The organism is Pseudoxanthomonas suwonensis 11-1, assembly GCF_000185965.1.
Lineage (GTDB): Bacteria > Pseudomonadota > Gammaproteobacteria > Xanthomonadales > Xanthomonadaceae > Pseudoxanthomonas > Pseudoxanthomonas suwonensis_A.
In genome coordinates, this window is record NC_014924.1 from 1,617,807 (window position 1) to 1,842,664 (window position 224,858).

General features: G+C 68.9%; 206 protein-coding genes, 3 tRNA genes, 1 other RNA gene and 1 pseudogene (2 of these 211 cut by a window edge). 64 read left to right on the top strand and 147 right to left on the bottom strand.

Annotated features, from left to right (window positions below; translation table 11 throughout):
- The 60 genes from PSESU_RS07385 to PSESU_RS07685 all read right to left on the bottom strand — a co-directional run.
- A protein-coding gene (locus tag PSESU_RS07385) for a methyl-accepting chemotaxis protein (protein ID WP_013535138.1) crosses the window boundary here: on the bottom strand, positions 1-1,319 show its 5' portion. It extends 874 nt beyond the left edge of the window; 1,319 of the gene's 2,193 nt are visible here — the first part of the coding sequence; it begins with the start codon at positions 1,317-1,319; its stop codon lies beyond the left edge, outside the window.
- Between the two features lie 11 nt (positions 1,320-1,330).
- A complete protein-coding gene (locus PSESU_RS15680) occupies positions 1,331-1,819 on the bottom strand; it encodes a hypothetical protein (protein WP_013535139.1) in 489 nt (162 codons plus the stop codon).
- Positions 1,820-1,970: 151 nt separating this feature from the next.
- Positions 1,971-4,223: a methyl-accepting chemotaxis protein gene (locus PSESU_RS07395; RefSeq protein WP_155942848.1), complete on the bottom strand. Its 2,253-nt coding sequence runs from the start codon at positions 4,221-4,223 to the stop codon at positions 1,971-1,973.
- Positions 4,224-4,357: 134 nt separating this feature from the next.
- Positions 4,358-6,727, bottom strand: coding sequence for a methyl-accepting chemotaxis protein (locus tag PSESU_RS07400; RefSeq protein ID WP_013535141.1), 2,370 nt, complete (start codon positions 6,725-6,727; stop codon positions 4,358-4,360).
- A gap of 75 nt (positions 6,728-6,802) precedes the next feature.
- Positions 6,803-7,186: a hypothetical protein gene (locus PSESU_RS07405; RefSeq protein WP_013535142.1), complete on the bottom strand. Its 384-nt coding sequence runs from the start codon at positions 7,184-7,186 to the stop codon at positions 6,803-6,805.
- A gap of 71 nt (positions 7,187-7,257) precedes the next feature.
- On the bottom strand, positions 7,258-7,737 hold the full coding sequence (locus PSESU_RS07410; RefSeq protein ID WP_013535143.1) for a chemotaxis protein CheW: 480 nt from the start codon (positions 7,735-7,737) through the stop codon (positions 7,258-7,260).
- An 84-nt stretch (positions 7,738-7,821) separates the two neighbouring features.
- Positions 7,822-8,556 carry a flagellar brake protein gene (locus tag PSESU_RS07415; RefSeq protein ID WP_041763984.1) on the bottom strand — a complete coding sequence of 245 codons (735 nt, stop codon included), beginning with the start codon at positions 8,554-8,556 and terminating at the stop codon, positions 7,822-7,824.
- A gap of 118 nt (positions 8,557-8,674) precedes the next feature.
- Positions 8,675-10,666, bottom strand: a complete 1,992-nt coding sequence (locus PSESU_RS07420; protein WP_013535145.1) for a chemotaxis protein CheA — start codon at positions 10,664-10,666, stop codon at positions 8,675-8,677.
- 44 nt (positions 10,667-10,710) lie between these two features.
- Entirely contained in the window at positions 10,711-11,076 is a 366-nt protein-coding gene (locus tag PSESU_RS07425; RefSeq protein ID WP_013535146.1) for a response regulator, read from the bottom strand.
- Complete coding sequence (locus PSESU_RS07430) at positions 11,073-11,378, bottom strand: STAS domain-containing protein (RefSeq protein ID WP_013535147.1); 306 nt, start codon at positions 11,376-11,378, stop codon at positions 11,073-11,075. Before PSESU_RS07430 ends, PSESU_RS07425 begins: the two co-directional genes overlap by 4 nt.
- A gap of 53 nt (positions 11,379-11,431) precedes the next feature.
- Positions 11,432-12,271, bottom strand: a complete 840-nt coding sequence (locus PSESU_RS07435) for a chemotaxis protein CheW (protein WP_013535148.1) — start codon at positions 12,269-12,271, stop codon at positions 11,432-11,434.
- The gene (locus PSESU_RS07440; RefSeq protein ID WP_013535149.1) at positions 12,268-13,050 is read right to left on the bottom strand and encodes a ParA family protein; all 783 of its coding nucleotides are present in this window, start codon (positions 13,048-13,050) and stop codon (positions 12,268-12,270) included. Before PSESU_RS07440 ends, PSESU_RS07435 begins: the two co-directional genes overlap by 4 nt.
- A 23-nt stretch (positions 13,051-13,073) precedes the next feature.
- A complete protein-coding gene (motD, locus tag PSESU_RS07445) occupies positions 13,074-14,045 on the bottom strand; it encodes a flagellar motor protein MotD (protein ID WP_013535150.1) in 972 nt (323 codons plus the stop codon).
- A 13-nt stretch (positions 14,046-14,058) separates the two neighbouring features.
- The gene (locus PSESU_RS07450) at positions 14,059-14,799 is read right to left on the bottom strand and encodes a flagellar motor protein (RefSeq protein ID WP_013535151.1); all 741 of its coding nucleotides are present in this window, start codon (positions 14,797-14,799) and stop codon (positions 14,059-14,061) included.
- A gap of 114 nt (positions 14,800-14,913) precedes the next feature.
- Entirely contained in the window at positions 14,914-16,818 is a 1,905-nt protein-coding gene (locus PSESU_RS07455; RefSeq protein ID WP_013535152.1) for a chemotaxis protein CheA, read from the bottom strand.
- A 3-nt stretch (positions 16,819-16,821) separates the two neighbouring features.
- On the bottom strand, positions 16,822-17,448 hold the full coding sequence (locus PSESU_RS07460; protein WP_013535153.1) for a protein phosphatase CheZ: 627 nt from the start codon (positions 17,446-17,448) through the stop codon (positions 16,822-16,824).
- A complete protein-coding gene (gene cheY, locus PSESU_RS07465; RefSeq protein WP_041763987.1) occupies positions 17,445-17,837 on the bottom strand; it encodes a chemotaxis response regulator CheY in 393 nt (130 codons plus the stop codon). Before cheY ends, PSESU_RS07460 begins: the two co-directional genes overlap by 4 nt.
- A gap of 30 nt (positions 17,838-17,867) precedes the next feature.
- Entirely contained in the window at positions 17,868-18,614 is a 747-nt protein-coding gene (locus PSESU_RS07470) for an RNA polymerase sigma factor FliA (RefSeq protein ID WP_013535155.1), read from the bottom strand.
- Positions 18,611-19,444, bottom strand: a complete 834-nt coding sequence (locus PSESU_RS07475) for a P-loop NTPase (RefSeq protein WP_049782304.1) — start codon at positions 19,442-19,444, stop codon at positions 18,611-18,613. Before PSESU_RS07475 ends, PSESU_RS07470 begins: the two co-directional genes overlap by 4 nt.
- 40 nt (positions 19,445-19,484) lie before the next feature.
- Positions 19,485-20,864, bottom strand: a complete 1,380-nt coding sequence (flhF, locus tag PSESU_RS07480) for a flagellar biosynthesis protein FlhF (protein WP_013535157.1) — start codon at positions 20,862-20,864, stop codon at positions 19,485-19,487.
- Between the two features lie 170 nt (positions 20,865-21,034).
- A complete protein-coding gene (gene flhA / locus PSESU_RS07485) occupies positions 21,035-23,101 on the bottom strand; it encodes a flagellar biosynthesis protein FlhA (protein ID WP_013535158.1) in 2,067 nt (688 codons plus the stop codon).
- A 20-nt stretch (positions 23,102-23,121) separates the two neighbouring features.
- On the bottom strand, positions 23,122-24,261 hold the full coding sequence (gene flhB, locus PSESU_RS07490) for a flagellar biosynthesis protein FlhB (protein WP_013535159.1): 1,140 nt from the start codon (positions 24,259-24,261) through the stop codon (positions 23,122-23,124).
- 157 nt (positions 24,262-24,418) lie between these two features.
- A complete protein-coding gene (fliR, locus tag PSESU_RS07495) occupies positions 24,419-25,213 on the bottom strand; it encodes a flagellar biosynthetic protein FliR (protein ID WP_013535160.1) in 795 nt (264 codons plus the stop codon).
- Between the two features lie 10 nt (positions 25,214-25,223).
- On the bottom strand, positions 25,224-25,493 hold the full coding sequence (locus PSESU_RS07500) for a flagellar biosynthetic protein FliQ (RefSeq protein WP_013535161.1): 270 nt from the start codon (positions 25,491-25,493) through the stop codon (positions 25,224-25,226).
- Between the two features lie 848 nt (positions 25,494-26,341).
- Positions 26,342-27,064, bottom strand: coding sequence for a flagellar type III secretion system pore protein FliP (gene fliP / locus PSESU_RS07510; protein WP_428992113.1), 723 nt, complete (start codon positions 27,062-27,064; stop codon positions 26,342-26,344).
- A gap of 52 nt (positions 27,065-27,116) precedes the next feature.
- A complete protein-coding gene (gene fliO / locus PSESU_RS07515) occupies positions 27,117-27,521 on the bottom strand; it encodes a flagellar biosynthetic protein FliO (protein ID WP_041764643.1) in 405 nt (134 codons plus the stop codon).
- A 2-nt stretch (positions 27,522-27,523) separates the two neighbouring features.
- Positions 27,524-27,853, bottom strand: coding sequence for a flagellar motor switch protein FliN (gene fliN, locus PSESU_RS07520; protein ID WP_013535164.1), 330 nt, complete (start codon positions 27,851-27,853; stop codon positions 27,524-27,526).
- Positions 27,850-28,869 carry a flagellar motor switch protein FliM gene (gene fliM, locus PSESU_RS07525; RefSeq protein WP_013535165.1) on the bottom strand — a complete coding sequence of 340 codons (1,020 nt, stop codon included), beginning with the start codon at positions 28,867-28,869 and terminating at the stop codon, positions 27,850-27,852. The genes fliN and fliM overlap by 4 nt, the downstream gene beginning before the upstream one ends.
- A 13-nt stretch (positions 28,870-28,882) precedes the next feature.
- Positions 28,883-29,401 (bottom strand): flagellar basal body-associated FliL family protein, encoded by a 519-nt coding sequence (locus PSESU_RS07530; protein ID WP_013535166.1) that lies wholly within the window; start codon positions 29,399-29,401, stop codon positions 28,883-28,885.
- 238 nt (positions 29,402-29,639) lie between these two features.
- Positions 29,640-30,800 carry a flagellar hook-length control protein FliK gene (locus PSESU_RS15685; RefSeq protein ID WP_013535167.1) on the bottom strand — a complete coding sequence of 387 codons (1,161 nt, stop codon included), beginning with the start codon at positions 30,798-30,800 and terminating at the stop codon, positions 29,640-29,642.
- Entirely contained in the window at positions 30,797-31,252 is a 456-nt protein-coding gene (fliJ, locus tag PSESU_RS07540; RefSeq protein ID WP_013535168.1) for a flagellar export protein FliJ, read from the bottom strand. The genes PSESU_RS15685 and fliJ overlap by 4 nt, the downstream gene beginning before the upstream one ends.
- Positions 31,249-32,664, bottom strand: coding sequence for a flagellar protein export ATPase FliI (gene fliI / locus PSESU_RS07545; RefSeq protein ID WP_013535169.1), 1,416 nt, complete (start codon positions 32,662-32,664; stop codon positions 31,249-31,251). Before fliI ends, fliJ begins: the two co-directional genes overlap by 4 nt.
- Entirely contained in the window at positions 32,661-33,287 is a 627-nt protein-coding gene (locus PSESU_RS07550) for a FliH/SctL family protein (protein WP_013535170.1), read from the bottom strand. Before PSESU_RS07550 ends, fliI begins: the two co-directional genes overlap by 4 nt.
- Positions 33,284-34,273 carry a flagellar motor switch protein FliG gene (gene fliG, locus PSESU_RS07555; RefSeq protein WP_041764649.1) on the bottom strand — a complete coding sequence of 330 codons (990 nt, stop codon included), beginning with the start codon at positions 34,271-34,273 and terminating at the stop codon, positions 33,284-33,286. The genes PSESU_RS07550 and fliG overlap by 4 nt, the downstream gene beginning before the upstream one ends.
- A 13-nt stretch (positions 34,274-34,286) precedes the next feature.
- A complete protein-coding gene (gene fliF, locus PSESU_RS07560) occupies positions 34,287-36,008 on the bottom strand; it encodes a flagellar basal-body MS-ring/collar protein FliF (RefSeq protein ID WP_013535172.1) in 1,722 nt (573 codons plus the stop codon).
- A gap of 17 nt (positions 36,009-36,025) precedes the next feature.
- Complete coding sequence (fliE, locus tag PSESU_RS07565) at positions 36,026-36,403, bottom strand: flagellar hook-basal body complex protein FliE (RefSeq protein WP_013535173.1); 378 nt, start codon at positions 36,401-36,403, stop codon at positions 36,026-36,028.
- 188 nt (positions 36,404-36,591) lie between these two features.
- Complete coding sequence (locus PSESU_RS07570) at positions 36,592-38,058, bottom strand: sigma-54 dependent transcriptional regulator (protein ID WP_013535174.1); 1,467 nt, start codon at positions 38,056-38,058, stop codon at positions 36,592-36,594.
- Complete coding sequence (locus PSESU_RS07575; RefSeq protein WP_013535175.1) at positions 38,055-38,435, bottom strand: response regulator; 381 nt, start codon at positions 38,433-38,435, stop codon at positions 38,055-38,057. The genes PSESU_RS07570 and PSESU_RS07575 overlap by 4 nt, the downstream gene beginning before the upstream one ends.
- Positions 38,436-38,453: 18 nt before the next feature.
- Positions 38,454-39,884 (bottom strand): RNA polymerase factor sigma-54, encoded by a 1,431-nt coding sequence (gene rpoN / locus PSESU_RS07580; RefSeq protein WP_013535176.1) that lies wholly within the window; start codon positions 39,882-39,884, stop codon positions 38,454-38,456.
- Between the two features lie 210 nt (positions 39,885-40,094).
- A complete protein-coding gene (locus tag PSESU_RS07585) occupies positions 40,095-40,736 on the bottom strand; it encodes a response regulator (RefSeq protein WP_013535177.1) in 642 nt (213 codons plus the stop codon).
- Between the two features lie 96 nt (positions 40,737-40,832).
- The gene (locus tag PSESU_RS07590; RefSeq protein ID WP_013535178.1) at positions 40,833-41,408 is read right to left on the bottom strand and encodes a PilZ domain-containing protein; all 576 of its coding nucleotides are present in this window, start codon (positions 41,406-41,408) and stop codon (positions 40,833-40,835) included.
- Positions 41,405-41,638 carry a hypothetical protein gene (locus PSESU_RS07595; RefSeq protein ID WP_013535179.1) on the bottom strand — a complete coding sequence of 78 codons (234 nt, stop codon included), beginning with the start codon at positions 41,636-41,638 and terminating at the stop codon, positions 41,405-41,407. The genes PSESU_RS07590 and PSESU_RS07595 overlap by 4 nt, the downstream gene beginning before the upstream one ends.
- Before the next feature lie 2 nt (positions 41,639-41,640).
- Entirely contained in the window at positions 41,641-41,934 is a 294-nt protein-coding gene (locus PSESU_RS07600; RefSeq protein ID WP_013535180.1) for a hypothetical protein, read from the bottom strand.
- Positions 41,931-42,341, bottom strand: coding sequence for a flagellar export chaperone FliS (gene fliS, locus PSESU_RS07605; RefSeq protein ID WP_013535181.1), 411 nt, complete (start codon positions 42,339-42,341; stop codon positions 41,931-41,933). The genes PSESU_RS07600 and fliS overlap by 4 nt, the downstream gene beginning before the upstream one ends.
- 100 nt (positions 42,342-42,441) lie before the next feature.
- Positions 42,442-43,785, bottom strand: coding sequence for a flagellar filament capping protein FliD (fliD, locus tag PSESU_RS07610; RefSeq protein WP_013535182.1), 1,344 nt, complete (start codon positions 43,783-43,785; stop codon positions 42,442-42,444).
- A 94-nt stretch (positions 43,786-43,879) separates the two neighbouring features.
- Positions 43,880-48,220, bottom strand: coding sequence for a glycosyltransferase (locus tag PSESU_RS15690; protein WP_013535183.1), 4,341 nt, complete (start codon positions 48,218-48,220; stop codon positions 43,880-43,882).
- A 109-nt stretch (positions 48,221-48,329) separates the two neighbouring features.
- Positions 48,330-49,409, bottom strand: a complete 1,080-nt coding sequence (locus tag PSESU_RS16410) for a hypothetical protein (protein ID WP_013535184.1) — start codon at positions 49,407-49,409, stop codon at positions 48,330-48,332.
- 378 nt (positions 49,410-49,787) lie between these two features.
- Complete coding sequence (locus tag PSESU_RS07625) at positions 49,788-50,621, bottom strand: flagellin (RefSeq protein ID WP_013535185.1); 834 nt, start codon at positions 50,619-50,621, stop codon at positions 49,788-49,790.
- 314 nt (positions 50,622-50,935) lie between these two features.
- Positions 50,936-52,138 (bottom strand): flagellar hook-associated protein FlgL, encoded by a 1,203-nt coding sequence (gene flgL / locus PSESU_RS07630; protein WP_013535186.1) that lies wholly within the window; start codon positions 52,136-52,138, stop codon positions 50,936-50,938.
- Positions 52,135-54,012: a flagellar hook-associated protein FlgK gene (gene flgK, locus PSESU_RS07635; protein ID WP_013535187.1), complete on the bottom strand. Its 1,878-nt coding sequence runs from the start codon at positions 54,010-54,012 to the stop codon at positions 52,135-52,137. The genes flgL and flgK overlap by 4 nt, the downstream gene beginning before the upstream one ends.
- Before the next feature lie 3 nt (positions 54,013-54,015).
- Positions 54,016-55,116 (bottom strand): flagellar assembly peptidoglycan hydrolase FlgJ, encoded by a 1,101-nt coding sequence (gene flgJ, locus PSESU_RS07640; RefSeq protein ID WP_013535188.1) that lies wholly within the window; start codon positions 55,114-55,116, stop codon positions 54,016-54,018.
- Complete coding sequence (locus PSESU_RS07645; protein WP_013535189.1) at positions 55,116-56,258, bottom strand: flagellar basal body P-ring protein FlgI; 1,143 nt, start codon at positions 56,256-56,258, stop codon at positions 55,116-55,118. Before PSESU_RS07645 ends, flgJ begins: the two co-directional genes overlap by 1 nt.
- Positions 56,259-56,266: 8 nt before the next feature.
- Positions 56,267-56,956, bottom strand: a complete 690-nt coding sequence (gene flgH, locus PSESU_RS07650; protein WP_013535190.1) for a flagellar basal body L-ring protein FlgH — start codon at positions 56,954-56,956, stop codon at positions 56,267-56,269.
- Between the two features lie 28 nt (positions 56,957-56,984).
- Positions 56,985-57,770: a flagellar basal-body rod protein FlgG gene (gene flgG, locus PSESU_RS07655; protein ID WP_013535191.1), complete on the bottom strand. Its 786-nt coding sequence runs from the start codon at positions 57,768-57,770 to the stop codon at positions 56,985-56,987.
- A 308-nt stretch (positions 57,771-58,078) separates the two neighbouring features.
- A complete protein-coding gene (gene flgF / locus PSESU_RS07660; RefSeq protein WP_013535192.1) occupies positions 58,079-58,828 on the bottom strand; it encodes a flagellar basal-body rod protein FlgF in 750 nt (249 codons plus the stop codon).
- A 140-nt stretch (positions 58,829-58,968) separates the two neighbouring features.
- Positions 58,969-60,189: a flagellar hook protein FlgE gene (flgE, locus tag PSESU_RS07665; protein ID WP_013535193.1), complete on the bottom strand. Its 1,221-nt coding sequence runs from the start codon at positions 60,187-60,189 to the stop codon at positions 58,969-58,971.
- 32 nt (positions 60,190-60,221) lie between these two features.
- Positions 60,222-60,887 (bottom strand): flagellar hook capping FlgD N-terminal domain-containing protein, encoded by a 666-nt coding sequence (locus PSESU_RS07670; protein ID WP_013535194.1) that lies wholly within the window; start codon positions 60,885-60,887, stop codon positions 60,222-60,224.
- 11 nt (positions 60,888-60,898) lie between these two features.
- Positions 60,899-61,306 (bottom strand): flagellar basal body rod protein FlgC, encoded by a 408-nt coding sequence (gene flgC, locus PSESU_RS07675; RefSeq protein ID WP_013535195.1) that lies wholly within the window; start codon positions 61,304-61,306, stop codon positions 60,899-60,901.
- An 11-nt stretch (positions 61,307-61,317) separates the two neighbouring features.
- Complete coding sequence (gene flgB / locus PSESU_RS07680) at positions 61,318-61,737, bottom strand: flagellar basal body rod protein FlgB (protein ID WP_013535196.1); 420 nt, start codon at positions 61,735-61,737, stop codon at positions 61,318-61,320.
- Between the two features lie 109 nt (positions 61,738-61,846).
- Positions 61,847-62,791 carry a chemotaxis protein gene (locus PSESU_RS07685; RefSeq protein WP_041764656.1) on the bottom strand — a complete coding sequence of 315 codons (945 nt, stop codon included), beginning with the start codon at positions 62,789-62,791 and terminating at the stop codon, positions 61,847-61,849.
- A 97-nt stretch (positions 62,792-62,888) separates the two neighbouring features.
- Here PSESU_RS07685 and flgA point away from each other — a divergent pair, with 97 nt between their 5' ends.
- From flgA to PSESU_RS07705, 4 genes are all read left to right on the top strand, one after another.
- Complete coding sequence (gene flgA / locus PSESU_RS07690) at positions 62,889-63,533, top strand: flagellar basal body P-ring formation chaperone FlgA (RefSeq protein ID WP_041763992.1); 645 nt, start codon at positions 62,889-62,891, stop codon at positions 63,531-63,533.
- Positions 63,534-63,625: 92 nt separating this feature from the next.
- A complete protein-coding gene (gene flgM, locus PSESU_RS07695; RefSeq protein WP_013535199.1) occupies positions 63,626-63,937 on the top strand; it encodes a flagellar biosynthesis anti-sigma factor FlgM in 312 nt (103 codons plus the stop codon).
- 14 nt (positions 63,938-63,951) lie between these two features.
- A complete protein-coding gene (locus PSESU_RS07700) occupies positions 63,952-64,290 on the top strand; it encodes a hypothetical protein (protein WP_041764658.1) in 339 nt (112 codons plus the stop codon).
- A 53-nt stretch (positions 64,291-64,343) separates the two neighbouring features.
- On the top strand, positions 64,344-65,552 hold the full coding sequence (locus PSESU_RS07705; RefSeq protein ID WP_013535201.1) for an ATP-binding protein: 1,209 nt from the start codon (positions 64,344-64,346) through the stop codon (positions 65,550-65,552).
- Positions 65,553-65,579: 27 nt separating this feature from the next.
- On the opposite strand, the gene PSESU_RS07710 is transcribed toward PSESU_RS07705, so the two are convergent.
- Together PSESU_RS07710 and PSESU_RS07715 are read right to left on the bottom strand one after the other, a co-directional pair.
- Entirely contained in the window at positions 65,580-67,295 is a 1,716-nt protein-coding gene (locus tag PSESU_RS07710) for an EAL domain-containing protein (RefSeq protein WP_049782433.1), read from the bottom strand.
- Between the two features lie 15 nt (positions 67,296-67,310).
- Positions 67,311-69,296, bottom strand: a complete 1,986-nt coding sequence (locus PSESU_RS07715) for a PAS domain-containing sensor histidine kinase (RefSeq protein ID WP_013535203.1) — start codon at positions 69,294-69,296, stop codon at positions 67,311-67,313.
- 174 nt (positions 69,297-69,470) lie between these two features.
- Here PSESU_RS07715 and PSESU_RS07720 point away from each other — a divergent pair, with 174 nt between their 5' ends.
- On the top strand, positions 69,471-72,242 hold the full coding sequence (locus PSESU_RS07720) for a bifunctional diguanylate cyclase/phosphodiesterase (protein ID WP_041763994.1): 2,772 nt from the start codon (positions 69,471-69,473) through the stop codon (positions 72,240-72,242).
- A gap of 935 nt (positions 72,243-73,177) precedes the next feature.
- Here the strand turns inward: PSESU_RS07720 and PSESU_RS07725 are convergent.
- The 5 genes from PSESU_RS07725 to PSESU_RS07745 form a co-directional block, all read right to left on the bottom strand.
- Positions 73,178-74,368, bottom strand: coding sequence for a methyl-accepting chemotaxis protein (locus PSESU_RS07725; RefSeq protein ID WP_013535205.1), 1,191 nt, complete (start codon positions 74,366-74,368; stop codon positions 73,178-73,180).
- Between the two features lie 87 nt (positions 74,369-74,455).
- The gene (hflD, locus tag PSESU_RS07730; RefSeq protein WP_013535206.1) at positions 74,456-75,067 is read right to left on the bottom strand and encodes a high frequency lysogenization protein HflD; all 612 of its coding nucleotides are present in this window, start codon (positions 75,065-75,067) and stop codon (positions 74,456-74,458) included.
- Between the two features lie 9 nt (positions 75,068-75,076).
- A complete protein-coding gene (gene mnmA / locus PSESU_RS07735; RefSeq protein ID WP_013535207.1) occupies positions 75,077-76,198 on the bottom strand; it encodes a tRNA 2-thiouridine(34) synthase MnmA in 1,122 nt (373 codons plus the stop codon).
- Positions 76,195-76,638: an NUDIX hydrolase gene (locus PSESU_RS07740; protein WP_013535208.1), complete on the bottom strand. Its 444-nt coding sequence runs from the start codon at positions 76,636-76,638 to the stop codon at positions 76,195-76,197. Before PSESU_RS07740 ends, mnmA begins: the two co-directional genes overlap by 4 nt.
- Positions 76,638-77,141 (bottom strand): hypothetical protein, encoded by a 504-nt coding sequence (locus tag PSESU_RS07745; protein ID WP_013535209.1) that lies wholly within the window; start codon positions 77,139-77,141, stop codon positions 76,638-76,640. The genes PSESU_RS07740 and PSESU_RS07745 overlap by 1 nt, the downstream gene beginning before the upstream one ends.
- A 108-nt stretch (positions 77,142-77,249) precedes the next feature.
- Here PSESU_RS07745 and clpS point away from each other — a divergent pair, with 108 nt between their 5' ends.
- Together clpS and clpA are read left to right on the top strand one after the other, a co-directional pair.
- Positions 77,250-77,576, top strand: a complete 327-nt coding sequence (gene clpS / locus PSESU_RS07750) for an ATP-dependent Clp protease adapter ClpS (RefSeq protein WP_013535210.1) — start codon at positions 77,250-77,252, stop codon at positions 77,574-77,576.
- A gap of 117 nt (positions 77,577-77,693) precedes the next feature.
- Positions 77,694-79,976 (top strand): ATP-dependent Clp protease ATP-binding subunit ClpA, encoded by a 2,283-nt coding sequence (gene clpA, locus PSESU_RS07755; protein ID WP_013535211.1) that lies wholly within the window; start codon positions 77,694-77,696, stop codon positions 79,974-79,976.
- An 89-nt stretch (positions 79,977-80,065) separates the two neighbouring features.
- On the opposite strand, the gene PSESU_RS07760 is transcribed toward clpA, so the two are convergent.
- The 5 genes from PSESU_RS07760 to trxB all read right to left on the bottom strand — a co-directional run bounded on the left by PSESU_RS07760 (position 80,066) and on the right by trxB (position 83,938).
- The gene (locus tag PSESU_RS07760) at positions 80,066-80,431 is read right to left on the bottom strand and encodes a hypothetical protein (RefSeq protein WP_013535212.1); all 366 of its coding nucleotides are present in this window, start codon (positions 80,429-80,431) and stop codon (positions 80,066-80,068) included.
- Positions 80,432-80,730: 299 nt separating this feature from the next.
- Positions 80,731-80,949, bottom strand: a complete 219-nt coding sequence (gene infA, locus PSESU_RS07765) for a translation initiation factor IF-1 (protein WP_013535213.1) — start codon at positions 80,947-80,949, stop codon at positions 80,731-80,733.
- Between the two features lie 85 nt (positions 80,950-81,034).
- Positions 81,035-81,769 carry a leucyl/phenylalanyl-tRNA--protein transferase gene (aat, locus tag PSESU_RS07770; RefSeq protein WP_013535214.1) on the bottom strand — a complete coding sequence of 245 codons (735 nt, stop codon included), beginning with the start codon at positions 81,767-81,769 and terminating at the stop codon, positions 81,035-81,037.
- The gene (locus PSESU_RS07775; protein WP_013535215.1) at positions 81,769-82,911 is read right to left on the bottom strand and encodes a GNAT family N-acetyltransferase; all 1,143 of its coding nucleotides are present in this window, start codon (positions 82,909-82,911) and stop codon (positions 81,769-81,771) included. The genes aat and PSESU_RS07775 overlap by 1 nt, the downstream gene beginning before the upstream one ends.
- Before the next feature lie 73 nt (positions 82,912-82,984).
- A complete protein-coding gene (trxB, locus tag PSESU_RS07780) occupies positions 82,985-83,938 on the bottom strand; it encodes a thioredoxin-disulfide reductase (protein WP_013535216.1) in 954 nt (317 codons plus the stop codon).
- A gap of 207 nt (positions 83,939-84,145) precedes the next feature.
- Here trxB and PSESU_RS07785 point away from each other — a divergent pair, with 207 nt between their 5' ends.
- The 4 genes from PSESU_RS07785 (at position 84,146) to PSESU_RS07800 (ending at position 89,354) form a co-directional block, all read left to right on the top strand.
- Positions 84,146-86,494, top strand: coding sequence for a DNA translocase FtsK (locus PSESU_RS07785; protein WP_013535217.1), 2,349 nt, complete (start codon positions 84,146-84,148; stop codon positions 86,492-86,494).
- Between the two features lie 309 nt (positions 86,495-86,803).
- Positions 86,804-87,436 (top strand): outer membrane lipoprotein chaperone LolA, encoded by a 633-nt coding sequence (gene lolA, locus PSESU_RS07790; RefSeq protein ID WP_013535218.1) that lies wholly within the window; start codon positions 86,804-86,806, stop codon positions 87,434-87,436.
- Positions 87,437-87,513: 77 nt separating this feature from the next.
- The gene (locus PSESU_RS07795) at positions 87,514-88,911 is read left to right on the top strand and encodes a replication-associated recombination protein A (RefSeq protein WP_041763998.1); all 1,398 of its coding nucleotides are present in this window, start codon (positions 87,514-87,516) and stop codon (positions 88,909-88,911) included.
- A 50-nt stretch (positions 88,912-88,961) separates the two neighbouring features.
- Positions 88,962-89,354, top strand: a complete 393-nt coding sequence (locus tag PSESU_RS07800; protein ID WP_013535220.1) for a DUF4124 domain-containing protein — start codon at positions 88,962-88,964, stop codon at positions 89,352-89,354.
- Between the two features lie 38 nt (positions 89,355-89,392).
- Here PSESU_RS07800 and PSESU_RS07805 read toward each other — a convergent pair whose 3' ends face one another.
- Positions 89,393-91,870: a glycoside hydrolase family 9 protein gene (locus PSESU_RS07805; protein ID WP_013535221.1), complete on the bottom strand. Its 2,478-nt coding sequence runs from the start codon at positions 91,868-91,870 to the stop codon at positions 89,393-89,395.
- Between the two features lie 219 nt (positions 91,871-92,089).
- Between PSESU_RS07805 and PSESU_RS15890 the strand changes: the two genes are divergently transcribed.
- Together PSESU_RS15890 and PSESU_RS16135 are read left to right on the top strand one after the other, a co-directional pair.
- Complete coding sequence (locus tag PSESU_RS15890; protein ID WP_013535222.1) at positions 92,090-93,490, top strand: DDE-type integrase/transposase/recombinase; 1,401 nt, start codon at positions 92,090-92,092, stop codon at positions 93,488-93,490.
- Complete coding sequence (locus tag PSESU_RS16135) at positions 93,491-94,639, top strand: DUF6624 domain-containing protein (RefSeq protein WP_013535223.1); 1,149 nt, start codon at positions 93,491-93,493, stop codon at positions 94,637-94,639. It begins immediately after the preceding gene.
- A gap of 447 nt (positions 94,640-95,086) precedes the next feature.
- On the opposite strand, the gene PSESU_RS16620 is transcribed toward PSESU_RS16135, so the two are convergent.
- Entirely contained in the window at positions 95,087-95,365 is a 279-nt protein-coding gene (locus tag PSESU_RS16620; RefSeq protein ID WP_428992114.1) for a hypothetical protein, read from the bottom strand.
- A 419-nt stretch (positions 95,366-95,784) separates the two neighbouring features.
- Here PSESU_RS16620 and PSESU_RS16145 point away from each other — a divergent pair, with 419 nt between their 5' ends.
- On the top strand, positions 95,785-96,804 hold the full coding sequence (locus PSESU_RS16145) for a hypothetical protein (RefSeq protein WP_013535224.1): 1,020 nt from the start codon (positions 95,785-95,787) through the stop codon (positions 96,802-96,804).
- A gap of 792 nt (positions 96,805-97,596) precedes the next feature.
- On the opposite strand, the gene PSESU_RS07815 is transcribed toward PSESU_RS16145, so the two are convergent.
- The gene (locus tag PSESU_RS07815; RefSeq protein WP_013535225.1) at positions 97,597-98,364 is read right to left on the bottom strand and encodes an SDR family oxidoreductase; all 768 of its coding nucleotides are present in this window, start codon (positions 98,362-98,364) and stop codon (positions 97,597-97,599) included.
- Positions 98,365-98,465: 101 nt separating this feature from the next.
- On the opposite strand from PSESU_RS07815, the gene PSESU_RS07820 reads away from it, so the two are divergent.
- Entirely contained in the window at positions 98,466-99,455 is a 990-nt protein-coding gene (locus PSESU_RS07820; protein ID WP_013535226.1) for an AraC family transcriptional regulator, read from the top strand.
- Positions 99,456-99,526: 71 nt separating this feature from the next.
- Here the strand turns inward: PSESU_RS07820 and PSESU_RS07825 are convergent, their stop codons facing one another.
- Positions 99,527-100,213: a L,D-transpeptidase gene (locus tag PSESU_RS07825; protein ID WP_013535227.1), complete on the bottom strand. Its 687-nt coding sequence runs from the start codon at positions 100,211-100,213 to the stop codon at positions 99,527-99,529.
- A 155-nt stretch (positions 100,214-100,368) separates the two neighbouring features.
- Positions 100,369-100,632, bottom strand: a complete 264-nt coding sequence (locus tag PSESU_RS07830; protein ID WP_013535228.1) for a membrane protein — start codon at positions 100,630-100,632, stop codon at positions 100,369-100,371.
- 307 nt (positions 100,633-100,939) lie between these two features.
- On the opposite strand from PSESU_RS07830, the gene PSESU_RS16540 reads away from it, so the two are divergent.
- Together PSESU_RS16540 and PSESU_RS16150 are read left to right on the top strand one after the other, a co-directional pair.
- A complete protein-coding gene (locus tag PSESU_RS16540) occupies positions 100,940-101,068 on the top strand; it encodes a hypothetical protein (protein ID WP_267878625.1) in 129 nt (42 codons plus the stop codon).
- A gap of 9 nt (positions 101,069-101,077) precedes the next feature.
- Positions 101,078-101,416, top strand: coding sequence for a hypothetical protein (locus PSESU_RS16150; RefSeq protein ID WP_155942738.1), 339 nt, complete (start codon positions 101,078-101,080; stop codon positions 101,414-101,416).
- A 403-nt stretch (positions 101,417-101,819) separates the two neighbouring features.
- Here PSESU_RS16150 and PSESU_RS07835 read toward each other — a convergent pair.
- The 5 genes from PSESU_RS07835 to PSESU_RS07855 all read right to left on the bottom strand — a co-directional run bounded on the left by PSESU_RS07835 (position 101,820) and on the right by PSESU_RS07855 (position 103,320).
- Positions 101,820-101,895 (bottom strand) — tRNA-Ala (locus tag PSESU_RS07835).
- Between the two features lie 38 nt (positions 101,896-101,933).
- A tRNA-Glu gene (locus PSESU_RS07840) sits at positions 101,934-102,009 on the bottom strand.
- 32 nt (positions 102,010-102,041) lie between these two features.
- Positions 102,042-102,117, bottom strand: a tRNA-Ala gene (locus PSESU_RS07845).
- Positions 102,118-102,138: 21 nt separating this feature from the next.
- Positions 102,139-102,921 carry a sulfurtransferase gene (locus tag PSESU_RS07850; RefSeq protein WP_013535229.1) on the bottom strand — a complete coding sequence of 261 codons (783 nt, stop codon included), beginning with the start codon at positions 102,919-102,921 and terminating at the stop codon, positions 102,139-102,141.
- 33 nt (positions 102,922-102,954) lie between these two features.
- Positions 102,955-103,320, bottom strand: coding sequence for a DUF6164 family protein (locus PSESU_RS07855; protein WP_013535230.1), 366 nt, complete (start codon positions 103,318-103,320; stop codon positions 102,955-102,957).
- 75 nt (positions 103,321-103,395) lie between these two features.
- On the opposite strand from PSESU_RS07855, the gene PSESU_RS07860 reads away from it, so the two are divergent.
- Together PSESU_RS07860 and PSESU_RS07865 are read left to right on the top strand one after the other, a co-directional pair.
- Positions 103,396-103,836 (top strand): FKBP-type peptidyl-prolyl cis-trans isomerase, encoded by a 441-nt coding sequence (locus tag PSESU_RS07860; RefSeq protein ID WP_013535231.1) that lies wholly within the window; start codon positions 103,396-103,398, stop codon positions 103,834-103,836.
- Between the two features lie 3 nt (positions 103,837-103,839).
- Positions 103,840-105,090 (top strand): TIGR03862 family flavoprotein, encoded by a 1,251-nt coding sequence (locus PSESU_RS07865; protein ID WP_013535232.1) that lies wholly within the window; start codon positions 103,840-103,842, stop codon positions 105,088-105,090.
- Positions 105,091-105,118: 28 nt separating this feature from the next.
- Here the strand turns inward: PSESU_RS07865 and PSESU_RS07870 are convergent, their stop codons facing one another.
- Positions 105,119-105,694: a 2'-5' RNA ligase family protein gene (locus PSESU_RS07870; protein WP_013535233.1), complete on the bottom strand. Its 576-nt coding sequence runs from the start codon at positions 105,692-105,694 to the stop codon at positions 105,119-105,121.
- 8 nt (positions 105,695-105,702) lie between these two features.
- The gene (locus tag PSESU_RS07875) at positions 105,703-106,047 is read right to left on the bottom strand and encodes a RidA family protein (RefSeq protein WP_013535234.1); all 345 of its coding nucleotides are present in this window, start codon (positions 106,045-106,047) and stop codon (positions 105,703-105,705) included.
- A gap of 173 nt (positions 106,048-106,220) precedes the next feature.
- Between PSESU_RS07875 and PSESU_RS07880 the strand changes: the two genes are divergently transcribed.
- The 4 genes from PSESU_RS07880 (at position 106,221) to PSESU_RS07895 (ending at position 109,520) form a co-directional block, all read left to right on the top strand.
- Positions 106,221-107,360: a tetratricopeptide repeat protein gene (locus PSESU_RS07880; protein WP_013535235.1), complete on the top strand. Its 1,140-nt coding sequence runs from the start codon at positions 106,221-106,223 to the stop codon at positions 107,358-107,360.
- Between the two features lie 77 nt (positions 107,361-107,437).
- Positions 107,438-108,586, top strand: coding sequence for a transglutaminase-like domain-containing protein (locus PSESU_RS07885; protein ID WP_013535236.1), 1,149 nt, complete (start codon positions 107,438-107,440; stop codon positions 108,584-108,586).
- A 9-nt stretch (positions 108,587-108,595) separates the two neighbouring features.
- Positions 108,596-108,817, top strand: coding sequence for an RNA-binding S4 domain-containing protein (locus PSESU_RS07890; RefSeq protein ID WP_013535237.1), 222 nt, complete (start codon positions 108,596-108,598; stop codon positions 108,815-108,817).
- A gap of 88 nt (positions 108,818-108,905) precedes the next feature.
- Positions 108,906-109,520, top strand: coding sequence for a mechanosensitive ion channel family protein (locus tag PSESU_RS07895; RefSeq protein WP_013535238.1), 615 nt, complete (start codon positions 108,906-108,908; stop codon positions 109,518-109,520).
- Positions 109,521-109,538: 18 nt separating this feature from the next.
- Here PSESU_RS07895 and PSESU_RS07900 read toward each other — a convergent pair whose 3' ends face one another.
- The 4 genes from PSESU_RS07900 to PSESU_RS07915 all read right to left on the bottom strand — a co-directional run bounded on the left by PSESU_RS07900 (position 109,539) and on the right by PSESU_RS07915 (position 114,561).
- Positions 109,539-109,805 (bottom strand): DksA/TraR family C4-type zinc finger protein, encoded by a 267-nt coding sequence (locus PSESU_RS07900; protein ID WP_013535239.1) that lies wholly within the window; start codon positions 109,803-109,805, stop codon positions 109,539-109,541.
- A gap of 275 nt (positions 109,806-110,080) precedes the next feature.
- The gene (cueR, locus tag PSESU_RS07905; RefSeq protein ID WP_013535240.1) at positions 110,081-110,518 is read right to left on the bottom strand and encodes a Cu(I)-responsive transcriptional regulator; all 438 of its coding nucleotides are present in this window, start codon (positions 110,516-110,518) and stop codon (positions 110,081-110,083) included.
- Positions 110,515-112,995, bottom strand: a complete 2,481-nt coding sequence (locus PSESU_RS07910; protein WP_013535241.1) for a heavy metal translocating P-type ATPase — start codon at positions 112,993-112,995, stop codon at positions 110,515-110,517. The genes cueR and PSESU_RS07910 overlap by 4 nt, the downstream gene beginning before the upstream one ends.
- 525 nt (positions 112,996-113,520) lie before the next feature.
- Complete coding sequence (locus tag PSESU_RS07915; protein ID WP_013535242.1) at positions 113,521-114,561, bottom strand: S66 peptidase family protein; 1,041 nt, start codon at positions 114,559-114,561, stop codon at positions 113,521-113,523.
- Between the two features lie 167 nt (positions 114,562-114,728).
- On the opposite strand from PSESU_RS07915, the gene PSESU_RS07920 reads away from it, so the two are divergent.
- The 4 genes from PSESU_RS07920 (at position 114,729) to PSESU_RS07935 (ending at position 119,203) form a co-directional block, all read left to right on the top strand.
- Complete coding sequence (locus PSESU_RS07920; protein ID WP_203415155.1) at positions 114,729-115,964, top strand: efflux RND transporter periplasmic adaptor subunit; 1,236 nt, start codon at positions 114,729-114,731, stop codon at positions 115,962-115,964.
- A gap of 3 nt (positions 115,965-115,967) precedes the next feature.
- Complete coding sequence (locus PSESU_RS07925; RefSeq protein WP_013535244.1) at positions 115,968-117,170, top strand: ABC transporter permease; 1,203 nt, start codon at positions 115,968-115,970, stop codon at positions 117,168-117,170.
- On the top strand, positions 117,163-117,867 hold the full coding sequence (locus PSESU_RS07930; RefSeq protein ID WP_013535245.1) for an ABC transporter ATP-binding protein: 705 nt from the start codon (positions 117,163-117,165) through the stop codon (positions 117,865-117,867). Before PSESU_RS07925 ends, PSESU_RS07930 begins: the two co-directional genes overlap by 8 nt.
- A 181-nt stretch (positions 117,868-118,048) precedes the next feature.
- A complete protein-coding gene (locus PSESU_RS07935; protein ID WP_013535246.1) occupies positions 118,049-119,203 on the top strand; it encodes a PQQ-dependent sugar dehydrogenase in 1,155 nt (384 codons plus the stop codon).
- A 300-nt stretch (positions 119,204-119,503) separates the two neighbouring features.
- Here the strand turns inward: PSESU_RS07935 and PSESU_RS07940 are convergent, their stop codons facing one another.
- On the bottom strand, positions 119,504-120,283 hold the full coding sequence (locus tag PSESU_RS07940) for a 3-oxoacyl-ACP reductase (RefSeq protein ID WP_013535247.1): 780 nt from the start codon (positions 120,281-120,283) through the stop codon (positions 119,504-119,506).
- A 220-nt stretch (positions 120,284-120,503) separates the two neighbouring features.
- Here PSESU_RS07940 and PSESU_RS07945 point away from each other — a divergent pair, with 220 nt between their 5' ends.
- The 4 genes from PSESU_RS07945 to PSESU_RS07955 all read left to right on the top strand — a co-directional run bounded on the left by PSESU_RS07945 (position 120,504) and on the right by PSESU_RS07955 (position 124,723).
- The gene (locus PSESU_RS07945) at positions 120,504-120,983 is read left to right on the top strand and encodes a VOC family protein (RefSeq protein WP_013535248.1); all 480 of its coding nucleotides are present in this window, start codon (positions 120,504-120,506) and stop codon (positions 120,981-120,983) included.
- Between the two features lie 125 nt (positions 120,984-121,108).
- On the top strand, positions 121,109-124,033 hold the full coding sequence (locus tag PSESU_RS07950; RefSeq protein ID WP_013535249.1) for a ligand-binding sensor domain-containing diguanylate cyclase: 2,925 nt from the start codon (positions 121,109-121,111) through the stop codon (positions 124,031-124,033).
- Between the two features lie 88 nt (positions 124,034-124,121).
- Entirely contained in the window at positions 124,122-124,253 is a 132-nt protein-coding gene (locus PSESU_RS16545; protein ID WP_013535250.1) for a hypothetical protein, read from the top strand.
- Entirely contained in the window at positions 124,250-124,723 is a 474-nt protein-coding gene (locus PSESU_RS07955) for a YaiI/YqxD family protein (protein ID WP_013535251.1), read from the top strand. Before PSESU_RS16545 ends, PSESU_RS07955 begins: the two co-directional genes overlap by 4 nt.
- A gap of 61 nt (positions 124,724-124,784) precedes the next feature.
- Here PSESU_RS07955 and PSESU_RS07960 read toward each other — a convergent pair whose 3' ends face one another.
- Positions 124,785-127,496, bottom strand: a complete 2,712-nt coding sequence (locus PSESU_RS07960) for a glycoside hydrolase family 3 protein (RefSeq protein ID WP_013535252.1) — start codon at positions 127,494-127,496, stop codon at positions 124,785-124,787.
- Positions 127,497-127,755: 259 nt separating this feature from the next.
- Between PSESU_RS07960 and PSESU_RS07965 the strand changes: the two genes are divergently transcribed.
- Positions 127,756-128,727 (top strand): alpha/beta hydrolase, encoded by a 972-nt coding sequence (locus PSESU_RS07965; protein WP_013535253.1) that lies wholly within the window; start codon positions 127,756-127,758, stop codon positions 128,725-128,727.
- A gap of 18 nt (positions 128,728-128,745) precedes the next feature.
- Here the strand turns inward: PSESU_RS07965 and PSESU_RS07970 are convergent, their stop codons facing one another.
- The gene (locus PSESU_RS07970; protein WP_013535254.1) at positions 128,746-129,606 is read right to left on the bottom strand and encodes a hypothetical protein; all 861 of its coding nucleotides are present in this window, start codon (positions 129,604-129,606) and stop codon (positions 128,746-128,748) included.
- Between the two features lie 190 nt (positions 129,607-129,796).
- On the opposite strand from PSESU_RS07970, the gene PSESU_RS07975 reads away from it, so the two are divergent.
- Positions 129,797-131,095, top strand: coding sequence for a hypothetical protein (locus tag PSESU_RS07975; protein ID WP_013535255.1), 1,299 nt, complete (start codon positions 129,797-129,799; stop codon positions 131,093-131,095).
- 1 nt (position 131,096) lies between these two features.
- On the opposite strand, the gene PSESU_RS07980 is transcribed toward PSESU_RS07975, so the two are convergent.
- Positions 131,097-131,345 (bottom strand): hypothetical protein, encoded by a 249-nt coding sequence (locus PSESU_RS07980; protein WP_013535256.1) that lies wholly within the window; start codon positions 131,343-131,345, stop codon positions 131,097-131,099.
- Between the two features lie 45 nt (positions 131,346-131,390).
- Between PSESU_RS07980 and PSESU_RS07985 the strand changes: the two genes are divergently transcribed.
- On the top strand, positions 131,391-132,602 hold the full coding sequence (locus PSESU_RS07985; RefSeq protein WP_233275201.1) for an ROK family protein: 1,212 nt from the start codon (positions 131,391-131,393) through the stop codon (positions 132,600-132,602).
- Positions 132,603-132,950: 348 nt separating this feature from the next.
- On the opposite strand, the gene PSESU_RS07990 is transcribed toward PSESU_RS07985, so the two are convergent.
- The 6 genes from PSESU_RS07990 to gntA form a co-directional block, all read right to left on the bottom strand.
- Entirely contained in the window at positions 132,951-133,970 is a 1,020-nt protein-coding gene (locus tag PSESU_RS07990; RefSeq protein WP_013535258.1) for a glycoside hydrolase family 5 protein, read from the bottom strand.
- A gap of 93 nt (positions 133,971-134,063) precedes the next feature.
- Positions 134,064-134,492, bottom strand: coding sequence for an NIPSNAP family protein (locus tag PSESU_RS07995; RefSeq protein ID WP_013535259.1), 429 nt, complete (start codon positions 134,490-134,492; stop codon positions 134,064-134,066).
- A 205-nt stretch (positions 134,493-134,697) separates the two neighbouring features.
- Entirely contained in the window at positions 134,698-135,138 is a 441-nt protein-coding gene (locus PSESU_RS08000; protein WP_013535260.1) for a DNA methylase, read from the bottom strand.
- A 1-nt stretch (position 135,139) separates the two neighbouring features.
- The gene (locus PSESU_RS08005; RefSeq protein WP_041764668.1) at positions 135,140-135,703 is read right to left on the bottom strand and encodes a DUF6151 family protein; all 564 of its coding nucleotides are present in this window, start codon (positions 135,701-135,703) and stop codon (positions 135,140-135,142) included.
- An 85-nt stretch (positions 135,704-135,788) separates the two neighbouring features.
- Positions 135,789-136,400 carry a DUF1989 domain-containing protein gene (locus PSESU_RS08010; protein ID WP_013535262.1) on the bottom strand — a complete coding sequence of 204 codons (612 nt, stop codon included), beginning with the start codon at positions 136,398-136,400 and terminating at the stop codon, positions 135,789-135,791.
- Positions 136,400-137,107, bottom strand: a complete 708-nt coding sequence (gene gntA / locus PSESU_RS08015) for a guanitoxin biosynthesis heme-dependent pre-guanitoxin N-hydroxylase GntA (RefSeq protein WP_013535263.1) — start codon at positions 137,105-137,107, stop codon at positions 136,400-136,402. The genes PSESU_RS08010 and gntA overlap by 1 nt, the downstream gene beginning before the upstream one ends.
- Positions 137,108-137,334: 227 nt before the next feature.
- Here gntA and PSESU_RS08020 point away from each other — a divergent pair, with 227 nt between their 5' ends.
- Entirely contained in the window at positions 137,335-138,135 is an 801-nt protein-coding gene (locus PSESU_RS08020; RefSeq protein WP_013535264.1) for an alpha/beta fold hydrolase, read from the top strand.
- Between the two features lie 164 nt (positions 138,136-138,299).
- On the opposite strand, the gene PSESU_RS08025 is transcribed toward PSESU_RS08020, so the two are convergent.
- Positions 138,300-139,400 (bottom strand): alkene reductase, encoded by a 1,101-nt coding sequence (locus PSESU_RS08025; RefSeq protein ID WP_013535265.1) that lies wholly within the window; start codon positions 139,398-139,400, stop codon positions 138,300-138,302.
- Between the two features lie 49 nt (positions 139,401-139,449).
- A complete protein-coding gene (locus tag PSESU_RS08030; RefSeq protein ID WP_013535266.1) occupies positions 139,450-140,214 on the bottom strand; it encodes a hypothetical protein in 765 nt (254 codons plus the stop codon).
- 111 nt (positions 140,215-140,325) lie between these two features.
- Between PSESU_RS08030 and PSESU_RS08035 the strand changes: the two genes are divergently transcribed.
- Entirely contained in the window at positions 140,326-141,183 is an 858-nt protein-coding gene (locus tag PSESU_RS08035) for a DUF3883 domain-containing protein (RefSeq protein WP_013535267.1), read from the top strand.
- 46 nt (positions 141,184-141,229) lie between these two features.
- Here PSESU_RS08035 and PSESU_RS08040 read toward each other — a convergent pair whose 3' ends face one another.
- A complete protein-coding gene (locus tag PSESU_RS08040; protein WP_233275202.1) occupies positions 141,230-142,480 on the bottom strand; it encodes an amidohydrolase family protein in 1,251 nt (416 codons plus the stop codon).
- 146 nt (positions 142,481-142,626) lie between these two features.
- On the opposite strand from PSESU_RS08040, the pseudogene PSESU_RS08045 reads away from it, so the two are divergent.
- A pseudogene (locus tag PSESU_RS08045) lies at positions 142,627-143,115 on the top strand (hemerythrin domain-containing protein); the annotation flags it as partial.
- Between the two features lie 52 nt (positions 143,116-143,167).
- Here the strand turns inward: PSESU_RS08045 and PSESU_RS08050 are convergent.
- Together PSESU_RS08050 and PSESU_RS08055 are read right to left on the bottom strand one after the other, a co-directional pair.
- Positions 143,168-144,241: a DUF4344 domain-containing metallopeptidase gene (locus PSESU_RS08050; RefSeq protein WP_013535270.1), complete on the bottom strand. Its 1,074-nt coding sequence runs from the start codon at positions 144,239-144,241 to the stop codon at positions 143,168-143,170.
- Between the two features lie 83 nt (positions 144,242-144,324).
- On the bottom strand, positions 144,325-145,053 hold the full coding sequence (locus PSESU_RS08055; protein ID WP_013535271.1) for a hypothetical protein: 729 nt from the start codon (positions 145,051-145,053) through the stop codon (positions 144,325-144,327).
- Between the two features lie 135 nt (positions 145,054-145,188).
- Between PSESU_RS08055 and PSESU_RS08060 the strand changes: the two genes are divergently transcribed.
- Positions 145,189-146,274: a flavodoxin family protein gene (locus tag PSESU_RS08060; protein ID WP_013535272.1), complete on the top strand. Its 1,086-nt coding sequence runs from the start codon at positions 145,189-145,191 to the stop codon at positions 146,272-146,274.
- Positions 146,275-146,307: 33 nt separating this feature from the next.
- On the opposite strand, the gene PSESU_RS08065 is transcribed toward PSESU_RS08060, so the two are convergent.
- The 4 genes from PSESU_RS08065 to PSESU_RS08080 form a co-directional block, all read right to left on the bottom strand.
- Entirely contained in the window at positions 146,308-146,796 is a 489-nt protein-coding gene (locus PSESU_RS08065; protein ID WP_013535273.1) for a GFA family protein, read from the bottom strand.
- Positions 146,797-146,885: 89 nt separating this feature from the next.
- Positions 146,886-148,526 (bottom strand): alkaline phosphatase D family protein, encoded by a 1,641-nt coding sequence (locus PSESU_RS08070; RefSeq protein WP_013535274.1) that lies wholly within the window; start codon positions 148,524-148,526, stop codon positions 146,886-146,888.
- A gap of 69 nt (positions 148,527-148,595) precedes the next feature.
- The gene (locus PSESU_RS08075) at positions 148,596-151,640 is read right to left on the bottom strand and encodes an outer membrane beta-barrel protein (protein WP_013535275.1); all 3,045 of its coding nucleotides are present in this window, start codon (positions 151,638-151,640) and stop codon (positions 148,596-148,598) included.
- A gap of 1 nt (position 151,641) precedes the next feature.
- On the bottom strand, positions 151,642-152,784 hold the full coding sequence (locus tag PSESU_RS08080) for a hypothetical protein (protein ID WP_155942740.1): 1,143 nt from the start codon (positions 152,782-152,784) through the stop codon (positions 151,642-151,644).
- Between the two features lie 487 nt (positions 152,785-153,271).
- Between PSESU_RS08080 and PSESU_RS08085 the strand changes: the two genes are divergently transcribed.
- Together PSESU_RS08085 and PSESU_RS08090 are read left to right on the top strand one after the other, a co-directional pair.
- Positions 153,272-153,655, top strand: a complete 384-nt coding sequence (locus tag PSESU_RS08085; protein WP_233275284.1) for a DUF1801 domain-containing protein — start codon at positions 153,272-153,274, stop codon at positions 153,653-153,655.
- Between the two features lie 110 nt (positions 153,656-153,765).
- Entirely contained in the window at positions 153,766-155,067 is a 1,302-nt protein-coding gene (locus PSESU_RS08090; RefSeq protein WP_013535278.1) for a restriction endonuclease, read from the top strand.
- A gap of 99 nt (positions 155,068-155,166) precedes the next feature.
- Here the strand turns inward: PSESU_RS08090 and PSESU_RS15900 are convergent, their stop codons facing one another.
- A complete protein-coding gene (locus PSESU_RS15900) occupies positions 155,167-156,498 on the bottom strand; it encodes a DNA cytosine methyltransferase (RefSeq protein ID WP_013535279.1) in 1,332 nt (443 codons plus the stop codon).
- Positions 156,499-156,628: 130 nt separating this feature from the next.
- Between PSESU_RS15900 and PSESU_RS15905 the strand changes: the two genes are divergently transcribed.
- Positions 156,629-157,036 (top strand): very short patch repair endonuclease, encoded by a 408-nt coding sequence (locus PSESU_RS15905; protein WP_013535280.1) that lies wholly within the window; start codon positions 156,629-156,631, stop codon positions 157,034-157,036.
- 31 nt (positions 157,037-157,067) lie between these two features.
- On the top strand, positions 157,068-157,877 hold the full coding sequence (locus PSESU_RS15910) for a hypothetical protein (RefSeq protein WP_013535281.1): 810 nt from the start codon (positions 157,068-157,070) through the stop codon (positions 157,875-157,877).
- Between the two features lie 26 nt (positions 157,878-157,903).
- Here the strand turns inward: PSESU_RS15910 and PSESU_RS08100 are convergent, their stop codons facing one another.
- The 3 genes from PSESU_RS08100 to PSESU_RS08110 form a co-directional block, all read right to left on the bottom strand.
- Positions 157,904-158,548 (bottom strand): lysoplasmalogenase, encoded by a 645-nt coding sequence (locus PSESU_RS08100; RefSeq protein ID WP_233275204.1) that lies wholly within the window; start codon positions 158,546-158,548, stop codon positions 157,904-157,906.
- Between the two features lie 306 nt (positions 158,549-158,854).
- Positions 158,855-159,232, bottom strand: a complete 378-nt coding sequence (locus PSESU_RS08105) for a hypothetical protein (protein WP_013535283.1) — start codon at positions 159,230-159,232, stop codon at positions 158,855-158,857.
- Positions 159,233-159,342: 110 nt separating this feature from the next.
- Complete coding sequence (locus tag PSESU_RS08110; RefSeq protein WP_013535284.1) at positions 159,343-159,849, bottom strand: hypothetical protein; 507 nt, start codon at positions 159,847-159,849, stop codon at positions 159,343-159,345.
- Between the two features lie 235 nt (positions 159,850-160,084).
- On the opposite strand from PSESU_RS08110, the gene PSESU_RS08115 reads away from it, so the two are divergent.
- The 3 genes from PSESU_RS08115 to PSESU_RS16155 all read left to right on the top strand — a co-directional run bounded on the left by PSESU_RS08115 (position 160,085) and on the right by PSESU_RS16155 (position 161,478).
- On the top strand, positions 160,085-160,531 hold the full coding sequence (locus tag PSESU_RS08115) for a VOC family protein (RefSeq protein ID WP_013535285.1): 447 nt from the start codon (positions 160,085-160,087) through the stop codon (positions 160,529-160,531).
- Between the two features lie 233 nt (positions 160,532-160,764).
- The gene (locus tag PSESU_RS08120; RefSeq protein ID WP_013535286.1) at positions 160,765-161,097 is read left to right on the top strand and encodes a hypothetical protein; all 333 of its coding nucleotides are present in this window, start codon (positions 160,765-160,767) and stop codon (positions 161,095-161,097) included.
- 87 nt (positions 161,098-161,184) lie between these two features.
- Entirely contained in the window at positions 161,185-161,478 is a 294-nt protein-coding gene (locus PSESU_RS16155; RefSeq protein ID WP_155942741.1) for a hypothetical protein, read from the top strand.
- A 182-nt stretch (positions 161,479-161,660) separates the two neighbouring features.
- On the opposite strand, the gene PSESU_RS08125 is transcribed toward PSESU_RS16155, so the two are convergent.
- From PSESU_RS08125 to PSESU_RS08155, 8 genes are all read right to left on the bottom strand, one after another.
- Positions 161,661-162,146: a hypothetical protein gene (locus PSESU_RS08125; protein ID WP_013535287.1), complete on the bottom strand. Its 486-nt coding sequence runs from the start codon at positions 162,144-162,146 to the stop codon at positions 161,661-161,663.
- Between the two features lie 333 nt (positions 162,147-162,479).
- On the bottom strand, positions 162,480-163,658 hold the full coding sequence (locus tag PSESU_RS16160; protein WP_013535288.1) for a hypothetical protein: 1,179 nt from the start codon (positions 163,656-163,658) through the stop codon (positions 162,480-162,482).
- 269 nt (positions 163,659-163,927) lie between these two features.
- Complete coding sequence (locus PSESU_RS08130; RefSeq protein ID WP_041764014.1) at positions 163,928-164,797, bottom strand: pseudouridine synthase; 870 nt, start codon at positions 164,795-164,797, stop codon at positions 163,928-163,930.
- A gap of 105 nt (positions 164,798-164,902) precedes the next feature.
- Positions 164,903-165,340, bottom strand: coding sequence for a hypothetical protein (locus PSESU_RS08135; RefSeq protein ID WP_013535290.1), 438 nt, complete (start codon positions 165,338-165,340; stop codon positions 164,903-164,905).
- 183 nt (positions 165,341-165,523) lie between these two features.
- On the bottom strand, positions 165,524-166,366 hold the full coding sequence (locus PSESU_RS08140; protein WP_013535291.1) for a glycoside hydrolase family 11 protein: 843 nt from the start codon (positions 166,364-166,366) through the stop codon (positions 165,524-165,526).
- Between the two features lie 332 nt (positions 166,367-166,698).
- On the bottom strand, positions 166,699-167,253 hold the full coding sequence (locus PSESU_RS08145; RefSeq protein WP_049782311.1) for a sel1 repeat family protein: 555 nt from the start codon (positions 167,251-167,253) through the stop codon (positions 166,699-166,701).
- A 297-nt stretch (positions 167,254-167,550) separates the two neighbouring features.
- A complete protein-coding gene (locus tag PSESU_RS08150; protein ID WP_013535292.1) occupies positions 167,551-168,423 on the bottom strand; it encodes a hypothetical protein in 873 nt (290 codons plus the stop codon).
- 543 nt (positions 168,424-168,966) lie between these two features.
- Entirely contained in the window at positions 168,967-171,054 is a 2,088-nt protein-coding gene (locus PSESU_RS08155; RefSeq protein WP_013535293.1) for an alpha-L-arabinofuranosidase, read from the bottom strand.
- A gap of 354 nt (positions 171,055-171,408) precedes the next feature.
- On the opposite strand from PSESU_RS08155, the gene PSESU_RS08160 reads away from it, so the two are divergent.
- Positions 171,409-171,861, top strand: coding sequence for a transposase (locus PSESU_RS08160; protein WP_013535294.1), 453 nt, complete (start codon positions 171,409-171,411; stop codon positions 171,859-171,861).
- Positions 171,862-171,870: 9 nt separating this feature from the next.
- Here PSESU_RS08160 and PSESU_RS08165 read toward each other — a convergent pair.
- From PSESU_RS08165 to PSESU_RS08195, 8 genes are all read right to left on the bottom strand, one after another.
- A protein-coding gene (locus tag PSESU_RS08165) for an IS3 family transposase (RefSeq protein ID WP_155942714.1) occupies positions 171,871-172,976 on the bottom strand; the annotation gives its coding sequence in 2 pieces (ribosomal slippage) (positions 171,871-172,718 and positions 172,718-172,976; 1,107 coding nt in all).
- 207 nt (positions 172,977-173,183) lie between these two features.
- On the bottom strand, positions 173,184-173,879 hold the full coding sequence (locus PSESU_RS16165) for an MAE_28990/MAE_18760 family HEPN-like nuclease (RefSeq protein ID WP_155942742.1): 696 nt from the start codon (positions 173,877-173,879) through the stop codon (positions 173,184-173,186).
- Entirely contained in the window at positions 173,866-174,996 is a 1,131-nt protein-coding gene (locus tag PSESU_RS15915; RefSeq protein ID WP_155942743.1) for a DUF262 domain-containing protein, read from the bottom strand. The genes PSESU_RS16165 and PSESU_RS15915 overlap by 14 nt, the downstream gene beginning before the upstream one ends.
- Positions 174,997-176,274, bottom strand: coding sequence for a DNA methyltransferase (locus PSESU_RS15920; protein WP_013535297.1), 1,278 nt, complete (start codon positions 176,272-176,274; stop codon positions 174,997-174,999).
- 790 nt (positions 176,275-177,064) lie between these two features.
- Positions 177,065-180,763, bottom strand: a complete 3,699-nt coding sequence (locus PSESU_RS08180; protein ID WP_013535299.1) for a methylmalonyl-CoA mutase family protein — start codon at positions 180,761-180,763, stop codon at positions 177,065-177,067.
- A 651-nt stretch (positions 180,764-181,414) separates the two neighbouring features.
- Positions 181,415-182,098, bottom strand: a complete 684-nt coding sequence (locus tag PSESU_RS08185; RefSeq protein WP_013535300.1) for an outer membrane protein — start codon at positions 182,096-182,098, stop codon at positions 181,415-181,417.
- Positions 182,099-182,311: 213 nt separating this feature from the next.
- Complete coding sequence (locus PSESU_RS08190; RefSeq protein WP_013535301.1) at positions 182,312-183,247, bottom strand: alpha/beta hydrolase; 936 nt, start codon at positions 183,245-183,247, stop codon at positions 182,312-182,314.
- A 13-nt stretch (positions 183,248-183,260) separates the two neighbouring features.
- Positions 183,261-183,884, bottom strand: a complete 624-nt coding sequence (locus PSESU_RS08195; protein WP_013535302.1) for a TetR/AcrR family transcriptional regulator — start codon at positions 183,882-183,884, stop codon at positions 183,261-183,263.
- A 188-nt stretch (positions 183,885-184,072) separates the two neighbouring features.
- Here PSESU_RS08195 and PSESU_RS08200 point away from each other — a divergent pair, with 188 nt between their 5' ends.
- From PSESU_RS08200 to PSESU_RS08210, 3 genes are all read left to right on the top strand, one after another.
- A complete protein-coding gene (locus PSESU_RS08200) occupies positions 184,073-185,176 on the top strand; it encodes a Glu/Leu/Phe/Val family dehydrogenase (protein ID WP_013535303.1) in 1,104 nt (367 codons plus the stop codon).
- A 951-nt stretch (positions 185,177-186,127) separates the two neighbouring features.
- Entirely contained in the window at positions 186,128-187,285 is a 1,158-nt protein-coding gene (locus tag PSESU_RS08205; RefSeq protein ID WP_013535304.1) for an isovaleryl-CoA dehydrogenase, read from the top strand.
- Positions 187,286-187,709: 424 nt separating this feature from the next.
- Complete coding sequence (locus tag PSESU_RS08210) at positions 187,710-188,798, top strand: IS5 family transposase (RefSeq protein ID WP_013535305.1); 1,089 nt, start codon at positions 187,710-187,712, stop codon at positions 188,796-188,798.
- Positions 188,799-189,627: 829 nt separating this feature from the next.
- Here PSESU_RS08210 and PSESU_RS08215 read toward each other — a convergent pair.
- On the bottom strand, positions 189,628-192,450 hold the full coding sequence (locus tag PSESU_RS08215) for an autotransporter serine protease (RefSeq protein WP_041764019.1): 2,823 nt from the start codon (positions 192,448-192,450) through the stop codon (positions 189,628-189,630).
- 184 nt (positions 192,451-192,634) lie between these two features.
- Between PSESU_RS08215 and PSESU_RS08220 the strand changes: the two genes are divergently transcribed.
- The 6 genes from PSESU_RS08220 (at position 192,635) to PSESU_RS08245 (ending at position 199,079) form a co-directional block, all read left to right on the top strand.
- On the top strand, positions 192,635-193,810 hold the full coding sequence (locus PSESU_RS08220; protein ID WP_013535307.1) for a thiolase family protein: 1,176 nt from the start codon (positions 192,635-192,637) through the stop codon (positions 193,808-193,810).
- Positions 193,811-193,932: 122 nt separating this feature from the next.
- Positions 193,933-194,274, top strand: coding sequence for a hypothetical protein (locus PSESU_RS08225; protein ID WP_013535308.1), 342 nt, complete (start codon positions 193,933-193,935; stop codon positions 194,272-194,274).
- A gap of 564 nt (positions 194,275-194,838) precedes the next feature.
- Entirely contained in the window at positions 194,839-195,189 is a 351-nt protein-coding gene (locus PSESU_RS08230) for a hypothetical protein (protein WP_013535309.1), read from the top strand.
- Between the two features lie 102 nt (positions 195,190-195,291).
- Positions 195,292-196,899 carry a carboxyl transferase domain-containing protein gene (locus tag PSESU_RS08235; RefSeq protein WP_013535310.1) on the top strand — a complete coding sequence of 536 codons (1,608 nt, stop codon included), beginning with the start codon at positions 195,292-195,294 and terminating at the stop codon, positions 196,897-196,899.
- A gap of 14 nt (positions 196,900-196,913) precedes the next feature.
- Positions 196,914-197,666, top strand: coding sequence for an SDR family oxidoreductase (locus tag PSESU_RS08240; protein WP_013535311.1), 753 nt, complete (start codon positions 196,914-196,916; stop codon positions 197,664-197,666).
- A 66-nt stretch (positions 197,667-197,732) separates the two neighbouring features.
- Positions 197,733-199,079 (top strand): glycosyl hydrolase family 8, encoded by a 1,347-nt coding sequence (locus tag PSESU_RS08245; protein WP_013535312.1) that lies wholly within the window; start codon positions 197,733-197,735, stop codon positions 199,077-199,079.
- Between the two features lie 73 nt (positions 199,080-199,152).
- Here PSESU_RS08245 and PSESU_RS08250 read toward each other — a convergent pair whose 3' ends face one another.
- The 3 genes from PSESU_RS08250 to PSESU_RS08260 are packed head-to-tail and all read right to left on the bottom strand — an operon-like array spanning position 199,153 to position 201,521.
- Positions 199,153-199,398, bottom strand: coding sequence for a DUF6587 family protein (locus PSESU_RS08250; protein WP_013535313.1), 246 nt, complete (start codon positions 199,396-199,398; stop codon positions 199,153-199,155).
- 12 nt (positions 199,399-199,410) lie between these two features.
- Positions 199,411-201,270, bottom strand: coding sequence for a ferrous iron transporter B (feoB, locus tag PSESU_RS08255; RefSeq protein WP_013535314.1), 1,860 nt, complete (start codon positions 201,268-201,270; stop codon positions 199,411-199,413).
- Positions 201,267-201,521, bottom strand: coding sequence for a FeoA family protein (locus PSESU_RS08260; protein ID WP_013535315.1), 255 nt, complete (start codon positions 201,519-201,521; stop codon positions 201,267-201,269). Before PSESU_RS08260 ends, feoB begins: the two co-directional genes overlap by 4 nt.
- A 146-nt stretch (positions 201,522-201,667) precedes the next feature.
- On the opposite strand from PSESU_RS08260, the gene PSESU_RS08265 reads away from it, so the two are divergent.
- From PSESU_RS08265 to PSESU_RS08275, 3 genes are all read left to right on the top strand, one after another.
- Entirely contained in the window at positions 201,668-202,459 is a 792-nt protein-coding gene (locus PSESU_RS08265; RefSeq protein ID WP_013535316.1) for an enoyl-CoA hydratase-related protein, read from the top strand.
- A 107-nt stretch (positions 202,460-202,566) separates the two neighbouring features.
- Positions 202,567-204,576, top strand: a complete 2,010-nt coding sequence (locus PSESU_RS08270) for an acetyl/propionyl/methylcrotonyl-CoA carboxylase subunit alpha (RefSeq protein WP_041764022.1) — start codon at positions 202,567-202,569, stop codon at positions 204,574-204,576.
- The gene (locus PSESU_RS08275) at positions 204,573-205,478 is read left to right on the top strand and encodes a hydroxymethylglutaryl-CoA lyase (RefSeq protein ID WP_013535318.1); all 906 of its coding nucleotides are present in this window, start codon (positions 204,573-204,575) and stop codon (positions 205,476-205,478) included. The genes PSESU_RS08270 and PSESU_RS08275 overlap by 4 nt, the downstream gene beginning before the upstream one ends.
- Positions 205,479-205,814: 336 nt before the next feature.
- Here the strand turns inward: PSESU_RS08275 and PSESU_RS08280 are convergent, their stop codons facing one another.
- Entirely contained in the window at positions 205,815-206,525 is a 711-nt protein-coding gene (locus tag PSESU_RS08280) for an MOSC domain-containing protein (RefSeq protein WP_013535319.1), read from the bottom strand.
- A 51-nt stretch (positions 206,526-206,576) separates the two neighbouring features.
- Positions 206,577-207,776 carry a PLP-dependent aminotransferase family protein gene (locus PSESU_RS08285; RefSeq protein WP_013535320.1) on the bottom strand — a complete coding sequence of 400 codons (1,200 nt, stop codon included), beginning with the start codon at positions 207,774-207,776 and terminating at the stop codon, positions 206,577-206,579.
- 144 nt (positions 207,777-207,920) lie between these two features.
- On the opposite strand from PSESU_RS08285, the gene PSESU_RS08290 reads away from it, so the two are divergent.
- Positions 207,921-208,112, top strand: coding sequence for a hypothetical protein (locus tag PSESU_RS08290; RefSeq protein WP_013535321.1), 192 nt, complete (start codon positions 207,921-207,923; stop codon positions 208,110-208,112).
- A gap of 6 nt (positions 208,113-208,118) precedes the next feature.
- Here the strand turns inward: PSESU_RS08290 and PSESU_RS08295 are convergent, their stop codons facing one another.
- The 6 genes from PSESU_RS08295 to hrcA form a co-directional block, all read right to left on the bottom strand.
- Complete coding sequence (locus PSESU_RS08295; RefSeq protein WP_013535322.1) at positions 208,119-209,234, bottom strand: prephenate dehydrogenase; 1,116 nt, start codon at positions 209,232-209,234, stop codon at positions 208,119-208,121.
- 11 nt (positions 209,235-209,245) lie between these two features.
- The gene (gene pdxY / locus PSESU_RS08300) at positions 209,246-210,166 is read right to left on the bottom strand and encodes a pyridoxal kinase (RefSeq protein WP_013535323.1); all 921 of its coding nucleotides are present in this window, start codon (positions 210,164-210,166) and stop codon (positions 209,246-209,248) included.
- A 199-nt stretch (positions 210,167-210,365) separates the two neighbouring features.
- Entirely contained in the window at positions 210,366-211,487 is a 1,122-nt protein-coding gene (gene dnaJ, locus PSESU_RS08305; RefSeq protein ID WP_013535324.1) for a molecular chaperone DnaJ, read from the bottom strand.
- A 113-nt stretch (positions 211,488-211,600) separates the two neighbouring features.
- On the bottom strand, positions 211,601-213,532 hold the full coding sequence (gene dnaK / locus PSESU_RS08310) for a molecular chaperone DnaK (RefSeq protein WP_013535325.1): 1,932 nt from the start codon (positions 213,530-213,532) through the stop codon (positions 211,601-211,603).
- Between the two features lie 105 nt (positions 213,533-213,637).
- The gene (grpE, locus tag PSESU_RS08315) at positions 213,638-214,153 is read right to left on the bottom strand and encodes a nucleotide exchange factor GrpE (protein ID WP_013535326.1); all 516 of its coding nucleotides are present in this window, start codon (positions 214,151-214,153) and stop codon (positions 213,638-213,640) included.
- Positions 214,154-214,223: 70 nt separating this feature from the next.
- Positions 214,224-215,291 (bottom strand): heat-inducible transcriptional repressor HrcA, encoded by a 1,068-nt coding sequence (gene hrcA / locus PSESU_RS08320; RefSeq protein ID WP_013535327.1) that lies wholly within the window; start codon positions 215,289-215,291, stop codon positions 214,224-214,226.
- Between the two features lie 120 nt (positions 215,292-215,411).
- On the opposite strand from hrcA, the gene recN reads away from it, so the two are divergent.
- On the top strand, positions 215,412-217,154 hold the full coding sequence (gene recN, locus PSESU_RS08325) for a DNA repair protein RecN (protein WP_013535328.1): 1,743 nt from the start codon (positions 215,412-215,414) through the stop codon (positions 217,152-217,154).
- A 70-nt stretch (positions 217,155-217,224) separates the two neighbouring features.
- Here the strand turns inward: recN and fur are convergent, their stop codons facing one another.
- Complete coding sequence (gene fur, locus PSESU_RS08330) at positions 217,225-217,632, bottom strand: ferric iron uptake transcriptional regulator (RefSeq protein ID WP_013535329.1); 408 nt, start codon at positions 217,630-217,632, stop codon at positions 217,225-217,227.
- 115 nt (positions 217,633-217,747) lie between these two features.
- Here fur and PSESU_RS08335 point away from each other — a divergent pair, with 115 nt between their 5' ends.
- On the top strand, positions 217,748-218,140 hold the full coding sequence (locus PSESU_RS08335) for an outer membrane protein assembly factor BamE (RefSeq protein WP_203415194.1): 393 nt from the start codon (positions 217,748-217,750) through the stop codon (positions 218,138-218,140).
- 3 nt (positions 218,141-218,143) lie between these two features.
- On the opposite strand, the gene PSESU_RS08340 is transcribed toward PSESU_RS08335, so the two are convergent.
- Complete coding sequence (locus tag PSESU_RS08340) at positions 218,144-218,410, bottom strand: RnfH family protein (RefSeq protein WP_013535331.1); 267 nt, start codon at positions 218,408-218,410, stop codon at positions 218,144-218,146.
- A 3-nt stretch (positions 218,411-218,413) separates the two neighbouring features.
- Complete coding sequence (locus PSESU_RS08345; RefSeq protein WP_013535332.1) at positions 218,414-218,842, bottom strand: type II toxin-antitoxin system RatA family toxin; 429 nt, start codon at positions 218,840-218,842, stop codon at positions 218,414-218,416.
- A gap of 47 nt (positions 218,843-218,889) precedes the next feature.
- Here PSESU_RS08345 and smpB point away from each other — a divergent pair, with 47 nt between their 5' ends.
- On the top strand, positions 218,890-219,405 hold the full coding sequence (smpB, locus tag PSESU_RS08350; RefSeq protein WP_013535333.1) for an SsrA-binding protein SmpB: 516 nt from the start codon (positions 218,890-218,892) through the stop codon (positions 219,403-219,405).
- 53 nt (positions 219,406-219,458) lie between these two features.
- On the opposite strand, the gene ssrA is transcribed toward smpB, so the two are convergent.
- Positions 219,459-219,814: a transfer-messenger RNA gene (gene ssrA / locus PSESU_RS15925) on the bottom strand.
- 147 nt (positions 219,815-219,961) lie between these two features.
- Between ssrA and PSESU_RS08355 the strand changes: the two genes are divergently transcribed.
- The gene (locus tag PSESU_RS08355; protein WP_013535334.1) at positions 219,962-220,621 is read left to right on the top strand and encodes a UdgX family uracil-DNA binding protein; all 660 of its coding nucleotides are present in this window, start codon (positions 219,962-219,964) and stop codon (positions 220,619-220,621) included.
- A gap of 97 nt (positions 220,622-220,718) precedes the next feature.
- Positions 220,719-220,955, top strand: coding sequence for a hypothetical protein (locus PSESU_RS08360; RefSeq protein ID WP_013535335.1), 237 nt, complete (start codon positions 220,719-220,721; stop codon positions 220,953-220,955).
- 8 nt (positions 220,956-220,963) lie between these two features.
- On the opposite strand, the gene PSESU_RS08365 is transcribed toward PSESU_RS08360, so the two are convergent.
- The 4 genes from PSESU_RS08365 to PSESU_RS08380 all read right to left on the bottom strand — a co-directional run.
- Positions 220,964-221,434: an MgtC/SapB family protein gene (locus tag PSESU_RS08365; protein WP_013535336.1), complete on the bottom strand. Its 471-nt coding sequence runs from the start codon at positions 221,432-221,434 to the stop codon at positions 220,964-220,966.
- Between the two features lie 54 nt (positions 221,435-221,488).
- Complete coding sequence (locus tag PSESU_RS08370) at positions 221,489-222,937, bottom strand: efflux transporter outer membrane subunit (protein WP_013535337.1); 1,449 nt, start codon at positions 222,935-222,937, stop codon at positions 221,489-221,491.
- On the bottom strand, positions 222,931-223,662 hold the full coding sequence (locus tag PSESU_RS08375) for an SDR family oxidoreductase (protein WP_013535338.1): 732 nt from the start codon (positions 223,660-223,662) through the stop codon (positions 222,931-222,933). Before PSESU_RS08375 ends, PSESU_RS08370 begins: the two co-directional genes overlap by 7 nt.
- A gap of 117 nt (positions 223,663-223,779) precedes the next feature.
- A protein-coding gene (locus PSESU_RS08380) for an efflux RND transporter permease subunit (RefSeq protein ID WP_013535339.1) crosses the window boundary here: on the bottom strand, positions 223,780-224,858 show its 3' end. Its footprint extends 2,101 nt past the window's final position; the window shows 1,079 of its 3,180 coding nt (coding positions 2,102-3,180); its start codon lies beyond the right edge, outside the window; it ends in the stop codon at positions 223,780-223,782.

Below are 224,858 nucleotides of genomic sequence, written 5' to 3' on the forward strand. Positions count from 1 at the left end.
AACACGCCCTGGAAGTCGCCTTCCATGCGCACGGTCAGGTCGCCCCGGGCCAGGGCACGCAGGACCATGGAAACCTGCCGGGCGCTGCCGGACAGCGTCTCCAGCAGTTCGTTGAGGTTGCGCGACAGGGCCAGGGCGAAGTCGCGCTTGTTCTCCAGGCCCAGGCGGGTGGACATGTCGCCGGCGACGGCGGCTTCGACCAGGCGGCTGACTTCCTCCTCGACCCGGACCTCGTCGGTGCGGTCCAGCCACTCGACCACGTAGCCGATCAGGTTGCGGCCGCTGTCGCGCACCGGGTTGACGGTCAGGCGCATGTGGTGGCCGCCGACCAGGATGTTCGCCCGGTGGGTGCCTTCCAGGCCCGCCAGCAGGCGCGACTGGTGCGCCGGGTTGCGGTGGAAGGCATCGATGCTGCCGCCGACCAGGGACGAGACCTCGAAGTTCGGCAGGTCGCGGCGGATGTCGGCCTCGGCGGCCCGCAGGGTGTCCAGCAGGGCCCGGTTGCCGTAGACGATGGTGCGATCGGCATCGGCGATCATCACGTTGGTGGTGACGCTGTCCAGCGCCGCGCGGATGCGCAGGTACTCGCGGCTGGTCTCGCGGTTGCCGTCCAGGCGCTCGATCAGCTGGCCGCTCATCGCCACCAGGGTGCTCGCAAGGGAGCCGGGCGGGAACTCCATCGCCGCGATGTCCGCAGGGACCGGGCGCTCCTCGGCGACGTCGCCGGCGAGCTTGGCCAGGCGGCGCGGACCGTAACCGAGGTACATCAGCTGGCGTCGCATCTGCACCGCCATCATCGACAGCAACACGGTTTCGGTGACCACGTAGCCCGCGTGCAGCAGCACGATGCCGAATCCGCTGCCGGCCGGGTACACCGGGAACGGCAGGCCGGCGCGCTGCAGGAAGAAGAACACCAGGTGATGCACGGCGATCGCCGCGGCGGCCACCACGATCGGCACCCAGTCGCGGTAATACAGCAGCACCGCGATCAGCATGATCACGCCGAAGTGCGCCTCGACCATGCCGCCGGACTGGTGGATCAGGGCAGCGGCCAGGACCATCAGCGCCAGCGCCACCGATACCCGGCTCAGGCGGGTGCCGGCGAACAACCGGACCTGGACCAGGACGAAAGCGACCGTGGGCAGGCTCACCATCAGCGCGGCGTCCCACTGCCCGTGCCAGGCGGCCAGGCCAAGCGAGATCGCGCCGACCACGCAGGCCAGCTTCACCAGCAGGCGGTCGGCCTCGGCGGCCTGTTCGGCGAGGAAGGCGTAGCGTTCGCGCCCGACCAGGCGGGACGCGGCGGTTCGGTTGGACATGTCGGTATTCCTCAGGAACAGGTGCAGTCGCTGGCGACGACGAGGGGTGGGCGACGCGTTGCGAGGGCGGCCTTCAGCAGCGCGGGCAGCAGGTCGGCGCCACTGCAGGAGCCGCCCCAGTTGGCGGGGCCGGCGTACAACAGGCGGGCGTCGGCCGTGGTGACGATCAGGGGGTAGGGGAGGGCGAGGGCGGAGGCGGGCAGTTCACGTAAGGCGAAGCCTCCTGCTTCGATCCGGGCCCGGAGCTGGCCGCTGTGCCCTTGGGGCAGGCCGGTGCAGCTGCAGCCCGGCCTCAGCCAGGCGGTAGCTGTGTCCGGGCGGGGAAGTCCGGCGACCAGTGCTTCGACGGCCATGGCATCAGCAGCGGAGGCCAGCGAACGCGAGGGACGCAGCGTGGCCAGGCCCAACGCCATCGCGACCAGCCACAGGATGAGGAGCAGGCTTCCGGCAATGCCGGGCAGCCAGCTGCTTGCTTGCGGTTGCGGAGCGTCCACGCACATCTTCCCCATTCCTGGTCGTGCCGGGTCCCCCCCAGGGACCGTCTACCAGACCATCGGCCGCCAGGAGCGGAGCCTTTAGCGGGATGCGGTGGAAACGGACGCTCCGTGCGAAAAAAGTGACCGTGGTCGCTGCCGGTACGTGTTCCCGGGTTCAGAACTTTGCCCACTCGGGCTCTTCGCTGCGGGCGGCATTTCCCTCGAAGCGGACGGGCCGCGGCAACGGGGCACGGCCCGGCGCGGCGCGGTGGCTGGACGGCTTCGCCTGCGCGGTAGCGTGGCCGGCGATGGCGGCGGTGTCGGCGGTGTCGGCGAGGCGGAAGGCAGCGATGGCCCCGGCCAGGCCAATGGCCTGTTCCTCCATGGAGCGCGCCGCGGCGGAAGCCTCCTCCACCAGGGCGGCGTTCTGCTGGGTGGTCTCGTCCATCTGCACGATGGTCTGGTTGACCTGCTCGATGCCGGCAGCCTGCTCCTGCGACGCCGCGGAGATCTCGGCCATGATGTCGGTCACGCGCTGCACCGAGGCCACGATCTCGCCCATGGTCTTGCCGGCCTGCTCGGCCAGCTGGGCGCCATCGGCGACCTTGCCGGTGGAGTCCTCGATCAGCTGCTTGATCTCCTTGGCGGCCGTGGCCGAACGCTGGGCCAGCGAACGCACCTCGGTGGCGACCACGGCGAAGCCGCGGCCCTGCTCGCCGGCACGCGCCGCTTCCACCGCGGCGTTGAGCGCCAGGATGTTGGTCTGGAAGGCGATGCCGTCGATCACCGAGATGATGTCGGCGATCTTGCGCGAGGACGCCTGGATGTCGGCCATGGTGTGGACCACCTGGCCGACGACCTGGCCGCCCTGCGAGGCGACGGAGGCGGCGCCGATGGCCAGCTGGTTGGCCTGGCGGGCGTGGTCGGCGTTCTGCTTGACGGTGGAGGTCAGCTCCTCCATCGAGGCGGCGGTCTCCTCCAGGTTGGCGGCCTGCTGCTCGGTGCGGCGGGACAGGTCGTTGTTGCCCGAGGCGATCTCGCTGGCGCCGGTGTTGATGGCGGTGGAGGCGTCCTGGATGCGCGAGACGATCGAGGTGAGCTGGTCCACGGTGGCATTGGCGTCGTCACGCATGCGGGCGAACACGCCGTGGAACTCGCCTTCCATGCGCACGCTGAGGTCGCCCTGGGCCACGGTGCGCAGCAGGTCGGAGAGCTGGTCCAGGTTGTGGCCGGTGGTCTCCATCAGGCGGTTGAGTCCGGCGACCATCGCCCGGAACTCGTGCTGGAAGGCATCGGCGTCGCCGCGGCGGGTGAAGTCGCCGGCCGCCGACGCCGCGACCAGGCCCTGGATCTCGGCATTGATCGCGCCGAGGTTGTGCTTGCAGGTGTCCATGGCCTCGGTGATCGCGGCGCGCTCGCCGGGCAGGCGCTCCATGTCCTGGGACAGGTCGCCCACCGCGTAGCGGCGCATCACTTCCACCGCGCGCATGGTCACCGAGACGTGCTGTTCCACCAGGGCGTTGGCGTCGCGCACCATCAGTCCGTATTCGCCCGGAAAGCTGCTGTCGTCGATCCGGTAGCTGGTCTCGCCGGCCTCGTGGCGGCGCGCCATCTCGCGCTGGCCCTCGATGACCCCGCGCAGGCGCTGCTGCATCTGCTCGATCGCGTCCAGCATCTGGCCCAGCTCGTCCTTGCCGTGCTCGCCCATGTGCACGTGCAGGTTGCCATCCGATACGCCGCGCACGGCGGCCAGGGCACGGTTGGTCGCGCTGAGCACCGAACCGCCGATGGCCCAGCCCGCCAGCAGGGTAACCAGCACCAGCAGGCCACCGGCCAGGGTCATGACCCCGGTGAACTGCAGCGCCTGCATCTGGGTGTCGTCCAGGTAGACGCCGGTGGCCAGCACCCAGCCCCAGGGCTCGTACTGCGCGGCATAGGCGGTTTTCGGCGCAGGGTCGGTGCTGCCGGGCCGCGGCCATGCATAGTCCACGAAACCGCCGCCGGCCACCGCCTCCTCGACGAACGCCGGGAAGATCGCCTTGCCGTTGGCATCGAGCACGTCATGCAGCAACCGGCCTTCGAGGGTCGGGTGCATGAGCATCCGCGGCTCATGGTTGAGCACGAAGAAGTAGTCGATCTTGTCGGCGCTGTGCATGCCACGCATGGCCTGCAGCGCCGCCGCCTTGGCCGCCTCCTCGTCCAGTTCGCCGGACTCGGCCATGCGCCCGTACTGGCCGATGACGCCCAGTGCCATCTCCACCTGCGCGCGCACCGCGGCCTGCCGGGTCGCGGTCAGGTCCAGGTACTGCAGGCGTGCCGCGACCACCGCAAGCGCGACGATGCCGACGGCGACGAAGGCCGCCTGCAGCAGGAACTTGCGCTTCATCGACAGGTCGGCGAGGAAACGGCTGAGCGTCTTGAGGGTAATCATTCGCAAGAAACGGCTTGTTCGCGGGTCTGCAGGGCTTATCGGCTGGCGCGCTGCTTTCTTCACACCAGGTGGCACGAAAAGCAGAAGCCCCGGACGGGCCGGGGCTCCTGGCTGGTGAAGCTTTGGTCCGCTTAGAACTCGGCCCAGTCGGCCTCGTTGATCACGGTGGCCGCCTGCGGGGCGCGGCTGGTACGCACCGGCGCCTGCTGCGACCTGCGCGGGGCGAACGGCACCGCCGGCGCTACCGGGGCCTGCTCGCTGGCCGCGGAGGTGAAGCCGTCCTCGAGGCGGAACACCGCGATGGCCTGGGCCAGGCCCGCGGCCTGTTCCTCCATGGAGCGTGCCGCGGCGGAGGCCTCTTCCACCAGGGCGGCGTTCTGCTGGGTGGTCTCGTCCATCTGCACGATGGTCTGGTTGACCTGCTCGATGCCGGCGGCCTGCTCCTGCGAGGCGGCGGAGATCTCGGCCATGATGTCGGTCACGCGCTGCACCGAGGCCACGATCTCGCCCATGGTCTTGCCGGCCTGCTCGGCCAGCTGGGCGCCATCGGCGACCTTGCCGGTGGAGTCCTCGATCAGCTGCTTGATCTCCTTGGCGGCGGTGGCCGAACGCTGGGCCAGCGAGCGCACCTCGGTGGCGACCACGGCGAAGCCGCGGCCCTGCTCGCCGGCACGTGCCGCTTCCACCGCCGCGTTGAGCGCGAGGATGTTGGTCTGGAAGGCAATGCCGTCGATGACCGAGATGATGTCGGCGATCTTGCGCGAGGACGCCTGGATGTCGGCCATGGTGGTGACCACCTGGCCCACGACCTGGCCGCCCTGCGAGGCCACCGACGCGGCGCCGATGGCCAGCTGGTTGGCCTGGCGGGCGTGGTCGGCGTTCTGCTTGACGGTGGAGGTGAGCTCCTCCATCGAAGCGGCGGTTTCCTCCAGGTTGGCGGCCTGCTGCTCGGTGCGGCGCGACAGGTCGTTGTTGCCCGAGGCGATCTCGCTGGCGCCGGTGTTGATGGCCGAGGAGGCGGCCTGGATGCGCGAGACGATCGAGGTCAGCTGGTCGACGGTGGCGTTGGCGTCGTCGCGCATGCGGGCGAACACGCCGTGGAACTCGCCTTCCATGCGCACGCTGAGGTCGCCCTGGGCCAGGCCGGTCAGCAGGCGCGAGACCTCGGCCAGGCTGATCGCGTTGGCATCCAGCAGGCCGTTGAGCTGGACCGCCAGCTGCAGCAGGAATCCGTGCTTGTCGCTGGTGTCGATGCGGCCGGACAGGTCGCCGGCGGCCGCGGCCTCGACCACGCGCGCCACTTCCTGCTCGACCCGGATCTCGCCGGTGCGGTCGCGCCATTCGCAGACCATGCCGACGTACTTGCCTTCGGCGTCGCGGATGGCGGAGACGCTCTGCGCGATGCAGGCCTCGCCGTACTGGACCTCGCGCACCGCGCGGCCCTCGCGTTCCAGGCGGGCGATGAAGTCCTGCGAGACCTTGCCGTCGACTTCCAGCACCTCGACCGACTGGCCGACCAGCGGGGCGGCCATGTCCAGCTCGGGCAGGGCGGTGGCGATCTGGTCGGCATGGTCTTCCAGCATCTGCGCCAGCGCCGGGTTGCGGTAGACGATGCGGTAGTCCGGATCGGTGATCATCAGCCCGGTCGAGGAATTCTCCAGCGCGGTGCGGATGCGCAGGTTCTCGGCGGCTTCCTTCTGGTCGCGCTCGGTGCGCTCGCGCAGGTCGTGCTGCATGCGCTGCATCGCGCGCAGCAGGTCGCCGATCTCGTCGCCGCCGCTGGTGTCGATGCGGCTGTCGAGCTTGCCGCCGGCCACGTCGTTGGCCACGGCCACCGCGCCGCGCATGCCGCCGGCGATGCTGCGGGCCATGAAGTAGGCGATCGCCAGGCCGCCGGCCACGCCGACCACCAGCATCACCACGATCAGCACCACCGAGGCCGCGTAGGCGCTGCTGGCGCTGGCGGCAGAGGCGTCGGCCTGGCGGTCGGCCTCCTGGATCAGGGTGGTCACCGCCGCGGCGGCGACGTTGTGCAGGTCGGAGGTCTCGCCGAGGAAGGTATCCAGGGCGTCGTCGGGCAGCTCCAGGTCGATCATTTCATTGACCGACTCGTACGAGGTGCGGGCGGCGGTCCAGGAAGTGGTCAGCTCCTCGAGCAGCTTGCGCTCCTCCGGGGTGGCCGCCAGCTTGCCGTAGGCCGCCAGGGCCTCGTCGATCTCGCCCGACAGCTTGGCGCTGCGATCACGCGCGTCGAGCTTGACCGCCTCGCTGGCGCGCACCAGGCCGCGGTAGGAGGCGGTCCGGTACTCGCCCAGCAGCGCGCGCAGCTCCGCGGCGACGGAGACGCTCTCCATGCTGCCCTCGGCCAGGTTGGTCGTGGCGCGGTTGAGCGAGGACAGCCCGTAATAGGCGCCGACGCCCTGTGCGGCCAGCAATACCAGCACCACGCCGAAGGCCAGCATCAGTTTGGGCGTGAGCTTGAGGTTCTTGAGCCAATGCATGCAGCGATACTCCCCGGATCTGCGCAGCGGTGACGGCGGGGTGCGCTGCATCCCGCCGGCGGACTTTCCTGTTTCTTATTTGAGGTTGGCGAGCTTGATGTTCGCCGGCGAGCTCACCGCGATTTCGGCGCGGCTGGCATCGCGCTGGACGGTGCCGACGACGCAGACGTCGCGGCCTTCCAGCTCTTCCGGCGTCGGCTTGAACTTGCCGCGCTGGTCGCCCGGGATGCGGGCGGAGAAAGTGTGGCGCGGGAACGCACCGCCCATGTACAGGAAGGTCGGCTCGCCCTCGGTGTTCTGGGCCCAGCGGGTCTTTTCCACCTTGCCGCAGACCATGACGTCCTTGCCGACGTAACGCACGGCCTGCTCGGCGGGGACTGCCTCCTGGGCGAACGCGGCGGCGGGCATGGCGGCCAGCAGCGCGGCGATCAGCGGGAGGGACTTGGACAGACGGTTCATTGGGGGTACTCCGATGGCGGGATTGGAAGGCTGGCTGCCATAGGGGCCTATCGGCAGCCTGGAGGGGGTCTTTAGGCGGCCGGGTCCAGCGCCTGGGCCTCGCCCAGGTCCGCGCTGTCCAGCAGGGTCTCGATGTCGAGCAGGATCAGCATCCGCTCGTCGAGGGTGCCGATGCCGCTGATGAAGCGGGTATCGACCGCGGCGCCGAACTCGGGGGTGGGGCGGATCTGCTCGGCCGCCAGCGGCACCACGTCGGACACGCCGTCGACCACGATGCCGACCACGCGGTCCTCGACGTTGAGGACGATCATCACGGTGAAGCTGTCGTAGCGTGCTTCCTTCAGGCGCAGCTTCAGGCGCAGGTCGATCACCGGCACGATGGTGCCGCGCAGGTTGATCACGCCCTTGATGTATTCCGGCGCATCCGGGACCCGGGTCACGGCGTCGTAGCCGCGGATCTCCTGGACCTTGAGGATGTCGACGCCGTAGTGCTCCTCGCCGAGGGTGAAGGTGAGGAATTCGCCGGTGGACGGGGCCGGGGTACTGCTCATTGGGGTCGCTCCTGCAGGGCCGCGCGGTGCGCGGGATCGGTTCCCGGGGGAGATCGGCCGTTCCGGCGGCAACTTTAGGGCGGGTTACACCACGCCCCGTTCGCGCGCCTTCCGCTGGCGCTCGACCTGGAAGATGAACTGGAGGATCCGCTTCTCCGCCGTGGCCGCCAGGCCAACGAAGCGGCAGCCGACCCTTACGGGGTAGCGCGCCAGCTGGGTGCGGCGCGAGGAATGGGCCACCTGCAGCCTCACCGCCAGCGGTTCGCCGCCGTCGGGAAGTTCCAGGGTGCAGGCGTCGATCTGGCCGCCGGGCGGGAAGCGCGATTCATCCTCGTCGCGTACCGCCAGCGCCAGGCCGCCGCCGCTGATGTCGACCACCCGCACCTGCAGCAGGGGCAGGCCCTCGGCCGGCGGCGGCACCTGCACGGTGGCCACCGGGCCGGGGATCAGCTCCAGCCGGTAGAGCTCGCGGCGCTGCAGCTGCAGCACCGAATCCGGAAGCGGCGCGGCAAAGGTCGCCGGGCCGTCGCCCGGGACGCGTCGCAGCTGCTGCAGGCGGAACTGGATCCGGACCCGCTCCAGCTGCGACACGCACATCAGGTAGTCCGCGCCCGCCATGCGCTGGTTGATGGTTTCCTGGCGGTTGCCGTCGATCAGCACGCCGTCCGGTCCGACCTCGAGCAGGGCGGTCGGGCAGGGCAGGCCACCGGGCATGACATGGGCGCTGATCAGCGCATTGCCGTCGCACAGGGCGTTGAGGATGCGGACGACCTCCCGCGGATCGCGCAGCAGGTAGCGCTCCGCATCGGGGAGGTCCACGGGTGCCGTGTCTGGGGCGGTGCCAGCCGTCATCCGGATAGGGTCGAAGCCACGGGTACCGGCGATATCGGCCGGCAGCGGCCGGACTTGAGGCCGGGGCAGTGGCCCGGCCATGGCATCAGGCCGCCTGCGGCAGCTGCTGGCGCTGGCGGGCCAGGCCGCCGACGTCGACGATCAGGGCCACGCGGCCGTCGCCGAGGATGGTCGCGCCGGAGATGCCGGGCACGCGCCGGTAGTTCTTCTCCAGGTTCTTGACCACCACCTGCTGCTGGCCGACCAGTTCCTCGACCTGCAGCGCCAGCTTCTGGCCATCGCCCTCGACCACCACCACCAGCGACTCGCCGCCGCCGTTGCCGAAGCCGAAGGTGCCGGACAGCGACAGCAGCGGCAGGTACTCGCCGCGCACGCGCAGCACGCGGCCGTCGCCGGCGACGGTGCGCACGTCCTCGGTCTGCGGCTGCAGCGCCTCGAGCACGTGGCTCAGCGGCAGGATCAGGATCTCCCCGCCGGTGGACACCACCATGCCGTCGAGGATGGCCAGGGTCAGCGGCAGCCGGATCACCACCCGGGTGCCGCGGCCTTCGGCGCTTTCCAGCTGGACTTCGCCGCCCAGGGCCTGGATGTTCTTGCGGACCACGTCCATGCCCACGCCGCGGCCGGACAGGTCGGTGACCTGGTCGGCGGTGGAGAAGCCGGGCTGGAAGATCAGGTCCCAGACCTGGGCGTCGGTCGGGTTGTCGGGGATCGCCAGGCCGCGCTCGGCGGCCTTGGCCAGGATCTTGGCGCGGTTGAGGCCGCGGCCGTCGTCGGCCACCTCGATCACGATGTGGCCACCCTGGTGCGAGGCGGCCAGGGTGATCGTGCCGGTCTCGTCCTTGCCGGCCGCCTTGCGCGCGTCCGGCATCTCCAGGCCGTGGTCGATCGAGTTGCGGACCAGGTGCACCAACGGGTCGGCGATCTTCTCGATCAGGCCCTTGTCCAGCTCGGTGCCCTCGCCGAGGGTGCGCAGGCGCACGTGCTTGCCCAGGCGGGTGGAGAGGTCGCGCACCAGGCGCGGGAAGCGGCGGAACACCGCGTCCACCGGCAGCATGCGCACGCCGATGACGGCTTCCTGCAGGTCGCGGGTGTTGCGCTCCAGCAGTTCCAGCCCGGCGAACAGGCGCTCGGCCTGGGACGGATCCATCCCGCCGCTGACCTGCTTGAGCATGGCCTGGGTGATGACCAGTTCGCCGACCAGGTTGATCAGGGCATCGACCTTGTCGACGCTGACGCGGATCGAACTCTCGGCCTCATGCGCCTGGCCGGCGGCGGCCGGGGTGGCGGCGGCCACGCCGGCAGCGGCGGCAGCGGCCGCCGGCTCGCCGACCGGGGCCTCGTGTGGGGGTGCCGCGGCGGCGGGCGCGGCCGTGCCCTGGGCCTGCGGGCGGATATCCAGCTCGCAGTCGTCCACCACCCACGCGAACACGTCGTCGATCGCGCTGCGCGGGACCTTGCCACGCAGGCCCAGGTCCCAGGCGATGCAGGCTTCCAGCGGGTCGAGCTGGTCGAACTCGGGCAGCTTCTCCAGCCGCGCGTTGACCTCCAGCGGACCCAGGTGCTCGAGCTCGCGGATGATGCGCAGCGGGTCGTTGCCGCTCATGAACAGCGAGGGCGCGGGACTGAAGGCGATGTCCCAGCCTTCCGGCTCGGGTTCCGGCGCGGCCTTGGCCACGACGGCGCCGGGCTGGCCCAGTTCCTGCTGCAGGCGCTGGTGCACGGCCTCGACCGCGGCCGGATCGGCCGCGCGGCCCTGGTCGGCCTCGGCCAGCAGGGCGCGCAGCACGTCGACCGAACCGAGCATGGCGTCGATCGCGCTGGCGGCCAGCGCGCGCTTGCCGCCGCGGATCTCGTCCAGCAGCGTCTCCAGCACGTGGGTGAGCGCCGCCATCCTGTCGAAACCGAACGTCGCCGCGCCGCCCTTGATCGAGTGCGCGGCGCGGAACACGGAGTTGATGACCTCCGGGTCGGTGCTGCCGCCTTCCAGGGCCAGCAGCCCGGCTTCCATCGCGTCCAGGCCTTCGCGGCTTTCCTCGAAGTAGGTGGCGTGGAAGCGTTGCAGGTCCATGCTCATGGGGCGTGCTCGCGGTTATCCGGATGGAGGCGGTTGTCCCGGGATCAGCCCAGGACCTTCTGCACGGTGGCGACCAGCTGTTCGGGATTGAACGGCTTGACCAGCCAGCCGGTGGCGCCGGCGGCCTTGCCTTCGGCCTTCTTGTCCGCGGCCGACTCCGTGGTCAGCATCAGCAGCGGGGTGAAGCGGTAATCCGGCAGGCCGCGCAGGGCGCGGATCAGCGAGATGCCGTCCATGTTCGGCATGTTGACGTCGGTCACCACCGCGTTGAAACGCTGGCCCTGGGCGCGGTCGAGCGCGACCTGGCCATCCTCGGCCTCTTCCACGGCGAACCCGGCCGTGGTCAGGGCGAACGAGACCATCTGGCGCATCGAGGCCGAATCGTCCACTACCAGAATGCGTGCGCTCATGCGGCGTTCTCCACTTTCTTGCTCAAGTCTTGTTGATCGGTAAGTCCCAGCTGGGCGGACAGCCCCAGCAGGCGCGCGGCGTCGCGCAGGGCGTCGCTGCAGCCGGACAGTTCGGTGCTGCGGCCCAGCTCGCGGCGGCTGCGGAAGAACGCGCACAGCACCTGCATCGCCGCGGTGTGCACGCGGGCGACGGACGAACCGTCCAGCGCCAGTTCCCTGGCGTCCAGGTGTGCCGACAGGCGTTCCTTGAGCCCGGCGCTGGCCTCGATGCCGAGGTCCTCGCCCAGGGAAACCGTGTTCATCGCCTCTCCACGCAGTGGGGTCCGACTGGATAACGGCCGATCCGGCGCAGGCTTTAGCGCTGGCCGCCGATCGCACCCGGCTCGAGCAGGCAGGAGGCGTCGAGCAGGATCATCGGATCGCCGCCAAGCCGGGCGATGCCGCGGAAGAGGCCGTCGACCGGGCGCCGCACCTGGGTGGTCCCCGGTGGCTCGACCTGGCCCTCGCCGAGGGTCACCACGTCCTCGACTGCGGTCACGCGCAGGCCCAGGACCTCGCCCTTCTCCTCGATCACGACGAAGCGGGTGGCCGGGGTCTCCGGCTGCGAGGGCTGGCCCAGGTGCATGCCCAGGTCCATGACCGGCACCACCTGGCCACGCAGGTTCATCACCCCGAGCATGGCCGGGACGGTGCCGCGCAGGGCCAGCAGCGGGGCCGGCAGCACCACTTCCTGGACCTTCAGCAGCTCCAGGCCGTAGCGCTGGCCGCCGCAGCGTAGGCGCAGCCAGCGCGGGGTCGGCTCGCGGCGCGGTGCGGACGGTTCCTCGCCATGGTGGCCGGCGGGGCCGTGCGAAGGCGGCAGGGCGGGACGGGCAACCGGTGCCGGCGCACGCGGGGCGAAGCTGGCCGGCGCCGGTGGGGCCACGCGCGCGACCGGGGCGGCTGGCGGCGGGGCAGGCGAAGTACTGGCGGCCGGTGCGACCGGAACGGGCGCGGGCTCGGGCTCGGGCTCGGGCGCTACCGGAGCCGGAGCCGGAGCCGGAACAGGAGCTGCGGCCTGGGCCTCGACCGGTGCGGCCACGGCCGGAGCTGCCGCCGGGGCAGGGGCCGGCCCAGGCGCGGCCGCGGGCGACGCTGCCGGCGTGCCGGCCAGCAGCCCGTCAAGGTAGTCGTCGAGCACGGCCGCGGCGCTCATGCCGCCTGTTCCAGGGCCTGGGCGTCGCTGGCGAGGATCCAGTCCAGCGCGCGGCGGTAGGTCGACAGCGCACGGCCCGGATAGGCCGCGTCGTCGCCGGGCTGCACCAGCAGCTCGGTGTTGCAGATGCGGGTGTCGACCGGGATCGCGTCGTCCCACACCCGCTCGCCGTGCTCTTCCTGCATCCGCTTGAGCGCTTCCTGGCCGGCGCGGGTGCGGCGGTCGTACAGGGTCGGCAGCACCGACACCGGCATCGGCCGGCGGCGCGAGCGTTCGACCATCTCCGCGGTGCGGCGCATGCCGGCCAGGCCGTGCAGGGCCAGCGGCTCGGCCTGGGTCGGGATGATCACCCGGTCGGCGGCGGCCAGCGCGTTGATCATCAGCAGGCCCAGGGTGGGCGCGCAGTCCAGCAGCACGTAGTCGTGCTGGCCGGCGTGGCGCGCCAGCGCCTGCGACAGGGCCAGGCCGAGGCCGGGCTGGTTGGCGCTGCGGCGCTCCAGGGTAGCCAGCGCCGGCTGGGCGCAGACGTAGTCAAGGCGCTCGACCGCGCTGGCGCGGGCCAGGCTGGCCAGGTCGCGCGGCGGGGTGCCGAACAGTTCCATGACGCCTTCCGGCGGCGGCTCGGGCGCCACGCCGAAGGTGCGAGTCAGGGAGGCATGCGGGTCCAGGTCGACCAGCAGCACGCGGTTGCCGCGCGACGCCAAGCCGCGGCCCAGGGCCAGGGTGGTGGTGGTCTTGCCCACGCCGCCCTTCTGGTTGGCGATCGCCCACACGCGCATCAGTCCGATCCTCCTGTGATTCTTCAATCCGCGGCGCCGGCCGGTGCCGTTGCGGCGGCTGCCGGGCCGTCGGCCACTCCGTTTGCTATCGGCCGCGGCGCCTCGCTCTTGACCGCGATGCCGTCCACCGGCGGGTCGCCGGATTCGGTTCCGGGCGCACCCGGTGCGGCCAGCACGATCAGCACCACCCGGCGGTTGCGGTTGCGGCCTTCCTCGGTGAGGTTGTCGGCGCGCGGGCGGTGCTCGCCGTAGCCGACCATGGCCAGCCGCTCCGGGGCGACGCCATTGGCCGAGAACAGGTGCACCACGCTGGCGGCGCGTGCTGCCGACAGTTCCCAGTTGGACGGGAACTGCACGGTGTTGATCGGGCGGTCGTCGGTATAGCCCTCGACCCGCACCGGGTTGGGCGTGTCGCGCAGCACGTCGGCCAGGCGCGAGAGCACCTGGCGCGCGGAGGCGTCCAGCGAGGCCGAGCCGGTGTCGAACAGGATGTCGCTGTTGATCTCCACTTCCAGCCACAGCTCGGCGCGGCGGACGGTGATCAGGCGTGCGTCGACCAGCGGAGACAGCGCCTCCTCGAGCCGCGCGGCGATCGTGCCGAGCTGGCGCTGGGCGCGCTGCACGGTGGCGCGGTCGGACACGTCCACCGGCACGCCGGTGCGCATGTGCGAGGCCAGGGCCGGCAGCAGGGTGGGGTTGGGCGCGGGCGAGGGCGCGGACGGACCACTGCGGGCGCCGGACTGGATCGGCGAGGGCCGGTCGAAATCCGCGCCCTGCAGCTGGTGGTTGCCCACCTGCACCGGGTTGATCGTGCGCGGCGCGCCGCCGAAGGCCGCGGTCAGGGCGTCGGCCAGCACCCGGTACTTGCCCTCGTTGAGGGTCGAGATCGCGTACATCACCACGAAGAACGCCAGCAGCAGCGTCATCAGGTCGGCGTAGGGGATCGCCCAGGCCTCGTGGTTGCCGTGTTCCTCGTGCTTCTTCCTGCGTGCCATCGCCGGTCCCGGGTCAGTGCAGGAAGCCGGCGAGCCTGGATTCGATGTTGCGCGGGTTCTCGCCCTGCGCGATCGCGATCAGCCCCTCGATGATCATCTCCCGCTCGCCGGTGCGGCGGCCGATCACCGCCTTGAGCTTGTTGGCGATCGGCAGGAAGAACAGGTTGGCCGAGGCGATGCCGTAGATGGTCGCGGTGAACGCCGCGGCGATGCCATGGCCGAGCTTGCTCGGGTCGGCCAGGTTCTTCATCACCGCGATCAGGCCGAACACGGCGCCGACGATGCCCAGGGTCGGGGCGTACACGCCCATGCCCTCGAACACCTTGGCCGCGGCCAGTTCCTGGCTCTCCTGGCTCTCCAGGTCGATCTCCATCATGTGCCGGATCTGTTCCGGCTCCACGCCGTCGACCAGCATCTGCAGCCCCTTCTTCAGGAACGGATCCTCCTGCTCGCCGACCTGCTGCTCCAGGCCCAGCAGGCCCTGGCGGCGGGCGATGTTGCTCCATTCCAGGATCTGCGCCATCAGCGCGGCGCGGTCGGCGGCCGGCGGGCGCAGGATCCAGCCGGCGATGCCCAGGGCGCGCTTGAACACCGCCGGCGGGGTGTGCACGAAGATCGCGGCGAGGGTGCCCAGGATCACGATCACGAAAGCCGCCGAGGACCACAGCGAGCCGAGGCCGGCACCCTTGAGGATGGCGCCGCCGACCAGGGCGATGATCGCCAGGAGTAGACCGATGAGGCTGAGGATATCCATGTGTCAGGTTATCGGCGGGCGCGGACGCGTACTTGAGTGGAGGGACCCGCCGCGTTGCGGCGGGATGCGCGTGGTGTGACCGGTCTTGCAGGACGTGGCGCGCGCCCGCGGCCTTCAGGTGGTGGCCGCGCGCAGTCCGTCCACGTCCAGGATCAGCGCCAGCCGGCCGTCGCCGATCAGGGTCGCGCCGGCATAGCCGGGCAGCCCGCGCAGTGCGCGCGGCAGCGGCTTGATCACCACCTCCTCGCGGCCGCGCACCTGGTCGACGATCAGGCCGAAGCGGGCATCGCCCATCTGCAGCACCACCACCGTCAGCGCGCTGTTGCCGGACAGCGGCTCCAGGCCCAGCCAGCGGCGCAGGTCGAGCAGGGGCAGGGTGTGGCTCTGGCGGTCCAGCACCGGACGGCCGTCGAACCAGCCCAGCGCCCCGGGCCTGGCGTGCAGCACTTCCTGCACGCGCGCCAGCGGCAGCGCGTACACGGCATCGCCGGCCTGGACCAGCAGGGTGGGCAGGATGGCGAGGGTCAGCGGCACGCGGATCAGGAAGCGGGTGCCGCGGCCGAGCTCGGACTGGATCTGGATCTGCCCGCCCAGCTCGCGGATGCGCGACTGCACGACGTCCATGCCGACGCCGCGGCCGGAGATGTCGGTGACTTGGGTCTTGGTCGAGAAGCCGGGCAGGAACACCAGCTGCAGGCACTCGTCAGCACCCAGGCGCGCCGCGGCCTCGGGGTCGATCAGCCCCTTCTCGCGCGCCTTGGCGCGCAGGCGTTCCGGATCGATGCCGGCGCCGTCGTCCTGGACTTCGATGGTGACGTAGTCGCCTTCCTGCTGCGCGGCCAGGCGCAGCCGGCCCACGCGCGGCTTGCCGGAAGCCTCGCGCGTCTCCGGCGCCTCGACGCCGTGGTCGATGCCGTTGCGCACCAGGTGCACCAGCGGATCGGCCAGGGCCTCGACCAGGTTGCGGTCCAGTTCGGTCTCGGCGCCGACCATCTCCAGCTCCACTTCCTTGGACAGGGAGCGGGCGACGTCGCGGGCGACCTTGGGGAAGCGCGAGAATACCTTGCCCACCGGCTGCATGCGGGTGCGCATGACCGCCGACTGCAGGCGCGCGGTGGCCACGTCGAGGCTGGCCACGGCGCGGTCGAGCTCGTCGTCGCGCAGGCGGGTGCGCAGGGTCTTGAGCCGGTTGCGCGCCAGCACCAGTTCGCCGATCAGGTTGACGATCGCGTCCAGGCGGCGGGTGTCCACGCGCACGGTGTGCTCGGCCTCGCCCTGGCCGGCACGGTGCGGCGGGGCGGCAGGCGCGGCCTTCGGCGCCGGCCGGGCCGGCGCGCGCGGCGGGGTGGCGACCGCGGTCGCGGCAGCCGGTGCCGCCGCGGGCACTGGATTGGCGCCAGGCGCGGCCTTGCCGTGCAGCTGGTCCAGCAGCGCCTCGAATTCATCCTCGCTGATCTCGTCGCTGGCGGCGGGCGCGGGCGTGGGCTTGGCTGCCAGGGCGCTGGCGCCGGGTGCGGCAGCGCCGTGCAGCTGGTCGAGCAGGGCCTCGAACTCGTCGTCGGTGATGAGGTCGTCGCTGCCGGTGGCCGCGGAGGCGGCCGGGACCGGCGCGGCCTGCACCGGCGCCGGCGCGGGCGCGGCGGCGGTGAGCGCGAACTGGGCGATCAGTTCCGGCGGGGCATGCTCGGGTTCGGTGCCGGCGGCGACCGCGTCGAGCATGGCCTGCAGCCAGTCCAGCGAGCGCTGGGCGGCGTCGAAGTGCAGCGGATCCAGAACCGCCTGGCCCGAGCGCGCCGCGCCCAGGGTTTCCTCGGCGGCATGGCACAGCTCGACCATCGGCTGGATGCCGAGGAAGCCGGCACCGCCCTTGAGGGTGTGGAAGCCGCGGAACACGGCGTTGAGCTGCTCGGCGTCGCCCGGCGCGCGTTCCAGTTCCACCAGCTGCTCGCCGAGGCGGTCCAGGATCTCCTGGGCTTCGACGATGAAGTCGGCGGCGATTTCCGGCGTCACCCCGCTCATGCGTTACAGCCCCAGGTCGGCCAGGAGGGCGTCGGCGTCGACCTGCGACACCGCGTGGCGATCGATGCCGGCCACGGCCGGACCGGCCAGCGCCGGCTCGCGCGATTCGCCGCGCGGCGGCAGGCCGAGTTCGCCGAAGCCTTCGTGCACGCGGCGGACGATGCCGGCCACGCGCTTGATGATCTGCCCGGTGATGTCCTGGTAGCTCTGGGTCAGGGCGATCTCGGTGAGGTTGCTGCGGATGCGGTCCAGGACCTGGTCCTGGCCGTCGGACACGCCCTCGGCGCGCAGGCCCTCGACCAGGGCGCGGCACTCGTCGGCCAGGTCCAGGGTGCGGTGGGTGGCCTGCTCGGTCATGTCGATGACGTGGTCCAGGCGCGCGCAGGCGTCGTCCAGCTCCACGCCGCTGGCCTCGGTGGCCTCGGCCGGCAGCTGCGGCAGTTCGCCCAGGGCCTGGCTGAGTTCGCGCGCCAGCCGGCCCAGGCCCTGCACCAGCGGCCGGGTGCGGGCCGCGGCGAGGGCGTCGATCTCGTTGCGCAGCGCGCTCTCGTCGCCGCGCTCGAGCGCCTCCAGTGCGTCGTGCAGGCGCTGCACCAGGGCGGTGCGCTCCGGGGAGGCGGTGGTGTTCATGCGGTGGCCGCCAGGCGCTCGAAGATCTTGTTGAGCTTCTCCTCCAGGGTCTGGGCGGTGAAGGGCTTGATGATGTAGCCGTTCACGCCGGCCTGGGCGGCCTCGAGGATCTGCTCGCGCTTGGCCTCGGCGGTGACCATCAGCACCGGCAGGGTCTTGAGCCGGGCGTCGGCGCGGATGTTGCGCAGCAGCTCGATGCCGGTCATGCCCGGCATGTTCCAGTCGGTCACGACGAAGTCGAACGGCTGCGCCCGCAGCGCCGCCAGGGCGGTGTGGCCGTCGTCGGCCTCGGCGGTGTTGCTGTAGCCCAGATCGTTGAGCAGGTTCTTGACGATGCGACGCATCGTCGAGAAGTCGTCCACGATCAGGATCCGCATGTTCTTGTTCACTTCGTGCTCCGTTGGCGTTTCGAGGCGGGCTCAGTCGTCTTCAAGACCGGCGTCGCGTGATTCGTACTGGGACAGGCGGCCGCGCAGGCGCAGCACGGCCTGGCCGTGGATCTGGCAGACGCGCGACTCGCTGACCCCGAGCACCGCGCCGATCTCCTTGAGGTTCAGTTCCTGCTCGTAGTACAGCGACAGCACCAGCTGCTCGCGCTCGGGCAGGCCCGAGATGGCGGTGGCCAGCTCGCGGCCGAAGTCGCCGCGCTCCAGCACCTGCTGCGGGGTCGGGCTGTTGCTGTTGACCTGCACGTCGCCGTGGTCCTCCACGTGCGAGTCCAGGCTCAGCACCTGGCCGCGCGAGGCGTCCTCGAGCAGGCGCAGGTATTCCGGCAACGGCATGTCCAGCTTGGCCGCCACTTCCTGCGGGGCGGCGGCGCGGCCGGTGGCCTGCTCGATCTCGCGTACCGCGGCGGCGGCGTCGCGGGCGCGGCGGTGGACCGAGCGCGGCACCCAGTCGCCACGGCGGATCTCGTCGATCATCGAGCCGCGGATGCGGATCGAGGCGTAGGTCTCGAACGAGGCGCCCTGTTCGGGGTCGTAGCTGCGGCTGGCCTCGATCAGGCCGATCATGCCGGCCTGGATCAGGTCGTCGACCTCGACGCTGGCCGGCAGGCGCGCGGCCAGGTGGTGGGCGATGCGCCGCACCAGGTCGGCGTGGCGGACCACCGCGTCGTCGCTGCTGGCGCGCTGCTGGACCGCGCGGTATTCGGCAACGGCGTTCATGCGGCCGCGCCTTGCCGGATCATCCGGTCGACGAAGAACTCGATGTTGCCGCGCGGCGCCGTCGGGGCCTGCCAGCGCGCGGTGCGGCGGGCGATCTCGGCGATGGCGCGGGCCGAGGGGCTGGCCGGGTAGGCGGTGGCGACGGCCTGCTGGCGCTGCACCGCCATGCGCAGCCAGTCGCACTGCGGGACCGCGCCGAGGAAGTTGAGCGAGACGTCGCCGAGGAAGCGCTCGCAGACCCGCGACAGCTTGTCGTACAGCCCGCGGCCCTCGGCCGGGCTGCGCACCATGTTGGCCACGACCTGGACCCGGTCCACGCCGCGTTCGCGGGACAGGACCTTGATCAGGGCGTAGGCGTCTGTGATCGAGGCCGGCTCGTCGCAGACCACCACCACCGCGTCCTGCGCGGCCTGGCAGAAGGTGAGCACGCTGTCGGTGATGCCGGCGGCAGTATCTACAACGAGTACATCAAGATCACGCTGCAGGTCATTGAAAACATTGACCAGGCCGACGTGCTGGGCGGGTTGCAGCTCGGCCATGTGCCGACGACCGGACGCGGCCGGGACCACCAGCATCCCGTTGGGGCCTTCCAGGATCACCTCGTCCAGCTCGCAGCGGCCGGCGACCAGGTCGGCCAGGGTGTGCTGCGGCGACAGGCCCAGCAGCACGTCCACGTTGGCCAGGCCCAGGTCCGCATCCAGCAGCAGGGTGCGCTTGCCCAGCGCCGCCAGCGATGCGGCCAGGTTCACCGACAGGTTGGTCTTGCCGACACCACCCTTGCCGCCGGTGATGGCGATGCTGCGGACGGGGGCGAGCGGTGCGGGATTCATGGGCGTGCGGAAGCTGGGGCTCTGGACGGGGGAACGGGGCTCATGCGGCGGCATGGTCGTGCTCCGGGATGTTCGGCTTATCGGCAGCGCGGCGCAGATCTTCAAGGCGCAGCACCAGGCTGGCGGCGTTGGCGCGGTGCAGGTCCTCCGGGACCCGCTGGCCGTCGGTCATCCAGGTCAGCGGTAGCTGGTGGTCGACCACCACCGACAGGGCGCTGCCGAGGCGGCCGGTCTCGTCGACCTTGGTCAGGACCACGCCCTGAGGACGGGCCGACTCGAAGCGGCGGACGACCTCGTCCAGGTCGGCGTAGTGCTGGTTGGCCGGCAGGACCAGCAGGGTGCTGACGTTGCGGGCGGCGCGCAGCCAGTTGAGCTGGCTGGCCAGGGCGCGGTCGCGCTGGCCCAGGCCGGCGGTGTCGACCAGCACCAGGCGGTAGTCCTGCAGGCGCTGCAGCAGGCTGACCAGGGCGGCATCGCTGTCGGCCTCGTGCACCGCGATGCCGAGCTGGCGGCCGTAGCCGTACAGCTGTTCGCGGCCGCCGATGCGGTGGGTGTCGGTGGTGACCAGGGCGATGTCGCGCGGGCCGTGCTCGGCCACGAAGCGGGCGGCCAGCTTGGCGATGGTGGTGGTCTTGCCGGCGCCGGTCGGGCCGACCAGGGCGATCACGCCACCGGCCTCAAGCGGGTCGACCGGGCACACCGGCAGGCGCCGGGAGATCAGGCCCAGCATCAGGCCGCGGCCGCGATGCATCGGGGTGTCGGCCGGCAGCTCCAGGACGATGTCGCGGGTGATCCCGGCGTCGAAGCCGTAATCCTCCATCAGCTCCATGGCCTTGAGCCGCACCGGCGAGCCGCGCAGGCGCTCGTCGGTAAGGCGGTGCATCTCGCGCTCGATCATGGCGCGCATCTGCGCCAGTTCCTCGCGCATGGAGCGCAGCTGGGCGTCGTCGGCCGGCGCCGCTTCCGGCACCGCGGCCAGCGCCGGGGCCGCCGGGGCCGCCGGGGCCATCGGTGCGACGGGAGCCTGGGCGACCGGGGCCGGCATCGGTTCGGGCGCGGCAGGCGCGGCGGGCGCGGCCGGCTGCGCGGGATGGGCCATCACCACCTCCGGCGGCAGCACCGACACCGCACGCGCGGTCGGGGTGGCCAGGGCGGCGGCCATGGCCGCGGCGAAGTCGTGCGGGGCCGGGGCGGTCGGCTCGGCCATGGCGGCCGGCGGCGGCGGCGCCGGAACGCTGGCGCGCTGGGCCTCGACCAGGGCGCGCTGGACCGCGTCCTCGTCGTAGTTGCTGGCGGCCACGATCTCCACGCCTTCCTCGGTGCGGCGGTTGGAGAGGATCACGGCATCCGGCCCGTGCTCGGCGCGGACCATCCGCAGCGCGGTACGCATGTCGGCGGCGACGAAACGTTTGATCTTCATGGTCAGGAGCCGGGATTCGTGATTCGGGATTGGTGATTGGAAGAAGCAGGGGCCGGGCCTGTGCGGCCTGCCCGTGTCTCTGGTCTTGTTGGCTTGTTCATTCCCGCGTCCTTCCAGTTCGCCGCGACCCGCTCTTGCGAATCACGAATCCCCAATCACGAAACACGGCTTCAACTAATCGTTCCGACCAGCTTCAGCCGCTTGTCTTCCGGTACCTCGGTGTAGGCCAGGACCGACAGCGACGGCACGCTGTGGCGCACCAGCCGCGCCAGCGAGGCGCGCACGGTGGCCGGTACCAGGACCACCGCCGGCTCGCCCTTCGCCTCCTGCCGCCCGGCGCAATCGGCCAGGCTCTGCTGCAGGCGTTCTGCCAGCCCGGGCTCCAGCACCGCGGCGCCGTTGCCCTGCGAGGACTCCTGCAAGACCCGTTCCAGAGGCGCGGCCAGGGTGAATACCGGCAGCTCCGGCGAGGCGCCGGCGATCTCCTGGACGATGAAACGCCCCAGGGTGTTGCGTACCGCGGCGGTGAGCACCGCCGGGTCCTGGCTGTAGGCGCCGTGCTCGACCAGGGTCTCGGCGATCTTGCGCAGCTGCCGGATCGGGATGCGCTCGACCAGCAGGTTCTGCAGCACGCGGGCGACCACCGACAGCTGCAGGGTCTTGGGCACCAGGTCCTCGGCCAGCTTCGGCGCGCTGCGGGCGAGGGTGGCCAGCAGCTGCTGCACTTCCTCGTGGCCCAGCAGTTCCGGGGCGTGCTCGCGCACCAGGTGGGACAGGTGGGTGGCGACCACGGTGGCCGGGTCGACCACCGTGTAGCCCATGGCCTCGGCCTGGGCGCGCTGGTGCGACTGGATCCATACCGCGTCCAGCCCGAACGCCGGGTCCTTGCCCTTGATGCCGTCGATCTGGCCGAGCGCGCCGCCCGGGTCCAGGGCCAGCTCGCGGTCCGGGTGGACCTCGGCGGTGGCCACCGGCACGCCATGCACCAGCAGCCGGTACTGGGTGGCCTGCAGTTCCAGGTTGTCGCGGATGTGGACCGGCGGGATCAGGAAGCCGATCTCGTGGGTCAGCTTGCGGCGCACGCCCTTGATCCGGGCCATCAGCTCGCCGCCCTGGCTCTTGTCCACCAGGGGGATCAGGCGGTAGCCGACCTCCAGGCCCAGCGGGTCGACCGGGCGCAGCTCGTCCCAGTCCAGCTCGCCGGTGGGCTGGCCGGGCGCCACCGCCGGGCCGGCGGCTTCGGCGAGGGCGCTGGCGGCCCGTTCCTGCTGGTCGCGCTGCCACATCTTCCAGGCCGCGTATGCCAGGGCCGCGCCGAGCGTCAGAAAAGCGACGTTGGGCATGCCCGGGACCATGCCGACCAGCAGCAGGATGGCGGCGGCGACGCCCAGCGCCTTGTGCTGGCCGAAGGCCTGGCCGACCATCGCCTTGCCCATGTCCTGGGCGCGCGAGGCCCGGGTGACCAGCATGGCCACGGCCGAGGACACCAGCAGGGCCGGCAGCTGCGCCACCAGGCCGTCGCCGATGGACAGCAGGGTGTAGGTCGAGGCCGCGTCGGCGGCGGCCATGCCGTGCTGGAGCATGCCGACGGCGAAGCCACCCAGCAGGTTGATGAACAGGATCAGGATGCCGGCGATGGCGTCGCCGCGGATGAACTTGCTGGCACCGTCCATGGAGCCGTAGAAGTCGGCTTCCTCGCGGACCTCGTCGCGGCGGAGCTTGGCTTCCTCGCGGGTGATCAGGCCGGCGTTGAGGTCGGCGTCGATCGCCATCTGCTTGCCGGGCATGGCGTCGAGGATGAAGCGCGCGGTCACCTCGGAGATGCGGCCCGAGCCCTTGGTGATGACCACGAAGTTGATGATGGTCAGGATCGCGAACACCACGATGCCGACCGCGTAGTTGCCACCGACCACGAACTCGCCGAAGGCGGCGATCACCTTGCCGGCGGCGTCATGGCCGCCCTGGCCGTGGAGCAGGATCACGCGGGTGGACGCCACGTTCAGCGCCAGCCGCAGCATGGTGGTGGTCAGCAGGATGATCGGGAAGATCGTGAAGTCCAGCGGGCGCTTCACGTAGACCACCGCCAGCAGCACCACCAGCGAGATGGCGATGTTGAAGCTGAAGAGCGCGTCCAGGACCAGCGGCGGCAGCGGCACCACCACCATCGCCAGCAGGGCCAGGACCAGCAGCGGTGCGCCGGCGCCGTTGCGGGCCATTTCCAGCAGGCGGCGGCCCATGGGCTGGGGGGCGGTCGTGCTCACAGGCCGTCACCCCTGGCCGGGAACTCCTCCACCTCGACCGTGCCGAGCTGCGGCGGGCGCCCGGCACCGGGGCGCCAGGCGCGCAGCTGGTACACGTAGGACAGGACCTGGGCCACGGCGGCGTAGAGTCTCACGGGGATTTCCTTGTCGATCTCCCCCTCGCGATACAAGGCGCGTGCCAGAGGCGGCGCGGACACCGTGGCGATGCGGTGCTGGTCGGCGACCTCGCGGATGCGCATCGCCATCTCGTCCACGCCCTTGGCCACCACCTTCGGCGCGCGCATGGTCCCGCCCTCGTACTTGAGGGCCACCGCGTAGTGGGTCGGGTTGACCACCACCACGTCGGCGGTCGGCACCGCCTCCATCATCCGGCGCTGCGACATCTGGAACTGCATCTGCCGGATCTTGCCCTTGACCTGCGGGTTGCCGTCGGTCTCCTTCATTTCCTCGCGCACTTCCTGGCGCGTCATCTTCAGCTTCCGGGTCCAGTTCCACTTCTGGTACGGCGCGTCGGCCAGTGCCAGCAGGACCAGGGCAACGGCGGCTGCACCCAGCAGGCGTCCGGCGAAGTGCAGCCCGGTGCTGGCCGCGTCCTCCAGCGACTGGCCGGGCATGGCCTTGAGCACGTCGAAGCCGTGGACCAGGACCAGGCCGCAGGCGATCACCAGCAGGGCCACGCGCAGCAGCGACTTGGCCACCTCGACCAGGCCTTCGCTGCTGAAGATGCGCTTGAGCCCGGCCAGCGGGTTGAGCCGCTCCGGCTTGGGCTGCAGGGACTCGGTAGTGAAGTGGAAGCCGCCCATCAGGCCGGGGGCCACGAAGCAGGCGGCCAGGGCGACGCCGATCAGCGGCAGCATCACCAGCACCAGCCGCAGCAGCAGGATGCCCATGTAGCCGAACAGTTCGCCGGGGGACTCGAGCATGACCAGGTCCGGGGTCAGGGCCTGGCGGAACCAGCCACTGGCACCGCGCGCGAACATCGAGCCGCCGGCCATCATCGCGACCACGCCGCTGCCGAACAGCACGGCGTTGGACAGCTCGCGCGAGCGCGGCAGGTTGCCCTGCTTGATCGCCTTTTCGCGACGTCGGCCTGTTGGCTGTTCGGTTTTTTCCTGGCCGTCTTCGTTCTCGGCCATGGCAGGCTCCGGCGCCGGGAGGAGGGGGCGCGACGGGTGCGTGCAAGTCCTGTTCCAGACTTGGGCCCCTTTCCTCCGGAGAGGGGAGAAAGCAGAAGGCCCGCCATCTGGCGGGCCTTGCCTTGCCTGGATGGGGGGCGTCGCCCGATGCCGGCCGCTAACGCCGCGGCACCGCCATCCCCGCATCGAAGGCGGTATCGAACAGCGCCTGCACCGGGCGCGCGATCTCGCCGGCCAGCACCGACAGCAGGAGCAGGCCGGTCAGCACCGCCACCGGCAGGCCCAGCTGCACCGGGTGCAGCGAGGGCGCGGCCTTGGCCAGCACGCCGAAGGTCAGGTTGGTGGCGAGCATCGCCACCATCAGCGGCAGGGCCAGGCCGAGGCCACCGCGCAGCACCGCCGAGAACAGTTCAACCGGCGTGGCCAGCCCGGCGGCGGCATCGACCCAGGCGGCGCCGATCGGCAAGGCCTGGTAACTGCGCACCAGCATGGTGATGACCGCCAGGTGGCCGTCGCTGGTGAAGAACAGTAGGCCAAACGCGATGTAGAACCACTGCGCGACCACGCCGGAGCTGGTGCCGCGCAGGGGGTCGTTCATCTGCGCGAAGGACAGGCCCATGCCATGCGAGATCAGTTCGCCGGCGTAGGCGCCGGCCTCGAACACCAGGCGCAGGCAGAAGCCCATGGTCACGCCGACGGCCAGCTCGCGGGCCACGCCCAGCACGGTGGCCGCGTCCAGGCCGGCGAACTCCGGCGGCTTCGGCAGCATGGGTGCCAGGGCCATGGCCAGGGCACCGGCGACCAGGACCCGCAGCCGCAGTGGTACCGCGCGGGTGCCGATGAGCGGCATGGCCATCAGCAGCGCGCCGGTGCGCAGCATGGTCCACATGACCGTGCCGATCATGCCGAAGGCCTGCTGGCCGTCGATCACCATCGAGGTCGCCGGATCCACTGCCGTCGTCTCAGCCGATCAGGTGGGGAATGCGCTGGAACAGGGTCGTGGTGTAGTCGACCAGGTAAGCCAGCAGGAAACTGCCCATCGCGAACATGGCGGCGGTCAGGGTGACGGCCTTGGTGACGAAGGCGATGGTCGGTTCGTTGATCTGGGTCGCGGCCTGGACGATGCCGACGATCACGCCCACGGCAAGCATGATCAGCAGCAGCGGGCCGCCGACCCAGAGGGCGACCTCGAGGCCGCGGCGCAGTTCGGTAAGGGCGAGTTCGGGGCTCATGGGGAGGAGGATGCAAGGTTGGTGCCACCAGGCGGTGGCGGCCCTCCGGCACCGCCCAGCTTTTGCGGTTGCGGTTGCCGCCGCCGTTGCTGCTGCTGTTGCTGTTGCCGCGGCCCTTGCTGTTGCTCTTGCTCTTCCCCGCCCGTTATAGCGAGCCGAGCATCGGAGTGCCGGCGGGGGCTTTAGAGGCCCGCATGTCTGAGCGCAGCGAGTTTGCGGGCCGTCCCCCGCCGGTGCGAGAAGCGCAGGTTACCGACCGGTGGAGCCAGTCGGGCGAGCGGTTCGGGCTGTGCTTTCTTTTGGTTACTTTTCTTTGCACAAGCAAAGAAAAGTGACTCGCCCAAGCCGCGAAGCGGCTGGCGAAAGCTTTTGCTCCTGGGCTCCGCAGGAGCCTGCCTTTGCCTCTGGTTCCAGATCCAAGGCAACGACGAGGAGCAGCCCAGGGCGGAAGGCACCAGCCACGCAAGCCAAAGCGAGAGCCAAAGCCAAGGCCAAGGCAAGGCCAAGGCAAGGCCAAAACCAAGATCAAAATCTGTTTCGCCCGCCGCTGCGCGGCTACGGCGAGTTACTTCTTCTTTGCTCCTGCAAAGAAGAAGTAACCAAGAAGAAAGCAGGCCCGGTCGCGAACCGGCCGGCTGCGCCGACCGGTCCCCTGCGCTTCTCGCGTCGATGGGGGACGGCCCGCAAACTCGCTTCGCTCAGACATGCGGGCCTCTGAAGCCCCCATCGCCGCTGCGATGCTCGGTTCGCTCCAACGGGGAGGGAGGGGCAACAGCAAAGGCAAAGGCAACAGCAACAGCAATGGCGGAGCAACGGCAGGAGCTGGAGCAACCGCAAGGGCGGAGGAGCTAGACCCCGTTGAAGCTCGCGGCCAGGGTTCCGACGGTCAGGACCCAGCCGTCGACCAGCACGAACAGCAGGATCTTGAACGGCGCCGAGATCAGCATTGGCGACAGCATCATCATGCCCATCGACATCAGCACGCTCGCCACCACCAGGTCGATGATCACGAACGGGATGAAGATCAGGAACCCGATCTCGAACGCCGTCTTCAGCTCCGAAGTCACGAACGACGCCGCCAGCACCGGGAACGGCACCGCCTCGGGGCTGGCATAGGTGTCGTGGCCGGCCAGGCCGGCGAAGGTCATCAGGTCGGTCTCGCGGACCTGCGCCAGCATGAACGCGCGCAGCGGCGCCGTGCCCAGGTCCCAGGCGCTGCGGAAATCGATCTCGCCGTTGAGGTAGGGCGCGAAGCCGGCATCCCAGGCCTTCTGCCACACCGGCATCATGATCATCGCGGTCAGGAACAGCGACAGGCCGACCAGGATCTGGTTGGACGGGGTCTGGCCGGTGCCCATGGCCTGGCGCAGCAGCGCCATGACGATGATGATCCGGGTGAAGCAGGTCATCACCAGCAGCAGCGAGGGCAGCAGGGTGATGCCGGTCATCAGCAGCAGCGTCTGCAGCGGCACGCTGATGGGGTTGTCGCCGATCTGGCCCACGGTCACGTCCGGCAGCGCGGGCAGCTGCGCGCCGGCGGCGGCAGGTGCGGCAATGGCCAGCATGGGCATGCCGGCCAGCAGCAGCACGGTGATGATCAGGAGCAGGCGACGGCAGTGCATTTCAGCTGTTCCGGCGCAGCCGCTGCGACAGCAGCTGGGCGAAGTTGGGCAGTTCTTTCAGGTTCGGCAGGCGCGGGGCCTCGGGCGGGGGCAGCGGCTCGGGCAGTTCCTGCAGCAGGCTGACGCTGCCCGGGGTGACGCCCAGCAGCAGCTGGCGGCCACCGACCTCGACCACCACCGCGCGCTCCTTGGTGCCCAGCGCCAGCTGGGCGACCACGCGCATGCCCTCGACCTGGCGGAAGCCGGTGCCGGGCAGGCGCTTGAGCAGCCAGGCCAGGCCCAGGATCAGGCCCAGAACCAGCGCCAGCGCGAAGAACGCCCCGAACAGGCCGGGGCCGGCCGGGGGGGGCGCCACCGGACGCGCGGCCTGCGCCGCCGGCGCGGCGGCGGCCAGCAGCAGGACCAGGTTCAACGCAGTCTCCGGATCCGCTCGCTGGGGCTGACCACGTCGGTCAGGCGCACGCCGAAGCGGTCGTTGATCACCACCACCTCGCCATGGGCGATCAGGGTGCCGTTGACGTAGACGTCCAGCGGTTCGCCGGCGCCGCGCTCCAGCTCGATCACCGAGCCCTGGTTGAGCTGCAGCAGGTTGCGGATCGGCATGCGGGTGCGCCCGACTTCCAGCGACAGGGTCACCGGTACGTCGAGGATCACGTCCAGGTTGAGGTCGTTGCCGGCCAGGCCGGGCTCGGACTGCAGCGCGTCGAACTGCGCCGCGGCGGCGGATTCGTTGTTCATGCGGGGATTTCCTCGGGGGCGGCGGCCTTGCGCGCGGTCTCGCTGCCGGGCGGGTGGGTGCGGGTGATCTTCACCGCGTTGCAGCCGTTGGACACGCCGAACTGGCCGGTGAACACCGGGATGTTCTCCACGCACACCGGCACCGTCGTGGACAGGTCGATCGGCAGGATGTCGCCCACCTTCAGGCGGGTCAGCTGGCGCAGGTCGATGCGCTTCTGCGCCAGCACGCTGGAGACGGTGACCTCGGCCAGCTGCAGCTGCTCGCGCAGGGTGGTGTTCCAGCTCTCGTCGCGGTCGATGCGGTCGCTCTGGATGCCGGCGTCGAGCAGCTCGCGGATCGGCTCGAGCATCGAGTAGGGCAGGGTCACGTGGATCTCGCCGCCGCCGCCGTCCAGCTCGACGTGGAAGCGGCTGACCACCACGTACTCGCGCGGGGTGACGATGTTGGCGAAGTGCGGGTTGATCTCGGAGTTGATGTACTCGAACTCCACGTCCATCACCGGCGCCCAGGCCTCGACCAGGTCGGCGAAGGTCTGGCGCAGCATCAGCTGGATGACGCGCATCTCGGTGACGGTGAACTCGCGGCCCTCGATCCGGGTGGGGTAGCGGCCGTCGCCGCCGAAGAAGTTGTCCACCACGGCGAACACCAGCTTCGGCTCGAACACCACCAGGCCCATGCCGCGCAGCGGCTTGAAGCGCACCAGGTTGAGGTTGGTCGGCACGTACAGCGAGTGCATGTACTCGCCGAACTTGATCATGTCGATGCCGCGCACGGAGATGTCGGCCGAGCGCCGGATCAGGTTGAACAGGCCGATGCGCCACAGGCGGGCGAAGCGCTCGTTGACCATTTCCAGGGTCGGCATGCGCCCGCGGATGATGCGGTCCTGGCTGGCGAAGTCGTACGGGCGCGCCACGCCCGGGTCCACCGGCTCCGGGTCGGTGCTGACCGCGCCGCTGTCGACGCCGTGCAGCAGGGCATCGATCTCGTCCTGGGAAAGCAGGTCGTTGATGGTCATGGGCGCGGGCGCCTTACTGGGTCACGAAGCTGGTGAACAGCAGGGCTTCGGCGCAGGGCTTGCCGGTCTCGGTACGCATCAGCTTGCGCACCTCGGCCAGGGCCTCGGCCTGCAGCGCTTCCTTGCCGGCGCGGTTGGCGATGCCGTCGGCGGTCTGCTGGGCCAGCAGCATCAGCAGGCGGGCGCGGATCGCCGGCGCGTGCCGCTGCAGCTCGGCCAGGTCGGCGTTGTCGCGGGTCATCAGCTGGATCTCGACCTGCAGGTACTGCGGACCGTCCAGGCCACCGTTGAGGTTGACCACGAACGGCGGCTCCAGGGCCAGGTACTGCGCCTGCGCCGGGAGCTTGGGCTTGGCGGCTTCGGCCGCAGCCTGCTCGGCGGCGACGGCGCGCCGGGAACTCCAGTACCAGCCGCCGCCGGCGCCACAGGCGACCAGCACCGCGACCAGGGTGATCACCAGGGGCAGCTTGCCGCCGTCGCGGGGACGGCTGGTCGGCGTATTGCGGGGGGTCCTGTCGGCTGCGGTGGCCACGCGTCGATCTCCAGTGGATTGCATGGGACTGGATGCAAGCGGTGTGCCGGAACCGCGGCGACGGTTTGACGGCGGGTGGGAAAGGGCACTGCGGCGGCCCAGGACGCGCCTGCGTGGGTCGCGCCGGCGATCTTCCGGCGCTCATGCCCGAACGAGCGGACGGGCTAGACCCCGGCGGGATGCGCTGTATTGGGAAACCCGGCTACCCGGGAGCGGCGACCATCGGCCGCCGACGGGATCAGGCGTAGGCGTCGAGCAGGCCGCGACGCAGGACGCGGACCGGCGCCGGCGCAGGTTCATCGGCGGCCAGCTCACCGGTGGCGCCATGGCGGCCGCGTGGCGGGGCCTCGCGGTCGCCGGCCTGGCCGTCACCGACCCCGGCATGGGCCAGCTCGAAACCGTGCTGGCCCAGCATCTCGCGCAGGCGCGGCATGCCCTGTTCAAGCGCGACCCGGACCTCGGCCTGGGCGCTGCTGAAGTCGGCGCTCAGGCGCTCGCCGTCCAGCTGCAGGCGCACCTCGATCGGGCCCAGGTCCTGCGGCGCGATGCGGATCACGGCGTGGCTGAGCTTCTGCCCGGCCAGCCATTCCACATGGGCGCCGACGTCCTCGGTGAAACCGGGAGCGTTGAGCTGCGGGGTCGGCAGGCTGGCGGGAGCCGCCGGCAGGGCCGGGGCAGATGCGACCGGGTTCGCCGGGGCCGCCGGCAGCACGAAGGCCGGGGCGCTGGCGTCGGTGGTCGTCGCCGTCGGCTGTAGCTGCTGCAGGAGACGTGCGGCATCGCCGCCGCGCCCGGCGCCCGCCTGGTCGGCAGGTGCCAGCTCCGGCCCGGCGCCTTCCGCGGGTTGCAGGGAGGTGGACTGGCCGTTGCCGGCCTGGAGCGTGTCGCCCAGGCGCGGCAGCGCGGTGCCATTGCCGATGACGGACTCTGGCGCGGCGTCGGCGTCGGCGTCGGTGGCGGCATCGCCGCCCAGAGCGGTGGCAGTCGGGTTGATGCCGGTCGTGGCCGGTACGGAGGGCTCCGCCGGCGGCTGCAGCAGCCAGCCCAGGCCGGGGGGCGGCCAGGCCGCTTCGGCTCCAGCGCCGTCTTCGGCCATGTCATCGGAATCCGTGCCGGCGTCGCTGTCGCTGGCCGCGGCCAGGGTTTCTTCCGGCGCGCTCGCGCTGGCCTCGTCGCTGGCCCCGGTGCCGTCGCCCGGCTGGCGCCGATCGTCGGCGCCCACGCGCGAAGCCTTCCCGGTTTCAACCGGCTTGCCCGGACGGGCGCCTTCCGGCTGCGGCCTGCCCTCGAGCAGGCGCGCGAAGGCATTGCCGTCGCCGGACTCGCGTCCGGGCGTGGAGGAGGGCGAAGGAGCCTGCGGCGGCGAGCCGGGCAGGGCACCGACGGCGGACGTGTTCACTGCGGCTCGCCCTCCTGCCGGGCTTCCCTGGCCTCACGCACGCGGCGCGCGCCGAGGTCGTCCATCTCGCGCTGGCTGCGGCGCTCGTCGACCTTGCGTTCCTGGGCGCGGTAGCTGGCGGCCAGCTGTTCCAGCACCTGCTTGTCGCGGCTGGCCAGCAGCAGGCGCGCGCGTTCGGCGTCCAGGTGCTGGCGGCTGAGGTCGACGTTGCGGGTCTGCTGCTCGACCGCGCTTTCCAGGCGGTCGAGGAAGGCACGGCGGTTGGCCAGCTGCGCCGGGCTGATGGCGGTCATCTGGCTGGAGGCGTACTCCTCGGCGTAACGGCGCAGCTCTTCCAGGCGCGATTCCTGCAGCTCGTGCGCCCGCTGGCGCTCGGCCAGCTCGCGGGCCACCGCGTCCTCGTGTTCCTGCGCCCGGCGCAGCAGCGGGTCGATGCGGCGCGACTGCATCATGCGGCGTTCTCCTTCAGGTGCAGCACGTCATCCAGGGCCTGGCGGCTCTGCTGCAGGTCGGCCGAGCGCAGCACGTCCTGGCCCAGGAACTCCATGATCTCCGGCCAACGCGCCAGGGCCTCGTCAACCACCGGGTCGTTGCCGCGCTGGTAGGCGCCGATGGCGATCAGGTCGCGGTTGGCGTTGTAGGCAGCGACCAGGCGCTTGAGCGCGCGGATGCGCTCGCGCCAGGTCTCGTCGGCGATGTCCTGGACCACGCGGCTGACCGAGGATTCGACGTCGATGGCCGGGTACAGGCCGGCGTCGGCGATCCGGCGCGACAGCAGGATGTGGCCGTCGAGGATGGCGCGGGCGGCGTCGGCGATCGGGTCCTGCGGATCGTCGCCCTCGGTCAGCACCGTATAGAAGGCGGTGATCGAGCCGCGACCTGCCGCACCGTTGCCGGCGCGCTCGACCAGGGCCGGCAGCTTGGCGAACACGCTCGGCGGGTAACCGCGGGTGGTCGGCGGCTCGCCCACCGACAGGCCGATCTCGCGCTGGGCCTGGGCGAAGCGGGTCAGCGAGTCCATCAGCAGCAGCACGTTCAGGCCCTGGTCGCGGAACCACTCGGCGATGGCGGTGGCGCGGTAGGCACCGTGCAGTCGCGCCAGCGGCGGTCGGTCGGCGGGGGCGGCCACGACCACGGCGCGGCGCAGCCCTTCCTCGCCCAGGGTGGTCTCGACGAAATCGCGCACTTCGCGGCCACGCTCGCCGATCAGGCCCACGACGATCACGTCGGCCGAGGTGAAGCGGGTCATCATGCCCAGCAGGGTCGACTTGCCGACGCCGGAACCGGCGAACAGGCCGACGCGCTGGCCGCGGCCGATCGGCAGCAGGGCGTTGATCGCGCGCACGCCGACGTCCAGCGGCTGGATGATCGGTTCGCGCGCCAGCGGGTTTATTGCGACTCCGGCCATGCCGACGCTGCCTTCGGCGCGGACCGGGCCCTTGCCGTCCAGCGGCACGCCGTCGGAGTCGATGACCCGGCCGAGCAGGCCTTCGCCGACCTCGACGCCGCCGCGGCGGCGCACCGGCACCACCCGGGCGTTGGGCAGCAGGCCGTGCAATTCGGCGCTGGGCATCAGCGAGGTGCGGTCGCCGGCGAAGCCCACGACCTCGGCTTCGACCCAGCCGCCATCGGCCACTTCCACCTTGCAGGTGGCGCCCATCGGCGCCTCGCAGCCGGTGGCTTCCAGGGTCAGGCCGACGGCGCGGCGGAGGATGCCTTCGCGGATCAGGCCGCGTCCGGCGGCCGGGTCCAGGGCGATGCCGCCCAGGCGCATGGACAGGCGCAGGTTGCGCGCGGACAGCCAGTCGGCGGGAACGGCGCCTCCGAGCGCCGGGGCCTGGCCGTTGGCGGGAGCGGGACTCATGCGCCGGCTCCGGCCTTGTGGATCACGCTTTCCAGCGCGCCGCGCAGGCGCGCCTGGAGGGTGCCGTCGATGCGGACCGCCTCGGCGTGCACGCGCAGGTCACCACGGCCCAGGCTCGGGTCGGGCACCAGGCGTGCTTCGGATACCAGCGCCAGCATCGGTGCCAGCGCGCCGATGTCGTCCGGATGCAGGCGCACCTCGACCTCGCGGCTGGCGCCGCCGACCGCGTCCAGGGCCTCGGACACCAGCTCCGACAGCAACGCAGGGTCGGCCTGGTAGGCGCGTCCGACCAGGCTGCCGGCGATGCGCACGGCCAGGTCGCCGAGGGCGGCGGTGACCTCGTCCTCGAGGCGGGCGAGGGGGCGGGTGAAGTTGTCGAGGATGCCCTCGATCTGGGCGGTCAGGCGGCGGACCTCGGCCTGGCCCTGGGCGAAGCCTTCCTGGTGGCCCTGGGCCAGCCCGGCGGCATAGCCTTCTTCGCGCGCGGCGTCCTGGATGGCCTGGATCTCCTCCAGGGTCGGCGGCACCGGGATGGGTGCATCCTCGACCAGGGTGGCCGGTTCCGGCGCAGGCGGCGTCGCCACCTGCAGCTCCGGGGCCAGCCAGCGCACGGCGCCAGTCATACCAGCTCCTCGCCGGCGCCGTTGCTGAGGGTGATCACGCCCTCATCGGCCAGGCGGCGGACGATGGTCATGATCTCCTTCTGCGCGGCCTCCACGTCGGCCAGGCGGACCGGGCCGCGGGCCTCCATGTCCTCCAGCAGGATCTCGGCGGCGCGCTGGGACATGTTGCGGGTGATCTTCTCGCGCACCTTGACGTCGGCGCCGCGCAGGGCGATGCCCAGGCGCTCGCCGGAGACCTCGCGCAGCAGGGTCTGCAGTTCGCGGTCGTCCAGCTCGACCAGGTCGTCGAACACGAACATCAGGTCCTGGATGCGCTGGCACAGCTCGGTGTCGACCTTGCCGATCTCGCCGAGGATGGACTGGTCCTGCCCGGTCTCGAGGAAGTTGAGGATGTTGGCCGCGACCTTGACCCCGCCGATGCTGGAGGACTTGAGGTTCTGGTTGCCGGCGAACTGGCGCTCCATGATCTCGTTGAGCTCGTTGAGCGCGTTCGGCGGGATGCCGTCGAGGGTGGCGATGCGCAGCAGCACGTCGGCGCGCACGCGCTCGGGCAGGAACTTCAACGCCTCGGCGGCCTGGTCCGGGTCCAGGTGGGACAGGACGATCGCGCAGATCTGCGGGTGCTCGTTGCGCACCAGGTCGGCGACCGCGCGCGGGTCCATCCACTTGAGCGTGTCCAGGCCGGTGGTGTTGCGGCCCAGCAGGATGCGGTCGATCAGGCTGCCGGCCTTGTCCGCGCCGAGGGCCTGGATCAGCACGTTGCGGATGTAGTCGTCGGCACCGACGCCCAGCGAGGTCTGGCGCTCGAGCGCGTTCTCGAACTGGTCCATCACGTCCACCACCTGCTCGCGGCTGATGCCGCTCATGGTGGCCATGGCCAGGCCGAGCTTCTGCACTTCCTTGGCGCTCATGTGCTTGAGCACCTCGGCCGCGTCGGCCTCGCCCAGCGACAGCAGCAGCACGGCGGCGCGCTGCACGCCGGTCAGTTCACCCTGGATACTAGGCTGCTTCATTTCCCAACCAGTCCTTCACCACCTGGGCGACCCGCTTGGAGTCGGCACGGACGGCCTCGCGCGCGTTGCGCAGGCGGTCCTCGTAAGAATTCGAGGAGGGCAGGGCCATCGGCGCGCCCGGCGCCTGCAGGCCCAGCTGGGCGGTGTCCCCGGCCAGCGCCGGGATGTCCAGGTCGTCCTCCACCAGCGAGACCTCGGCGGTCGCCGGCTCGTCGCTGGCTTCCCCGGATCCGCTTTTCTTCGCGCCGGCCGGCGAGGCGATCTGGCGCAGGCTCGGGCGCAGCACGCCGAACAGCAGGGCCAGGACCACCAGGGCGCCGGCCAGCACGCGGGCGATATCGCGCATGCGCGGGTCCTCCCACCACTTCAGCGGCTCGGCCGCCGGGGCGTCCTCGCGCACGAACGGTGCGTTGACCACCGAGACCACGTCGCCGCGCGCCGGGTCGAAGCCCACCGCCTGGCGCACCAGTTCCTGCACCCGCGCCAGCTCCTGCTCGGACAGCGGCTGCAGCGCGACCTTGCCGTCGCCACCGGCGCGCGGCACGTGGTCGACCAGCACCGCGGCGGTGACGCGGCGGATGCGGCCGGCCGGCTGGCGGGTGTGCTGCAGGGTGCGGTCCAGCTCGAAGTTGCGGGTGGCGCTGCGGGAGCTGTTGCCGGCGGCGGTGGCGGTCGCCACCGTACCCGGCGCCGGGGTGCCGTCGGCGTTCTGCTGCGCGACCGCGCCCGGTGGGGTGTTGCTGGTGGCGCCGGGGATGCCCTGCGGGCCTTCGCCGGCGGTCGTGTTCTCGCTGACCTGCTCGCTGCGCAGCTTCTGCGGCTCGGCGTTGAACAGCTCGCGGGCCTCCTCGGTGACCGAGAAGTCCATGTCCACGGTGACCTCGGCGTTGACCCGGCCGCTGCCGGTCAGCGGCTCGAGCAGTTCGCGGATGCGCTGGTTGTAGGAGGTCTCCTGGCGGCGAACCTGCTCGAACTGGACCGCGCTGAGCTCGGAGGCGCTGTCGTTGCCGTTGCGGCTGATCATGCGGCCGTTCTGGTCGACCACGGTGACCCGCTCCGGGGCCAGGTCCGGGATCGAGGAGGAGACCAGGTGGACGATGGCGTCTACCTGGTTGCGCTCCAGCACCGCGCCGGAACGCAGCTCCAGCACCACCGAGGCCGAGGCGGCCTCGCGTGCGCGGGTGAAGGCGGAAGGCTTGGGGATGGCGAGGTGGACGCGGGCGTCGCGCACCGGGCGCAGGGTGGAGATGGTGCGGACCAGCTCGGTCTCCAGCGCATGCTGGTAGCGCGCGTTCTCGACGAACTGGCTGACGCCGAAGCCCGGGTCGCGCTCCATCAGCTCGAAGCCCAGGCGGCCGCTCTCGGTCAGGCCGGAGCCGGCCAGCTTGAGGCGCGCGTCGTGCAGGTTCTCCTCCGGCACCGAGATCGCGCTGGTGGCCTGGTCGATCCGGAAGGGGATCTGCGCCGCGCGCAGCAGGTCGGTGGCCTCGGCCGTGGCCTTGGGATCCAGGCCGGTATAGAGCGGGGTATAGGCCGGCTTCTGCGACCAGAAGAAGATGTACAGGCCGGCGGCGACCGCCAGCGCGATCGCCAGCAGGGTCCCGAACTTCCGGCCCAGCTGCATCTCCTGCAGCTTGACCACCGCCGAGGCCGCCTTCTCGGTGGCCTGTTCGCGGTTGAAGCTGTCCTTGGAAAGGGTCATTGCCATCTCGCTTCAGTCCCTGGTCACAGCGGCATGTTCATGACGTCCTGGTACGCCTGTACCAGTCGGTTGCGGACCTCGACGGTGGCGCGGAAGGCCACCTGCGACTGCTGCGAGGCGATCATCACCCGGGCCAGGTCCGCGCCCGGATCACCACGCTCGAACGCGGTCTGCAGCTCGCCGGCCTTGGCCTGGGCGGCGTTGACGCCTTCCAGGGCGCGGGCCAGGGTCTGGGTGAAACTCGGCGCGGCCGTGCCCTGGGTCGCGCCCGGTGCCTGCATGCCGCCCAGTCCCTGGAGCGCGTCGCTGCGCGCCACGTCGCCCGCACGCGCGGCCGCCTGGCCGAGCTGGCCCTGGTAGGCGCGGATCTGCGACAGGACGGAGCTGATCGAGTCGGTCATGGGTTTCCCTGCGGCGTGGGCCGGTGTCGTCGCAGGCAATGCAAGCGGCGTGCCACGAGGCAGGAAGCGCCCTGCGTCGGAAAACTGGCCCTGCGCCGAGGCCACCCGGACGCGGGACGCCAGAAACGCGAGTGCCCCGCGATGCGGGGCACTGCTGGGGCGACAGGGTGGGGAGCAGGCCGCGACCGTCAGCTGGCCAGCTGTTCGGCGTGCTCGCGGTCGATCCCGTACTTGCGCAGCTTCTCCACCAGGGTGGTGCGGCGCAGGCCGAGCAGCTGGGCGGCGTGGGCGACCACGCCCTGGGTGCGGTCGAGCGCGGCGCGGATCAGCTTCAGCTCGATCTGGGCCATGTGCTCGCGCAGGTCCAGGCCGTCCTCGGGCAGCTCGTTGGCGTCGTTGGCGGCGGCGGGCGACGGCGCGGCGGCCTGGGCCGGGGGGGGCACGGCGGTCGCGACCACGGCCTGGGCCGGGGCCTTGAGCACCGGCTCCACGCCGGCCGGGACGTGGGCGCGGTAGCGCGCCGGCAGGTCGTCCAGGCGCACCAGGCCACCGGGATTGAGCACGGCCAGGCGCTCGACCAGGTTGGTCAACTCGCGCACGTTGCCCGGCCAGGCGTAGCCGGCGAGGGCGGCGAGGGCGGCGTCGGCGAAGCGGATCTCGCCGCGGCCGGAGCGGGCCAGCTGGCCGGCGATGGTGGCGACCAGCGCCGGCAGGTCGTCGGTGCGCTCGCGCAGGGCGGGCATCTCGATGGGGAACACGTTGAGCCGGTAGAACAGGTCCTCGCGGAACTGGCCTTCGGCGATCCGGTCCTCGAGGTTGCGGTGGGTGGCGGCGATCACCCGCACATTGCACTTGATGGTCTGGTTGCCGCCGACGCGCTCGAAGCTGCGCTCCTGCAGCACGCGCAGCAGCTTGACCTGCATCGGCAGGCTCATGTCGCCGATTTCGTCCAGCAGCAGGGTGCCGCCCTCGGCCATCTCGAAGCGGCCCTTGCGCGCGCTCAGTGCGCCGGTGAATGCGCCCTTCTCGTGGCCGAACAGCTCGCTTTCCAGCAGTTCGGGCGGGATCGCGCCGCAGTTGATGGCCACGAACGGGCCGTCGCGGCGGGCCGACTGCTGGTGGATGGTGCGGGCGACCACTTCCTTGCCGGTGCCGGATTCGCCCAGCACCAGGACGGTGGTGTCGAACGGGGCGACCTGGCCGATCATCCGGCGCAGGCGCTGCACCGCCGGGCTGGTGCCGGTCGGGCCGTCGTCGGCGCCGGTGCCCTGCTGCTCGGCGTCCAGGCGCTTGAGGCTGGCGCGGCGCAGGCAGGCTTCCAGCTGGGCGTGGCGGATCGGCGACTCCAGCGGCCAGACTCCGGCCTCGTGCAGGCCGTGGGTGGCGGCGAAGCCGGCGGTGTCGCCCTCCAGCAGCAGCACCGGCGGCGGCACCGGGGCGGCGCCCAGCCAGTTGAAGAAGTCACGCGCGGCCGCGGCATCGTCCAGTGATCCAACCACCACCGCCATCCAGTCGGTGGGGCGCTGGCGGCTGGTGGACACGTCCCCGGGGCAGGACGCCCAGCGCGGGTTGAGGTCCATGAACTCCAGCAGCCCGCACAGGTGCTCGGCCCGGGTGGCCTGGCTGTCGATGACGAGGATGCGCGATTCGCTCATGACGCTTGGACTCCGGCAAGGCGCTCCAGGATCGGGACCACTTCCTGGAGGTAGGACAGCTTGCTGACGAAGCCGTCGGCACCGGCACGGGTGGCGTGCTCGCGGTGCTCGGCGTCGTCGAAATGGCTGGCGATGACGATGAAGGGCGGCTCGTCCTGCGCCTTGATCAGGCGGGTCGCCTGCAGGCCGCCCATCTCGGGCATGGCCAGGTCCATCAGCACCACGTCGGGACGCAGCGCCTCGGAACGTTCGATAGCCTCCAGCCCGTTGCCGGCGGTGCCGGCCACGTCCAGCCACTCCAGCTTGCGGAAGTGGCGCATGGCGGCGTTGATGAATCCCTCGTGGTCGTCGACCAGCAGGACGCGGATCTTGCGCATCGGGCTACTCCGGGGGTATCAGCCCGCGCGGGCCAGTGTGGCCGCGGGGGCGGCGCGCCGGCGTTCGCGGGCGGTGGGGATGGACAGCTGCTCACGATACTTTGCGACCGTCCGGCGCGCGATATGCACGCCCTGGCGGGCCAGCAACGCGGCGATGGCGTCGTCGGCCAGCGGCCGGCCGGCCGGTTCGGATTCGATCAGGCGCCGCACCATCGCCCGCACGGCGGCGCCGGAGACGTTGGCGCCCTCCAGGCGGACGGCGAAGAAGTGCTTGAGCTCGAAGGTACCGCGCGGGGTCTGGATGTACTTGCCGCTGGTGATGCGCGAGACGGTGGACTCGTGCATGCCGATCTCGTCGGCCACTTCCTTGAGGGTCAGCGGGGCCATGGCCTCCTCGCCCTGGACCAGGAACGCGGCCTGGCGCTCGACCAGCACCTTCGTGGTACGCAGCAGGGTGTCGTAGCGCATGGACAGGCCGCGGGTCAGCCAGCGGGCCTCCTGCAGCAGCTCGCGCAGGGCGCCGGCGCCTTCGCCGTCACCGGACTGGGCCAGGGCGCGTTCGTAGCCGGCGTTGATCGCCAGGCGCGGTGCGGTCGCCGGGTTCAGTGCGACGCGCCACTGGCCGTCGGCGTGCCAGGCCACCACGTCCGGGACGATGTAGCCGTCGTCGGCTTCCATGGCCCCGTGCAGCGGGCGCGGCTGCAGCGAAAGGATCAGGCGAACCGCCTCGGCGACGTCGGCCTCTTCGACCTGCAGGCGCGCGGCGATCGCGGCATGGTCGTGGGCGGCCAGCGCATCCACGCAGGACTCCAGGATCCGCGACGCCAGGTGGCGGCCCGGGCAGGGCGAGGGCAGGGCGGCCAGCTGCGCCTGCAGGCATTCGCCGGCATCGCGCGCGGCCAGGCCGGCGGGTTCGCCGTGCAGCAGGCGGTGGCGGATGGCCTCGATGCGCTCGGCGGCGACATCGAAGCGGGCGGTGGCGCGTAGCAGCAGGGCGGCGTGGTCGCCGTCCAGGTAGCCGGCGTCGTCGCAATGCTCCAGCCAAAAGGCGGCGATCTCCAGCTGCGCCGGGTCCAGTTCCAGGGACAGGGCCTCTAGCACGCGCACGCAGGGGTCACTGGAACCACTGTCGGCGATCCGCTGCATGCGGTCCTCGCCTTCGCCGCTCCAGCTGGCGCCGGGCACGTCCCACATCGAAGGTTCGGGCAGCTCGTCGAAGGCCGCGGTCTCGACGGCGGCCGCTTCCCCGGGGGCCACGTCACCGGCGGCGGGCGCCTGGGCTTCGGCCTGGGCCTCCTCCTCCAGTTCCAGCATAGGATTGAGTTCGAGCGCGCGGTTCACCTCGAGCTGCAGCTGCTGCGCGTTGAGCTGCAGCAGCCGGATCGACTGCAGCAACTGCGGCGTCAGGTTCAGCTGCTGGCCGAGCTGGGCGGACTGGATGGCCTTCATCTTGCATTCCCCGGAACCGGCGCTCGATTGATGGCGCCGATGGGTGCCATCGTGCACGCCTTGTGACGGCGGAATAATCGGGGGGTGCCTGAGCCGGGAGGGTGTTTTCCCTACGTCGTGTAGGGGTTATCCCCACAAGGCTGTTGTTTTTCCGGCATCCGGTCACGCCGCAAGGCGATCGGGGCGGCGGAATTCCGCCGGCAGGGGGTCTCAGCCCAGCTCGTGCTGGTGCCTGACCGCCAGCAGCACCAGTTCGCTGGCGCGGCGGCATCCGAGCGCTTCCATCATCCGCGCGCGGTGGGTTTCCACCGTCTTCACGCTGATCCCCAGGCCGCTGGCGATTTCCTTGCTGCTGAGGCCCTGGCCGATCTGGGCCAGGATCTGGCGCTGGCGCGGCGGCAGGGCGGCGACGCCCTCCGGCCGCGACTGGCGCGAACGTCCGATCAGCGGCGCGATCATCCGCGAGGAAATGCGCGGGCTGAGGAACACCTCGCCACTGGCCGCTGCACGCAGGGCCAGTTCCAGCTCCAGCGGCGCCGCATCCTTGACCACGAAGCCGGCGGCGCCGCGATCCAGCGCGTCACGCACGTGCATCGGATCGTCGTGCATGGACATCATCACCACCCGGGTCTCCGGGCTCTGCCCGAGGATGCCGCTGAGGGCTTCCAGGCCGGTGCGGCCGGGCAGGGACAGGTCCAGCAGGACCAGGTCGGGGCGGTGGATCGCGGCCAGGTCGATGGCCTGGTCCGCGTTGGCGGCCTCGGCGACCACGTCCACGCCGTCGAAGGTCTGCAACAGCCGGCTCAGCCCTGCGCGGACCAGGGTGTGGTCGTCAACGATGAGAACTCGCACGGGTTGCTGCAATCCCCGGAAAAACCCCGGTCACCTTAGCCCATGGCCGGGGGCTTTGGTACCCGCCGCGACCGGCATCACAACTTTGTCAGGGACTTAGCGCCGCCGGGCGTCGGCGACCTGACGCCGGTGCATCCGGAACAGGTGGCGGCCCATGGCGTCCTCCAGCCCCTGTGGCAGGGCCGGGAAACGCAGCCAGGCCCAGCTGGCGTCGGCGTCCTGGGCAGTGGCGCTGACGATCACCGGCAGCTCCAGGTCGTCCGGGAGCCAGTCCACCGGCTGCAGGCGCACGGCGCCGGCCGAGTCCACGGCGGGGAGATCGGTCCCGGCCGGCAGCTGGAGGCGCAGGCCGCGGACCGACCAGCGCAGCGGGGTGGCCGGCAGGGCCGGGTTCCCCTGGCGTACCAGCCGGCCCAGCAGCAGCAGGACCAGGTCGAGCTTGGCGTCCAGGCGCTGGGCGAGGATCGGCAGCTCGCCGCGCTTCTCCTCACCCGGTTCGTCGCTGCGCAGGTCCTCGACCTGGGCCAGGCCCAGCAGCATGGACTCGGCCTGGGCAGTGCGGGCCTGGCCGCCGGGCAGGAAGCAGGCGGGAAGCACGCCGTCGCAGGCCAGGACGTCGCCGAACAGGCCGCTTTCGGCCATCTGTGCCTGAGCGGGCCAGGTGGGGGTCATGCCGTGCCTCCGGGCAGGTTGCCGTCGTCGGCCAGCATAAGATGCTGGAGCTGCAGCAGCCCACGCAGGGCCTGCAGCGGGGCATGCGCGCCGGTGGTCTCGATGAACTCGCGCAGCCGCGCATCGTGCCCGGCCAGGACGTCGCCGGCGGTGCCGAAATCCTCGCGGTCCAGGGCCTGGCGCAGGGAGGCCAGGTCGTGCAGCAGGGCGGCGAGGGTGGCGGCTGGCATGGTCAGCTCACGGTGTAGGCGTGGACCGCGCGGTTGGCCTGGCGCTGCTGGCGCATCAGTTCCTGCAGCTGGGCCTGGCGCGCGCGCATGGCGGCGATGGCGTCCTGCTGCCGCTGCTGCAGGTCCAGGATGCCGTCGCGCAGCGCCGAGGCACCGGCGCTGGCGCAGAACTCGCGCACCGCCTGGTCGTAGGCATCGATCATCGGTGGCATGGCGTCGATCTCGCCACGCTCCAGCGCCGCGCCGATCAGGTCCATGGCCTCGTGCAGGCTGGCCAGGCGCTGCGCCGGGGTCATGACGGCACCGCGCTGCGCTGGGCCTGCGGAATGGAGTTCCAGGCCGCCTCGACCTCGCCCAGCAGGTCCAGCGACTCGGACAGGGCCGCCCGGTCGTTGTGCAGGTTGGCCTCGGTCAGGCGGCGGATGAGGTAGTCGTACAGCGAGGACAGGTTGGTCGCCAGCTGGCCGCCGGCCTCATGGTCGAGCGAGCCGTTGAGGTGGCCGATGATCGCGCAGGCCTCGCCGATCGCCTTGCCCTTGAGGGCGATCTCGCCCTGGTCCAGGCAGGCCTGGGCACGGCGGATGCGCTGGGTAGCCCCCTCGAACAGCATGGCGACCAGCTGGTGCGGATCGGCCTCGGCCACGCGGGCGGAGATGGCAGTCCGGCGGTACTGGTCGGCCAGGTTGCGCTTGGCGGCGTACATGATGGTTGGTCCTCGTAGCGGTCTGGGAGCGGCGGCCGGGAGCGGCCACCGACAACCGGGGTATCGGCCCGTATGGCTTCGGCTTGAGCCGGCGCCGGCCTCAGCTCTTGCTGTTCTGGGCCAGCAGTCCATTGAGCGAGCTGGCGCCGCTTTGCAGCTGCACGATCATGGTTTCCATGGCGGTGAACTGGGACAGATAGATGGAGCCCAGCTTCTCCATTCGCAGGTCCAGCTGCTTCATCTGGTCCTCGAGCCTGCTGCGCTCCTTGTTGAGGTTCTCGGTGCGCAGTGCGATCGCGCCTTCGCTGCTGTCCAGCTGGGTCTTGAGTACCGTCTTGAGCGATGCAGCGAGGCTTCCCTCCCCGCCGAACAGGCGGGATACGCCCTGCGGATCGGACGCCATGGCCTCACCGAGCTTCGTCTTGTCGAAGCTCATCACGCCGCTCTTGTCCAGGGTTACGCCGAGCGCCTTGAGCGGCAGGCTGCTGCCGCTGGCCAGGTTGCGCAGCTGCTGTTGCAAGCCGCGCACCAGGGAGTCTCCGGTGAGCGCCGACGCGGTCTTGGTCGTGGAGTTGTAGCTGCTCGTCGACTTCAGTACCGAGCCTACGCTGTTGTACGCGGAGACGAAGGCCTCGAGCGCGCTTTCCAGCGCTGCGTGGTCCGAACTGACGTCCAGGCGGAAGCTCTCGCCCGGCTTGGCCGCGGACAGTGTGAGGTTCACCCCGGGCACCAGGTCGCCGACCGTATTGGTGGAGGAGGTGCGCTCGAAACCGTCTACCCGCACCCGCGCATCGGATGCGGCGACCTGTTCCAGTAGCCCCCCTCCGGCACCGTTGGTCAGTGCCAGCAGGCCGCCATCCCCGCCAGTCGTGGTGATCGACAGGGCATTTGCCGTGCCGGTATCACGAGCGGTGAATACCAGGTGTTCGCCGTCATCGGCGGTGATCACGGTGGCCCCGACGCCCTTGCCACCGGCCGCACGGTTGACCGCACGGGCGATGTCGGCGAGTGTGGCGCCGTCCTCGAACTCGATCGTCAGCCGTTGGTCATCCTCGCTGCCCCAGGCGATCGAAAGCGTACCCGTGCCAATGACCGCACCGGCGGCGTGGCCGGCGGAGGACAGCTTCTGCGCGGTGGCCACCGACAGCACTTCGACGGCATAGGAACCGGACATGGCCGAGGAGGTCGTGGCCGCGGTGAAGCCAGCCCCATCCTGGACCTTGGCCAGGTAGCCCGGCTTGTCCGCGGCGGTGCCGAGCTTCTCGAGCGCGGTCTGCAACGAGGTCAGCGAGCTCTTGATCTGCCCAACGGCCGAAAGTTTGGCGCTGACCGAGCTGGCCTGGCTGTTGATCCGGCTCTCGGTAGGCAGGCGCGAGGCCTGGACCAGTTGCGAGACCAGGCCAGGGATGTCCAGTCCGGAGCCACCGGTTGCGATCGAAGTCATGCTGCGTCCTCGGTTTCGCCTGCCATACCGCTGCGCAGGCCTCCTTCATCGATAGCGGCCATCGGCGGCCGGACTTGAGCGGGCACCTTGCCCATCAGTCCGGCATCCAGTTGGCCAGCCAGGCGCGGGCACTGGCCTCGTCAAGCATCCAGTCACGGTGGATGGCTTCGCGCAGGGTGTCGCCCGCCTTGGCGGCCGCATCCAGGTCATGGATATGCATGCGGATCGCATCGGTCCAGTCCTTGAAGCGCGGCTTGACCCGGGTAACCGGCAACCCGTCCTGGAACGCTGCCACGTCGCTGCACACCACCGGGAAGCCGCAGGCGCCGAGCTCCAGCACCCGCAGGTTGCTCTTGCAGCGGTTGAACTGGTTGTCCTCCAGGGGAGCGATGGCAAGGTCCAGGTCCAAGCTGGCCAGCTTGGCCGGGTAGTCGAGGATGGACACCCCCTCGTGGAACTCATGGATGAACGGGCGCAGCTTGTCCGGGCACATGCCCATGAATACCCATTCGACCTCGCCGGAAAGTGCCTCAACCACGTCCGCGACCATCTCCAGGTCGCCGCGGTGGCTGACACCGCCGGCCCAGCCGACGCGGGGCTTGCGACCGCGGCCGCGGCGGCCCTGCTGCTGGCCCCACCATTCAGACGGGAGGCGGTTGCGGGAAACACGGATGTCCGGATGCATGCCGTGCAGTGCCTCGGCCAGTGGCCCGGTCGAAACCACCAGACGGTCCATCTGCCGGAGCGCGGTGCGCATGCTCTTGATCACGTCCTGGGGCAGTTGGTTGCGGTGCACGCTCTTGAGCGGGACGTTGGGCAGGTAGTCGTCGAGTTCGGCCACCTTGAAGGCGCGGCTGAACTTCGTCATGCGGCGCTGCGCCTCGATCTGGTCCTTGAGCATCTGCCGCTGGAACACCACGGCGTCTGGGGCGAGGCGTTCCATCTCCGCCGGGTTCAGGTAACGGTCGCCGATCCTGACGTCGGCCAGCCCGGTCGAGGCCATGGTGCGGCCCGGGTGGATCACCCGGTAGTAGCCGCAGCCGAAGCGGTCGGCCGGCAGGGCGACCACGGTGGGAAGCGGCCGGGCCTCGCGCGGGGGCGGATTGAGCCACGCACTGGTCTCCAGTGCGAAGGCCGGCCCATGCAACGACAGGTGGCGGTTGTAGGCGGGATCGAAGGCGAGCGCGGGCAACCATTTTGCATACGCGGCCTCCTGCGCCTCGAGCAGCACGGCGGCCTTCTCCCCGACGCTGGTCCCGTCCTCGCGGGTGCGGCTCGCGCCCCCTTCGTGGAGCACGACCGCGTGGGGCGTCCACACCACCAGGTAGCCGGCCTGGCGCACTGAGAGGCACAGGTCGAGATCACTGTAGGCATTGCGCAGGGCACCGCCGCCCAGTCCGCCGACCTCGTCGAATACGGACCGGCGTACCATCAGGCAGGAGCCGGACACCGCGCTGTAGTCCTGGTCGACCTGCAGCCGGTACATGTACCCCGGGGCGTCGAGCTTCTCGCCAGCAAATGCGCTGTCGCAAGGTCCGCGCAGTCCCAGGAGCAGGCCGGCACTGTCGACCGTCCCGTCCGCACGGAGGAGCCGGGCGCCCACGATGCCCACTTCCGGCCGGCACGCGTGGTTGACCAGGGCGTCGAGCCAGTCTTCGCGGACGATGGCGGTGTCATTGTCCAGGAGGAGGAGATAGTCACCGCGCGCGCGTGCCGCGGCGGCATTCACCATCGCCGCGTAGTCGAACTCCCCCGGATGGCGAAGCACGCGCAGTTGCATGCTGCCGAGCGCCTCGATTCCGTCGAGCCAGCCGCAGGCGTCCTCGTCGGTGCTGCCGTTGTCGACGATGATGACCTCGTAATTGCGGTACGCGGTCTTTTCCAGGAGGCTCTCGACGCAGCGCTGGAGGAGGGCGAACTGGTTGCGGGTTGGCACGATGATGGACACGCCGGGTGAATCCGGGTGGCCGTAGCGGATCCGGTAGCAGCCGGGGAGATGTGACTCGACCTCCGCGTCCGGGTAGCCGCGCACGTGCAGGTGGGCGAGGATCGCGTCGATCTCCTCCTGGCGGCTGGCAAGCACCTGCGGGCCGGTGACCAGCAGCGGCTCGGCGCAATGATCGATGCCGGCCAGGCCGCCGTCGTTGATCAGGCGCAGGACCAGGGCCAGCTCGTGGCTGTCTCCGTGGCCTTCAGGGAAGCCGCCGGTCGCGCGCAGGGTCCCATGGTGGAAGCACCAGTGACGCGCCATCGAGGACGGGGCTGACAACAGCAGGTCGAGGTTGAGGTCGGGGCGCAACAGTGCCGACATGTTGCCCTCCGGGTCGCTCATGACTTCGTCGGCGTAGAGCGCGCGCAGACCTTCGGGTGCATTCGTCAGCCGCTCGCACAGGGCGGCCAGCCCGCTGGGTGTGAAATGTTCGCCGGCCTCGACCTGGATCAGCCATTCACAGTCCAGCGACGCCGCGGCCTCGTTCAGGGCGGCGGCCACCGGCCGGTCGCTGACCAGTATCTGGCAGGCAAGCGGGAGCGGCGGCTCGTCGCCCGCAAGCGCGCATGCGCGGATTGCCACGATGCTCAGGCCGGGCGGAGCGCCGTTCTCCGGTGCAAGGCTCAGCAGGGTACGGCGCAGCGGCCCAAGGTCCTGGTTGCGGTCGATGACCAGCACCCCGATGGCCGGTGGTGTGGTGTCATTGCGGGCATCCGCCAGGCACGGTGTGCCGGTCGTGGCGCGCTGGCCGATCCAGTCCTGGACCGTGGTGCCGGATCCCGGCCCTCGGGCGATCCCCAGCGCTTCCAGCCTGCGCGCCCGCTCCTTGCGCACGAACTCGCTGCCGAGATCGGGGTGGCGCGAATAGACGTGCCGGTACAGCGCCGGTGAATCCCGTCGCGCCTGTTCCGAGCGGCGCTCGTCGGGGCCCGCCTCCGGGGCACGGACACGCACCTGCACCGTCGCAGCTTCCACGTGCACGAAGTCGATGTGGGCGGACAGGCGGAGCAGGAAGTCCCAGTCCTCTAGGCCCGACATGGTTTCGTCGAAGCCGCCGACGGTGGGCAGCAGGGAGCGCGGCCAGGCGAAGGTGTTGACCGGGATGTAGTTGTCTACCGAGAGACGCTCCCGCGAGAATCCGGCGTGGCGGAAGATGCTCTCCTCGCGCAGGACCTCGCGGTTTTCGCCTTCGATCCGCTCAGTGATGAAGCTGGCATCGGTGTAGACGACTTTGCCCGGATGCCGTCGCATCGCATCGGCCAGGGTCTGCAGGTGGTCCGGCAGGAACAGGTCGTCGTCGTCCAGGTACACCAGGTGCTCGCCGGCGGCGAGCCGGTGCGCCGTGTTGCGCGCGGCGGCCGGGCCGAGGTTGCGCGGCTGGCGCACGTAAGTGATCCGGAAGGAATACTGCGCTAGCAGGTTCTCGACTTCCTCGCCCGCGTCGTTGACCAGCACCACATCGAAATCGCGGAACACCTGCCGTTCAAGGCTGTCGAGCGCGTCGCGTAGAAGCCGCGGACGGTTGAACGTGGTCAGGACCACGGTGAAGGCCGGTTCGAAGGACGTCCCGGCCTTGCGTTCCAGGGCACGCAGGTTGTCCACGGTAGCGCCGAGGGCAACCGCGGCGTATGCCATGCGCAGGGCGATGCCCGGCTCGCCGAGGGCCTCGACGGTCGCCGCGGTCCTTGCCAGCGCCTCGGCGCGGCCGCTGTCGTCGTCTGACAGGTCGGGATAGAGACGGCCCGGCGGGTAGCGCTCGAGCATGTCCTGGGCCACGCGGGCCTCGAACAGGCGGCTGGCCGTGTTCGACAGGCTGGACGCGTGCTGGCGCCAGCGGCAGAGCACCGCGTCGACCTTCTTGAAGCGGGCGGTGTCGGCGAGCCGGGTCCACATGTGGAAATCGTGGCAACGGGTGAAACGCACGTCGTAGCCACCATGCGTGGCGTACAGCGAGCGCCGCACCGCCGTGCCCGGATTGGGCAGGCAGTTCGAACGGACCAGGGTCGGGAGCAGGGACACGCCGTGGAAGTCCGGGTACTGGGTCTTCCAGCGGCGCCCCGGCTCGGCGTCGTCGAAGATCTCCAGGTCGCCGTAGTAGACGTCGGCCTCGGGGCAAGCGGCGATGGCGCGGCGCAGTTCCGCAAGCGCGTTGGGTGGCTGGTGGTCGTCGCTGTCGATCCACACGATGAACTCGCCACGCGCCCTCGCGATGCCGAGGTTGCGCGCGGCGGCGCCACCGCCGTGGTTGCCCCGCACCAGGACGATGCGCGGATCGTCGAAGCCCTCGACGATCTCCACCGAGCGATCCGTCGATCCGTCGTCGACCACGATGACCTCGAAGTCGTCCCCCTGCTGCGCGAGGACGGAGCGGAGGGTGTCTGCGACGTAGCGCTCCCGGTTGTACACCGGGATGACGATGCTGAAGGCGGGCGGATTCGGGTTCATGCGTGGCTCCGGTCCCGCGCGGTCCGCGCGGGGCCTTTCGATGCGGGCTGTTCAGCGGGACGTGGGGCCGGCAGCCGCGGGATCGCGGCAGGCCGGACAGCCGCCTCGATCACTCCGGCTCATACAGCGCCTTGTCCAGCAGTGGACGATGGGCGTCGCTGAAGTCCCCGGGCGCGAGCTCGAACACCGCCATGCGCCCGACCATCCGGCTGGGCCGCACGACCGCTTCGACGTAGTGGTAGTGGGGCCGGTCCGCGTAGTCGTCGAACAGCACGGTGACGGGTGCTTTCGTGAGCGCCGCGCAGACCAGGAAGCAGGCAGGGCGGAAGCGCCCGTCGATCAGCACCACCTCCGGCTGCCGGAAGAACTCCTGCTGCCAGATGCCGGCGGAATAATCGGGGTAGTTGGCGCGGCCTTCGTTTCCGGTGGGCCGCCCCCAGTCACCGGTAGCGCCGATGTCGGCGTAGTACATGACCGGCATCGAGGCCGGCGCGGATGCCTGGAGATAGGTGCCGAGGCGGCACAGCCACCTGGGGTCGCTTTCGACCGAGAAGATGGTCTTGCCCGCCATTTCCGCGGCGAGCACGGTGGACCCGCCGCTGCCGTACTCGAGGATGGTGTCGGCCGAGGCGTACTGCCGGGCGACTTCGCGGCTTTCGTCCTCGGGCAGGGTGAGTACCGGGCGCCTGATGGTCGCCGGGATGCGGATGCCTGCCAGTACCGGGCCCGGACGGGACCTGTCGGCAGCGGCGCCGTCAGGCCGTCCGGAGACCAGCATCCCGGTACCGTGCAGGGCATCGGTGGCAATGGTGAAGGCCGAGTCGGTGAGCCGGTCCCAGAAGGCGGCCGCCTGTTCCGCGGCTGGCCGTTCCGGGGCCTCGAGCACGACATCGAAGCCCCTGGGCGAAAGGTGGGACGAAACCACCGGCAGGACGTGGTCCAGGCAATCCTGTTCCGGGACCGCCCGCGGCGTGGCGACCCAGACCAGCTCAAAGGCCGCGTCCGGCGGGAGGCCGGCCAGGTCGGGGAAGCGCGTGCGCCTGTCGCCGACCTCGGCATCGGCCAGGTCCACGGTGTCGACGTGGCAGCGGTCGGCAATCCCCAGGCGCGCGAAATCGGCACGTAGCCGTTCGGCATCGGTCGGGTCGGTGCCGAGCGTGCGCAATCCGCCGCCCAGGGTGCAGGCCATGATGGCGAGGACCGTCGTCCATGGCCCCTGTCCGACTTCAAGCACCTGTGGCCGTGGGCCCAGGGCGACGAGACGGTTCCATGTCGACCACGCCTGCAGGGGGTCCGTCCCCGGGAGCTCCGGGAGTTCCAGGAGGCGGGGGCAGGCGGCCGCCAGTTTCTGTGCCGAAGCGATGGACCAGGGCGTCACGGTGCTGGATTCCTGTATTGGGAACGGTCCGGCACGCGCGCCGGGCCCGCCTTGCTCAGGCAAGAAGCATTCCAGTCCGGACTGGCGGGATACCGTCCCGTGGCCGTTACCGGACGGGCCCAAAGAAGAAAAGCCCGCCTCCGTTGCCGGAGGCGGGCCTGGGCGTGCCGGCCGGGGCCGGCCAGCGGGTTACTGCAGGAGGCTCAGCACGTTCTGCGGGACCGACTTGGCCTGGGACAGCATCGCCGTACCGGCCTGCGTCAGGATCTGGTTCCGCGTCAGTTCCGCCGTCTCCTTCGCATAGTCCGCGTCCTGGATGCGGCTGCGCGAGGCGGCCATGTTCTCGGAGCTGACCTGCAGGTTGGCGATGGCCGAGCTGAAGCGGTTCTGGATCGCACCCAGGTCGGCGCGCGCTTCGTTCACGCTCTGCAGCGCGTCGTCCAAGTCGTCCAGCTGGGTGGCGCCGCTGCCGGCAGCCATGCCCGACACGCTGAAGGCGGAGGCGGTGATGCCGCTCAGCGCCGAGCTGATGTCGTTCAGGGTGATGTCGATCTTGTCGTTGTCGGTCGCGTTGGCACCGACCTGGATCGAGATCGTGCCGCTGGCATTGAGCAGCTGCTTGCCATTGAACTTGGTGTTGTCGACGACGCGGGTGATTTCGTCCTTCAGCTGCTGGACTTCCTTCTGCAGCGCCTGCTTGTCTTCGTCGGAGTTGGTGCCGTTGGCGGCCTGCACGGCCAGCTCGCGGATGCGCTGCAGGTTGTTGGAGATTTCCTGCAGGGCGCCTTCGGCGGTCTGCGCCAGCGAGATGCCGTCGTTGGCGTTGCGGGCGGCCTGGTCCATGCCGCGGACCTGGGTGGTCATGCGCTGCGAGATGGCCAGGCCGGCGGCGTCGTCCTTCGCGCTGTTGATGCGCAGGCCGGAGGACAGGCGCTGGATCGAGGTCGCCAGGCTCGCGCTGTTGGTGCTCAGGTTGCGCTGGGCGTTGAGCGACATCACGTTGGTGTTGATGACTTGCGTCATTTTGAGTCTCCTCTAAGCGATTCATCCCGGCGGGTAGGACTGCGTAAGCCTTGGCCGGACCTCCGCAGGGGGGTCATCAATCTGACCGGTGCCGCTGCTGTATTGATTAACGGCGCCGGGGTCGGAAGCTTTAGTGCCTGCGCCGGATTTTTTTCTTTGCCGCCGGGGACTTGCGTCGCCAATGGGGCGGATTCCGGGGCGCATCCGGCTACGGTATCGGTTAACGGCAGGGCGCCCCCCGGACTTTAGGCCCGGCCTGAAAAAAGGGACGGCGCGGTTGCCCGCGCCGTCCCGGTGCCGCTTTGCCGCGTCGATCAACGCAGCAGGTTGAAGAGCGAGAGCCCATGCATGCGCGTGAATACCGTCTGCGCCGTCTGCAGCGCGGTGCTTTCAAGCTGGAAGCGGGTGATCGCGTCGGCGTAGTCAAGGTCTCGCATGGCGGAAAGCGTGGTCTTCAGGGTGACCGAGTTGGCTTCGCGCAGGGCGCCAGCATCATCTATCAATGCGAGCTGCGCACCGCCCAGTGCACGCGCATCGATGAGCTGTTCCGCGGCACGCGCAACGTCGCGCATGCCCGCCTGCAATGCATTGCGCCGCGCAGCATTGTCCGCAATGGTGACGGTGGGCGACTCCAGCGCACTGGCCAGCGCCTCCACGGTCGCGAATATGTCGCGCGTGCCTGCGGGACCAATCTCCAATGCGTCGCCTTCGGCGGGCGTGCCGCTGATCCTCACTCGCAGGCCGGCAAACTCAATGTCCTGCTTTGCAGTCCAGGTTCCGCTTGCAATCGGGTTGCCGGCGTGGTCGGTTACGCTATAGGTGTTATCGCCGGTGAACTCGACGCGATATCCAGCTCCTTCCCAGCCACCTGCCGGGCTTCGGCTGAATCCTTCCAGGATCATGGAGCCCGTATTGGCAGGGTCCATGCGTGCATCCACGGTCCCGTCGCCGGTGCGAACCCGCATGAACACCTCGCTGCCCGGCAGCGTGTCCTTGACGAACGTGCCCGGTGCGATCTCCACCATGCGCTGGGTCTGGTCGCCGTTGTAGGCAATGCCACCCGCCACGCGGCCAAAGGGCGCAACATCATCTGCCGCCCCGGCGAACAGGTAGCGTCCCGTCCCATCGCTGCTGTTGGCCAGGCTCACCAGATGCTCGCGCAGGCTGCGAAGCTCGGCGGCGATGGAGCGGCGGTCGTCATCCGAGAGCGTGTCGGAGTTGGCCTGCACCGCCAGCTCGTTGATGCGGATCATGTCATCGCCGGCCAGTGCCAGCACGTTCTCCTGCATGCCAAGCCGGTTGTTGATGTTGTTGGCATTCAGTCCGAAGCGCTCGAGTTCGGCCAGGCTGCGGTCGAGGCCGACCGCGGCGCCGGCACCGACCGGATCGTCCTTGGCGGTGACCGTCTTCCTGCCGGTGGCGATCTGCTGCTGCAGCGAGGCCAGCTGCTTCTGCCGCGACAGCATGGTCGCCAGCGACTGGTCGTACATCATGCTGGTGGAGATGCGGTTGCTCATCGGCGGACGGCGCTCAGGATGGTCTGGAACATGGTGTCGGCGGTGGAGATGATCTGCGCCGCGGCCTGGTAGGCCTGCTGCAGGCGCAGCATGTTCGCCGCCTCCTCGTCCAGGTTCACGCCGGCCACCGCGTCGCGCGCGGCCTGGGCGTCGTTGTGGATCACCTGCTGCGCGTCGGCCGCGTATTCGGCCTGCCGGGCCGCCGAGCCGACCATGGTGGTCAGGCCGCCGACGGCGCCGTTGAGGCTCATCGTGCCGCCGCTGACCACGCGGGCGTCGTCCAGGTTGGCCAGGCGCGAGGCGTTGCCGTTGTCGCCCGAGCCGGTGCCGTTGCGCGCGACCACGAACTGGTCGCCGGCGGCCGGAACGCCGTCGAGCACGACGCTCCAGCCGTTGGCGCTGATGCGCTGGCCCGGCGTGTAGTCGAACGGACCGGCGCCGTCGACCATGTACTCGCCGGAGTCCAGGAACTCGATCGTGGCCTCCTGCAGCAGGGCGGGGTTGCCCGCGGCCTCTACCCGCAGCCCGGACAGCACGCCGCTGCCGATGTTGGACACGGCGGCACTGCCGCGCACCGGGAGCGCCGCCGCGATGCGCGAGGGATCGCTGATCGCCACGCCGATCGACCCGGACGCGCCGGCGGTCGGCTGCAGCAGGAAGCGGTCGCCCGGTGCGGCGCTTCCGGAGACCTCCAGCGAAATCCCTGCGACCACGAACGGATCGGCCGCGGTGCCGCTGCCGGTCATCGGCACGGCTTCGCCGGTATCGGCACGCAGCGCGGTCCAGCCGCCTTCGCCGAAGCGCAGCACCAGATCCTGGCCCGACAGGGCGGAGACGTCGCCGACCCGGGCCTGGAGGCTCGCATTGCCGGCGTTGCCGGCGTGCTGGTTGACCAGCGGCGCCGGCACGTCGAAGAAGCTGCCGCCGAGGTTGCCGTACAGGTCCATGCCTGCGGCATGGCCTTCGTTGAAGGTCGCTGCCATGGCCACCGCGATGCGGCCAAGCTCGGCGGCCGCCGGGTCCAGCACGGTGTTCCGGAACTCGACCAGGCCGCCCATGCTGCCGCCCAGCGCACGCTGGTCGAGCACGGTGGTCGTGCCGCCGCCCTCCAATGCCAGCTGCAGGCGCTCGGGCCGGTAGGTGTCGGGCACGGTGGTGATGCTGGAGGCCTGGACGCCGACCACCAGTGGCTGGCCGCCGGCGGTGAACACGCTGATCGGACCGCCGTCCTGGCTCAGCGCGGTGCCCCCGGTGAAGCCGACCAGTTCGGCCACCAGCTGGTCGCGGCGGTCGAGCAGGTCGGGCGCGGCCTTGCTGGCGTCCGAACCGATCTCGCCATTGATGCGGGCCACTTCCCCGGCCAGGCGGCTGATCTCCGAGGCGCCGGCCAGCAGCTTGTTGTTGACCTCCGAGTCGAGCGCGCGCAGCTGCCCGTCGAGCTGGCGGAAGCGGCCGGCGAGGGCGCCGGCCTCGGCCAGCACGTTCTGCCGTTCCGCGGCGCCGGCGGCGTTGGACGAAAGCGCGCTGACCGAATCGAAGAAGTCCGACCACACCCCGGCGAGGTTGGTGGCGCTGTCCGAGAACAACGTGTCCAGGCGGCCGGTCAGGGTCGAGAGCTGCTCCAGCCGTGCCAGTTCGCCGCCGCTGTCGAGCAGCCGCGAGGTGGCCAGCTCGTCCGCCAGGCGGCGGATGTCCGCGACCTGGGTGCCGTTGCCGACATGACCGTAGCCGTAGTCGCTGGGCCGGCGCGCGGCGAAGTCCACCCGCTGCCGGGTGTAGCCCTCGGTGTTGACGTTGGCGACGTTGTGGCTGACCGTCGACAGTGCCCGCTGGAAGGCGAGCAGGGCACCGGTGCCGGTGGAGAGGACGGACATCGCTTATCTCCTTGTGATGCCGCTGGCCATGTCGCCGGCGGTCGCCAGCGCGGTGTTGGCAGTGCGTGCCGCCACGCCGGCGATCGCCTGCATGGCGCGGTTCACGGTGGGCCCGTTGGCGATCGCGGTGATCTTGGCGGCGTAGGCAGGGTCGGTGGCGTAGCCGGCGCCCTGCAGGGCCTGGGCGAAGCGGCGCACGTCGCCGCCGGCTTCCAGGGCCTTCTGGTAGCGCGGGTTGTTCTTCAGCATGCGCACGTAGTCGGCGAAGCTCTCGGCGGGCGAGGCATAGGCACGGAACTGCGCGGTCTCGGTACGGCGCTCGCCACCGACGTACTCATGGGTGCGGGTGGTTGCGCGCTCGCCATTCCAGCCGTTGGCCTTGATGCCGAACAGGTTGTTGGCGTCACCGCCGCCGTTGCGCTGGATCTGGCGCCGGCCCCAGCCGGTCTCCAGCGCGGCCTGGGCGACCAGGGCGCGGGCGTCCACCCCCAGCTCCTTCGCCGCGGCCTGGGCCTGGTCCCAGATGCTGGCGACGAAACGTTCCGGGCTGCGCTCGGCGAACTGTCCGGCAGCCTGGGCCGCGGCACCAGTGGTGGCCACTGCACCTTCCGGACCGGCCATCAGCTTGCGTACGAAGGTGTCCATCGGCGAGCCCTGTTCGGCGGAGGACTCGCGACCGGCGATCAGGTCCAGGGCGCGGGCGGTTTCCGGATTGACCGCGGTGTCGCCGGTACCCGTCCCGGCGTAGGCCATGGCCGCCGCGGCGGCGCGGGTCGGTCCCGGGCGCACCGGGAGGCTGGTATCGACGCCGGCAGGCGCCGCCGACAGGTCGACCCCGCTCTGGCGCGACAGCTGGCGCGCGATCATCGGCGCCAGCCCCAGGCCCCTGCCGGAGGTCAGGGCCTGCGCGATCTTCTGGTCGTACATGTCGCGGAAGGTCTGGTTCTCGTTGGGGAACAACGAGTCGCCGAAGCTGGCGTCGCGCATGCTCTTGACCAGCATCTGCGCGAACTGGCCCTCCAGCTGGCGCGCGACATGGTCGATCTTCGCGGCTTCGGGCCGCGACTGGGGCGACAACTCCAGTGGGCGGGCATCGATGCGCATCAGATCACTTCCAGCTCCGCGCGCAGCGCGCCGGCCTGCCTGAGCGCTTCGAGGATGGCGATCAGGTCGCCGGGCGCGGCGCCGACCTCGTTGACCGCGCGCACGATCTCGTCGAGCGTCGTGCCGCCCTCGAAGCGGAACATGCGGCTGCCTTCCTGGGTGCCGCTGACGGTCGAGTTCTGCGCGACCACGGTGCCGCCGCCGGCCAGGGCGCCGGGCTGGCTGACCTGCACGCCCTCGTTGATGGTCACGGTGAGCGCGCCATGCGCGACCGCCGCCGGCATCACCCGCACCTGCGAGCCGATCACCACGGTGCCGGTGCGGGCGTTGACGATGACCTTGGCCGGGGCCGAACCCGGGCTCAGCTCCAGGTTCTCGACCTGGGCGAGGAACCCGATGCGCGAACCCACGTCCGCCGGCGCCGCCACCGAGACGGTCACGCCGTCGACCGCGCGCGCCACGCCCGGGCCGAAGTAGGCGTTGATCGCATCGACCATGCGCGAGACGGTGGTGAAGTCGTTGCGGTGCAGGTTGAGGGTGATGTCGCCGCCGCCGTCCAGCACGCTGGGCAGGGCGCGCTCGACCGTGGCGCCGTTGGGGATGCGCCCGGCGCTGGGGATGTTGACCGCCACCCGCGATCCGTCGCGGCCCTGGGCGCCGAAGCCGCCGACCACCAGGTTGCCCTGGGCAATGGCGTAGACCTGGCCGTCGGCGCCCTTGAGCGGGGCCATCAGCAGCGAGCCACCGCGCAGCGACACCGCGTTGCCGATCGAGGACACGGTGACGTCGATGGTCTGGCCGGGCTTGGCGAACGGCGGCAGCTCGGCGTGGATCGCCACGGCGGCCACGTTCTTCAGCTGCGGGTTGACGTTGGCCGGTACCTGCACGCCCAGCTCGGAAAGCATGTTCTTCAGGCTCTGCACGGTGAAGGGCGCCTGGCTGGTGCGGTCGCCGCTGTTGTCCAGGCCCACGACCAGGCCGTAGCCGACCAGCGCGTTGCCGCGCACGCCGCCGACCTGGGCCAGGTCCTTGATGCGCTCGGCCTGGGCCGGGCCCGCGGCCACGGCCAGCAGCGCCAGCAGCCCGGCGAGGGCGCGGCGGCCGTGGCCGGCAAGGCGCGTACGGTTGCTGTGCAGTGCCATGGTCGACCTCAGTACGGGTAGATGCGCGAGTTGAAGAAGCGGCCCAGCCAGCCCATGGCGTTGGCCTGGGCGATGGCGCCGCGGCCGCCGTAGACGATGCGCGCCTCGCCGACCCGGCTGGACGGCACGGTGTTGTCGCGGGAGATGTCCTGCGGGCGGACGATGCCCTGGATCTGGACCAGCTCGTCGCCCTGGTTCAGGCGCAGGTTCTTCTGGCCCTGGACCACCAGGTTGCCGTTGGGCAGGCGCTGGATGACGCTGACGGTGACGCTGCCCTGCAGGCGGTTGCTCTGGCTGGACTTGCCCTGGCCGTCGAAGTCGCGCTCGCCATTGGCCGAGGCCGAGAGGATGTCGCGGCCCTTGTAGGTCACCGGCCCGCCGAACAGCGAGGTCACGCCGGTGGACAGCTCGCTGTCCTTGCTGACCTGGGTGGTGGCGCTGGTCTGGGCGGTGGTCGACTCGACCAGGTTGATGGTCAGCAGGTCGCCGACGTCGCGGGCGATGCGGTCGCCGTACAACGACAGGCCCTGGCCGCCGGCGTAGATCGCGCCGGCGGTGGGCGCGGCCTGGACCGGCATCACCGGCACGACCGGGGCCATGGGCGGGTAGGGACGCACGTCGCCGGCGGCCACGCAGCCGCCCAGCAGCAGCATGGCCGGCAGGGCCAGTGCGATGGCGAAGCGGGATCGCAGGTTCATGGCAGGCTCCAGCGGCGCGGTGCGCCGGTCAGACGTTGTTGTTGAGGTAGCCGAGCATCGAGTCGGTGGTGGAGATGGCCTTGGCGTTCATCTCGTAGGCGCGCTGGGTCTCGATCATGCTGACCAGCTCCTCGACCACGTTGACGTTGCTGCCTTCCAGCGCGCCCTGTTCGACCAGGCCCAGGCCGTTGAGGCCGGGGGTGCCGTTCTGGGCCGGGCCGGAGGCGGTGGTCTCCATGTACAGGTTCTCGCCGCGCGCCTGCAGGCCCGCGGGATTGATGAAGTCGGTCAGGGTCAGCGCGCCGATCTCCAGGGCCTGGCCGTCGCCGGCCATCTGCACCGTGATCGTGCCGTCGGTGCCGATGGTCATCGACTGGGCGCCCTCCGGCACCTGGATGCCGGGCTGCACCGGGTAGCCGCTGCTGGTGACCAGCTCGCCCTGCGCGTTGACCTGGAAGCTGCCGTCGCGGGTGTAGGCGGAGGTGCCATCGGGCATCAGCACCTCGAAGAAGCCGCGGCCGTTGATCATCACGTCCAGGGCGCGGCCGGTCTGCTGCGGGTTGCCCTGCTGGAAGTCCTTGGCGGTGGACACCACGCGCACGCCGGTGCCCAGCTGCAGGCCGGAGGGCAGCTGCGTCTGTGCCGAGGTCGAGCCGCCGGGCTGGCGCACCTGCTGGTACAGCAGGTCCTCGAAGTTGGCGCGGTCGCGCTTGAAGCCGGTGGTGTTGGTGTTGGCCAGGTTGTTGGCCACCACGGACATGCGCGTCTGCTGCGCATCCAGACCGGTCTTCGCGACCCAGAGTGCCTGATTCATGACGCGGTACCTCACGTGACGGATTGACGCCACTGCCGATGCATGAGGCGTGCCAGAACCGTGTCGGCGGGTTGGCGCGGGGCCTGTCCGCAGGGGGCGAAGAGGATGTGCGCCTGCCGGCGGGAAGGAGGGCGTCGCTGCGCTGCGCCTGCAGCCGGGCCTCCCACGCTGCTCCCTCCGCGGGGCAGGTGCGTGCATGCGTACGCGGCAGCGACGCGCCGGGACGGGTACGTTCCCGCAGCCGGCAACAGGACAGCGTCGGCGTGGCGCGCCGTGCGGGGCCAGGTCCCGGCCGCCCGGCAGCAGGATCAGCCGCCCAGGCGCAGCAGGCTGGTGGAGGCGCGCGCGTTCTCGTCGCCGGTCTTGATGACCTTCACCTGCATCTCGAACTGGCGCTGCAGCTGGATCATCTGTACCAGGGCACCGGCGGCGTCGACGTTGCTCTCCTCCAGCGCGCCTGTGGTCATCACCGTGCCCGGCGCCTGCTGCAGCGGCTGCTGCGGGGCGGTGTTGCGCATCAGGCCGTCGAGGCCGCGGGTGAGCTGCTGCGGGCGGGCATCGACCACTTTCAGCCGGCCAACCATGGCCATGGTGTCGGCGCCTTCGCCCAGCGGCACGATCGACACCGTGCCGTCCTGGCCGATCTCCAGCGCCTGGTGCGGGGGCAGGGCGATCGGGTTGCCGTCCTGGCCGAGCAGGGCGTGGCCGCCGGAGGTGACCAGCTGGCCGTTGGGCGTCAGCGAGAGGTCGCCGGCGCGGGTATAGGCCTCGCTGCCGTCGGGCGCCTGCACCGCCAGCCAGCGGTCGGCATGCAGCGAGACGTCCAGCGGATTGCCGGTCACCCGCAGCGCGCCGGCGCTGGCGTCGAAACCCTGGTCCACGTGCAGCGCGGCCACCCGCGACGGATAGCCGGCGCCGCGGACCGGGAAGGCCTCGGTGTTGGCCAGCGCCGCCTTGAAACCGGCAGTGTCGGCATTGGCCAGGTTGTGGCTGACCGTGGACTGGGCCTGCAGCGAGGCACGGGCGCCGGTCATCGCGATATAGAGCGCTTTGTCCATGAGAAGCCGTGATTGGTGATTCGGGATTCGGGATTCGTAACAGCGGCCTGGCCGGGATCGTGACGATGGGGGAAGGAGCGTGCTTTTGCTCCTCCCAATCACCAATCACCAATCACCAATCACCAATCACCAATCACGAATTACCGGATATTGATGACAGTCTGGGTGGCCTGGTCCTGGGTCGAGATCATCTGCGCGTTGGCCTGGAAGTTGCGCTGCGCGGTGATCATGTTGACCAGCTGCTCGGTCAGGTCGACGGTCGAGGCCTCGAGCGCACCGGCCTGGATGCGGCCGAAGTCCGACGAGTCCGGGGCGCCGCTGCGCGGGGTGCCGGAGGAGTGGGTCGCGGCCCACATGTTGTTGCCGACCGCCTGCAGGCCCTGTGGATTGACGAAGTTGGTCAGCACGATCTGGCCCAGGGCGACGTCGTCGCCGTTGGAGTAGCGGGCATAGACCACGCCGTCCTCGGCCACGTCGATCGTGGTCAGCTTGCCGGAGGCGAAGCCGTCCTGGTTGATGCTGCGCAGCGCGAAGCTGTTGCCGTACTGGGTGCTGCCGCTGATGTCCAGGCCCAGCTCCAGCTGGCCGGCGCCGGTGCCGGGGGTGTACGGATCCATGGCGATGCGGCCATCGGCCGGGGACACCAGGCTGCCGTTGGAGTCGAACTGCAAGGTGGTCGGCTCGCCGACCTGGTTGCCGTCGACGTAGTTGTAGACCTGCCACTCGTTGGCGTTCTCGGTCTTGACGAAGTACGACGTCTGGACGTGGGCCACGCCCAGCGAGTCGTACACGGTCACGCCGCCGCTGCTGGCGTTGTAGCTGTTGGACTCGGACGGGTCGAACGGCTGCACGGTGGGCTCGGCGGCCGCGCCGGGCAGGGTGACCATCAGCTCGACCAGGCCGGTCTGGCGCGGCGGGCTGTCGCTGGTGGCCAGCTGCAGGTCGGTGGTGCGGCCGACATCGAAGCCGCCATTGGCGTTGGGTGCGTACACCTGCAGGCGGGCGCCGTCCGGGGTGACCACGAAGCCGCGGTTGTCCGGCTGGAAGTTGCCGGCACGCGTATAGAAGGTGTCGCCGTTCTTGCTGACGGTGAACAGGCCCTCGCCATCGATCGCGAAGTCCAGGCTGCGCCCGGTCGGGTCGATGTTGCCCTGGGAGAACTGCTGGGCCACGTTGCTGACCTTCACGCCCGAACCGACGGCGTTGCTGGCCAGGCCGTAGCTGGTGGAGGAGAACAGGTCGGCGAACTCGGCACGCGAGCTCTTGAAGCCCACGGTGTTGGAGTTGGCGATGTTGTTCGAGGTGACGTTGAGGTCGGCGTTGGCCGCGTTGATGCCGGACAGCGATGCGTTGAAGCTCATGGCGGACTCCTGCGGAATTCGTTGGGTTCGGCTCAGCTGACGCGGAGCACGTAATCGAGCGGGACGGTGCCCAGGCCCGGAAGGTCGAGGAACAGGCCGTCGCTGCCGGCGGTGACGCTCTCCACCCGGCCGCGGACGTAGGTGTCGACCGGGCGGGTGCTGCCGTCGTTGGCCGTGTATTTGGCGCTGATGCCGTAGTTGCCCGGGGGCAGGCGCTGGCCGCCGAAATCGGTGCCGTCCCAGGCGAAGGGGACCTCTCCGGCGCGGGTCGCCGGCACGCTGAACTCGCGCACGGTGCGGCCGTTGGCGTCGGTCACGGTGAACTGCACGCTGCCGGCATCCGGCGCAGCGACCGCGCCGTGGGCGCTGCCGGAATCGTCCAGCGCCAGCTTCGTCGACGGCACCAGCACGTCGCGGCCGACCATGGCGGCACCGCGTAGCAGCTGGTCGCTGCCCAGCGCGGACTGGAACGCCCGCACCTGGCTGTTGAGCGTCTCGATGCCCTGGACGGTGGAGAACTGCGCCATCTGGCCCAGGAACGCGCTGTTCTCCATCGGGTTCAGCGGGTCCTGGTGCTTGAGCTGCTCGGTCATCAGGCGCAGGAAGTCGGCCTGGCCGAGCGAGTCGCTCTTGTCCTTGCTGGTGGTGGCCGGGCCCAGCCCGAGGCTGGAATAGATGTCGCTTGGGATCGCGCTCATGACGGGGCTCCTCAGCGGCCCATGCTCAGGGTGGCGATGGCCAGTTCCTTGGCCGTGTTGATGATCTCCACGCCGGCCTGGTAGCTGCGCGAGGCGGAGATCATGTTGACCATCTGCGAGACCGGGTCCACGTCGGGCGCGAACACGTAGCCGTCGGCGTCGGCCAGCGGGTGGCCGGGCTCGTAGCGGCGCACCGGCGGGGCGTCGCTCTGTGCGATCTCGCGCACGCGCACGCCGGTCAGGGCCGGGTCGCTGCCGCTGGCCTGGGCCTGGAACACCGGTTCCAGCGGCTTGTAGACCGCTTCGGGCGAGCCGGCCACGGCGTCGGCATTGGCCAGGTTGGAGGCGATGGTGCTCAGGCGCACCGACTGCGCCTGCAGCGCGGAACCGGCGACGTCGAAGATCGGGAGGTTGCTCATGCGCGGGCTCCTTACTGGCCGGTGATGGCGGTGAGCAGGGTGCGGACCTTGCCCTCGACGAAGCTCAGCGAGGCGCGGTACTCCAGCGCGGCGCGGCCGTAGGCGGCGCGCTCGACGTCGGCGTCGACGGTATTGCCGTCGAGGCTGGGCTGGCTGGCCTGGCGGGTGTACTGGAACGGCGCCAGGCCGGTGGCGATGGCGTCCTGCAGGTGCGACTCGTGGGTCGCCGCCGGCACGCCCGGGCCGTTGGCCACGCCGCCGGTGCGGCTGCGGGTGGCGGCATCCAGGGCGGCATTGAAGTCCAGGTCCTGGGCCTTGTAGCCGGGGGTGTCGGCATTGGCCAGGTTGCTGGCGATCAGCTTCATCCGCTGCTCGCGCAGGGGCAGGGCGTCCGCATGGACACCCATATAGGAAGAGATCGGATTGAGCATGGCGACTCCAAACGCGGAAGGTCGCCGTGGCTCAGGCAAGGCGCGTGCCAGAACGCGCCGCCGGGTCGTCGCCGGGGCTTGCGGGCCACCGGCGGGGGCTGTCAGCGGATCAGGCCGCCGCCTCGGCGGCGACCTGGCGCAGGCGCGCCAGCACGTGGTCGGCCAGCTCGTGCGGGCTGTACTTGGCGACGAAGGCGTTGGCGCCCACGCGCTCGACCATGGCGTTGTTGAACACGCCCGACAGCGAGGTGTGCAGCAGCACGTACAGGCCGGAGAGGCCCGGATGGCGCCGGATTTCCGTCGTCAGGGTGTAGCCGTCCATCGCCGGCATCTCGATGTCGGAGATCACCATGGCGTAGCGCCCGGCCGGATCCTCGCCACCGGCATGCACCTGCAGGAGGTGTTCCAGTGCCTGGCGGCCGTCGGACAGCAGGGTCACCCCGACCCCCAGCTGGTCCAGCACGCTGCGGATCTGCTGCCGGGCCACGCGCGAGTCGTCCACCACCAGCACCTGCATCGGCGGGGCGTTCTCCGGCAGTGCCATCTCCGGGGCGAGGGTGGCGTCCATCCGCGCCTGGGTGATGTCGGCCAGCACGCTTTCCACGTCCAGCACCTGGATCAGCTCGCCCTGGAAGCGGGTCACCGCGGTCAGGTAGGTGCTCTCGGCGCCCAGGTCCGGTGGCGGATGGATGTCCTCCACCGCGATGTTGACGATGCGCTCCACGTCGCTGACCAGGAAGCCCTGCACCGAGCGGTTGAACTCGGTCACCACCAGGTACTGGGTGCCTTCCTCGCCCGCACGCTCCGGGTGGCCGATGGCCAGGCCCAGGTCCAGCACCGGCACCGAGCGCCCGCGCACGTCCGCCGCGCCGGCGAACTGCGGTGGCAGGCCGGGCAGCTGGAACAACGGCGGTCGCCGCAGCACCTCCTGGACCTTGAACACGTTGACGCCAAAAAGCTGGCGTCCGCCGAGGCGGAACAACAGCAGCGCCAGGCGGTTGTGGCCGGCCAGGCGGGTGCGCTGGTCGATGCGGTTGAGCAGGTTGTGGGTCATGCACGCGGTATCGGCCATCGTCGCCGGTGCTTGAGCCCGGCCCCGTGGCACGCGGCTTGCAAGGCTCCGGCGGATTCCCGCCCGAGCCATGCCCCGCATGTCCCAGCCGCGCCGACTGCTCATGTTCCTACTCGTCCTGCCGATGGCATGGGCGTCGGCTTCGCCGTTCCAGCCGGTGGAGTCGATCCGCGCGGCCGCGGTCGCGGCGGTGGGCGGCGAGGGCGAGGCCAGCCTCGACCCGGCGCTGCGCATGCCGGCCTGCGGCAAGCCGCTGCAGGCACGCCAGTCCACCGCGACCACGGTCGAGGTGTCGTGTCCGGATGGCTGGCGGCTTTATGTACCGGTGCGCCAGCGCCGCAGCCAGCAGGTGGTGGTGCTGGCCCGGGGCGTCGCCGCGGGGGAAACCCTGACGGCCGATGCCCTTGCCACCGCGCAGCGCGATGCCTCGCGCCTGGCCGGGGCGACCCTGTCCGACCCGGCCCAGGCCTTGGGCCAGGTCGCGCGCCGCACCCTGGTCGCCGGCAGCGTGCTGGGTGCCGGCGACCTCGCCTCGCCACGCATCGTCCGCCGGGGCGACCAGGTCGCACTGGTCTCCCGGCGTGGCGGGGTGGAGGTCCGGGTTGCGGGCCGCGCTCTCGGCGATGCCGGCGTGGACGAGCGCGTAAGCGTGGAAAACCTGTCCTCCAGGCGTATCCTCCAGGGGCGCGTCGCCCCCGGTGGGGACGTACTGGTGGCTCCCTGAACGGCAGCAGGGCAAATCCCGTGCCTGATCCCTAAAGTTCCCGCCCGACCATGCCGATACCCACCGCGTACCCCGTCCAAGGACTCATTCCAATGAGCCAGAAGATCGAAGGCAGCCTCCCTCCGCCGGCCGTGCGCAGCACGACCCAGGTCGGCCGTACTGCCCCCGCTGCTGCCGGAGCCGACCGCTCCGAGCCGGTGGAAGCCACCCGCGCCGGCGACAGCCTGCGCCTGACCGGCGAAGCCACCGGCCTGCAGGCCCTGCAGCGCGAACTGTCCACCGCCCCGGCGATCGATGCCCAGCGCGTGGCCGAAGTCCGCCAGGCGCTGGAGAACGGCACCTACAAGATCGATCCGGCGCGCATCGCCGATCGCATGATCGAGATGGACAGGCAGTTCGGCTGAGCGCCGCCATGACCATGCCGGCCGCCAACGACGCCGCCCTGGACCGCCTCGCCGCCGCCCTGGCCGACGAGCGCCGGGCGTTGCTGGACCACGACGTCGAGCTGCTGATGCGCTCGACCGGCGAGAAGCTGGCCGCCCTGCGCGAGCTGGAGGACGCCGTGCCGCAAGGGCAGGGCGAACGCCTGGCCGAGCTGGCCGAAGCCAACCGCCGCAACGGTGCGCTGCTCGCGCGCCGCCGGCGCGAGGTGAACTGGGCGCTGCGCCATCTCGGCCGCGCCGAAAGCGCGCCGGCCTACGACGCCCACGGCCAGGCGCAGCAGCTGCACGCACGCCGCGACCTCGCCGTCGCCTGATCCGCGTACGGCGCGGCTAGAATCCGGTATTCACCGGAGCCGCGCCGAGCGCCATGCCACATCGAAACCGCGAAGGCCTGATGCCTTCACCCGCGATCCTCGACCGCCTGGGCGACAGCCTGCACGAGGGCGTGATGCTGTTCAGCGCCTCCGGCGTGCTGGTCTACGCCAACCCCGCCGCCACCAGCCTGTGCCAGGGCTGCAGCCAGGACCCCGATTCCGGCCTGGCCCTGGAGGCGCTGCTGCCCCGCGACGCCATGCCGCAGGCGCGCGCCGACGGCCGCTGGAGCGGGCACCTGTCCTTTGGCAAGGACTCGATCCTGCTGGTCCACGTGTACTTCTGTCCAGACGAGGACGGCTGGTTCCTGGTCCTGCTGCAGGACCTGCGCGAGGTGCGCGCCTACGAGCAGGACCTGCTGCGCCGCCACGCCGAGTTGAACGTGCGGCTGACCGCCGCCCAGGCCAAACTGCTGCAGGCCGAGAAGCTGGCCTCCATCGGCCAGCTGGCCGCCGGCGTGGCCCACGAGATCAACAACCCGATCGGCTACGTGCACTCCAACCTGGGCAGCCTGCAGGAATACCTGCACAGCCTGTTCGCCCTGATCGACGCCTACGAGCGCGCCCTGCGCTCGCCCGACCCGCGGGCGATGCTGGCCGAGATCGACCAGACCCGCTCGCGGCTGGACATCGACTTCATCGCCCGCGACCTGCCGCAGCTGATGACCGAGTCGCGCGAGGGCATCGAGCGGGTCACCCGCATCGTCAAGGACCTCAAGGACTTCTCCCGCTCCGAGCGCGACGAGTCGTGGAAGCTGGTGGACCTGCACGCCGGCCTGGAGTCCACCCTCAACATCATCTGGAACGAGCTCAAGTACCACGCCACCCTGGAGAAGGACTACGGCGAGCTGCCGCCGGTGGAGTGCCTGCCGTCCGAGCTCAACCAGGTGTTCATGAACATGCTGATCAACGCCGGCCAGGCCATCGGCGAACGCGGCACCATCCGTCTCTCCACCGGCCACGCCGGCGACGAGGTCTGGGTCGAGATCGCCGACAGCGGCCCGGGCATCCCGCTGGACGTGGTCCAGCGCATCTTCGATCCGTTCTTCACCACCAAGCCGGTGGGCAAGGGCACCGGCCTGGGCCTGTCGATCTCCTACGGCATCGTCGCCAAGCACCACGGCCGCATCGACGTGGACAGCCAGCCGGGGCGGGGCGCGAAGTTCCGGATCGTGCTGCCCGTGCGGCAGCCGCGCGCGGCCTGAGGCCGCACCCGGTCCGGTGCAGGACAGTCAGTCCGGGCGCAGCGGGCTGCGTTCGGCGTGCGTGCGGAACGCCTGGCGGATGTGCTCGCGCAGTTCGTCGTCGTTCCACGGCTTTGTCAGGAAGCGGTAGATCGCGCCGCGGTTGATCGCGTCGGTGACCGTGGCCAGGTCGGTGTAGCCGGACAGCACCATGCGCACCGTGTCCGGGTACAGGGTCTTCACCCGGCCCAGGAACTCGGTCCCGCTCATGTCGCTCATGCGCTGGTCCGACAGGATCACCTGGACCTCGTTGGTGGCCAGCAGGTCGAAGGCGTCGCGCACGTTGCCCGCGGCCAGGATCCGGTAGCCGTCGCGGCGGAACAGGCGCACCAGCGAGCGCAGCACGTTCTCCTCGTCGTCCACCAGCAGCAGGGTCTGGTCCTGCTTGGTGGCGGCGAACAGCTCCGGGCGCATGTAGCGCCGGCGCAGGACCATGCCCGCCGACTCGGCCGGCATCGGCTCGCCGAACAGGTAGCCCTGGAACAGGTCGCAGTCGCTGCGGCGCAGGTAGCCCAGCTGGGCCTCGCTCTCCACGCCGTTGGCGATCACCTTCATGTTGAGCTGGTGGCCCATGGCGATGATCGCGCGCACGATCGCCGTCTCGCGCTCGCCGGCCGGCGCGCTGCGGATGAAGCTGCGGTCGATCTTGAGCATGTCCACCGGATAGCGGACCAGCGCGCTGAGGCTGGAATCGCCGGTGCCGAAGTTGTCCAGGGCCAGGCGCACGCCTTCGCGGCGCAGCGCGGCCAGGCCGTCGTACACCGGGGTGACGCTGGCGGCCAGGGTGCTCTCGTTGATCTCGATCAGCAGGCTTTCCGGCGGCAGCCCGGCCTGGCGCAGCATGCCCAGCACCTCGTCGACGAAGGCGGGGCGCAGCAGCTGCAGGGTGGAGACGTTGACCGCCACGAACAGGTCGTCGAAGCCGGCGTCGCGCCAGACTCGGGCCTGGGCGATGGCGTTGCGCAGCACCCACTCGCCGATCTGCACGATCACGCCCAGGCGCTCGGCCACCGGCATGAACCGCTCCGGCACCAGCAGGCCCAGGGTCGGCGACTGCCAGCGCAGCAGCGCCTCCATGCCGACCACGCGGCCGTCGCGGGCGCTGATCTCCGGCTGGAAGCGCAGGCGCAGCTCGCCGTTGGGCACGGCGTCGACGATCTGGCGCGCGATCAGGCTCTCGTTGTGCACCGTCTGCAGGCTGGCGCCGCCGTAGAACTGGATGCGCTCGCCGACATGGCTGGCCTGGCGCGCGGCGATCTCGGCCAGGCGCAGCAGTCCGTCGGCATCGGTGGCCTGCTGCGGGCACATCGCCACGCCGGCCTTGGTGCTCAGGAACAGGGTGTAGGGCAGCACGCCGAGCGGCGCCTCGGCCTCGCGCAGCAGTTCCTCGGCCAGCTGTTCCGGCGCCGGCATGCCGGGCAGCAGCGGGATCACCGCCACGAACTCGTCGCTGCCGTGGTACCAGACGTGGCCGCGGCCCTGGAGCAGGGCGTGCAGGCGCCGGCCCAGCTCCTCCAGCGCCTGGTCGCCCACCTCGAAACTCATGTTCTCGTTGACCGAGGCGAAGTGGTCGATGTCCAGGTGCAGGGCCATCAGCGGCGGACCGCCATCGCGGGCCTGCGCGACCAGGGCCTGGACCACCGGATGGCCGGCGCCGAGGCGACCGGGCGCGGGCAGGTGGGCGGGCGGGGCGGAAGCGGAGATCGGAAACACGTGTCCTCAACCGTGGCTTGCGTAGGGCAGCAGCAGCTCGATCCGGGTACCGGTCCCGGGCGTGCTGTGGATCGACAGGCGGCCGCCGGCGCTCTGCGCGCGCTCGCGCATGATCACCAGGCCCAGCCCGCCGGCCTGCGCGGGATCGAAGCCGCGACCATCGTCGCGGATATGCAGGCGCAGGGCGTCCTCGTCCCCGGAGAGGGCCAGGGTCACGTGGCTGGCGCCGGCGTGGCGCAGGATGTTGGTCAGGCCTTCCTGGGCGATGCGGAAGCAGGCCTGCTCGACCTCGCGCTCGGGGCGGCGCGGCAGCGGCGTGACGTCCAGTTCCAGGTCCACCGCGTGGTGGCGGAACAGGGTGCCGGCATGCCAGCGCAGCGCGGCCTCCAGGCCCAGCGCATCCAGCTGCGGCGGGCGCAGCAGCATCGACAGGTTGCGCAGCTTGTCCAGGGTGGCGTCGGCAGTGGCGGCCACGTCCTGCAGGTCCTCGCGGCGGCGCGCCTCGTCGTCCTCCATCATCGCCGCGTGCGCCGACAGCTTGATCGCGGTGATGGCCTGGCCGACGTCGTCGTGCAGCTCGCGCGAGATCGCGCGCCGCTCGTCCTCCTGGGCAGAGAACAGGCGCCCGGCCATGGCCTGAAGCTCGCGGTTGCCATTGGCCAGGGCATCGCGCATGCGCTCCGGCTCGCTGAGGTCGCGCACCAGCAGCAGCTGGCAGTCCTGGCCGCCGTAGCGCGCGGCCGCGCGCGACAGCGCCACCCGGAAGGTCTCGCCGTCGGCGCGGTGCATCCGCGGCGAGACCCCGGCCAGTTCGCCGCGCAGCCAGCCGCGCAGCGCGGGCAGGTCCTGCGGGTCGACCAGGCCGCCCAGCGGCTCGCCGATCAGCGCCTCGGGGGCGCGGCCGAACAGGTCGGCGCAGGCGGGGTTGGCGTAGAACACGCGTTCGTCGCGCAGGATCATCAGCCCGTCCGGGAGGATCCGCACCAGCTCGCGGAACTGCTGCTCGCGCTCGCCGAGCAGGCGCCGGGTCTGCTGTTCCTCGGTGACGTCCTGCACCGTGCCGCGCAGGATCCGCACGCCGTTGCCTTCCTGGCGGCGGCCACGCAGGTGCAGCAGGCGCTCTTGGCCGCCTTCGCCCAGCACCGGCAGCAGCAGGTCCAGCGATGACTGGGCGCCGGAGGCCAGGTCCGCGAGCATGCGTTCCAGCCGGGCATGGCTGGCGGCGTCGGCGCCGACCAGGACCTCGGTCAGGGCCAGGTCCGGCCCCGGTGGATGGCCGGTGAGCTGGCGCAGGATCGGGCACAGCCGGGTGGCGCCGGTGGCCATGTCCATTTCCCACGAGCCGAGCCGGGCCAGCTCCTGCGCTTCCTGCAGGCGCAGCAGGGCCTCTTCCTCGGCGGTGCGGTCCAGGGCCACGACGAGGCGACGTGCGTGGCCAGTGTTCGACTCCGGCAGGTCGCTGCTGCGCAGCTCGACGTGGCGCAGGCGGCCATCGCGGGCGGTTACCCGGGCGAGCTTGATCTGCAGCTGCTCCGGTTGCATGCGTACTTCCGAGACCGCCTCGGCCAGGGCGTGCTCGTCCCGCCAGACCTGGTTTATCGGCATCCCCCGCAGCTGCTCGCGCGGCCAGCCCAGGAACACGGCGCCGGCTGGATTGGCGTCGAGGATCTCCAGCGCGTCCAGGTCGACGGTGAACATCGGGTTGGGGTTGGCCTCGAACAGCTCGCGGTGCCGGTTTTCCGACGCCCGCGCGCGGTCGCCGGCGCGCAGCAGCCGGTGCAGCAGGCGGTAGCACAGGAAATAGAGCAGGGCCGCGGTGCCACCGATATAGGCGGCGCCCTTCCAGGACTGCAGGCGGGTGAGGGCGGCGGTGTCCGTCGCCAGCGCCGCCAGCATGCGGTCGCTGAACAGGATCCACAGGATCCCGACGGCCAGGTACAGCAGCGGAATACGGATCGCGAGCGCGCGCGCGCGGACTTTGGAGTCCCCCACGCCGGCCCCTGGCCCGGACGCGCCGGACCGGTCGAGCTGTGCCATCGACTTGCCCCGGAACGAGAGGCGCAAGCATACCAGCGGGCATGGCCGTTCCGGACTCAACTCCGGCCCCGTGATGCCGTTAACGGCATGACCGCCCCGATCACGGGGGAAGTTTGGAGAGAGCAGGGCGTGGATCCCGGCGCGATTGCCAGCCTGTTGCAGCACCCCATCGAAAGCGCCCTGCTGGTGCTGGATGCGGACGGCCGACCGGTCGCCGCCAATCCGGCGGCCCAGGCCATGGCGCTGCCGGATGCGGCCGCGCGCTACGCCAGCCTGCTCCAGGACCTGCGAGCAAGCCTGTCCGCGGGCGAGCGCCAGGCCGTGGCCTGCAGCCTCCCCGGGCCCGATCGGCGGCTGGATGGCTGGCTGCGCGGGGTGCGCGGGCCCGACGGCGGCACCATCGCCTACACCCTGAGCATCCCCGATCCCGAGGGCGCCAGCCGCTGGCAGGTGGCGCTCGACAGCGCCGGCCACGGCCTGTGGGACTGGGACATCGGCGCCAACCGCATCTTCCGATCCGAGACCTGGCGGGCGATGCTCGGCTTCACCGCCGAGGACGCTCCGGACAGCAGCCTCGAATCGGCGATGGCCATGGTCCATCCCGAGGACGTGGAGCGCGTGCGCGAGGCCCTGCGCGCGCACCTCGACGGACGTACCGACGCCTACACCTGCGAACACCGCCTGCGCCACTGCAATGGCAGCTGGCGCTGGGTACGCGACAGCGGCCGGATCGTGGCCTGGAGCGCCGACGGCCGCCCGCTGCGGATGATCGGCACCCACACCGCGATCGACGAGCAGAAGCAGCTCGAGGAACGGCTGCGCGGCCAGCAGGCCCTGCTCGAGGAGATCCAGCGCCTTGCCGGCATCACCTCCTGGTCGTGGACCCCGGGCGTGGATGTGGGCTGGTGGCCGCGCGAGTTCTACCGCCTGCTCGGCCATCCGCCGCGTGACCGCGACAGCGCCCGCGCCTGGCTGCGGCGCCTGCCGCGGGAGGCCGCCTCGGCCCTGCGCCGGGCCTGGCAGCGCATGCGCCGCGACGGCATGCCGGTGCGCTTCGAACTGGAACTCAGCGACGCACAGGGCCAGCCGCTCCACCTGCAGGCCTGGGCGCGTCCGCAACTGGACGCCGCCGGCCATATCGAGCGCGTGCTCGGCCAGTTCCAGGACGTCACCGCGCAGCGCACGGCCGATGCCTTGCTGCGCTGGCGCACCGAGCTGCTGGACCGGGTCTCGGCCCTCGGCCACATCGGCGGCTGCGAGATCGAGCCGTCAACCCGCCGCGTGCAGTGGACCGAAGAGTGCTACCGCATCCACGGCCTGCCGCCGGGCCCGCTGACCCTGGACGACGCCCTGGCGCTGTATACCCGCGATTCGCGGGAAGCCTTCGAGGCCGCGCTCTCGCGCCTGGCCGAGGGCGGCCCCGCCGAGCGCCTGGAACTGTGCTTCTACCGCCCCGGCGGCCAGCGCGTGTGGGTCCAGGTGACGCTGGAGCTGGACCGGCGCGAGGGCATGGCCGGTCGCTTCGTCGCCCTGTTCCGCGACATCAGCCGCGAGCGCGAGACCAGCGAGCGGATCGAGCTGCTTTCGCATTACGACCTGCTGACCGGCCTGCCGAATCGCTTCCTGCTGCGGGTCCAGGTAGAGGAGGCCATCGCCGACGCGCTGGCCAGCGGCGACGCCTCGCTGGCCCTGCTGCTGCTGGACCTGGACGGCTTCAAGAACATCAACGACACCTTCGGCCATGCCGCCGGCGATGCCATGCTCAAGGCCGTGGCCGGACGCCTGCACATGGCGCTGGCGCAGGGCGACCTGTTCGGCCGCCTCGGCGGCGACGAGTTCATGGTCATGCTGCGCGCCGATGCGGCGCAGGCCGAGGCCGCGGGCCTGAAGCTGATCAATGCGTTGTCCGAGCCGCTGCCGTTCGGCGGCGAGCTGCTCAAGGCCGGCGCCAGTGTCGGCGTGTCCGTGCTTGGCGCCGACGGCACCGCCTTCGACGAGCTGCTGCGCGCCGCCCATTCGGCGCTGCGCGTGGCACGCGAGCGCGGCCGCAACACCTTGCAGATGCACGACGCCGAGATCCACCGCCAGACCCGGCGCCGGCTCGAGATCGAGCACACCCTGCGCGGCGCGCTGGAACGCGAGGAGTTCTCCCTGGTGTACCAGCCGCAGATCAGCATCACCGACCGCCACGCGCCCGGTATCGAGGCGCTGGTGCGCTGGCACCGCCCCGGCGGCACCTGCCACCCGGGCGAGTTCATCCCGATCGCCGAGCAGAGCGGGGAGATCGTGCGCCTGGGCGAGTGGGTGATCGCCGAGGCCTGCCGCCAGGCCGTGGCCTGGCACGCGGCGGGGCTGGATTTTGGCCGGGTCGCGGTCAACGTCTCCGGCGTGCAGCTGCGCGACCGCGGCTTCGCCGAGCGGGTGGTGGCCCTGTGCCAGCGCGCCGGCTGGCCGCCGGCGCGGCTGGAGCTGGAGCTGACCGAGTCGGCCCTGATCCTGGACAGCGAGAGCCTGCGCCACTGCTTCAAGGTGTTCGAGCGGCACGGCATCCAGCTGGCGGTCGACGACTTCGGCACCGGCTTCTCCAACCTGCACTACCTCAACCGCTTCCCGGTGCAGCGGCTGAAGATCGACCGCAGCTTCGTCAGCGGCATGCTGCACGACGCCAACGCCGGCGGCGTCACCCAGGCCATCATCCACCTGGGCCACGCCCTGGGCATGCGGGTGGTGGCCGAGGGCGTGGAAACGATGCAGGAGCAGGAACAGCTGCGCCTGTGGGGCTGCGACGAGGTCCAGGGCTACGTCCACACCCGCCCGCTGCCGCCGCGCGAACTCGCGCAGTGGTTGCGCCAGGCCAGCGAGGCCGGCGTGATCGACTGGTCGCGGCCGATGACGGTGTAGGGCCGGACTGACCGGTTGGAGTCTCCCGACGCCGGCTTTCGCCGGCGTCGGCGTTTCGGGGATGGCTTGTTCCGGCTGGGCAATTGCAGCAACCGCCCGCGACATCCCCCCCCATCCACTCCATCCACTCCATTCCGGCGGCTGCCAGCGGACGACGATGGACTGCTCCAGCAGGGACCGGCGCTCGAGGTCGGCGGCATGGTGCCGACGGTCTGCCAGGTCGCAGGCGAAGGCGTCCGGGTCCCGGCGAGATCAGACGTTGGTCTGCTGGAAGCCGCCGCGACGACGGCGTTTCCAGTGCGTCGCGGGCTTCGACGAGTGCGCGGGCACGGCTATATCCAGATGCGCCAGCCAGCCAAGCCGACATCCGGGCATCGAACAGGCCGTCGTCCCGGCAAAGCCGGGACCAGCCACTGCGCTCGAAGGGTGCGAGTCCGCGCCTGGCGATCCGTAGGCGACGGCCTGGCGACACGCACTTGAGGTGAGGTGAAGTCTTGCTTGCCGGGGCGTCACGGCCTGCTTGCGTGCCCGCAGTGCAGGACCGGCAGGAATCACGGAGGGCGAGGCCGCTCCGCGGACAGGACAGGGCCCTGGCGGCTAGGCCGCGAAGGCGGCAGGCGTGTCGTTCGCGACAGATGCAGCAGGTGTCGGAGCGGCGCCGTTGGAGAGCGAAGTTCCCACGCTATCGGCCGCGGTTGCCGGAGCCGTTGTTCCCGGGATCCCAAGGTCCCAGTCCTGGCATGCCGCCACCGGATCGCCATCCGGGGCAGGGCCGCCTGCATGCATCGCGGCGGCCAGTTCCTCCAGCGCCATCGCCTCGAGCTGCGCCATGAGTCCGGCGTTGCGGGCAGTGGCCGCATTCCCGGAGTCCTGCATGGCAGCAGGCCCCGGCATGGAGCCGGGGCCTGCGGGCAAAGCATTGCCGTGGGTGCCGCTCAGAACAGTTCCACCGTGCCGGCGCCCATGCTCTGCTGGGTCACGGGCTTGTGCGGTGGCTGCTCCCACTCGCCGCGCAGTTCGCGCAGGCGCTGGCCGAGCTTGTTCAGGGCGCGGATCAGTTCGGCGTCGTCGCCCTTGTTGCGCTGGAGCAGCTCCTGCAGGGCCATGGCCTCGCGGTTGATCGCATCCAGGCGGTCCAGGTGGACATGGGCGCCGCCCAGGGCCTGGGTGGCGATGTCCTCGAACTGCAGGGCGCGCACCGCCTCGGCCACCGAGCCGTCGATGGCACGGCCGCAGTCGGAGATCTCGCGCATGCCTTCGCCTAGCGAGGCGTTGATCGCGGCCACGTTCTGCAGCATCTGCGCGGCCTCGGCACGCGCCTCGCGGGAGCGGTCCAGGTCGCGTGAGGCCATGTGGGTCACGGTCTCGCGCACCTTGGCGATGGCGTCCTTGGAGCTGTGCGCCAGCTTGCGGATCTGCTCGTTGAAGGTGGTCGAGCGCTCGGAGAGGTTGCGCACCTCGTCGGCGACCACCGCGAAGCCGCGGCCGGCCTCGCCGGCGCGGGCGGCTTCGATCGCCGCGTTCAGCGCCAGCAGGTTGGTCTGGTCGGCGATCGACTTGACGTCTTCCAGCAGGGCGAAGATGCCGTCCAGGTGCTGCGCCATCTGGTCGATGTGCGAGACCGTGGTGGTGCTCTGGCCGGCGACCTGCTCAAGCGCCTCCACCAGCTGCTCCATCTGCGAGCTGGCGTGCTGGGCGAAGCGGGCCACGTCGACCCCGCCGTTGCCGTCGCGGTCGGCGATGATCCGGGCCATGGCCTGGCTCTGCTGGCGCGACTTGCGGTTCATCGCGTCGAAGCTGCCACCGAGGCCGGCGACGGCCTGGCGGATCAGTTCGCGGGCCCGGTCGATCTCGCTGCGCGAGCCTTCGATCTCCTTGCCGACGAAGTTGCGCAGTTCGCCCAGCAGCTGTTCCTGCTCGCGGACGACACGTGCGTGTTCCCCCGACGGAGCGGCGTGGCCGGGGCCGCGCAGCAACAGCCAGGCGGCAAAACCGAACCAGCTCAGGGTCTGGGTGGTGAGGATGGCCCAGCGGGCCGGGGCCGGCCAGTCAAAGCCAATGGCGATGGGGGCCAGGAGGGTCAGCACCAGGGGTGCGGCCATGCGGAAGAACAAGCGGGAGTCCATGGGTGATCTCTGCGGAACCACGTTCGCAGTATCGGCCGCACCCCCGCCTCCTTTAGCCACCGTTGCATCCGGCGGCATCCGCAAGGCTCAGTTGCGGTGCGCGCGCACCGCGTCGGCCATGGCCTTGCGGGCCAGCAGGAAGTGCCACTGGCTGCCGCCCAGCTGGCGCCAGAGCATGGCCGAGCGCACCGCCGCCAGCAGCAGCGCGCGGATCTCCGAGACCACCCCGGCCTGGCCGAGGTAGTGCGGGTTGCCCTGGACCATGATCCGCGGCCGCAGGTGGCTGATGGTGTCCGCATACAGGGTGCCCAGCGCCGACAGCACCTCCGGATGGGTGCTGCCCAGCTCCAGCGCGCGCGGGGCGATCGCCGACAGGCCGGTGGCAACCGCCTGCAGGGTCGCCGGCTCGGAGGAGAAGCGCCGCTCCAGCTGGACCGTGGCCAGGCCCAGCCGCGGCAGCAGCGGGTCGTCGGCACGGCTGGAGAGGTAGGCGTCGAGCAGGCGCAGGCCCGGGGCCAGGGCGGGCACGCCGCCGTAGACCGCGGCGGCGGAGGGGGCGTCGATCCGGAACACGCTGTCCAGGACGGGCTGGGCGGCGCCGGTATCGCTGTGTCCGGTCTCGGCGATGCGCCGTACCTGCTGCAGTGACTGGGCCAGGCCGGCCAGTGCCAGCACGCGATCGCTGTGGGGATTTTCCATGGACCTATTCTAGCCGGCGGCCCCGCCGGCCTGTCCCGGCACCGGCGCGTCGGTGGACGCGATCACCGCGCCGCCAAGGCACACCGGACCGTCGTAGAGCACCAGCGACTGGCCCGGCGTGGCCGCCCGCTGCGGCCGCACGAAGCGCACCGACAGGGTGCCATCGTCGCGCACGCGCACCCGGCAGGGCTCGTCCTGCTGGCGGTAGCGGACCTGGGCGGTGCAGTCGAACTCCGTCGCCGGCGGCGCGCCCTCGACCCAGTGCATGGCCTCGGTCTCGACCGTGCCCGCCATCAGCCAGGGACTGTCGCGGTCCTGGTCCACGTACAGGATGTTGCCGGCCACGTCCTTGCCCACCACGTACCACGGCGCCGCCGGGCGCCCGCGCACGCCGCCGATGGCCAGGCCTTCGCGCTGGCCGAGGGTGAAGTAGAAGACGCCCGGGTGGGTGCCGATCCGCACGCCCTGCGGGTCGCGGATCTCGCCCGGCTGCGCCGCCAGGTAGCGGCCGAGGAACTCGCGGAAGTCGCGTTCGCCGATGAAGCAGATGCCGGTCGAGTCCTTCTTGGCATGGGTCGGCAGGCCGGCCTCGCGCGCCAGCCTGCGCACCTCCGCCTTGGGCAGGTGGCCGATCGGGAACAGGGTCGCGGCCAGCTGGGCCTGGCCCAGCTGGTGCAGGAAGTAGGTCTGGTCCTTGTCGCGGTCGGCGCCGCGCAGCAGCCGCCAGCGTCCGCCCTCGTGCAAGACCTGGGCGTAGTGGCCGGTGGCGATGCGCTCGGCCCCCAGCTCGCGCGCCGCGTCCAGGAAATGCTTGAACTTGACCTCGCGGTTGCACAGCACGTCCGGGTTGGGCGTGCGCCCGGCGGCGTACTCGGCCAGGAAATGCTCGAACACCCCGGCCCAGTATTCCTTCGAGAAGTCGCGGAAATGGAACGGGATGCCAAGGCGCCCGCACACGGCCACCGCGTCGCGGCGGTCCTCCTCGGCGCGGCACTCGCCGCTGCCGTCGTCGTCCCAGTTCTGCATGAACAGCCCGGCCAGCGGTTCGCCGGACTGGGCCAGCAGCCACGCCGCCACCGAGGAATCGACGCCGCCGGACACGCCGACGACGGTACGCGGTGCGGTACTCACAGCTGCCGTACCAGGTCCAGCGGGTGGCGGCGCCCGGCCAGCCAGTCGGCGGCGACCTGCCAGACCAGCGGACTGCGATGGCGGGAGGACTCGGCCAGCAGCTCGTCAGGCGCCAGCCACACCGCGCGCTCGATGCCCTCGTCCAGCGCCCGCTCCGGGTGGTGGAGCAGGGCGGTGCCGGCGAAGGCGAAGCGCAGGTAGTCGCTGCCGTCCGGGGCCTGCCACTGGTAGCAGCCGATGAAGGCGTCCAGGCGGATGTCCCAGCCGGTTTCCTCGAGGGCCTCGCGCACCGCCGCCTCGGCCGGGGTCTCGCCGGGCTCCAGGTGGCCGGCGGGCTGGTTCAGCACCAGCTCGCCCCGGATGCGTTCCTCGACCATCAGCAGCCGGCCCTCGCGGGCGACCACGCTGGCGACGGTGACATGGGGGTGCCAGTCGGCCATCAGAACTCGTCGCCCGCCTCGGCGCCAGACAGCTCCAGCTCCATCGCGTCGGCGGCCATGGCCGCGAAGATGATCGCGTCCTCCAGCACCTTCGCCGTGGCATCGGCCGGCAGTTTGATGACCAGCACCGCGAACGGGCCCTGGCGCTCCCAGGCGCCCAGCTTCAGGTCCGAGGTGGCCTGCAGCAGGCGGTTGGCCACCGCCGCGGGGAACTCCCCGTCGCCACGCCAGGCCGGCGACCAGACCTCGCGCACGCGGACGTTGCCGTACTCCTCCACCGGCGAGCGCACGAACACCAGCTGGGTGCGGGCGCTGTCCGGCATCTCCAGCACCAGCCGGTAGTCGCCGTCCTCGTCGAGCTCGTAGCGGTACTCGATCGAATCCAGCAGCGCGGCCACGTCCGCATCGGCGGTGCGGGCGTCGGCGTCGGGGGCCTGGGCGCTGGCGGCGAAGGGCAGGGCCAGCGCCATCAGGATGGCGGCAATGCAGGGGAACAGGTTCATGGGGAGCCTCCGTGGCAGTCGGCGGATTGTCCGGCAGGCATGGCGGCGGCGTCCAATCGCGCGTGCACATGCATGGGGCAGGCGCCGGCGCGCCCTTATAATCGGCGCATGTCCAGCACCCCACGCCACGAACACGACCACGAGCACGGCACCCTGGTCGATCCCGGCCGGCCGGAGATCGCACCGCCGCCGATGTACCAGGTGATCCTGCTCAACGACGACTACACCCCGATGGACTTCGTGGTGGCCGTCCTGCAGCAGTTCTTCGGCCTGGACCTGGAACGCGCGACCCAGGTGATGCTCCACGTCCATACCCGCGGGCGCGGCGTCTGCGGTGTCTTCACGCGCGAAGTGGCCGAATCCAAGGTAGCCCAGGTCAACGAGTTCTCGCGCATGAACCAGCATCCGCTGCTCTGCACGATGGAAAAGGCCTGAGCCGCGGGATCCACCCGCCCGGTGCCGGCCTGCCGCCGGCTGAACACGGCGTTGCGCAGGCACGCTGGAATTGCCGGCCACAGGCCGCATATTGTTGGCATACCGCCGGAGCGAGCCATGTTCAGCAAAGACCTCGAACAGACCATCGGCCAGTGCTACAAGCGGGCGCGCGAAGCCCGTCATGAGTTCATGACGGTCGAGCACCTGCTGCTGGCCCTGCTCGACAACCCATCCGCCCAGGCCGTGCTGCGGGCATGCGGTGCGGACGCCGAGCGCCTGCGCACCGACCTCGAGCAGGCGATCGAAGCCTCCGTGTCCCGCCTGGCCGACGACGACGGCCGCGACACCCAGCCCACCCTGGGCTTCCAGCGGGTGCTGCAGCGGGCCGTCTACCACGTGCAGTCCTCGGGCAAGAAGGAGGTCACCGGCGCCAACGTGCTGGTGGCGATCTTCGGCGAGAAGGACTCGCACGCGGTGTACTTCCTCACCCAGCAGGACGTGACCCGCCTGGACGTGGTCAACTACCTGTCGCATGGCATCGCCAAGCTCGGCGACGAGTCCGAGCCGGGCGCCGCCTCGCCGGACGGTGAGGGCCGGGCCGAAGGCGGGGAGGGCGAAGGCAAGGCCGATGCCCTGACCGAGTACGCCACCAACCTCAACGACCATGCCCGGGCCGGCAAGATCGACCCGCTGGTCGGCCGCGCCGACGAGATCGAGCGCACCATCCAGGTCCTGTGCCGCCGCCGCAAGAACAACCCGCTGTACGTGGGCGAGGCTGGCGTGGGCAAGACCGCCATCGCCGAAGGCCTGGCCAAGCGCATCGTCGACGGCGAGGTGCCCGAGGTCCTGTCCGACGCGGTGATCTACTCGCTGGACCTCGGCGCCCTGGTGGCCGGGACCAAGTATCGCGGCGACTTCGAGAAGCGCCTCAAGGGCGTGCTGGCCGCGGTCAGGAAGATCCCTGGCGCGATCCTGTTCATCGACGAGATCCACACCATCATCGGTGCCGGCTCGGCCTCGGGCGGCACCATGGATGCATCGAACCTGATCAAGCCCGCCCTGGCCTCGGGCGAGCTGCGCTGCATCGGCTCGACCACCTTCCAGGAATACCGCGGCATCTTCGAGAAGGACCGGGCGCTGGCCCGCCGCTTCCAGAAGATCGATATCGTCGAGCCGACCGTGGGCGAGGCCTACGAGATCCTGCAGGGCCTCAAGCCCAGGTACGAGGCCCACCATGGCGTGACTTACGCCGACGAGGCTATCCAGGCCGCGGTGGACCTGTCGGTCAAGCACATCGCCGACCGCCTGCTGCCGGACAAGGCCATCGACGTGATCGACGAGGCCGGCGCCCGCCAGCGCCTGCTGCCGGAAGGCTCACGCAAGGAGCTGATCGACGTCGAGGAGATCGAGACCATCGTCGCCAAGATGGCGCGGATCCCGGCCAAGCAGGTCACGGCCACCGACAAGGACGTGCTCCAGCACCTGGAGCGCAACCTGAAGATGGTGATCTTCGGCCAGGATCCGGCGATCGAGACCCTGGCCTCGGCGATCAAGCTGGCGCGCAGTGGCCTGGGCAACCCGGACAAGCCGATCGGCAACTTCCTGTTCGCCGGCCCCACCGGCGTGGGCAAGACCGAGGTCACCCGCCAGCTGGCCCTGCAGCTGGGCATCGAACTGGTGCGCTTCGACATGTCCGAGTACATGGAGCCGCATTCGGTGTCGCGCCTGATCGGCGCGCCCCCGGGCTACGTCGGCTTCGACCAGGGCGGCCTGCTGACCGAGAAGATCGTCAAGACCCCGCACTGCGTGCTGCTGCTGGACGAGGTGGAGAAGGCCCACCCGGACATCTTCAACATCCTGCTGCAGGTCATGGACCGCGGCGTGCTGACCGACACCAACGGCCGCGAAGCCAACTTCAAGAACGTGGTGATCGTGATGACCACCAATGCCGGCGCGGCGCAGGCCTCGCGGCGCTCGATCGGCTTCACCCGCCAGGACCATTCCACCGACGCGATGGAAGTCATCCGCCGCAGCTTCAGCCCGGAGTTCCGCAACCGCCTCGACGCGGTGGTGCAGTTCCAGGCGCTGGGCTTCGACCACATCCTGCGGGTGGTGGACAAGTTCCTGATCGAGCTGGAGATGCAGCTCAACGAGAAGCACGTGGCCATGACTGCCTCGCCGAACGCGCGCGAGTGGCTGGCCCAGCACGGCTTCGACCCGCTGATGGGCGCACGTCCGATGGCGCGCGTGATCCAGGACCGGATCAAGCGTCCGCTGGCCGACGAGCTGCTGTTCGGCAAGCTGGTCAACGGCGGTCGGGTCAACATCGACGTGGTCGATGGCGAACTGGTCGTGGAAAGCCAGTCCGAGCCGGAGAAGCTGCTCCCGGCCACGGTCTGACCGACCGGCGCCCAGAAAGGAAAGTGGCGGCAAGATTGTCGCCACTTCCGCCCAGGATGCCTCCTTTTCCGGGAGGCGGCGGGCAAGGCTCAGCGGGCGCGGCGCTTGCGAACGGCGAACTGTTCGGCGCTGATTTCCTCGACGCGGGCCACCTTGCAGTCGTCGCGACGGGTGCGTACGACGGTGTCGCTCGGGCACAGCCGGTTCTCGGTGCCCTCGGCGACGATCTTCAGGGTGTTGGTCGTGGCCAGCGAGCCGCAGTCGCCGCGGAAGGTCAGCAGGTAATGGGAGTCTCCATCGCGCAGCGCCATGCTCGTGGTACTGCCCGCGCGCACGACCTCGCGATCGGCGCCGAGCTCGGTGCAGCCTGGGAGCGGGCTCGCATTGCCGGCGGCATGCGCGCTGGTAGCGGCTCCGGCCAGCAGGACGGCCAGGATGGACAGCTTGGTGTTCATGTGGGGTCCGATTGCCTGTCATGGTCCGGATTGGACCTGCGATCAGGCTACGGAGGCATGCGCACGGGCGAATCTGCCTGTGGTGACAATGACTTGCGTCATTGTGAAGGAAGTCGGAGAGACTTCCGTCATGGGCCTTGGGCAATGCGGGCCAAGCCGAGAGGTGCCTGCGCGCGGGAACGCCTTTATCCGGTCCCGGACAATGGCTCTCGACGGACACATGTCCGGTAATCCCCCAATCCCGCTTCCAATGCAAAAAGGCGGCCCAAAGGCCGCCTTTCGTCTGGAGCTCCCGCCGCTTACTTCATGCGGTAGGTGATGCGACCCTTGGTCAGGTCGTATGGAGTCATCTCGACCTTGACGCGATCGCCGGTCAGGATGCGGATGTAGTTCTTGCGCATGCGACCGGAGATGTGGGCGATGATCTCGTGCCCATTCTCCAGGCGGACCCGGAAGGTGGTGTTCGGCAGCGTCTCGATGACGGTGCCTTCAAACTCGATGGAATCGTCTTTCGACATGCGTTTCCGATGTGCGCGGTGCGCGGGCAGGGCGTTAAAGGCGGCAATTTTACGCGAGAAGCGTCCCGGGCGCAAAAGCGGCCGTTCAGCCGCCTAGCGAAGACGCCGGCAGGCCCCCGAAATGCCCGCTCCATGGACCCACCAGCCCGGGCCCGGCAGCCAGTTCCGCCACTGCCCGGGCGAACGCCGGGCGCGGCCAGCGCTCGGCTCCCAGCGAGACCAGGTGCGGGTTCTCCACCTGGGCGTCCAGCAGTGGCCAGCCCCAGGCGTGCAGCTGCCGGGCGAGGGCGGCGATGGCGACCTTGGAGCCGCCCGATTCCCCGCTGAACATGCTTTCGCCGAAGAACATCCGGCCCATCGCGACCCCGTAGATCCCGCCGACCAGTCGCGTGCCGTCGAACACCTCGACCGAGTGGGCGTGGCCCAGGCGGTGCAGCCCGACATAGGCGGCCTGCATCTCCGGCAGGATCCAGGTGCCATCCTGGCCGGGGCGCGGGATGGACGCGCAGGCGGCGATCACTTCCTCGAACGCAGTGTCCGCGCGCACCTCCCAGCGGCTGCGTCGCAGCTCACGGCGGAAGCGGCTGGACAGGTGCACAGCGTCGGTGCGGAGCACCATGCGCGGGTCGGGACTCCACCACAGGATGGGCTGGCCTTCGGAGTACCAGGGAAAAATGCCCTGGCCGTAGGCCTGCAGCAGCCGTGACGGCGACAGGTCGCCGCCGACCGCCAGCAGGCCGTCCGGTTCGCGCAGGGCCTGCCCGACCGGTGGGAACGGGTCGTCGGGACCCAGCAGTCGCGGGAAGCGCGGGGCGGCCATCAGGGCTCCCCCGGGGCGCGGAACGGACCATGCCGGACCAGGGTCAGGGCATGCCCCGCGACCGCGGCGCGCTCCTCGGCGCACCAGCCGCGCAGGGCCTCCCGGAATCCAGGATGGGCCAGGTAGTGGTGGCTGTGCACCAGCGCCGGCAGGAAGCCGCGCGCCAGCTTGTGCTCGCCCTGGGCCCCGGGCTCGAACCGGGCCAGGCCATGCTCGAGGCAGTACTCGATGCCCTGGTAGTAGCAGGTCTCGAAGTGCAGGCCGGGCAGGCGCACATCGCTGCCCCAGTAGCGCCCGTGGAGGGTGTCACCGCCACGCAGGCAGAGCGCTCCGGCAACCGGAACGCCATCGTGGTATCCAAGGATAATCAAAAGGTTGCGCGACATTGCTCGCGCCATATGCCCGATGAATTCCCGGGTGAGCGCCGGTGCGTTGCCGTACTCGGCGAAGGTCTGCAGGTAGAACCCGTGGATGGCATCCAGCTCCGCCGGCGTCGCCTCGTCGCCATGCAGGCGGCGGAAGGTAAGGCCGGCGCGGGCGACCTTGGCCCGCTCCTGGCGGATGTTCTTGCGGTGGCGGTGGTCCATGTCCGCCAGGTAATCCTCGAAGGTCTTCCAGTGGCCCGGGTTCTTCCAGTGGTACTGGATGTCCTGGCGCTCCAGCCAGTCCCCGTCGAAGGCGGCCGATTCGTCGCCGAGGTGGAAGTTGACGTGGGCCGAGGACAACCCCGAATCCTCGACGGCCGCGGTGATGGCCTGGAGCAGGGAGGGGCGGAGGGCGGGGTCGCACGCGAGCAGGCGTGGCCCGGTGACGGGAGAGTAGGGCACGGCGAACAGCCACTTCGGGTAGTAGTCCAGCCCGTGCTGGTCGTAGGCCCGCGCCCAGGCATGGTCGAACACGAACTCGCCGTGGGAGTTGGTCTTCAGGTAGCCGGGAGCGGCCGCGACCAGGTTGTCGCCGTCCCACAGGGTGAGATGGCGTGGGGTCCAGCCCCATTCGGCCCGCAGGCAGCCGTGGCGTTCCAGGCCTTCGAGGAAGGCGTGCTGGAGGAACGGGTTGCTGCCGTCGTGCAGGGCATCCCACTGCGCGGGCGCCACCGCGTCCAGCCCGTCCAGCAGCCGGGTGCGCAGGGTAGTGCTCATGTCCGGGCTGGCCAGGCCCGGGCCCGCGGGCGGACGCCACCCATGGAGCAGCGTCCGCGTGCCATGGGCTGCCTCAGGCGCCCTTGTCCAGGTAGCGCTCGGCGTCCAGCGCGGCCATGCAGCCGAAGCCGGCCGAGGTGATCGCCTGGCGGTAGTGCTGGTCGGCCACGTCGCCGGCGGCGAACACGCCCTCGACCGAGGTGGCGGTGGCGTTGCCGCCCAGCCCCGAGCGGATGGTGATGTAGCCGTTGTCCATCGCCAGCTGGCCATCGAACAGGCCGGTGTTGGGCTGGTGGCCGATGGCGACGAAGAAGCCGTGGGCGGCGATGTCGCGGGTGCTGCCGTCCAGGGTCGACCTGACCCGCACGCCGGTCACGCCGGCGTCGTCGCCCAACACCTCGTCGATGGTGTGGTGCCAAACCGGCTCGATCTTGCCGGCCTCGACCTTGGCGAACAGCTTGTCCTGCATGATCTTTTCCGCGCGCAGGGTGTCGCGGCGGTGGACCAGGTAGACCTTGCGGGCGATGTTGGACAGGTACAACGCTTCCTCGACCGCGGTGTTGCCGCCGCCGACCACGACCACGTCCTGGTCGCGGTAGAAGAAGCCGTCGCAGGTGGCGCAGGCGGAGACGCCGCGGCCCTTGAACTTCTCCTCCGACTCGATGCCCAGGTACTTGGCGGTGGCACCGGTGGCGATGATCAGGGCGTCGCAGGTGTATTCGGCGCTGTCGCCGACCAGCCGGAAGGGGCGTTGCGACAGGTCGGCGGTGTGGATGTGGTCGAAGATCACCTCGGTGTCGAAGCGCTCGGCATGCGCCTGCATGCGCGCCATGAGGTCCGGACCCATCAGGCCGTGGGCGTCGCCCGGCCAGTTGTCCACCTCGGTGGTCGTCATCAGCTGGCCGCCCTGCTGCAGGCCGGTGATCACCACGGGCTTGAGGTTGGCGCGGGCGGCGTAGACGGCGGCGGTCCAGCCGGCGGGGCCGGAACCGAGGATGAGCAGGCGCGAGTGCTTGGAGGCGGTCATGTATATTCGTTCGGGAAAGAAAAGGGGCGCTGCGGCCGCGCATAGAGTGGCGGCCGGGCACAGGCGAATCAAGGCGAACCGTCACCAGGGGGTAGTTTCCATACCCCGGCGCCGGGGCTTGGTTTTTCTATGAATGCGTGGGTAGATTCGTTTAAGATCAATGCCTAACGCAGGATTCCTGCAGCCGGTTCAAGATTGCGGAGCGACGTGGCCAAGGCATTGACGGAACGCAGCAAGTCCACCCGCGGCAAGGCGCGCGAAGCAGGCGCGGCCAGCCCCGGGCGGCAACGCCTTTGGCGCGACCTCGCGCTGATCGTGATCGCGCCGCTGCTGTTGTACCTCCTGGCCTGCCTGTTCACCTATTCGCCGGCCGACCCGGGCTGGTCGCACAGCGGCAGCGTGGTCGCGCCGATCCACAACCTCGGTGGCAAGGCCGGTGCCTGGATCGCCGACGTGCTGCTGACCCTGTTCGGCCATGCCGCCTTCCTGCTGCCGGTGGTGCTGGGCGCGGTGGCGTGGATCGCGCTGTTCGGCCTGGGCGAGGAGGACGAACTGGGCCCGGCACTGCGCCTGGTCGGCACCTTCGGCTTCCTGTTCGGCGCCACCGGACTGCTGCACCTGCGCATCTTCGGCGTGCACGTGCAGGACGTGGCCCGCGCCGGCGGCGTGATCGGCCAGCTGCTGGGCAAGTCGCTGGAGGCCGGCTTCGGGCCGCTGGGCGCCAACCTGTTCCTGGTCGTGCTGCTGCTGGTTTCGGTCACCCTGGCCACCGGACTGTCCTGGTTCTGGGTGATGGAGAAGATCGGCGCCGGGGTGCTGGCGCTGCCGGGGCTGCTGCGGCGCAAGACCCAGCAGGCGGAGGAGTGGAAGCGCACCCGCGACATGCGCGAGGAACGCCAGGAAGTCCGCAAGACCGAGGCCGTGCGCCAGGCGCGGCGCGAGCCGGTGCGGATCGAGCCGCCGGCGCCGCCGGTAGTGGAAAAGAGCGAACGCGCCAAGCGCGAAACCCAGATCCCGCTGTTCCAGGGCACCGGCGGCACCCCCGACGGCCTGCCGCCGCTGGCCCTGCTGGACGATCCCAAGCCGCAGGCCAAGGGCTACTCCGAGGAGACCCTGGAGACGCTCTCGCGGCAGATCGAGTTCAAGCTCAAGGACTTCCGCATCGACGTGCAGGTGGTCGGCGCCTATCCGGGCCCGGTGATCACCCGCTTCGAGCTGGAGCCGGCGCCTGGCGTCAAGGTCAGCCAGATCAGCTCGCTGGACAAGGACATCGCCCGCGGCCTGTCGGTCAAGTCGGTGCGCGTGGTCGACGTGATCCCGGGCAAGTCGGTGATCGGCCTGGAGATCCCCAACACCAGCCGGGAAATGATCTTCCTGTCCGAGCTGCTGCGCTCCAAGGAATACGACAAGTCCGCCAGCCCGCTGACCCTTGCGCTGGGCAAGGACATCGCCGGCCGGCCGACGGTGGCCGACCTGGCGCGCATGCCGCACCTGCTGGTGGCCGGTACCACCGGCTCGGGCAAGTCGGTGGCGGTCAACGCGATGGTGCTGAGCCTGCTGTACAAGGCCACGCCGAAGGACCTGCGGGTCCTGATGATCGACCCGAAGATGCTCGAGCTGAGCGTCTACCAGGACATCCCGCACCTGCTGGCGCCGGTGGTCACCGACATGAAGGAGGCCGCCAACGGCCTTCGCTGGTGCGTGGCGGAGATGGAGCGCCGCTACAAGCTGATGAGCGCGGTCGGCGTGCGCAACCTGGCCGGCTTCAACAAGAAGGTCAGGGACGCGATCGACGCCGGCCAGCCGCTGATGGACCCGCTGTTCAAGCCCAACCCGGAGCTGGGCGAGGCGCCGCGTCCGCTGGAGCCGCTGCCGTTCATCGTCATCTTCATCGACGAATTCGCCGACATGATGATGATCGTCGGCAAGAAGGTGGAGGAGCTGATCGCCCGCCTGGCGCAGAAGGCACGCGCCGCCGGCATCCACCTGATCCTGGCCACCCAGCGCCCGTCGGTGGACGTGATCACCGGCCTGATCAAGGCCAACATCCCGACCCGCATCGCCTTCCAGGTCTCGAGCAAGATCGACTCGCGCACGATCCTGGACCAGTCCGGCGCCGAGACCCTGCTGGGGCACGGCGACATGCTCTACCTGCCGCCGGGCAGCGGCATGCCCGAGCGCGTGCACGGCGCCTTCGTCAGCGACGAGGAGGTACACCGCGTGGTCGAGCACCTCAAGGCCAGCGGCAAGGCCGAGTACGTCGACGGCGTGCTGGACGAGGTCCAGACCCTGGGAGACGGCGTGGTGATCGGCGCCACCGGCCTGCCGGAGACCAGCAGCGGCGGCGGCGACGAGTCCGACCCGCTGTACGACGAGGCCGTGCGCATCGTCACCGAGACCCGCCGTGCCTCGATCTCCGGCGTCCAGCGCCGCCTGAAGATCGGCTACAACCGCGCCGCGCGCCTGATCGAGGCGATGGAAGCGGCCGGCGTGGTCAGCGGCCCGGAGCACAACGGCGACCGCAGCGTGCTGGCGCCGCCGCCGCCGAGGGATTGAGGGCTGCTCCGGATCCGTGCCGGATCACGATGGCCCGGCTTAGCTGTCCGCCTCCGACGACTGAAGCCATGGGCGCTGGCGTGAGCCGGAACGACCAGGAAGCGCGGAGCCAGGCGCAGTGGCCGTCGCGGGTGGCTGGAATCGCGGCCTCACCCTGGCCCCTCTCCGGGTGGGAGAAGGCAGTTGCATCCGGCGTTCACGGGCTGCGCTGGACCATTCCCGTCCGCACGTGCGCTGCCAGCGCGCATCTTTTCCCTGTTCAGCTTCGCCGCTGCACACTTCGGCACGATCCACACGGACCTCGTCCCCATGCAGAACCGCTTCCGCCACGCCCGCCTCGGACTGCTTGCCCTGGCCCTCGTTTCCAGCACCGCCTTTGCTGGTGCGCGCGATGAACTGGTGCGCTTCACCAGCGGCCTGAAGGGGCTGGAAGGGCGTTTCGAGCAGCAGGTGTTCGACGCCAACGGCCGCAGCAAGGAGCGCAGCAGCGGCAGTGTCGCCGTATCCGCGCCGCGCCTGTTCCGCTGGGAGTACCAGAAGCCGTTCGCCCAGCTGATCGTCGCCGACGGCCAGAAGGTCTGGGTCTACGAACCGGACCTCAAGCAGGCCACGGTCAAGTCGCAGGGCGAGGAAGAGCGCAACAGCCCGCTGGTGGCGCTGTTCGAGCCGGCCCGGCTGGACCGGCAGTTCGACGTCAGCGAGGAGGCCACCGCCAGCGAAGGCCTGCAATGGCTGACCCTGACCCCGAAGATCGACACCGAGGCCAGCTTCCAGGTCGCGCGGCTGGGCTTCGGCCCGCAGGGCCTGGCCCGGATGCAGGTCACCGACCTGGTCGGGCAGAAGACCGAGATCCGGTTCGATGCCTGGAAGCGCAACCCGTCCTTCGGCGCCGGAACCTTCGTGTTCAAGCCGGGCAAGGACGTGGACGTGGTCGGTCACTGAGCCGTCGCCGGCGGCAGTGCCGCCGGCCTGCCTAATCCGACACACGGCGGGATGCGCCAGCGCTCTATCATGGACGCATGAGCCGCACCCGCCGTACTTCTTCCGCCGAGCCCGACCTGCTGGCCACTCCGGAAACCCCAGCCGATACGTCACGCCAGGAAGCGATGCGCCCCCTGGCCGAGCGCATGCGCCCGCGCAGCCTCGACGAGATGGTCGGCCAGCGCCGCCTGCTCGCGCCCGGTTCGGCCCTGCGCCGAGCCGTGGAAGGGGGCAGGGTGCATTCGATGATCCTGTGGGGGCCGCCGGGCTGCGGCAAGACCACGCTGTCGCTGCTGCTGGCGCAGTACGCCGATGCCGAGTTCCGCGCCATCTCCGCCGTGCTGTCGGGCCTGCCCGAGGTGCGCCAGGTCCTGGCCGAGGCCGGCCAGCGCTTCGACGCCGGGCGCCGCACCGTCCTGTTCGTGGACGAGGTGCACCGCTTCAACAAGACCCAGCAGGACGCGTTCCTGCCGCATATCGAACGCGGCAGCATCGTGTTCGTCGGCGCGACCACCGAGAACCCTTCGTTCGAACTCAACTCGGCGTTGCTGTCGCGCTGCCGCGTGCACGTGCTGGAGGCGGTCTCGGCCGACGACATCGTCGATGCGCTCAAGCGTGCGCTCGATGACGAAGAGCGCGGCCTGGGCGGGCAGGGGATCGTGGTGGAGGAGGGGGCGCTGCGCGAGATCGCCGGTGCCGCGGACGGCGACGTGCGCCGCGCCCTGACCCTGCTGGAGATCGCCGCCGAACTGGCCGCGGACGAGGGCGGCCACATCACCGAATCGACCCTGCTGCAGGTGCTGGCCGACCGCACCCGCCGCTTCGACAAGGGCGGCGAGCAGTTCTACGACCAGATCTCGGCGCTGCACAAGTCGGTGCGCAGCTCCAATCCGGACGCCGCCGTGTACTGGCTGGCGCGCATGCTCGACGGTGGCTGCGACCCGGCCTACCTGGCCCGGCGCCTGACCCGCATGGCGGTGGAGGACATCGGCCTGGCCGATCCGCGCGCCCTGCAGATGTCCATCGACGCCTGGGACACGTTCGAACGCCTGGGTCGTCCCGAAGGCGACCTGGCCCTGGCCCAGGTCGCGATCTACCTGGCCAGCACCGCCAAGTCGAACGCGGCCTATGCGGCCTACAACGCGGCCAAGGCCGACGTGCACCAGTACGGTACGGCCGAGGTGCCCATGCACCTGCGCAACGCGCCAACGAAGCTGATGAAGCAGCTGGGCTACAACAAGGGCTACCAGTACGACCACGACGCGGCCGGTGGCGTGGCCCTGGACCAGACCGGGTTCCCGGACGTGATGGGCGAGCGCGTGTACTACCGCCCGGTGGACCGTGGCCTGGAGATCAAGGTCAGGGAGAAGCTGGACCGGCTGCGCGAGGCGCGCGAGGAGGCGCGCCGCCAGCGTGATCCGAAAGCCGGCAAGTAGGAATGGAACGCCCGTGCCACGGAGGCCGGGCGGGGAAGAGGAGCAAGGGAATGCGCAGGATCCTGATCATCGCCATGCTGGCGTCGCTGCCGGCCACGGCACCGGCACAGCAGATCCACAAATGCGTCGCCGGCAACGGCGAGGTCTCCTACCAGTCCGATCCCTGCGGGGACGGGCGCGAGGCGGCGAAGACCTGGGAGCATGGCGAGTATGCGCCGGCAGCTCCGGTGCAGTTGCCCGCCAGTTCCCGCACGACCAGCGGCAGCTCGCGCAGGGGTGGGGCTTCTTCCACCCGTGTCGATCCCTCGTCGACCGCCGAACGCCGGTGCGAGGCCGCCCGTCGCCAGCGCGAATCCATCCTCCAGCACGAGCGCATTGGCCAGCGCTCGATGGAGCTGCGCCGCGAGCTGGACCGGAGGGTTGCCGAGGCCTGCAACCGCTAGCGGCTGCAGGCCCCATCGCATCCCGGCACAGCCGCTGGCTAGTTGCCGGCCTTCCGCTGCGCCGCGGCCAGCGCCAGGAACATGAAGTTCTCCGCGCCGCCTCCGATCACGTACTCGCGCTGCTGCCAGAAGTACGGCCAGGACTTCAGTTCCGGCAGGTCCGGGCGGATCAGTGCGGTGCCGGAGATCACGCCGCCGGGAATATAGCCCCAGTCGGCGCGGTTGGTGCCATAGGCCACGGTGGCGGAGTTGGCGCCTACGCCGGAGGCGAAGGACTCGGTCACGTTGCCCGGGTGCACGCCCAGCACGAAGTTGAGCGAGTCCATCTGCAGCGCGTCGCTGGTGTGCTGAGGCCAGCCCTTGCGGAAGTAGTACTGGTCCACGCCGAAACGCTGGATGTCCCAGCCCGCGCCCCAGATGTAGGGCACGTAGGGCACCCGGTACGGGGTCTTGGTGGCGTCGTCGGCGAGCCTGGCCTGGTGCGCGGCAACGGCCGCGTCGACCTCGCGCAGGAATCCGGCGTCCCTTACCAGGGGCAGGGCGACCGCGAGCGAGGGGCCGGTCTTGTCGATGGCCTCCACGATCTGCGGCTTCAGCGCCACCAGCCGCTCCACGTAGGCCGGGTCGCCGGTGCTGACCGCCAGCTCCGACAGCGCCGCGACCTTGGCGCCGATGCTGTCTGCGCGGTCGATCGCCCTGGCAGCCAGGTCGATCGCCGCATCCAGGGCTTCCTGCGCCATGGCCGGGTTCGAAGGCTTCAGCACCCGCGCCGCCACCGCCAGGCCCGATGCAGTGCCCAGTTCGCGGTCGGGATCGTCCTCGGTGAACACCCAGCGGTCGTCCTGCAGCGAGGACGTGCTGCCGGTGCGGCCGCCGGGGGGCAGGGCGGGGTCGTAGGCCAGGTTGTCTGTCTGGGTGGTGACGTCGCCGAGCAGCACGTACTGCTCCAGCGTCGGCTCGATCACGCCGCGGTAGGTCCGGCCCAGGGCGCGGTAGCCGGCCAGCACGTTGAGCAGGCCGTGCTCGATCTGCTGGATCGCATCGTTGACGCCGTCCGGGCGCAGCATGTGGGTTTCGCGGCGTGCCTGGTCGATGGTCGTGGCGTCGTGGTCCAGGCCGAACTCCTCGACCATCTGCGCCAGCAGCTTGATCGTGCCCATCTGGCTCTCGATGCGCAGGTCGTAGTCGCCGGCGTCGTGCCAGCCGCCCACGTCCATGCCGGGGATGCGGTCGCCGGGCTTGAAGCGGGTGAGGGTGTCCGGACCCTGGTCGTAGCCGTCGAAGTGCACCCCGGCCGGGGCCATGCGCGCATCATCCATGTGGTCCAGGCCATGCCAGGTGCGGTAGTTCTCCTTGACCAGCATGTGGCACATCTGCGCCGGCAGGAAATACTCCAGCGTCGGCTGCCACACGCCGCGGTCGAACACGTCCTCGCCGATGCGGAACGCATGCGTGCGCTTGCCGCGGTAGGACAGCTCGTACATGCCCGGCTCGCGCACCGCGCTCAGGTCCGCGGTCAGGTAGTGGTAGCGCAGGAAGCCGCCCCAGGCCCTGGGCGTGTAGCGCCCGGCTTCCTTCGGGCCATCCTCGGTCATCCGGTAGAGGATCAGCGGATCGGCGCGGGTGTCGCGCTTGTCCTGCTCGATGATCACGGTCTTGGCCTGGCCGGGCCGATAACCGACCTGGGAGACCTGGACCACCGGCTCGTAGCGCCACTTCGGATCGACGTTGGGCGTGACCACCCATGTGATCGCATCGTGCGTAGCGCCCGGGCGGGTCAGCTCGCGCACGATGTACCAGCCGTTGTTCATGTTGCCGCGGCCGTCGATCAGGTCCAGCCGGCCACTGCGACTTTCGATCTTCATCCGCTGCAGCGGGCTTTCCGGCGCCACCACCAGGGAGCGGCCGCTGGCCAGCGGCGCGGTCAGGGTGTGGCCCTCGATCGTCGTGACCGGGCCGTTGGCCTGGCGCGGGAAGGTCCCGGCATTGCCATCCATCAGGAACGACTTGCCGAACAGATCGGTCGGGAACAGTTCGAAGTTGAAGCCGACCTTGCCGTCCCACTCCGGCGGCAGCGGCTCGTCCAGGTGGACCGAGACCTGGAAGGCGTGGCCATCCAGCGGCGTGACCGCGACCTCGTAGCGGAAGTCCAGGTCCGGGTATTCGATGGGGTTGAAGCCCTTGCGGTTCTTGCTGTCGTCCGGATAGCGCAGGGCCTGGACCAGGCTGCCGTTGGCCGCGTCGTAGCGGGCCTTGCCATCGCCAGCCGGCACCGGCGACCACTGGCCCGGCGACGGCTCCAGCCGCAGGTCGCCATTGGCGGCCACGCGCTCGCCATGCTGGATCACGGTCACGCCGGTCTGGTGGCCATCGGGATAGATATCGGCGAATACGGTGACGTTGAGCCCCGGCGCCTCGAAATAGCCTTGCTCGTTGAGCTTCAGGCTCGACGCCGCCTGAGCCTGGAACGCGAGTACCGCCGCGATAGCCAACCCGATCCTGCGCTTGTAGTGCATTGTCTCTCCCCGGAATCGCGGCCGGCACGAGCGGCCAGTCTCGACATGCAAAGCCAAATTGGACTCAAAAATTGTCTTTTAATTCAAGGGCGTAGCTGATATCGACGACCGGCGTACGGCCGGCTAAGCGAATTCCTCGAGAAGTCCAGTATTTAAGGGCAAAGAGGCTCAAACAAGAGGTTTATGCTCTCTAAGCGGAAATCCACTGAGCAAGCTGGCATGGTCAAGTCCAGTGATGTCTCCTCACCGGCGGTGATCGCCTTCGCCGTCGGATCGTTCGTGCATTCGGATAGCCGAACCTACCAGGTGGAGTCCCTAGATGGATCGGGAAGCTTATTAGCGCGCGACATCGAGACCGGCGAGATGGCTCGCCTTCTGCAGGACGAACTTACTCCCAGTCCACACGCATTTACCGGCGACCTGGCACGGATAAGTGAAGAAGAGATAGCTCGTGCATTGCGTCAGTACTCCGTCCTCGCCCCTTTCATAAGCCAGAAGGCTACACGGGAAGACGTAGAGCGGTTGGCGAAGGAGCTCGAGCTGAAGCGCGCGCACATCTACGGGCAACTTTCCAAGCTTCGTGCTGCACCGCACTTCACCACTCTTATCCGTCGCCCGCGTGGGAGGGGTAAGGGATGCTCGCTTGTTAGCGAAGCGGTAGACCGGGTGATCGAGAAGCAAGTCAGAGCGGCCGTCAAGGCGAGGCTGCCTCTCACCGTAAAAACAATCTTCGAGGAAGTAGAGGCTGACTGTGCTCAGCAGGGCTTGAAGAGGCCATGTATGAAGACTGTTCGTAGTCGAATCGAGACGCTAGGGCCAGAGCTGCTCTTGCGAAAGAAGCATGGGGTCCGCCGAGCGAGGGAGCGCGTCACGGCGATGCCCGGGACCATTCCCGTCACGGCTCCTCTCGATATAGTCGAAGTGGATCATTCGCCGTTGGACATGTTTGTGGTGAGCTCACAGGATCGCGTATGTATCGGACGTGCATCGCTCACGGTGGTGATAGATACATTTAGCAGGGCAGTACTTGGTTTTCATCTTGGCTTAGAGCCACCAAGCGCCCTGACCGTTGCTTTAGCGCTAACTCATGCCGTGTTGCCAAAGAGTGTTTGGCTCAGCGAACGGGGCCTGAGCGACGCAGATTGGCCGGGCCACGGCCTCATGAAAACGCTGCGTGTTGACAACGCGGCGGAGTTCAGGTCGCCAGACTTCGAGGCTGCATGTGCGCGGTGGGGGATCGAGGTGACGTACCGCAAAAGAAAGGAAGACGGAGCATTCGTAGAGCGATTCATAGGGACAGTGCAGGGTTGGTGCTCGCAGGAGCCAGGCGCGAGCGGCAATGATCCGAAGAAGAAGAGGCGTGAAAAGGACCCTCGCGAAGATGCGCATATGACGCTCGCTGAGGCAGAGGCTTGGCTTGCTAGGCAGATCGTGCGGCGCTACCACCTAGCCCGTCACTCTTCACTTGGAATGGCGCCGTTGCAGGCGTGGCGGGCCGGTCTTATTGCCTCTGCAACGCCGAAGGCGATTTTGCTCGGCGGGGGAGATCCAAAGAGCTATAAGGGCTTGCACGCATACAACGAGGCCGCTACGCTCGAGAACGTTATCGGGGGTGTCTGAATGAAGCGATTCCGCAAGCCCGTAATTGTCGTCATATGCTTCTTGGCCATGCTTTCGTTTATGCAGAGCGCCCTCGCGGATGCTGGAAGCTTCGATATTGGCCTTGATGGGGAAACCCCCATTCCAAGTCTTGTGGCATCCCGGCTGAAAGAGTTGAGCAATCAGTCTGTTGGGCGTGTTCTCAGTCCTAATGAACTAGCCGAGTTCCAGGACATACTAAAGAAGCACGGGTGGCCTACCTATCGCACAAGCGGGCCAGAAATCATTGAGATCTGTGGCGACCTCTTGAGGCGCTCAGGGCAAGATTTCAGCTTTCAACGGTATATGTTGAGGCTCTTGGACCAACAAGTAGGCGATGATATTCGGCCGGCAGCGTATGCAAGGATTGCCGACAACATCTATGCCGCGCATGAAGACAAACAGCTTTATGGAACTCTGTGGCGTTTGGATGGGGATCGCGCACTGACTTGGCCCCCGATAAAGTCCGAAGACGGGATGCTCTTCTTCCGCGATTTTTATGGCATGCCAAGCTTGGATGAGGAACTGGCCGCGATTTCTAAGGCCTCGCCAGACTCTTACCACAACGTGTATGAGGGTGCTTTAGCCCAGCCGTCGGCAACGTATTCTCGCCCTGATATTCGCAGAACTCTCGGGGATCTTATCTACTTGGATCAGCAGCTGCGCAATGAGCTGAGCAAAGCTAAGGCCAAAGGTGACGAAGCTCTTTCCGAGAAGGTTCGAGAGAAGATTGTCGCAATCGACAGAGAGAACCTTTCAAGATTGAAGGCGATATTCGATGAGGTCGGATTCCCCACTCGCGAAATGGTGGGCATTGATGGTGTTTCTACCGCATTCTTGCTCGTCCAGCACGCGGACGAAGACCCACTCTTCCAACGACATGCGCTGGCATTGGCCGAACCGTTGATGAGGCAAAGACAAATGTCGAGGCGGCAGTTCGCCATGCTTTCAGATCGTGTGTCCCTGGCTTTCGGGGAACCACAAGTCTACGGGACGCAAATGGTGATGCAGGATGGGAAGTATGTACTTCAGCCCACAATAGATATTGATAATCTAGATTCGCGACGCAAGGAGATGGCTTTAGGGCCCCATTTAAAGATGCTTGAGAGTGCGAACTCTGACGAAAACTGAACGGTGGGGCAGTTGAATGTATCGATACTGTGTGTCTCTGGCATTCTTTGTGGCAGCTGCCGCCGGGGCTGCACCGGCGGAGGTGAACGAAATGCTCGATTCGAGTGCAGACGCTCGGACGGTACTAGCATGCCATGAAAGCTATGTTAAGAAGTTTTCCGCCATTCGGCCTGCTCTTTCTGCTACGGACGTTGCCATTGGGGCAAAAGCACACTGCGCTGACGAGGCCCGGATCTTCGAGAAGAATCTCCGGGCAGGGCGCATGAGCAACGCAGCTGAAGCGTGGCTCTTACCAGAATCCATCGATCGGCATATAGATAAATTCAACGATTACAAATTCTCTTACACCGTGGACCTCTACCTAAAGAGCTTGATCGGAGAGCCTCAAGACGACGGTTAGGCCACTATATGCGAGCGAAGTAGCAGAGGGCGGTCGGAAGCCGCCACTCAGGATCGACCGCGCTCGTATATGAAATCCATATTAGATAATGATTCTGCAAGGCGGCGAGTGAATTGTTCCTGCTCAGCGGTTCCGATGGCGCCAGCACGCACTTTTCGTACAGCAAGCATTTCACTTTCCGCGTCTGCGATTTCGCCGGTTTGAGTTAACAGCATTGAGGCCACTGTATCGGCCCGACCGAGCCCGCCTATGCAATTGACAACGACGCGTCTGCCCGCGTGGAGTTGGACCGACAGTTCCTGTCCTTGAGCACTCCAGGTTCTCATCCGGCTCAGATCAGGCGCGGCGCCGTCCACGATGCGAACACCATGCCACTTCAAGCCCAACACAGGCACGCCTGGGGAGATCTTGAAGGCGCAGCTCTTTAAACTCCCAAGCTCGATGAGCGAGATGAGAGTTGAGGCGCCCCAAAGCCTTAACGGCCAATAGATCGGCCTCTAGATCCCGTGCCCAAGAGCCGGTCATTGCGGGGGCCTTGGTGCTTCCCAGGCGAAGGTGGTTCCGAAAGCGCCAACTTGTCTGCCGACGCAAGCCGGGCGACTCGGAGCGGATGCGTCTCGTTTGTCCGGATTGAAGGTGGGGTGCCGTTCAATCCAGTTCTAGCGAGACCTTGGGAAGTGAGGTTTACGAGAAGCCTTCATGGGCAAGTCACGTAAGACATTTAGCCACTGACGCGGTCTTTGCCATGAGCGACCTAGACGAACCTACACAGCAAACCGTCTTTCAGGCCATTGAGGAGCTTCTCGCAATTGGGAGGTTCCCGAACGCCAAGAATATTCTGGTGCATCTCAATTGCACTTGCGAATCAGTGAAGATTTCGACGCATGTCAAGGCTTGGATGCGAGAGCTCGGCCCATCATATCGAGATGTGACCTTGGCGGCACTTCGGTCAGGGGCGCCGAGCGAAGAGTTTAGCGAGCGAGTGGCAAAAGTTGTTCAAGCTTTCAAGGACGAGTTTGTCGCGAGGCATGGTGACTTCAAGAGGCGCGAGACCGAGCTTCTGGCGCGTGAACACAAAATCCAAGTAAAGGAGGCGGCACTAGATAAGTTGGTGGCTAGGCTGGGTGGCTGGGCGTGCCTAGAAGATCGGGAGAAAATCTTAGGGGAGCGCGAATCTTTCTTGAGCGAATGGGAAGCGAGGCTGCGTGAAGCTGCTGCCGCTTTCGATGAGTCCGAGGCAGAAAGATTGGCTGCCGACAGGGCCTTGGGGCAGGCAAAGCTCCAACTTTATACACTGACCTGCAGACATGAGGAGGCAACCGCGAAACTTCGATTGTCGACTTTGGAGCTCGAGGAGAGGAATCGGCAGGATGAAGAGAATAGGAATGCGGTTCGACGAGTCATCGGGCCTCTGAAGCCCATAAACAGGGCTTGGCTGGTGGCGGAGATGGACCGTTTATTTACATGGGAGCAAAGATTGAGGGCTCGTGAGCGAGAGTTGCTCGAAGCCTCTGCTGACTTGGATGCGCTGGAATCGGAGCGGGATTCGGCGATTAAGCGAGAGTCGCGCACCCGTATCTCACTAATCGGACAACGCAGAAAGGTTAACGAGATGCGGGCTGAAATGATTGAACTGTCCCGGAAGCTCGGGGCTGCAGAGCGCTTGTGCGAGACCCTACAGTCGCAGCGAACTTCAAAGCTGATGGCTTCGTGGCAGGACCTAATTCGTGAGCTTTGGGCTGAGAGCGGTCAGCAGTCCAGGTAGCTAGGCACGAGTCCAGTCTAAGTTCACCCAGTCCATCCTAAGAAGGTCGCTCGAGAGCCAGCCCGGGGGACGAAGGTAGCGGTAACGAGCAGGGAAAGCCCGCTGCAGCGTGTCATCCCCATTTGAACATAATCAGCATTATGCGAAATCACGTATGCAGCCAGAACTGGCCTGCGATGTCCCTGCCCGCTGCAAATCTCAGTCCGAAGTTTGGGGAACTTCGGCCCCGCGCCTGAAGATGTGGCTTGGCGTTTGTACTCGCTTGCCTGGCAAAGCAGCAGCCCGTCGTTCCCGCATCGCCAGCAGCTGCCTGCAATTGCCGCATGCTCATGTACGGCACGAGTACGCCGGACTAAAGCCGCGTCCGTCGGCCAGTTCCAGCAGGGTGCCGCCCGGACGTCCATCGCGCTTTCTTGCCGGATCCCGCGAACAGGACGCTGACCACGCGGTCCATTGGCTCGATCCTCGCGGTGAGTACCGCGGAAACCGCGATCAATGCGGGGGTTACCGCGATTGGCGTCATCCAGGTGCTTTCGTACCACATCGAGAACTGGACCAGCACCGGCTGGCCTTGAACTGCGCACATTTCCTGGGCTTTTGCGGCGCCACGACTGCGGGAAAATGCTCGCCCCCGCCGGCTAACGAGCATCTCCCCTCGGGCGCTGCTGCCGTTGCTCGTGCAGGAAACCAGTGGCGAGGACGACCGTCGGTGCGATCCTGGCCCGCAGGATCGATCCTGCCGTGCCGAGGAATGCTTTCATGCGTTCATCTTCGACGGCCGCCCTTCATGCCTCAGGCGGCTGACGCGTGGGCACGTGCCTGTCCCGCCCACTCTTCCGCATCCGCCCCCGCAGGAATGTACAGCGGCGCGGAGGGATCAGTGGCCGCGCACCAGACTGCCTCGGCGACGTCCAGGGCGCGCGTGCCGGGGCCGACGGAGCTGGCCATGCGGGTAATGGTTTCCTGCATGTACTGGCCGTACACCGGGTCGTCGAAGCCGCGCAGGCCGGCACGGGCGGATTCGCGGAAGCGGGTCTCGCCGGAGGAACCGGGCAGGACCAGGTGGGCGCGCAGGCCGAACTGTCCGATCTCGGCGGCGAGCGACTCGGTGATGATGTTCACCGCCGCCTTGGCGGCGCGGTAGGCGCCGATCAGCGGAAGCGGCCGGTAGATCGCGCTGGAGGTGACATTGATGATGACGCCCTGCCCGCGTTCGCGCATCCGCGGGAGCACGGCCTGCGCCATGGCGATGGTGCCGAAGGTGTTGGTCTCGAACAGGCTGCGCACGGTTTCCATGTCCATCAGCTCGAACGGTGCTGGCGCGCCGAATCCGGCGTTGTTGACCAGCACGTCGATCTCCCCTGCCCCGGCAACCGCGGCCTGGATGCTCTGCGGATCGGTGATATCCAGCGGGAGTACCAGCAGGTCGGGCGACGGCGGCAGCACCTCGTCGTTGGGCGTGCGCATGGTGGCGACGACGCGCCAGTCGCGCGCCAGGAAGTAGCGGGCGGTTTCCAGTCCAAAGCCTGAGGAGCAGCCGGTGATCAGTACGGTCTTCATTGCCGGGGTTCTCGCGTGTGGTGGGCGAGTCACCACGGTAGGCGCCGGCCCCCGTACTGCCTCCAATCAAAAGTCCTTTTCCCATTTGCGGGAGTCCGGCAATGGTCGATCCACTGGCGGAGATGATCCTGCTGCTCAGGCCCACCGCACGCTTCTCCAAGCAGGTGGTCGGCGCTGGAGCCTGGCGGGTAAGCCGTTCCGATGGCGGGGAATCCTTCTACTGCGTAGTGCTCGAAGGCGGCTGCAGGCTCAGGCTGGACGGGTGCGACACGGTGGTCTTGCAGGCTGGCGACTTCGTCCTGGTGCCGGCCGCCTACGGGGTCACCATGTCCAGCCTGCACGAGGTGGATCCCGCGGCCAGCTCGATCCCGGTCGAGCTGGAAAAAGGGTTCTTCCGCATCGGCGCGCAACAGGGCCCGACCGACATGCGCATCCTCGCCGGGCACTGCAGTTTCGATTCGCCGGATGCCGCCCTGCTGGTGCCGCTGATGCCGCAGCTCATCCATATCCGCGGTGAGGAACGCCTTGCAACCCTGGTGCGCTTGCTTGGCGACGAGTCACGCGGGAAGAGGCCTGCACGCGACGTGGTGCTGGCGCGGCTGCTGGACGTGCTGTTCATCGAGGCGCTGCGCTCGGCTTCCGCTTCGGGCGTGGATCGCGGCCTGGTGCTGGCGCTTTCGGATCCGCGCCTTGCCGCTGCGATCCGCGCAATGCATGCGCATCCGGCAAGGGTCTGGACCGTCAACGAGCTGGCCAGCGAGGCCGCACTCTCCCGCTCGGCCTTCTTCGACCGCTTCAACCGGGTAATGGGCATGCCGCCGATGGAGTACCTGCTGGCCTGGCGCATGGCGCTGGCCAGGAACCTGCTGCGACATGGGGATATCGGCATCGCCGAGGTCGCCCAGCGCGTCGGCTACAGCTCGGCCAGCACCTTCAGCGTCGCGTTTTCGCGGCATGTCGGCATGCCGCCTGCACGGTACGCGCGCGGTGTCGAGGTCGCCACACGGCAGGAAGCCGATGGGCTGGGCCTGGATCCGTTCCAGCCAACCAGGCCAGACGGGATCGGGATTACCACGACCGCGCCTGCATGAATTCCGGTAGCCAGGCAGCCCGGTGAACGCGTGCATGCCGGAGCAGCGATTGGCCGCCCTGCCCTCGCTACCTACTGGTCGGCGCCGCGCGACCGCCGTCCTTCCTTGCGCTGCGCCGTAGGCCGGCTCTCCACGAATTCGGGGAAGGTGTCGGCCAGCGAATCGGTCTCGGGCAGGATGTAGAACACGCCGCCACGCTGGAAGGTGGGGCTCACGACCTGCTCGTAGAAGTCGGGCGCGACATTGATGCAGCCGTGGGTGATGCGGTTGTCGTCCGGCTGCGGAGAAGCCAGGCGCTCGGGGCGCTTCTCGGACTTCACGCCAGTGGCGGTCGGATGGATCGAGACGGCGGAGTCGTAGTCGACCCACAGCACGCGTCCAGCATCGATCGAGGGGCCATAGCCACCGACAAAGCGGCCGGCCGGCGTCGTACGGTCCCTGCCAGGAATCTCGCGAAGTGCGAGGCCGGCAACCCCAGGTGCCACATGGTCACCAATGGCCGAACCAAACAGGCCCGGGGCCGCGCCACGCAGCTTCCCGTCGCCACCGAACACCAGGATCTGTGCGGAGGCCTTGTCCATGATCGCGAAGGGGTAACCCTCGCTGTCGCGGGTCGCCACCACCCATCCCGCCAGTTCGATGACGGTATCCGAGACATCCTGGCCTTCCGGCAGCAGGTCGACGGCACTGGTGACCTCGTCCGCAGGAGCGGCCTCGTCGGCACTGGCGAGGAACGGAAGCGAAAGGCCTAAGGCCAACGCAAGAACGCCGCCACGGCCAACAAGCTTCGAACGGTGCGTATGCATGCTGACGGAACGACTCCCTGTATCCACTTCTGGTGCCCAAAAGCCCGATGGCCCTCTCGGGCCATCGGGTCACGGCTTACGCCGCGTGTTGCATCAGGAACGAACGATCAACCACGCGGCGTGCGACGCGGGGCGGATTCGAGCTGCTGGACGCGGCTCTCGATCTGGTCCAGGCGCTGGTTGGCGCGCTGGGCCGACTGGTTGGCGGATTCGGCGCTCTGCGCCGCACCCTGCACCCGCGAGTCGAGCTGGTCGAGCCGCGAGTTGATGGTCGCGAATTCCTTGTCATAGCTTGCGCAACCACCAAGACCCAGGCCGGCAACCATCGCCACGCCGAGCGTCATAGCCAGATTTCGCTTGGTCCGGAACATTCAAATCCTCCTTCGTCTGGGGTGTCGGAATATAGCCGCCTTTTCGTTGGCGTCATGACCCGAATTCAGCTGATGTTATGAAACGTAAATGGAGCGTGACAACAACCTCGTGAGGTGTCCGACATGCAGCCGAGCTCACGGGCCGAGTGTGAACCATTCCATGGTGCACGCGGCGTGTAGCTGATATGGGCACGACGAGAAGGACGCTCGACGCTTCCAGGTCGCGCGCATGCGACCAAACCCCGCGTCTGGGTATCCGACGTCCGGGACCGATGATGCTAGTTTTGGTTCCTGTCAGGAGACCGCCATGAACACACTGACCGGTTCCGCCGGATGTCGATCAGCAACCGCCCTGCTGCTGTCAGCAATGGCGATCCTGGGGTTGCCCTGCCTGCAGCTCCCAGTGCACGCCCAGACCATCGATGCGGGTGGCTAGGCCAACCTGATGCAGCAGCACACCATGATGCGCAACCAGAGCACTGGCGATGGACCCGAGTGGGTGGATCGCGAGGCACTGCGCAGGAAGCATGGCGGCAAGGTGCTACCCGGGTCCCGGGGCATACCCGAACCTGCGGCCGCTGTGGAAGGTGCTGCAGCCGATCGCGCTTTGCTGGCACATGACATGAGTCGAGCCATGGAACGCCGGCGCGCCGAGCTGCGGCCGGAGTATGAGCGACGTGTGCGCCACGATGGCCAGGAAAGCGCGGATCGCTGGTTGCGCGAAGTGGCTGCCGAAATGGGGCGCCGCGATGGCGAAGCGGCCAAAGGACGTTACGGGAAATAGGCAAATGGAGGGGGCAACCCTTCCCCTCCCCGTGATGCGACCGTGGCTTGGTTCGATTGACTACCGGGCTGCCAAGGCGGCCTGGTAAGTCGCACTGCACCGGGGGTGGAAGATTTTCCGGTAGCTGTTCGTTTGATCGCCCGCCCGAACGCGGCGTCCGCTATCCGGGGACCGGCTAGTTCTGGATACCCGCATCGCACTGCCACGGATCTGGGAGCGACGCGGGACGGGCATCCCCAGCGGGTGTCGGGACGATGGCTTCGGGATGACGCCGGGATCCCGCGACCGGACCAGGATGCAATAGGCGCGCGTCCGGAACAGCACCGCACGCGCGCACGATTGCAGCGTGCAGACGCATGCCGTGGTCAGGATCGGGAATCGTTGCGCGGATACACCAGGAATATGGTGGAGCCAGGCGGGATCGAACCGCCGACCTCCTGCATGCCATGCAGGCGCTCTCCCAGCTGAGCTATGGCCCCACGAGCATCGACCCGAAGGTTGATGCGGTACCGCTGAGTGGCGTCCCCACGGGGATTCGAACCCCGGTCGCTACCGTGAAAGGGTAGTGTCCTAGGCCTCTAGACGATGGGGACATATCGTCGCTTCGCCCGGCTTGCGCCGGATTTGGTGGAGCCAGGCGGGATCGAACCGCCGACCTCTTGCATGCCATGCAAGCGCTCTCCCAGCTGAGCTATGGCCCCACGAAGCTGAGGGCGCGAATATTAGACAGTCCCCGTAACTTGCGCAAGCATTTCTTCACGAATTTCTTCATCGACCAGTGGACGCAGTTCCGGGTCCACCGCCACGCGCTCGTCGAAGACGAAGCAGCGGCCGTCATATCCCTGTCCGCCCACCTGCTCGAACCAGCCCAGGATGCCGCCCTCCAGCTGCAGGACGTTGTCCATGCCGTCCTGGCGCATCCACAGCGCGGCCTTCTCGCAGCGGATGCCGCCGGTGCAGAAACTGACCACGGTCGCCTCGGCCAGGGCCTCGCGGTGCGGGGCCAGTGCCTGCGGAAGTTCCGTGAACTTCGTGATCGGCAGGGTCAGCGCGCCCTCGAAGGTGCCGTAGGCCACTTCCTGGGCGTTGCGGGTGTCGAGCATCACCACTGGCCGGCCTGCGTCGTCGCGGCCGCCCTGGGCCAGCCAGCGCGCGACCGTCGCCGGATCCACCGCCGGCGCGCGTTCGCCCTGCGCCAGCGGCGTGGCCTGGGGACGGCGGAAGCTGATGATCTCCGGCTTCACCTTCACCTTCAGGCGGGCGAACGGGACCGAACCGCTGGGGCTGTAGCGCGGCTTCAGCGCGGCCAGGCGCGGGTCGGCGCGCAAGCCGTCGACGAAACCGTGCAGGGCCTGCTCCGGGCCGGCAAGGAACAGGTTGATGCCCTCGCCTGCGACGAGGATGGTGCCCTTGAGATCGGCGGCCTGCGCGGATTCGTGCAGGCGTGCGGCAAGCGCGTGCGGATCGTCGATGTGGACGAAGAGATAGGCGGCGAGGTTGAGCATGGCGCCATTGTAAGGCGCGCCCCTGCCCCGCCCTCAGCGCAGCAGCCACCAGGGCAGGGCCAGGGTCGCGGCGAGGATCGCGATCATCGCCAGCAGCCGCGGCAGTACGTAGGCCGGCTGGGTACGCAGCTGCTGCATGAAGGTCTCGTGCTCGCCGCGCGCTTCCCGCTCGCGCGCTTCGGCGCGGGCCTGTTCGCGGCGCTGCGCCTGGTACTCGTCCAGCAGGGCGCGGGCGCGCGGATAGTCCGCCTTGTCGCGCAGCCACAGTCCTGGCGCCGAAAAGCCGAGCATGCCGGCTTCGGTCTCGTACCACTCCAGGCCATGCCGGTCGAGCAGCGCCCGCACCTCGGACGCCTCGTCGGCGGGAACGTTGCGCAGCGGAAACAGCAGTTTGGCCATGCGCGCATGATACCCGCCATCGCCGCAGCGACCGCGGCGGTTTACCCTTGCGTCCCCCCTGCACCTCCGCCTGCCATGCGCCGCCTCCTGCCCTGCCTTGCCCTGCTCTGCACCCTCTTCCTGGTCGCCTGCAACGAGTCGGCCCCGTGGCCTGGCGGCTCGGTGGCTGGCCTGGAACGCATCGACGAGGTCATTGGCGAGGGTGCCGAGGCCACGCCGGGCAGCAAGGTGAGCGTGCATTACACCGGTTGGCTCTATGACGAGCGCGTGCCGGAGAAGCGCAGTCGCAAGTTCGACAGCTCGCTGGACCGCGGCCAGCCCTTCAGCTTCGTGCTGGGCGCCGGCCAGGTGATCCGCGGCTGGGACGACGGCGTGGCCGGCATGCGCGTGGGCGGCAAGCGCACGCTGCTGATCCCGTCCGAGCTTGGCTATGGCAGCCGCGGCGCCGGCCGGGTGATCCCGCCCAACGCCTCGCTGGTGTTCGAGGTCGAGCTGCTGGACGTGGAAGCGCGCTGATCCATGCCTGGTCCGGTAATCCAGCTGCCCGGGCTTGCCATCGTCGGCGGTGGTCCAGCCGGCCTGATGGCCGCCGAAGTGGCGCGCGCGGCCGGGATCGAAGTCGATCTTTACGAGGCCAAGGGCTCGGTCGGCCGCAAGTTCCTGATCGCCGGCAAGGGTGGGCTCAACCTCACCCATGCCGAGCCCATGCCCGGTTTCGCCCGCCGCTACGGCGTGCGCGGGACCGAGGTTGCCGCCTGGCTGGCGGACTTCGGCGCGGACGAGCTGCGCCAGTGGGCGCGCGGGCTGGGCGTGGAGACCTATGTCGGCAGCTCCGACCGGGTGTTCCCGCTGGACCGCAAGGCCGCCCCGCTGCTGCGCGGCTGGGTGCGGCGCCTGAAGGAACAGGGCGTGCGCTTCCACGTGCTGCACCGCTGGGAAGGCTGGGATGCCGACGGCCACCTGCGTTTCAGCACGCCCGAGGACGAAGTCCTGGTACGTGCGCCGGCCACGGTGCTGGCGACGGGCGGTGGCAGCTGGCCGCAGCTGGGCTCGGATGGCGCCTGGGTGGATGCGGTTGCAGCCGCGGGTATCGACGTGGCGCCGCTGGTGCCTTCCAACTGCGGCTTCGACATCGGCTGGAGCCAGCATTTCGCGAACCGCCATGCGGGTGCCCCGCTCAAGCCGGTGATCGCCCACTGGCAGGACCCGGACGGAAGCTGGCGTTCGCTGCAGGGCGAATGCGTGGTCACCACCACCGGCATCGAAGGCAGCCTGGTCTATGCGCTGTCGGTGCCGCTGCGCGATGCGATCAGCCGCGATGGGCACGCCATCCTGCACCTGGACCTGGTGCCCGGGCGCGACTTGGAGCGTCTGCGTAGCGACCTGGCCAAGCCACGCAAGGGGCGCAGCCTCAGCGAGCACCTGCGCCGCCAGGCCGGCGTGGACGGGGTCAAGGCCTCGTTGCTGCGCGAAGTGCTCGATGCCCAGGCGATAGCCGACATGGACCTCGTCGCCGCCACGCTCAAGCGCCTGGCGCTGGTGCTCAGGCGTCCACGGCCGATGGCCGAGGCGATCAGTACCGGTGGCGGCGTGCGCCTGGAGGCGCTGGACCAGGGCCTGATGGCCACTGCCCGGCCCGGCGTGTTCTGCGCCGGCGAGATGCTGGACTGGGAAGCGCCGACTGGCGGCTACCTGTTGACCGCGTGCTTCGCCAGCGGCCTGCGCGCGGGCCGTGCCGCGGCGCGATGGCTGCAGGCCGGCCGCGACTGAGTCCGGCAACGGCGGGCCGGCAGCGGGATCAACCCGGCGCCAGCGGCCACTCCCCCAGCACGGCGTAGCGCGTTCCGCCCTGCGTGCGCAGGCTCTGCAGCAGGGCGAAGCCGCGTACCTGCCATTCCACGGCCGGCACCGGTCGTGGCGGAAAGCGCACGCTGGCGCGGCGACGCACGGTGACATGCGGCGCGAACGCAGGGCCGGGCGGCAGCCGGATCCGTCGCGCGGCCAGCGCGGCAGCCAGGGCCTGGTGCAGGCTGGCCAGCTGCGGCGGTGGCTCCGAGGGCCGCAACACCCAGATCGACTCGCCATGGCCGAAGCATTCGGCCTGGTCCAGTCGCAGGCCGAAACCCGGCAGGCTTACCTGGGCCGCCGCGATGCAGGCGTCCTCGACCAGGGCCTGCGGCAGCTGCGACCACTCGCCCAGCCAGTGCAGGGTCAGGTGCAGGCGTGCGTCAGGCACCCCTGCGCCACGCTGCGGCGGCAGCACGGCTTCCAGTGCCTGCTGCGCAGCACGGATCCCGGCCACCACCGGTGGTGCCGGCAGCAGCGCGAAGAACAGGCTGTGGTGTTCGTCGGCGGCGGCGAACAGGTCGTCCACGGTGCCGATCAGACCGCGGCTGTGACCACGATCTCGACCTTCCAGGCCGCGTCCGCCAGCCTGGCCTGCACCGTGGCGCGGGCGGGGGTATGGCCCTGCGGCACCCACTCTTCCCAGGCCTTGTTCATGCCGGCGAACTCGCCGATATCGGCCAGGAAGATCTCCGCGCGCAGGATCTTCGTCTTGTCGCTCCCGGCCTGGGCCAGCAGCGCATCGATGGCCTCCAGCACCTGGCGGGTCTGGCCGGTGATGTCCTGGCTGGTGTCCTCCGGGATCTGCCCGGCGAGGTAGGCCACGCCGTTGTGGACGGTCATCTCGGACATGCGCGGGCCGGTTTCGAAACGCTGGATCATCGGATTTCCCTGTAGGCGGACGTGGAACCCCGCGGGCGCGGCGGCGGCGCAGGATACAACGCCGCCCGGGACGCACGTGGTCGCCAAAGGTTGCCCCCGAAACCGCAATTCCAGTCAATCCGCGCTCAGCCGGCAGGCATACACTGGCCCAAGGCATCGACCTGGAGGGGGTCATGTTCGCACTGGCACTGGTGGCGGCCCTGGCCGCATCGCAACCGGCTTCGGTCCCGGCCCCCGGAATCACCGATCTGCCTGCCGTCCCGGCGCGACCACCGGCCCGGGTACAGACGCGCGACGAGGTGATGGCGGTTCCGCCGGAACTGCTGGCCCTGCTCCAAGAGCGCGTGATCGGTCCGGGTGGGAGCCGCGAGCAGCAGGTCGAGCGCCTCGTCGCCCTGGTGTTCGACAAGGACGGGCTCGCCGTCCAGTACGACAATGACCGCACCCGCACGGTGGCCGAGACCTGGCGCGACCGCCGCGCCAACTGCCTGTCGTACACCCTGCTGTTCGTGTCCCTTGCGCGGGCCGCCGGGATGGATGCGCAGGTCCAGGAGGTCGGCGAGGTGCTCTCGTGGTACCAGGACGGCGGCGTGATCTACAGCGCCAACCACGTCAATACCGGCATCCGCAACGGCATCCAGAACCAGACCATCGACGTGGACCGCAATATCCTGGTCAGCCGTAGCCGGCCGCGTGGCGTCGACGACGATCGCGCCCTGGCCCACTTCCACAACAACCGCGGCGCCGAATTGATGGCCGAAGGCGACCTTGGCGGTGCCCTCGCCTCGCTGGAGGCGGCGCTGGAAGAGGACGACAGGTTCGTGCCTGCCTGGAACAACCTGGGCGTGCTGCTGCAGCGGCTGGACGACACCGGCGGCGCCCGCCGCGCCTTGGAGACCGGGCACCGGCTCGATCCGGACCATGCCTCCACCCTTACCAACCTGGTCGCGCTTTATCGCCGCATCGGCGAGGACGCGCTGGCACGCAACCATGCGCTGAAGCTCGACCAGATCCAGGCCAACGATCCCTTCCACCAGTTCATGCTCGCCATGGAATGCGAGAACCGGGGCGACTACGCCTGCGCGATCAGCCACTACCGCGTCGCGATCAGGATCCAGGAAGGCGAGCACCAGTTCCATTTCGGCCTGGCACGCGCGTACTTCCTCGACGGCCAGCCGGGAAACGCCCAGCGCGAGCTTGGCCGCGCCCTGACCCTGGGCGGTAGCGAACAGGTACGCGAAGTCTACCGGCGCAAGCTCGACCACCTGCGGCGCTGGCAGGCTGGCGAGGGCCACGCCCTGTATACGCCCTAGCCGCGGGATCGAACCGGCGTCCGGCTTTGCCGGACCAGCGAATTGCATCTGGTGCAGCACGCAGCGGGAGGTGGGTCATGTATGCACTGGCATTGGCGGCGGCGCTGGCCGCGGCACCCATGGAGGGCCTGCCCGCTCCGGCGACGGTGTCGGAGCCGTCCACCCTGCCCACGGTCCAGGCGACCCAGTACATCCCCGGCATCGACGAGGTGCTGGAGATCCCGCCCGGGCTGCGGGCGATGCTGCAGGAGCGGGTGATCGCGCCCGGCGGCAACCGCGAGAAACGCCTGGAGCGACTCGCTGCCATGGTCCTGGAGGCCGATGGCCTGGCCCTGGCCTACGACAACGACCGCACCCGCACCGTGGCCGAGACCTTCCGCGACCGGCGCGGCAACTGCCTGTCCTTCACCCTGCTGTTCGTCGCCCTCGCCCGGGCGGCCGGGATGGAGGCGAACGTGCAGGAAGTCAGCGAGGTCCTGGCCTGGTACCGGGATGCGGGCGTGATCTACGGCGCCAGCCATGTCAACGCCGGCATCCGCAGCGGCATCCGCCTGCACACCCTGGACCTGGAGCGCAACATCCTCGCCATGCGCGACAGCCCGCGGAGGATCGACGACACGCGTGCCCTCGCCCACTTCCGCAACAACCGCGGCGCCGAGCTGATGGCCGCGGGTGACCTCGGCGGCGCACGTGCGCAGCTCGACGCCGCGACCGAGGCCGACCCCGGCTTCGTGCCGGCCTGGAACAACCTCGGCGTGCTGGAAATGCGTGCCGGGAACATCGAGGCGGCCACGCGCGCGCTTCGCACCGCCTGGAGCCTGGCCCCGGAACACACGGCCACCCTGTCCAACCTGGTGAAGCTGTATGAGCGCAGCGGCCAGTCCCGGGAGGCTGCGGACTTCGTCGCCCGCCTGGAACAGGTGCGGCGCAACGACCCGTTCGCCCAGTTCGTGCTCGCCCTGGGCTGCGAGGAGACCGGCAACTACGCCTGCGCGGTCACCCACTACCGCAACGCCATCCGCCTGCAGGCACGCCAGCACGCGTTCCACTTCGGCCTGGCGCGGGCCTACTTCCTGGGTGGCGAGCTGGACCTTGCGCGGCGCGAGATGGCGCGCGCGGCGAGGCTCGGCGACACCGACCGGGTCCGCGAGATGTACCGGCGCAAGCTGGACCACCTGGAGCGCTGGCCTGGCATCGAGGACGGACACGCCTTGAACGCACGCTAGACTTGGCTGATGGAAACCATCGATTTCGAGCTCCAGGGCGAGCATGTGGAACTGAACCAGCTGCTCAAGCTGGTTGGACTATGCGACAGCGGCGGCGCCGGCAAGGCCCTGGTGGCCAGTGGCGTGGTCGAGGTCGATGGCATCCAGGAGCTGCGCAAGACCTGCAAGATCCGCGCGGGCCAGGTCGTCACCGCGCCCGGCGTCGAGGTGCGGGTCCTGCCCCTCGGGTGAGCCGGCTCCCGCCGGTCGCCGTCGGGCCGCGGCAGTCTCCTAGAATGGCGGGCGAAGCGGCCGTCCCGGCCGCAAGCAAGCGAACCGGATGAAGCATCACCTGCCCGAGTGGCTGCAGGGTTGGCTGGGCACGATCGTGCCGATCGGCCAGGCCCTGCTGATCGTCCTTGCCGCCTGGCTGCTGCAGCAGCTGGTGCGCCGCCTCGTGCGGCGGCTGATGGACAGGCGCGGGCTGCCCCCGGAGATGGGGGTGGTCCTGCACCGGGTCTCGGCTGCCCTGATCGGCTTCGGCGCGCTGCTGATGGTGCTGGAGCGGCTGGGTGTGTCCGGCACCGTGCTGTGGACCGCCTTCACCAGCTTCGCCGCGGTCGGCGCGGTGGCGTTCTTTGCCGCCTGGAGCGTGCTGTCCAACATCTTCTGCACGGTGCTGATCTTCACCACCCGCCCGTTCCGCCTGTACGACTACATCGAGGTGGTCGAGAACGGCGAGAAACCCGGGCTCAAGGGCCGGGTGGTCGACATCAACCTGATCTACACCACCCTGCAGGAAGTGCCGCGCGATCCGGAACATGCGGGCAGCAGCCTGCAGGTGCCCAACAGCCTGTTCTTCCAGCGCGTGGTCCGGCGCTGGCGTGGCAGCGAGGTCCCGGTGGCGTGGATGGCGCCGCCTGCCGCGGCCGTGATCGAGGGTGGATCGACGTAAGCGGCCCGGACTGGAGACTCAGCGCAGCTGGCTGTCCTTGCTGCCGCGCCGGTTGTAGCCGGCGAAGTTCGCCTCCTCCTCGTCCTGCGCGGCCTGGCAGGTCACGCAGAGGCGCACGCCGGGCACCGCGCGGCGGCGCGCCTCGGGGATCGGTGCATCGCATTCCTCGCAGCGTTCCAGGCTCGGGCCCTTGGGCAGCCGTGAGCGCGCGCGCTCGACCCCGTCCTTGACGGTCGCGTCGATCTGTTCGTTGACGGCGTTGTCGCCCGCCCATCCGGTCGCCATGGGACACCTCCTGCTCGGCAGTACAGATACAGCCTGCCCCGGCCTATGTGAATCCCCGGCAAGTGCTGCTCGCTCTCCCGGCCAGTCTCCATTCTCTTCCGTGGGGGGGAGGCGCCAGGTCCTGTGGGCACGGGCCGGGCGCGGAGCGGGCTCCGGGGAGTGAGGGCCAGCCAATTGGAGATGGCACCGGTTCTTGCCAAGGCATGGCGCACTTCGACGACCGCCCCTCGCCGCCCGCCCGATCTTCTCCCGATCCCTCTCCGATGCGAGCGGCTCTAGCCGCACCTCCCTTCCAGATCATCGAGGATCGGACACTCCGGCCGCTCATCGCCGTGGCACTGGCTGGCCAGCGCCTCCAGGGTGCGCTGCATCGCCTGCATCTGGGCGATGCGCTCGCCCAGTTCGGCCGCGTGTTGCAGCGCGAGCTGCCTGACATCGGCGCTGGCGCGGGAACGGTCCGACCACAGCGCCAGCAGCAGGCCGATCTGCTTCATGCCAAAACCCAGCGCCCGCGCCCGGCTGATGAAGCGCAGGCGGTGCACATCGGCTTCGGCGTACAGCCGGTAGCCGGCAGCCGTGCGCGGCGGCGGCGGGACCAGGCCGATCTCCTCGTAGTGGCGGATCATCTTGGCGGACACGCCCGAGCGTGCAGCGGCCTCGCCTATGGAATGCAGGCCGTCGCCTGCCGCGGGTGCCTTCGCGCCGCGGCTCACGACTTCTTCCCCGCGTCCGCCGCCGGACGCCAGTGCCGCAGCAGCAGGGTATTGGCCACCACGCTGACCGAGGAGAACGCCATCGCCGCGCCAGCCAAGGCCGGACTGAGCAGGCCGGCGGCGGCCAGCGGGATGCCGATGACGTTGTAGCCGAAGGCCCAGAACAGGTTCTGGTGGATCTTGCCGGTGGTGCGCCGGGACACGTCGATGGCGTCGGCCACCAGTTGCGGTTGCGAGCGCATCAGGGTGATCGCCGCGGCGTGCATGGCCACGTCGGTGCCCGAGCCCATGGCGATGCCGACATCGGCGGCGGCCAGCGCCGGGGCGTCGTTGATGCCGTCGCCGACCATCGCCACCACGCCGCCGGACTTCAGTGCCTCGATGGCGGCGACCTTCTGCTCCGGGCGTACCTCGGCCTGGACCTCGTCGATGCCCAGCGCCTGCGCCACCGCGCCAGCGGCACCGCGGTTGTCGCCGGACAGCATCACCGTGCGCACGCCCATCGCGCGCAGGCGCTCGATGGCAAGGCGCGCACCCGGGCGCGGCTGGTCGCGGAAGGCCAGCAGGCCGCGCAGTACGCGCTGGCCGCCCTGCTCCACCGCCAGCCAGGACAGGGTGTGGCCGCTGGCTTCCAGCTCACGGGCCCGCGGCAGCAGCGCGTCCACGGCCACGCCAGCCTCCTGCATCAGGGCCAGGTTGCCGATCCAGGCCATGCGCCCGTCCACCCTGCCGCGCACGCCACGACCGGGCAGTGCCTGCAGTTCGTTCGCCGGTGCCGCCTGCACGCCCTCGTGCAGCACGGCCTGGGCCAGCGGATGTGCGCTGTGCTGCTGCAGCGCCGCGGCCAGCGCCAGCAGTGCATCGCGATCGCCATCCATCGGGATTGCTTCCAGCAGGCGCGGCTCGCCCACGGTCAGCGTGCCGGTCTTGTCGAAGGCCACCACCTGGATCGAGCGTGCCAGCTCCAGTGCGTGAGCGTCCTTGACCAGGATGCCGGCACGCGCGGCCACGCCGGTGCCGGCCATGATCGCGGTTGGCGTGGCCAGGCCCAGGGCACAGGGACAGGCGATCACCAGCACCGAGACCGCATTGAGGATGGCGCGGTCCCAGTCGCCGGTAGCGAGTCCCCAGCCCAGCAGGGTCAGCAGGGCCAGCACCAGGATCACCGGCACGAACACCGCGGCGACCCGGTCCACGGTGCGCTGGATCGGTGCCTTCACCGCCTGCGCGTCCTCGACCAGGCGCACGATGCGCGACAGCGCGGTCTCGGCGCCCGTGGCCGCGGTGCGCACCACGACCACGCCATCGGCGTTCACCGCGCCGGCCGTGACCCGGTCGCCCGGGTCCTTGGCCACCGGCACCGATTCACCGGTGACCAGGGACTCGTCGGCATGGGTGCGGCCCTCCTCGACGATACCGTCCACCGGGAAGCGCTCGCCGGGCCGCACCACCACCAGGTCGCCCACCGCCACCTGTTCGACCGGCACTTCGGATTCGCCCTGCGGCGTGCGCAGTCGCGCCGTGGTCGGACGCAGCGCCTGCAGGGCGCGGATCGCCCCGGTGGTCTGGCGCTTGGCGCGTCCCTCCAGGAACTTGCCCAGCAGGACCAGGGTGATGATCGCGGCCGAACCCTCGAAGTACAGCGGTGCGTGCGCGCCCTCGCGCAGCAGGTGGAACACGCTCAGGCCGTACGCCGTGGTCGTGCCCAGCGCCACCAGCAGGTCCATGTTTCCGGTGCCGGCGCGCAGCGCGCCCCAGCCCGCACGGTAGAAGCGCGCGCCCAGCCAGAACTGCAGCGGCGTGGCGAGCACGAGCTGGAGCCAGCCCGGCAGCATCCAGTGCCTGCCGAACGGCATGCCGACCATCGGCAGGACCAGTGGCGCGGCCAGCACGATGGCGATGGCCAGGTGGCGGGCCTCGGCGGACAGCTTCGGCTTTGCAGGCGTCGTGGTGGTCGCAGCGCCACGGGCGCCAACCCCGGCGGCAGGAGATTCCGCTCCCGCGTCTCCCGACGCAGGCGCTTCCGGCGCGGCAATCCGGTAACCGGCCTTGCGCACGGCCTCGGCCAGCACGGCTGGATCGACCGGGCCGGCGGTATGCACCCGCGCCCGCTCGGTCGCCAGGTTGACCGAAACCCCGACCACGCCCGGCACCGCGGCCAGGGCCCGTTCCACCCGGCCCACGCAGGATGCGCAATGCATGCCTGCGATCGCCAGGTCGGCCTCGCCCGCCGGCACGCGGTAGCCGGCCTTCTCCACCGCGGCGACCACTTCGGCCGCAGGCGGCAGCGATGCCCCACGGATCTCGGCCATTGCGCTGACCACGTTGACGCTGACTGATTCCACGCCAGGCAACGCCGCCAGGGCGCGCTCGACCCGCCCGGCGCAGGACGCACAGCTCATGCCTTCGACGGGCAGGCGAATTGACGCGGAAGGGCCGCTGGGGGCGGCAGGCACGACGGTGTTCTGGGTATCCATGGGCTACATGGTGGACCTTCCCATGATGGGAAGGTCAAGCGGGGATTCGGGATTCGGGATTCGGGATTCGGGATTGGTGATTGGTGATTCGGGATTGGTGATTGGTGATTCGGCATTCGTGATTCGCAGGGCCGCCCGCGACTCGTCACGCGCCAGGCCACGAGCCTTGGCGGAAGGACGCGTAGTCCGGGTAAGCGCAGCGCACCCGGGGACGCCGGACGAAGTAGCCCCTCCGGATTCGCCGAAGACGCGTTGCGCCGGTTGTGTCCCGGCAGCAGCCATGGATGGCCGCGGTAGCGAGTACGCACATGGATGTGCGCCCGGCGCCCGGCGGCCGGGGCCCGGCGCGACGCGGCTCCTTCCGAAGTCCGCGCTTGTAACCGAATTGGATCACCCGCGTGCGACTTGTCGCCCGCCAGGGGCCCAGCCCTCTCCCCTACCCGCTCCGCGCCCGCAGGACGCGGCTGTTCGACGGCATGACCAGCAATGGCGCGAGAGCCATGCCGTCCCGCCCGGGGCGAGGGACTACCGCAACACCGGCTCCAGCAGCCGGAAGGTTCCCGCATCCGCGTCCATCTCCACCATCCCGCCCACCGGCACGATGAACTGCTCGCGCAGGTGGCCGATCAGGGCGCCGCGGTAGGCGGGAATGCCCAGTGGGCGGATGTGGTCGTCGAGGACCTGCTCGATGCTCAGGGAGCCATGGCCTGCGCCGGGATCGCAGTCGGTGCATTGGCCGAAGATGAAACCGGCGATGCGGTCCAGCACCCCGGCCAGCTTGAGCGTGGTCAGCATGCGGTCCACCCGGTACGGCGCCTCTTCCACGTCCTCCAGGAACAGGATCGCGCCGTCGAACGCCGGCAGGTAGGGCGAGCCGGCCAGGCCGACCAGGACCGACAGGTTGCCGCCCAGCAGCGGCCCGCGGGCACGGCCACCGTGGATGGCCATGGTGCGGTTGCCACGCTGGACCAGCTCGTCCTCGTCCGGCACCGGGTTGCGGTACTCCAGCAGCTCGCGCTGCAGGAACAGGCGGCGGAACTGGTCGACCACGAAGCTGTTCCAGCTGCCGGCGCCGATCGGGCCGTGGAAGGTCACCAGCCCGGTCCTGGCCTGGATCGCGCAATGCAGCGCGGTAATGTCCGAATAGCCCAGCAGGACCTTGGGATTGCGCCGGATCAGGCCGTAGTCCAGCAGCGGCAGCAGGCGCGCCGCCCCGGCGCCACCGCGCACGCATACCACCGCCTTTACTTCCGGGTCGGCGAACATGCGATTGATGTCGCCGGCGCGTTCGGCATCGGTACCGGCCAGGTGGCCACGGCGCGCGGCGTAGTGCTCTCCAGCACGGACCCTGAAGCCCAGCGCCTGCATCACCTCGGCGGCCAGCTGCAGCTTGAGGCTGTCGTCGGTGGCCGAGGACGGGCTGACCAGGCCGACCATGTCGCCGGGCCGCAGCGCCGGAGGCAGCAGCCGGGTGGGCGCGGGGCCCGCCGCAAGGGCACGCCCCGCTCCGCCAAAGGCCAGCAGCGACGCCGCCATCGCGCCGCCCAGGAAGTCACGTCTGTACATGCATTACCCCAGCCAGGCCAGTGGCGAGCCTAGCAACCGGCCATGGCCGCGGCCAGCATGGACCACGCCGTGCGCCGTCATTGTCGCCTACACGTGGGGCGGGCGAAGATTGGCGACCTCCTGCTCCAGGCTTGGCCATGCCCCACCCTCGCAAGCGGCGCCGTTGGATGATCGCGACCGCCCTCGTCCTCCTGCTGGTGCTGCTGTCGTGGGCCATGGCCCGCTGGCGCGGTCCGGTGCTTCCGGGATACGAGGTCGCCGCCGGGCCGCTGGTGCAGAACGTGGTGGCCACCGGCCGGGTCGCGGCGCTGTCGCGGGTGCAGGTCGGCGCGGAGATCTCCGGCCTGGTGCTGGAACGCCGGGTAATGGAAGGCGACCGGGTCGAACCGGGCGACGTACTGGTGGTGCTGCGTGCGGTGGATATCGAAGCCCGCCGCAACGAGGCGCGGGCCGCGCTGGAAACCCTGCGCAAGGCCGACCGTCCCGACGCCCAGGCCCGCTACCGCCAGGCCCAGGCTGACCTCGCCCAGGCCGAGCGCGAGGCCCAGCGCCGGCGCGAACTCGGCGAGCGCCAGCTGGTGTCGCGCGAGAGCGTCGAGCAGGCCGCGCAGGCGGTGGTCGCGGCCCGTGCCGCGGCCGGGCAGGCGCGCGTGGCCGCCGAATCCGTGGCCAGCGGCGGCGCCCTGGAAGCGCAGGTGATCGAACGCCTGCGTGCCGCCGAGGCCGACCTGGAGCGTGCGGTGATCCGCTCCACCGTGGCCGGCACCGTGCTGGTCCGCCAGGTCGAACCCGGCGATGCCGTCACCCCCGGCCAGGTGCTGCTGGAGATCGCGGCCGACGCCCCGGGCGAGATCCTGCTGCCGCTGGACGAGAAGAACCTGTCCCTGCTCGAGGTCGGCCAGCCGGCCACCTGCGTCACCGACGCCTTCCCGGGCCGCCCGTTCGCCGCCACCGTCCACCACATCGCGCCGGGCATCGATCCGGCACGCGGCACCGTCGACGTGCGCCTGCGGATCGATCCGTCCGCCGATTTCGTCCGCCAGGACATGACCGTGACCGCGACCCTCCTTACCGGCCGTCGCGACAGCGCCCTGGCCGTTCCCAACGATGCCCTGCTCGGCAACGGCCCCGGCGCCAGCCGCGCCGAGGTGCTGCGCGTGCGCGGCGGGCGCGTGGAACGGGTGCCGGTGACGCTTGGCCTGCGCGGCCTGGCGATGACCGAGGTCAGCGTAGGCCTGGCCGAAGGCGACACGGTGCTGGCTGCCAGCACCCTGGATGACGGGGAACTGCCCGCGGACGGCGATCGCGTGCGCCTGCGCGTGCAGGCGATGCCCGCCGCCCGGCCGGCGGCCGCCAGCAGCGAGGACCAGGACCTGCCGGGCGCCATCCAGGGCGGCGGCTGAGCCATGTGGATCGAAGCCACCATCGCCATGCGCTTCCTGCGCCAGGGCCGCGCGCAGTCGCTGCTGATCCTGTGCGGCATCGCGGTGGGCGTGGCGGTGATCGTGTTCGTCACCGCGCTGATCTCCGGCCTGCAGCAGAACCTGATCGACCGCACGCTCGGCACCCAGGCCCACGTCCGGGTCGAGGCACCGCGCGAGGTGAACCTGCTCGCGCCGGCGCCGGCGGGCACACTGCAGCTGGTGCTGGAGGATCCACGCCCGCAGTCGCTGCGTCCGATCGACGACTGGCTGCAGGTGCGCGACGTGATCGAGCGCCTGCCCGAGGTCACCGCCGTGTCACCGATCGTGTCGGGGCCGGCATTCGGCCGCCGCGGTGACGCCACCGAGTCCGTGGCCCTGGTCGGCATCGACCTGGAGCGCTACATCCGGGTGATCCCGCTGGACGAGCACGTGGTCGAGGGCCGGCTCGAGGTCGGCTCGGGCAACGGCATGATCGGCAACAAGCTTGCTGAGGACCTGGGCCTGCGCACCGGTGGCAAGCTGCGCCTGGATGCCGGCGACGGCCGCGAGGCGGTGATCAATGTCTCCGGCATCTTCGAGCTGGGCGTCAGTGAGCTGGACGCGCGATACGTGTACCTGGACCTCAAGCAGGCGCAGGCGCTGCTGGGCCTGCCCGGCGGCGTCACCGTGATCGACGTGACCGTGGACGACGTGTTCGACGCCGACCGCACCTCCGCGCGCATCCGCGGCCTCACCGGGCTGCAGGCCGAGAGCTGGATGGAGACCAACGCCCAGCTGATGAACGCGCTGACCTCGCAGAGCATGTCCACCAACATGATCAGCTTCTTCGTCGCCATCTCGGTGGCGCTGGGCATCGCCAGCGTGCTGGCGGTGAGCGTGGCCCAGCGCACCCGCGAGATCGGCATCCTGCGCGCGATGGGCACGCGCCGGCGTCAGATGCTGCAGGTGTTCCTCGTCCAGGGCGCGGTACTGGGCCTGATCGGCTCGGCCATCGGCGCTTTCGCCGGCTGGGGTCTGGCGGTCTCGTTCAACTCGTTCGGCCCGAAGCTGTTCACCATCGACCTGCCGCCGAGCCTGGTGCCCGCGGCGATGGCGCTGGCCACCCTTGCCGGCATCGGCGCGGCCCTGGTCCCGGCCTGGCGCGCCTCGCGCCTGGATCCGGTGGAGGCGATCCGGCATGCCTGAGTTGCGCGAGGTCCTGCGCCTGGAAGGGCTGCGCAAGTCCTACAACATCGGCCAGCCGAACGAGGTCGAGGTGCTGCACGGCATCGACCTGCGCCTGGACAGCGCCGACTTCGCGGCACTGGTAGGTCCCTCCGGTTCGGGCAAGAGCACCCTGCTCAACCTGGTCGGCCTGCTTGATTCGCCCACCGCAGGCGAGCTGTACCTCGGCGGCCAGCCGACCCGGGAGATGGACGACGAGGCACGCACCGCGCTGCGTGGCCGGCATATCGGCTTCGTGTTCCAGTTCCACCACCTGATCGGCGCGTTCACCGCGCTGGAGAACGTGCTGATGCCGTGGATGGTCGCCCACGGCAAGCCCGACCGTGAAATCCTGGACATCGCCCGCGGCCTGCTGGCGGACGTGGGCCTGGAGAAGTTCGCCGACCGTCGCCCGGACCAGCTTTCCGGCGGCCAGCAGCAGCGCGTGGCGATCGCCCGTGCCCTGGTCACCCGCCCTTCCCTGCTGCTGGCCGACGAGCCCACCGGCAACCTCGATACGAAGACGGCAGCTTCGGTGTTCGAGCTGCTGCGTCGCTTCAACGAGCAGTTCGGCTGCGCGGTGCTGGTGGTGACCCACGACCCGCGCCTGGCCGAGACCTGCGACCGCACCATCACCCTGGTCGACGGCGCGGTGCAGTCCGACGAACGCCACGGTTGATGGCCCGTCGTTCCCTTCTCCTGTCGGGAGCAGGGCGGTCAGCCACGTAGCCCGGATAAGGCCGCAGGCCGCATCCGGGGGCCCTTGCCCGAACAGAGCGGGTTCCACGAACGTCATTGACGCCCGCCCAAGGCTCCAGCAGTTACCGTGGCCGGCACGCTTCCATCGGCAAGGAGACACCATGAAACCCACCGCGCTTTCCCTCGCGCTGGCCACGCTGCTGGCGACCGGCGCCGCCGCCATCGTTCCGGCCCATGCCGCCGGCCAGGCGCAGGCCACCGTTGCCCCGGCGCCGTTCGAGGTCGTCGAAGTGCAGCGCTTCGAGGCCCCCTGGGCCATGACCTTCCTTCCGGATGGCCGCCTGCTGGTGACCGAGATGGCGGGCAGCCTGCGCCTGTTCGACCCGGCAAGCGGCAAGGTCGGCTCGGTCGCCGGCGTGCCCAAGGTGGCCCATGGCGGCCAGGGTGGCCTGGGCGACGTGGTGCTGCATCCACGCTTTGCCGACAACCAGCTGGTCTACATCAGCTACAGCGAGGCCGGCGAAGGCGGTACCGCCGGCGCGGCCGTGGCCCGGGCGAAGCTGCTCCTGGACAAGGATGGCGGCGGCCAGCTCGACGGACTGCAGGTGATCTGGCGCCAGCAGCCCAAGGTCAGCGGCCAGGGCCACTTCGGCCAGCGCATCGCGTTCGACCGTGACGGCAAGCTGTGGATCAGCTCCAGCGAGCGCCAGAAGTTCGATCCGGCCCAGGACATGAAGGCCAACCTGGGCAAGATGATCCGCCTCAACGACGATGGCAGCGTGCCTTCCGACAACCCGTTCGTGGACCAGGGCGGCGTGGCCGCGCAGGTGTGGTCGCTGGGCCACCGCAACATCCTCGGCGTGGCCTTCGACGGCGAGGGCCGGCTGTGGGCGCACGAGATGGGGCCCAAGGGCGGCGACGAGCTCAACCTCATCGAACGTGGCGCCAACTACGGCTACCCCATCGTCTCCAACGGCGACCATTACGACGGCAAGCCGATCCCCGACCACGACACCCGCCCGGAATTCCACGCCCCGGCAGTGAGCTGGAACCCGGTGATCTCGCCGGCCGGCTTCGTGATCTACAGCGGCGACCGTTATCCGGGCTGGACGGGCTCCGGCCTGATCGGCGGCCTGTCGTCCAAATCGCTGGTGCGGATCGCCTTCGATGGCACGAACGCGCGCGAGGCCGAACGCTACGACATGGGCCGCCGCATCCGCGAAGTCGAACAGGGCCCCGATGGCACCGTCTGGCTGCTGGAGGACGGCACCCGCGACGCCAAGGGCTGGCTGCTGCGCCTGGATCCGAAGAACTGACCGGCTGCCCTCCCCCTTTAAAGCCCTTCCCCTATGGGTGAGACGGCATGGCACCGCGTGCCACTGGCGCGCATGCCGTCGAAAGCCCGCGTCGCTGACGCGGGCCGGGGCGCGGAGCGGGTTGGAGAGGGTCAATAGCTTGCATCCATCCGAAACTGCACTCTGACCCCGGTTTCCCGGGTGCGCTTCGCTTACCCGGGCTACTAGGTTGATCCCTGGGCCCTAACCCCTCTCTCGGCAGGGAGGGGCCAGGGAGAGGATCGGCAGGGGGCCGAAATCGCACTCTGACCCCGGTTTTTTTCAGTCCTTGACCAGGCCGCCATCGACCACCAGGTTCTGCCCGGTCACCGCGCGCGACCAGGGCGAGGCGAAGAACAGCACCGCGTCGGCGAACTCGGCCGGCGTGGTGACCCGGCGCAGCGGGGTGCTGGCGGCGATCAGGTCGAACACCGCTTCCGGCGTGGCTGCGCTCGCGTCGGTGGTGCGCAGCAGGCCGCCGGAAACCATGTTCACCGTGATCTGGTCCGGGCCCAGGTCCACGGCCAGGGTGCGGGTCAGCGACAGCAATGCAGCCTTGGACGCGGTGTAGTCGTGGTACGGCACCACCGGGTTCTGGAACAGGTTGGTGCCGATGTTCACCACCCTGCCGTAGCCGGACTCGCGCATGCCTTCCAGCGTCGCCTGCACGGTATTGAGCGCGCCGCGCACGCTGCCCTCGAACTGGGTGGCGAAGCGCTCCCAGCCGATCCGGTCCGCATGCGGCCGCGCATCGCCGTCGAAGGCGAAGTCGACCAGCGCGTTGTTCACCACCACCGTGACCGGTGCATCGAAGTGCGCCCGCGCCCGGGCGACCATCGACGCGACCTGGGCCGGGTCGGTGACATCGGCCTGCGCGGCCAGCACGCGCTCCCCGCCGAACTCCTGCTGCAGCGCCAGCGCGGCCGCCTCGCTGCGGTGGTAGTTCACCACCACCCGCGCGCCCTGCCCCAGGAAGGCACGGCTGATCGCCGCGCCAAGGCCACGGGCACCTCCGGTGACAAGCACGACCTGCGACGAAAGCGGGGAAGCTGTGGCGTTCAAGAAGACCTCCTTGGGAAACGGGGGCGGCGAGGCCGCGAAGCAGGCCGCAGTCTAGTCCGTGCCCGCTGCCTCCGCTCCCGGCAGCACGCCTGCCGCCGAACCTCAACCCAGGCACACCGGGTCTGCACCAGCATGTCGATTCCCGCAGTCCCCAGCCGACGTAACCCGTAAGTCCCGTCGCGGCACCCCGCCGCGACCCACACTCCAGCAGGAGACAGCCATGGTTGCGCGCAACACGATCTGCCTGTGGTTCGACCGCGATGCCCTCGACGCCGCCCGCTTCTACGCCAGCGTCTTTCCCGACAGCTCGGTCGGCCGCATCTTCCACGCCCCCTCCGACTTCCCCTCCGGCAAGGTCGGCGACGTGCTCACAGTGGAGTTCACCGTCCTCGGCATCCCATGCGTCGGCCTCAACGGCGGCCCGATCTTCAAGCAGAGCGAGGCGTTCTCCTTCCAGGTGGCCACCGCGGACCAGGCCGAGACCGACCGCTACTGGGATGCGATCGTCGGCAACGGCGGCCGGGAGAGCGACTGCGGCTGGTGCAAGGACCGCTGGGGCGTGTCCTGGCAGATCACCCCGAAGGTGCTGATCGAGGCCATCAACGGCGATGACCCCGGCGTGGCCAGGCGCGCCTTCGAGGCGATGATGCGGATGCGCCGGATCGACGTGGCCGCGATCGAGGCGGCCATCCGCGGCTGAAGGATTGCCGGGCGCCCAGGCAGCTTCCCGGCCGGCCCACACGACCAAGGGAGCAGCGCCGCGCCTGCCGACGGACTGGTAACATGCGTTACCGACCGGTGGGGGGCCGATGTCAGGAGTGACGCATGTGGCGTAAGGGCAAGGATGCCTGGGTGCTTTTCCTGTGCGCCGTGGCCTGCCTTTGCCCGTGGCAATCGGCAGACGCGCTGGATCCGGCGCGCCCGATCGGCCAGTTCACCCACGTCTGGTACGAGAACCAGCTGCCGCAGGGCACGGTGCTCGGCATCACCCAGCACGCCGACGGCACCATCTGGGCATCCACCTACGCCGGCCTGGTGCGCCACAGCGGCGAGGGTTTCGATACCTTCGAGCCGCGCAACGCCCCGGTCCTCAAGAGCTCGGCATTCACCACCGTCTTCGCCGAAGGCGACGCGTTGTGGATCGGCACCCTCAACGGCGGCCTCTACCAGCGCCGCGGCCACGAGCTGCGCGAGGTGCCCCTGCCTGACGGCGCCGACAGCGTGTTCGGCATCGTCCGCGACACCGCCGGCGCACTGTGGCTGACCACCAACCTCGGCGTGGTGCGCATGGCCGGGGACCGTACCCAGCTGCTGGGCCAGGCCGAGGGCTTCCCGCCGCGCGGCTTCTACCGCGCCATCGTGGCCGACCCGGCCGGCGGGGTCTGGATCGCGGTCGATGGCGTGGGCGTCGTGCGCTGGCACGATGGCCAGGCGCGCCTGTACGACCACGCCGACGGCGTGCCCAGCAACGCGGTCTACAGCCTGGCGATGGGTGCCGATGGCACCGCCTGGGTCGGCACCCAGAACGGTCCGGCCTACTTCCGCGACGGCCGCTTCCGCCGCGATCCGCGGGTGGCCGCGCTGGACGATCGCCGGATCTATTCGGTGTATGGCGACCACCAGGGCACGATCTGGTTCGCGCCGCTGGACGTGGGCCTGTGCCGGCTCAGCGATACCTCCTTCGCCTGCGACAACTCGCTCGAGGGCATGTTTGGCGAGACCGTGCGCTCGATGCTGGAGGACCGCGAGGGCAACCTCTGGATCGGCACCACCTCCAGCGGCCTGCACCGCCTGAGCCAGTCCAAGCTGGTGACGATCACCGGCCCGCTGGCCTCCAACGCGGTCCGCGCGGTGCACCCCGCGCCGGACGGCACCCTGTGGGTGGGCACCGACGGTGGCGGCCTGGCCCGCTACCGAGAGCCGCAGCTGGAGCCGGCGGTCGAATACAACCGGCAGATGCGCAGCCAGCTGATCCGCGCCATCACCACCGACGCGGCCGGACGGCTGTGGGTCGGCGGCACCGAGGGCGTGATCCGCTTCGGTCGCGACGACAAGGCCCGCCACTTCGGCATCGGCGAGGGCATGCCGGGCACGATCGTGTTCGCCTTCTCCCCGGCCAGCAAGGGTGGCATGTGGGTCGGCACCCTGCAGGGCGTGGCCCGGATCGACGGCGACCAGGTCCACGTGGCCGAGCCTACCCGCGGCGACGACGTGCGCGCGCTCTACGAGGATCCGAACGGCACGCTGTGGATCGGCCAGCGCAGCGGCCTGCGCTGCCTGCGCGGCAACGTGCTGGACCGCTGCGATACCGACGGCCTGGCCGGCACCAGCGTGCTCGCCTTCCATCCCGGCGCCGACGGCAGCCTGTGGCTGGGCACCGGCAACGGCATCGTGCGCATGCGCGATGGCAAGGTCACCCGTTACGCCGAGCGCGCCGGCTTCCACGCCGACGCCGTGTTCGCCCTGCTGGACGATGGCGAAGGCGGTTTCTGGTTCAGCTCCAACCGCGGCATCGGCCGCATCGCCCAGGCCGACCTGGACAGGCTGGACCGCGGCGAGATCGAAACCGCGACGCTGCAGTGGTACGGCACCGCCGACGGCATGCTCAATTCCCAGGGCAATGGCGCATCCCAGACCCCGGCCGGGCGGACTGCAGACGGCCGGCTGTGGTTCGGCACGGCCAAGGGCGTGGTGGTGGTGGACCCAGGACGCATGCAGGGCAATCCGCAGCCGCCGCCGGTGGCGGTTGAGCGGATCCTGGTGGACGGGATCGAGGTCGATCCGGCGCGGCCGGGCCGGCTGGGTCCGGGCGTGGAGCGCCTGGAGCTGCATTTCGCGGCGATGAGCTACGTGGCGCCGCAGGCCGTGCGCTACCGCTACCGCCTCGAAGGCTTCGACCGCACCTGGACTAGCGCCAGCGCGACGCGCCGGGCCCATTACACCAACCTGCCCCCCGGCGATTACGTGTTCCGGGTGATGGCCAGCAACAACGACGGCGTCTGGAACGAGACCGGCGCCAGCGTGCGCTTCACCCTGCTGCCGCGATGGCACCAGACCTGGTGGCTGCGCAGCCTGGTGGTGCTGGGCCTGGCCGGACTGGTGGTGCTGGGCGTGCGCCTGCGCCTGCGTGCCGCGCGCATCCGCGAGCGCGAGCTGACCCGCGAAGTGGCGATGCGTACCGAAGCCCTGCGCGAGGCCAACGAGCGCTTGCAGAAGATCGCCGCCAGCGACGCCCTCACCGGCATTGCCAACCGCGGCGAGTTCAACCGCCGCCTGCGCAAGGCCTGGGACGACCACGCCGGGCGCGACGCCCCGCTGGCGGTGCTGGTCGTCGACGTCGACGACTTCAAGGCCTACAACGACAGCTACGGCCATCTCGGCGGCGATGCGGCCCTGGTGTCGGTCGCCACCCGCCTGGCCGGCATGGTCCGCGACGATGAAGGCCTGGTGGCGCGCTACGGCGGCGAGGAATTCGCGGTGCTGCTGGCCGACTGCGACGCCGCCTCGGCGCTGCAGCGGGCACGCGAGATGGTCGCCGACATCCGCGCCTGCACCATCCCGCACCGCGCCTCCAGCGTGGGCGACACGATCACCGTCAGCATCGGCGCCGCAAGCGTTCGCCCGTCCGCCGGCGGCAGCCCGGATGCACTGCTGCGTGCGGCCGATGCCGCGCTGTACCGGGCCAAGGCCGGCGGCCGCGACCGCGCCCTCCCGGCGGGCAGTGCGCCACCGGTGGTGCTGCCGTTCTGAGGCTTGCCGGGCGGGCCTTTCCGCCCCGTTCCGCTGGGCTTCGGCCGCAGGCGCGTACACTGCACCCTCGACATACGAGAGCAGATTGATGGCAAAGCCCAACTATTCCTTTGAAAAACGCCAGCGCGAACTGGCCAAGAAGAAGAAGCAGGACGAGAAGGACGCGAAGAAGCGCGCCGCCAAGGAAGCCAAGCCCGGCAGCGAACCCGCCCAGGGATGAGCGAGACCGGTTCCCGCCCCGGCTGCATCTGGGTGGATGCCGATGCCTGCCCGGTTCCGGTCCGGGAAATGCTGTTCCGCGCCGCCACGCGCGCGAAGGTCCAGGTCACCCTGGTGGCCAACCAGTGGCTGCGTACCCCGCCCTCGCCCTTCATCCGCGCCATCCAGGTGCAGGGCGGCTACGACGTGGCCGATGACGCCATCGTCGAGCGTGCCGCCGCAGGCGACCTGGTGGTGACCCAGGACATCCCGCTGGCCTCGCGCGTGCTGGCCAAGGGCGCGCAGGCGGTCAATCCGCGCGGCGAACCCTTCACTCCCGACAACATCGCCGAGCGGCTTTCGGTGCGGAACTTCATGGAAGAACTGCGTGGTGCCGGTGTGCAGACCGGTGGACCATCGGCCTATGGCGCGCGCGAACGCCAGGCCTTCGCCGCACGGCTGGACCGCTGGATCGCCCAACGGCGCTCCTGACTGCTCCACCGCGGATACGGGACGCCGCCAGGCGACGGCGTCCCCGTGTCCCCAGCTGCCCTCAGCGCTCGACCGGCCGTACCTGGTCGATCCTGAACGCGGCATCGCGGCCGGCTGCGCCGGTGCCCGGCTGTCCGCCGCCCACGAACACGCGGTAGTTCCCGGCGAATACCTGGCGCTGGCCTTCCGGCGTCACCGCGCTGAGGTCGCGCGGATCGAGCTGGAACTCCAGCACGCGGCGCTCGCCCGGGGCCAGGTGCACGCGCTGGAACCCGCGCAGGGCGATCCTCGGCAGGCCATCCACGTCCGGGAAGTCCAGGTACAGCTGGGCGACCTCGTCGCCGGCGCGCTTGCCGGTGTTGCGCAGCTCGGTGGTCACCTTGAGGCCTTCATGCGCACCGCCGGCGGCCGGCTCCAGCTTCAGCGGCCCGTAGCCGAAGCTGGTGTAGCTGAGGCCATGGCCGAACGGATACACCGGCTTGCCCTCGAAATAGCGGTAGGTGCGGCCGCGCATGTCGTAGTCGTCGAACGGCGGCAGGTCGTCGACCGAGCGATAGAAGGTCAGCGGCAGGCGTCCGGCCGGATTGGCATGGCCGGCCAGCACATTGCCGATCGCCAGGCCACCGGACTGGCCGGGGTACCAGGCCTCGATGATCGCGGCGGCGTGCTGCCTGGCCCAGGCGAGGTTCACCGGGCTGCCATTCATCACCACCACGACCAGCGGCTTGCCTGTGGCGCGCGCGGCTTCCAGCAGCGCCTGCTGGTCGGCCAGCAGGTCCAGGCTGGTCTTGTCGCCGCCCTTGAAGCCCGGCACCTCGACCGGCGCCTCCTCCGCCTCCAGGTCCGAGGTCAGGCCGACCACCGCCACCACCACGTCGCTCTGCGCCGCGGCGGCACGCATCTGTCCGATCGGATCGTCGACCACGCGCTTCCACAGCAGGCCGATGCCGGCCAGCACGCGCGCCTCGGTCGAGACCTTGATCGGATAGCGCTTGCCGGCTTCCAGGTGCACGGTCTTGAGCGTCGGCAGGCTGTTCCAGGATGCCTTGGACAGGTCCAGCAGCGGCTTGCCGTCGAACTCCATCTCGCCATTGAAGCCGCCCAGGCCGAGGCGATAGGTGCCGGTTTCCGGCGGCACCAGGTAGCCGGTCCACTCGACCTTGTGGATGTCATAGACCTGCGGCAGGTCCAGGCTGCGGGTGTTGACGTCCGGCTCCACCCGGGTGACCACCGGCTCGTCCGAGAAGCCGGTGCGCTTGAACCACTCGTGCATTTCGCCTTCGGCATAGCGCGCCGCCGGCTTCTCCCGCGTGTTGTAGTAGCGCGCGACGAGGCCTGGCTGGCCGTCCGGGGTCTGCAGCGCCGAGGTCGGGATCGGATCGCCGTCGGTATAGGTCTCGCTGAAGGGCACGTGGGTGATCGTGGCCTGCGGCATGGCCTGGCGCAGGCCCTCCAGCACCGACACCGGCGGTCCCGATTGCGGCGAGGAGTAGTTGCCTCGCAGCACGCGCGTGGCATCGGCCAAGGGACCGACCACCGCGAGCTTCGCCTGCGGCCGCAGCGGCAGCACGCCGCTGTTCTTCAGCAGCACCAGGCTCTTCTCGGCCACTTCCAGCGCCAGCGCCGCGTGCTCGGGCTTGCCCACGTCGGCCGGCGAAGCGGTCTCGGTCGAAAGCGGACGCAGGCCCGGCAGGTCGCCATTGCGGTAGCGCGCGGCGAACAGCCGCACCAGGGCGCGGTCCACGTCGGCCATGCTGATCAGGCCGCGCTCCAGCGCTTCCTGGTAGGGGCGCGCCAGGCCGGCCATGTCGACCAGGGTGGCGCCGTTGCACTCGTTGTCCACGCCCGAGCGCATTGCCGCGGCGACCGCCGAGGCCGCATCGGGCGCGTAGTGGTGGTGGCGGTTGATGTCGGTGACCGCGTCGCAGTCGGAGACCACGTAGCCCTTGAAGTCCCAGGCGCCGCGCAGGTAGTCCTTGAGCAGCAGGTCGTTGGCGCAGGCCGGCTGGCCGTCGACGCGGTTGTAGGCGCACATCACCGAACCGGCGCCGCCTTCCACGATCGCGGCGCGGAACGCCGGCAGGTAGGTGTCCTCCAGGTCGTGGCGGGAGACGTAGACATTGGCCGAGTGGCGGGTCGACTCGGGACCGCTGTGCACCGCGTAGTGCTTGGGCGTGGCGATGATGTCGTACCAGCGCGGGTCCTCGCCCTGCACGCCCTTCACGTAGGCCACGCCCATGCGTGCGGCCAGGAACGGATCCTCGCCGTAGGTCTCCTGGCCACGCCCCCAGCGCGGGTCGCGGAAGATGTTGATGTTCGGCGACCAGGTGTTGAGTCCGGTGCCCATGCGCCCGGTGCGTCCGGTCTGCCGCGCCAGCGCATGCAGGCCGCGCACCTCGGTGGCGATCACCTGGCCGACGCGCTTGACCAGCCCGTCGTCGAAGGTCGCGGCCAGGCCGATGGGCTCGGCGAAGTTGGTGGTCGGCAGCGTGCCCATCGCGCCGTGCAGCGATTCGGTCCACCAGTTGTAGTGGGGCACGCCCAGGCGCGGGATCGCCGGCGCGGTGTTGAGCAGCTGGTCGAGCTTCTCCTCCGTTGTCAGCTTGGCCACCAGGGCGCTGGCCAGCGCTTCCGCATCGGCGGCCGGATCCGCGTCCTGGCTGGCGGCCGGCGCCTGCCCTCCCGCCATCGCGGTCGAAGGCATCGAAGCCTGGGTTGCAGTGCACAACGCCAGCGCCAGCAGCAGCGGGCTGGCACGCAGGGGTCGGGTCATTCGATTCCTCCGGAAATCCCTTCCGCGACGCGCGGAAACGTGGGCAGAGGTTATCCGCAGCCGTGGCGAACGGCGATTTCAAAACGGATATGGCTGCTGGCTATTTTTCGATACCGGACATACGCCGCGTATCGCTGACGTATGCTCGGCCGCGCCCCGCACCAGGCACTGCCCTGCTTCGCCAGTGCCAACTGCGGCCTCCACGGCCGCTGCCACGCGGGACGCGACAACAACACGGACGATCAAAGGGAGACCCGTAATGCCCCTGCATTCCCGTACTTCGCACGCCAGGCAGCTGCTGCGCATCAGCGGCGGCTCGCTGCTCCTGGCCCTGCTCGTGATCGGCGCCGGCATCGCCCCGGTCCACGCGCTCGACGACCGCATGACGCCGATCGACGTGCCGGCCCAGCCCAATGCGATCAAGCTGCCCACCGGTCCGCTGCCGGACGCGAAGAACGCCGAGGCCTGGCACAGCCAGTACGGCAGCGTGTTCGCGCGCAACGTCACCGAGGCCACCCTGACCCCGTTCCTGCCCGATCCGGCCAAGGCCACCGGCGCGGCGGTGATCGTCGCCCCGGGTGGCGGCTTCCGCTCGCTGTCGATGGAGAACGAGGGCTGGGACGTGGCCCGCGCGCTCAACGAGAAGGGCGTGGCCGCGTTCGTGCTCAAGTACCGCCTCAACCAGACCCCGGCCGACCTCGATGGCTTCGGCGAGTCGATCCGCACCATGCTCTCCGGTCCGCGTCCGCCGCGTGACCCGGGTGCCACCGATGCGGCGAAGATGCTGGCCCCGCAGCTGGCCGACGCCCGCGCCGCCTTCGCCCTGGTGCGCAGCCGCGCCAAGGAGTGGAACGTGGATCCGGACCGCATCGGCATGATCGGCTTCTCCGCCGGCGCGATGCTGACCCTGACCACCGCCCTGCACGGCGAGGACGCCAAGCCGGCCTTCATCGGCAACATCTATGGCCCGATCACCACCTCGGACAACATCCCGGCCGACGCGCCGCCGATGTTCGTGGCCCTGGCCGCCGACGACGGCCTGTTCAACAACCAGGGCTTCGGCCTGGTCGAGAGCTGGCAGAAGGCCGGCCGTCCGGTGGAGTTCCACTACTACGAGCAGGGTGGCCACGGCTTCGGCATGTACAAGAAGGAAACCACCAGCACCGGCTGGTTCGAAGCCTGGGCCGCGTGGCTGAAGATGCACGGCTACCTGGACCGCAAGAAGTCCTGAGCCCCTGGCCGGCGCGGGTCAGCGGTATGGCCCTGGCCCGCGCCACACCAGTTCGCCGAGGTGGTACACGTAGCGCACCGTGATCACCTCGCGCGCATCGCCGATACCGATCATCTCCGCCGAAGCCGGATCCAGCATCCGGCACTTGCTGGCACCACGCCGCAGCGCCACCTCGGCCGGACACACCATGTAATGCCGCGTCCCCGGTAGCGGGATCGCCACCTCGGTCATGCCCTGTTCGATCCAGTCGCGCAGCTTCTGCTCGCCGAGCAGTTCGTAGACCACCTGGTAGCCGCCGACATCCATGACCGGCTCGCTCTGGCCGACCTGGTCGCGCGAGCCGTTGTTGTTGGCCATGCCGCCGCTGCGCCCGTCGTCGAACGGTGCCACTTCCTCCTCGAGCAGGCCCGGCGGGCGACCGTTCCAGGGATGCGGCGACTGCGAGGGCGCGCTTGCCTGCCGCGCCGGACGCGAGGACGCCTGCGGCGACGGCTCGGATTCGACCGGCGGACGCGGCGGCTTCTTCTCGCGTGGCGGTTCCGGCTGTGGTTCGGGCTGGGCCGGCAGCAGCAGGCGGCGCGGATCGCGCAGCTCGTGCGCCTGCAGCTCGCGTGCCGGTGCGCTGTCGGAAGGCGAAGGCGCGGGCGCCGGCACGTCCGGCAGCGGCGGCCCCGGCTGCGGACGGCCAACAAAATCCACCCGGATCCGTCCACCGCTGGAGGAACCTTCCTGGTTGCTGACCACCGGCGGCGGCTTGGCCAGCATCAGCAGCACCACCATCAGCACATGCAGGACAAGGCTGGCCAGCGCCGCCAGCCAGGGCTGGAGACGGTCGATGCGCGGTTCGGCCGACGGTGGGGGCGTCGCTGGAAGGTTCATGCCGCCGCGGGGGCGTGGTACGGACTGGCCCGCATGCGGGGAAACCGGACGTCCAAGGGAATGCGCATCCTAACGCCTGCGCCCTGCCCTGCGCCGCGGATCCATGGTGCTATTCACCTGCGGCATGCAGCGCCGCCCACGGATGCTATGGTCGCGCCGCGTTGTCCGCCCTCCTGCAGGAAGCCGACCGATGCCCAGCCCGCGCCTGTTGCTGTTGCCAGTACTGCTCCTTGCCACGCACGCGCCGATGGCCCGCGCCGCGCCCGATCCGGAGAGCGCCGCCTGGGTGTTCGGCGAGGCCCGCCGCCTGTGCGAGGCCGATGGCGGCGCGCTCTGGGGGCGCTCGCTGTGCGGGCCGATGATGATCGTGGACCCGGCCGATCGCGGCATCGTTGCCAGCGAAGCCGACGCGGGCGGGGTGCTGGTCGCCGCCGGAGCGGTGTACACCGGCACCCTGCCGCGCGAGGCGATGCTCGCCAACACCGCGACCGAATGGTCGGGCACCCGCTGGACCCAGCTGGTCTGGCCGCTGCCGCAGGAACCGGCCCTGCTGCGGGCGATGCTGGTCCATGAGCTGTTCCACCGCATCCAGGCCGGGCTTGGCCTGGACCGCAGCGAGGCCGGCAACCGCCACCTCGACACCCAGCACGGCCGCTACCTGCTGCAACTGGAGTGGCGCGCCCTGGCGCGGGCGCTGATGGCCGACGACACCACCGCCTTGCGCAGCCACGCCGCCGATGCGCTGGCCTTCCGCGAGGCTCGCCGGCGCCTGTTCCCCGCAGCGGCGCGCGAGGAGGCGCAGCTGGAGATCAACGAGGGCCTGGCCGAGTACACCGGCGTGCGCATCGGACTGGCCCACGATGAGCAGCGGCGCGCCTATGGCGTGTACGCGCTCGCCCGCTTCCTCGACGCCCCCAGCTTCGTGCGCTCGTTCGCCTATGCCAGCGGCCCGGCCTACGGCCTGCTGCTGGACCGCGCCAACCCTGGCTGGCGTGGCCAGCTCGGTGCAGAGGCCGACCTTGGCCGCATGCTCGCCACCGCCCTGGACATCGACCTCGACGCCGCGCCCGGGCTGGCCGCGCGCGAGCGCCGTTACGACCCGGACGGCCAGCTGCAGGCCGCCGAGGATGCGCGGGAACGACAACGCCAGGCGCGGCTATCCGCGTGGCGACGCGACCTCGTCGAAGGGCCGGCCCTGGTCCTGCCGCTGCAGGCCACCGGCTTCCAGTTCAATCCGCAAACCCTGGCGGCACTGGACGGCATCGGCACGGTCTACCCGGTCCTGCGCCTGACCGACCGCTGGGGCGAGCTGCAGGTCGACGGCGGCGCGGCCCTGGTCCACGCCGACCGCAAGCGCGCGGTGGTCGCCCTGCCACCCGGAGGCGACGGCCTGCGCGGCGAAGGCTGGACGCTGTCGCTCAAGCCCGGCTGGAAGCTGGTGCCCGGCGAGCGCAAGGGCGACCTCACCCTGTCCGCTCCGGCGCCCTGACTTACCAGCGGCTGCGCTTCATCCCCGCCGGCATCGCGCCCTGCGGCAGCTTGCGCGTGGCCACCGCCACGATCACGGCGCTGGACAGCAGGGTGCCGACCACCAGGCCGGTGATGGCGAGCAGGCCGCGGGTGGAGACACTGGCCCTGGCACGCAGCGAGGCGCGGCCCACGCGCACGCGCAGCGCGGCGGTATGGATATCGCTGGACGGGCGGGCGGTGGCTTCGTGGCGCTGGAGCTCGTGGGCCATGGTGTCGTTCCTGTAGAGGGGAGCTGGAATGTTGGGCGCGGCGACGTGAAAGCTGCGCGCGGCACCACCTCGACCACCACCTCGACCACCGCCTCGACCACCGCCTCGACCACCGCCTCGACCACGGCCTCGACCACGGCCTCGACCACGGCCTCACCGCGCTGCATCCAGCATGGGCCAAGCCCACGCATGGACCCGCACATGGCCCGCACCCGCCGCCCTGCCCGACCCGACGACCGTGGCCGCCACGCCGCGGTGCACCTGCCCGACCTGGATATCGACGGCTACAGCCTGTCGGTGCCGGATCCGGAGGCCGAGGGCTTCATCGGTGACCGTGCCAGCCAGACCGCGTTCCGTGGCCTGGTCGATGCCGCACGCGAACACCATCTCACCGCCAGGGATCCCTTCGGCCGCAAGCCCTCGCGCGAACTGAAGAAGGAGCAGATCGACCTGGTCCTGGTCCGCGGCGGCCTCGATGCCTCGCACGCCATGCACCTGGCCGTGGAGGAATACGCGCGCCAGCTCTGCTACGTGGTCCAGGTGTTCATGGCCCAGCCCGGGTGGAAAGGCGTGGAGCGCATCGTGCTTGGTGGCGGCTTCCCCGAGCACCAGACCGGCGGGCTGGCCATGCGCCGCGCCATCCGCCTGCTGGAGCTGGCCGATACCGGCGTCAGCCTGCTGCCACTGCGCCATGATCCGGACGAAGGCGGCCTGCTCGGCTGGTCGCCGCTGCTGCCGCAGGAACTGCAGCGCTACGACGCGTTCCTGGCCGTGGACATCGGCGGCACCAAGCTGCGCTGCGGCATCGTCGAGCATCGCCTGCGCCGCGATCCGACCGGCGGCCGCGGCCGGGTGCTGGAAAGCATGGTCTGGCGCCACAAGACCGACCATCCCGACCGCGAGGGCGCGGTGCGGCGCACGGCGGCAATGCTCAACGGCCTGGCTGCGCTGGCGCGCACGATGGGCCTGAAGCTGGCGCCGTTCGTGGGCATCGCCTGCCCCGGCACCATCGAACCGGACGGCTCGATCTCCGCCGGCGCGCAGAACCTGCCCGGCAACTGGGAGCGTCCTTTCCACCTGCCCGACGCGCTGGCCAGCTACCTGGAGCCGATCGATGGCCGCGCGCCGACGGTGGTGATGCATAACGACGCCGTGGTCCAGGGCCTCAGCGAGCTGGACCGGATGACCGACGTTCGCCGCTGGGGCGTGCTGACCATCGGTACCGGGCTGGGCAACGCCACCTACAGCACGCGCTGAGCGTAGCCCGGACAAGGCCGCAGGCCGTATCCGGGGATGGCCTTCGCGGCCACACTTCTGCGACTCATAACCAGGCCCCGGGTGCGCTTCGCTTACCCGGGCTACAAGAACCGTAGCCCGGATAAGGCCGAAGGCAGCATCCGGGGATGCTGCCCGGGGCCGCATTCCTGCAACTCGCAAGCGAACCCCGGGTGCGCTTCGCTTACCCGGGCTACAAGAACCGTAGCCCGGATAAGGCCGCAAGGCCGCATCCGGGGACGCTGCCCGGGGCCGCATTCCTGCAACTCGCAAGCGAACCCCGGGTGCGCTTCGCTTACCCGGGCTACAAGGACGTAGCCCGGACGAGCTTTACGGCTTCGGCGGAATCACCGCCTCCAGCAGCGGCTGCACCCACTTCTCGCGTTCGAAGTCGTACAGCACGAAGTCGCTGGAGAACTGCCAGTACAGGTGGGCGAAGCCGCGCTTCTCCGCGGCCCGGGCCACGGTCCGGGTCCAGTACACCCGGTCCTCCATCGGCGCCTTGTCGTAGGCGCCGTATTCGCCCAGCAGGATCGGCCGGTCATGCTTGCGCGACCACGCCTTGACCTTGTCGAAGTCGCTTTCGATCTTCGCCACCTGCCCTGGCGTGTTGAAGCGCACGCCGGTCTTCTCCGAGAACTGCGGCTCCACCCAGCTCGCGCCCTGGTGGGTGAAGGCGAACGGCTCGTAGTAGTGGAAGGTCACGATCAGGTGCCTGTCGTCCTCCGGCAGCTGCAGCGTGTCCAGCTCCTCGAGGTTGTTCCAGCGGGTCGGGCCGACCACCACGTTGCGGGTGGGATTGGTCCTGCGCACCACCTCCAGCAGCTTCGCGAACAGCCCGTTCCAGGCCTTGGCATCGAGTGCGCCGTGCGGCTCGTTGAGCAGTTCGAACACCACCTGGTCCGGCTGGCCGGCATAGCGCTCGCCCAGCTGGGTCCAGACCTGCTCCAGCTTCACCTCGCAGGCCGGCACGTCCTTCACGCAGTCGTTGAAGTCGTGCACGTCCAGGATCACCTGCAGGCCATTGCCCGTGCCCCAGCCGATCACCTGGTCCAGCTTGGCCAGCCATTGCGGATCGAGCCGGTTGGCCTCGTCCAGGTGCGGGAAGGTGAACAGCGCCACGCGCACCGTGCCGAAGCCGGCCTCGCGGATCTTCGCGAAATGCTCCTCGCGGTAATTGCCCTGCTCGCCCGCCTTCCAGTACGGGTCGTAGCCCAGCACGTTGACCCCGGCTCCCATGCGCGCGACCTGGTCAGCGGCGGACAGCGGCCTGGGATCGGCGGCCATGGCGTTGGGCAGCAGCGCCATCAGGCCCAGGCAGAGCCCGGCAAGCAAGGTGGTTCTGGACATGCGACTTCCCTCATGACGTCATCCATGGGCGTGTGCCCGTTGGACGGCAACCATAGCAGCCGCTTCGCGGGCGCGCAGGCCCGCGGCCAAGGTTCAACGCACGCGCCCAGGTGGCGAGTAATCGACCATGCGCAGGGTCCGGTCCTCGATGTCGCCAACGAACCGGCCGTGCCCGGCTGCGGTGGCACGCTTGATCGCCGCCCATTCCGGATCGGCCATGAAACGCGCCCAACTGGCCTGCATCGTCGCCTCGTCCGGCCAGCGCAGCAGGTAGACGAACTCCGGTCCATCCTCCGAACGCGACTCCCACATCGCCACGATGTCGAAACCATGCCCGGCCATCAGCCGCGCGGCGTGGTCGCGGAAGCGCTCGTGGAAGGCGATCCGGGTCTGGTCGTAGATACGGTAGATGCGCAGCTGGTGGATGGGGCCGTCCTGCCGCACCGGATCGGCGGCGATGGCGGGTGCGGCGGCAAGGGCGCCGAGCGCGAGGCACGCGGCAAGAGCGGTTGTCCGGAACATGCGGAGGTTCCTGCGGGGAGCTCGTTGAGTTCCGACAGGTCGCGGGCGAGGCGGTTCCCGGGCAGGCGCGACGCGGGTCACGATCCAGGGGATTCGCGGGCAGCGCTCGACCTACTCCCCAGCCTTCCGCCACCCTGCCAGACGCCATCCGCAGGTCGCTTCCGATCACGCCTGGACCTGAGTCCACATGGGCGGGGCCGGCGCGCTATCCCTCCCCGTACAGCGCCGGTCCCGCCTCGCGCATGAAGATGCCCAGGGTCACCGGGCCTACGCCGCGGAACGCCAGCAGGCGCCGCTCGAAGTCGGCGCGGTCGCGGGAGGCCTCGAACACGCCGAGGATCCGTCCGTCGTACTCGTCCACCAGGGTGCGGCACAGCTGCGACAGCCGGGTGGCGGTGGATTCGTCGTAGCGGCGGTAGCCGCCCTCGCCCAGCATCCGCACCAGCTGGGCGTGGCTGCAGGCGCACAGGCGCGCAGGGGTATCGCGGCCATGCTGGCGCACGATCACTTCCCAGGTGCGCGCTGCCAGCGCCTGGCTAATGCGGTTGCCGAACAGGAACGACGCCAGGAACCAGGCGAACAGCGAGGCCTCGTCGCCGGCCTGCACCTCGAAGCCAAGGTCCCGTGGCAGCAGTTCCCGGCGCACGTCAGTGCTCGGGCATCGGGATCCGCTCGGGCTCGCGGATCGGCTTGCCGTTCTCGTCGAAGAACGGGGAGCCGCGGTCCTTGCGCAGGCGGCCGCCAAGGACCCCGATGCCGACTTTCAGCAGCACCCCGGTCAGGGCGATATGCGAACCGCGGACCGGGCCGTGCGCGGATTCCGTATTGGCCACCGCCCGCCCTTCCGGACCGACCAGCTTCTGCACATCCGCGCCATTGGCGATGCAGGCCATGGGTATGCCGACGTACTGCAGGTCGGGCGTGGGCGCGGTGCTGGCCAGCGGCGTCCGGCAGCAGCTGGCATACCAGCGCACCACCCGCTTGCTTAGACTGATGCAGGCCACCTGGTCCTTGCCTTGGGTGATGCGCATGCGCGAAGGCTTGGCAGCGAGGATATCGGTGCCGCCCTGGGCATCGAGCAGTCCCGGCGTGCCCAGCCACTGGGCGAAGGCCTGGCAGTAGCGGCAGTAGCAGGTCACGCGCGCATAGGCGCCGCGGTCGTCGATCTCGCCCTGCACTGTTCCGCAACGGCACTGGATCCTTACGGTCATCCACTTCCCCTTGGTCGAACCGGAGCGCACGGTCCATCCGTGCGCCCCCATTCTGGCACCAGCGGCAGCGGCTTGGGTGCGGCGATCAGGCCTTGGCGCGATCGCTTGCGCGCTCGACCCGGAAGTCGATCGGCTTGTAGCTGAAGTTGTTGGACTGGCCCGCCGAGCAGGCGGTCATCGCCACCACCAGCGGCATCTCCGCACGCAGGCGTACGTGGTCGCCGGCCCTGCTCAGCGGCGGCAGCACCGCGATCTTCCCCTCGGCATCGACCGCCACGTGCATGAATATGTTGAACGCCACCGGCACCCGGTCGCGGTTGATGCCCCAGGGCGCCAACGCCCTGGCCAGGTTGCCTTCGCAACCCGGACGGCCCTCCTCCTCGCCGTAGAGCTTCTCGAACATCTCCTTCGAGCACGGCGTCAGGGTGAAGTCGTGGCGGCCGCAGGTGTCCTCGATGATGGTGAACATCGGGCGGCTGCGGTTGGAGTACAGCGTGTCGCCGGTAGTGAGCCACAGCTTGGAGGCGTAGTCGATGCTGCGGCCCGAGGACAGGTATTCGTCCAGGTCCTCGCGGTTGAACGCGGTCAGGTCACTGACCTGCTGCCCCATCGGATCGATCACCACCAGCTCGTCGCCGGCCTCCAGCTCCACCGCATGGCCGGAGCACGGCTGGATACGCACGGTTCCTTCGCACATCAACGCGGCCTCCGCACATGGAACGGGCAGGTCCATCCTGCCTCGACCTTGCGGCCGCTGTACTGGCGGGTCTCGGCGGCGGTGCCGAAGTCGGCCAGGTTGGGATTGATGCTGCCCTGCAGCGCGGTGTCGCGCTTGCGCGTGGCCGCCTGCATCTTGGCGTAGCGGCCATCCTCGCGCAGGCGGTCGAACTGGCGGTGCGAGTTGAACACCATCACCGGCACCTCGAACCGGCGGGCAATGCGCGAGGCACCCGGATGCAGGCCGATCACGAAGAACGGGTGGCCGCCCAGGCTGAGGCTGAAGCGCGGATCGTTGGGATCGCGGCTCACGTCCTCGGCCCAAGGCGTGCCGCGTCGCGCATCCAGGTCATGCAGGTGCTGCAGCTGCGACCACAGCATGGCCTCGAAGCGCTGCTCGTCCGTATCCGACGGGCCATCGAACAGGGCCACGAAGGAATGCACCGTGGTGTCCTCCTTCGGCTGGCCCTCGATGAAGCGGGCGAACCGGGTCAGCGAGTCCAGCAGCCGGGCATCGTTGCGGCGGTCGCCAAGACGGCCGAACTCGTGCGGCTGGATCGCATTCCTCGCCAGCGCGGCCTTGGAGCCGACGCAGGGAAAGGACGGATCGTCGATGAAGGAGAGGAAGCGCTCGGAGAGGCTTTGCTGGGTCGGCCTGGTTGCAGGCGTGCTGGCTGGGGTGCTCATAGGCAACGCACGCTATCGACCCGCCATGGACGGCCGCGTGTAATCGGGGCCGCTTCCCGGATCACGGTCAGAGGCCGTTGGGATGCATGACGGGCGCGCGAACGCCACGCGAGCGATCCGTTAATTGCTATCCCAGCATTCCAATGCTGGATGACACCCGGTGACAGACCCCACCACGTGCGTCGCGCGTGGCACTCTCCGGCCGCCTGTCACCGGAGTCCACGCGCATGTCCCTGGCCAAGCCCGTCCGCCGCCTGTACGCCCTTATCGCAAGCCTTGCCCTGTTCGCGGGCCTCGCCGCACCCGTCGCCGCCGCCGGCAAGGAGACCTTCGTGGTCGTGCACGGCGCCACCGCCGGCGCATGGGAATGGAAGCGCACCGGCAAGTTCCTCACCGACGAGGGCCACACGGTCTACCGCGTCACCCTCACCGGCCTGGGCGAGCGCGAGCACCTCAACAGCACCGAGGTGGACCTGGAGACCCATATCAACGACGTGGTCAACACCATCCTGTTCGAGGACCTGCACGACGTGGTGCTGACCGGCCACAGCTACGGCGGCATGGTCGTCACCGGCGTCATGGACCGCATCCCCGAGCGCCTGAAGCACGTGGTCTTCCTCGACGCGGCGGTGCCGGAGGACGGCCAGTCGCTGTGGGACATCTTCGGCGCCAACCAGCCGCTGCCGCCGGACCGCTTCAAGGACGGCTTCATGCAGGTGCCGTGGGTCAAGGAAGGCGACAAGCCGCCCTACAGCGTCAAGCACTCGATCAAGTGCTTCAGCCAGCCGGTGTCCTACAAGAACCCGGCCGCCAAGGCCCTGCCGGTGACCTACGTCGCCTTCGTGCCGAAGGAGCAGTCGATCGAAGAGCGCGCCAAGACCGACCGCGGCTGGCGCACCGCCGAATCCCGCGGCTGGACCGTCCGCACCTTCCCCGGCGGCCATGTCGCCCAGCAGGAAGACCCGGAAGGCGTGGCCAGGCTGATCATCGATTCCGTCAGTGACCGCAACAAGGCGCCGAAGAAGTAAGCCAGCCCCATCGCGGTATCCCATCACCGTGGTCCCGGCCTGCGCCGGGGTCACGGCCTGATGGTTGGCTGGGGACGTGCGCACTCACTGCAATCCCCTGCCCGTGGTCCTGGCCCTGGGCCGGGACCCGTCCGGCGACTTGGCTTTGAACCCTCGCTGCGGGCTCAATCACCAAGCGTCGGGTAATCCGTGTAGCCGTGCGCCCCGCCACCGTAGAAGGTGGACGGATCCGGCTCGTTGAGCGGAGCACCCTTGGCGAAGCGCTCGACCAGGTCCGGGTTGGCGATGAACGGCCGGCCGAAGGCCACCGCGTCGGCCACCCCCGAGGCGATCAGGTCCTCGGCGCGCTCGGCGGTATAGCCGCCGCAGAACACCAGCACCCCGCCGAACGCCTCGCGCAGCTGCGCACGGAAGCGGTCGCTCAGCTTCGGGCCGCCGGCCCAGTCCGGCTCGGCGATATGCAGGTAGGCCAGGCCGCGCCTGGTGAACTCGCGCGCCAGGTACAGCGCGCTCTCCTCCGGCTCCTCGTCGGCGATGTCGTGGCCGGCGAAGTGCGGCGACAGGCGCACGCCCACCCGGTCCGGACCCAGCTGTGCCACCACCGCGTCCACCACTTCCAGCGGGAAGCGCGCACGGTTTTCCAGCGAGCCGCCGTACTGGTCCTCGCGCTGGTTGCTGTTGGTCGACAGGAACTGCTGCAGCAGGTAGCCGTTGGCCGCGTGTACCTCGACCAGGTCGAAGCCGGCGCGGTCCGCGCGGCGCGCTGCCTGCGCGTACTGCCCGACCACGCCCGGCAGCTCCTCGAGCTTCAGTGCCCGCGGCAGCGAGGTCGGCTCATTGCCGGCGCTGCCGTCCGGGCGCACCACGAAGGCGTTGGCACCTTCCGCGACCAGCGGCGAAGGCGCCACCGGCGCCGCGCCGTCCGGCTGCAGCAGGGTGTGCGAGATGCGGCCGACATGCCACAGCTGCGCCGCCATGTGGCCGCCGCGCGCATGCACCGCGTCGGTCACCCGGCTCCAGCCGGCCTCCTGCGCATCGCTGTACATGCCCGGGGTCCAGGCATAGCCCTTGCCCTGCGGCGAGACCTGGGTCGCCTCGGACACGATCAGGCCGGCACTGGCGCGCTGGGCGTAGTACTCGGCATTGAGCTCGGTGGGCACGTCGCCCGGCTGGCCGGCGCGCGAGCGCGTCAGCGGCGCCATGAACACGCGGTTGGGCAGGCGCAGCGAGCCGAGGTCGAGGGGGGAAAGCAGGCGTGAAGTCATTGGGGGTCTTCTTTGTAGTAATGGGGGGAAGCAGTCGGCCGGGGTTGGCTCAACCGTGGCGCTTGCGGTGCCGGTCCAGGGTGCGCTGCACCCGCTCCAGCGCGTGCAGCACCTCGCGGCTGAAGCCGCCAGGTTCCAGCTCGCGCACGGCCGAGTGCGCCGCGCACACGATCCGGGTATCGGCCCAGTCCGCCGCCAAGCCTCGGGCCCAGCAGGCATAGGCATCGGCGGCGCCGGCATGTGCGCCCAGGGCGCGGCCCAGCATCGGGTGCATGCGCAGCCCGGACTGCGGCAGCACCCGGCCCAGCACGCCCGGAGCGGCCATGACGTTGAGGGTGTCGTCCACATGGACGATGGACGAGGCGCGGTGGCGCACCAGCACCGAGGCCACGTGTACCCGTTCGTCCAGGCAGACGAAGTCCACGCCGTCGGGCACCGAGAGGTCGAACACGTCCTGCAGCGGATGGTGCACGTGGTCCCACAGTTCGACCGGCGCCTCGGCCCACGGCAGCGAAGGCGCCACGTGGCGGTGGCGCAACGTCCCGTACAGCAGGGCCGAGGGGAACAGCCGGTGGGTCGCCTCCACGTGCAGGGTGTGGAACGGATGCACGTGCACCACCGCCTCCACCTCCGATCCGCCGGCGGTCAGCTGCAGCAGCGCCTCGCGCTGCCCCCTGCCGAGCGGCGCACCGTCCACCACCACGAAGCGGCCATTCGGCCGCCGCACGACGGACATGTGCGTGCCCACGTTGATGATCCCCGCGACCCGCTGGGGCGCACGGATGTTCCAGAAATCCTTGGCAAGCTGTTGCATGCGCGGAGTGTGACGATGCCGCGGTGAAGGTGGCGGCAGCAGACGCGGTTGGAGGCACTCTGGCCAACCGTTACCCTGGCAACGCCAGCGAAAAGCGTATCGGGGGAGCGGATGGCCACGGGAGAAGATTGGAGCGAGCTGGAAGTCGAGGCATGCGTTGCCTCCTACCTGCGCATGCTTACGCTGGAGCTCAACGGCCAGCGTTACAGCAAGACCGAGCACGCAAAGGCCCTGATGCAACAGCTGGACGGCCGCAGCCGGCCTTCAATCGAGTTCAAGCATTGCAACATCAGCGCGGTGATGCTCTCCCTGGGCTATCCCTACATCGATGGATATAAACCCCGCGCCAACTTCCAAGGCATGCTCCGCCGGGTCGTGGAGGAGCAAGCGAGCCAGAACGTCGCCTTGCAAGAGGCAGCGCAGGCCGCCGTGGCCCGTCCGGCAAGCGAAATCAGCGTGGCCGATGCCGATTTCACGAGTGCCTGGGTTCCTGCGCCGCCGGCCAAACGTTTGCGCGAGGTTCCCGCGTCTTACGCACCGACGTTCTCGCCTGCCAGACGCGATTACCTGGCCCAGGAAGGCAGGAACCGTTCGCTCGGCCTCGCCGGCGAACTATTCGTCATGGAACTCGAGGCGCGCAGGTTGCACCTTGCCGGGAAGAAGGTCCTTGGCGAGCGGGTCGAACATGTCTCGACCACCAAGGGCGATGGCCTGGGGTTCGACATTCTTTCCTTCGAGGAGGATGGTCGGGAGCGCCTCATCGAGGTCAAGACCACCGCGTTCGGTGAGCTGACGCCCTTTTTCGTGACCCGCAACGAACTGGCGCGTTCCGAGCGTGACGCCGGCCAGTATCACCTGTACCGCGTATTCGATTTCCGGCGGCGCCCACGCGTATTCGGACTGGTTGGCTCGATCGAGTCGAACTGCGAACTGCAGGCAGTGTCCTATCTGGCCCGCCTGGCGGGCTGATCTGGGACAAACGAGGCAACTGCCCGCAGGCCCGGGTTCTACGGGGTCAGGGCTTCTGGTGGATCACCACCCCGCCCCGCACCGTCCAGGCCACGTTGGCGAAGGCCTTGATGTCCTGCGCCGGGTCGGCGCCAAGCACCACCAGGTCGGCGGCCATGCCAGGGGCGATGCGGCCACGGGTGTCGTCCTCGTCGAACACCCGCGCCGGGTTGGTGGTCAGGCTGGCCAGCAGCTTGCGCCAGTCCAGGCCGGCCTCGGCCAGCAGCTCGAGCTCCCGGGTGGTGTCGAACTTGTCGATATATCCAGCGTCGGTACCGAACAGCACGGTGCCGCCGGCGGCCTGGAGCATGGACACCTGCGACTGCGCCGCGCCGACGAAGCGCCGCACCACCGACTCCGGCACCCGCTCGCGGCGGATCTCGATCTCGAACATGGACAGGGTCGGCACCAGGGCCACGTCCTCGCGCACCAGGCGGCTGACGGTCGGCGCCGGCCAAGGACCGGCCGCAGGCGTGGCATGGGCCAGCACGTCGGCCCCGGCCTGCAGGGCCACGACCAGGCCGCCGGCATCGGTGGCATGGGCGAACACCGGCTGGTCGCGGTCGCGGTCGACCTTGCTGATCGCCCGGGCCACCGAGGCATCCATCAGGCGCACGCCCTCGTTGCCCCCGACAATCGATCCGGTGAACAGCTTCACTCCACGCGCGCCCTGCGCCAGCTGTTCGGTCGCGCGCTTGCGGCCGGCCTCGGCATCGGCCACTTCGGCCACCGCACCCTCGATGCCGAGGTTGTGGTCGCGCACATAGATTGGGGTGCCGCCTGCCGGGAAGAACGGCACGCCGGTGCTCAACACCCGTGGGCCATTGATCTCGCCGGCCTCGATCCGGCGCACCAGCGCCTGGGCCTCGCCCGGTGCCGAGGCCAGGTCATAGACCGTGGTGAAGCCCCATTGCCCGTACTGCTCGCGCAGGGTGGAATCGAGCTTCGCGGCCGGGGTTTTGGCGACATTGCGGTAGGCCGGCCCCAGCAGGTGCGCATGGCTGTTCCAGAACCCGGCCACCACCACCTTGCCGCTGGCATCCAGGGTGCGCGTCCCAGCGGGGATGGCGACTTCGCCGGCGCGGCCGACCGCCTCGATCCGGCCATCGCTGACCAGGACAACCGCGTTCTCGATCGGCGCCTCGTACGGCGAAGGCTGGACCCGCCCGCCGACGATGGCCAGGTCGGCCGCGTCCGCCGGCGTGGCAAGGGCCATCAGGCCTGCCGCCAGCAGGCAATGGATTCCGTTCCTGCACATGCTGATCTCTCCAGTCAGGCCGCAATGGCAGCGGCGCAAGCCGTCGGGGTTCGGCTCTTTGGCGGCCGGTATGCCGAGCATAGCGAAGGCGCTCACATGCGGACTACGCCCCCTACCCCAAGGTCCGCACGACCCAACCCCACGACGAGCTGCGCGCCCTGTTCGAACAGATGGAGCAGACCAGCGACCTCGCCGGCAGGAAGCGCACCGAACTGCTGGGGAAGATCGAGGCCAACCTGATGCCCCACGCCAAGTGGGAGGAGACCGTGTTCTATCCGGCCTTCGCCGAGCGCGCCAACCGCGAGGGCCTGAAGATCCATGCCGAGGCCGTCGAGGAACACCGCGCGGTCGAGAAGACCGTGATCCCGGACGTGCACGCCGCCGACGTCGCCACCCCGCAGTTCGCCGGCCGGGTGAAAGTGTTCGGCGAGCTGATCGACCACCACGCCAGGGACGAGGAGAAGGAGATGTTCGCCATGGCGCGCAAGCTCTTCACCACGCAGGAGCTGGCCGAGTTCGACGAGGCCTACGAGGAATGGAAAGCCTCCAGTGCCTCGACCCTGGTCTCGGCGGTGGCCGGGGCCAAGACCGGGATGAAGGCCGCCGTGCGCAAGGTCACTCGCCGCGCGCAGTAAGGCCGGACCGCAGGAACCGCAGCGCCGGGTCGCCCCCCGGCCTGCGGCTGGATCAGGACTCGGCTTCGGGCACCACCGCCGGCATCGGGCCATCCGGAATACGGGTCCGCTCCAGGTAGCGCATCGCCTCCTGGTGGTAGGCCTCGTGCCCCGGCGCCAGGTAAGGCACCAGCAGGCGCACCCAGGCGCGGGTGACGCGACGGGTCTCGCCCGGGCAGTGCGCGGCGCGGGCGGCGGTCAGGTCGCCGGTGTCCACCAGGTGCGCGAAGGCCTGCGGGTCGGTCCCGTAGATCATGCATTGCAGGTTGAAGTAGCGCTGCTCGGCCAGCGCGTGCTCATCGGCGTAGGCGTCCAGGTTGTAGGCGCCGGTGCTGTTGGACAGCATCCAGTTGGCCGCCAGGCCGAGGTTCTCGGTCACCTGCTCCGGGGTCTCGTCCAGCCCGGCGAAACGCAGCATCAGGATCGCCGCCAGCTGGTCCACCGCGTCCTCCTGGCGGCCGGTCGCCGGCACGTCCAGCAGGTGGATCAGGGCGTGGCCGGTCTCGTGCAGCAGGATGAAGCGGACATTGGCGCGCACGTAGCGCAGCGGATGCTCCTTGCCCAGTTCCAGCGCCTGCTGGTGCTCCACCCCGCGCTCGTACAGGGTGCGCAGGGTCTCGTAGCACAGCACCACCTCGGCCCGGTCCGGCCGGTAGAACGCACCGAACTCCCCGCACTCGGCGGCCACGTAACGCAGCGTCCGCGGCATCGCGAACATGCCGTCGATGGCCTGGATCTCCGGCAGCTGGCCGAGCAGGTCGGCCTGGCTCATGCGCTTGTGGATCTGCTGCAGCTCCGGCGCTTCCGGCTTCACGTACACGTATTCGAAGCGGTAGTTCGCTTCGTCGCGAGCCGGCGCGGCTCGTTCGGCCGCTTCGGCCGGCTCCGCGACCGGTTCGACGACTGGTTCGACGGCCGGCGCCGCCCCGGTCGCCACTTCCGCAGTCGTGGCCGTACCCGGGGTTACGTCGCCTGTCTCCACGGCGACAGGCGCGGCGGCCGGCGTCACCTCGTCCGCCAGCGCTGGCACGGCGAAGGTGCCCAGGGCCATGGCCAGTGCCAGCAGTGGAGTACGGATCAGGGGCATCGGGCGGATTCGTCGGGGGTTGGCGGAAGCGTATGTGAAGGCGCGCGGCCATGCACGCAAGGGGTGGCGGGGGGATCGCAAGGTCAGCGCAAGGCCGTGACTGGCTGCGCACTGCCGGCATCGCTGAGCAGCGTGTGCCCGCCCACGTCCAGCTGGTACTCAAAGGTCTGCTGGAAGCTGCCGTAGCCCTCATCGCCCGGCGCGCCGTAGTTGGCACCGACCGAGATCGTGTGGCGGCCACGCGGCAGCGGCTTGAGCATCAGCCAGTAGCCGTCGGCGGCCATCCACGTCGAGGCCGCGTCCTCGGGATCGAACTGGAAGCAGCCGTCGCTGCGTACCCGCTGGCGGCGGGCATCGCGCAGCAGCTGGCCGTTGACCATCACCACCGCGCTGGCCAGGTGGTTGTTGTTGACCGCGACGGACTCCTGCATCTCCCTGCAGCCCGCCCTGGTCAGCTTCGACCGGCGCATGGACATGTTGATGATCGGCACCAGCAGGTACTTGCCTTCCGGCACCACGCAATGGCGCTTCGGCGTGAACTGGCCATTGGTCCCGGCGAGGAACCACACCGGCCCCTCCTGCCCCATCGCGCACCAGCTGCCATCCGGATCCAGGTACGGCGCCACCGGCTGCGAGAACGCCCAGCGCCACCACTGCGCAGTCCACTCGCCGAGGCTGCGGCCTTCCACCGCGCCATGGACCAGCAGGTCCTCGACCGTCCCGTGGCGCTTGCCCGCGGCCAGCGCCACCGGCGCCAGCAGTGCCGCGCACAGCAGGCCCCGGCCGGCATTCCGGATCCTTTCCCCGCCCATCGTTCCCCCGATGCCAGCCATGGCTCCCCGGGCCCAGCATGCCCGGCCGCGGCCCGCGCTGACAACACGGCATCCCGCCACGGCCGTTTCACCACGCGGCAGGCATCGTCGGGGCACCTGCCCTAGAGCCAGCCCATGCCAGACCACGGAACCGTTCCCGCGCCCCGCAAGGGGCAGCCCGATGCCAAGCTTCCGCGGGAAGAGTTCGAACGGCGCTACCGGCTGGCCTTCATCGACCCGGCCTTCGACGGCCAGCGCGAGGCCATCGACCGGCTCGCCGCGATCGCCTGGGAGGCTTACCAGGAAGGTCGCAAGGCCCCGCGCACGCACAAGGCCGGCCCCGGATTCGCCGATCCGGACTACGACCTGTCCGACGAATGGCGTGCCGCACGCGATGCCATCCGCGCCGCCGAACAGCGCCAGCGCGATCCCGCCGCGCCCGACCGCCTGCTGCTGGTCTGCGCCTCGCCGCGCAGCGAGCACACCTGCCCCGGCGAGATGTCCAAGACCTGGCGCCTGCTGGAGGCCGCGCACGAGGCGGCCACCGCCGCCGGCGCCACCTGCGACGTACTGGAGCTCAACCGCACCACCTCCGAGTACGGCCGCAAGATCCATCCCTGCAAGGGTTGCGTCTCCACCGCCATGCCGCTGTGCCACTGGCCGTGCTCGTGCTACCCCAACCACGGCCTGGGCCAGCACCACGACTGGATGAACGGGATCTACCCGCGCTGGGCCGAAGCCCACGGGGTGATGATCGTGACCCCGGTGCACTGGAACAGCCCGACCTCGCCGCTGAAGCTGATGATGGACCGCCTGGTCTGCGCCGACGGCGGCAATCCCGATCCCACCTCGACCTCGGGCAAGGACGCCGGACGCGCCAAGGCGATCGAGCTGGCCGGCTGGGTCTATCCGCAGCACCTGGCCGGACGCGCGTTCTCGGTGGTGGTGCATGGCGATGCCGAGGGCACCCGGGGCGTGCGCCACATCCTGGCCGACTGGCTGCGCGGCATGGGCCTGGTTGATGCCGGCGCCCCCTCGCAGGTGGACCGCTACGTCGGCTACTACGAGCCCTACGCCACCAGCCACCAGGCGCTGGACGGCGACCACGCCCTGCTGGAGGAAACCCGCAACGCCGCCCGCGCCCTGGTCGAGCGCGTGCGCCAGCTGCGCGCGGGCCAGCACGAGGCCGGCAGCAACCTGGAAATGCCGCGCCAGAAGTAGCTCCGCGCCAGGCCGCTACGCGGTGCGCGGGCACTACTCCTGCAGCAGCCCATGGCGACGGTGCCATTGCTCCAGCGATTCATTCGGGAATCCCTCCAGCTGCACGTCGTCCGGCCCGTTCGGCACCAGCACCCAGTTGGCCTTCGAGCCCAGCAGCATGTGCACCCGCTCCGGCGGCTGCGGCAGCGGCGTGTCGATGGCCGAGGCATGCGGGTGCACCAGGTCCGGCCACTCCGGACTGAACAGCCACAGCGCGCTGCCGCAGTCGGTGCAGAAATGCCGCCGCGCCGAGCTTATGCGGCAGCCACCATCGTCCTCGCGGATCTTCGCCTGGTACACGCCCAGGTGCTCGCGCCCCTCCACCTCGAGCGTGTCGGCGCGGGCGCCGAGGTTGATCGCACTGCCGCTGCCGCCGGCGGTCTTGCGGCAGATCGAGCAGTAGCACTGCAGGAACGGCACCGGCGCATAGGCCTCGCAGCGGAAACGGACATTGCCGCAGTGGCAGGAACCTTCGAGTTGCATGGCATCGCCTCCCTCGGGAACCGTTCGCACCCTGCCGGCGCCTGCGCGAAGCCGGCGTCAGCACGGCTGCAGGGTTTACCGGTGCGGCGCTAGGCGAAGCGGCGCCGGCCCCGGGCCACCTTCATGTGGTGGGTGCCGGCCAGCGCGGTGGTGCGGCGCTTGATGTCCTGCATGAACACCCATTGCCCGGTCACCTGCGCGGCCCTGACCTCGATCATCATGTAGCCGCGCTGGCTGGTATCGGCCCAGGCCAGTTCCGGGTTGGCCTTGATGAACGCCTGCGCCACGTCCCGCGGATCGGCCGCCAGGTTGCCCTCCATGCCGCGCGAGGTCACCGCCTGTCCGGCGAACTCCACGCCTGCAGGCCGGCCGTCCTCCACCAGCGAGTACGCCCAGGCGTTGTGGCTGTCGCCGGACAGCATCACCAGGTCGGCATCGGCACGCTGCGCCGCCTGCAGCAGGCGCGAGCGCGCCGCCGGATAGCCGTCCCAGCGGTCCATCCACATCGGCACCCCCAGCCGCGATGCGTACACGTTCCGGCGGAACGCCTCGCGGGTGCGCTCGCTTGCCTCCGGGCGCAACCAGCCGGGCATCTCCTCCGGCATCAACGTGCGTCCCATGATCGTCGCCATGCCCACGAGCTGCCACGCAGTCACCCGCGCCTCGCGCTGCATGGTGTCGGCCAGCCAGGCCTCCTGCTCCCATCCAAGCATGCTTGCCGATGGGTCCTGCCACGTCCCGTCGCGGAACGCCTCCAGCGCCGGGCCCGGGTTGCCGGCGCGATGGGCCTGGTCCAGCTCCGGATACAGCGGCCGGGTGCGCCCGGTCAGGCGTGATTCGGTCCGGTAGAGCGTGGCCAGGGTGCCGATGCGGTAGGCCTTCCATGGTTCCTCCGAGACCGGCATCCACTCGCGGTACGCCTGCACCGCCGCGGCACGGCGGGTGTTCCAGTCGCCCTCGGTCGCCGGCTGGTGGTTCTGCGCGCCCCCCTCCCAGCTGTCGTTGGTGATCTCGTGGTCGTCCCACAGCGCCACCATGGCCGCGTCCTGGTGCAGCTTCTGCAGGTCCGGATCGGCACGGTAGCAGGCGAAGCGCAGGCGGTAGTCCAGCAGCGACACCATCTCCCGCTCATGCGCAGGCATGAGGATGCGCCCGGGGATGCGGTCGTGTTCGCGGTAGGAACCGATCCCGTACTCGTAGATGTAGTCGCCCACGTGCAGCCACAGGTCCAGGTCCTCGCGCTGGGCCGCGTGCGCATAGGCGTTGAACCAGCCATTGGGCAGGTTGGAACAGGAGAACACCGCCAGCCCGAAGCGCGCCACCGGGCCATCCGGCAGCGTGCGCATGCGCCCCACGGGGGAACGCGCGCCATCCGGTGCGATGAAGCGGTACCAGTGGGTGGTGCCCGGCGCCAGGCCGGTGACGGTCAGCTTGGCCGTCCAGTCACGGTAGGCGCCGGTGCGGACCGTGCCGCCCGCGACCACCCGGCTGAACCCATGGTCCAGCGCGACCTCGGCCTGCAGCTGCACTTCATCCCCGCCGGCCGCCGGCACGTAGCGCGTCCACAGCAGCATGCTGTCCGCGCCGGGCTCGCCGCTGGCGACGCTGTGGGTGAACCCCCTGGCGCCCAGCAGCTCGGCCGCCAGCGCCTTTCCGCCCGGCAGCAACAGCGCACCCACGCCGAGGCCGCCCGCCAGCACCAGCCGGCGCCGTTCGATATCGATGCCCATCCCTGCCCCCTTGTCTCTGGTCGTGGCATGGCGGCCCCGCCGGGACGCCATGGCTGCTGTGCCGGTTGCCTAGAAGCGTCCGCGGATGCCGATGTTCCACATCGAGCCGTACCTGTCGTAACGCTGCACACGGCTGCGCACGTTGGAATAGATGACGTCCGGCTCGTCGAACACGTTGCGGCCGGCCAGCTGCAGGTCGAAGTTCTCCGACAGCTTCCAGTTGACGCTGAGGTTCCACATCTGCCGTGCGGCGCGGTACAGCACGCCGTTGTTGGCCGTGGTCGGGGTGTTGCTCAGGCCGCTGACGCGGTAGTCGGACTGGTAGTTGCCGTTGACCTGGATATCGAGCCGCCCATACCGGTAGCCGAGCCCCCAGTTGGCCACTTCTTCGGGCAGGTTGACGCGCTCGCCGTCCGGTCGGATGCGGGTGTAGGAGCCGCGCAGGCTCAGTCCCTTCAGGGCGCCAGGCAGGAACGCCAGCTGCTGGCTGTACTCCAGGATCAGGCCCTCGTTGGTGCTGGTCCCCGGCACGTTGCGGGCGCTGCGGAACTCGTAGCCGGCGTACTCCTCCGGGTCGAAGCCCACGTCCTCCGGGTTGACCGTGAACCCGGTGGCCTGCATGTCCTCGATGTCCAGCCGGTAGTACGAAGCACCGAGCACGCCGGCCGGCTCGAAGTAGTACTGCAGTCCGGCGAAGTACTTGGTCGAGTGCTCCGGCCTGAGCCTGGAGTTGGGCACGGTGACGATCATGGTGTCGTCGTTGATGCTGACGATGCCGCCGAGGTTGCCGTAGTCCGGGCGCAGGATCGAATCGCTGAAGGCCAGCTGGCCCACCAGGCGCTCGCTGAAGTCGTACTTCACGCCGCCGCTGAGGAAGAAGTCCTCGTACCGGCCCTTGCGGGTCGAATAGGTCGGCTTGCCATCCACGCAGTGGTACTGGTAGCAGAGCCCCTCCACCGTCGAGGTCGACAGCCCGGCCGCCTCGACCTCGCTGGCCGGCCGGATCACGGCCGTGCGCGCCTCGGTTTCAGTCTGCTCGTAACGCAGGCCCAGGTCGAAACGCGCGTCCCCCCAGCGTGTCTGGCCCTCGACGTAGGCCGCGTTGACCGTCTCGCGCACGCGCTTGTTGTTGTCAAAGACGCGCTTGAGGTTGCCCACGGTGTCGGGCACGAACCAGTCCGGATGCGCCTTGTAGATCTCGTACATGGCGTAGTTGTTGTCGGCACGCCAGCCCTGGGAGTCGACGTTGCCGGCATCCAGGTTGAGGAAGCCGAACTGGTAGTGCTCCGTCCACGGGACCGCGGCGGCCGGATCGCGCTGGGTCAGGTCGCCATTGGGGCCGACGTACTGGTACTGCTGGTAGTGGCTCTCGTCGGTCTCCCAGTCGTTGGTGCGGGTGCCCAGGCCGGTAAGCAGGGTGAACGGATGGCCGCCGAACTCCAGCTCCTTCTTCACGTCCAGGTTGAGCCCGGTCTGGCGGTTGCGCGCGTCGGACTCGTTGTTGCGGACGTTGTTGCCGATGTCGTCGTCCAGGTTCCAGTTGGCCGGGTTGCTCCAGTCGCGGCCCGCGGTCTGCTGCAGGTACCAGGCCTGGGAGCCTTCCGACGCGCGCTCGGCGGTGAAGCCCAGCCGGGTCAGCCAGCTGTCGGTCCGCTGGAAGAAGCCCTCGCTGCTGTCGCGGAAGTTGAACTCGGAGGTGGAGTAGTTGCCCCGCAGCGCCACGTCCAGGGTCTCGCCCTTGAACTCCAGCTTGGGCGCCAGGGTGATGGTCGGGGTGGCCGCGTAGCGGTGGGAATACTCGGTACGCAGGCGCGGGCTCGAGCCGCCGGTGCCTACCGGGTTGACCACCAGGTGGGTGGGCGTGGAGTCCGGCGTGGCGTAGCTGGTCGTGGTGGTGCCCAGGTACAGGTAGGTGTACTGGTTGAAGTACTCCACGTCGTACAACGAGTAGGCGCTGCGCAGCGAGGCGGTCCACTCGTCGTTGATCCGGAAGTCGGTGCTGAGGTTGGCCGCGGTGCGGCTGGTCATCTTCGGGCCCGGGCGCCACATGAGCCGGTACGGCAGCACGCGTCCGTCCGCGTAGTAGGCCCAGTCGGTCTGGATGCGCTCCTGCTGCACGTAGTTCGCGTTGTAGCTGGCGTTGAACGCCACGCCGAAGCGCCCGTCCATGTACACGTCGGCATAGCCGATCTGGCCGGACGGATAGACCGTGGCGTGCTTGCGATCGTCGGGGAAGTACTGCCGCGAGAAGAACTTCGAGTCCGAGCTGGCCACCGCGCCAAGCTGGAACACGAAGTCGCGCCTGGTGCGGTCGAAGGCGTACTTGCTGCGCAGGTTGATGTTGCCGGCCGGGGCATCCGCATCCATGCTCGCTGTGAGCGTATTGTTGAGCTCGATCGACTCGATGCCGGTCACCGACATCTGCTCGAACGAGTTCTGGCGGCCGCTGTTGTTGTTCGACGTGGCCGTGGCCATGCGGCCGCCATCCAGGGTGAAGGTCGAATACTTCGGGTCCAGGCCGCCGATGCGCACCGCCGTGGCATCGACCTCGGTGTAGTCCAGCGAGATGCCCGGCATGGACTTCATGAACTCGCCGACATCGCCCATGGTCAGGGCGCCGTAGGTGTCCGCCGGCACCACGTTCTTGGCGTTCATGGCGGCACGGCGCTCCATGATCGCGATGTCCTGGCCGGTGAAGCTGCCCACCACGCGCACCGCGTCCAGCTCGGTGGCGTCGCCCGCTCGGGTACCCGTATACGACGGTGCCTCCAGCGCGATGTCCAGGCTGGCCACCTGTCCCGCCGTGACCGTCGCGGTCCGGGACGCATCGTTGAGGCCGGTATAGCGCACGGTCAGTGTCGCCTGGCCAGCCGGCACGCCGCTGATCCGGAACAGGCCGCCCTCCTCCGAGTACACGACGATGCCCGTGCCCTGGACCCGGATCTCGGCATTGCGCACGTACTCGCCGGTGGCAGTGTTGAGGACGCGTCCGCGGATGCCGCCGGTGTCCTGGTTCTGGGCTGGCACGGACGGCGCCTGGGCCGACACGTGCAGGGGCGCGAGCAGGGCCAACGCGACGGCGCCGGAGAGCGCCGACTTCCTGAGCTGGTGCATTTCAGTTTCCGGTATGGGAGAGGAAGGAAGCAGATGCGTCCTGCGTGGCAGGCGCGAACGGCTGTCTGGCATCGCCGGTCCAGCGCATGAGGGTCAGCTCCGCCGCCTGCTTCCCCTCCCGGGCGGAATCGCGCGCCAGGTAGAACAGGCCATGGCCGATGGGCTGGAAGCCAACGTCCGCCTTCTGGTGCCAGCCGCGGATGCCGGTCGCGGCGTCCGACAGTCCGTCCGCCGCCAGCGGCAGGAGCAGGCCGCGCGCCTGCCCCTCGCCGCCGGGACCGGGCACGCCGGCAAGCTCACCTGCGCGTGGGACCGCGGAGGCGTCCACCGCGAACAGCGTGTAGTTGGGTAGCCCGTCCTTGCGCCCGCGGTACGTGCCGAGGAACCAGCGCTGCAGGCCGGGGTCGTAGGCCAAGTTCTGGATCCCGTAGGTGGTGTTGCCGGTGCGCACGAAGTACTTGCCGTGCGCGGCCGCCGGCCCGCTGTAATGCGGCCGGCGCTCGTCCAGTGGACGGACGTAGCGCGCCCAGTCGCGCACGTCGTACTGCAGCAGGACCTGGTGGTCGTTGTCCGGGCGCGCGGTGTCGGAGAACACGCCATAGCCGACGGTCAGATAGTGCGGGCCAGCCGCGTTCCCGAACCGCGGGCCGAAGCCGACCCCGTCGATACCGGAGGTCCCGTACCGGTGCGGTGGCGGTGCCCCCTCCGGCTCGCCGCTTGCCTGGCCATGCGCATCGGCCACGAAGTCCCGCGCGACCTCCGGCAGATGGACCGTACCGATGATCCCGCTCGCCAACGCATCGATGCCGACACGGTCGATGCGATCGCCATCGATCACCGCGATGTAGAACGCGTTGTCCTTCTTGTACTCCAGCGACCCGTAGATGCATCCGTCCGCCGGATTGAAATCCAGGTCGCCAAGGTGTCCCTTCCACCCCTGCAGCGTCCCGACCAGCTTGCCACTGAAGTCGTACCGCGCCAGCAGGTTGGTGAAGGAGTAGTAGATGTATCCCCCCTGCACATCCACCGCGATGCCCTGCACGTGGCCGGACGCCCAGGGACCGGCGTGCTGTCCAAGCGGTGGCGGCAGCGGCGCGCCCGGCGCCTCATGCATCGGAAAGCAAAGACCCAGCGCAAGCAGCAAGGAGAACCCGGTTCGCGTCAGCACAGCTTCGTTGGCCCCATTCCGGAAAAACAATGCAGCGTCCCCGCCTCCATCAGGACTGGCCTTGCGGAGAGCGCGGGAATTCTTTCAACGAAGCGTTACCGGACCATTACTTCCGCGTGCACGCGGCACGACGTGCGTATGACAGTTGCCGATGCGCTTGCGCGGCCTGCCTGGCCCGCATGACGCACCACCGGGTTCGCCCGCGAGTGTGCGGATGTGCACCTGGCCTGCGGACTCATGGAACCGCACGCATAGAGCTGACCGCAGCCACGCCGCGCCCGCGGACAGAATTACAGCGCACACCCAGTGCTGGAGAAGCTGCCGGCGCCGATCCGACGCCGCCACCGCACCCTGCACTGGCCCTGCAGGGTTCACGGCCCTGGTCGGAATGCCCTCCTGCACCACCGCATGCAGCGCGCTAGCATCACGCGTGCATCTGCAATGGAGGAGTGCCGTGGCCACCATGCAACCCAAGAGCACCCGCAAGCCGCCCGAGCCGAGCGACGACCATGCCCCGATCGCGGCGTGGATCAAGAGCACCATGCCAGACCTGCAGCCGATCCTGGCCCACCTCGACGGCCAGATCCGCAAAGCCCTGCCCGAGGCCAGCTACGCACTGAAATGGAAGAAGGCTTACTACGGCCTGCCCGACAAGGGATGGGTGATCGAGCTGGTGGCCTACGACGTCTCGGTCAACGTGGTGTTCTTCGCCGGGGCGAAGTTCGACCCGCCTCCGCCGCTGGGCGAAGGCTCGCGCTACGTCAAAGTCAGGTCGCTTGAAGAGGCCAAAGCCACGACGGTTGCGAGCTGGATCGGGCAGGCCGGCGAGCATCCAGGCTGGAAATAGCTGTTTCCCCTGGACCATTGAAAGGCACCATCAGCTTCAGTGACGGCTGAAAACCTGGCCATGTGCGGGTTACCCTGGTCACAGATCCAACCGCAGCCGGGGAGGGGCGCATGGCAACAGGGGAAGAGGCGATCAAGCGGTTCCGCATGGGGGAGGTCTATCGATACCCGAGGCCTGCCCTGCCCGATCTTCCGACGGTGGATGGCATTCCCAACTTCCACCATATTGTGTCGGTTCCGGGCTTGGCGAGCCTCCAGCTCGAGAAAGGCATCAACTCCCCAAGCGCGACGCGCGCGGTCGACGGGGAGCGACTAGCGGCAGTCCTTCTGCAGAGCAGCGTGCATAAGCGCGGATCGATAGAGAACCCCTGGCACGACACCTTGGCCCCTGACGAGGGATTCGCGCGGTACTTCGGCGACAACAAGACACCCGACGTCGATCCTGGATTGGCCAATGGCAATCGGACCTTGCTACGTCAGTTCGAGCTCCATACCTCTCCAGATCGCGCGAAACGCGAACGCGCGGCCCCCATGCTCTTGTTTCGCTCTACACAGAAGGGACTTAAGGAATTCGCCGGTCTTGGACTGATCGTTGGCGCCAAGCGGGTCACCCAGTTCTCGGAGAAGAACGGCGGCTTCTTCACCAACTACCTTTTTGACCTGGCGATTCTCTCGTTGACGGAAGAAGACGAGAGCTTGGCCATGCTTTGGATCCGCGATCGTCGCGACCCAACCCTCGCGGCTCCTATCGCCAATGCGATGGCCCCCAAGTCATGGCAGGCGTGGGTCAAGTTCGGAAGTCCCGAGATCGAGCGGGTTCGGCGTCGAGTCACGCGATACCACATCCTCCCAAAGCGCGACCAAGTCGCTTCGGCAACCTCCGACACCGGCAAGACGCTAAGAACCATCTACCAGTTCTACGAACACCGTCGCCATCGCTTCGAAGCCCTGGCGAGCTTGGCCTGTGAATCGATGATTCGTGGAACCGGCGCCAGTTACCGGCGCGGCTGGCTCACCCGTGGCACGGGCGACGGCGGGCTGGACTTCGTCGGACGCATCGATATCGGTGAGGGCCTTTCGAGCACCAAGCTAGTCGTCCTTGGGCAGGCCAAGTGCGAGAAGATCGACACGCCAACGAACGGTGTGCACATCGCCAGGACCGTCGCACGACTGCGACGCGGATGGGTTGGGGCTTACGTGACTACATCCTTCTTCTCAGAACACGTTCAGCGCGAGATCTACGACGACCAGTACCCAGTGCTGCTACTCAATGGCACCAACCTAGCCAACGAAGTCGTCAAGCTGAAGCTCGCCTCGGGTCTGCCCAGTGTCGAGGAGTATCTCGAGCATGTCGATGCAGACTACGAGGCGCAGGTAAGCAGTCGCCGACCTGAAGAGGTGCTCTGGGAGTGAGACCCAATGCCCGGTTGAGCGGCAAGCCGTAAGGCCCCGGCTAAGATCAGCGGTAGCGCGCCATCGAGAGGGGTTCGGATTGGGCTTGCGGGATCTCGGTTAGCTTGCAGTACCAAGCTCAATACGTCCCTGCGCCGGGTCCCTAGGCTCCTGCTTACGCTTCTTAGCCCCGCTTTTCCGGTCGCGCTGCCCGATGGGATTCGCGATCCCCCAGAAAGAAGCCGCCTGGGCGAGGCTCATCTTGAGCAAGTCCACATTCCCAAGTTCGATCTGCTTCGCAGGGCGTTTCGGTGTGATCCCCATGGCATTCATGACCTGGGCAGCTACCGCACGTCCCAATGGAGGCGGTACGGCATTGCCGATCTGTCGTGCGCCGTGCCACTTCGTCTCATTGAACCGGAACCAATCGGGGAAGCCATGCAATCGCGCCATCTCCCGCACAGTCACGCAACGATTCCACTTGTAGTGAATGGGACGGGGACTGGTGAACGCGCCGCGCGCGGAATCGGTACCGGCACGCAGCGTATTGCTCAATCCACCTGGGGGTAGCTTAAAGAACCGAGAGATAGGTTCAATTTCACCAGGAGACGTCAAAGCGAAGCGCCGACGAGAGATCTCAGTGTGCTCCGACCTCATGCTCGAGGTAAGCAGGTGTGGATTCCACTTGCGACGGTAGCCGTAGGCCCAGCCTTCCGAGTCTTCGCACCTCATCAGCTTGGCGAAAGCGCTGGGCTTTCCAAAGTTCTTCACTTCGACTTCGTCGCTCGATATCAGTCGCACATACCGCTCCGCATCGGGCAGGTCTCCGAGCGCGTCCTGGCAAGTTGGTGCGCTCGGGAGGTCAGCCCCTACCGCACCGGGCCTGGAGGTAATCGCGCCGGGATATACAGGTACGCGTAGCCCCTGCTTACAACCCAAAAGGAACAGTCGCTGCCGGTCCTGGGGCACCCCATACTCATAAGCGTTCAGCACCTTCCAGTCTCTGACTACCTCGTAGCCGGCGGACTCAAATTCCTGAATCAGTTCATCCAAAAATTTGCGGTGCTTCCCCATCGTTAGCCCCTTGACATTCTCAAAGACGAAGTAGTCGGCGTCCAACTCACGGACGAGACGGACGAAGTCTTTGACCAGGGCATTACGGGGATCGTCGAGAGCGCGCTGTCCAATCAATGAGAACCCCTGGCAGGGCGCTCCACCGAACACCACATCCACCTTCCGCGTGCCGATGCCAGCAGCGTCCCGAATGTGCTGCGCGGTGAGGTCGGTTACCGACCGGGGCAAGACGGCACAATGGGGGAAATTGTAGGCGTGAACCGCAGCGTGCACCGGGTCGATCTCGACAGCGGCCACAACGTCGAAGCCCGCCTGCTCAAAGCCCAAACTGAGCCCGCCAGCGCCAGCAAAAAGATCGATTCCAAGAGGTCTGCTCATGCTGCTAAGTATAGGCGCCCTTCGGCGCGCCGTCGATCGGAAGATGCCTTGCCTCGCTATAGGGAAGCGCCGCGAGGAGGTGCGCTATGATCCTCCTCGTTGTCTCAGATCCTGCGACAGAGGCTAGGGCATGGACCGGCTGAGTCCCGAGCGCCGAAGCTGGTTGATGTCTCGAATCCGTGGGGAGCACACGAAGCCGGAGGTGGCGGTTCGAGCCCCGCTCCATCGGATGGGGTACCGGTTTCGCCTCCATCGCCGGGATCTTCCAGGAACGCCCGACATAGTCTTGCCGCGGTACTCCGCGGCCATCTTCGTGAACGGTTGTTTTTGGCACGGTCATTACTGCAAGCGCACAAAGATGCCGAAGTCACGTACGGATTACTGGGCGGATAAGATCGCAGTCAATCGGCGGCGGGATCGCCGACAGCGCCGGCAGCTTTCGAGCTTGGGGTGGAAGACTATCGTGGTGTGGGAGTGCGAGCTGAAGCGACCGGAGGAGTTGGCGAATAGGCTCCAGAAGCTCCTATCAGAACCCTAAAAGGCACCTGCCTACATTGAATAGAGGAACCATGGCAAAGCCAGTCAAGCCGAATCGGTATACGGAGATCATTGCGGAAGTTTTTCGCAAGCACTACACGCCTGGAGATCAACGCGTTCGCTTTGAGCGGGACGAATTCGTGGCGGCAGCGAAGGAGCGGAATATCGAACTGCCGAAGAATCTCGGTGACCCGATCTATTCCTTCAAGTATCGGAGTTCGCTGCCCGAGTCTATCGCTGAAACCGCGGCTCCCGGCTATGAATGGGGTATCTACAGCATCGGGAAGGGTAAGTACGAGTTTAAGCAGGTCAAGCCACTTTCGATCAGCCCTCGAGATAACCAACTGGTTGTGAAGATTCCGGATGCAACACCAGAAATCATTTCGGCCTACGCCTTGGGAGACGAGCAAGCACTGCTAGCCAAAGTGCGTTACAACCGGCTAATCGATATCTTTCTGGGGATAACAGCGTCCTCTCTGCAGAACCACCTTAGAACTACGGTTCGTGGCATCGGACAGATCGAAGTCGATGAGCTCTATGTCGGACTGGACCGAAATGGATGCCAGTATGTTGTCCCGGTGCAAGCGAAAGGGGGTAGGGATAAGCATGGCCGGCAACAGACAGAGCAAGATATCGCCTGCTGCGAACAGAAGTTCCCTGCCCTTCGTTGTCGACCGGTCTCGGCCCAGTTCATTACCGCCAATAAGATCGCCATGTTCGAACTTGCGCTACAGGACGGCGAGATCCGAGTGGTTTCGGAAGAGCATTACGAGCTTGTTCCTGCCGCTAGCATTACGGATCAGGACCTAGCGCTCTACGCCACCAGGAAGCGACCCGGCTAGCCATCCAGCGAAGCAACCTCTTATCGTTATCGCCTACCCATTAGCACCACCGACCGCGCGATGCACGACTGCGCCCCGAAGTACGTGGCAAGGATCAGCAGCATCGCCCGTGGCACGTCATGGCCGAAGCGGTCCCAGGCCAGCACGTTGTCGCTGATGACGAACAGGAACGCGCCCAGTGCGGCCATGCGGGTCGGAGCGGCCAGCGCCGGATCGCGCCGCAAGGCAGCGGCACGTGCAGCCGCCAGGCCCGCCATCAGGACCAGGACGAAGCCATAGGCCACCACGGGGATCTGCAGCGGCGCCGGCACCTTGGGCAACAGCAGGGTCACGCTACCCGCCGCGGCGATCACATAACCCAGGATGGCCAGCAGTCGCCCCTTCGGCGTCGCGCCCGGGAAGAACGCGGCGATATAGAACAGATGCGCCACCAGGAAGGCCAGCAGCCCCGGCACGAACAGGTCCTGCGGCAGCATCAGGAACACGTCGCCCGCCAGCGAGCAGAGCATGCCCACCAGCACCAGCGTCCTGTAGCGCCCCACGGCCGCACCGGCTTGAGCGACCGTCGAGATGATCGCCAGCATGGTCAGCGGCTTGCATAGGTAATGCAGCCACCACCAGTCCCCGCCCAATTCGGCACCCAGGATCGCGCCCAGGGCCAGGACGACCACGGCTACCCACGTTATGTCCCTACGCAGCTGCATTCCCTGCCCCATGGATCCCCAAGCTGCGCATCCTAGCCCGTCCCACCGCTGCAGCGACTGCCCGAATCGTCATGGCTAGACCTTCCAGGGGATGAGATGCCCGCTTCGCTGACGCGGGCCGCGCAGGGCCCGCGGCGCGCGGCGCGCAGGGCGCGGGGCGCGGGGTCGCGGGGTCGCGGGGCGGCGTAAAGGGTCGGTGCTAAGGCCTCAATCAGGCTGAGTCTTGAGCTTTGAGGCCACTCAATCTCTAGCAGCCCAGCTATCAGCACCCACTCAAATTGGCGCCAACCCATGCGCCGCATCCGCGCACACCGTCAGCGTCACCTGCTCTGCCTGCTCAAGTGCGCCCACCGCCTGCACCCGCATGCCAACCTGCAGCGCCTCCACGTCCACCGGCTGCGCCTTGCACAGGTTCCAGCGCGCCGGCAGCTGCACCGCCACCCGGCCGCGGTCCGGCACGTCCACCTCCACCACCGCGTGCCCGTCGTAGGCCCACGGCTGGGTATTGATGCTCGCCACGGTGCCGGCGATGGCCACGTTCTGCCCGGCGGACCCGGTCTGCCCGCGCGGCGTCGCACAGGCCACGACCACGAGGGCCAGGACCAGGACCAGCGGGAACGCCAGCGGAAGACGTCCGGGGGATTGCTGCATGGAATGTCCCTGCTCATCAGATGGATGGGCCCGAGACTAACCCGGCGGCACGTTGACGCCAGGTGGTGGGCACCCCACGCCGCCCGAAGGCGGCAGGGCGCCGACGAACGTCATCCCAGCTCTTCGAGCAGGATCCCCCAGCCCTCGGGCGGGCGGTGGGCGACCAGCGCATCACGCACCACCTCGTCCACCACCAGGGTCGCCAGGCTGCCGGCCAGGCGGAACATGTGCAGTCCTGCCGGATCGCTCGCCCCGGCGTCGGCCCCAGTGGTTCCCGTGCCCGGAAGGCTGCCAACCCCCAGCACGTTGAACAGCTGGTACCCCGGCCACTCCCTGCCCGTCTCCGGATTGACCAGCCGCACCGGGAAGCACTGGAAGTTGTCCACGCCCGCGCCGCGCAGGACCGCCACCAGGGTGTCGCTGGCGACCACCGTCCCGCCGGTCATGAAGTGCGGGCACGGCTCCCCGTCCGGCACGTTGACCTCGAACCTCAGCTCGGGCAACAAGCCACCGTCGACGGCCTCGCCAGCCATGACGCTGCGGTCGGGCAGCTTCGGCCCGCGGATGATGCCGTGGTCGTGGAGGTAGTCCTCGGACAGTTCGTAGTAGCGGGACATGGCCGCTCACCTCGCGGTGGGATGGTGCGATGCTAAGCCATCGTCTTCTTGCCCCCCTGCGGCGATCCGCCAACACCACCCGCGCCGGGGCGTCCAGCCGTGTACGCGGCCCGGAAGAGTTGGCGACGCCGCCGCCGAACCATGTCGATCCACCCCCTCCCCACCCGTCGTAAGGCCGTGAGTCGAGCACACCCGCCCGGCATGGCCCGGGCGGCCACCACCAAGGAGGAGACGTATGAAGATCGTGACCAGCCTCAGCTTCCAGGGGCAGTGCCGCGAGGCGTTCGAGTTCTATGCAAAGGTCCTGGGCGGCAAGATCACCGCATCGGTGCCCTACTCCGCGGCCCCCGGCGACGAGATGCCGGTGGACGAGCGCTACAAGGACTGGCTGATGCACGCCTGGCTGGACGTGGGCGACCAGTCGCTGATGGGCGCGGACATGGACGTGCAGTGGGCGCCCAACGTCGACAAGCCCAAGAACGGTTTCGACGTCACCCTGCACACCGACGACGTCGGGCAGGCCCGCCGCTGGTTCGAGCAGCTGTCCGAGGGCGGCAGGCAGACCATGCCGTTCGCCGAGACCTTCTGGTCCCCCGGCTTTGGCGGCTGCGTCGACAAATTCGGGATCCCCTGGATGATCAACACCGTCCCGGGCCCGGACTGGCAGTACAAGCCGGCCTGATTCCGCGCCGCATCACCGGGCGCGGGCCAGTACGGCCGCGCCCGTGGTGTCGCACGCATCAATGCACTGCACCTATGCGCTGATACGCGGGCGCATGCGTTGCCGTACCGGTCGCCGGCGTATGGATGCGGCGCTGCGATTGGCCCATTCCTCACCCATCTTTGGGCACTCCCCCCGCCTGCTGCGATGGTCCACTGTCGCCCCATCCCCCGACAGGCAGCAGGAAGCACGCCATGACTGAATGCGAGGCCCCCGATCCGGACACAGCGCTGAGCCTGCGCCTGGAGAACCGCGGCAACTACCTCATACGGGTCACCGCGGCCTTCACCGTGGACGGCGAACGGCAGCACCGGAAGCTGGAGGTGTTCCCCTACCAGAAGGCGGCGATCGACGACATTGACCAAGCCGCCACCGACCTGGAAGTGCAGCTGCGCTTCATGGGCGACCGCACGCGCTACCTGGCCGAGCCTGCGCCCGTGCAGGCCTGGCCGGAAGGCCACGGACACATCAGGCTCGACGGCCATTGGCGGGGGCCCGGCAGTGCGCAGTGGGTGCAGGCCGACTGATCCTGGGCGGGCCGGAAGCGGCACCGCTCCCCTGCCCTGGCTCCTTTGCACCAGGTTGGATCGTTTCTCTGTTCCGGAGAGTCTTTTTTGCCTTCCGTTGGACAAATTTTGTCCAACGGAATGAATCAAACACTCATCGATGGCGAAAATTTGTCCAACGGAATAAATCAGATGCTCTCCGTTGATGAAAATTTGTCCAACCGAATGAATCCAGCACTCATCGTTGATCAAATTTTGTCCAACGGAATGAATCAGACGCTCATCGATGATGAAATTTTGTCCAACGGAATGAATCAAACACTTTCCGTTGGACAAAATTTGTTCAACGGAACAGCTCAGATACTCTCCCGAGCCCCGGGCAGGCATACCCGTAGCGCCTGAAACGATCCGGGCACCGCGGCCCCGGCGTCTGCCGAGCGGCCCGCACCTCCCCGAGCCGTGCCGATTGCTAGGGCCAGCCGGCAACCGGGCAAAAGAAAAGCCGCCCAGGTGGGCGGCCAAGGATTGATCGGAGGTTTGGAATGTGACGGCGAAGGGCGCCTGATCACGCCCGTTGCCCTTGCTCAGGCCGCGCTCGGCTCCGGCTCGGCTTCTTCGGTCTTGCGGCTCTTCCTGGCCCAGCGCAGGCCCAGCTCCTTGGCGACACCGTCAAGGCCCTGCTGCTTGCCTGCCACGCGCAGCAGCTGGTAGCCCTTGAGAGCCACGTCCATCACGTCGCTGCCCAGGGCGATCTCGGTGTCGTTGCCGCGTTCGGACAGCCGACGCAGACGATCCAACAGCGGGCGCAGCTGGTCCAGCGCATCGAGGTCCTGCTTGGCCGAGGCCACGTCCACCGTGTCCGGGACGATATGCGGGTTCTGCTCCAGCACCCGCAGGGCCTGCCGGCAGAACACCTCCGACTTGGGCCCCATCTTCACCAGCCGCCGGCGCTCGGCCGGGGCCAGGGCGATCAACACCGAAAGCGCCTGCTCGAGCGCACCAAGGGCCTCACCGGCCTGCGCCAACTGCGCCTGGTCCAGCTGCAACGAAATCCTGTTCTGAGAGGTCATGGGAACTCCTTCCGGGGACACCGGCCCGATTGGCCGGCGGGAGGAGCGTGCACAAAGAATCTTTTTCAGACAGTCGGTCGATTCCCCAATGCAGCGTCGGATCGAATCCAAATGCTTTGTAGGGAGTTTCCGAAATTGTCTAGCTTTACTTGCATGCCAATGCGTCAGTACAGCAGCGAGCTCAACTGTGAGGGCTCCGCCATACGCGATCGTCAGTTGGCGGGCCGCTCTTGGCGACCTGAGAAGGCTCGACACTTCCAAAAAATCGGATGGACGGGCAAGCACGAGCCCAAAATTGCCCTGGATTTGTACCCCTTGCCTCTCGGAAATGCCTCAGTCTGCTACCCCCTTTGCCTCCATCACCTTTAAAACTTCAGTCACTTGACACAGTGAGCTGCAAACGTGCGTTCGGTGATTCTTGAGAAGCGGGCGGACTATAGAGGCCGTGTACTTGTCGGCCCGGAAAACGTCAATATATGGCGAATACATACAATGCAGTGCATCAACGAAATCGCTCTTCTTTAATTTTCGTGATCCATCTAGCAGCGAATTTCGTACGGAGGTGTGCGCGGTCCGGACCGATGCCGACAATCCAGGGCAGAACTTATCAATGTCTTCGGCCGACGTCGTCAACTGAGACAGCCCCAAGCCTGCGCCAATACGATTGGCAACTTTAATCAGGAGTTCGTCCTGAGCGAGCTTCCAACCACCGATTGAAAGGAGTTCATCCACCTGCGAGACACCTGCAATTCTGTACCGTTTGAGCTCACCGATGGCGCCCTCCATGGTTTCCAATAGCTTCTCTGCGGGACGCCTGACCCACTGCACGATGGGATTCAGTTCATCATGATGATTGGCAAACCAGCGCATCATCCATTCTGGATCCCTGAGACTTGAGAAGAATGCATTGTCCGCGTCTTCCGGTGTCGCTAATCCAAACACATAGCGATTGAGGGTCAATGCATCAGCAGGGCGCATCGGATAGATAGCCAAAAAATTATCAAGGTCAGCGGTTGAGAGCTTGTCTGCGAGTTTTCGCCGTAGGGAGTCACCGCGCCACACGTTGCTGCGCGCAGCTCTACGAGCCTTTCGATTTGGCGCCAGGCTGTCTATAGTGCCCTTAATTTCTCGCATTAAACTCAGGCCCATCGATGGCTTTGCAATGCCTCCTACATCGGGGAACCAACTTCCGTCGGGGCGGAAAATGTCCAGGCGGACTTCAGATCGTGCCGACAACGCCCTTATCTCTGACTCGACCAATTGATCGGTAGACATCAACGCATTGCGTTTGCAGAGGGCCGAAAGAACCCCTACACGAGCGGATGCAGAGGAAGTATAGGTGGCCCTTAGGGGAGCCATCTCACTGATATGAACCCCTGAGTAGGCGAAGATCAGATTCGGCCGACGCGAGAATTCGAACAAAGCGTCCCTTAGCTTTTCCTGGGTACCATCAAGGCGCTCTTCACTTAAGAGTGAATAGTCCGCGCTATCCAGATAAACGGTGATTGTCACGTTATCTCCGCCATTGCACTGATCAAGCTACTCGGCTGTTTATCCGCCTCGAGAGCGCTGCCATCCGCCCTCACGCGCCACGACCTGGTCCAACCGAAATCGACGCATGGCTTGACGTATCAATCGCCCTCCTCCTGGGGCATCACCTCAGGCTGCAGGGCGATGGTCGATGCCGTGCTACGCGGCACATATATCCGAAACCCGCACGGCTTGGGAGCCCTCGCCCCTTTGTTCTAGAGCACCTATTCGTGAATAGGGTTCTGGTTCGCTTAGGCAGCAAACCTGCGAGCCAGGCCACTGAGCGGATCGTCGAAGCCAAGCGCATAGGCGGTCAGCTGCAGGGGGGCCGCCAGATCATCAGTGTCTTGCGGCTGCAACTTCGGGTAGTAGCGATCCCCGATGATCGGCGCCCCCAGCGCCGCCATATGAACCCGCAGCTGGTGCTTGCGCCCGGTCACCGGCTCCAGCTGGTAGGTCCAGGTGGGGCCGTTGCGCTCCAGCACGTCGATCACGGTCTCGCTGTTGGGCTCACCCTCGACCTCGCGCATGCGGAAGAACGGCTCGCCTGCTTCCAGTCGGCTGCGGTGCAGGTGGGGGAAGCTGAGCCCCGGCAGTGGCGGTGCCACGGCGCGGTAGAGCTTGCGGATGCGGCGTTCGCGGAACAGGGCCTGGTAGGCACCGCGGGTGGCGGGCTGGGTGGAGAACATCACCAGCCCGGCCGTGTCCCGGTCCAGCCGGTGCAGGGGCACCAGGTCGGTGTTGCCGGTCAGGGCGACCAGCCGGGTCAGCAGGGTCTCGCGCACCCAGGCGCCGGTCGGTGCGACGGGCAGGAAATGTGGTTTGTAGGCCACCAGCAGGTGGTCGTCGTGGTGCAGCACGTATTCGCCGCCGGGCATCGGCGGCTCCTGCTCGACCTCGCGGAAATACTGGATCTCCGCGCCGAGCCGGTACGGCGCATCCAGCGGCAATGGCGCGCCGGACTGGTCGAGCACGCGGCCGCGGGCGAAACGGTCGCGCCATTGCGACTCGGGAATCCGGGGGAAGCGGGCGCACAGTGCCTCGAGCACGGTGCGCCAGGGGCCGGGCGGCAGCTGCAGGCGGCTGGGTGGAGTGGACATGGCAGGTCTTTCTACAGCCATGCATTTCCGCAAGTGATCCTGCCCTGCGCCCGGGAGCCGCTGCGCGGGGAGCGTTCCAGCGGTGCGAAGTGCGGGACACACACGGGTGTTGGCTGGCTTGCCAGATCAGCCACCACGGCAGCGCTGCCAACCGCCCTCGCGGGCCATGACCTGTTCCCATCCATTGGCCAGCCGCCGCATCGCCTGGCCACCAATGCAGGCATATCCCAGCTCGCGCGCTTCGGTAGTGCCCATCGCTGGCAGGGCGATGACACTGGCCGATGCCCCGGGACGTCCCTGGCGCCGGGCCTCCTCCTTCAGCACCGAGTGCTCCAGGCCCTCGCAGAAGCCGACCATGCCCGGGTGTGGGTGGGCGCGGTACTGCTCGCAGTTGAACGGCGTCGTGTCGCGGGCCATGGAGTTGTACGGTTGCCGCGGTGCAGATGGCGGCGGCTTGTACTGCCCGCGGGGCGCTTGTGCGCGCAAGGTCTGTGCCTGCACGTCCACCACCGGCAGTGAGGTGGCAACCACCAGCAGTCCAACCAGGCTCCATCCCCGCATCATTCCCCCCTCCCGGTTCCTGCACGCCATACCGGCGGTTGCGACGCTTCGCCAGAAGATACACCCCGGGTGCAACTCCAAGGGTGATGTTGCGACCCGCTCCCGGAAGAAACGACGCAGCCCAGGCACAAAGTGCATGGGCTGCCAGGGCTACTGGTGGCGTCGCCGCCCGTAGCGATCAGGCGATTACTCAGCCGCGTCCCACACCCGCCCCGAAACGGTGCCGCCCTTCTCCACCAGGAACACCTCCACCGCGAACACCTGGTAGGTGGGATCGTCGCTGGCGTCGAAGTTGTCCATGTTCGGGATCTTCCAGCCGTTGCGCTCCCACGCGGCGACGTGGTCGGCAAAGATGATCTTGTGGTCCTGGCCCAGCGGCAGCTGCTCCTTGGGGCGGCTCCAGTACTGGTAGAAGGTGGCGGTGTTGTTGATCGACGGCTTCTCCGTGCGGACGGTGCGGTAGGTGGTGTACTCCACGCCGTTGCTGGTGAAGGTCACGCCCTGCTCGCCGCCCTGGCCACCGGTGCGCACGCCGCGCTGGACCACGTAGTACTCGACCAGGTGGGCCGGATCGGTCGGGTCCATGTCCTTGTCGTAGCCCCAGCCGTACAGGGTCACGTAGCTGGCGCCGGAATCCTCGTTGAGGTGGTAGCCGATGACGCGGTTGCGGTCGCCGCGCTCCCAGCCCGGGCCGCCGACGTAGTTGTAGTTGCCGTCGACCCAGTCGATCTTGAAGTTGCCCTGCGGATCGAGCTTGAACGAGGCCTCGCCGCCATCCTTCCAGTGGGTGAAGAACCAGTCGCCCACGTGGCCGGTGGCATGCGGCTGGGTGAGCAGGGTCTCGCCCTCGAAGCGCTGGGTGTAGGCCTTGAACTTGCTGATCGGCGGCTTGGCCTGCGCGGCGGCGGCCTGTTCGGCCTGCGGCTGTGCCACCTCGGCCGCAGCATCGGGCGCAGAAGAAGAATCGCAGCCGGCGATACCCAGGATCAGGGCGGAAGTCAGGAGGGCTTGGGTGAGGCGAGAGGTCATGAGCTACCGGTAGACATGGGACGAGCTCTCAGCATGGCCTGACTGAGTCGTTTAGCCAAGCTGCAGGGCCCGGACCGTGGCAGGTGGCCCTTTCAAGGCGCTGCCCTCGCATGCCAGGCCCAACCGCTGGAACAGCAAACCGGCCCGCCGGAAGGCGGGGCTTGCCGCAGAGGACGCCCCTGCTCCGGTTGTGCGGTATTGACTCCGCCTTGCGCACCGGGGAGCGACTGCTCCTTGGGAACCTGCACTTGGCGCATCGGTCGCCGAGGCACTGCCCGGCCATCCACACATGGCGACGTGCCCGTCGCCAGTCGATGGCACGGCGTTGCAGGCTAACGATCCAGGCCCGCGTTGACCTCCTCCACCGGCCCCACATCGACGTTCTCAGCCGGCGGGTCCTTCCAGACCGCATCCACCCACTCGAAGTACTGCGCGGGCCGCCAGAACTTGGGCGCGTAGAAGTCCTGCCCGCGGATCTGGCTGAGAACGCCGTTCTGGCCCACCACATAGATGTCGGCTTGGTGGCGACGCACTGACTTCATCATTCCCTGTTGCGCCAGCCGCATCTGCTTGACCATCCGCGGCTTGGCCACGGCATCGCCGTACTGTTCCATGACCGCCGCGCCCTCCTCCAGCGCCCGCTCGCGCTCGCCCGCGTCCAGCTGCGACCAGTACCGCTCCCGCTGGACCACGAACTGGCGATAGCCGCGCTCGGCCGCCAGATCCGCCCAGACATATCCCATCGCCCGGTCAACCGGCTGCCCCACTCCTTTCCACGCCATCTCTGCGAGCACGGCCTGCGCCGGCTTGTCGGCAAACTCCGCCGCCTTGAGGAAGTTCGTGCGCGCCGCGTCGAAGCGAAGCTCACAGATATTCAGCTCACGCATACGGACCTCCTGTCCATGTCTGGCACAAAACCCTGTGCCCGGGTTCCAGGGCACTCCTGGTGAACTCTTCCCGCGGCGTTCCGGTCTGCCATCCTGACCGCGTCGCCCGCCGAGTTGAGTGTGCAAGGGTGCCTTATCAGAGGCAATCAGAAGCGCCCACGCCGCCATGCCAGAGTAAGCAGGCCACCCGGGTGAGGATCTCCCTCAATAATGCAGGGCGTGAAGTCGGATCAGCCGGGTACAAATGGGGCCAGGTTGGGAACGAGCCGGATTCTTCGGACGTTCGCCTGCACCCGTTTACAGCGGCAATGTGGGCGGCACCACACGCAGGGTGAAGTCGACGGAGCGCTGCTCGGCGGGCGCGCTGGCGTGGCGCTCCCAGGCCCCACGGCGCTGCCACAAGCGGCCATCGTCGCTGATGGTCAGGCCTCCCGGCGGCCCGTAGCTTCCCGGTGCGGCTTCGTCCGTACAGATGGCGAACGACAGGTCCAGGAACCGGTGGTCGCCACCGTCGTAGGTGGTGGGCGACAGCGCCGAGTAGCCATCGAGCACCAGACCACTCGGGTCCATCGGCTCCTCGCGCTGGTGGCCCGGCGCGGAGATGCGCATTACCGACTTCCCCCGGATCGGGGCATCGAACGCCAGGATCGCGCACATATGGCTATCGCCCGGCTCCCATGGGCCCAGCTGCGCTACCCGCAAAGTCTCCAGCGGGCCGGCCATATCCACCTCCTCGTGGATCGTGGCGCCGTCGGCCCGGGTCACACGCATGCCCTTCAGCTGAGCCGTGCCGGTGTGGGTGGCCGCGAACGGCTGGGGCTCGTCGCCATCGTTCCGCACCAGGTCGTAACGCACGCCGCCCTCGACGGTGTCCCAGGCGCAGGCCAGCTGGCTGGCGGTGCCTTCCAGCTGCGATTGCGCGTCCAGCTCCATCGTAGTGTCACCGTCGCCCGCACGCATCGACCGGGTCGCGGCATAGCGAAAGGTGAAGTCCAGCTGCACCAGCTGCCCTCGGTCGGCCACCTCGTTGCTGTCGGCGTAGTAGCTGACACAGGGCCCGGAGTCCGGATCGCTCCGTTCGTCGGCGCCGGACGAATCCGGATCAGACGTGCCGCAGCCTGCGACAGCGAGACATGCCACGAACAGCGAGGGAGTCGTTCCACGTCGCATCAGGTGCTCCTTGCCGGGGATCAACGTGGAGTCTAACGGAGCGTGGTCGGACGTCCTGGCCCGGCACGCGTAGCGGAATCCGCACCGGTGGACAGCGACACCTATGTGCTCACCTGCTCCCGGTACAGCGAGCTCAACCCGGTCCTGGCGCACATGGTCGCTGACCCCGGCGACTATTCCAGGTCCAGCTACCGGCGAAACGCCCTTGGCGCGCATGGCCCCGGGATCATTCCGCACCCCAACTACCTGGCCCTTGCTTGCCATCCAACCGGCCTGCAGACCACCTGTCGCGCACTGTTTTGCAGGCACTCGACCAGGGATGGATGACGGACTACGCGACCACACGTGCCAGAACAAAGCCTCCGGCAACGATCTATTCCGGAGACAGATCGAAGCGCTGGTCGGGAGAAGCCTGGAGCTCAGACCACGCGGCCGGTCACGCCCGGCGCCGGAAAAATGAACCTGCCCCCTTCTGTCCGCGCGCGGCCAATACCTTCCACGCGGCACGTGCCCGGGCAACCAGCCGGGCACGAGCCGCCGCGGTCAGGCCCGCTCGAAGTGATAGATCTCCACGCTTGCCGGGGCGATGGTCAGCGAGCCGGCCGAGGCGTCGAACGTCGACTCCCTGGCACCGACCTGCTCCGGCTCCCCGAGCGGGTTCTTCGCGTCCGGGCCGGGGCCGCTGAACTTCCAGCAGCGCCCCGCGGCCTTGGGCCTGAAGCCCTGCAGCGCGAGCGAGAAGCTGTGCGGTGCCTCGGTGGCGTTGATCACGGCCACGGCCAGGGTCCGGCCATCGGCGGTCAACGCCGCGGACACGTCCAGCGGATACGTGTCGCCGCCGGTATTGACGCTGGGCTGGTCGCCGCCGACCGGGTACTTCGGCGCCGGCGTGGGCGAGTTGCCGTTGACCACCACCGGCACGGTGCCAAAGCGCTCCTGGTAGAACTGGAACATCCGCCCCTTGATGCTGATCTGCGAACGCGTGCGGTCGAAGTTCATCCACGCGGTGGCCATGGTGAACCCGGCCATCGCGATGAAGTCGGTGTGGCGGAAGAACTCGTGGAACGCGGCGGCGATCGCCAGGGCACCCTTGAGGTCGTCCTCGAAATGGAAGGCCCATTCGTCGAAGAACACCTTGACGCTGCCCTTCTCCAGTTCCGGGAAGTGTTTCTTGTACTGCTCCCAGGCGTCCACCATGGTGCGGATGCGGTCGGGCATCTGGTGCACCCACTCGTTGAGCGTCTGGTTGACATCCACCAGCTTGCCGGTGGACAGGTCGAAGCGCTTGCCACCGGGCGGATAGGCGTGGGTGCCCAGCGCGTCGAACCTGCCCCAGCTGTCCTTGAACATGCCGTAGGCCCAGTCGCGATCCGAGCCCACATGCACCTGCGGCTGGCCTTCGATGAAGATGCCCTGGCCGGTGGTCATCTCGTCGACGAAACCGCCGGGAGCCACGATGTAGATGTCCGGGTCCACCTTGCGCATGGCGTCCACGAACATGTTGTGCTTGACCGTGTACTGGTCACGGGCCATGTGCCCGTACTGCCAGTGCCCGTACATTTCGTTGCCCACCGCCCAGTACTTGACCCCGTAGGGCTTGCTGCGGCCATTGGCCGCGCGCTTCGCGCCCCATTCGGTATCAGGGCTGCCGTTGACGTACTCCAGCAGCTGGGCGCCGGAGCGCGGATCGCCGAAGCCGGTGTTCACGCACCAGAACGGCTCGCATCCGATCAGCTCGCACAGCTGCAGCAACTCGTCCACGCCCACGTCGTTGGGCTGCACCGCGTTCCACACCGGGTCCATGATGGGCGGGCGCTGGTCGGGGTCGCCGATGCTGTCTTCCCAGTCGTGGGCGGAGATGAAGTTGCCGCCCGGCATCCGCAGGATGTGGCAGTTCATCTGCTTCATCAGCGCCACGGTGTCGGCGCGGAACCCGCGCACGTTGTCCGCCGGCATCAGCGACACCGCCCCCACGCCGAAGCGGCCACGGCCCTGGCCGACGATCTCCAGCCGCGCGTCGGTGGTGTCCACGCCAGCATCGAAACGGAAGCGTTGCGTCTGCCACTGCGACGACGCGCGCACCCGGGTGGAGAGCGCCTTGCCACCATTTCCACGGACCAGCCTGACGGTGACCGTCACGCCCGGGTCGGCCCACAGGACGATGCGGCCGTCGTAAGGCGTGCCGGATTTCAGGGCCAGGCCGTGCTGCACCATTCCCCGTTCCTGCGAACCATCGACGCTGACGACCGGGCTGTGTTCGCCCACCCAGGCGCGTTCGGTATCCAGCGCGATCGCGGAAACCGGCCCAATGGCCACCCACTTCTCCATGAAGCCCATCGCGCCGCGGCGATCATCCGGCTTGCGGGCACGCTCGGCGAGGACCCCGTAATAGAACTTGCGGTCGTCGAGCGTCTCGCTCCACAGGCTGTGGTTGATCAGGTTGCCGATGTGCTCGATGAAACCGCCGTAGATCATCGGCGGGATCGGCGGGCGTGTTACCGCGGGATTGATGGTGGCGGTAATGCCGCCGGAGGCCGCGAAGACCGGCGGAATGCACGCCGCCACCCCCAGCGCCGCCGAACCCAGCAGCAGGTTGCGCCGCATCAGGTCCACCTTGTGTTGATGCTCCATCTCCCCACCTCCCCATGGTCTGTCCGGATTGCTGCGCGCACGGCGCCGTGCTGCCGCCGCGCCGCGGCCAGGGCATCGCCCCGCGCCGGAATAGCATAGCCATGGCCGTGCGGGCCCTGCCCCGGCCACAGCAATGCGAATAACGTGCGGAAACATGCCAATCTGGGCATGGCAGGGACGTGCCGCGGCACTGCTTGTTGCCGGCTCAACGTCTATAAAGGGGACCAACGTCTATAAAGGGGACGGAGGGAATTAAGCGATTGGGAGTTTCCTGACGCCCCCTGACCGCAAAGACCGATCGCCGGCAGGGCGGCGCTGCGGCACCTTCGAGGCACATCCCAAGCCTCGACCGCGATGCCTCGTCAGCCCAGACTCGAACTGCCCGGCGTCCCGCTGCACGTCACCCAGCGCGGCGTGAACCGCTGTGCCATCTTCCTCGACGACGAGGACCGTCACCACTACCGCCGTGTGCTTCGCGAGGCGTGCCGCCGGCACGGGGTCTGCGTCCATGCCTTCGTCCTCATGGACAACCATGTCCACCTGCTGCTCTCAGCCGTGCAGAGCGGCGTGATCTCCCAGGCGCTCCGCCGCGCGGGCCAGGCCTATGTGCAGGCGTTCAACCTGCGACATGGGCGCTGCGGCACGCTCTGGCAGGGCCGCTTCAAGTCCAGTCTGGTGGATTCAGACGCCTACGCGCTCCGCGTGATCCGCTACATCGAGCTGAATCCGGTACGGGCGGCCATGGTGGAACGCCCTGACCACTACAGGTGGTCCAGTGTCCACACGACGTCCCCCCGCTTTCAGTAGCGGGGCTCTTTAGAGTCCGGGTTTCATCGTAGCGGCTTTGGCCGCCAACTGTTCGGCATAAGCGGCCGGCGTCAGACCGCCCAAGGTCTTCTTCGGTCGTTCCTCGTTGTACTCCCGGCGCCAGGTTTCGATCTCGGTGCGGGCGTGCAGCAGCGTCGGGAACCAGTGCTCGTTGAGGCATTCGTCCCGTAGGCGGCCGTTGAAGCTCTCGATGTAGGCGTTCTGGTTCGGCTTGCCTGGCTGGATCAGGCGCAACTGCACACCGCGCTCGTGGGCCCACGCCACCATCGTCTTGCCGCAGAACTCCTTGCCGTTGTCGGTACGGATCACCTGCGGCAGGCCGCGGGTCAGCGCCAGCCGATCCAGCACCCGGGCCACGCCGTGGCCGGAGATGGCCCGCTCCACCTCGATCGCCACCGCCTCGTGCGTGGCATCGTCGACGATGGTCAACGCCTTGAGCACACGCCCCTCGGCGGTGCGGTCGAACACGAAGTCCATCGACCAGACCTGGTTGGCCGCTTCCGGCCGCAGCAACGGTTGGCGCTCGCCCAGCAACACCTTCTTCCGCTTGCGCCGGCGCACCTGCAACCTGGCCTCCTGATACAGCCGTTCCACCCGCTTGTAGTTCACCGGCCACTGCTCCTGCCGCAGCTTCAGATAGATCATCCCGACGCCATAGCGCTTGTGTCGCTGCGCCAGCGCCAGGATCCGCTCGCGCAGCTCGACGTTGCCATCCGGACGCGGGACGTAGCGCAGCGCGCTGGCGCTCATCCGCACCATCGCCAGCGCCCGTCGCTCACTCAGTCCCCGATCCACCAGATGCCGCACCAGCGTCCTGCGCGCCGGTGCGGTCACCACTTTTTTCGCAGAGCATCCTTGATGACGTCGTTCTCGAACAGCTGCTCGGCCAGCAGCTTCTTCAACCGCGTGTTCTCGGACTCCAGCTCCTTGAGCCGCTTGGCCTCTGGCACGCTCATGCCGCCAAACTTGCTGCGCCACAGGTAGTAGGAGGCCTCGCTAAAGCCGTGCCTGCGGCACAGCTCCTTGACCGGTAGGCCAGCTTCGGCTTCACGCAGGAAGCCGATGATCTGCTCTTCGGAAAAGCGCTTCTTCACGTCCAATCTCCGTCTCGTTGGGGATTGGACTCCAAATCGACCTGCTACTCAAAGATGGGGGGACGTCGAGCGTGCGACCGCGTGGACGGCCGCCGCTTCGGCGGCCGAACGGGAGTGCGGCGGGAAGCTAGTGCCCGCTGCCGCTCAAGCTCCCCTCAGCTCGGGTCTTAATTCCCTCCGTCCCCTTTAGCTGGCCGAAGCTGCCCTCTAGGCCGCGACCACCTGACGTCTGTGTCGCCCCTCACGAAGTGCCAGATACACCTCTGACTGCAGGAACGCCATCACTGCCGCTGCGGTCTCCTTAAAATCCCGGACGTCCTCATCTCTAGGGACCTTCAATCGATCCCCATGGGCTATAGCGTTTCGAATTCCAAGCAACTTACTCAAGTTACCCGAGTGCTTCTCAACTTCCCGATAATTAAGTCCAAGCTGGAACATCAGCTTCATTAACAGTTCAGGCGTAACGTTCGACTTCGTATCCACCACCTTATCGGCAATATTTACCTGTGCCCCTACAAGCCGATCATAACTCTCTACAAAAATTTGCTCTCTAGCAGAAAGGTGCAAAGAAGCGTCTAACGGAGCAATATTTCTAAAGTAGTCGTGCTTACTGTTCGGATCACGAAGTGCCGCGAAAATCTTCCCCATGGTGGCTGCAACCAAAGGATAGGAAGCATCTACGCACTTCAAGCCAGCTGCATTTATCCAGGCCACATAAGTGAGCAGCGCAAACTTACAGTATCCCTCGACGTGAGAATAGATCAGAAGTACCAGAGATCGCTTGAGAGAATCGCGATCCGCCCCCGGGCTAGCAGGAATTAATCGTTCCAGCAGCGATATTTCGGCCTCCCGAGCGTGACGATCCCCTTCCAAGTCTCCGTAGACCTCATCAAGGGAACGCATTTCGAAGTGCCCCCTCAACGGCGTCAATCCTTTGCCTCAACAGCCCAGGAGAGTTCTTTCCACCCCCGGAGGTCATTCTTACAAATGCATCATCAAGCTTTACAGCCCGGAGCGCCGCAGCCAGCTCTCGGATTTGCGCATCGTCATTCAAATCAATCTTGTCAATGACAGCCTGAATGCCGATGGATATCGCCTCGAAATGATAAATACTAAATCCTGCCGCCAAGTCATTACCAGCCTTATTGCGAAACGCAAATGCTTTGTCGCCAAGCGCCTTGTTCAGCAAAGAGAATGTCTTCTGGAAAGCGGCACGCTCATGAGCGTAGTCAAAGGGAATTTTTCTGTCAGGATCCGCAACTCCCTCCATATACTCCGTCAAGAAGTCGGATACGTCGTGCTTGAACATCTGGCGAGCATTCTTAAGCGCAAAGAACCTCAATACTAGCTCTTCGTTCACAGCCGCCAAAACGCGCTCAAGGGTCAACCCCTCGATGCAGTTTTGAAAGTATTCCGTCTTGCTAAGCTCGACAATAAAGTCAGGAAAAACGTTACTGAGCATCCTAACAGCACAATTCCTGATCTGCTGGGGAGACAAGCCCACTCCCCCAGTATTCAGGCGCTTGAACATGTGATACCGAAACTTTGGATCGGTACCCTTTCGAATCACTTCCACCCTAATAAACGCACGCTTCAGACGAATCTGTAACGCGGATGGCAGCCCGTCAAAAGTAAGCCCATTAAGCTCATCGACAACATCGCAGTCGACGAGCTGCAACTTCTCCCCTTTCACAACAGGCGGATCCAGATGCGGCGCATCCAAGGCGCCCCTGAAGTGGAGATAAGACGAAATTCTCTGCAAACCATCAATAAGCTGGTACTTCCCATCATCCTCTTCGATTACAAAAATCGGAGGAACAGGCATCTCCAATATCAATGATTCAATGAACCTCGACCGCTGCCCCTCACTCCACCGAAAGAGGCGTTGGTAGTCAGGTCGAATATTAAGCTCACCACCCTCAGCCATATCAAGCAGTTCATTGAACGAAATATCGAGGGCCTGGGTGTTCGCCCTCCTGACCTCTCCAGCAATAGCAGCAATTAGATCCGCCATTTTCATTCAATCCTTTTGAAAGCAGAGCACCGCCTCGACGGCATCGGATCGGCTTCGGTAAGCCTTCGACTTGTTGTTAATTGAAGCCATAGACCTTCTAATTAAGAAGTCATTCCTTTGCCGTATCCTTAGTGAGTGATTTCGAGAAATTTCGGTAACGATCCGAGGAAGATCGTTGTGTATATCTTTATAGAAGGAATCCTGCACCACCATCACAAGGACCCCATGACTCTTTAAAACTCTAGATACTTCGCCGATGGACTTATCCAACTTATCGAAGTAGTCGAGGTGCGTTTTCAGGTAATAACCTGCTGACGCCTTTGATTCATGACTCGCAACAGCCCTCAAGAACTTCCCGCACGCCCCCCCCCAGCTCTCACGAACTTCAATCGTTCGTTGTGGAACGCGAATTGACCCCAACATCCTTCTCCCAAGATCCACATGGCAAGACGGCAGCAAGCCATGAAGCACCGCCAATTCCGATCGAGTCGTTGTCGCATAATCTATGCGCGTGCAGTATGGAGGAGAAGTAATTACAGCATCAACCGTCGAATCCGGGAGTGGAATGTTCGTACTATCCGCCAAGCGAATATCAATTCTTGAATCATTCACAATATCACGCTGGCTCGCCAGCGCATCAGCCATCTGGGCGAGCTTTGACCTGAAAGCCATGAAAATTCGCTCTTGCGAAACCGAAACTCTAATTTCACCTTTCTTTGGACTGCGTAACCATGTCGGGTTTGAGCCCCGAAACTTCCCAGCAAGGGATCTGGTAACCGCAAACAGGGCCACGTAGAACGCAGACGCGAGACATGAAATGGAATTTATATCCGTCTCTGCGTTTAACTGGCGACCGACTAGAACCTCTCGGATGCCCATCTCGACGGATCGCAAATGACACGCCGTCTGTGGACCGAACCACACCGAAAGAGGGTCATGCGCATCAAGAGGCTCAAACGAACGACTTACACCGATGATCTGATCAACAATCGGAAGCAGCGATGAGGCCTCACTGGGCGGCAGCAACCGTGCCTTCGCCACCACGACCATCGCGGGATTGATATCGAACCCAAGCGAGTCCACACCAGCACGAGCAGCTGCATAAGGAGTTGTTCCGCTCCCGCTCCAAGGATCTAGCACGACCGAGCCGCGCGCCAAGTCAATAGACTCGATAATCGTAGAAGCAAACTTTACGGGATAGCCCGCGTAGTAAGGAAAGAATTCGTCCCAGACAGTTCTATTTTTTGCGTCCTGTTTCGGACTAATTACTTCGAATGACTTCATATATATATCTGTCCGAAATTATGTGCTTCGCCGGCATTCTCCGCCGACGTCATGCAGCATATGGCCCTCTTAACCAGATCGTGCGTCTTGGCGGCTTCCACAAGCGCGGCAAAGACGTTACCCGCCTGCGCGCCATGCCAAAAGATACGCCAGGCCACGGGAGACGAACAGGCCGCCTCAGAGAGGCCCCTAGGCGGCGCCCCATTCGTACAGACCGTCATCTGCCGCTCTTCGCCAGCTTCCCCAGCCGAACCTGCACCCCCCCACGACCAGCACCCCTCCACTCCCACCGGCGCGCCCTTGCACAGTGTCCCCCGCGCCGGCAGCTGCACCGCCACCCGTCCGCGGTCGGGCGCGTCCACCTCCGCCACCACATGGCCGTCCTAGGCCCAAGGCTGGTGTCGATGGAGGCATTCATGCTTTCGATGGTGGTGCTGCCCGTGGCGGCGGGCAGCGCGTGGCGCGGCGCGCAACAAGCTGCCAGCACTTGCAGGAGGTCCAAGGCGAATGCCAGAAGAGAACGGCTTCGACGCGACGTTACACACCACCGAATCCGGGAGGCCCGCCGCTGGTTCGAGCAGCTGGCCGAAGGCGGGACCACGACCATGCCGTTCGATCCGACGTTCTGTCGCCGGCCTTCGGCGCCTGCATCGACCGCTTCGGCATACCGGATGGTCAACACCACTCCGCCGGAGGACTGGCCGAGCCCGCGGTAAGCCTGGCGAGGTTCCGCGCCGGCGCGAAGCGGTCGATTCGCGCCGGTCGATGACGGCAGGCCCGGCGGGCGGCCTTACATGTTCCTCCGGTACTCCCCGCCCACGTCATACAAGGCATGACTGATCTGCCCAAGTGAGTGGGTCTTGACCGCTTCCACCAGCGCCTCGAAGACGTTCCCCCGCCGACGCGCCGTGTCCTGAAGATACGCCAGGCCGTGGCCGTTGTGGACCTCGGTCACGGTTTCATCCTCAACCACGTGGGCGTGGCCGGTCTCGCCCTCCGGCGCCAGCCCGTTGCGATTGGCCTGCCAGGCGCGGACATTCTCAATCTGCTGGGCCTTCTCGGCTTCGGTGGAGCGGATCAGCTCGATCTCGGTGGCCACCTCGCCGGCGTGTTCCTTGGGCAGGAAGGTGTTGACGCCGACCAGGGGCAGGCTGCCGTCGTGCTTGCGGTGCTCGTAGTACAGGCTCTCTTCCTGGATCTTGCCGCGCTGGTACATGGTGTCCATGGCGCCGAGCACGCCGCCGCGCTCGCTGATGGCCTCGAACTCCTTGTAGACCGCCTCCTCGACCAGGTCGGTCAGGTACTCCACCGCGAAGCTCCCCTGCCAAGGGTTCTCGATGAAGTTCAGGCCCAGCTCCTTGTTGATGATCATCTGGATGGCCACGGCGCGGCGCACGCTTTCTTCGGTCGGCGTGGTGATGGCCTCGTCGTAGGCGTTGGTATGCAGGCTGTTGCAGTTGTCGAACAGCGCGTAAAGGGCCTGCAGCGTGGTGCGGATGTCGTTGAACTGGATCTCCTGCGCGTGCAGTGAACGGCCGGAGGTCTGGATGTGGTACTTCATCATCTGCGACCGTTCGTTGGCGCCGTAGCGCTCGCGCATGGCACGGGCCCAGATGCGGCGGGCGACGCGGCCGATGACGGTGTATTCCGGGTCCATGCCGTTGCTGAAGAAGAAGCTCAGGTTGGGCGCGAAGTCGTCGATGTCCATGCCGCGGGCAAGGTAGTACTCGACGATGGTGAAGCCGTTGCTCAGGGTGAAGGCGAGCTGGCTGATCGGGTTCGCCCCGGCCTCGGCGATGTGGTAGCCGGAGATGGACACCGAGTAGAAGTTGCGGACCTGGTGCTCGACGAAGTACTGCTGGATGTCGCCCATCATGCGCAGGGCGAACTCGGTGCTGAAGATGCAGGTGTTCTGGGCCTGGTCCTCCTTGAGGATGTCGGCCTGCACGGTGCCGCGCACGGTGCGCAGGGTCTCGGCTTTGATCCGCTCGTAGGTTTCGCGGTCGACCAGCTGGTCGCCGGTGATGCCGAGCAGGCCCAGGCCGAGGCCGTCGTTCCCCTTCGGCAGCTCACCGTGGTACCGGGGGCGCTGGCGGCCCTCGAAGAAGGCGTCGATCTTCTGCTGCGCCTGGGCCCAGCGGTCGGCATCGGCCTTGAGGTACTTCTCCACCTGCTGGTCGATGGCGGTGTTCATGAACATCGCCAGGATGATCGGCGCCGGGCCGTTGATGGTCATGGAGACGCTGGTGGTCGGCGCGCACAGGTCGAAGCCGGAGTACAGCTTCTTCATGTCGTCCAGCGTGGGCACGTTGACGCCGGAGTTGCCGATCTTGCCGTAGATGTCCGGGCGCGGCGCCGGGTCCTCGCCGTAGAGGGTGACCGAATCGAACGCGGTGGACAGGCGCGCGGCCGGCTGGCCGGCGGACAGGTAGTGGAAGCGGCGGTTGGTACGCTCGGGCGTGCCCTCGCCGGCGAACATGCGGATCGGATCCTCGCCGGTGCGGCGGTATGGATAGACGCCGCCGGTGTACGGGTAGCTGCCCGGCAGGTTCTCCTTGCCGAGGAAGGTCAGCAGCTCGCCCCAGGACTTGTACTGCGGGGCGGCGATCTTGGGGATCTTCTGGTGGCTCAGCGACTGCCGGTAGTTCTCGACGCGGATGGCCTTGCCGCGGACCTGGTACTCGGTGACGTCGTCGGTGATCGACTTCAGCCGCTGCGGCCATCCGCGCAGCAGGCGCTGGGCTTCGCTGGAGAGCGACTGGATGGCGTCGTTGTAGCGCTGGCGCAGGGTGTGGAGGGTGCGGTCGGGATCAGCTCCGGGAGCGGGCTGCAGGGCGTTGGAGTCGTACAGGGCCAGCGGCTCGGGCAGCAGCGGATCGCCCAGCTCGCGCAGGACTTCCCAGTAGTGCTGGGCGCGGCTGGCGGTCTCGGCCTCGGTCTCGATGCGGCGGTTGATCGCCCTGCCCTGCTCGGCGATCTCGGCCAGGTAGCGCACGCGGCTGCCCGGGATCAGCACCGTGGCGCGCGGCTCCTTCAGCGAGGTGTCGATGGCCGGGTTGAAGTCGCAGCGGGGAGAGCCAAAAGCAAAACCGGGGTCAGAGTGCAATTTCCCGGTTGCGTGGCTGGCTGCGTCGTCGGAGTCGGAGGAAATTGCACTCTGACCCCGGTTTTGCCCTGGAGCATCCGGGGAAATTGCACTCTGACCCCGGTTTTTCTGGCGCAGCAGGCGGCACAGGTTGGCGAACATCCAGCTCACGCCGGGGTCGTTGAACTGGCTGGCGATGGTCGGGTAGACCGGCACCTCCTCGTCCGGCACCTGGAAGGCGACGCGGTTGCGCTTCCACTGCTTGCGCACGTCGCGCAACGCGTCCTCGGCGCCGCGGCGGTCGTACTTGTTGAGCACGACCAGCTCGGCGAAGTCGAGCATGTCGATCTTCTCCAGCTGGCTGGCGGCGCCGTAGTCGGAGGTCATCACGTACATCGGGAAGTCGACCAGGTCGACGATCTCCGAGTCGGACTGGCCGATGCCGGCGGTCTCGACGATCACCAGGTCGAAGTCCAGCGACTTGAGGTAGCCGATGCAGTCGCGCAGCACGGTGTTGGTGGCGCTGTGCTGGCGGCGGGTGGCCATCGAGCGCATGTACACGCGATGGCTGCGCAGCGAGTTCATGCGGATGCGGTCGCCCAGCAGCGCGCCACCGGTGCGGCGGCGCGTCGGGTCCACCGACAGCACGGCGATACGCATCTGCGGGAAGCAGGCCAGGAAGCGGTTGAGCAGCTCGTCGGTGACCGAGGATTTGCCGGCGCCGCCGGTGCCGGTGATGCCGACCACTGGGGTGGTCGGCCGGGATTCGGGATTCGTGATTCGGGATTCGCCAGGAGCGGCAGCCCAGCCGCGGCGCATCAAGGCGAGTTCCGCCTCGGAGAACTCGCCGTCCTCGATCCTCGAGAGCATGCGCGCAATCGAGAACTCGTCCGCAGACTCCCGCTTTTGCGAATCCCCAATCACCAATCCCGTATCACGGTTGTTGCGCGTGCGCGCAACAACATCCTCGATCATTTCGACCAGCCCCATCTTCATGCCGTCGTTGGGGTGGTAGATGCGCTCGACGCCGTAGGCCTCGAGCTCGCGGATCTCCTCGGGGGTGATGGTGCCGCCGCCGCCGCCGAACACGCGGATGTGGGAGGCGCCCTTCTCGCGCAGCATGTCGACCATGTACTTGAAGTACTCGACATGGCCGCCCTGGTAGCTGGACAGGGCGATGGCGTCGGCATCTTCCTGCAGCGCGGCGCGGACCACGTCCTCGACGCTGCGGTTGTGGCCGAGGTGGATCACCTCCGCGCCCTGGGCCTGGATCAGCCGCCGCATGATGTTGATCGCCGCGTCGTGGCCGTCGAACAGGCTGGCCGCGGTTACGAAGCGCAGCGGCGAGGTGTCGGCGTGGGCATCGGGGCGTGCCCCCTGGAGATGGCTGGCGGGCGTGCTCATTGCGTGTGCTGCACCGGAAGTCGGGGAATCACCCCGATTCTAGTGCTTGCACCCGAAACCGATTGGCGCGCTGCAGCGTGACTTTCGTCAAAAGGTGCGGGGGTTGGCAGTTGCCTGGCTATTAAGCCTTCCCGTCGGAGTGGGGCGGCGTTGCCCTACTCCCCACTCCTTTCAGAGAGGGCGCCGGCGGTGAGGGCCGGGAGTGCAGCGTATTCGCACCCCGCGTTGCGCGGCCGTTCGCTCGCGTATGGATTGGACCCTGCGCGAGACAACGAGCTGCGCGAGACAACGAGCACGAGTTGTCCGCTCGCATGCGTGCATTGCTACGCGGCGACCCTCTGCCTGGACGCGCAGCCAGGGCCGGCCCGACCCGCGTCAGCATCAGCGACAGCACCCAAGCGTCCAACGGCATGCGCGCGCCAGTAACGCGCAAGTAATGCATCTCACCTGACGGGATGCAGGTGGTTGTGGCGCTCGTGTAGCCCGGGTAAGCGAAGCGCACCCGGGGCCTCGCATGAAGCGGGCGTCGTCGAGGAACCAGGCCGCACCGTCATCCCGGATGCGGCCTTTGGCCTTATCCGGGCTACGAAGCGCGGCGACCGGCCCCTCTCCCATGGGGAGAGAGGGGCGGCTGAGCGCCAAGCGCTTCGCTCAGAACCGCGCTTCGATGCCGAAGGTGACCGTGTCGGCGCGGTTGAACTCGATGTAATCCCAGTCGTAGTCGTAATAGTACGAATCCGCGTAGACGTAGGCGGTGTAGACCAGGTTGAGGTTGACGTTGCGGTTGAGGTCCACGCCGATGCCGAAGCCGGCGTAGCCGCCGTCCATGTTGTCGGACCAGCCGTCCCCGCGCATGTCGGCGTCGAAGTAGCCGGCGCGCACGACGGCGTACCACGGGTTGCGCGCACCGAAGTTGAAGCGGCCGTTGAAGCCGATGCTGCGGAACTTCACTTCCTCGGCATACCAGCCGTCGTCGCTGGTATCGGCGAGGCGACCGGCGGCCACTTCGATGCCCAGCAGGGCGATCGGGCCGGCCTGCCACCGGTAGCCGGCATTGACGCCGAGCGCGTTCTGGTCGAGGTCCTCGTAGACCCAGCCCTTGCCGGCCTGGGCACCGATGAAGAAGCCACCGCGATCACGCTGCCCATGGCGCTCGTACTCGGCGCGGCGGTATTCCATCGCCGCCGGCAGCGCGGGTTCCTGCGTCGGCGTGGCGGCCGGGGTTTCCTGGCCCTTGCGGTAGTCGTTCCAGGCCTGCGAGACGGCCTGGGCCTGCGCGGTCTGGATGCCCACCGCGAGCAGCAGCGGGACGAACAGGATGGCGTGACGCTTCATTGGCTTCTCCCCTGAATGGTTGGCCCCTGCATCCATGCGGATCGGGGACGGGCCGCCGGTGGCGGACACGGGAGTACGGCCGTGCTGGACGGCCATGGCCAGCGTTTGCCGCCATGGCATCCAGGCCAGCGCCGGCACGCTCTCGCGTGCTCGATGGATCCCCCTGTGCGGGGCGAAATTTGCGATCTACATCACAGGAAGTCAAATGCCGTTTCAGGCGATGCCGAACGGCAGGTTCGGCGAGGACACCACGCGCTGGCCCACGGCCTCGCCCCGCAGGAAGCGCAGGCTGGCCTCGACCACGGCCGGATCGCCGGCGATGCGGTGGTGGCCCAGGCCGCCGGTGCTGAGCAGGCGGGCCCCGGGCCACAGGCGGGCGTAGCGCTCGCCCTCCTCCCACGGCACGTCCTCGTCCTCCAGGTCGTGGACCACCAGCGCCGGCACGCCGAGCGCGGGAACGTAGTGATGGATGCCAAGCTGGTCCACGCGAATGCCGATCTGGCGCTCGAAGCCCTCGAACATGCGCCCGACCAGGCAATGCGCCAGGCCGATCATCCGACCGAAGCGGTTCCCGGCCTCGCGCATGTCGGCGGACGGGGCCACCAGCACCACGCGCCCGGCGGCCAGGCCATCGCGCAGGGCCAGCACCGTCACGGCGCCGCCCATCGAGTGCGCGACCACCGCGGCGGCCGGGCCGTACTGGCGGGCGACATCTGCCACCGCGGCGGCGCAGGCCGGCAAGTTGGTCTGGCAACGCGCGTTGCGGCCATGGCCTGGCAGGTCGAAGGACACCACCGCGTATCCGGCCGCGCGCAGCGGTTCGATCCACGGCCGGCAGCGCAGGCCGAAGCTGGACCAGCCATGCACGAACAGCACGTAGGGCTGGGTCACCGGATCGCCCCATGCATATGTGGTGATCGCGTGGCCGCAGCTTTCGACCTGGCCGACGGTGGCGTCCTCGCTGCTGGCCGCGATCGCGCGGCTGCGCGAGCTGGCCATCGGCGTGGCGAACAGGCGCGAGGCATGGCGCACGGTGGCGCGCGGGGCGACCAGGCTGCCGGCACGGAAGGCCCAGCGCAGCGGCGGGGGGACAGCTGGTTTGCGAACGATCGTGCTTTTTACTGGCGAAGAAGAACGCAACGCTTCCATGGCGGGGATCCAGTCAGCGGGGGGAGGACGGACCTTCGGTCCGGTAACGGTCGAACAGGTCCTGCACCGCGCGGCGCGCCAGCAGCGGCGCTTCGCCTGGCTGGTGCAGGCGCAGGTGGTGCAGGCCGTAGAGGAAGCCATGCAGCTCGAAGCTGAGCAGCTCCGGATCGGCATCGCGGCGCAGGTGGCCCTCGTCGACGGCCATGCCCACGGCACGGACGATGGCCTGGCGCCACGTGTCCATCAGCTGGGCAACGTGGTCGCGCATGGGGCCGGGGCGGCCGTCGTATTCGGTGGCGGCGCCGAGGAAAACGCAGCCATCGGGATGGGCGATGACCCAGTCGATCCAGCCGTCGATCATCGCCTGCAGCCGCGGCAGGCCACGCGGCTGCTTGAGCGCCGGCTGCATCACCCGGGCGGTGAAGTTCGACGCGGCCCAGTCCAGGGTCTGCCGCACCAGGTCCTCGCGCGAACCGAAATGGGCGAACACGCCGCTCTTGGACATGCCCGCGGCGTTGGCCAGTTCGCCGATGCTCACCCCTTCCAGCCCGACCTTTTCCGCCAGCTCGCAGGCGCGGCCCAGGAGCATGTCGCGGGTGCTGGCGCCCTTGGCGGTGGCGGGAGACGGGAGGTTCATGGCCTGTAAAATAGCACGACCGTTCGCAAGAGCAAGCCCTCGACGGGACACCCGCGGCAGTGCGGTTAGAATGGCGCCCGCGACGCACGCCCTCCCCCATCCGGCCACGTCGCTTTTTTGTTTCCGGAACCGGCGCCCGGTACCGGCCTGTCCGTCCGCCCCACGCGCGACCCGACGCGGAGCCAGCCATGCTGTTTGAAACCCTCACCACCTCCGGACACGAGCAGGTGGTCTTCTGCAACAACCCCGACGTGGGGTTGAAGGCGATCATCGCCGTGCACAACACCGTGCTCGGCCCGGCCCTTGGCGGCGTGCGCATGCGCCAGTACGCCAACGAAGGCGATGCGGTGCGCGACGTGCTGCGCCTGAGCCGGACCATGACCTACAAGAACGCACTGGCCGGCCTCAACGTCGGCGGCGGCAAGGCGGTGATCCTGGGCGACCCCAAGGTCGACAAGACCGAGGCCCTGTTCCGCGCCTTCGGCCGTGCGGTCGATGCGCTGGGCGGCCGCTACATCACCGCCGAGGACGTGGGCACCGACGTCAACGACATGGAGCTGGTGTACCTGGAGACCGAGTACGTCACCGGCGTGCACCAGGTCCACGGTGGCTCCGGCGATCCGGCCCCGTTCACCGCCTACGGCACCCTGCAGGCGCTGATGGCCAGCCTGCAGCGCAAGCTCGGGCACGAGGAGATCGGCAAGGCCAGCATCGCGGTCCAGGGCCTGGGCCATATCGGCATGGAGCTGGTGAAGCTGCTGCGCGAGCGCGGCGCCAGGCTGTACGTCACCGACCTGGATCCGGCACGCGTGCAGCACGCGGTGGCGGAGTTCGGCGTCGAGGCGGTGGGCGTGGACGAGATCTACGACGTGCCTGCGGACGTGTTCGCGCCCTGCGCGATGGAAGGCGCGCTGACGATGGAGACCATCGAGCGGCTGAAGGCGAAGATCGTGTGCGGCTCGGCCAACAACCAGCTGGCCAACCACGCGGTGGGCGACGAGCTCCACAAGCGCGGCATCCTGTTCGCGCCGGATTACGCGGTCAACGCCGGCGGCGTCATGAACGTCTCGCTGGAGATCGACGGCTACAACCGCGAGCGCGCGATGCGCCTGATCCGCAGCATCTACCACAACGTCACCAGGATCTTCGACGTCTCCGAACGCGAAGCCATCAGCCCGCAGTACGCCGCCGACCGCATCGCCGAGGCCCGCCTGGCATCGATCGGCAAGCTCAAGCTGCCGATGGGGCGCGCGACTCCGCGGATGGGGCACCTCCGCGGCGAGCAGCACTGAAGCAAAGGCCCGGAAAACCGGGCCTTTGCTTTTGTGATTCGGGATTCGTGATTGGGGATTCGTAAAAGCGGGTTGCCCGAGAGCGTAACGCGCGGCTCACGTTGAGTGGCGGTAGGGCTTGCCGCTTCGCCACGCGGTTCGACGTTACCGCTGCTGCGCTGGCGCGACGATGGGGCGACTACGCAGGGTTGCCAAGGCCGCATCGGCCTTCGGCCTTGTCCGGGCTCCATGACTGAACGGCGAAACACGCGGGTGGCGCGCAGCGTGTAGCCCGGGTAAGCGAAGCGCACCCGGGTTCCCCTCCTCCATGGGACAGGGGGCGACGTAAAGGCGGTAACGCACCGTGCGTTTGATACGCGCGCTCCACATCTCCCGGAGCGCTCGAGCATTTACTCAGGGCTGGGACAGCCGCCAGCGTGTAGCCCGGGTAAGCGGAGCGCACCCGGTTTTTCTTTCCCCACGGGAGAGGAACCAGGGGTGCAGTCGTTATCGAGCATGCGTGGCGGGCAAGCTACGCCCAACCTGCTCCCAAGGGGGGCCGCAGATTGCCTGCGATCGGCAACAACCACCTTTAGCTGCCGACCCTCCCCCCCAACGCTTTCCCCGGGGAAAGGGCTTTAGCACTTGGTCAGGGTTGGGACATCCACGAGTACCCGGCCTTCACCCCTGCCCCGGTCCGCGCCCGGTCCGCTTCAGCGCAGGCGCGCGGCGGCATGCGACGGGGGCGCATGCAATGCCGTCCCACCTCAGCGGGAGATAGGCTTCAGAGAGCAGCCCGGCTAAACGAAGCGCACCCGGGTTCCCCGCTCCCCAGCGCCAGTGCGCGCACGCGATACCCGTTTCATCCCAAGGAGAGGCGGTGGGATCGTCTTTTGTTGCGCCCGCACATGACGCTTCCGCGTCCCGCACTACACTAGGTTCAAATGAAACCATCAGGGAGTGAGGCGGCCGATGCGAGCGTTCCAGCTTGGAGAGGAGATCGACGCGCTGCGTGAGGCCGTCCAGCGTTTCGCGGAGGCGGAGCTCGCCCCGCGTGCGGCGCAGATCGACCACGACAACGCCTTCCCGCAGGACCTGTGGCCCAAGCTCGGCGAGCTCGGGCTGCTGGGCATGACCGTCGATCCGGAATACGGCGGCAGCGGCATGGGTTACCTCGCCCACCTGGTGGCGATGGAGGAGATCTCGCGCGCTTCCGGTTCGGTTGGCCTGAGCTATGGCGCGCACTCCAACCTTTGCGTGTCCAACCTGTTCCTCAACGGCAACGAGGAACAGCGCCGCAAGTACCTGCCCAGGCTGTGCACCGGCGAATGGAAGGGCGCGCTGGCGATGAGCGAACCGGGCGCCGGTTCGGACGTGGTCGGCTCGATGCGCTGCAGTGCAGAACTGCGCGACGGCGTGTGGATCGCCAACGGCAACAAGATGTGGATCACCAACGGCCCCGAGGCCGACGTGCTGCTGGTGTACATGCGCACGGCGGGCAAGGAGGCCGGCAGCCGCTGCATGACCGCCTTCATCGTCGAGCGTGGCATGCGTGGCTTCTCCACCGCCCAGAAGCTGGACAAGCTGGGCATGCGCGGCTCCAACACCTGCGAGCTGGTGTTCGACAACTGCGAGATCCCACAGGAGAACGTGCTGGGCGAGGTCAACCAGGGCGTGCGCGTGCTGATGAGCGGCCTGGATACCGAGCGCTTGGTGCTGACCGGCGGGCCGATCGGCCTGATGCAGTCGGCGCTGGACATCGCCCTGCCCTACGTGCGCGAGCGCAAGCAGTTCGACGCGGCGATCGGCACCTTCGGGCTGATGCAGGGCAAGATCGCCGACATGTACACCGCGCTGCAGTCCAGCCGCGCCTTCGCCTACCAGGTCGCCCGCGACTTCGATGAAGGCCGCCGCTCGCGCGCCGCCGCCGCCGGCTGCCTGCTGCATGCATCCGAGGCCGCGGTGCAGGTGGCGCTGGAAGGCATCCAGGCACTGGGCGGCAACGGCTACATCAACGAGTACCCGGCCGGCCGCATCCTGCGCGACGCCAAGCTCTACGCCATCGGCGCCGGCACCAACGAGATCCGCCGCATGCTGATCGGGCGCGAGTTGTTCGAGGGGCGTGGGTGAGAGCCTCGGCGCGCTCCTTACGAGCAATCCAAGCCGCTCACCCTTTGGGGTGAGACGGCGGCTCGCGCGCCACTAGGCACGCCGTCGACGCCCGCGTCGCTCACGAGGGGCGCGGAGCGGCGTTTGGAGTGAGGGTGGGTAAGAACTGCAGTGTTCGAGGCGGCAGTGCGTAGTCCGGATAAGGCCGAAGGCTGCATCCGGGGATGACGCCATGGCCAAGCCTCTCGTGATCTGACACGTATGCCTGCCCCGGGTGTGCTTCGCTTACCCGGGCTACGGTGCCGCGGGCGCTCAAAGCCCCACGCCTCCGGAGAGCCGTTGGGACGGTTGGTAGCTAGCAGCTTGTTGAAATTCTCCCGCGCCAGAGCTTGCTTTCAAGCCCTCTGTTTGCGATATCGACCTCAGCCATAGTGGAGGGCGTGGGATGCGCGGTGCAGACGTCACTCAGGAATCGTTGTTCACGGTCGCCAAGCTCGCCGACTTCGTCCCGGCGGACCATCCGCTCCGATCCATTCGGGAGCTGGCCGATGAGGCGCTCAGGCGCATGAGCGGCCTGTTTTCGGCGCTGTACGCCGATACCGGCCGCGCCTCCATCGCGCCGGAGAAACTGATGCGGGCGCAGCTGCTGCAGCTGTTCTACTCGATCCGGAGCGAGCGGATGCTGATGGAGCAGCTCCACTACAACCTGCTGTTCCGCTGGTTCGTCGGTATCGCGATCGACGAGCCGGTCTGGGATCACTCCGTGTTCTCGAAGAACCGGGATCGCTTGAACGGAAACGAGGTGGCGAGCGAGTTTCTGGCCGAGGTGGTGCGGTTGGCGGAAAAGCGGGGCCTGATGTCGGACGAGCATTTCTCGGTCGACGGCACGCTGCTGCAGGCGTGGGCCTCGCACAAGAGCTTCCGTCCCAAGGATGGGACGCCGAAGGACCCACCGGGTGGTGGGCATCGCAACGCCCAGCCTGATTTCAAGGGTCAGAAGCGTCGCAACGACACGCACGAATCGGCCAGCGATCCGGACGCCAGGCTTTACCGCAAGGGCAATACCGGGGCGCAGCTGAGCTACCAGGCCCATGTGCTCATGGAGCATCGCAGCGGCCTGGTGCGTGCAGCGTGTGTCACGCAGGCCAGCGGCCATGGTGAGCGTGACGCGGCGTTGGCGATGCTTGGTTCGCTGCGCGGCCGACGACGGCGCACGCTGGCCGCGGACAAGGGGTACGACACGGCGGACTTCGTCGCGGGCTGTCGGGCCATGGGTATCACCCCGCACGTTGCGCAGAACACCTCGCACCGCCGCAGCGCCATCGATGGCCGCACTACCCGACACGCCGGGTATGCGATCAGCCTGCGGACGCGCGCCTGGATCGAAACGCACTTCGGATGGCTCAAGGCGGCTGCCGGAATGCGTCAGGTCAAGCAGCGCGGCCTTACGAAGGTCGAGGCGCTGTTTCAGCTGGCGATGGCGGCGAGCAACCTCGTCCGCCTGCCGAAGCTGATTGCCGCGGGGGCCGCGTGATGGCGGCCCCGGCGGGGAAGGTGCGCCTGGAAGCCCGAAAGCGGGCTTGTTTCAGAGCGCGGGACGCGCTTGCGGAGCGCTTGAGCAGCGAGAAATCCGCGCTGCCGACCGAGTCGGGGGCTTCGCCGGGTCGAATTTCAACAGGCTGCTAGGCGGGGTGTGGGTTCACGACACTCCTCCGCGCCTCCTCGCCGCAGCGCAGACGCAGCATGTAGCCCGGATAAGGCCGCAGGCCGCATCCGGGGATGAGGCCATGGCCAAGCCTCTGGTGATCTGACACGTTTGCCTATCCCGGGTGCGCTTCGCTTACCCGGGCTCCGGTGCCGCGGGCGCTCAAAGCTCCTCGCCGCGGGAGACTTAAGCAGTCAGTCGGTAGCCAAGCGGACTGAGTTCGCGACACTCGTCCGCGCCTCCTCACCGCGGCGCAGACACACCGCGTAGCCCGGATAAGGCCGAAGGCCGCATCCGGGGATGAGGCCGTGGCCAAGCCTCTCGCGATCTGACACGTATGCCTGTCCCGGGTGCGCTTCGCTTACCCGGGCTACACAGCCGCCTCCGTCTCCAGACGACGGCTTCTCTGCGGAAGCAGGAATCCGGTGACCTCGCCCCTGATACGCCCATCCGCTTTGGGGGCGCGTCGCGCCCTGCGCCGGGACGGCGGGACTTGGGAATGCGTAGCCCGGCCAAGGCCGAAGGCCGCATCCGGGAGAGCGCTCGAATTGCGTGGGGTCACACAGCGCTTGGGAACCGCCCGACTCCCCTACCCCTCTCGTGGGAGAGGGGTAGATCCATCAGCCAGGCACGTCGCGACGGCACCCGGCCGCGCGGATCAGAACTCCCGCGCGTACTGCAGGGTGGCCTGGCGGGCGTCGCCGCGGGGGCCGAAGCGCTGGTCGAGGCTGAAGCCGAGCTGGGAGCGCGGGCTGAGCCAGGTGCGGGCGGAGAAGCCGAACAGGCCGCCGGAGCGGGCCGGGTCGACCGAGGCCAGCGGCGACCAGGCTTCCAGGCCGACGAAGCTGGCCAGCGGCGTCAAGCCATCGCTGGACAGGGTCTGCTGCCATTCGGCGTGGCCCTGCAGGCGCCAGTTGCCGAGGTCGCCGAACGCTCGCAGGCCGGCCAGGGCCTGGCTGCGGTGGGCGTCGAGCGCGCCAGTGCGCAGGCCGAAGCCATTGGCGCCGTGCTCGCGGAAACCGTCGCTGTCGACTTCCGCATGCTCAACGCCCAGGTACGGCACCAGGCCGGCACCAGCGTGGCCGAAGCGCCAGCCGGTCTCGACCGCGGCCATGCGGAAGCTGCCGTCGTAGTCGGCATGCACGGCGTGGCGGCCGGCACCAGCGAGCAGTTCGCGGTCGGTCTGGCGCTGCCACTGGCCGCTGCCGAGCTGGCCGGACAGGTAGGCGTGTTCGCCCTGCAGGCCGAGATAGGCCTGGACCTGGGCCTGGCGCTCGCGGCTGCGGTCGGCAAGGCCGACGAAGCGGCTGTCGCCGCGGGTCTCGGCCACCGCCATGCCCGCGACCAGGTTGCCGTCCAGGCGCATGTCGTGGCCGGCCATCCAGCCGCGCACCTGGGCACCGCTGCCGCTGCTGGCCAGGTTCGCCGCACCCAGACCCTCGAACCAGCCGCCCGCATGGCGCGCGCCGCCGGCCAGGCGGTCCATGCGCCCGGACAGGGTGAAGCGGCCCATGTCCAGCGCATCGAAGGTCGCGGCCATGGCCGCGGCGTGCACTTCGCCGGACAGGCTGCGCAGCGAGTCGGCCGCACCCTGGGCGTCGGCAATACGCTGGAAGTCGCCGGCGATCTGGCTGAATCCGGCATCGATGGCGGCACCGCCGGTATCCAGCAGCGAGAACGCGGCCTCGATCCGGTTGGCCGCGCCCAGCGCATACGGGTTGGCGATGCCCAGCGAGCTGGCCGTCGCGGTGACATCGACGCGCCGCACGTCCAGCCACACGGAGTTGGCGCCGTACATCAGCGAGGCATCCAGGAACACGCCAGGGCCCGTGCCCAACCCGTCGAAACGGCCGGTGATGCCGCCGTCGGCGGTGATCACGTCCTCGCGCGCCTGGTAGACGTAGCCGGAGCGCACGCCGACCACCTGCACGTCGCCGCCTTCGATCGTCGCCTTGCCCCTGACGTCCAGGCCGCCGTAGCCAAGCATCAGTTCCAGGCGGCCGCCCTCCTGCTGGGTGTAGTCGCCATTTACGGTGAACACCGTCGCGTTGTCACCGACGCCATCCACCCGGACCACGCCGGCGTTGACCAGGTCCTTGCCAAGGAAGGCGGTGTCGACCAGGCGCCCGTTCGCACCCACGTACACATCCGAGCTGCCCAGGCCCGACGGCAGGCGCAGCGTGCCCTGCTCGACCCGCGTGTCGCCGGTGTACCTCAGGTAGCCGCCCAGCGTCAGCGTGCCGCTGCCGCGCTTGGTAAGGCCACCTTCACCGGTGATGTCGTTGCTCCAGGTGGACTCGCCGCTGAAGCTGACCTCGACGTCGCCCCAGTCGAACTTCCCGGGGCCGCCAAGCGCGGCGGCCACGTCCAGCAGGCCGTAGCCGAAGACCTCGTCCGGACCGGGGGCGCCGATGTCGGCGGCCGTGCCCAGCAGGGTCTGCCGCACCAGGTCGTTGTTGAAGTACGGGAACTTCTCCCACACCAGGGCCGCGGCGCCGGAGACCAGGGGCGCGGCATAGGAGGTACCGGCGCCGTAGTAGTACTTGATGTTGCCGGCGGTGCTGTCGTGGCCCGGGTACACCGCGGTGCCGGGCGCGGCCAGGCAGTAGTTCATCGCCACGCCGCAGGCGTTGGCGTAGTACGCGAGGGTGTGGGGCTGGGTGGTATCGACCGCGGTCACCGCCAGCCAGCCGCGTTCCAGGTCGGCGGCCGGGGTGGTGTTGTTGGGGCCGAGCTGGCTCGGCAGCGAGGCCATGTCGGTCGGCGTCTCGCGGCTCTCGTTGCCCGTGGCGAACACCACCAGGCCGTCGTGGTCATGGATGAAGAAGCGGTACTCGTCGGCGATGGCGGAGGTGGCGCGCGCGTCCTTCCAGTACAGGCCGCCCCAGGAGTTGTTCATGATCCGCATGCCACGCGCGACCAGGTCCTGGTGGATGCCCTTGACCCCGATCGCGCCGGTGACCTCGTTGCCCTGGCCCGAGCCGTCGTCCGTCGGCCGCTCGTCGTTGATGATGCGCGCCGACAGGATGGTCGCGCCCGGGGCGACGCCGCCGGGCCACTGGCCCACGGCGGCGCCGGCGGCCAGCAGGGCCACGGTGGTGCCATGGCCGACCACGTCATCGACCGAGGTGTTGTTCTTGCGCGGGTCGATATAGGTGAGGTTGGCCGCCACCCGCCCGGCCAGGCCGGGGTGGTTGCGGTTGACGCCGGTATCGATCACGCCGATGCGGTAGCCGGCGCCGGTGTAGCCGTCGCGGTAGGCCGCACCGCCGCGGATGACCGACAGGTGGTCGCCCATCCCGGGCTGTGCCAGGGGCGGTGGAGGTGGCGAGGTCGGCGGCGGCGGCGGAGGTGGCGGTGGCGGTGGCGGTGCCGTCGGCACGGTGGGACGGGTATTGCCCCCGCCTCCACCGCCACCGCAGGCGGCCAGCCCGCCGGCGAGCGTGGCGACGATCGCGATCGCCAGAAGTGAACGGGCCATGCCGGCCGCGTGTTGGTAGCCACTTCCCTGCATTGCGTTCTCCCCGAAACGTGGCGGTGCGCCGCCGGCTGCGTTTCCGGTTCTATACCGCAAGCCGCGCGCCTTGTCGCCTGCCAGGGTGGACGCTGGCGCACCCGTGCCCCCTGTGCCGATAATCGGGGCTCATCTCTTTGCGAGGCCCCCCATGTCCGACATCGTCATCGCCGCCGCCAAACGCACTGCCATCGGCTCCTTCCTGGGCCAGTTCAATGGCGTCCCCACCCCGACCCTCGGTGCTGCCGCGATCGCCGCCGCGCTGGAGCAGTCCGGCGTGCCCGCGTCCGACGTGTCGGAGGTGATCATGGGCTGCGTGCTGCCGGCCAACCTCGGCCAGGCCCCTGCACGCCAGGCGGCGCTGGCCGCCGGCCTGCCGACCTCGGCCGGCGCGACCACCATCAACAAGGTCTGCGGCTCGGGCATGAAGGCGATCATGCTGGGCCATGACCTGATCAAGGCCGGCTCGGCCTCGATCGTGGTCGCCGGCGGCATGGAGTCGATGAGCAACGCGCCGCACATGATCCCCAACTCGCGCACCGGCAACCGCTACGGCGGCTTCCAGGCGGTCGACCACATGGCGTGGGACGGCCTGACCAATCCGTACGACGGCCAGTCGATGGGCGTGTTCGCCGAGAAGACGGTCGAGAAGTACGGCTTCACCCGCGAGGAGCAGGACGCCTACGCGATCGAGTCGGTGAACCGCGCCCAGGCGGCGCTTGCCAATGGTGCGTTCGAGGGCGAGATCGTCCCGGTCAAGGTCGCCACCCGCAAGGGCGAGGTCGAGGTCGCCACCGACGAGCAGCCGGGCAAGTCCGACGTGGCCAAGATCCCGACCCTGCGTCCGGCGTTCAGGAAGGACGGCACGGTCACCGCGGCCAGCTCCTCGTCGATCTCCGACGGCGCCGCCGCCACCGTGCTGCTGTCGGCCGAGGAAGCCGCCCGCCGCGGGATCCAGCCGCTGGCGAAGATCGTCGGCCACTCCACCTTCTCGCACCAGCCGGAGTGGTTCACCACCGCCCCGGTGGGCGCGATCTCCAACCTGCTGGACAAGGTAGGCTGGTCGGTCGGTGACGTGGACCTGTTCGAGATCAACGAGGCGTTCGCCGTCGTGGCCATGGCCCCGATCCGCGACCTGGGCATTCCGCACGAGAAGATCAACGTCAATGGTGGCGCCTGCGCCTTGGGTCATCCGATCGGCGCGACCGGCGCGCGGCTGGTCGTGACCCTGGTCAATGCACTGCGCAAGCGCGGCCTGAAGAAGGGCGTGGCTGCGCTGTGCATCGGCGGAGGAGAGGCTACCGCTATCGCTCTGGAAATGCTGTAATCGTTTTTCACGAGCTCTTTACGAAACTCACCTGTTGCTGCTTGACAGCAGAAACGGGCTTGTCATCATGTTGGCGGCGCGCAACAGCGCGTTGCCCAAACTAACGACGAGGAATACCTAACATGAGCATCAACAAGCTGCTGATCGCCCTGGCCCTGGGTCTGGCCCTGGCTGCGTGCTCGAACTCCGAGCAGGCTCAGGACGCCGCCGCTGCCGCTGACACCGCCGCTGCCGAGGCCCAGGCTGCTGCCGACGCCGCTGCCGCCGAGGGCTCCGAGGCTGCCGACGCCGCCCAGATCGCTGCCGACTCGGCCGCTGCTGCTGCCGACACCGCTGCTGACGCCGCTGGCGCCGCTGCCGGCGCTGCGACCGACGAGGCCGCCGACGCTGCTGCCGACACCGCCGAGGCTGCTCAGGACGTTGCCGAGCAGGCTAAGGACGCTGCCGAAGAAGCCAAGAAGTAATAACGGCTTCCAGGTTGCACGAAAGGCCGCCGGGAAACCGGCGGCCTTTTTCTTTGCGCGGGATCCGGAAACTTCCTCCCGTCGCCCCGGTTTCTGGCGACGATTTACCCGACGGGAATCGCCCTGCACCTCTGTGTGTAAACGTTTACCGAAAAGCGCCGCGGGAGTTTCCCAGCAGACAAGCGCCGGATTCCGGATCCATTCCCGGGGCGCGTCGCCGTGGCTCTGCGCCGATGACGCCAACTGGAGTCGTCTGGCGCCCTCGAACCGGCGTGCCTCGCTGTTCCAGTCCTGCCTGATTGTGGTCGCTTTGGAACAGGCTGCAGCCCGTGCGGAAGGGCGACGCGGTTGGGACCGTTTCGCGCATAACCATCGTCCCTTGCACCTTCATTGCGCGGCAGGGACGACGCCGGCCCACAAAACTGAATAGGGAAATGAACGCCAGCTCAATAGGCCCAGCCTATTGCTGACTGACCGGTTCAGCGGTTCACAGCGTCCTGACTGGCTACGGGGAATGCTTCCGGCGCGCCAAACGGGCGCCATTCCCCGGAACAGGAGTCCAGCATGACCACCCGCAACCGCTTCCTGATGATCCCCGTCGCCGCCGCCCTCGCCTTCGGCATGGCCGCGTGCAACGACTCCTCGCGCCAGGAGGCCTCGGCCGCCGGCGACCACGCCGCCGCTGCCGGCGAGCACGCTGCTGCTGCCACCCGCGAGGCCGCGAGCAACGCCGCCCAGGAGACCCGCGAGGCCGCCGCCGAGGCCGAGGTTCGCGCCCGCGAGGCCAGCGAGCGCGCCGAGGCCGCCACCCGCGAGGCCGCCGCCGACGCTGCCGACGCCACCGCCAACGCTGCCGAGACCACCGCCGCCAAGGCCCGCGAGGCCGCGGCCGACGCCCGCACCGACAACGAGTGATCCATCCGGGCCGGCCGCCTCGCGGCCGGCCCTTGCTGCGGCGCCAGAAGGCGCAGGCGACGCGGTGGCTTATCCTCCGGGCACGCCTAACCGACGATTCCCATGCCCGTCCTCCGCAGCCAGATCGATACCCGCTCCCCCGGATTCCGCGAAAACGAAGCCCACCACCGGCAACTGGCCGAGGAACTCCACCGGCGCCTGCAACGGGCCGCCGAAGGTGGTGGCGAGAAAGCCCGCCAGCGCCACGTCGAACGCGGCAAGCTGCCGGTCCGCGAACGCATCGACACCCTGCTCGACCCCGGCTCGCCCTTCCTGGAAATCGCCCCGCTGGCCGCGGAGGAGATGTACGACGGCGCGGCGCCTGCCGCGGGCATGGTGTGCGGCATCGGCCGGGTGATGGGCCAGGAAGTGGTCATCGTCGCCAACGACGCCACGGTCAAGGGCGGCACCTACTTCCCGATGACGGTGAAGAAGCACCTGCGCGCGCAGGAGATTGCGCGCGAGAACAACCTGCCCTGCGTGTACCTGGTCGATTCCGGCGGCGCCTTCCTCCCGCTGCAGGACGAGGTGTTCCCGGACCGCGAGCACTTCGGCCGGATCTTCTACAACCAGGCGCGGATGAGCGCCGACAACATCCCGCAGGTCGCCGTGGTGATGGGCAGCTGCACCGCCGGCGGCGCCTACGTGCCGGCGATGTGCGACGAGAGCATCATCGTGCGCGATCAGGGCACGATCTTCCTCGGCGGCCCGCCGCTGGTGAAGGCAGCCACCGGCGAGGTGGTCGATGCCGAGGCGCTGGGCGGCGCCGACGTGCACACCTCGGTCTCCGGCGTGGCCGACCATTACGCCGAGGACGACCGCCATGCGCTGGAGATCGCGCGCGGCATCGTCGGCCACCTCAACCGCCGCAAGCAGCCCGCCGTGGCGTTGCGCGAGCCGCGCGAGCCGCTGTACCCGGCCGAGGAGCTCTACGGCCTGGTGCCGAAGGACACGCGCCGCCCGTTCGACATCCGCGAGGTGATCGCGCGCATCGTCGACGGCAGCGAGCTGGACGAGTTCAAGGCCCGCTACGGCAAGACCCTGGTCACCGGCTTCGCCCACGTGCACGGCTGCCCGGTGGGCATCGTCGCCAACAACGGCATCCTGTTCGGCGAGAGCGCGCTCAAGGGCGCGCACTTCATCGAGCTGTGCAACCAGCGCGGCATCCCACTGGTGTTCCTGCAGAACATCACCGGCTTCATGGTGGGCCGCAAGTACGAGAACGCCGGCATCGCCAAGGACGGGGCGAAGATGGTCACCGCCGTGGCCTGTTCCAGCGTGCCCAAGTTCACCGTGGTCATCGGCGGCAGCTTCGGCGCCGGCAACTACGCGATGTGCGGCCGCGCCTACGGCGCCCGCTTCCTGTGGATGTGGCCGAACGCGCGCATCAGCGTGATGGGCGGCGAACAGGCCGCCAGCGTGCTGGCCACCGTGCGCCGCGACGCGATCGAGGGCGGCGGCGGCCAGTGGAGCGCCGAGGACGAGGAGAGCTTCAAGGCCCCGGTGCGCGAGCAGTACGAGCACCAGGGCAGCCCCTGGTACGCCACCGCGCGGCTGTGGGACGACGGCATCATCGATCCGGCCGACACCCGCCGGGTGCTGGGCCTGGGCCTGTCGGCCTCGCTCAACGCGCCGATCGAGCCGGCACGCTTCGGCGTGTTCCGCATGTAACCGGGAGGACAGGCATGGCCGAGGCACGGGTATTGCTGGTCACCGGCGCCAGCCGCGGCATCGGTGCGGCCACCGCGACCCTGGCCGCCACACGCGGCTACACGGTGATGCTCAACTACCGCCGCGATGCCGAAGCAGCCGAATCCGTGGCCGAGGCCATCCGTGCCCAGGGCGGCCATGCCCTGGCGCTGCAGGCGGATGTCTCTGATCCCGCGCAGGTGGCCGCGCTGTTCGAGGGCATCGATGCGCGATTCGGCAGGCTCGACGCGCTGGTCAACAACGCCGGCGTGCTCGAGACCCAGGCGCGGCTGGAGGACCTGGATCCGTCCCGGGTCCAGCGCATATTCGCCACCAACCTGCTCGGTCCCCTGCTCTGCTGCCAGCAGGCGGTGCGACGCATGTCGACCCGGCATGGCGGCCGCGGCGGGGCCATCGTCAATGTCTCCTCGGTGGCCGCGCTCACCGGTTCGCCCGGCGAGTACGTGGACTACGCAGCGTCCAAGGGCGCGCTGGACACCATGACCCGCGGCCTGGCCCAGGAAGTGGCTCAGGAAGGCATCCGGGTCAACGGCGTGCGCCCCGGCTTCATCTACACGGACATGCATGCCGATGGCGGCGAGCCGGGCCGGGTCGACCGGGTCAAGGCGATGGTGCCGATGCGCCGCGGCGGCCAGGCCAGCGAGGTGGCCGAGGCCATCCTCTGGCTGCTGTCCGACCAGGCCTCCTACACGACCGGCGGTTTCATCGACGTGGCCGGCGGCCGCTGAAAAGGCGTGAAGTACCGCACGGTTCTGCTATGTTCGGCGGCGCTTTCCTAGAGGGGATCCCGCCGCATGCACCACCGTCCATCCGTCCTGCGACTGGCCGCCACCCTGCCCCTGCTGCTGGCCATGACCGCCTGCAGCGCCCAGGGCACGCCCGGGGCGTCCACCGCGCCTGCCGAGCCCGCCGCCGCTGCGCCCGAAGCCGCCAGCGACGCGGGCGCCGTCGCCACCGGCCAGTACCGCGACCTGTTCGCCGAGGCCGGCTACGACGCGGCCGCGGTGGAAGCGAAGGTCGAAGCCGCGTTCGCCCAGTTGTTCCACGGCGACCCGCGCAACCAGGCCGTGTACTACCCGTCCGGCAGCAACGACAACGGTCCCAAGGCCTACATCCACGACGTCAACAGCAACGACGTGCGCTCGGAGGGCATGTCCTACGGGATGATGATCGCGGTGCAGCTGGACCGTAAGGCCGAGTTCGACGCGATCTGGAACTGGGCCATGACCCACATGTACCACGCCGACCCGAAGCATCCGGCGCATGGCTACTTCGCCTGGTCGGTGCGCACCGATGGCACCGCCATCGACCAGATGCCCGCACCCGATGGCGAGGAGTACTTCATCACCGCGCTGTACTTCGCCTCCGCGCGCTGGGGCGATGGCGAGGGCATCTACGACTACCGCGCCTGGGCCGACCGCATCCTCAGCGACGTCCTCCACCGCGAGGCGATCACCGGCCCCACCTCGACCGCGAAGAAGGCCACCGCGATCAACCTGTTCGACAAGGACGCGAAGATGGTCCGCTTCACGCCGGACCTGGGCAACTCGGCGCATACCGACGCCTCTTACCACCTGCCCGCGTTCTACGAGGTCTGGGCGCGCGTGGGGCCGGAAGCCGACCGCGCGTTCTGGCGCGAGGCGGCGCAGGTCAGCCGCGACTACTTCGTGCGTGCCACCCATCCGGAGACCGGCCTGACCCCGGACTACGGCAACTTCGACGGCACGCCGTGGGCGGCGCCGTGGCGCGCCGAATCGGCGGACTTCCGCTACGACGCCTGGCGTACCGCGATGAACTGGTCGATGGACTGGTCCTGGTGGCGCGCCGATCCGCGCCAGGTGGAGCTGAGCAACCGCCTGCAGGGCTTCTTCCTGCGCCAGGGGCTGGACCGCTACGTCAGCCTGTACACGCTGGACGGCAAGCCCCTTGGCGGCGGCCAGACCACCGGCCTGGTGTCGATGAACGCGACCGCCTCGCTGGCCGCCGACCATCCGCGCAGCCTGGAGTTCGTGCGCGAGCTGTGGAAGCAGCCGGTGCCCGAAGGCCACCACCGCTATTACGACGGCATGCTCTACATGATGGCCCTGCTCCACTGCAGCGGCCGCTACAAGGCCTGGCTGCCGGAAGGCACGGCGAACTGACCATTACCAGCAACCGGAAAACAGGAACGGGCGCCGAGGCGCCCGTTTCCTTTTGCAGCGTTGCTGGCCGCGCTTAGCGGCGCGGCGGCTCCGGTCCGCAGTTGTCGCAGCCGCCGCAGGCACCACCATTCCCGCTGGCCGGCGGCGCGACCACCCGCGCAACGCGGCGCATCCACGCCGGCCTGCCATCGCGCACCAGCGGCGCGGCGATGGCGATGCGCACGCGACGCACGGTGCCGGGGAACTGGCGGCGCAGGAACATCCACAGCGCCAGCAGCACCACCAGTCCAACGATCACGTACTGCAACCACAGCGGCATGGTGCCTCCTCCTCAACCCGCGCCCAGGCGGATGGCGACCTGGTAGGTCAGCATCGCGGCCAGGTAGGCCAGCGCGAACAGGTAGCCGGCGGCGATGGCCATGGTCTTCCACGAGCCGGTCTCGCGCTTGATCGCCGCCCAGGTGGCGATGCACTGCGGGGCGTAGATGAACCACACCAGCAGGGCCAGGCCGGTGGCCAGCGACCAGCCATCCGAGATCAACGGGGTCAGCGCCTGCGCCGCGGCCTCGTCGTCGGCCGCCGACAGCGCGTACACCGTGGCCAGCGAGGACACCGCCACTTCGCGCGCGGCCAGGCCCGGGATCAGGGCGATGCAGATCTGCCAGTTGAAGCCCAGCGGCGCGAACACCACCGACAGCGCATGGCCGATGCGGCCGGCCAGGCTGTAGTCGATCGCCGGCATGGTCGCGTCGACGGGGGCCGCCGGGAAGTTCAGCAGCACCCACAGCAGCACGGTCAGGGCGAAGATGATGCCGCCCACGCGCTTGAGGAAGATCACCGCGCGCTCCCACAGGCCGATGGCCAGGTCGCGCGGGTTGGGCAGGCGGTAGGACGGCAGCTCCAGCAGCAGCGGATGCTCGCCCTTGTCGCGGCGCCACTTCTTCATCACGAACGACACCGCCAGCGCGCTGAGGATGCCGGCCATGTACAGGCCGAACAGCACCAGGCCCTGCAGGTTGAACCCGCCCCAGACCTCGCGCGAGGGAATGAACGCACCGATCAGCAGGGCGTACACCGGCAGCCGCGCCGAGCAGGTCATCAGCGGCGCGACCAGGATCGTGGTGAGGCGGTCGCGCGGATCCTGGATGCTGCGGGTGGCCATGATGCCGGGGATGGCGCAGGCGAAGGACGACAGCAGCGGGATGAAGGAACGCCCGGACAGGCCGGCGCCGGCCATCATCCGGTCCAGCAGGAAGGCCGCGCGCGGCAGGTAGCCGGATTCCTCCAGGGCCAGGATGAAGGCGAACAGCACCAGGATCTGCGGCAGGAACACGATCACCCCGCCGAGGCCGGCGATGATGCCGTCGACCACCAGGCTGGCAAGCGGCCCTTCGCTCATGCGCGCGCCGACCCACTCGCCCAGCGCACCGGCGCCGGCATCAATCAGGTCCATCACCGGCGTGGCCCAGGCGTACACCGCCTGGAAGATCAGGAACATCACCACGGCCAGGGTCAGCAGGCCGAAGACCGGATGCAGCAGCCAGCGGTCCAGGGCGTCGTCGATCTTCGCGGTGCGCTCCGGCATCGACACGGTCGCCGCCAGCAGGCGCCGGGTCTCGGCGTGCAGGTCGGCGTCCTCGGCCAGCTGCGCGGCCGGCGGCTGCGGATGGGCGGCGGTGCGGTCGATCAGCTCAAGCAGCTCGCGCGCGCCATTGCGGCGCACGGCCACGGTCTCGACCACCGGCACGCCCAGCTCGCGCTCCAGCGCGTCGCGGTCGATCACGATGCCGCGGCGCTGGGCGGCGTCGCTCATGTTCAGTGCCACCACCATCGGCCGGCCCATCTGCCGCACCTCGAGCACGAAGCGCAGGTGCAGGCGCAGGTTGGTGGCATCGACCACGCACACCAGCATGTCCGGCGCCGGCTCGCCCGGGTAGAAACCGCGGCACAGGTCGCGGGTGATCGCCTCGTCCAGGCTGGCCGGGTTGAGGCTGTAGGCGCCGGGCAGGTCCAGCACCGCATAGCTGCGGCCGGACGGGGTGACCAGGCGGCCTTCCTTGCGCTCGACGGTCACGCCGGCGTAGTTGGCGACCTTCTGCCGGCTGCCGGTGAGCTGGTTGAACAGTGCCGTCTTGCCGCAGTTGGGGTTGCCCAGCAGTGCCAGGCGCAGGCTCGCTTCCTGGACGCTCATGCCGCCTCCGCGCCCGCCGAGACCTCCACCCGGACCCGCGCCGCTTCCTCGCGGCGCAGGGCGAACCGGGTATAGCCGACCTGCACCAGCAGCGGCTCGCCGCCCACCGGACCGCGCGCGACCACCTGCACCGGCTCGCCGGCGACGAAGCCAAGTTCGCGCAGGCGGCGGGCAATGGCGTCGTTCGGGTGGCGATCCTCGACCGAGGTGACTGCGACGGGGGTGCGCAGCGGCAGATCTGACAGCAGCACGATGGCTCCAGACAATCAAGAATTGTTCTCAATTGTAGCCCATCAGCGGCAGGTGAAGGTTTCCCGCGAGCCGGTACGCCGCGCTGCGTCATGGCCCCGCACGGGCTGACCGTTATCATCCGAAACGGTTTTCCCCCGGAGCCATCATGGCCGAACCGCTGCTGATCCAACCGGCCGGCCCCGTGCTGCGCCTGCGCCTGAACCGGCCCCACCTGCACAACGCTTTCGACGCCGGGCTGATCGCGGCGCTGACGGGCGCGCTGGAGCAGGCCGGCGCCGACCCGGCCGTCCGCGTGGTGGTGCTGGAGGGCGAAGGCGCCTCGTTCTCGGCGGGCGCGGACCTGAACTGGATGCGTGGCATGGCCGCCGCCAGCGAGCAGGAGAACCGCGAGGATGCCCTTGCTCTCGCCCGCCTGATGCGCAGCCTGGACGAACTGCCCCGCCCCACCCTGGCCCGCGTGCACGGCCCGGCGTTCGGTGGTGGCGTCGGCCTGGTGGCCTGCTGCGATATCGCCATCGGCACGCCCAAGGCGCGCTTCGGCCTGACCGAAAGCCGTCTGGGCCTGCTGCCGGCGGTGATCTCGCCCTATGTGATTGCCGCCATCGGCCCGCGCCAGGCCCGGCGCTGGTTCGCCACCGCCGAACATTTCGACGCGGAAGCCGCACTGCACATGGGCCTGCTGCATGCGGTCGTGCCCGAGGAAGAGCTTGATGCCGCCGTGCAGGCGCAGCTGGACCTCCTGCTGAAGGCCGGCCCGATTGCCGCGGCCTCGGCCAAGCAGCTGGTGCGCCGGGTGATGGCCGGAGGTACGGCCGAGGCCCTGGATGCCGACAACGCCGCGCTGATCGCCGCGCTGCGGGTTTCGCCCGAGGGCCAGGAAGGCCTGGCCGCGTTCCTCGGCAAGCGCGCGCCGGCCTGGACCGGCAGCAAGGATTGAGTTCCGCGCGCCGGCCGCCCGTGGCGCCGGCTTCGCGGAGTGACCGTGTTCCAACCGCGCGCCCCGCGCCGCGGTTCCCACCTGGACCAGACATGCCAGCAAGCCCGATGTTCGAGCGCATCCTCATTGCCAACCGCGGCGAGATCGCCTGCCGCGTGATCCGCACCTGCCGCCGGCTCGGGATCGGGACCGTCGCCGTGTATTCGGAGGCCGACGCCGGTGCCCTGCACGTGCGCCTGGCCGACCATGCCGTCTGCATTGGTGCGGCGGTCCCGAGCGAGAGCTACCTGCGCGGCGAGGCGGTGATCGAGGCCGCGCTGCGCACGGGCGCCCAGGCCATCCATCCCGGCTACGGCTTCCTTTCGGAGAATGCCGGCTTCGCCGAGGCTGTTGCGGCGGCGGGGCTGGTGTTCATCGGCCCGCCGGCCTCGGCCATGCAGCGCATGGGCAGCAAGGCTGGCGCCAAGCAGCTGATGGCCGCCGCCGGGGTGCCGGTGGTGCCCGGCTACAACGGCGAGGACCAGTCGGCCGCGACCCTGGCCGCCGAGGCACGGCGCACCGGCTTCCCGCTGATGGTCAAGGCCGCGCACGGTGGCGGCGGCAAGGGCATGCGCGTGGTGCACGCGCCGGAGGACTTCGCCGCCGCGCTGGAAAGCTGCCAGCGCGAAGCCCGCAATGCCTTCGGCCGCGACCGCGTGCTGCTGGAGCGCTATGTACGCTCGCCGCGGCATATCGAGATCCAGGTGTTCGCCGACAGCCATGGCCAGGTGATCCACCTCAACGAGCGCGAGTGCTCGGCCCAGCGCCGCTACCAGAAGGTGCTGGAGGAAGCGCCCTCGCCGTTCCTGACCCCGCAACTGCGTGCGGCGATGGGCGAGGCGGCGGTCGCCGCGGCGCGCGCGATCGGCTACGTCAACGCCGGCACCGTGGAGTTCATCGTCGATCCCGACGGCAACTTCTACTTCATGGAGATCAATACCCGGTTGCAGGTCGAGCACCCGGTCACCGAGATGGTCACCGGGCTGGACCTGGTCGAGTGGCAGCTGCGGGTGGCCGCGGGCGAGCCTCTGCCGCTGCAGCAGTCGCAGGTGCCGCAGCGCGGGCATGCGATCGAGGTGCGGCTGTACGCGGAGGATCCGGATTCGGGCTTCCTGCCGGCCTCCGGCACCCTGCGCACCCTGGCCCTGCCCTCGCCTTCGGACCACGTGCGGATCGATACGGGGGTCGAACAGGGCGATACGGTCAGCGTGTTCTACGACCCGATGATCGCCAAGCTGATCGTCCACGATGTCGACCGCCCCAGCGCGCTGGCAACCTTGCGCGCGGCGCTGGCCGAATGCCATGTCGCCGGGCTGAAGACCAATATCGGTTTCCTCGAGGCGCTTACGCGGCATCCGGCCGTGGTCGAGGGCCGGATCGACACGGGCTACCTGGACCTGCACCTGGAGGAGTTCCTGCACGGTGCCGCGGCCGCAAGCGGCGCCGGGCTGGCGACCGCTGCAATGGCCTTCCTCCTGCGCGCCCAGCAGGAAGAGGCCGCGCGTGCGTCAGCCGGCAGCGATCCTTATTCGCCGTGGGCCCTGGCCGATGGCTGGCGCCTGCATGGGCGCGCGGCGCGGCAGCTGCGCCTGCGCTGCGGCGACGGCGTGCACGAGGTGCTGGCGCGCGGCCATGGCGGCGACTGGCAGCTGCTCATCGATGGCCAGGAACACGGCGTCAGCGGCGCGCGCAGCCATGGCGACCGGCTCGAGCTGCTGCTGGACGGCGCAGGGCGCCGCGCCCGCATGCGCTTCGATGGCGACACCCTGGAGCTGCATGACGGCCACCGCCGGCTGCAGCTGCAGCGCATGGCCAATGAGCGTGCCGGCGGCGACGAGACGGCTGGCGACGGCCAGGTGCGGGCACCGATGCCCGGCCGCGTGGTGGTGGTCCGGGTCGACGCCGGCCAGCAGGTCGAGGCCGGCGCCGAGCTGCTGGTGATGGAGGCGATGAAGATGGAGCTGTCGGTCAAGGCGCCGCGTGCCGGCACGGTCGCCGCGCTGCGCGCCGTCGCCGGCGATTTCGTCGAGGCCGAGGCGGTACTGGTGGTGGTCGGCGACGCGGCGGAGGCGGCATGAGCGACTTCGTCCGCATCGTCGAGGTCGCCCCGCGCGACGGCCTGCAGAACGAGTCGGCGATGGTCGCCACCGCGGACAAGATCGCGCTGGTGGACCGGCTCTCGGCCACCGGCCTGCGCGGCATCGAGGCCACCAGCTTCGTCAGCCCGAAATGGGTACCGCAGCTGGCGGACGCGGCCGAGGTGATGGCAGGGATCGAACGCCAGCCGGGCATCTCCTATCCGGTGCTGGTGCCCAACCTGCAGGGATACGAACGCGCGCGTGCCGCGGGCGCGGACGAGGTGGCGGTGTTCACCGCCGCGTCGGAGGCGTTCAACAGGAAGAACATCAATGCCTCGATCGACGAGTCGATCGAGCGCTTCATGCCAGTGCTCGAACGTGCCCGCGCGGACGGCGTGCGGGTGCGCGGCTACGTTTCCACCGTGCTTGGTTGTCCCTACCAGGGCGAGGTGCCGCTGGCCGACGTGGTGCGCGTGGCCCGGCGCCTGCATGAGCTCGGCTGCCATGAGATATCGCTGGGCGACACGATTGGCGTCGGTACGCCGCGCAAGGCGCGCGAAATGTTGCTGGCGGTTGCGGCGGAGGTGCCGATGCAGGCGTTGGCGGTGCACTTCCACGACACCTTCGGCCAGGCCCTGGCCAATGTCGCCGCCTGCATCGAAGCCGGCGTGCGCGTGGCCGACTCCGCGGTCGCCGGCACCGGCGGCTGCCCGTATGCGCGTGGCGCCAGCGGCAACCTGGCCAGCGAGGACCTGGTGTACATGCTGCATGGCATGGGGCTGGAGACCGGGGTGGACCTCGAGGCGCTGGCGGAGACGGGACGCTGGCTGGCTGGCGTCCTGGGACGTACGACCGGCAGCAAGGTCGGACGGGCGATGGCGCCCCAGCAAGACCTGGCGTAGGCCGGACAAGGCCCGAGGCCCCATCCGGGGCCAGCACAGGCACCAACGCGATCAGCCGGCCGTACCTGCTCGCCAGTCCTCTCCCTACTCCCCTGTTCCGCAGGGAGCGCGGAGCCCCGGGTGCGCTTACCCGGGCTACGCAGCCTGCCCGTCCCCCTCCCGCACGGAGAGCAACGCGTAGCCCGGATAAGGCCGCAGGCCGCATCCGGGGTGACTGCCACTCCGCAGCGTCGCCCATGCACAGTCCCGCGATAACCCCGCAGCGCGTGGCGACACGGCTGACCACACGCCCGCGCCACCGCGCTGCAGCGGCGAGCTGCGCTCCGCTAGTCCGGGCTACGTGCCAGTCGAGGCCTGCGGGCCCTGCAGGCGCGAATCCCAGCTCTCGGTCTGGCGCTGTTCGAGGCGGCGTTCGAAGGTGCGTTGCCAGGAGCCGCCCAGCGGCAGCTTGAGCGCGCCGCGCAGCTCGTCCTGGTCGAGGGTGCGGCGGTACAGCAGGTCCATCAGCCGCGGCAGCGGCCAGTCCGCATGCGGGCGTTCGAGCAGCACGAGGTCGTCGCCGGCCTGCACCTGGCCTGTCTCGATGACCCGGTAGTACCAGCCGCTGCGGCCGCTGTCCTGGACACGGCGGGCCATGTCGGCGATGCCGAAGCGGTCCGACAGCTTCCAGCACGGCTGCCGGCCCTGCGCCACCTCGACCACGGCGGTGCCCAGGCGCAGGCGGTCGCCGAGGCAGATGTCGGCCTCGGTGATGCCGGTGGTGCTGATGTTCTCGCCGAATGCGCCGGGACCCTGCAGCAAGGGATGCGCGCCGATCTCGGCGATCCAGGACACGTAGTGGTCCCGCGCGTAGTGATGGATGGCCTTGTCCGGACCGCCATGCACGCGGCGGTCGCCCTGCTCGTCGCCTTGCAGGCCCTCGGGACCTACCGCGGCCGGTCCCTGCCGCGGCCGCTTGGCGATGGCGCTATGGCTGCCAGGCCGCGAATACGGGACGACCGTGCCCGTCAGCACGGCCTCGATCCTGGCGATGACCTGGCCGCTCACGGGCCCACCACCGCGGCAAGGCAACGGCGATGGGCGCGTGGAGCCGGCATGTCAGGCCGCGGCGGGCAGCGCCGCGATCTCGGCCTTGAGCAGCTCGCCCAGGACCTTGATGCCGTGGTCGATCTTCTCCGCCGGCACGGTCACGAACGACAGGCGCAGGCAGTTGCGACGCGGCTCGACCGCATAGAACGGCGCACCCGGCACGAAGGCCACGTTGTGCTCGATCGCCTTGGCCAGCAGCGCGCCGCTGTCGATGCCTTCCGGCAGGTCGACCCAGATGAACATGCCACCTTCCGGACGGTTCCAGCGCGCCTGCTCCGGGAACTCGCGCTCCAGCGCGGCCAGCATGTGCTCGCACTGGGCGCCGTACAGGGCGCGGATCGACGGGATGTGCTTGTCGATGAAGCCGTCCTGCACCGCCTCGTACACGATGCGCTGCGAGAACGACGGGGTGTGCAGGTCGGCGGCCTGCTTGGCCTGGACCATCTTGCCGAGGATCTCCTCCGGCGCGACCACGTAGCCCAGGCGCAGGCCCGGGGCCAACACCTTGGAGAACGAGCCCATGTAGATCACGCCGTCGGGGTTCATCGACAGCAGGCTCGGCAGCGCCTCGCCGCCATAGGACAGCTCGCCGTACGGGTCGTCCTCGACCAGCGGCACGCCGGCCTTGGCGGCCAGCTCGACCAGGGCCTTGCGGCGCTCCAACGGCATGCGCCGGCCGGTCGGGTTCTGGAAGTTCGGCAGGCAGTACAGGAAGCGTGCGCCTTCCAGGTCGGCCGGGCTGATCTGGTCGGTGACGATGCCCTGGGCATCGCTGGGAAGGGAAGCAAACGCCGGGGCGAACAGCGAGAACGCCTGCAGCGCACCCAGGTAGCTCGGGGTTTCGACCAGGACCTTGCTGCCCTCGTCGATCAGGACCTTGCCCAGCAGGTCCAGGCCCTGCTGCGAACCGGTGGTGATCAGCACGCGCGAGGCCGGGATCTTGGCGCCATTGCGGCTCAGGCGCTCGGCGATCCACTCGCGCAGCGGGGTGAAGCCCTCGGTCGGGCCGTACTGCAGCGCCGCGTGCGGGGAATCGCGCAGGACCTTCTCGGTAGCTTCGCGCATGCGCTCGACCGGGAAGGTCGCCGGGGACGGCAGGCCGCCTGCGAAGGAGATGACTTCGGGACGCTCGGTGACCTTGAGGATCTCGCGGATCGCGGAGCTGGTGAGGGCCCGGGCGCGCCCGGACAGCGTGAATTGGGTCGTCATGGCGCCTAGTCTACCGGGATGCACGGGGCACCCCAATGATGCGCCGCAGCGCAGCACGGCCGCCACCGGTTCTTCACGAGGTCCGGTCGCATGCTTCATGGCAGAGGGGTAAGCCACGCAAGCACCAGCAACGAGGAGGCAGGCATGTCGTTCCGCCAGTTCCCCGCCACCGGCAACGATGGCAATTCCTACGTGATCATCGAATTCCACGACGAGAAGCCCGGTCCCGACGGCCGCCCGTCGCTGCGATACGAGTTGCCCGACGGCCAGCGCCTGGTCCGCAGGGACAAGCAGTTCAGCAACGAGGACGGCAGCCTGGTCCTGACCGCGGACTAGGCCCGGTCAGGGCTGCTCCAGCACCCGGCCGAGTCCGGACCGGTCGATCTCCCCTGCCGCCGCCCGCAAGAGTCCCACGTCCGCGTCGGCCTCGAAGCCGATGCGGAAGTGCACCTCGCCCGCCGGGGTGCGCGAGGAATGGATCGAGGACAGGCTGATGCCATGTTCCTCGAATACGTGCAGCAGCGCCCGCAGCGAACCGGGACGGTCCTCGGGCAGGTGCACGCTCAGGCGGCGGGTCTCGGTGAGGTCGGCAAGCAGGTAGCCCACCCGTTCGAAGGTGTAGCTGCCCTCCTCCAGCGTGTCCTCGCTCCACGCCGCGCGGTTGGCAGCCAGGTAGTGCTCGCGGAACTCGGCGCGGGCCGCGTCGTCACCACGCGCCAGCAGGTCCTTGAGCCCCGCGATCTCGTCGGACAGGCGCGACAGCACCTCGACCGCGTGCGGGTTGCCGAACTGGATGTCCTCGTACACCTGCGGGTTGAGCGAGAGGATGCGGGTGGTGACCGCGTGGTCCATCTCGAACCCGATCGAGCGGTAAGGCATCAGCGCCGCCGGTCCACCCAGCTCGCCGGCGAAGCTGCGCAGCACGCCGGCCTGGCCGAGGTGCGCGGCATGCACCATCGCCTGCACCACGGCCATGATCCGGTCGTGGTGTTCCGGCGTGGTGTGCACATACTCGCCCTGCAGCGCCTGCAGCAGCCGGTCCACCCAGCCACGCCAGCGCTCCAGGCGCTCCTCGCAGACCACCACGACGCGGCCACGCAGGGTGGGCGTCTTCAGCGGCGCGGTCATCGGGTGCAGGCCGATGACTTCGGCGCGCGAGGCGAGCATGGCCGCCACCGGCTGCTGCTTGATCGAGGTGATGTCCAGCCACAGCCGGCCTTCCTCGCGGCCGGCCGATCGCTGCACGTATTCGCCGATCAGCGCGGCCGCATTGCGGATCGGCACGCTGAACACCAGCACGTCGGCCTCCGCCAGCAGGCGCTCGGGATCGTCGCTGTGCGGGTCGGCCGGATCATGGCCGAGCACCTGCAGGCCCATGCGCTCGCGGAAGAAGCGCCGCAGCCAGCGGCCGTAGGCACCGGCGCTGCCGACCAGGCCAACGACCGGGTCCCGGGGCACCGCAGCCACGCTCAAAGCGCCACCGCCGGGAAACGGGCCACGCCCTCGTCGGCCAGCGCCGCGGCAGGCGCCGCCTGCACGTCCAGCTCTTCCCAGCCGTTGGCCAGGGTCGATTCCAGGGTGGCGTGCACACCCGCCAGGGCACGCTCGGCGGCGCGCTGCGGCGCTTCGCCGCGCAGCAGGAAGGTAGCCATCAGCGCGGTGAGCACGTCGCCGGTGCCGGCCACGTCCACGTGCAGCCGCGGCGAGCGCAGGCGCCAGGCCTGCTCGCGGCCGACCAGCAGTGTCACCAGGTCGTCGGCCTCGTCCTCGGCCTCGCTTGCGACGCTGTGCGCCAGAACCCATTCGGGCCCGCGCTCCAGCAGCGAGCGCGCCGCCTCAAGGGCATCGGATTCCAGCAGCGCCGGGCGCCCGGCCAGGCGCTCCAGTTCGAAGGCGTTGGGCGTCACCATCCAGGCCAGCGGCAGCAGGCGCTGCACGAACACCGCTTCCAGGCCGGGCTCGACGTAGGCGCCGGTGTGGGTGTCGCCGATCACCGGGTCCAGCAGGTAGCGCGGCGCAGTGCCGGCGGCGTGGTTGCGCTCCAGCCAGTCGGCGAAGGCCTCGCCGTTGGCGACGCTGCCGAAGTAGCCGGAGGCCAGCAGCGGCGCGCGCGCGGTGACGCCGCGCTCGTCCAGCCCCGCCAGCAGGTCGGCCAGCCAGTCGGCCGGCAGCACGTGGCCGCGCAGGGTGTCGTAGAAGGGAGTGTTGCTGAAGAGCGTGGTCGGCACCTCGGCCACGCGCACGCCCAGCATGCGCAGCACCGGGACCGCCGCGCTGTTGCCGGCATAGCCGTAGGCCAGCTGCGACTGCACCGATACCAGGTCCACTGGCGAAGGCCCTTGCGGGCGGTTACGGCGCTCGTGGACCAGGTGGCTTTCCAGTTCGCTCATGCGGTCGGCATTTTCAGGAGGCAGCGCATGCTAGCGCGTGCACCGGGCCAAGGCGCGCAGCGTTTCAGCAGCAACGGAAATATGCTGATTCCTGCACGTTTTCCGCCGGGTCCAACGGAAACGGGCCCGTAAGGCGGGCCCGTCGACGATGGATGCGCGTGAAACCGGCGCCTGACGGCGTCGTTGCCTGGAACCGGCCTCAGGACGAGGTCATGCGTCCCCAGAACGACTTGACGCCATCGAGGAAGGTGGCCGAACGCGGCGAATGCCGACGGCCCTCCTCGCCGCGGAAGGTCGCCTCGAACTTCTCCAGCAGCTCGCGCTGCTCGGCGGTGAGGTTGACCGGGGTCTCGACCACCACCCGGCAGTACAGGTCGCCTGGCGCGCGGCTGCGTACCGAACGCACGCCCTTGCCGCGCAGGCGGAAGGTCTTGCCGGTCTGGGTCTCGGCCGGGATGCGGATCTCCGCCTCGCCGCCGAGGGTCGGCACGTTGACCGTGTCGCCCAGCGCCGCCTGCGAGATCCGGATCGGCACCTCGCAGTGCAGGTCGTCGCCATCGCGGGCAAAGATGTCGTGCTCGCGCACGCGGACCTCGACGTAGAGGTCGCCCGGCGGGGTCCCCGGCGGACCGGCCTCGCCCTCGCCGTTCAGGCGGATGCGGTCGCCGCTGTCCACGCCGGCCGGGATCTTGACCGACAGGACCTTCTCGTCCTCCACCCGGCCCTGGCCATGGCACTTGCGGCAGGGGTTGCGCACCACCTGGCCGCGGCCGCCGCACTCCGGGCAGGCCTGCTGCATGGCGAAGATGCCGCGCTGGAAACGCACCTGGCCATGGCCCTGGCAGGTGGCGCAGGTCTCGACCTTGCCGTCCTCCGAACCGCTGCCGTTGCAGGTGTCGCACTCGGCGAGGGTCGGGATCTCGATCCGCTTCTCGACGCCGGCGACGGCCTCCTCCAGGTCCAGCTCCATGACATAGCCGATGTCCGCGCCGCGCCGCGCGCCGCGGGCCCCGCCGCCACCGAAGATGGTGCCGAAGATGTCGCCGAAGATGTCGTTCATGTCCGGCGCCGGGCCACCGCCACCACCGCCCATGCCGTGCTCGAACGCGGCATGGCCATGGGCGTCGTAGGCGCGGCGCTTGCCGGCATCGGACAGGACCTCGTAGGCCTCCTTGCACTCCTTGAACGCGGCTTCGGCCGCGGCGTCGCCCGGATTGCGGTCCGGGTGGTACTTCATCGCGCAGCGGCGATAAGCCTTCTTCAGCTCCTCGTCGCTGGCGGTGCGTGGCACGCCGAGGACTTCGTAGTAGTCGCGTTTCATTGAGAGGCCGGGATTGGAGTTTCGGGATTGGGGATTCGGGAAGGAACGGGGGCGGGAGCCGCAAAGAGAGGAAGAGCGGTTTGGAGCCCGCTCTTCCAATCACGAATCCCGAATCACGAATCCCGGCTCTTGTCGTCCTTGACCTCGGTGAACTCGGCGTCGACCACGTCGTCCTGGGCGCTGGCGCCCGGGGCCGGGCCACCGGCAGCGCCGGCGTCACCTTGGCCGGCGGCCGCGGCCGCCGCGTACAGCGACTGGCCAGCCTCCTCCAGCGCCTTGGCCTTGGCCTCGATCTGGGCCTTGTCGTCGCCCTTGAGCGCGGTCTCCAGGTCGGCCAACGCCGCCTCGACCTTGCCGATCACGTCGCCCGGCACCTTGCTGCCGTGCTCGGTAATGGCGCTGCGGGTGGCGTGGATCAGGCCGTCGGCCTGGTTGCGGGCCTGGACCAGCTCCTGGAACTTCTTGTCCTCCTCGCGGTGCGCCTCGGCGTCGGCGACCATCCGCTGGATCTCGTCCTCGGACAGGCCCGAGCCGGCCTTGATCTCGACCTTCTGCTCCTTGCCGGTCTTCTTGTCCTTGGCCGATACGTGCAGGATGCCATTGGCGTCGATGTCGAACGAGACCTCGATCTGCGGCATGCCGCGCGGGGCCGGCTCGATGCCGGTCAGGTCGAACTTGGCCAGCGACTTGTTGTAGCGGGCCTGCTCGCGCTCGCCCTGCAGCACGTGCACGGTCACGGCCGACTGGTTGTCGTCGGCGGTGGAGAACACCTGCGAGGCCTTGGTCGGGATCGTGGTGTTCTTCTCGATGATCTTGGTCATCACGCCGCCCAGGGTCTCGATGCCCAGCGACAGCGGGGTCACGTCCAGCAGCAGCACGTCCTTGACGTCGCCGGCCAGCACGCCGCCCTGGATCGCGGCGCCCAGCGCCACGGCCTCGTCCGGGTTGACGTCCTTGCGCGGCTCCTTGCCGAAGAACTCGGCCACGGCCTGCTGCACCTTGGGCATGCGGGTCTGGCCGCCGACCAGGATCACCTCGCCGATGTCGCTGGCGCGCAGGCCGGCGTCCTTCAGCGCGGTGCGGCACGGCTCGATCGAGCGCTTGACCAGGTCGTCCACCAGCGCCTCGAGCTTGGCCCGGGTCAGCTTGATGGCCAGGTGCTTCGGACCGGTGGCGTCGGCGGTGATGTACGGCAGGTTGACCTCGGTCTGCTGCGCGCTGGACAGCTCGATCTTGGCGCGCTCGGCCGCGTCCTTCAGGCGCTGCAGGGCCAACGGGTCCTTGCGCAGGTCGATGCCCTGGTCCTTCTGGAACTCCTCGACCAGGTAGTCGATGACGCGCGCGTCGAAGTCCTCGCCGCCGAGGAAGGTGTCGCCGTTGGTGGCCAGCACCTCGAACTGCTTCTCGCCGTCGATCTCGGCGATCTCGATGATCGACACGTCGAAGGTGCCGCCGCCCAGGTCGTAGACCACGATCTTGCGGTCGCCGCCGGCCTTGTCTAGGCCATAGGCCAGGGCCGCGGCGGTCGGCTCGTTGATGATGCGCTTGACGTCCAGGCCGGCGATGCGGCCGGCGTCCTTGGTCGCCTGGCGCTGGCTGTCGTTGAAGTACGCCGGGACGGTGATGACCGCCTCGGTGACCGTCTCGCCCAGGAAGGCCTCGGCGGTCTTCTTCATCTTCTCCAGCACCTGCGCCGAGATCTCCTGCGGGGCCATCTTGCGGCCCTCGCTGGTCTCGACCCAGGCGTCGCCGTTGTCGTGCTGGCGGATCGCGTACGGCACCAGGCCCAGGTCCTTCTGGACCTCGGCGTCGGTGAACTTGCGGCCGATCAGGCGCTTGACGGCGTAGAAGGTGTTCTTCGGGTTGGTGACGGCCTGGCGCTTGGCCGGCGCACCGACCAGGACCTCGCCGTCCTTGGTGTAGGCCACGACCGACGGGGTGGTGCGATCACCCTCGGCGTTCTCGATCACGCGGGCCTTGCCGCCTTCCATGATCGCGACGCACGAGTTGGTCGTGCCCAGGTCGATGCCGATGATCTTGCTCATTGCTTGGTTGCTCCCTCGAATATGGGTGGCCGGTGCTGCCGTGGCCATTGATCGCTAGATAGGGGTGGGCCGGCGCCATTCAAGTAGGCGCATTCAGCCAATCGTTCAGTCGTGGCGGGCGACCACCACCAGCGCCGGACGCAGCAGGCGCTCGTTGAGCAGGTAGCCCTTCTGGAACACCTGCAGCACCGTGCCCGGGGCGGCCTCGCCCGGATCGGCCTGGCTGATGGCCTGGTGGTGTTCCGGGTTGAACGCCTGGCCGGCCGGATCGACCACGACCAGGCCGTTGTCGGTGGCGACCTTCAGCAGCTGGCGCTTGGTCAGCTCCAGGCCCTCGCGCAGCGGGTTGCCCTCCTCGGTCCCGGCGGCGGCCAGGCCGGCGTCCAGGCTGTCGAGCACCGGCAGCAGCTCGCCCAGCAGCTTCTCGTTGGCGAAACGGCGGGCCTGCTCGATGTCGCGGGCAACGCGCTTGCGCTGGTTCTCGAGGTCGGCGCGCTCGCGCAGCGAGTCCATGCGCAGCTGCTCGATCTCGCCCCGCAGGGCCTCGATCTCCCCGCGCAGCTGGGCCTCGAGGCCCTCGGCATCCTGCGACTGGGGGGACTGGGTGTCGTGTTCGGTCATTGCAAATCGGCTCCGTGGCGGCGCTCCCGGCCGCCCATCCCCGCCCCAATGGGGGCCGCCCGGGACCGATTCAAGGCTGCGAGGCGCTTCCCGGGCCCTGGAGGGCGGCACCCAGTGCGTCGGCGGCCGCCTGGACCACCGGGATGACCCGGTCGTAGGCCATGCGGGTCGGGCCGATCACGCCCAGCACGCCCAGCACCTGGCCGCCGCTGCCGTACGGGGCGGTGACCAGCGAGACCCCGTCCAGCGGGGCCAGGCCGGTCTCCTCGCCGATGAAGATGCGCACCCCGGGGGCACGCTGGGTCCGCTCCAGCAGCTGCAGGATCTCGCGCTTGCGGGCGAAGGCCTCGAACAGCTCGCGCAGCCGCTCCAGGTCCGACAGGTCCTGCAGGCCCATCAGCCGGGTCTGGCCGGCCAGCACCATGTCGTCGCCCGGTGGCTCCAGTGCCTGCTCGGCCAGCTCGACCGAATGCTCCAGCAGGTGCTCCATCTCGTCCCGGGCCTGGCGCAGTTCGTGGACCAGGGTGGCGCGGATATGCGCCAGCGGCCGACCAGCGAAGTGGGTATTGAGGTAGTTGGCCACCCGCTCCAGCTCGTCGGTGCCGAAGGTGCGCTGCGGCTCGACCACCCGGTTCTGCACCTCGCCGTCGGCGAACACGACGATGGCCAGCACACGGCGCCCGTCCAGCGGCACGAAGTCGATCTGGCGGAAGGCGAACTGGCTGCGCCGCGGCGCGCTGACCACGCCGACGAAATGGGTCATGGCCGACAGCAGCTCGGAGGCGTTGCCCAGCAGGGCCTGGGTCCCTGCCCCGGCGGTCAGTTCGGCGCGCAGCCGGGCCAGCTCGTGGTCGCCCAGCGAGCGCACCTGCAGCAGGCTGTCGACGAACACCCGGTAGCCCTGCGCGGTCGGGATCCGCCCGGCGGAGGTATGCGGCGAGCTGAGCAGGCCGATCTCCTCCAGCTCGGAAAGGATGTTGCGGATCGTGGCCGGGCTGACGTCCAGGCCGGAGTGCCGGGCCAGGGTCTGCGAGCCGACCGGCTCGCCGTCGCGGATGTAGCGTCCGATCAGGGTACGCAGCAGCTGGCGCGAGCGTGGGTCGAGCTGGACCGGGTGGGGCTGGAGCGGGGTTGCCATGGTCCATAGATAGCGCCTGCCGCGGCAGGGCCGCAAGCAGGACGTGGCGGCGCAGTCTCAACCTGCGCGACCGGCGCCGGCGAGCATCGCGCCGGTAACGGCCACCCCTACAATGTGCCCATGCTGACCCATCTCGCCCTGAAGGATTTCGCCGTCGTCCGCGCCACGGAACTGGAGTTCGGACCCGGCATGACCGTGATCTCCGGCGAAACCGGCGCCGGCAAGTCGCTGCTGGTGGACGCCCTCGGCTTCCTGTCCGGACTGCGCGCCGACAGCGGCGTGGTCCGCCACGGCAGCGAGCGCGCCGAGCTGGCCGCTGGCTTCGACCTGTCCGGCAACGCCCTCGCGCGCCAGTGGCTGCGCGAGCAGGAACTGGACGAGGACGACGAGCAGTGCCAGCTGCGCCGGGTGATCCGCGCCGATGGCGGCTCCCGGGCCTGGATCAACGGCCGCCCGGTGACCCTGGCCCAGCTGGGCGAACTGGCCGGGCTCCTGGTGGAGATCCACGGCCAGCACGAGCACCAGTCCCTGCTCGCCCGCGCCAGCCAGCTGGCGCTGCTGGACGCCCACGCCCGCAACGACGCCGAACGCGCCGCCGTGCGCGAGGCGGCCGCGGACTGGCAGTCCCTGCTGGACGAGCGCGAGGCCCTGCAGTCGCGCGGCGACGTCGGCGATCGCATCGGCTGGCTGGAACACCAGCTGGCCGAGCTGGAGCGCGAGGACCTGGACCCGGCGGCGCTGGAAGCCCTGGACCTGGCCCATCGCCGCCAGGCCAATGCCGCCGGGCTGATCGCAGCCTGCGAGGAGGCCCTGGCCCGGATCGACGGCGACGAAGGCCCGTCGCTGGCCAGCCTGCTGCAGCAGGCCCGCGGCGGCCTGTCCCGGTTCGCCGGCGACGAGCCGCGCCTAGGCGAGGTCGACACCCTGCTGGAAGGCGCCTCGGTCCAGCTGCAGGAGGCCCTTGCCCTGCTCGGCCGGGTCCGCGACGACCTGGACCTGGACCCGGACCGCTTCGAGGAGCTGGAGCGCAGGCTCACCCGCATCCACGACCTGTCGCGCAAGCATCGCCTGCCGGTGGCCGAACTGGCCGCCCACCGCGACGCCGTGGCCGCCGAGCTGGAGTTGCTGCGCGGCGCCGGCGACCGCCTGCTGCAGCTGGATGCCGAGATCGCCCGCGCCAGCGCCCGCTGGAGCGAGGCCGCCGCTGCGCTCACCGCTACCCGCGGCGCGGCCGGCGAGGCGCTGGCGACCGCCACCACCGCCCTGATCGACGAGCTGGGCATGGGCGGCGGACGCTTCCTGGTCGAGCTGGAGCCTGCGCCCGCCGCCGGCACCCGCCCGGACCCGAACGGCGCCGAGCGGGTTGAGTTTCTGGTCGCGGCCAACGCCGGCCAGCCGCCGCGCCCGCTGCGCAAGGTCGCTTCCGGCGGCGAGCTGTCGCGCATCTCGCTGGCGATCGAGGTCGCCGCGCTGGGTTCGGACGCGGTGCCGACGATGGTGTTCGACGAGGTCGATTCGGGCATCGGCGGCGCCGTGGCCGAGATCGTCGGGCGCAAGCTGCGCGCCCTGGGCCGTTCGCGCCAGGTGCTGTGCGTGACCCACCAGCCGCAGGTCGCGGCCCAGGGCCATGCCCACTACAGGGTCAGCAAGGCGCCAGTGGAAGGCATCACCCGCAGTTCGGTCGAGCGCCTGGACGGCGAAGGCCGGCTGGCCGAGGTGGCGCGCATGCTCGGCGGCGTCGAGGTCGGCCCGGAAGCCCACGCCGCCGCCCGCCGGCTGCTGGAGGAAGCGGTGGCCGCCGATGCGGCAGAGTCCGCGCCCAGGCGTGGCGGCTCGCGCCAGCGCGCCGCGGCAGCCCGCTGAGGCGCCCACCCCTTGCTGCAACGAAAACGGCGCCCCTGGGGCGCCGTTGCTTCATCGGCCGAGGCGACCTTCAGCGCCGCGGGCGGCGCACGTAAAGGACCAGCGAGTGGTCCTCCAGCTCGTAGCCGTGCTGGGCGGCGATCTCGCGCTGCAGTTTCTCGATCTCGGCGCTCTCGAACTCGATGATCTTGCCGGTGTCCAGGTCGACCATGTGGTCGTGGTGGTCGCCGCGGTCCAGCTCGTAGATGGCCTGGCCGCCCTCGAAGTTGTGCTTGATCACCAGCCCGGCCGCCTCGAACTGGGTCAGCACGCGGTACACGGTGGCCAGGCCGATCTCGTCGCCCTGCTCCAGCAGGCGGCGGTAGATCGCCTCGGCGGTCAGGTGGTGCTGGGGCTGTTTCTCCTCCAACAACTCGAGGATGCGTACCCGCGGGTGGGTCACCTTCAGGCCCACGCGACGAAGTTCGTTGGATTCCATGCCCTAGCTCCATTCACTGCCGGTTTACCGCCGCCGCCCCGCAGGGAGGCCGCTCGACGCGCCGGGAGTGTATCATCGGGACCACTTTCACCCCCGCGTACACGCAATGCCAAGCCTGTCCCGCCTGCTGCTGATCGCCCCCGTCTCGCTGGCCCTCGCCGGTTGCGGCATCCTCTACAAGCAGCCGATCTACCAGGGCAACCTGATGGAAAAGGACGCGGTGGACCAGCTGCGTCCGGGCCTGAGCAAGCAGCAGGTCGCCGGCCTGCTCGGCACGCCGTCCCTGGCCGATCCGTTCCACGCCCAGCGCTGGGACTACGCCGCCAGCGAGCGCACCGACCGCGCCGGCAACGTGGAAGCCAAGACCCTGACCCTGCACTTCGAGAACGACACACTCGTGCGCTGGGAAGGCGACTACTTCCCCGAGCAGGACCTGGAGCTGGCCCGCAAGTCGCTGCGCCAGTTCGGCCCGAACATCGCCAAGGACAAGGACAAGCGCCGCCGCTGAGTTTCAGCGGCCGCCGCGCTGCGCGCCCGCACGCCGCCGGCGCGCTTCCTTGGGGTCGACCAGCAGCGGCCTCAGCAGCTCCACCCGATCCCCCTCGTGCAGCCGCGTCTCCGGCTGCGCCGCCACGCCAAACACTGCGTAGCCGGCCACCTCGTCCTTGCCTTCAAGATCGGCCGCGCGCACCGCGTCGGCCACGGTCGCCCCATCCCCGAGTTCCAGCCAGCACTGCGCGAAGCGGTGCGGCCAGGCGATGACGACCTCTACCCGCATCCCTCAGGCCTCGCGGTCGGCCACGCGCACGAAGTCGTCGACCATGCGGTCGGCCAACCCCTGGAAGCCGAGGGTGAACACCGGCCCGAGCAGGCGCGAGGCCGGCTCGAACTCCAGGGTCAGGCTGACCTTGCACGAGGATTCGTCCAGGGCATGGAAGATCCACACGCCGTGCAGCTTGCGGAACGGGCCATCGCGCAGCTGCATGTCGATGCGGCCGGGGCGCTCCAGGCGGTTCTCGGTGGTGAACCAGGTGCGCAGCGAACCCAGGCCCAGGTCCAGGCGCGCGACCATGCGGTCCTCTTCCTGCTCCAGGATCCGGGCCTGCTCGCACCATGAGAAACGCCGCGGGTAGGCGGCCACGTCGTTGACCAGGTCGAACATGCGGGTCGCCGGATGGCCGACCAGGGCACTGCGGGTGATGCTTGGCATTTAACCTAGGGCGTCTGCGGCCGCCCGATTTGGGCGACAATGGAGGGATGAGCAAGAAACCGCCCAATGATAAGGCAAAGGCCAAATCCAAGGCCGAGCCAGCCACCCGCACCATCGCCCTGAACAAGCGCGCGAAGTTCGAGTACCACCTGGTCGAGCGTTTCGAGGCCGGCCTGGCGCTGCAGGGCTGGGAGGTCAAGGCGATCCGCGCCGGCCGCGCCAACCTGACCGACGGCTACGCCTATGTCCAGGACGGCGAGATCTACCTGATCGGCGCCCAGGTCACGCCGCTGATCCAGGCCTCCACCCACGTGGTGGCCAACGACCGCCGCACCCGCAAGCTGCTGCTGCACCGGCACGAGATCGACAAGCTGATCGGCGGCGTCCAGCGCGACGGCTACACCATCGTGCCCACCGCGATGTACTGGAAGGGCAACAAGGTCAAGCTGGAGATCGCCCTGGCCAAGGGCAAGCAGGAGCACGACAAGCGCGATACCGCGAAGGAACGCGACTGGCAGCGCGAGAAGCAGCGGGTCATGCGCCGGCACAACAAGGACGCCTGAGCGCGCCGAGCAGGCAAGAAAAAAAGCCCGGGTTTCCCCGGGCTTTTCGCTTTTGGTGGAGGTGGGCGGAGTTGAACCGCCGTCCGAAGGTACTCGGTCTCCGGCACTACATGCTTAGCTCACCGTTGGTTCTCGTCCCTCGGCAGCACGGCGTGCTAAGCGCACCTCGGGACATGCCTGTTGAGTCTTGACCGCTGGCTGACAGGTAACCACCAGCGGAGCATCCCGTGATAATGACCCTACATCCACGAGCACAGGCACAAGTGGGTTCGGGGCTACGCCTTAAGCGGCGAGAGCGTAGTTGTCGTCGTTGGCAACTATGAGTTTTGCCGCTGGATTAACGAGGAAAGCTGCCCCCTCGGCATGCGCCAGTCGACTTCGCATCCCCCGTCGAAACCAGGACACCCCCGGAAACTTCGGGCGAAGTTGCATCGCCAGACGGTGACCAGTGTAGGGACGGCCACCTGCCCGCACAAGGCGCACGGCTTTCCAGGCACGGATACGGTTCATGCACCGGGTTTCACCCGGCGCCCCGCCCCGCCCTAGCCTGTGCCCCATGCCCCGCAAGGACGATCCCGAGCGCGTAGAGCAGGCGCCGCGGCTGGCCAGGCCAGTGGACGAGGTGCCGCAAGGCAGCCTGTCGGCCCTGCGCCGGGAGGCGGCCGGTTGCCGGCGATGCCCGCTGTGGCGACCCGCCACCCAGACCGTGTTCGGCGCCGGCCCGGCACGCGCGCAGGTCCTGCTGGTCGGCGAGCAGCCCGGCGACCGCGAGGACCTGGAAGGCAAACCCTTCGTCGGCCCCGCCGGACAGCTGCTGCGCAAGGCGCTGGTCGAGGCCGGCCTGGCTCCGCAATCGCTTTACCTGACCAACACCGTCAAGCACTTCAAGTTCCAGCCACGCGGCAAGCGCCGCCTGCACCAGCGCGCCAACGCCGCCGAGCAGGCGGCCTGCCGGCCCTGGCTGGCTGCCGAGCTGGACCGGATCAACCCGGATATCGTCGTCGCGCTGGGTGCGATGGCGGCGCAGACGCTGTTCGGACCGGGTTTCCGCCTCACCCACCAGCGCGGCCAGTGGCAACGCCTCGGCCCGCATACGCAGGCACTGGCCACCTGGCATCCGTCCGCCATCCTGCGCATGCGGTCGCCGGAGCGCGAAGCCGCTTACGCGCAGCTGCTGGCCGACCTTCGCCGCCTGCACGACCCGCCCGCGGGCTAACCGGCTGCAGTGATTGCATCGCCCGCGCGGCGCCCTCGCCCGCTGTTCACGGCCGCGGCGCTGCAATGGTCCGGGTTTCCACACCGGAGTACGCCCCATGGCCCGATGCGACCTGTGCGGCAACGACTACGACAAGGCCTTCAAGGTCACCCTGGCCGACGGCAGCGGCGGCACCTACGACTCGTTCGAATGCGCGATCCAGGCGCTGGCGCCGACCTGCGAGCACTGCGGCTGCCGGATCATCGGCCACGGCGCCGAGAGCGACGGCCGCTTCTTCTGCTGCGCGCACTGCGCCACCCACGCCGGGGTCGAGGGCATCGACGACCGGGCCTGATGCCCGCCCTACTTCGGCGGGTCCTCCGGCGCAACCAGGTTGCGCCGTTCGAACCAGCGCAGCAAGGTCAGCACCGCGAGGGTCAGCATGGCGATGGCGAAGCCCAGCGCCAGGTAGCCGAAGCCCACGGTGATGCCGATCGCCGCCACCGTCAGCAGGGACGCGGCCGTGGTGATGCCCTGCACCCCGTCGCCCTTGCGGCTGGCGAAGATGGTGCCGGCGCCGATGAAGGAAACGCCGGCCACCACCGCCTCGACCAGGCGCAGCGGATCGATGCGCAGGCCGGTGCCGGCGTAGTGGTCGTCCTCCAGCACCATCCGGCTCAGTCCCAGCAGCAGGGCCGAGGTGCCCGCAACCAGCATGTGGGTACGGAAGCCGGCCGGTCGGTCCTTCAGTTCACGCTCGTAGCCGATGGCCCCGCCGAGGGCCATCGCATAGACCACGGCCGGCAGCACGCGAAGTTGTTCCATCCATTCCATGCGCGCACCTTCCCCGGCGCCGCGCGCAGGCGCCGTGAAGGATGGCGACGCGCCTCAATGCCCCAGCGGCGGTACCCATTGCGCGGCGGCAATACCAGCCTCCGTGGAGGTCCCGGGCGCATCCGCACGGGCCTGGGTGCCACCCAGCGCCTTGTACACCGCCACCGCGGCGATGTTGACCGCCGCCTCGGCCTCGGCCAGGGCGTCGTCGGCGGCCAGCTGGGTGCGCTGGGCATCGAGCAGGGTCAGGAAGTCGGTGCCGCCTTCGCGGTAGCCGACCTGGGCCAGGCGTTCGGCCTCGCGTGCGGCCTCGGCCTGGTCGACCACGATGCGCAGCCGCTCCTGGCGGCGGGCATAGTCCTGCAGCGCGTTCTCGGCATCCTCCAGCGCCGCGAGCACGGCCATCTCGTACTGCACCGCCGCCGCGTCGGCGCCGGCCTCGGCCGCGCGCAGGCGTGCGCGCACGCTGCCCATGTCGAACGCGGCCCAGCTGATCGACGGACTCACCTGCCAGGCCTCGTTGCGCCCGGCCACCAGCGAGGAGAACTCGCCGGACAGGAAGCCGGCGAAGCCGCGGATGCTGATCCGCGGGAACAGGTCGGCGGTGGCCACCCCTACCCGCGCGGTGGCCGAGGCCAGGCGACGCTCGGCGGCACGCACGTCGGGACGGCTGCGCAGCAGCTCGCGGGTATCGCCCAGCGGCAGCTCACGTGCGTAGGCCGCGACCGGCCGGGGTGCCAGCAGCTCGTCCAGCGCCCCCGGCTGCAGCCCCTGCAGCACGGCGAGCCGGTAGCGCGCGGTCGCCTCCATGGAGCGCAGCAGCGGGATGTCGGCCTCGATCGCCTTCAGCCGCGCACGGCTGCTGTGCACGTCCAGCGCGCTCCCCGCGCCCAGGTCGCGACGTGTCTCGGTCAGGCGCTGGGTCTGGTCGAGGTTGCGCAGGGTGCGCTCGGCCACCTCGATCCGCTTCTGGGTGCCGCGCAGCAGGAAGTAGTTGCGCGCCACCTCGGCGGCAATGCTCACCTGCACGTCGTCCAGCCCGGCCTGCTCGGCCTGCAGGTCGGCGCGCGCGGCTTCGGCGCCGCGACGCAGGCGACCGAACAGGTCCAGTTCCCAGGCCGCATCGAAACCGAGCGTGTAGACCTCGTCGATGCCACCGCCGGCCGCATCGGGCTGGCGGGTGCGGTCGCCGGTGGCGGCCGCACCCACGTGCGGCCACGGATCCAGCCGACGCTCGCTGAACACCGCGCGTGCCGCGCTGACGCGGGTCATGGCCAGGCGCAGGTCGGGGTTGGCCAGCAGCGAGTCGCTGACCAGCTTCTCCAGCACCGGGTCGTCGAACTGCGCCCACCACTGGGCCACGGCGACGCCGGGGGCGAAGGCTTCGCCGGTCGCGTTGTGCAGGTTCACGTCCGGCGGTACCGGAACGCGGTAGTCGGGCCCGACCGCGCACGCCGAGAGCACGGCGGTGGCGACGGCCACTACAAGGGTGCGGATCACCATGGCAGCGTTTCTCCCAGGTGGGTGAAGGTTCCGGTGGGGCCGTCGGCGCCCAGCAGTGCCATCGCGACACTGCTGCGGGCGCCATCGCTGACATCCATTTCGGCCCCGGGATTCATGTCGGTCTTGACGTTGCCGGGATGGATGGCATTGACCTTGATCCCCGCTTCGCGCAGTTCCCAGGCCAGCTGCACGGTCCAGGCGTTCACCGCGCTCTTGGAGGCGTTGTAGGCCGGGATCTTGATCGCGTAGTAGTCGGACTGCGGGTCGGCCTGCAGGGCGATCGAGCCGAGCACGCTGGACACGTTGACGATCCGCCCGGATCCGGAGGCGCGCAGCAGTGGCAGGAAGGCGCGGGTCACCTCGATCACGCCGAACACATTGGTATCGAAGGTTCGGCGCCAGGTTTCGGGGGACTGTTCCGAAGGCTTGCTGTCCCAGTCGTCCAGGGCAACGCCGGCGTTGTTGACCAGGATGTCGAGCCGGCCATGGCGGCGCTGCACTTCGTCGACGGCGGCGCGGATGCTTTCGCCGTCGGTGACGTCGAGCGCGATTGCCTCCACCGGCAGGCCCTGGGACTGCAGGCCGAGGCTGGCCTCGACCGCGCGTTCGCGGTCGCGCCCGGCCAGCAGCGTGTGGACCCCGGCCTGCGCCAGCTGGCGCACGGTTTCCAGGCCGATGCCGCGGGTGGCGCCGGTGACCAGGGCGATACGGGAAGTGGTGTTCATGGATGCGTTTCCTTTGTCATTCGTGGGGGACTGGCGCGGCGGGGGCGCCGCTGCCAGGAAAGGCTGCCGGCCCGGTGGCGACGGTTCGCGCCACATCCGGACATGGCAGGCGGGAACTCATGCGCGCACCTCGGCGCCGTCGGCATGCGCCGCGTGCGGCTCGTGGGTGACCAGCGGGCGGTTGGCCAGCTTGCGCAGGGCGACGTAGAACACCGGGGTCAGGAACAGGCCGAACAGGGTCACGCCGAGCATTCCGGCGAAGACGGTGATGCCGGTGACCGAGCGGACCTCCGCACCGGCGCCATGCGACAGCACCAGCGGCACGGTGCCGGCGATGAACGCCACCGAGGTCATCACGATCGGGCGCAGGCGCAGGCGGCAGGCTTCCAGCGCGGATTCGATGATTCCCTTGCCCTGCATCTCCAGCTCGCGGGCGAACTCGACGATCAGGATCGCGTTCTTGCACGCCAGGCCCATCAGCACCACCAGGCCGACCTGCACGAACACGTTGTTGTCGCCACCGGTCAGCCACACGCCCAGCAGCGCGGACAGCAGGGTCATCGGCACGATCAGGATCACCGCCAGCGGCAGGGTCCAGCTCTCGTACAGCGCCGACAGCACCAGGAAGGCCAGCAGCACCGCCAGCGGGAACACCACCAGCGCGGCCTTGCCCTGGGTCGCCTGCTGGTAGCTCAGCTCGCTCCAGTCGATGCCCATGCCCGGCGGCAGAACCTGCCCGGCCAGCTCGGTGATCTTCGCCATCGCCTCGCCGGAGGACAGCACGCGCGGATCGGCGTCGCCCATCAGGTCGGCGGCCGGATAGCCGTTGAAGCGGATCACCGGGTCCGGACCGTAGGTCTGGCGGATGTCGACCATCGAACCCACCGGCACCATCTCGCCCGCCGCATTGCGGGTACGCAGGTTGGCGATGTCGGTGACGTCGTCGCGGAACGGCGCGTCGGCCTGGGCGATGACCTGCCAGGTGCGGCCGAACATGTTGAAGTCGTTGACGTAGGCCGAACCCAGGTAGGTCTGCAGGGTCTCGAACAGCTCGGTCAGCGGCACGCCCTGGGCCTTGGCCTGGACGCGGTCGACCTCGGCATCCAGCTGCGGCACGTTGGCCTGGTAGCTGGAGATCGGGAAGCCCATGCCCGGCACCTGCGAGGCCGCGCCCTGGAAGGCCTGCACCGCGTTCT

What these genes read in the sequence shown, in the direction of transcription:
- PSESU_RS08115 (WP_013535285.1), top strand. Translation starts at nt 160,085, where the DNA reads ATGAAGATCGTGACCAGCCTCAGCTTCCAGGGGCAGTGCCGCGAGGCG.
- PSESU_RS08155 (WP_013535293.1), bottom strand. Translation starts at nt 171,054, where the DNA reads ATGGAGCATCAACACAAGGTGGACCTGATGCGGCGCAACCTGCTGCTG.
- fliD (WP_013535182.1), bottom strand. Translation starts at nt 43,785, where the DNA reads ATGACTTCGATCGCAACCGGTGGCTCCGGACTGGACATCCCTGGCCTG.
- hrcA (WP_013535327.1), bottom strand. Translation starts at nt 215,291, where the DNA reads ATGGCAACCCCGCTCCAGCCCCACCCGGTCCAGCTCGACCCACGCTCG.
- PSESU_RS07455 (WP_013535152.1), bottom strand. Translation starts at nt 16,818, where the DNA reads ATGAGCGGGGTGACGCCGGAAATCGCCGCCGACTTCATCGTCGAAGCC.
- PSESU_RS08195 (WP_013535302.1), bottom strand. Translation starts at nt 183,884, where the DNA reads ATGAACCTCCCGTCTCCCGCCACCGCCAAGGGCGCCAGCACCCGCGAC.
- PSESU_RS08225 (WP_013535308.1), top strand. Translation starts at nt 193,933, where the DNA reads ATGAGCATCAACAAGCTGCTGATCGCCCTGGCCCTGGGTCTGGCCCTG.
- fliE (WP_013535173.1), bottom strand. Translation starts at nt 36,403, where the DNA reads ATGACCGACTCGATCAGCTCCGTCCTGTCGCAGATCCGCGCCTACCAG.
- PSESU_RS08145 (WP_049782311.1), bottom strand. Translation starts at nt 167,253, where the DNA reads ATGCGTGAGCTGAATATCTGTGAGCTTCGCTTCGACGCGGCGCGCACG.
- PSESU_RS15920 (WP_013535297.1), bottom strand. Translation starts at nt 176,274, where the DNA reads ATGAAGTCATTCGAAGTAATTAGTCCGAAACAGGACGCAAAAAATAGA.
- aat (WP_013535214.1), bottom strand. Translation starts at nt 81,769, where the DNA reads ATGGCCGCCCCGCGCTTCCCGCGACTGCTGGGTCCCGACGACCCGTTC.
- PSESU_RS08160 (WP_013535294.1), top strand. Translation starts at nt 171,409, where the DNA reads ATGCCTCGTCAGCCCAGACTCGAACTGCCCGGCGTCCCGCTGCACGTC.
- PSESU_RS07595 (WP_013535179.1), bottom strand. Translation starts at nt 41,638, where the DNA reads ATGCCAGCCGCCACCCTCGCCGCCCTGCTGCACGACCTGGCCTCCCTG.
- flgH (WP_013535190.1), bottom strand. Translation starts at nt 56,956, where the DNA reads ATGAACCTGCGATCCCGCTTCGCCATCGCACTGGCCCTGCCGGCCATG.
- PSESU_RS07795 (WP_041763998.1), top strand. Translation starts at nt 87,514, where the DNA reads ATGAGCCGCACCCGCCGTACTTCTTCCGCCGAGCCCGACCTGCTGGCC.
- PSESU_RS07965 (WP_013535253.1), top strand. Translation starts at nt 127,756, where the DNA reads ATGCCCCTGCATTCCCGTACTTCGCACGCCAGGCAGCTGCTGCGCATC.
- PSESU_RS08245 (WP_013535312.1), top strand. Translation starts at nt 197,733, where the DNA reads ATGCACCACCGTCCATCCGTCCTGCGACTGGCCGCCACCCTGCCCCTG.
- PSESU_RS07685 (WP_041764656.1), bottom strand. Translation starts at nt 62,791, where the DNA reads ATGACCCACAACCTGCTCAACCGCATCGACCAGCGCACCCGCCTGGCC.
- PSESU_RS07980 (WP_013535256.1), bottom strand. Translation starts at nt 131,345, where the DNA reads ATGGCCCACGAGCTCCAGCGCCACGAAGCCACCGCCCGCCCGTCCAGC.
- PSESU_RS07880 (WP_013535235.1), top strand. Translation starts at nt 106,221, where the DNA reads ATGTTCGCACTGGCACTGGTGGCGGCCCTGGCCGCATCGCAACCGGCT.
- flgK (WP_013535187.1), bottom strand. Translation starts at nt 54,012, where the DNA reads ATGTCCGTCCTCTCCACCGGCACCGGTGCCCTGCTCGCCTTCCAGCGG.
- PSESU_RS08230 (WP_013535309.1), top strand. Translation starts at nt 194,839, where the DNA reads ATGACCACCCGCAACCGCTTCCTGATGATCCCCGTCGCCGCCGCCCTC.
- fliF (WP_013535172.1), bottom strand. Translation starts at nt 36,008, where the DNA reads ATGGCAATGACCCTTTCCAAGGACAGCTTCAACCGCGAACAGGCCACC.
- PSESU_RS08215 (WP_041764019.1), bottom strand. Translation starts at nt 192,450, where the DNA reads ATGGCCCGTTCACTTCTGGCGATCGCGATCGTCGCCACGCTCGCCGGC.
- clpS (WP_013535210.1), top strand. Translation starts at nt 77,250, where the DNA reads ATGTCCAGCACCCCACGCCACGAACACGACCACGAGCACGGCACCCTG.
- PSESU_RS08360 (WP_013535335.1), top strand. Translation starts at nt 220,719, where the DNA reads ATGGCCCGATGCGACCTGTGCGGCAACGACTACGACAAGGCCTTCAAG.
- fliN (WP_013535164.1), bottom strand. Translation starts at nt 27,853, where the DNA reads ATGAACAACGAATCCGCCGCCGCGGCGCAGTTCGACGCGCTGCAGTCC.
- PSESU_RS07745 (WP_013535209.1), bottom strand. Translation starts at nt 77,141, where the DNA reads ATGAACCTGTTCCCCTGCATTGCCGCCATCCTGATGGCGCTGGCCCTG.
- fliJ (WP_013535168.1), bottom strand. Translation starts at nt 31,252, where the DNA reads ATGATGCAGTCGCGCCGCATCGACCCGCTGCTGCGCCGGGCGCAGGAA.
- PSESU_RS15680 (WP_013535139.1), bottom strand. Translation starts at nt 1,819, where the DNA reads ATGTGCGTGGACGCTCCGCAACCGCAAGCAAGCAGCTGGCTGCCCGGC.
- PSESU_RS08180 (WP_013535299.1), bottom strand. Translation starts at nt 180,763, where the DNA reads ATGAGCACGCCCGCCAGCCATCTCCAGGGGGCACGCCCCGATGCCCAC.
- PSESU_RS08210 (WP_013535305.1), top strand. Translation starts at nt 187,710, where the DNA reads ATGCGCGGTGCAGACGTCACTCAGGAATCGTTGTTCACGGTCGCCAAG.
- PSESU_RS08370 (WP_013535337.1), bottom strand. Translation starts at nt 222,937, where the DNA reads ATGGTGATCCGCACCCTTGTAGTGGCCGTCGCCACCGCCGTGCTCTCG.
- PSESU_RS07860 (WP_013535231.1), top strand. Translation starts at nt 103,396, where the DNA reads ATGCGCCGCCTCCTGCCCTGCCTTGCCCTGCTCTGCACCCTCTTCCTG.
- PSESU_RS07970 (WP_013535254.1), bottom strand. Translation starts at nt 129,606, where the DNA reads ATGAACCTTCCAGCGACGCCCCCACCGTCGGCCGAACCGCGCATCGAC.
- PSESU_RS07995 (WP_013535259.1), bottom strand. Translation starts at nt 134,492, where the DNA reads ATGTTCCGGACAACCGCTCTTGCCGCGTGCCTCGCGCTCGGCGCCCTT.
- PSESU_RS08025 (WP_013535265.1), bottom strand. Translation starts at nt 139,400, where the DNA reads ATGACTTCACGCCTGCTTTCCCCCCTCGACCTCGGCTCGCTGCGCCTG.
- PSESU_RS07460 (WP_013535153.1), bottom strand. Translation starts at nt 17,448, where the DNA reads ATGAACACCACCGCCTCCCCGGAGCGCACCGCCCTGGTGCAGCGCCTG.
- PSESU_RS07855 (WP_013535230.1), bottom strand. Translation starts at nt 103,320, where the DNA reads ATGGCCAAACTGCTGTTTCCGCTGCGCAACGTTCCCGCCGACGAGGCG.
- PSESU_RS16620 (WP_428992114.1), bottom strand. Translation starts at nt 95,365, where the DNA reads ATGAGAACCTGGAGTGCTCAAGGACAGGAACTGTCGGTCCAACTCCAC.
- PSESU_RS08020 (WP_013535264.1), top strand. Translation starts at nt 137,335, where the DNA reads ATGTCCCTGGCCAAGCCCGTCCGCCGCCTGTACGCCCTTATCGCAAGC.
- clpA (WP_013535211.1), top strand. Translation starts at nt 77,694, where the DNA reads ATGTTCAGCAAAGACCTCGAACAGACCATCGGCCAGTGCTACAAGCGG.
- flgJ (WP_013535188.1), bottom strand. Translation starts at nt 55,116, where the DNA reads ATGCGCATCGATGCCCGCCCACTGGAGTTGTCGCCCCAGTCGCGGCCC.
- flgG (WP_013535191.1), bottom strand. Translation starts at nt 57,770, where the DNA reads ATGAATCAGGCACTCTGGGTCGCGAAGACCGGTCTGGATGCGCAGCAG.
- PSESU_RS08365 (WP_013535336.1), bottom strand. Translation starts at nt 221,434, where the DNA reads ATGGAATGGATGGAACAACTTCGCGTGCTGCCGGCCGTGGTCTATGCG.
- PSESU_RS07435 (WP_013535148.1), bottom strand. Translation starts at nt 12,271, where the DNA reads ATGAGCGCCGCGGCCGTGCTCGACGACTACCTTGACGGGCTGCTGGCC.
- PSESU_RS08265 (WP_013535316.1), top strand. Translation starts at nt 201,668, where the DNA reads ATGGCCGAACCGCTGCTGATCCAACCGGCCGGCCCCGTGCTGCGCCTG.
- PSESU_RS07450 (WP_013535151.1), bottom strand. Translation starts at nt 14,799, where the DNA reads ATGGATATCCTCAGCCTCATCGGTCTACTCCTGGCGATCATCGCCCTG.
- PSESU_RS07550 (WP_013535170.1), bottom strand. Translation starts at nt 33,287, where the DNA reads ATGACTGGCGCCGTGCGCTGGCTGGCCCCGGAGCTGCAGGTGGCGACG.
- flgL (WP_013535186.1), bottom strand. Translation starts at nt 52,138, where the DNA reads ATGAGCAACCGCATCTCCACCAGCATGATGTACGACCAGTCGCTGGCG.
- PSESU_RS07895 (WP_013535238.1), top strand. Translation starts at nt 108,906, where the DNA reads ATGAAGCATCACCTGCCCGAGTGGCTGCAGGGTTGGCTGGGCACGATC.
- PSESU_RS07910 (WP_013535241.1), bottom strand. Translation starts at nt 112,995, where the DNA reads ATGGATACCCAGAACACCGTCGTGCCTGCCGCCCCCAGCGGCCCTTCC.
- PSESU_RS16165 (WP_155942742.1), bottom strand. Translation starts at nt 173,879, where the DNA reads ATGCGTTCCCTTGATGAGGTCTACGGAGACTTGGAAGGGGATCGTCAC.
- PSESU_RS07850 (WP_013535229.1), bottom strand. Translation starts at nt 102,921, where the DNA reads ATGCTCAACCTCGCCGCCTATCTCTTCGTCCACATCGACGATCCGCAC.
- PSESU_RS07950 (WP_013535249.1), top strand. Translation starts at nt 121,109, where the DNA reads ATGTGGCGTAAGGGCAAGGATGCCTGGGTGCTTTTCCTGTGCGCCGTG.
- PSESU_RS16545 (WP_013535250.1), top strand. Translation starts at nt 124,122, where the DNA reads ATGGCAAAGCCCAACTATTCCTTTGAAAAACGCCAGCGCGAACTGGCC.
- PSESU_RS16540 (WP_267878625.1), top strand. Translation starts at nt 100,940, where the DNA reads ATGAACACACTGACCGGTTCCGCCGGATGTCGATCAGCAACCGCCCTG.
- PSESU_RS07425 (WP_013535146.1), bottom strand. Translation starts at nt 11,076, where the DNA reads ATGAGCGCACGCATTCTGGTAGTGGACGATTCGGCCTCGATGCGCCAG.
- PSESU_RS08290 (WP_013535321.1), top strand. Translation starts at nt 207,921, where the DNA reads ATGTCGTTCCGCCAGTTCCCCGCCACCGGCAACGATGGCAATTCCTAC.
- PSESU_RS07815 (WP_013535225.1), bottom strand. Translation starts at nt 98,364, where the DNA reads ATGAAGACCGTACTGATCACCGGCTGCTCCTCAGGCTTTGGACTGGAA.
- PSESU_RS07570 (WP_013535174.1), bottom strand. Translation starts at nt 38,058, where the DNA reads ATGAGCGAATCGCGCATCCTCGTCATCGACAGCCAGGCCACCCGGGCC.
- PSESU_RS08070 (WP_013535274.1), bottom strand. Translation starts at nt 148,526, where the DNA reads ATGGGCATCGATATCGAACGGCGCCGGCTGGTGCTGGCGGGCGGCCTC.
- PSESU_RS08075 (WP_013535275.1), bottom strand. Translation starts at nt 151,640, where the DNA reads ATGCACCAGCTCAGGAAGTCGGCGCTCTCCGGCGCCGTCGCGTTGGCC.
- PSESU_RS07875 (WP_013535234.1), bottom strand. Translation starts at nt 106,047, where the DNA reads ATGATCCAGCGTTTCGAAACCGGCCCGCGCATGTCCGAGATGACCGTC.
- PSESU_RS07885 (WP_013535236.1), top strand. Translation starts at nt 107,438, where the DNA reads ATGTATGCACTGGCATTGGCGGCGGCGCTGGCCGCGGCACCCATGGAG.
- PSESU_RS07990 (WP_013535258.1), bottom strand. Translation starts at nt 133,970, where the DNA reads ATGTCCAGAACCACCTTGCTTGCCGGGCTCTGCCTGGGCCTGATGGCG.
- flgA (WP_041763992.1), top strand. Translation starts at nt 62,889, where the DNA reads ATGTCCCAGCCGCGCCGACTGCTCATGTTCCTACTCGTCCTGCCGATG.
- PSESU_RS07925 (WP_013535244.1), top strand. Translation starts at nt 115,968, where the DNA reads ATGTGGATCGAAGCCACCATCGCCATGCGCTTCCTGCGCCAGGGCCGC.
- PSESU_RS07405 (WP_013535142.1), bottom strand. Translation starts at nt 7,186, where the DNA reads ATGAACCGTCTGTCCAAGTCCCTCCCGCTGATCGCCGCGCTGCTGGCC.
- PSESU_RS08185 (WP_013535300.1), bottom strand. Translation starts at nt 182,098, where the DNA reads ATGAAGCGTCACGCCATCCTGTTCGTCCCGCTGCTGCTCGCGGTGGGC.
- PSESU_RS08125 (WP_013535287.1), bottom strand. Translation starts at nt 162,146, where the DNA reads ATGACCTCTCAGAACAGGATTTCGTTGCAGCTGGACCAGGCGCAGTTG.
- PSESU_RS07590 (WP_013535178.1), bottom strand. Translation starts at nt 41,408, where the DNA reads ATGACCCCCACCTGGCCCGCTCAGGCACAGATGGCCGAAAGCGGCCTG.
- flhB (WP_013535159.1), bottom strand. Translation starts at nt 24,261, where the DNA reads ATGGCCGAGAACGAAGACGGCCAGGAAAAAACCGAACAGCCAACAGGC.
- flgF (WP_013535192.1), bottom strand. Translation starts at nt 58,828, where the DNA reads ATGGACAAAGCGCTCTATATCGCGATGACCGGCGCCCGTGCCTCGCTG.
- PSESU_RS07920 (WP_203415155.1), top strand. Translation starts at nt 114,729, where the DNA reads ATGATCGCGACCGCCCTCGTCCTCCTGCTGGTGCTGCTGTCGTGGGCC.
- PSESU_RS07820 (WP_013535226.1), top strand. Translation starts at nt 98,466, where the DNA reads ATGGTCGATCCACTGGCGGAGATGATCCTGCTGCTCAGGCCCACCGCA.
- PSESU_RS07700 (WP_041764658.1), top strand. Translation starts at nt 63,952, where the DNA reads ATGCCGGCCGCCAACGACGCCGCCCTGGACCGCCTCGCCGCCGCCCTG.
- PSESU_RS07900 (WP_013535239.1), bottom strand. Translation starts at nt 109,805, where the DNA reads ATGGCGACCGGATGGGCGGGCGACAACGCCGTCAACGAACAGATCGAC.
- fliP (WP_428992113.1), bottom strand. Translation starts at nt 27,064, where the DNA reads ATGCCCATGCTGGCCATTGCCGCACCTGCCGCCGCCGGCGCGCAGCTG.
- fliS (WP_013535181.1), bottom strand. Translation starts at nt 42,341, where the DNA reads ATGTACGCCGCCAAGCGCAACCTGGCCGACCAGTACCGCCGGACTGCC.
- flgM (WP_013535199.1), top strand. Translation starts at nt 63,626, where the DNA reads ATGAGCCAGAAGATCGAAGGCAGCCTCCCTCCGCCGGCCGTGCGCAGC.
- PSESU_RS08130 (WP_041764014.1), bottom strand. Translation starts at nt 164,797, where the DNA reads ATGGCTGTAGAAAGACCTGCCATGTCCACTCCACCCAGCCGCCTGCAG.
- PSESU_RS08140 (WP_013535291.1), bottom strand. Translation starts at nt 166,366, where the DNA reads ATGACCTCTCGCCTCACCCAAGCCCTCCTGACTTCCGCCCTGATCCTG.
- PSESU_RS08250 (WP_013535313.1), bottom strand. Translation starts at nt 199,398, where the DNA reads ATGCCGCTGTGGTTGCAGTACGTGATCGTTGGACTGGTGGTGCTGCTG.
- PSESU_RS16410 (WP_013535184.1), bottom strand. Translation starts at nt 49,409, where the DNA reads ATGGCCTGCACCCTGGGCGGCGGATTGCGCACGCTCGGCACCGACCCG.
- PSESU_RS07800 (WP_013535220.1), top strand. Translation starts at nt 88,962, where the DNA reads ATGCGCAGGATCCTGATCATCGCCATGCTGGCGTCGCTGCCGGCCACG.
- dnaK (WP_013535325.1), bottom strand. Translation starts at nt 213,532, where the DNA reads ATGAGCAAGATCATCGGCATCGACCTGGGCACGACCAACTCGTGCGTC.
- PSESU_RS07775 (WP_013535215.1), bottom strand. Translation starts at nt 82,911, where the DNA reads ATGAGCACTACCCTGCGCACCCGGCTGCTGGACGGGCTGGACGCGGTG.
- feoB (WP_013535314.1), bottom strand. Translation starts at nt 201,270, where the DNA reads ATGAGCGTCCAGGAAGCGAGCCTGCGCCTGGCACTGCTGGGCAACCCC.
- PSESU_RS07865 (WP_013535232.1), top strand. Translation starts at nt 103,840, where the DNA reads ATGCCTGGTCCGGTAATCCAGCTGCCCGGGCTTGCCATCGTCGGCGGT.
- PSESU_RS07430 (WP_013535147.1), bottom strand. Translation starts at nt 11,378, where the DNA reads ATGAACACGGTTTCCCTGGGCGAGGACCTCGGCATCGAGGCCAGCGCC.
- PSESU_RS07440 (WP_013535149.1), bottom strand. Translation starts at nt 13,050, where the DNA reads ATGCGCGTGTGGGCGATCGCCAACCAGAAGGGCGGCGTGGGCAAGACC.
- PSESU_RS08050 (WP_013535270.1), bottom strand. Translation starts at nt 144,241, where the DNA reads ATGCCCCTGATCCGTACTCCACTGCTGGCACTGGCCATGGCCCTGGGC.
- fliM (WP_013535165.1), bottom strand. Translation starts at nt 28,869, where the DNA reads ATGACCATCAACGACCTGCTTTCCCAGGACGAGATCGATGCCCTGCTG.
- PSESU_RS08235 (WP_013535310.1), top strand. Translation starts at nt 195,292, where the DNA reads ATGCCCGTCCTCCGCAGCCAGATCGATACCCGCTCCCCCGGATTCCGC.
- PSESU_RS08040 (WP_233275202.1), bottom strand. Translation starts at nt 142,480, where the DNA reads ATGTGCAGGAACGGAATCCATTGCCTGCTGGCGGCAGGCCTGATGGCC.
- PSESU_RS08270 (WP_041764022.1), top strand. Translation starts at nt 202,567, where the DNA reads ATGTTCGAGCGCATCCTCATTGCCAACCGCGGCGAGATCGCCTGCCGC.
- PSESU_RS07830 (WP_013535228.1), bottom strand. Translation starts at nt 100,632, where the DNA reads ATGTTCCGGACCAAGCGAAATCTGGCTATGACGCTCGGCGTGGCGATG.
- PSESU_RS08345 (WP_013535332.1), bottom strand. Translation starts at nt 218,842, where the DNA reads ATGCCAAGCATCACCCGCAGTGCCCTGGTCGGCCATCCGGCGACCCGC.
- PSESU_RS07960 (WP_013535252.1), bottom strand. Translation starts at nt 127,496, where the DNA reads ATGACCCGACCCCTGCGTGCCAGCCCGCTGCTGCTGGCGCTGGCGTTG.
- flgC (WP_013535195.1), bottom strand. Translation starts at nt 61,306, where the DNA reads ATGAGCAACCTCCCGATCTTCGACGTCGCCGGTTCCGCGCTGCAGGCG.
- pdxY (WP_013535323.1), bottom strand. Translation starts at nt 210,166, where the DNA reads ATGAGCGAACTGGAAAGCCACCTGGTCCACGAGCGCCGTAACCGCCCG.
- PSESU_RS08285 (WP_013535320.1), bottom strand. Translation starts at nt 207,776, where the DNA reads ATGACGACCCAATTCACGCTGTCCGGGCGCGCCCGGGCCCTCACCAGC.
- PSESU_RS08010 (WP_013535262.1), bottom strand. Translation starts at nt 136,400, where the DNA reads ATGTGCGAAGGAACCGTGCGTATCCAGCCGTGCTCCGGCCATGCGGTG.
- flhF (WP_013535157.1), bottom strand. Translation starts at nt 20,864, where the DNA reads ATGAAGATCAAACGTTTCGTCGCCGCCGACATGCGTACCGCGCTGCGG.
- PSESU_RS07410 (WP_013535143.1), bottom strand. Translation starts at nt 7,737, where the DNA reads ATGAGCAGTACCCCGGCCCCGTCCACCGGCGAATTCCTCACCTTCACC.
- PSESU_RS07805 (WP_013535221.1), bottom strand. Translation starts at nt 91,870, where the DNA reads ATGCACTACAAGCGCAGGATCGGGTTGGCTATCGCGGCGGTACTCGCG.
- rpoN (WP_013535176.1), bottom strand. Translation starts at nt 39,884, where the DNA reads ATGAAGGCCATCCAGTCCGCCCAGCTCGGCCAGCAGCTGAACCTGACG.
- fliI (WP_013535169.1), bottom strand. Translation starts at nt 32,664, where the DNA reads ATGAGTCCCGCTCCCGCCAACGGCCAGGCCCCGGCGCTCGGAGGCGCC.
- PSESU_RS08060 (WP_013535272.1), top strand. Translation starts at nt 145,189, where the DNA reads ATGCCAGACCACGGAACCGTTCCCGCGCCCCGCAAGGGGCAGCCCGAT.
- PSESU_RS07890 (WP_013535237.1), top strand. Translation starts at nt 108,596, where the DNA reads ATGGAAACCATCGATTTCGAGCTCCAGGGCGAGCATGTGGAACTGAAC.
- PSESU_RS16150 (WP_155942738.1), top strand. Translation starts at nt 101,078, where the DNA reads ATGCAGCAGCACACCATGATGCGCAACCAGAGCACTGGCGATGGACCC.
- PSESU_RS08190 (WP_013535301.1), bottom strand. Translation starts at nt 183,247, where the DNA reads ATGGAAGCGTTGCGTTCTTCTTCGCCAGTAAAAAGCACGATCGTTCGC.
- PSESU_RS15905 (WP_013535280.1), top strand. Translation starts at nt 156,629, where the DNA reads ATGGACCGGCTGAGTCCCGAGCGCCGAAGCTGGTTGATGTCTCGAATC.
- PSESU_RS07645 (WP_013535189.1), bottom strand. Translation starts at nt 56,258, where the DNA reads ATGGCACTGCACAGCAACCGTACGCGCCTTGCCGGCCACGGCCGCCGC.
- PSESU_RS07945 (WP_013535248.1), top strand. Translation starts at nt 120,504, where the DNA reads ATGGTTGCGCGCAACACGATCTGCCTGTGGTTCGACCGCGATGCCCTC.
- PSESU_RS07420 (WP_013535145.1), bottom strand. Translation starts at nt 10,666, where the DNA reads ATGAGCATGGACCTGCAACGCTTCCACGCCACCTACTTCGAGGAAAGC.
- PSESU_RS07705 (WP_013535201.1), top strand. Translation starts at nt 64,344, where the DNA reads ATGCCACATCGAAACCGCGAAGGCCTGATGCCTTCACCCGCGATCCTC.
- smpB (WP_013535333.1), top strand. Translation starts at nt 218,890, where the DNA reads ATGAGCAAGAAACCGCCCAATGATAAGGCAAAGGCCAAATCCAAGGCC.
- PSESU_RS08120 (WP_013535286.1), top strand. Translation starts at nt 160,765, where the DNA reads ATGACTGAATGCGAGGCCCCCGATCCGGACACAGCGCTGAGCCTGCGC.
- motD (WP_013535150.1), bottom strand. Translation starts at nt 14,045, where the DNA reads ATGGCACGCAGGAAGAAGCACGAGGAACACGGCAACCACGAGGCCTGG.
- grpE (WP_013535326.1), bottom strand. Translation starts at nt 214,153, where the DNA reads ATGACCGAACACGACACCCAGTCCCCCCAGTCGCAGGATGCCGAGGGC.
- PSESU_RS07760 (WP_013535212.1), bottom strand. Translation starts at nt 80,431, where the DNA reads ATGAACACCAAGCTGTCCATCCTGGCCGTCCTGCTGGCCGGAGCCGCT.
- PSESU_RS16135 (WP_013535223.1), top strand. Translation starts at nt 93,491, where the DNA reads ATGAAGCGATTCCGCAAGCCCGTAATTGTCGTCATATGCTTCTTGGCC.
- PSESU_RS08355 (WP_013535334.1), top strand. Translation starts at nt 219,962, where the DNA reads ATGCCCCGCAAGGACGATCCCGAGCGCGTAGAGCAGGCGCCGCGGCTG.
- flgE (WP_013535193.1), bottom strand. Translation starts at nt 60,189, where the DNA reads ATGAGCTTCAACGCATCGCTGTCCGGCATCAACGCGGCCAACGCCGAC.
- PSESU_RS16145 (WP_013535224.1), top strand. Translation starts at nt 95,785, where the DNA reads ATGAGCGACCTAGACGAACCTACACAGCAAACCGTCTTTCAGGCCATT.
- PSESU_RS08035 (WP_013535267.1), top strand. Translation starts at nt 140,326, where the DNA reads ATGGCCACGGGAGAAGATTGGAGCGAGCTGGAAGTCGAGGCATGCGTT.
- PSESU_RS07725 (WP_013535205.1), bottom strand. Translation starts at nt 74,368, where the DNA reads ATGGACTCCCGCTTGTTCTTCCGCATGGCCGCACCCCTGGTGCTGACC.
- PSESU_RS08090 (WP_013535278.1), top strand. Translation starts at nt 153,766, where the DNA reads ATGGCAACAGGGGAAGAGGCGATCAAGCGGTTCCGCATGGGGGAGGTC.
- PSESU_RS07955 (WP_013535251.1), top strand. Translation starts at nt 124,250, where the DNA reads ATGAGCGAGACCGGTTCCCGCCCCGGCTGCATCTGGGTGGATGCCGAT.
- hflD (WP_013535206.1), bottom strand. Translation starts at nt 75,067, where the DNA reads ATGGAAAATCCCCACAGCGATCGCGTGCTGGCACTGGCCGGCCTGGCC.
- trxB (WP_013535216.1), bottom strand. Translation starts at nt 83,938, where the DNA reads ATGACCGCCTCCAAGCACTCGCGCCTGCTCATCCTCGGTTCCGGCCCC.
- PSESU_RS08110 (WP_013535284.1), bottom strand. Translation starts at nt 159,849, where the DNA reads ATGTCCCGCTACTACGAACTGTCCGAGGACTACCTCCACGACCACGGC.
- recN (WP_013535328.1), top strand. Translation starts at nt 215,412, where the DNA reads ATGCTGACCCATCTCGCCCTGAAGGATTTCGCCGTCGTCCGCGCCACG.
- dnaJ (WP_013535324.1), bottom strand. Translation starts at nt 211,487, where the DNA reads ATGAAACGCGACTACTACGAAGTCCTCGGCGTGCCACGCACCGCCAGC.
- gntA (WP_013535263.1), bottom strand. Translation starts at nt 137,107, where the DNA reads ATGAGCACCCCAGCCAGCACGCCTGCAACCAGGCCGACCCAGCAAAGC.
- PSESU_RS07470 (WP_013535155.1), bottom strand. Translation starts at nt 18,614, where the DNA reads ATGAACGCCGTTGCCGAATACCGCGCGGTCCAGCAGCGCGCCAGCAGC.
- PSESU_RS07575 (WP_013535175.1), bottom strand. Translation starts at nt 38,435, where the DNA reads ATGCGCAAGATCCGCGTCCTGCTGGTCGACGACCACGAGGGATTCATC.
- PSESU_RS08240 (WP_013535311.1), top strand. Translation starts at nt 196,914, where the DNA reads ATGGCCGAGGCACGGGTATTGCTGGTCACCGGCGCCAGCCGCGGCATC.
- PSESU_RS15910 (WP_013535281.1), top strand. Translation starts at nt 157,068, where the DNA reads ATGGCAAAGCCAGTCAAGCCGAATCGGTATACGGAGATCATTGCGGAA.
- flhA (WP_013535158.1), bottom strand. Translation starts at nt 23,101, where the DNA reads ATGGGCCGCCGCCTGCTGGAAATGGCCCGCAACGGCGCCGGCGCACCG.
- PSESU_RS08205 (WP_013535304.1), top strand. Translation starts at nt 186,128, where the DNA reads ATGCGAGCGTTCCAGCTTGGAGAGGAGATCGACGCGCTGCGTGAGGCC.
- infA (WP_013535213.1), bottom strand. Translation starts at nt 80,949, where the DNA reads ATGTCGAAAGACGATTCCATCGAGTTTGAAGGCACCGTCATCGAGACG.
- PSESU_RS15915 (WP_155942743.1), bottom strand. Translation starts at nt 174,996, where the DNA reads ATGAAAATGGCGGATCTAATTGCTGCTATTGCTGGAGAGGTCAGGAGG.
- PSESU_RS08005 (WP_041764668.1), bottom strand. Translation starts at nt 135,703, where the DNA reads ATGACCGTAAGGATCCAGTGCCGTTGCGGAACAGTGCAGGGCGAGATC.
- PSESU_RS07670 (WP_013535194.1), bottom strand. Translation starts at nt 60,887, where the DNA reads ATGAGCGCGATCCCAAGCGACATCTATTCCAGCCTCGGGCTGGGCCCG.
- flgB (WP_013535196.1), bottom strand. Translation starts at nt 61,737, where the DNA reads ATGCTCAATCCGATCTCTTCCTATATGGGTGTCCATGCGGACGCCCTG.
- PSESU_RS08085 (WP_233275284.1), top strand. Translation starts at nt 153,272, where the DNA reads ATGCAACCCAAGAGCACCCGCAAGCCGCCCGAGCCGAGCGACGACCAT.
- PSESU_RS08065 (WP_013535273.1), bottom strand. Translation starts at nt 146,796, where the DNA reads ATGCAACTCGAAGGTTCCTGCCACTGCGGCAATGTCCGTTTCCGCTGC.
- PSESU_RS08135 (WP_013535290.1), bottom strand. Translation starts at nt 165,340, where the DNA reads ATGATGCGGGGATGGAGCCTGGTTGGACTGCTGGTGGTTGCCACCTCA.
- PSESU_RS15900 (WP_013535279.1), bottom strand. Translation starts at nt 156,498, where the DNA reads ATGAGCAGACCTCTTGGAATCGATCTTTTTGCTGGCGCTGGCGGGCTC.
- PSESU_RS08200 (WP_013535303.1), top strand. Translation starts at nt 184,073, where the DNA reads ATGCTGTTTGAAACCCTCACCACCTCCGGACACGAGCAGGTGGTCTTC.
- PSESU_RS08220 (WP_013535307.1), top strand. Translation starts at nt 192,635, where the DNA reads ATGTCCGACATCGTCATCGCCGCCGCCAAACGCACTGCCATCGGCTCC.
- PSESU_RS07625 (WP_013535185.1), bottom strand. Translation starts at nt 50,621, where the DNA reads ATGACGCAAGTCATCAACACCAACGTGATGTCGCTCAACGCCCAGCGC.
- PSESU_RS08150 (WP_013535292.1), bottom strand. Translation starts at nt 168,423, where the DNA reads ATGCGACGTGGAACGACTCCCTCGCTGTTCGTGGCATGTCTCGCTGTC.
- PSESU_RS15890 (WP_013535222.1), top strand. Translation starts at nt 92,090, where the DNA reads ATGGTCAAGTCCAGTGATGTCTCCTCACCGGCGGTGATCGCCTTCGCC.
- PSESU_RS07975 (WP_013535255.1), top strand. Translation starts at nt 129,797, where the DNA reads ATGCCCAGCCCGCGCCTGTTGCTGTTGCCAGTACTGCTCCTTGCCACG.
- PSESU_RS07915 (WP_013535242.1), bottom strand. Translation starts at nt 114,561, where the DNA reads ATGTACAGACGTGACTTCCTGGGCGGCGCGATGGCGGCGTCGCTGCTG.
- PSESU_RS07930 (WP_013535245.1), top strand. Translation starts at nt 117,163, where the DNA reads ATGCCTGAGTTGCGCGAGGTCCTGCGCCTGGAAGGGCTGCGCAAGTCC.
- PSESU_RS07740 (WP_013535208.1), bottom strand. Translation starts at nt 76,638, where the DNA reads ATGGCCGACTGGCACCCCCATGTCACCGTCGCCAGCGTGGTCGCCCGC.
- PSESU_RS07500 (WP_013535161.1), bottom strand. Translation starts at nt 25,493, where the DNA reads ATGAGCCCCGAACTCGCCCTTACCGAACTGCGCCGCGGCCTCGAGGTC.
- PSESU_RS08340 (WP_013535331.1), bottom strand. Translation starts at nt 218,410, where the DNA reads ATGCGGGTAGAGGTCGTCATCGCCTGGCCGCACCGCTTCGCGCAGTGC.
- PSESU_RS08275 (WP_013535318.1), top strand. Translation starts at nt 204,573, where the DNA reads ATGAGCGACTTCGTCCGCATCGTCGAGGTCGCCCCGCGCGACGGCCTG.
- PSESU_RS08105 (WP_013535283.1), bottom strand. Translation starts at nt 159,232, where the DNA reads ATGCAGCAATCCCCCGGACGTCTTCCGCTGGCGTTCCCGCTGGTCCTG.
- PSESU_RS08375 (WP_013535338.1), bottom strand. Translation starts at nt 223,662, where the DNA reads ATGAACACCACTTCCCGTATCGCCCTGGTCACCGGCGCCACCCGCGGC.
- PSESU_RS07935 (WP_013535246.1), top strand. Translation starts at nt 118,049, where the DNA reads ATGAAACCCACCGCGCTTTCCCTCGCGCTGGCCACGCTGCTGGCGACC.
- PSESU_RS08055 (WP_013535271.1), bottom strand. Translation starts at nt 145,053, where the DNA reads ATGGGCGGGGAAAGGATCCGGAATGCCGGCCGGGGCCTGCTGTGCGCG.
- PSESU_RS07400 (WP_013535141.1), bottom strand. Translation starts at nt 6,727, where the DNA reads ATGCATTGGCTCAAGAACCTCAAGCTCACGCCCAAACTGATGCTGGCC.
- PSESU_RS07600 (WP_013535180.1), bottom strand. Translation starts at nt 41,934, where the DNA reads ATGACCCCGGCGCAGCGCCTGGCCAGCCTGCACGAGGCCATGGACCTG.
- PSESU_RS15690 (WP_013535183.1), bottom strand. Translation starts at nt 48,220, where the DNA reads ATGAACCCGAATCCGCCCGCCTTCAGCATCGTCATCCCGGTGTACAAC.
- fur (WP_013535329.1), bottom strand. Translation starts at nt 217,632, where the DNA reads ATGGAATCCAACGAACTTCGTCGCGTGGGCCTGAAGGTGACCCACCCG.
- PSESU_RS07475 (WP_049782304.1), bottom strand. Translation starts at nt 19,444, where the DNA reads ATGAATCCCGCACCGCTCGCCCCCGTCCGCAGCATCGCCATCACCGGC.
- lolA (WP_013535218.1), top strand. Translation starts at nt 86,804, where the DNA reads ATGCAGAACCGCTTCCGCCACGCCCGCCTCGGACTGCTTGCCCTGGCC.
- PSESU_RS08030 (WP_013535266.1), bottom strand. Translation starts at nt 140,214, where the DNA reads ATGCAACAGCTTGCCAAGGATTTCTGGAACATCCGTGCGCCCCAGCGG.